The organism is Streptomyces sp. NPDC127129, from assembly GCF_042671585.1.
In the GTDB taxonomy this organism is placed as follows: Bacteria; Actinomycetota; Actinomycetes; order Streptomycetales; family Streptomycetaceae; genus Streptomyces.
This window is the reverse complement of the sequence record NZ_JBHXTV010000006.1, coordinates 169891-394224: the sequence shown is the minus strand read 5'-3', so window position 1 is coordinate 394224 and position 224334 is coordinate 169891. Positions and strand designations below refer to the sequence as shown.

Genomic DNA, 224334 nt, shown 5'->3' with positions numbered 1-224334 from the left:
TGATTCCGCCCGAGACCGAACCCGCCGCAGCCGCCCGGCTCATGACCGCCGCGACCCTCCCCGGCAGCACCCTCACCGCCGGTGTCCTGATGTCCGACGAGGCCGCGACCGGCCGCCGTATGCGCGACTCCCGGAGCAGCGAGGACGCCTGGGAGACCGAAGGCGGGGCCGCGCTGCCGCCGCTCCGGCACCCGGTCGTCGGAGCACGGATGATCCCCCTGCCGCTGCCGGGGAACCCGCGGAGGTGACGTCATGGAGACCTTCATCGCGCTCGCGGCAGGCGCCCTCCTGATCGCGCTCGGCATCCGCCTGATTCACCGGCTCAACGCCCAGCACGACGCACGCATGGCGGCCTACCGCTTCAGCGACCCGTACCCGGCCATCGCCCGTCCACCCGGCCACAGCCCCCGCAGTTCGTCAGGGCAAGCGCCCAGCCGCAGCCGTACGGGCACCTGGCCCTGACCTCAGACCACTCCTCCGGCCGAAGGCCGCGGGTGGGGCACCCGACACCCGGGACAACCCACCCGCCGGCCTCTCGCTTCGCCGGTGAAGGGACCAAGCCCCTTGCACCCCGCCGACACGGCGAGCGCCGGCCGTTCCTCACGCACATGAAAGGACTCGGTCATGGCGACACTCCGCGAGCGACAGGGCTACCGTGAACGGGTCCTGACCGCCCTCTACGAAGCCACCGAAGGCAATCGTCTCCTCGGAATCCCGGGGCGGAAACTACGGAACGACCTGCGCATCCCGGAGGAGGACCTGGCCGCCGCCTGCACCTACCTCGCCGGCGAGGAGCTGATCACCGTCGACTGGGAACCGGGCAACACACCCGCGATGGTCTCCCTCACCCACCAGGGAATCCGGCGTATGGAGGCCGAGGAGGAAGCACTCGGCTGAGCCGGACTGCCCGCTCTCCCTCTCGGCTTGTCCGGCCCGTAGTCGTAGAATGGAACGTGGATCGAGCACGCTCACGTGTGGCGATCCGGAAGGGCGGCCTCGGCGGAGTGAATGCGCTGGGGCCGTTGTGACGATCGCCGCCATAGCGCCCGCGCGGGCGCCGGTCGTGAAACCTCCGGCACCCGGGAGGACTTGGTCATGCCCTCGACAGCAACCAGTAGCGGCGGGTGCCCTCTCCCAGGCCCATGGCACAGGTTGGCTCCCGGTGGGCACCGCAGCCATGTCCCTCCTGGGAGCCGTCTGGGAGCCGACTTGCTCCCCAAGCCCCCGCGACACCGCCCGAGCCCGCCGCACGCCAACGCTGTGACCAAGCGAAATGGCAAACCGGCCGGTGAAGATCTGGACCGAACCTCATTCGGGACGAAGAGGTCGTGGGTTCGAATCCCGCCACCCCGACAGCTGAAACACCAGGTCAGGGGCCTGATCCGCGAGAGCGGGTCGGGCCCCTGAGTGGTTTCCGGGGGCGTCTGCGGGGCCGGGGCGCGTGTGGGAAGTGGATCAAGCGGCTCTACCCTGATACCCGCATCGGTGCCGGACGGCGGAGTACGGCGACGCGTGCTTCCTCTCAGGTTGTCGACCGTCGAAAGGCTGGGTCTCAGGTGCTGGTCGCGGACCGATATCGGCTCCACATGTGTGTCGGCCGTGGCGGCATGGGCGAGGTGTGGCAGGCCACCGACGAGGTGCTCGGGCGGGCCGTCGCGGTCAAGTTGATGCTGGGGCACGAGACCGATCCCTCCGCAGCCGAGCGGTTCCGGCTGGAGGCGCAGACCGCCGCTCGGCTGAGTCATCCGCATGTCGTCGGTGTCTTCGACTTCGGTACGTGGGACGGAAAGCTGTTCCTCGTCATGGAGTTGGTCGAGGGATCGAGCCTCGCCTCCGAGCCCGGCGGGCCGCCCCTGGTGCTGCCGGCCGAGCGGGTGGCCGTCGTGGCCGCCCACGCCGCCGCCGGGCTCGCCGCCGCGCACCGGGAGGGCGTGGTGCACCGGGACATCAAGCCCGGGAACCTGCTGGTCGACGGCGACGGGACCGTGAAGCTCGCGGACTTCGGGATCGCCCGGTTCGTCGACGACCCCTCCGCCGCGCTCACGACCACGGGCCAGATCGTCGGCACCGGCCTCTATCTCGCCCCCGAGCGGGCCCTCGGGCGGACCGCCTCCCCCGCGTCCGACGTGTACTCGCTCGGCTGTGTGCTGTACCAACTCCTCACCGGACGGCCCCCGTTCCAGGGCGACACCGCCACCGCCCTGCTGTACCAGCACATCGACACTCCGCCCGCGCCGCCCCGGCAGCTCGGGGTGGGGCTGCCCGCCGCGTTCGAGGCGTACCTGCTCACGCTGCTGGCGAAGGAGCCCGAGCAGAGACCTCCGGCCCAGGCGATCTCGGACTGGTTCACCTCGGGGGCGTGGCGCGAGCACCCGCAGCCCCCGCACCGGCCCGTACCGCACGCGGCGCCCCCGTCCCGGTCCCAGCCGAGGTCCCAGCCGAGGTCCCAGCCGAGGTCCCAGCCGAGGTCGCAGCCCAGGTCTCAGAGCAGGTCGCAGCCTCGGTCGCAGTCCCGACCCCAGCCGCACTCCTCCCGGCCACAGCCCCGACCGCAGCCGCGGGCGGCCGTCGCGCCGCCCCGGCGGCAGGCGCGCCGGGGCGAGAGCGGCCTCGCGGCCCTCTCCCGGCGACGCCCCAGGAAGACCGCCGCCGTCGCCGGCGGCATAGCCTTCGTCGTCTTCCTGCTGATCGGCATGGCCTGGCTGTCGTGAGCCGGCCGGGCCGCGGCGGCTCCACGGACGCTCCGTGACCCGAACGGGGTCCGCCGAGTGGCCCTGCGTCTCCCGGTCCGGTCCCCTGGTGACATGCACCCCCTTCGGACAGTCGCCGAGGCGGCGGCAACCGTTCCCCCCGAAGTCGTCTCCGACTCCGGCCCGTCCGTGCTGGCCCTCGGCCTCGGCGCCGCCGCCGTCGCGGGCGCCGTGATCACCGCCGTCGTCCGCAGCCGGCTGTCGAAGACGCTCGGCGGGTCGTCGCCGGGACGGGCAACCCGAGCGGAGTCGGCGTCGGACGGCTCCGGAGGCTGACCACCTGTTCGACGGGGCGTCAGAGTCCGCGAGCCGGTACGGGAGTTGTGGATCGGTCACGTCGTCGGCGCACGAGGGCCGCCGTTCCCGGGGAAAGCACGGACAATGGCGGGTATGGAGTTCGCCGTGTTCGTGACCCTGCCCGGGCTGGTCGTCCTGCTGACCGTCGTCGCCTTCGCCGACCAGGTCCTGCGGCTGACCGGGCGCGGCCGGCGTACGGGTCAGGTGTCGTCGACCGGTTTCGAGCAGCTTCACGCCACGTTCTCGCAGGGCAAGCAGAACGAGCTCAAGGAGCGGCAGAGCGCCCTCGTCCTGCGGGACGACGAGGAGGACGGCGCCCCTCCGCACCGCTCGACGGTGGATCTGGCGGGCGGTCGCGCGGTGATCCGGATCGACGGGGTCCGCGGCCGATAGCGCCCGGAGTTATCCACAGGCTGCGGACGAGGCGAACGGATTGTCGGCGGATCGGAGCATGATGGGGGCCATGACCGAGAGCAACGAGATCACCGACACCTCCGACGTCCCCGCCTGGGAGCAGCGGTTCAGGGCCGCGCGCGTGTCCCTTCCCGAGTGGGCCGAGGAGGCGCCCGGCCGTTCGCTGTTCGTGTCCAACGCGACGGGGACGTACGAGCTGTACGCCTGGGACCGGGAGACCGGCGCGCAGCGACAGGTCACGGACCGGCCGAACGGGACGACGGACGGCACGCTGTCGCCGGACGGCCGGTGGATCTGGTGGTTCTCGGACAAGGACGGGGACGAGTTCGGGGTGTGGATGCGCCAGCCCTTCGCCGGCGGCCCGGACGAGCCCGCCGTGCCCGGCCTCGCGCCCTCGTATCCGGCGGGGCTCGCGATCGGCCGCGAGGGGACGGTGGTCGTCGGCCGCTCGACGGACGAGGAGGGTTCGACGATCCACCTCGTACGGGACGGGGCGGCGCCCGTCGAGATCTACCGGCACCGGGAGTCGGCCGGGGTGGGGGACCTCTCGCACGACGGCTCGCTGATCGCGATCGAGCACACCGAGCACGGCGACGCCATGCACTCGGCCCTGCGGGTCCTGCGCGCCGAGGACTCCTCCCTCGTGGCCGAGCTGGACGACTCCAAGGGCGGCACGGAGGAGCTGGGCCTCGCGGTCCTCGGCTTCGCGCCGGTGGACGGGGACACCCGGCTGCTCGTCGGGCACCAGCGGCGGGGCCGCTGGGAGCCGCTGCTGTGGGACGTGGCGACCGGCCGGGAGACCGATCTCCGGCTGGAGCTGCCGGGCGACGTCTCGGCGGAGTGGTACGCGGACGGCACCGGGCTGCTGATCGTGCACAGCTTCGAGGCGCGCAGCGAGCTGTGGCGGTACGACATCGCGACGGGTGCGCTGGTCCGGGTCGAGACCCCCGCCGGGTCGGTGTCGGAGGCCACGACCCGCCCAGACGGCAGCGTGGAGTTCCTGTGGTCCTCCGCCGCCGAGCCGCCGCAGGTGCGCTCGACGGACGGTGGGGTCGTCCTCGACCCGCCCGGCCTGCGGGCGCCCGGTTCGGTGCCGGTGGAGGACGTCTGGGTGGAGGGGCCCGGCGGCCGGATCCACGCCCTCGTCCAGCGGCCGGCGGAGGGCGAGGGGCCGTTCCCGACGATCTTCGAGGTGCACGGCGGGCCGGCCTGGCACGACAGCGATGCCTTCGCCTCGGGCCCGGCGGCCTGGCTGGACCACGGGTACGCGGTGGTCCGGGTCAACTACCGGGGTTCGACCGGGTACGGCCGGGAGTGGACGGACGCGCTCAAGCACCGGGTCGGTCTGATCGAGCTGGAGGACGTCGCCGCGGTCCGTGAGTGGGCGGTCGCCTCGGGGCTCGCCGACCCGGCCAGGCTGGTCCTGTCCGGTGGCTCGTGGGGCGGCTATCTGACGCTGCTCGGGCTCGGCACGCAGCCCGGCGCCTGGTCGGTCGGGCTCGCCGCCGTCCCGGTCGCGGACTACGTGACGGCGTACGAGGACGAGATGGAGGCCCTGAAGGCGCTGGACCGGACGCTCTTCGGCGGCTCTCCCGAGGAGGTGCCGGACCGGTTCGAGGCCTCGTCCCCGCTGACGTACGTCGACCGGGTCACGGCGCCGGTGTACATCTCGGCGGGCGTCAACGACCCGCGCTGCCCGATCCGCCAGATCGACAACTACGTGGACCGGCTGGGCGCCCGGGGCGCGGTCCACGAGGTGTACCGGTACGACGCGGGGCACGGCTCCCTGGTGGTGGAGGAGCGGATCAAGCAGGTCCGTCTGGAGCTCGCCTTCGCCGCGCGTCACCTGGGGACCCGGCCGGTCGAGGGGTGAGGCCGCTGCGTACCGTGGAGGGGTGTACCGGTTCCTGAAAACGCCCCGCTGGTGGGGGATCAACGTCTTCGTCCTGTTGGCGATCCCGTTCTGCCTCTTCATGGGGACCTGGCAGATGGGCAAGTTCGAGGACCGCGTCGACTCCCACCGGGAGGCGGAGCAGGCCCCGGATCCGGGCACGCTGAGGACCGAGCCGCTGAACGCGCTGCTGCCGGTGGACAAGGAGACCTCGGGCCGGCACGCGGAGGCGCGCGGGCGGTACGGGGAGCAGTTCCTGGTGCCGGACCGTGAGCTGGAGGGCCGTGCGGGCGCGTACGTCCTGACCCTGCTGAAGACGGACGAGGGCAAGTCGCTCCCGGTCGTACGGGGCTGGCTGCCGGCCGGCGCGAAGGCACCGGCCCCGCCGACGGGCCGGGTCACCGTCGTGGGCGCCCTGCAGGCGTCCGAGAACACGGGGACGAAGGGCGTCCACGCGGCGGGAGGCCTCCCGGACGGCCAGCTCGGCATGATCAGCGCGGGGTCGCTGGTCAACCTGGTTCCCGACGAGGTCTACGACGCCTGGATCACGCTCACGGATTCCCCCGCCGGGCTGACCCCGGTCCCGGCGGCGGCCGCGGCGGGCACGTCGCTCGACCTGAAGGCGTTCCAGAACCTCGGCTACACGGCGGAGTGGTTCGTCTTCGCGGGCTTCGTCGTCTTCATGTGGTTCCGCCTCCTGCGCCGCGAGGCGGAGGCCCACCGCGACGCGGCCCTGGGCCTGTAGGCGCCCGCGGGCCCTTTGCGGCAGCTCGGCCGGCCCGGGGGCCGCGGGCAGGCAGTCCGCCCGCGCCCCCGGAGGGCCGCTACGACGCGTTCAGCACGCCCGTGCGGTAGATGGTGCCCGCGCACGCGTTGGGGATCGTCGTGGCCGCCTGAGGGCCGCCGGGCTCGGCGGTGTGGCTGATCGCGACGCTGCCGTCGGCAGGCGTCCCGTCGACGCGGAACTGCGGAGCCGCACCGTCGACGGCGTCACCGTTGCCGGTCGAGCCCGAGGCTCCCGACGCCGCGCCCTCGCCGTCCTTCGTGGGACTCGGGGTCGGGTCCACGCTCGGGCTCGGGTCCACGCTCGGGGTCGGCTCGGGGTCCGGGGGCGTACCGGTGGTCGGGCACGTCTCCGCGGGGACCCAGGCGAACTTCACCTCGTACGCGCCGTCCGGCCTCAGGAGCAGCGTGGACGACTCCTGCGAGGGGTCGGGCAGTCCGCTCGCCGCGTCCCCGGAGGTGTGCGCCACGACCGAGATCCTGGCCGGGTCCGCCGCCCCGAGGGCCTGGAAGCCGACGCTGCCGTCGCCGCTCACCACGCACTCCTTGCCGGAGACGTTGGCCACGCGGAACGTGCCGTAGACCTTCCCCTCGGCGTCCGGGCCGCCCGCCTGCACCGAGCTGACGGCCAGCTGCGCGGCGTCGCACACCGGCGAGGACCCGGACGGGGACTTCGAGCCGCTGCCCGCGCTCTCGTTCGCACCGTCCTCGGAGGCCCCGCCCTCGGCGCCCTGGCTCGGAGGGGCGGTTCCGGTCGGCGCGCCGCCGCCGTTCCCGCCGGTCTCGACGCCGGTCTCGGAGCCGGTGCCGCCCTGCGCCTGCTCGCCGTGGCCGGCGTTGACGGCCTGGTCGGCCGTGATGCCACCGGATCCCGCGACGTGTACGAAGGCGGGGACGGCGGTGCCGAGCAGCACGGCGGCCGCGGCGAAGCCGACGACGGCCTGACGCTTGCGGGTGCGCCGTGCGGGTACGGCACGGCGCAGGTGGTCGAGGGCTCCGTCGGTGGGCTCCAGGTCGGCCACCGCGCCGTGGAGCAGCCTGCGCAGCGCCAGTTCGTCGCCGCCGAAGAGGTCGTCGTGGCCGTCGGCCCGCTCGTTGTCCGGCCCGTCGTTCACAATCCCGTGTCCCATGTCGTCGCGGTCGCCGTCGGGCAGCCCACTCGTACCGCCGCTGTTCTCCTCGCCCGGGCCCTTACCGGGGGAACCCGTGCCGCCGGGCCTCGTGTCGTCGGTGCTCATGCCGTCGCCTCCATAGCGACGCGCAGCGCCGCGATGCCACGCGAGCCGTACGCCTTCACCGAACCCAGGGATATGCCGAGCGTCTCGGCCACCTGGGCCTCCGTCATGTCCGCGAAGTACCGCAGCACGAGCACCTCACGCTGACGCCGCTGCAGCCCGCGCATCGCCTTGATGAGCGCGTCCCGCTCCAGCTGGTCGTACGCGCCCTCCTCCGCGCTCGCCATGTCCGGCATCGGCTTCGACAGCAGCTTGAGGCCGAGGATGCGGCGGCGCAGCGCGGAGCGGGAGAGGTTGACGACGGTCTGGCGCAGATAGGCCAGCGTCTTCTCCGGGTCGCGGACCCGTTTGCGCGCGGAGTGGACGCGGATGAACGCCTCCTGGACGACGTCCTCGCAGGAGGCCGTGTCGTCGAGGAGCAGCGCGGCGAGACCGAGCAGCGAGCGGTAGTGCGCTCGGTAGGTCTCGGTCAGATGGTCGACGGAGGTGCCCGCGGACACAGCGCCTTCAGTGCTCTCGCGGGGCGAGGGGATGCCGGACACGCCGGTCGTCCGGGTCCCTGCGGGCATGGGGGCGATCACCGGCATTCCGCCGGCCGGACGCGGGCGCCTGAGCGGGCGCACCACGGAGCCCGCGGTGCCGCGTGCGGGAACGGTGAGCGCCCCTCGCGCGGGGACCACTGTCGTGCCGCGGAGCGGGACGACGGCTGCGATGTCGAGTACCTCTGCCACGCCTGTTGGACACGCTTCCCCCCGTCAGGGTTGTACGAGTACGCCACCGTTTTTGACGGTGCACCAAAAGCCCTCATGCGTACCCGCTCTTCCCCAATGCCCCGTATTCACAGCACGTTCTCCGACACACCACATGGGTGCGCCGAGAGACGCATCCCACCCAACTACCGGTTGCGGTAAGGGGTGAAGAGCATCGTCGAACATGCCGTCACCCCAGTTCAAGGGGCATCTGACGCCGATTTGCTCACAGGTCGTCCACAGATCCTACAAAGTCGAACGATCAGTCGTCGCCGATTTCCGGACGCTCGGGGCGAATGATCGACTCCGCGATCTGCACGGCGTTCAGCGCGGCGCCCTTGCGGAGGTTGTCGCCGCAGACGAAGAACTCGAGCGTCCGCTCGTCGTCCATCGACCTGCGCACGCGCCCGACCCAGACGGGATCCGTGCCCACGACGTCGGCGGGCGTGGGGAAGTCGCCCGAGGCCGGATCGTCGAAGAGCACCACACCGGGCGAGGTCGCCAGGATCTCGTGCGCGCGCCCCACGCTCACCGGACGCTCGAAACGCGCGTGGACGGAGACCGAGTGCGCGGTCACCACCGGGACGCGCACACAGGTGGCCGCGACGTGCAGCCCGGGGAGGTCGAGGACCTTGCGGGTCTCCTCGCGCAGCCGCACCTCCTCGGAGGACCAGCCGTCCTCCCGCAGCTCCCCCGACCAGGGCAGCACGTTGAGCGCGACCGGACCGGGAAAGGGCCCGGTGTCGTCGCCGACGGCCCGCCGTACGTCACCGGGGTGCGTGCCCAGCTCGGTCCCGGCCACCATCGACAACTGCTCGCGCAGGGCGGCGATGCCCGCCTGCCCGCCTCCGCTCGCGGCCTGCTGGGCGGTGACCACCAGCTCGGCCACACCGAACTCGGCGTGCAGCGCGCCCACGGCGACGATCAGCGCCAGAGTGGAGCAGCCGGGGCTCGCGACGATGCCCCGGGGCCGTACCCGTACGGCGTGCGGATTGATCTCGGGGACCACGAGCGGCACGTCCGGGTCGGCCCGGAACGCCGCCGAGGTGTCCACGACCACCGCGCCCTTGGCCGCGGCGATGGGCGCCCAGCGGGCCGCGATGTCCTCGGGCACCAGGAAGAGGGCGAGGTCGACGCCCTCCAGTGCCTCCTCGCTCAGCGCGAGGACCTCGGTCTCCTCACCGCGCACGGCCAGCTTGCGGCCGGCCGAGCGCGGCGAGGCGACGAGTCGGATCTCGCCCCAGACGTCCGCGTGCTGCGTGAGCATCTGGAGCATGACCGCACCGACGGCTCCGGTCGCACCGACGACCGCGAGCGTCGGCTTGGGGGTCATCGTCCGGTGCCTCCGTAGACGACCGCCTCGTCGGAGTCGCTGTCGAGACCGAAGGCGCTGTGCACGGCGCGCACGGCCTCGTTGACGTCGTCGGCGCGGGTGACGACCGAGATGCGGATCTCGGAGGTGGAGATCAGCTCGATGTTGACACCGGCGTCGGAGAGCGCCCGGAAGAAGTCGGCGGTGACGCCGGGGTTCGTCTTCATACCGGCGCCGACCAGGGAGATCTTGCCGATCTGGTCGTCGTAGCGCAGCGAGTCGAAGCCGATCGCGCCCTTCGCCTTCTCCAGGGCGTCGATGGCCCTGCGGCCCTCGGCCTTGGGAAGCGTGAAGGAGATGTCCGTCAGGCCCGTGGAGGCCGCGGACACGTTCTGCACGATCATGTCGATGTTGATCTCGGCGTCCGCGACGGCGCGGAAGATGGCCGCGGCCTCGCCCGGCTTGTCCGGCACGCCGACGACGGTGATCTTCGCCTCGGAGGTGTCGTGGGCGACGCCCGAGATGATGGCCTGCTCCACCTTGCGGTCCCCTTGCGGCTCGTTGCTGACCCAGGTGCCCTGCAGCCCCGAGAAGGACGAGCGGACGTGGATCGGGATGTTGTAACGGCGTGCGTACTCGACGCACCGGTGCAGCAGCACCTTGGAGCCGGAGGCGGCGAGCTCCAGCATGTCCTCGAAGGAGATCCAGTCGATCTTCTTCGCCTTCTTCACCACACGCGGGTCGGCCGTGAAGACGCCGTCGACGTCGGTGTAGATCTCACAGACCTCGGCGTCGAGCGCGGCGGCGAGGGCGACGGCGGTCGTGTCCGAGCCGCCCCGGCCGAGCGTGGTGATGTCCTTCTTGTCCTGGGACACACCCTGGAAGCCGGCGACGATGGCGATGTTGCCCTCGTCGAGGGCGGTGCGGATCCGGCCCGGCGTGACATCGATGATGCGCGCTTTGTTGTGGACCGAGTCGGTGATGACACCGGCCTGGCTGCCCGTGAACGACTGGGCCTCGTGGCCCAGGTTTTTGATCGCCATGGCCAGCAGGGCCATGGAGATCCGCTCTCCGGCGGTCAGCAGCATGTCGAACTCACGCCCGGCAGGGATCGGGGATACCTGCTCGGCGAGATCGATCAACTCGTCCGTCGTGTCGCCCATCGCGGAAACCACGACGACCACCTGGTGGCCGTTCTTCTTGGCGTCCACGATCCGCTTGGCGACCCGCTTGATGCCCTCGGCATCGGCAACGGAGGAGCCTCCGTACTTCTGCACGACAAGGCCCACGTGCGCTCCTCGGTCAGTCTCTGCCGCAGTCATTACTGCGGTCGGCTCAGTTTAACGAGCGGCCCGGAATCGCCGACCGTATATCGCATCCTGAGATGTCCCGCTCAGTCAGTGATCACGCCCTGGGCGAACCGGACCGCCCGGTGGGTCTGCCTGCCCGGGAGAGCCGGGGGTACGCGGCGACGGGCCGAGATGTGCGCGGGCTCACACCATGCCGCCCGGTACGCGGGCTCACACCATGCCGCCCGGTACGCGGGCTCGCACCCCGCCGCCCGGTACGCGGGCTCACACCCCGCCGCCCGGTGCGCGGGACGCGCAGCACGCCGGCGGGTGCGCGGTCCCTACTTCTTGAGCGTGCCGAGGCCCAGCGGGCCCGCGATCTCCTCCGCCATGACGCGCCCCGCCTCCTCGGCGAGGTCGTCCTCGGTCAGGTCCTCGTCCGTGTCGAGGCCGTCCAGGGCCGCGAGGGGCTGGTCGAGCCGGACGTGGGCGACGAGGGACTGCAAGGCCCGCAGCGTCGCAGAGGCGGTCGGGCCCCAGTTGGAGAAGTACGAGAACTGCCACCACCACAGGGCCTCGCTCGTACGCCCCGCCCGGTAGTGGGCCAGTCCGTGCCGCAGGTCGGTGACGATGTCGGCGAGGTTGTCGGAGATCCGGGCCGGCACGGGCGCCTTGCGCGGCTCGTACGGGTCGAAGACCTCGGAGAAGACGTCCACCGGGTCGAGCATCACCGCGAACCGCTCGCGCAGGTCGTCCACGTCCGGCTCCGGACCCGTGTCGGGCTCGTACCGCTCGTCCGGGAGGATGTCCTCGTGCGCGCCCAGACGGCCGCCGGCGAGCAGCAGCTGGGAGATCTCCAGGAGCAGGAAGGGCACCGCGCTGTCGGGCTCGTCGCCCTTGGCCACTTCCGTGGTCGCCACGATGAAGGACTCGATCGAGTCGGCGATCTGGACCGCGAAGTCGTCCGGGTCCTGCGTGATCGCGTGCAGTGTGGCATCAGACATCGCGGGTGCCTCCTTCGGGCGCGGGCGCGCAGACCCTGTCGTCATACATCTAGCAGTCGCCGCCCCTCGAAGGCACGCCCCAGCGTGACCTCGTCGGCGTACTCCAGATCGCCGCCGACCGGCAGGCCGCTCGCCAGACGCGTGACCCTGAGGCCCATGGGCTTGATCATCCGCGCCAGGTACGTCGCGGTGGCCTCGCCCTCCAGGTTCGGGTCGGTCGCCAGGATCAGCTCGGTGACCGTCCCGTCCGCGAGCCGCGCGAGCAGCTCACGGATGCGCAGGTCGTCCGGGCCGACGCCCTCGATCGGGCTGATCGCGCCGCCGAGGACGTGGTAGCGACCGCGGAACTCACGCGTCCGCTCGATCGCCACGACGTCCTTCGGCTCCTCGACCACGCAGATGACCGACAGGTCCCGCCGCGGATCGCGGCAGATGTTGCACTGCTCCTGCTGCGCGACGTTGCCGCAGACCGCGCAGAACCTGACCTTCTCCTTGACCTCCAGGAGCGCGTGCGCGAGACGGCGTACGTCGGTCGGCTCGGCCTGGAGGACGTGGAACGCGATCCGCTGGGCGCTCTTGGGACCGACGCCGGGCAGCCTGCCCAGTTCGTCGATGAGGTCCTGAACCACGCCTTCGTACAACGCGAGCGCCCTTCTCAGAAGTGCTTGTTTCTTACGGTAGTGGCTGCGGGGGCGCCTTAGAAGCCCGAGCGCCTCAGAAGCCCAGGCCCGGCATGCCGCCGAGGCCCTGCGTCAGCGGGCCCAGCTTGTCCTGCTGGAGCTGCTGGGCGTTGTCGTTGGCGGCCTTGACCGCGGCCACGACGAGGTCGGCCAGCGTCTCGGTGTCCTCCGGGTCGACGGCCTTGGGGTCGATCACCAGGCCGCGCAGCTCGCCGGAGCCGGTCACGGTCGCCCTCACCAGTCCACCGCCCGCCTGGCCCTCGACCTCGGTCGCGGCGAGCTCTTCCTGGGCCCGCGCGAGATCCTGCTGCATCTTCTGGGCCTGCTGGAGGAGCTGCTGCATGTTGGGCTGGCCACCACCGGGAATCACGGTCACTCCTGGCATTTCGACGGTATACGGATGACATCCGGACGACTGATGTGACGACTGACGTTCGGTACGGCCGAGCCTACGTGGTCCATGCCCGGCCTGCCGCCACAACTCTTTCGAGTGAGAAACTGCGGGCTCCTCTACCTGATCAAGACCCTCTTGCGGGCGGAAATCCTGGGATTCCGGGCCCACAGCCCACCATTCGGCGGTAGGAAGGGCAGGCACCACGTGCACCGCACGTCACAGAAGGACACGAGCGCTGAGCTGAACAGAGGAGTGCCCCGGTGAGCCAGCAGCCGGAGATGCAGCCGCCGCAGCCGCAGCCCGGGAAACCGGGACGACCGGGAGAGCCCGGGCGGCCGGCCGCGCGCCGCGATCTGACCGGGACACCGTTCCCGCTCGGCGACTGGGGCGAGCCCGCGGAGCGTCTGGACGAGCTGTACCGCTGGGTCGAGTCCCACGCGCTGAGCACGGCGGAGTGGTACCTCTCCGACCGCGTCTGGAAGCGCCGCTGCGCCCGGGCGCTGCGGCTCGGTACGGCGCTGGGCGTGGTCGTCGGCGCTGCGCTGCCGCTGCTCGATCTGACGGGCGCGGCGGACGGGGCGGCGGGCTGGGGGTACCTGTCCCTGCTGCTCGGCGCGGCGTGCGTGGCGTGCGACCGGTACTTCGGGCTGACGTCGGGCTGGATGCGGGACGTGGCGACGGCGCAGGCGGTGCAGCGCAGGCTGCAGGCCCTGCAGTTCGACTGGGCGTCGGAGAGCGTACGGGAGGTCCTCGGGCCCACCGAGGGGACCGCGAGCGAGGCGGCGGAGCGGTGCCTCGGGGTGCTGCGCAAGTTCTCGGAGGACGTGACGGAGCTCGTACGGGCGGAGACGGCGGACTGGATGGTCGAGTTCCGCTCCGGCCCCACGCCGCTGGCCCTGCAGTCGGTGGGGGCGGCCGGGACCCGGCCCGAGGGCGGGCACCCGTCGGCCCGTTTCCCCCTTCCGCCGGGCACCCGCCCCAACATGCCGAGGCAGCGGCCGCCCGAGCCGCGCTGACCGTATGCACGGGAATGCCGACCGTACGCACGGGAAAGAAGGGCGCCCCCGCTCCGTGGGGCGCCCTTCCTCCGTCCGTACGGTGCCGGCCGATGTCGTGCGATGCCGGCCGGGACCGGCCGATGTCAGCTCAGGATGATCATCGAGCCCTGGCCGAGGCTCCGGGTCGCCGCCGCGTGCAGCCCGAGCCACACATGGCGCTCGCGCGCGAACGGACTGTCGTCGTACGCGATCGGTCCGGCCGGTTCCTCCAGCGAGGTGGGCCGTTCCGGCGGCAGCGGGGCGGCGGGCGGGTTGGCCGGGTCGATCCCGATCGCGGGGGCGACGAACTCCAGCTCCCGCAGCAGCCCGTGGGACGACCCCAGCGGACCGCCGCCTTCCAGGAGTTCGTCGTTGGAGAGCGGAGCCGGGAAGTCCACGGGGATGTACGCACCGGCGTGGTCGTAGTGCCAGACGAGATGGGACTGCTGCGCCGTGGCCTCGAACATCTCCAGGAGCTGCTCGTAGTCCCCGCCGAGCTCGTCGACCGGCTCGACGGGCAGGCCGCACAGGTGCAGCAGATAGGCGCGGCGCAGGAAGTGCAGGGCGTCGTAGTCGAACCCGGCGACGGGCGCGACGTCGCCGGACAGCCCCGGCATGTAGGCGTACACGGGGACGGCGGGCAGACCGGACGAGGTCAGGGCCTTGTCGTAGGCGGCGATCTCTTCGGCGAAGGGATTGTCGGGGCTGTGGCACAGCACGTCGACAAGAGGGACCAGCCACAGGTCACAGGCCAAGGGAGGCTCGCTCTCCGTCAGTTGCAGGGACGGCCAGGGTAGTCGGCGCGGTCCGCACCGCACACCCGGTGGTGACCGGTCCGCACCGCACACCCGGGAGTGACCGGTCCGCACCGCACCCGGGGGTGACCTGCCCGTCGACACACCGCGCGACACCCGCGCGGCGCGCGGCGTCGTCGTCGGCCCCGCCGGTCAGCGCGACTGGCGCTCCACGCGGTCCGCCCACTCCAACGACTGCTGGTTGTACACCCGTACGACCTCGACGGCCGCGTCCGCGTCGCCGAGGGTCAGCGCGTCGACGAGGTCCACATGGCCGCTCCACAGCCAGCCGAGGAGGTCCCGGTCGGAACGCAGGTACGGCACGGAGAAGACCCACGCCTGGACCCGCAGGCGGTGCAGGAAGTCGGCGATGTAGTCGTTGGAGGAGACCAGCCGGGCCAGTTCGCGCCAGTAGCGGATGTCGTACCCGATGAGGATGTCGAGGTCGCCGGCGCGGGCCGCGCGGACCGCCGCCTCGCCCCGGCGCCGTATGGAGACGAGCGCGACCCCGCGCGAGACGTCGGGGCCGGGCGCGTGCACGGCCGGGTCGTGGCGGCGGAAGATGCCGTCCACGACGAGCATGCGGGCCTCGACCATCCCGCGGTAGTCGTCGATCGTGAACTGGTGGACGCGGAAGCCGCGGTGCTGGTCGGAGTCGAGGAGCCCCTGCGCGGAGAGGTCGACGAGGGCTTCGCGCACCGGTGTGGCGGAGACGCCGTACTGCTCGGCGATCTGCTTGACGGTGAACTCCTCGCCCGGCTGCAAACGCCCGGCGAGCACTTCGTCACGGAGCGCGTCCGCGATCTGCCGCCGCAGGGTGTTGCGGGTGACAGCTCCGCTCGCGGGCATGGTTCGGCCCCCTCCGTCCGGCTCTGGGACACCCTAGACCAGACGGAGGGTCCGGCTCTGTGACGCTTCTGACGCCGCCGGCGCGCGACGGTCCGCGCGCCGACGGTGTACCGACGGTGCCCGCCTACCGGACGGTGATCGCCTACCGGACGGTGTGCTCGTCGGCCACCGAGAGCGCCGCGTCGAGGGCGCTGAGGCCCTCCTTGGCCTCCGCCTCGGAGACGTTGCAGGCGGGGACGGCGTGCGTGCGGTTCATGTTGATGAAGGGCCACAGGCCGTGCTTCTTGGCCGCCGCGCCGAAGGCCGCCATGGGGGCGTTGGCCTCGCCCGCCGCGTTGTACGGGACGAGCGGCTCGCGCGTCTCCTTGTTCTTGACGAGGTCGAGCGCCCAGAACGTACCCATGCCGCGGACCTCGCCCACGGAGGGGTGGCGCTCGGCGAGCTCGCGCAGGCCGGGGCCGAGGACGGTCTCGCCGATGCGGGCGGAGTGCTCGACGACCTTCTCGTCCTCCATCACCTGGATGGTGGCGACGGCGGCGGCGCAGGCGAGCGGGTGACCGGAGTAGGTCAGTCCGCCCGGGTACGGCCGCTTGTCGAAGGTCGCGGCGATCTTCGCGCTGATGGCGACACCGCCGAGGGGCACGTAACCGGAGTTCACGCCCTTGGCAAAGGTCATCAGGTCGGGCACGACGTCGAAGTGCTCGGCGGCGAACCACTTGCCGGTGCGGCCGAAGCCCGCCATGACCTCGTCGAGGACGAAGACGATGCCGTACTTGTCGCAGATCTCGCGGACTCCGGCGAGGTAGCCGGGCGGCGGGGTCATGATGCCGGCGGTGCCGGGGACGGTCTCCAGGATGATCGCGGCGATGGTGGCCGGCCCCTCGAAGGCGATGGTGTCCTCGAGGTGGGCGAGGGCGCGCTCGCACTCCTGCTCCTCGGTCGTCGCGTAGAACGGCGAGCGGTAGAGGAACGGAGCCCAGAAGCGCACGACACCCGCTGAGCCCGTGTCGGAGGCCCAGCGGCGCGGGTCGCCGGTCAGGTTGATCGCGGTGGAGGTGGCGCCGTGGTACGAGCGGAAGGCGGAGAGCACCTTGTGACGACCGGTGTGCAGCCGGGCCATCCGTACGGCGTTCTCGACGGCCTCGGCGCCGCCGTTGGTGAAGAAGATCTTGTCCAGGTCGCCGGGGGTGCGCTCGGCGATGAGGCGTGCGGCCTCGGAGCGTACGTCGATGGCGAAGGCGGGCGCGAAGGTGGTGAGCTTCGCCGCCTGCTCCTGGATGGCGGCGACCACGCGCGGGTGCTGGTAGCCGATGTTGGTGTAGACGAGGCCGCTGGTGAAGTCGAGGTAGCGGTTGCCGTCGTAGTCCCAGAAGTACGAACCCTCGGCGCCGGCGACGGCGAGCGGATCGATCAGGCCCTGGGCGGACCAGGAGTGGAACACGTGCGCGCGGTCTGCGGCCTTCACGGCCGCGCCGGCCTGGGGGTCGGGTTCGACATGAGGGGTCATGGATCCAGGGTAAGGACGCGCAGGTCGGAGCGGCCATGACCATCTTGTCCACCGAGACCGACACGGACCAGACACGTTGCCGTCCCCGGCCCGCACACCTGGGATCGCGGGCGCGCGGGTCGGGGCTCGGAGCCCTTGTGTGCTCTCGGGACTCCCCTGGGTCCATTGACAGCATTCTGTCGACCTGACAGTCTGCTGTCATACAGACCGGCACCGACTCACGCTGGAGGCCCCGAAATGCCCCGCACCGTCCACCTCGCCGTCTACGACACCCTCGCCGACTGGGAGACCGGCCACGCCACCGCCTGGCTCGCCCGCTCCGGCTTCACGGTCAGGACCGTCGGCCCCGTCGCCGAGAAGCCCGTCACCACCATCGGCGGGACCCGGATCCTCCCCGACCTCTCCCTCGCGGACCTCCGGCCCGAGGACAGCGCGCTCCTGGTGCTGCCGGGCGCCGACCTCTGGGACACGGGCGACGACCTCGCCCCCTTCGCCGCCGCGGCCCGCCGCCTCCTCGACGCCGGCGTGCCCGTCGCCGCCATCTGCGGCGCCACCGCGGGACTCGCCCGCGAAGGCCTCCTCGACGACCGCGCCCACACGAGCGCCATCTCCTACTACCTGGCGGCCACCGGCTACCAGGGCGGCGCGCACTACGTCGACGCCGACGCGGTGACGGACAAGGGCGTCGACGGCTCCGGCGACCTCATCACCGCCGGGCCGACCGAGCCGGTCGCCTTCGCCCGCGAGGTGCTCGGCACGATGGGCGCCTTCGACGGCACCAGGCTGGACGCCTGGTACCGCCTCTTCCACGACTCGGACGCGGAGGCGTACGAGCTGCTGAACGCGGAGGACGAGCCGTCGTGAGCCGGGAGCAGCAGGACGCCCTCACCCGCACGGCGCTGGGCGTCTTCCGGCTCAACGGCCAGTTCCTCGCCGTCTCGGAGGAACTGGCCCGCCCGGTGGGCCTCACCGCCGCGTGGTGGCAGGTCCTCGGCGCCGCGCTCCGCACCCCGCAGCCCGTCTCTGGCATCGCCCGCACCATGGGCATCACCCGTCAGAGCGTCCAGCGGATCGCGGACCTCCTGGTCGAGCGGGGCCTCGCGGTGTACGAGCCCAATCCGGCCCACCGGCGCGCCAAGCTCCTCACGCCGACTCCCGAGGGCCTCGCGGCCGTCGAGCGGCTCGACCCCGGCCACGCGGACCTCGCGGCCCGGCTCGCGGACGCCCTCGGCGGCCAGGCCGAGTTCGACGAGACCGCACGCGTCCTGGAGCGGCTCTCCCGTGCGCTGGAGGAGGTCAGCGGGAGCGACCCGGCTCCCCCGGTCGGTACATGGCCCCCTGTACGTACTCCATAGCCCGGGTGAAGACGGGGTCCGTCATCCGGCGGGCCATCTCCTCCTCGTCGACGTCCTCGATGTGGGTCTGGATCCACCACAGGTTCCCGAACGGATCGCGGACCCGGCCGACCTTGTCGCCGAAGAAGAGGTGTGTCACCTCGGTGACCGACGTGCCGCCCGCCTCGACGGCCCGGCGGTGAGTGGCCTCCGCGTCCTCCACGTACAGCCGGATGAACGCGGGCGTCGGGTCCCAGCCCGGCGGGCTGTCGAACGCCATCAGCCTGCCGTCGCCGATCCGGAGTTCGGCGTGGCCGATCGTGCCGTCCTCCCTCTCGAAGCGGCCCAGGTCCTCGGCGCCGAAGGCGCGCTCCAGGTAGTCGATGAGCCCTGCGGTGTCGTGACCGATGATCCAGGGCGTGACGGTGGTGTACCCCTCGGGGATGGCTGCGCTCATGCCGCGACCGTACGAGGCGTACAGGCCAGATCCTGTCCTACTCGGCCGGTTCGGCGCGGACGTACGTCGACGGCGGGCCCACAGTCGTCTGTGGAGCCCGCCGTCCGGGCCGTGGCCCGCGCTCGTGGAACCAGGAGATCAGCAGTACAGGTTCGCGCCCGTCGGCACGCCCAGGATCTGCGCGAACTGCTGGTACTTCGTCACCCGGCTCTGGACCTGCGCCGGGTTCTTGCCGTCGCACTCCAGCGAGCCGTTGATCGACCGGATCGTCTGGCCGAAGCCGGCGCCGTTGACCATGGCGTTGTGACCGGTCATCGTGCCGGGGCCGTTCTGGGTGTTCCAGTACCAGAGACCCGTCTTCCAGGCCACGGCCGACTCGCGCTCGACGCGCCAGGGGTCGGCCAGGAGGTTGATGCCGAGGGCGTCACCGGCGGCCTTGTAGTTGAAGTTCCAGGAGAGCTGGATCGGGCCGCGGCCGTAGTACGCGGCCTGGCCGGCGGGGCAGCCGTAGGACTGGCCCCAGTCGCAGTAGTGCGGGTAGTTGGCGGTGTTCTGCTCCACGATGTGGACCAGGCCGCCGGTCTCGTGGTGGACGTTGGCGAGGAAGGCGGCGGCCTCCTGCCTCTTCACCGTGTCACCGCCGGTGGTGGCGAAGGCGGGGTAGGCGCTGAGCGCCGCCGTGAGACCGCTGTACGTGTAGAAGGAGTTCCGGCTCGGGAACATCTGGTTGAACTGGGCCTCGGAGACGACGAATCCGGAGGTGGGCGGCGGCGTGGTGCCGCCGCCGCAGGAGCCCTCGTCGCGCCAGACGTCCGACGCTCCGGGGCGTTCGTTCTGGGTCCACCACTTGGCGTACCAGTTGTGGCCGTTGTACGAGGCGGTCATCCCGCCCGTGTAGACGCTGGAGGAGTTCCAGGCGCCCACGCAGGCGGGCGCGGCACCGGCCGTCGCGGCGGGGAGGAAGACGGCCAGTCCGACGGCCGTACAGAGTGCGGACAGGAGAATCAGCAGACGTCGCAGCATGCGCTCGCCCTTCGGTGGGGGAGAGCCCAGCGAAGCGTCCTTGGTCTGGACCTGTCAAGGTCTAGACCAACACTTGGGACGATGACCGGTCCACCACGCCCACGCCGCCCCACACGCGGGGCGGCGCGATCCGCGAGCGCCGCTCAGCTTCGCAGCATGCGCTCCAACAGGCTTGTCAGCAGCTCCCGTTCGAGCACCGTCAAGCCGTCCATCAGCTCGTCCTGCGCTTCGGTCAGCACCTCGTCGAGCCGCTCGAGATGCCGACGGCCGTGCTCGGTCATGGTGATGACGTTGCGTCGACGGTCGTCGGGATCGGGGGTCCGCTCGACGTGGCCGCGCTCGGAGAGTTCGTTGATGACGGCGACGAGGTCGCTGCGGTAGATCCCGGTGCGGCGGCTCAGGCCGGCCTGGCTGGTCGCACCGCCGTCGTCGAGAGCGGCGAGGACCGCGTAGTGCCACTTGCGGGCGTCCTGCTCGGCGAAGCTCGCGGCGACCAGGCGGTCCGCCCGCGCGGCGGCCATGTTCAGGAGTCGACTGGGGAGGCCGCGGAGGCGGGCCGGGGTCTGCCCCTCGTCCATCTCGGCGGCTTCGGCAGCCTCCGCACTCTCGGCGCGCTTCGCACCCTTGGCTTTTCCGGCACCCGCGTCGTCCGTCGTCATGCGCGCAGATTACCCCTTGCGTTAGGGCGCCGAACGATATAACTTCGTTAGTGACATAAACGTTAGCGGGTCGAACGCAGACTGCTGCGCACACAGCCGCGGCGGTCGCACTGCTGGGCGGACCGCCACGGCTGAGGTGAGGACGAACGGTGAGGGGTGAAGGGTGGAGGGTGAACGTGCTCAGATCATCAGGATGATGCGGCCGGGCCGGTGGCCCGCCTCCGCCCTGCGGTGGGCCTCCGCCACTTCCTCCAGAGGCATGACATCGGCCACCCGGGTGATCAGCTCCCTGGCCGCCACCTTCTCCAGGGTCTCCTTCAGCCGGGCGGCGTCGGGCCGGCCGCGCACGGTCTCGACGCGGATGTCCCGCTCGGCGGCGGGCGTCCGGTCGGCGGCGAGGGCGATGAAGGCGCCCCCGTCCTTCACGGCGGCGAGGGCCGGGGCCGAGTGGAACGCCCCGTCGAAGCAGGCGTCCACCCGCTCCGGGACGGCGGCGGTCACCCTCGCGACCACGTCCTCCGGCGTACCCCGCTCGACGCTGTGCTCCGCGCCGAGGAGTTTCAGCTCCCGCTCGTCGCCCTCGTGGGCGACGGCCACGACCCGCACTCCGGCCGCCGCGGCGTACTGGACGGCGAGACGGCCCACCACCCCGCTCGCGCCGGTCACGAGCAGCGTCGCCCCCGCCGGGAGCGCGAGCCGGTCGAGACCCTGCTGGGCGGTGGCGGAGGCCAGCGGGACGGAGGCGGCCACCGTGTAGTCCACCTCGTCCGGGATCGGGGCCAGCCACTCCGGGGCGGCCCGCAGGACCTCGGCGTACGTCCCCTCGCCCGTCAGCTCCTCGAACCAGGGCACGAAACCGGCCACCCGGGTCCCCTCGGGCATGCCGGGCACCGGGTCCATCAGCTTGCCCGCGAAGTCCGTACCGAGCACGAAAGGAGGCTTGAGATCGCCGACATGACCGGGGTACCGGCCGGCGCGGATCCGCAGGTCCGCCTGGTTCACACCGGCAGCCTTCAGACGCACGCGGACGCGTCCCGGGACGTCCCCGGCCTCGGGCTCGGGCCGGCGGGCCATCCTCAGGACCTCAGGGCCGCCGTAGGCGGTCACTTCGACGACACGCATGGGGTTCCTCTCCGACGAGCCCCCTCGTGGCCATTACACCCACGGTCCACACCCCCGGCAACAGATACGCCGCCGACCCGCAGCGACCTGAACGAAGGGAGAACACCTGATGGCGGGAAACGACCTCACCCACAGAACCGCACACGCGTCCGTACCGTCTCGCTCGTGGACTGGGTCACCGACTGGGTTACCGCTGAGAACGTCATCGCCGTGGTCACCGCGCTCCTCGGTGTCCTCGTCTCCGCCGGTGTCGTCGCCTACGAGCGCTTCCTGCAGCGGGGCAGGCGGCTGGGGTACCGCGTGCAGCTCAACACGCCCCTGCACATGGCGGACGAGTCCGTGGGCGACCTGACGCTGCGGGACGGCGACCTCGGTGATGCCAACGGTTCCACCCTGGTCCTCCTCCGGATCGAGAACGACGGCCTGCGCGAGATCAACCACGGGGACTACGCGCAGTCCAGCGAACCCGAGGGCCTGAAGATCACTTTCGGGAACAGGACGGTCCAGGCGGTCGTCGCCACGATCCCGCGGGCGTTCGAGCCGGTACGGAACGACATGGCGACCGGGCGCGGGCTGCGCAAGGACGGCGACTCCGTCCTGATGCCGAAGGTGTCGCTGGAGCGCAAGCAGTACTTCAAGCTGCTCGTCCTGCTCTCCGGCAGCGTCACCGAGCGCGCGATCCGGATCACCGGCACGCGTGACGTGGTGGACATCCACCGCAACGAGAGCATGAGCGTCGACGACAAGGCACCGACCTTCAGCCCCGCCGCCCGGAACATCACGCTCGTACTCGCCGCCTGCGTGGTCACCCTCGCCACCATCATCGTCCGCGGCGACAACCCGCCCCCCATCGGCTGTGCCCGGGGCACCCTGACGGTCACCGGCTCCACCGCGTTCGCCCCGGCGGTGCGCGAGCTGGCACGGAAGTACGAGAAGGACTGCGAGGGATCCACCGTCGTGGTCGACGCCCACGGCTCGACGGCGGGCATCCGGGAGCTGGCGGCGGCGGGCGCCGCCGCGGGCAAGGGCTCCCCGGCCGTCGTCGCGCTCTCCGACGGCCAGAAGCCCGGCGGATACCCGCAGTTGCGCGAGAGCATGGTCGCCGTCTCCCTCTTCACCCTCGTCGTGCACGACGGGATACCGGTCACCGACCTCACCCTCGACCAGGTCCGCAGCCTCTACCAGGGCCGGATCACCAACTGGAGCGAGATACCGGGCGGCCCGGACATACCGGTGCGGCTGGTCAGCCGGGACGCCAACTCCGGTACGCGGGAGGTCTTCCAGCGCCGGGTCCTCGGCCGGAACGAGCCCGGGAACTCCTCCCGGGACTGCCAGAACCAGGACGACCCGGAATCCCCGGTGGTGCGCTGCGAACTCGACAGCACGGACCAGGTGCTGTCGACGGTCGCCAAGCTGCCGGGAGCCGTCGGCTACACCGAACTCCGCGCCGCGAGCGGACCGAAGGGCCTGCACCGGGTCGCCATCGACGGCCGGATGGCGAACGTGGACGAGATAGGCGAGTCGACCTACCCGTACCGGGAGATCGAGTACGCCTACACCTGGGGCGAGCCCCCGGCCGACTCGCTGACCTCCAGCTTTCTCGCCTATCTGAGCCGGGGCAGCGGGCAGGACGTCATCCGTACCCACGGGCATCTGCCCTGCGCGACACCCAAGGGTCTGCGGATCTGCGGCGAAGGATGACGCCACACCTCCGAGACCGTCTGGCATCCTCTTCCGACGTGGAGCCATTGAACGCGGAAGACCCGGTCAGCATCGGCCCGTTCCGTCTGCTCGGACGGCTGGGCGCCGGCGGGATGGGCCGGGTGTTCCTGGCCCGTTCGGCGGGCGGCCGGACGGTGGCGGTGAAGGTCGTGCACGCGGAGCTGGCCGCCCGGGACGAGTTCCGGCGCCGGTTCGCCCGTGAGGTCGCCGCGCTGGAACAGGTCGGCGGCACCGGCACGGCCCCGGTCCTCGGTTCGGACACGGCGGCCGAGTCCCCCTGGGTGGCAGTCGGTTACGTACCGGGGCCGTCGTTGCGGGCCGTGGTGGGCGACGAGTTCGGACCACTACCGGCCGCGACGGTACGTACGCTCGCCTCCGGACTCGCCGGGGCGCTGACCCATGTGCACGCCGCAGGGCTGGTCCACCGCGATCTGAAGCCGTCCAACGTGCTGCTCACCGTCGACGGTCCGCGGATCATCGACTTCGGGATCGCCCGCGCCGTGGAGACGGTCACCGACGGCGGGCTGACCAGCACCGGCGCCGTGGTCGGCTCGCCCGGCTTCATGTCGCCCGAGCAGGTGCGCGGCGAGAAGCTGACCGCGGCCTCGGACATCTTCTGCCTGGGCTCGGTCCTCGTCTACGCGGCGACGGGCCAGGCTCCGTTCGGTACGGCGGACAGCGGTGTCCACGCCACGATGTTCCGCATCGCCCACGACGAACCCGACCTGGGGGACCTGCCGGCCGAACTGGCCGGTCTGGTCCGGGCCTGCCTCGCCAAGGACCCGGCCGCCCGCCCCACGGCCACCGAGCTGGTGGAGACGATCACCGTCGCCGACCCGTGGCTCCCGGCGGAGGTGCTGGCCCGCCTCGGCCGTCACGCCGCGCGGGTCCTGGAGGCGGAGGCGACCACCTCGGCCGGCGCCACGGACGGCACCGCCGGGCCGGGCCGCCCCGGCGACCCCACTCCCCCGCCCGCCCCGACGGCGCGCAAGCGGCGTCGCGGCGGCCTGATCGCCGCGGCCACGGCCCTCGCCGTCGCCGCGGCGGCCACGCTCACGTACGTCTTCTGGCCGGACCCGGACCCGGGCACGGGCGGCGACAAGCAGAAGAACCGTGCCGCCGGACAGACCGGCGAGGTGTCCGCGAGCCCGTCGGGGATCGTGGCGGCCGCGTTCCTGGGCGCCTGGGAGGGTGTCCGGAGCGGCTCGGCCGACCACCCCCGCGAGACCGCCCGGATCGAGATCGGCCAGGGAGCCGCGGGCTCCAAGGTCGCCGTCTACGTCCAGGTGAGCGAGGAGCGGCTGTGCATGGGCCGTTCCCGGCTCGTCTCCGCCGACGAGGACAAGGTGGTCCTCGGCGAGTCCGACGTCACGACGAGCGTCCCCGCCCAGCGCTGCACCCCCGCCGCGCACCAGACGCTCACCCTGCGCTCCCCCGATGTCCTGGAGTGGTCCTCCGGGGCCGCGAAGGCCACCTTCCGCAAGGCGGGGACGGGGACCAGCGTCGTGCCGGAGCCGCTCCTCGGCCGGTGGAAGATGGAGAACGACCCGCTGATCTACGGCCGGAACCGCGACCGCTACAGCGACGAGGTGACCATCACCCAGGGGCCTGTGGGCGCCGCCGTCTTCCGCCGGGTGCACGTCTACCCGCGCACCGACGCCGAGGGCAACGAGACGTCCGAGTCGCTCGTCTGCACCTTCACGGCGATCCTCGCCGGCACCGGAACGCCGCTGGTCGTCGGGCCGTCGACCGCGGTCCCCGACGCATCCGACCGCGGCTGCGAGCGGGCCGACATCTCCGGCTACCTGGCGGTCGACCGCTTCAAGGGACGGGAGCGCCTGCTGGTCTTCCCGATGATGGACGGCGAGCCGGGCGAGTACTACCGGGTCTAGCGCCCGTCTCTCGGACCGGGCCGGAGCCCGGCATGATCCGAAGGAGGGGTCTGGCCGCCCTGCCCTCCCGGGCCGGCGGAGGCCGCGGGGGCGTATGACCGCCGGCAGACGACTGTGCCCCGGTGCCGTCATCGGCACCGGGGCACACCCGCAACACCCGCAACACCCGAGCGCCTGAGCGCCCTCGGCGTCTAGAGGAACGAGTTGATCTCGATCGTCTCGGTCCGGCCCGGGCCCACGCCGATCGCCGAGATCGGCGCGCCCGACATCTCCTCCAGCGCCTTCACGTAGGCCTGCGCGTTCTTCGGCAGGTCCGCGAAGGTCTGGGCCTTGGTGATGTCCTCGGACCAGCCCGGCAGCATCTCGTAGATCGGCTTCGCGTGGTGGAAGTCGGTCTGCGAGTACGGCAGCTCCTCGACGCGCTTGCCGTCGATCTCGTACGCGACGCAGACCGGGATCTGCTCCCAGCCCGTCAGCACGTCGAGCTTGGTGAGGAAGAAGTCCGTCAGGCCGTTGACCCGGGTCGCGTACCGCGCGATGACCGCGTCGAACCAGCCGCAGCGACGGTCACGGCCGGTGGTGACACCGCGCTCGCCGCCGATGCGGCGCAGCGCCTCGCCGTCCGCGTCGAAGAGCTCCGTCGGGAACGGACCGGCGCCGACACGGGTCGTGTACGCCTTGAGGATGCCGATGACCCGGCTGATCTTCGTCGGACCCACGCCCGCACCGGTGCAGGCGCCGCCCGCGGTCGGGTTCGAGGAGGTGACGAAGGGGTACGTGCCGTGGTCGACGTCCAGGAGCGTGCCCTGGCCGCCCTCGAAGAGCACGACCTTGTCCTCGTCCAGCGCGTTGTTGAGGATCAGGGTGGTGTCCGCGACGAACGGCTTGATCTGCTCCGCGTACTGGAGCATCTCCTCGACGATCTGCGCGGCGTCGATGGCGCGGCGGTTGTAGAGCTTGGCGAGGAGCTGGTTCTTGCCCTCCAGCGCCGCCTCGACCTTCTGGGTGAGGATCGACTCGTCGTACAGGTCCTGGACCCGGATGCCGACGCGGTTGATCTTGTCGGCGTAGGTCGGGCCGATGCCGCGTCCCGTCGTGCCGATCTTGCGCTTGCCGAGGAACCGTTCCGTCACCTTGTCGAGGGTGACGTTGTACGGGGTGATCAGATGCGCGTTGCCGCTGATCAGGAGCTTCGACGTGTCGACGCCTCGCTCGTTCAGCCCGCTCAGCTCGGAGAGCAGGACCGCCGGGTCGACGACGACTCCGTTCCCGATCACCGGGGTGCACCCCGGGGAGAGGATTCCGGAAGGGAGAAGATGCAGCGCGTACTTCTGGTCGCCGACGACGACGGTGTGGCCGGCGTTGTTGCCGCCCTGGTAGCGCACTACATAGTCAACGGATCCACCGAGGAGGTCGGTGGCCTTTCCCTTGCCCTCGTCACCCCACTGAGCACCGAGCAGCACAAGTGCGGGCACAGGCGTACACCCCTTCCGGGTGGGGCATGTCCAAGGTCAGGGGCCGAGGCCGCCTCACCGGTGTGCCCCGGAATAGACGAAGCCCCTGGCGCAATAGCGCAAGGGGCTCTTGCACAAAGATGCTACCCGAGGAAGGACCGAGGTGTCGGCTCACGACCAGCTGCTGGTGGTCATCGACCCGGTCGCCCGCCGAAGTGACGGCGAGTCCGTACGGATCGCGAAAGATGTGTTGTGTGCGGGAGCGGAGACGAAGATCTGTCTCCCGGACAGCCCGGAGGAATTCTCCCGGGCCCTTGCCCGCCGGGGCTCCCGGCGTCCCGTCGTGGTCGGCGACGACCGTGCGCTGCTACGGACGGTGACGCTGCTGCACCGTGAGCGTGAGCTCGCGGACGGGGCGCTGTCGCTGGTTCCGGTCGGCGCGCCCGACACCCTGGAAGTGGCGTACGCGCTCGGCGTGCCGCGCAGCCCGGTGGCCGCCGCCCGGGCGGTGCTCGACGGGGCGGTGCACCGGCTCGACCTGCTCGTCGACGACAGCGACGGGGTGGTCCTGGGCGATCTGCGCATTCCGGCCGGGCGGGGCCCGACCGTACCCGCGCCCGCCGTGCCGACCGTCTGGGACACCTGCCGGTCCCTGGTCCGCACCCTGGTCCACCCCGTCCCGGCGCAGGCCGCGATCCGCGTCCACCGGCTGCGGGTGGAGGCGGACGGCGTCCTGCTCAGCGATGTGGGCGCGCCGGTGGAGGGGGTGAGCGTGCGGTCGTCCCTCGCGGGGCTGGCCGCCATCACGGTCCATCCCCCGTCCGCGCCGCCCATCCACACCGACGCCCGCACCCTGACGGTCTCGGGTCCGGACTTCCGCTACCGCGCGGACACGGTGGTGTCGGGCCCGGTCCGGAGGCGGACGTGGACGGTGCGGGAAGGGGCCTGGGGACTGACCCTGCCGAAGGCCTGAGGCCGGAACCTCTCGGCGGCATGAGGCGCGACGCTCCTCTTCCACTTGCCAGACCTATCGCTTATCAATAGATTCCCATCGTGACTCGATCGAAGGAGCAGTGATGGGACAAGTCGCGGTAGTGGCCCTTCGCGCCGTGCTGGTGATGCTGCTCGCCGGCTCGGTGTTCGTACTGACGGTGATCGTGCCGGCGATGTTCCTCGACACGGAGGACCCCAGCGGCGAACTCTCGCACCTGCGCGTGCCGATCATCGTGATCTTCGCCCTGGGCGTCGTGTGCGCCCAGACCGTCCTGGCCTGCGTCTGGCGGCTGCTCACGATGATGCGCCGCGGGACGGTGTTCTCCCACGCCGCCTTCCGGTACGTGGACGTCATCACCGGCGCCTTCGTGGCCGCCGCGCTCCTGGTCTTCGCGCTGGGCACCATCCTGGCTCCCGGCGAGGCCGTGGCCCCGGGCGTGGTCCTGCTGCTCGGCGGGGTCGGCCTCGGGATCCTGGGGGTCGGGCTGATCGTGCTCGTCCTGCGCATGCTCCTCGCCCAGGCCGTCGCGCGCGACGTCGAGGCGACGGCGATGCGGGCCGAGCTGGACGAGGTGATCTGATGCCGATCACCGTCGACATCGACGTGATGATGGCCCGGCGGAAGATGTCCGTCGGCGAGCTGGCGGAACGCGTCGGAATCACCCCGGCCAACCTGGCGGTGCTCAAGAACGGCCGCGCCAAGGCGGTGCGCTTCACGACGCTCGAAGCGCTCTGCGAGGTACTGGAGTGCCAGCCGGGGGACCTGCTGCGGTGGGCACCGGGGGACGCCGAACCGGACCCCGAACCCGCGGCCGGCCGGCCCGGTCCCGCCGCCGAGGCGGAACCCGCGGCCGCCGCGGAACCCGCCGCGGACGTGGAACCCGCCGCCGAGGCCCAGGCCTGAGCCCGGCTCCAGGGGCTCGGGCCCGACAGGCCTGAGCCCCGCCCCTCGCCCGCCCCCTCCTACGCCTTCGGTTCCTCCGCCGCCATGGCCGCCTTGTGGTCGCGCCAGCGGTCCAGCATGGTCAGCATCTCCTTCTGGAGGAACTCGAAGAAGGCCGCCGTCTCCGCCGTCCGGCGTCCCGCCGCCGTGTCCGCACCGAGGATCTCCGAGCCGTCGCGGAGCACCTTCTCCCACCGCGTCAGGATCGCGTCGCGGCGGGTGAGCGACTCGTACCAGACCTCGTTGTGCAGGACATAGCGGTCGCGGCGCGAGCCGGGGTCGCGCTCGCGGCTGACCATGCCGACCTGGCTGAGATAGCGGATCGCCCCGGAGACGGCGGCCGGGCTGATCCGCAGCCGGTCCCCGAGCTCGGCGGACGTCATCGACGCGCTCTCCGAGGCGAGCAGCGCCGCGAAGACGCGCGCCGCCATCCGCTGCATCCCGGCCTCGGTCAGCTCGGCGGCAAAGCGCTCGACAAAACGCGACACCGCCTCGTCGTCGCCGCCCGCCGCACTGCCGTCCGCACCGCCGGTGGTCGTCATCTCGCTCATCCCCCAACTTTATACGGTTCCTTAACTTCACAAGTTTGTGAAACTAGCGTACGTTCTGAATCATGACGAAGGCAATCACCGTGGCCGGGCTGCACAAGTCGTTCGGTCGCACGCACGCGCTGGACGGCCTCGACCTCGCCGTCGAGGCCGGCGAGGTCCACGGCTTCCTCGGCCCCAACGGCGCCGGGAAGTCCACGACCATCCGGGTCCTCCTCGGACTGCTGCGCGCCGACTCCGGCGCCGCCCAGCTCCTCGGCCGGGACCCCTGGCACGACGCCGTCGAGCTGCACCGCCGCATCGCGTACGTCCCCGGCGACGTGACGCTCTGGCGCAACCTCTCCGGCGGCGAGGTCATCGACCTCTACGGGCGGCTCCGCGGAGGACTCGACAAGGCCCGGCGGGCCGAGCTGATCGAGCGGTTCGAGCTCGACCCGACGAAGAAGGGGCGGACGTACTCCAAGGGCAACCGGCAGAAGGTCGCCCTCGTCGCCGCCTTCGCCTCCGACGTCGACCTGCTCATCCTCGACGAACCCACCAGCGGCCTCGACCCGCTGATGGAAGAGGTCTTCCAGCGGTGCGTGGCGGAGGAGCGCGAGCGCGGGCGGACGATCCTGCTCTCCTCGCACATCCTCAGCGAGGTCGAGACCCTCTGCGACCGGGTCAGCATCATCCGCAAGGGGCAGACGGTCGAGAGCGGCTCGCTGGCCGAGCTGCGCCACCTCACCCGTACGAGCGTCACCGCCGAACTCGCGGGCGCCCCCAACGGCCTGGCCCACCTCCCCGGCGTCCACGGCCTCGCCGTGCAGGGCCACCGGGTGCGGCTCCAGGTCGACACCGACAAGCTCGACGCGGTACTGCGCTCGCTCACCGAGTCGGGGGTGCGCTCGCTCACGAGCACGCCGCCCACCCTGGAAGAGCTGTTCCTGCGGCACTACGCCGACGACGCGCGTACGGACGGGGTGACCGCGCGATGAGTACCCTCGCCGTCCACCTCACCGGGACCGGGTCGCTCGCACGGCTCGCCCTGCGCCGCGACCGGCTGATGATGCCGATCTGGGTCGTCGTCACCGGCGGACTCGTCGCCAGTGGGGCCGGCTCCCTGGAAAGCCTGTACGGGACCCCGGCGCAACGCGCCGAGCTGGCCGCGTCGATGACCGCCAACAGCTCCATGCGCTCGCTGTACGGACCGGTGTTCGGCGACTCGCTCGGCGGGCTCGTGGCCTGGCGGTTCGGCACCTTCGCCGCCGTGCTCGCGGCCGTGATGAGCCTGATCATCGTCGTACGGCACACGCGGGAAGAGGAGGAGACGGGGCGTCAGGAGCTGCTCTCCTCGGCCGTGGTGGGCCGGCGCGCCCCGCTGACCGCCGCACTCCTCACCGCGCTCGTCGCCAACGCGGGCGTCGCGCTCCTGATCACCGCCGGACTCGCGGGGCAGGGGACGGGCGGTGCGCTCGCGCTCGGCCTCGCCGTCGGCGGTACGGGGATGCTCTTCGCCACGGCGGCGGCGATCGTCGCGCAGCTCACGGAGAGCGCGCGGCTCGCCAAGGGCCTGGCGTCGGCGGTGCTCGGCCTGGCATTCGTGCTGCGGGCGGCGGGGGACGCGGGCGACGCCTCCGGCTCCTCGGCGCTGACGTGGCTCTCGCCGATCGGCTGGGCCGAGAACGTCCGTGCCTTCTCGGGTGAGCGGTGGTGGGTCCTGCTCCTGATGGCGGCGGCCGTACTCGGCCAGGCGGCGGTGGCGTACGAGCTGGCCGGCCGGCGCGACGTGGGCATGAGCTTCCTGCCGACCCGGCCGGGCCCGGCGGAGGGTCTGCTCGGCACGGCCGGGGCGCTGGCCTGGCGGCTGCAGCGCGGGACCGTGCTCGGCTGGTCGCTCGGCTTCCTGCTCGGCGGGCTCGTCTTCGGCGGGATGGTCGAGGGCGCGGCGGACATCGTGGGCGACAACGCGCAGGCTCGGGAGATCTTCGAGCGGATGGGCGGTCAGAGCGGTCTGACCGACGCCTTCCTCGCGACGATGGTCGGCATGTTCGGGATGATCGCGGCGCTGTACGCGGTCGGATCGGTGCTGCGGCTGCACGGCGAGGAGACCTCGCAGCGGGCGGAACCGGTCCTGGCGAACGCGGTGGGGCGGGTGCGCTGGGCGGCGGGGCACCTGGTGATCGCCTTCGGCGGCGCGGCGCTGATCATGCTCCTGGCCGGGCTCGGCCTGTACCTCTCCTACGGCCGCGACCTCGGCCCGATCCTGGGCGCGTCGCTGGCCCAGCTCCCCGCGGTCTGGACGCTCGCGGGTCTCGCCGTGCTGCTGTGGGGCGCGTTCCCCAGGGCGGCGGTGGCCGGCTGGGGGGTGGCGGGTCTCTGCCTCGCACTGGGCTGGATCGGCCCGGCGCTGGACCTGCCGCAGTCGGTCCTGAACCTGTCGCCCTTCGGCCACCTGCCGAAGCTGCCGGGGCAGGAGATGGCGTGGGGCCCGGTCCGGACGCTGACGGCCGTCGCGGCGGCGCTGGTGGCCACGGGCCTGTGGCGCCTGCGGCTCCGCGACCTCACGACGTCCTGACACCGGGGCCCGCCGTAGGGCCGTCGCCCCGCACCGGCGGGGCGGGCTGTCCTACGGCTGTCCTACGGCTGCCCTACGGCGGCTCCAGAGACTCCAGAGACTCCAGAGGAGGTGGCTACACCTCCACCAGCAGCTCGCTCACGCCCCGGATCACATAGCCGGGATTCCAGCGCGGTTCCGCGGCCAGGCGCAGGCGCGGGGCCCTGCGGAGCAGTTCGCCGAAGCTCGCCGTCAGTTCCAGGCGGGCCAGCGGCGCGCCCAGGCAGTAGTGGATGCCCGCGCCGAAGGTGATGTGCGGATTCTCCGTACGGGAGAGGTCCAGGACGTCCGGGGAGGCGAAGCGGGCCGGGTCGCGGTTGGCCGAGCCGAAGAGGAGGGCGACCTCCGAGCCCCGCGGGATCACGACACCGCCGACCTCGATGTCGTCGAGGACCCAGCGCTCGAACATCTGCAGCGGTGTGTCGAAGCGCAGCAGTTCCTCCACAGCTGTGGACAGCACTCCGTCCGGATCGGCCCGGAGTGCGGCCAGCTGCTCCGGGTGCCGCAGCAGCGTCCACCAGCCGTTCACGGTCGTGTTCACCGTCGCCTCGTGCCCCGCGTTGAGCAGCAGCACGCACGTCGAGACCATCTCCTGCTCGGTCAGCTCCTCCACGGCGATCAGCGAGGAGATGAGGTCCTCACCCGGCTCCTTGCGCCGCCGCTCGATCAGCTCCCGCAGATACGCCGAGAACTCGAGCGAGGCCTGGACCGCCCGCCGCGCCGTCTCCTCCGACGGGTTCAGCTCGAACATCCCGCAGATGTCCGACGACCAGGGCCGCAGCCGCCCCCGCTCCTCGTCCTCCTCCGGGATGCCCAGCATCTCCGCGATCACCGCGACCGGCAGCGGCTCCGCCACCTCCGCGAGCAGGTCGCCGCCGCCCCGCGCGACGAAACCCGCCACCAGGTCCGCGGCGAGCCGCTCCACCGTCGGCGCCAGGTTCTCCACCGTCCGCGGGGTGAACGCCTTCGACACGAGACGCCGGATCCGCGTGTGGTCGGCCGCCTCCAGGTCGAGCAGTCCGTGATCGTTGAGCGTGTGGAACGGCTCGTGCGCGGCGGGCGGGGCCGTACGCCCGAACTCCTCGTGCGTGAACCGGTGCGTGTACGTGCGGCCCAGGCGCCGGTCCCGCAGCAGCGCCGACACGTCCGCGTAGTGCGGGATCAGCCATTGGCGGGTCGGCCCGTACCAGTGCGCCCGGCCCGTGGCCCGCAGTTCGGCGTAGGCGGGGTACGGGTCCGCGACGAAGTCGGGCGACCAGGGCTCGAAAGGAACGTCCATGACCGGACGCTACCGGCCCGCCCGCCGGGCCGCAGCAGTCGTCACCCGCCGACCTGCACCAGTCTCGCCTCGTAGGCGAAGACGGCCGCCTGGGTCCGGTCGCGCAGGCCCAGTTTCACCAGGATGCGGCTCACATGCGTCTTGATCGTCGACTCGGCCACCACCAGATGGTCGGCGATCTCCGCGTTCGACAGGCCCTGCGCGATCAGCACCAGGACCTCCGTCTCCCGCTCGGTCAACTCCCCCACCTGCGACAGCGCCGGCGCCCTCGGGGCCTCCGCCGCCTTCGCGAACTCGGTGATCAGCCGCTTCGTCACGGTCGGCGCGAGCAGCGCCTCACCGGCCGCCACCACCCGTACCCCGTCGGCCAGCTGCCGCGCCGAGGCGTCCTTCAGCAGGAAGCCCGAGGCCCCGGCGCGCAGCGCCTGGTACACGTACTCGTCCAGGTCGAAGGTCGTCAGGACGAGGACCTTCGCGTCCGCGTCCGCCGCGACGATCTCGCGGGTCGCGTCGATGCCGTTCAGCTCGGGCATGCGGATGTCCATGAGGACCACGTCCGGTCGCAGGGCCGCGACCTGGGCTATCGCCTCGCGGCCGTTGACGGCCTCGCCGACGACCTCGATGTCCGGCATCGCGCCGAGCAGCACCGAGAAGCCCTCGCGGACCATCATCTGGTCGTCGACGATCAGTACGCGGATCACTGGTCCATCTCCTCGCGGGTCACGGGGATGAAGGCCGTGACCTCGTACCCGCCGTCCTCGGTCGCCTCGGCCGTCATCTCGCCGTTCAGCATCGTCACCCGCTCGCGCATCCCGGTGATGCCGTGACCCGCGCCCGGGGAGGGCTTGACCAGGCCACGGGCGGGGCCGTTGACGATCCGCAGGCCGAGGCCGCCGAGGACGTAGCTCACCTCCACCTTCGCACCGGCGCCGGGCGCGTGCCGCAGCACGTTGCTCAGCGCCTCCTGGATGATCCGGTACGCCGAGAGCTCCACGCCCTGCGGCAGCTCCCGGACCGCGCCGGTCACCGTCTGCTCGACGTCGAGCCCGGCCTCGCGGACGTTGCCGATCAGGCCGCCGAGGTCGGCGAGCGTGGGCTGCGGGGCGTCGGGCGCCTCGTAGTCCTCCGCGCGTACGACCCCGAGGACGCGGCGCAGCTCGGTCAGGGCGGCGACGGCGTTCTCGCGGATGGTGACGAAGGCCTGCTCCAGCTCCGGCGGCGGGTTCTCGACCCGGTAGGGCGCGGCCTCGGCCTGGATGGCGACCACCGACATGTGGTGGGCGACGACGTCGTGCAGTTCGCGGGCGATGGTGGTGCGCTCTTCGAGCAGCGTCCGACGGGAGCGCTCCACCGCGGTCACGGTCTGCTGGGCGGTGACCGTCTGCTCGGCCTCGCGACGGACCTGGACGACGGTCACGAAGAGCAGGGCGAGCGCGGCGGGGAAGAGGACCGACAGGGCGTTGTCGCTGCCTCCCCGGAGGCTGGTGGCGAAGAAGGCGTAGACGAGGGTGACCAGCCAGATCCAGGCGGCGGTACGGGGCCGGGTGCGGGCGGCCACCACCGTCATGACCACGACCTGGGCGATGCCGGAGGTCGGGCCCCACGGCCAGCCGTAGTCGTACGAGCCGAGGAAGGCGACGAAGGGGGTGAAGGCCAGCGACGTCCAGAACGCGAGCACCGGGCGGACGAGCGTCAGCAGGACGGCCACGGCCGGCATCGCGGCGTAGACCAGGACGAACACGCCGTTGCCGTCACCGAGGTCCATGCCCATCGCGAAGACGAAGAAGGCGAAGGCGGCGACCACGGCGTGCGGGGTCCAGCGGGCCTTCCTGCGTATCCGTTCCGGCAGGCGCCGTGTCAGCGGGCCGTCGACCGCCATGGGCTGCAGCGGCCGGTAGGCGAACGCGTCGTGGAAGAGGTCCTGGCGCAGCCCGCCGAGCGCGCCCTGGGCCAGGCGGAACTCGGGGCTGCGGCTCATGTCGCGGGTGTCTGTCACGCCAGCAACGGTACGGGCGGCGACGGACGCGGTCGTCACCATGACGGCGGATCCTCCCGCGTCCGTCCCAGGTACTACACGCCCCCGCGCGTGCCCGTCCCGCGACCGCCCCGGCGCCCGTCCCGCGCCCGTCCCCCGCCCTACGCCCGCGCGTCTGCCTGCGCCTGCGCCTGCGCCTGCGCCCGGAACGCGTCCGCGTGCTTTTCGGCCGTGGTCAGAACGCCAGCTGGGCGATCTCCTCCGCGACCACCGCGCACGCGTCCGCCGCCGGGTCGATCAGCGGGAAGTGGCCGACGTCCTGGAGGAGTGTGAGGCCGACCGTCTCGCCCGCCTTCGCCGCCGCATCCACATAGGCGTCCGCGACGGCCTGCGGGACGACGACGTCGTCCCGGCCCTGGACGACCGTGGTGGCGATCCCGGTGGGCAGCAGCAGCGCCGGGTCGGCGTGTCGGGCCCGTACGTCGAACTCGCCCTCCCCGCCGAGGAACTGGGTCACCGCCCCACCGCACACCCCGAGCTCCACGGCCCGGTCGAAGTGCGCGATGGGAGCGAGCGCCACCACTCCGCGCAGCGCGGGCGGGGACGGGAGCCGCCAGGTCGCGTCGGGTGCGAGGACGTGCCGGGCCGCGGCCCAGAGGGCGAGGTGGCCGCCCGCGGAATGCCCGGTGAGGACGATCCGGCTCGGATCGGCCTGCGGCAGATGCTCCGCGGCCAGCCGCGGTACGGCGTCGAGCGCGGCGGCCACGTCGTCGAGGGTCTCCGGCCAGCGGCCGGCGACCGGACCCGTACCGCCCTGCCGGGGCAGGGCGGAGCCGCGCCGGTACTCGACGTTGGCGACGGCGAACCCCCGGCGGGCCAGAAAGTCCACGAAAGGGGTCAGATGCTGCCGGTCGTACGGTGCCCGCCAGGCACCGCCGTGCAGCGCGACGACGAGCGGCGCCCGCTGCCGGCCGTCGCGCGGCGCGTAGAAGTCGACGACCTGGTCGGGGTGTTCGCCGTACGCGGCGGACGCGTCCGGGGCGACGGCCGGGTGCGAGAACGCCGACGCTTCTTCGGCGGCGTCGCGCGCGGCGGGGTCCGGCATGCTGTTCCAACCTCTCGGGGACGGGGCCGAATTGGCCTGACCTGCGGGGACCGTATCAGGACTGACGCCCCCACAGATCAAGCGATCATCGGACCGTCCGACCTCAGCCGTCGAGGCCGGACCCCACCTCCGCCAGCACCTCGGCGAGGACGCGCGCCGCCCGCTCGGCGTCGGCGAAGCCGACGTACAGCGGCGTGAAGCCGAACCGCAGCACGTCGGGGCGGCGCAGATCGCCCACCACCCCGCGCCGTATCAGCTCCGGCATGACAACGGGGGCTTCGGCGCACCGCAGCGCGACCTGGCTGCCGCGCTCGGCGTGCGCCCCGGGCGTCAGCGACTCGACCCGGCCGGCCGGAACGTACTCCCGGACGCACTCCAGGAAGAAGTCCGTCAGGGCGAGGGACTTCGCCCGTACGTCCGCCATGTCGACGCCGTCCCAGACGTCGAGCGCCGACTCCAGGGCCAGCATGGACAGGATGTCGGGCGTACCGACCCGGCCCCGTAGCGCGCCCTCGGCCGCCGCGTACCCGGGGGTCATCCCGAAGGGGTCCGCGTGGGAGGTCCAGCCGGGCAGCGGCGAGTCGAACCCGGCCTGGTGGCGCTCGGCGACGTACAGGTACGCGGGCGAACCGGGGCCGCCGTTGAGGTACTTGTACGTGCAGCCGACGGCCAGGTCGACGCCGTGCTCCTCCAGGCCGACGGGCAGCGCGCCCGCGGTGTGGCACAGGTCCCAGATCGCCAGGGCGCCCGCCGCGTGCAGCGCGGCCGTGATCCCGGGCAGGTCGTGGAGCCGTCCGGTGAGGAAGTCGACGTGGTTGACGAGGGCGGCGGCCGTACGCGGCCCGGCCGCCTCCGCCATGTCGGCGGGCGCGACGGGCACGAGCCGCCGTCCGGTCATCCGGGCCGCCGACGCGGCGATGTACCCGTCCGTGGGAAACGTCGTGGCGTCGACGAGGATCTCGTCCCGGTCGTCGGCGCAGAGCCGGGTGGCCGCGACGACCGCCTTGAAGACGTTCACGCTCGTCGAGTCGCCGACCACGATCCGGCCCGGGGCGGCGCCGACGAGCGGGGCGATCCGGTCGCCGATCCGCTCGGGCGCGGTCCACCAGCCGCTCTCGTCCCAGGAGCGGATGCGCAGCTGCCCCCACTCGCGGGTGATGACGTCGGCCATCCGGTCGGGCACGTGCGCGGGGAGCGCGCCCAGCGAGTTCCCGTCGAGGTAGACGGTCGCGTCGTCGAGCGCGAACTTCTCGCGCACCTTCGCCAGCGGGTCGTCGGCGTCACGGAGCAGCGCGTTCTCGCGCATCGCCTCAGACATGGCTGCGCGCCGTCCACAGCTCGGGGAACACGTTCTTCTGCGCCCGCTTCTCCAGCCAGGCGACGCCCGCCGAGCCGCCGGTGCCCGTCTTGGAGCCCATGGCCCGGCGGGTGGCGACGAGGTGGTCGTTGCGCCAGCGCCAGATCAGCTCGGCGACATCGCTCAGCGCCTCGCCCAGACGGACGAGTTCCGCGTTCTGGTCGGCGTCGGCGTAGATCCCGGCCCAGATCTCCTCGATCTCGGGCGACGGCTCGTACTTCTTCGCCAGATCACGGGCGAGCACGGCCTGCGGCACGGGCAGCCCGCGGCGGGCGAGGAGCCTGAGGACCTCGTCGTACAGGCTCGGCTCCTGCAGCGCCTTCTCCAGCTCGGCGTGGACGCGGGGCGCCCCGCGGTGCGGCACCAGCATCGACGCGGACTTCTCGCCGAGCAGGAACTCCATGCGCCGGTACATCGCCGACTGGAAGCCGGAGCCCTCTCCGAGGGCCGCGCGGTAGGAGTTGAACTGCGCCGGGGTGAGCTGGGCCAGCGGGCGCCAGGAGTGGTTCAGCGCCTCCAGCTCGCGCACGGAGCGCTTGAGCGCGTCCATCGCCACCGGGATGCGGTCCTCGCGCAGCGCGCGGCTCGCGGTCTCCCACTCGTGGACGATGACGGTGAACCACAGCTCCATGACCTGGGTGGTGACCAGGAAGACCATCTCGCCCGGGTCGTCGGAGCGGAGGTGCTGGAGGTGGGTGAGTACGTCCGCCTGTACGTAGTCCTCGTACGGCGTCGTGCCCGCGAAGTCGAGGTTCGGTGCTTCGACCGAACCGGCTCCGGAGGCATCGGGGAAGGTGGACATCGCTGTCTCCTCGATACGCAACTACCGGGTAGCGGTCCGCTCCTTCCGTGTGGCAAGTGGAGCCCCGGTCCCCTCGGGCCCGCGCGCTTCGTCGCACGCGGCCCCATGCGCATCATGGCACGATCGGACCCTCGATGTAGCTACCGTCTTCGTCATACGGATAAGCGTTCGAACGACAGCCCTTGAGTCCCTTGATCTGCTGCATCATGACGGGCGCGGGCTGGCCTGATCCGGGACACGTCATATGGCTCCGGATGCCGATCTCGTGCCCGACCTCGTGGTTGATGATCAGATGCCGGTACTCGGCGGGGGTCCCGGCGAAGGTCGGGGAGCCCAGCAGCCAGCGCTTGAGGTTCACCACGACGCCGTCCGTGGTCTCGCAGTTCAGCTCGCCGTGCGTGTTGAGCCCCTGGGCGAGACAGAGCTTGTCGGCGGTCGCCGGGGTGGCGACCCGGATGACGAAGTCGGCGTTCTCGGAGACCAGCTGGAACCGCCCGCGGCCGTTGGCGGCCCAGCCGCGCGGATGGTCGAGGATCTGCTGGATCTCGGCGGCGACCTGGGAGGCGGAGAGGTCGATGCCGCCCTCGACCTGGACGCGGTAGCGGCGCAGGGAACCGCCGGTACCGACGGCGTCGCCGGAGGACTTGGCGGTGGTGAAGCTGCCGGAGCCCTTGGCTGGCACCTTCGGCTTCTTGGGCGTGGCCGACGGCTTCGGCTTGGCGGTGGTCCGCTTCGGCGTCGGGGGCGCGGCCTTGGGGGTGGGGATCGCCGTGGTCGTCCCGGCCGTGGGGGAGGGGGTGGCGACGGCGCGGTCGCCGCCGGAGTCCTGGCCGCTGTTGTAGTGGGCGAGGGCGGCGCCGCCGCCGAGGGAGAGCGTGACGAGCGCGAGCGTCGGGAGGGCCAGCCGTCTTATCGGGCTCCGCCCGGACCGGCCACGGGCGCGTCCCCGGCCCCTGCCCTGGCTCCGACTGCGGCTCGGCGTTCGTCCCCGGCCCGAGGGTGCGGCGGCGCGCTTGCCCAAGACAGACTTCTCCCCTGCGTCGGCCGGTTGGGGGGAAGAGGGTGGGGCCTCTGCGCCGGCTGCTCTCGGTACAACGGTCCGAAGGATCGTAACCGCCGCTTCGAACGGCCTCGAACATTCCCGGGCCGATGACCGGTTTCCCCCTGCCCCACAGACCGGGGGAAACCGGTCGGCTGTCGGCGGGTGTCAGCCCAGCGTTTCCGCGGCCGTTTCCGAGGAGTCGCGCAGGAACGTCGAGCAGCGCTCGTACTCGTCCTTCTCGCCGATCTCGCCGGCGGCCCGCGCCAGCGCGTGCAGGGCCCGCAGGAAGCCGCGGTTCGGCTCGTGCTCCCACGGCACCGGGCCGTGTCCCTTCCAGCCGCTGCGCCGCAGCGCGTCCAGGCCGCGGTGGTAACCGGTACGGGCGTAGGCGTACGACTCGATGACGCGACCGCCCTCGTACGCCTCGTCGGCGAGCTGGGCCCAGGCCAGCGAGGACGTCGGGTACTTCGCGGCGACGTCCGCCGGCGCGGTGCCCGCCGCGAGCAGCTCGCGCGGCTCCGGGTCGTCGGGCAGGTGGGTGGGGGCCGGTCCCCCCAGGAGGTTCTCGTGGATGGCCATGGGGCCAGTCTGCCTCAGCCGCCCTCCTCCCGTGCCGAGCGGTCCCCCGGGTCCAGCGGTGGTGCCGTCACCCCGCAGTGGATCCTGCACTCGGGGTGGCATCCTGCCGCCTCGGCCGGCTTGCGCACGGTCGCCCAGGCCAGGACGGCACCCGCCACCATCAGCCCCGCACACATCGGCATCGCCCGCCGGAACGTCTCCCCGAACTCCTCCGCCGAGCGGTACGCCTCCGGTCCCATCCCCGCCAGCGTCGGCAGCGCCGCGACCGCGAGCAGACCGGCCGCGCGCGCAGCCGCGTTGTTGATCCCGCTCGCCAGGCCCGCCCGCGCCACGTCCACCGAGGCGAGGACGGTCGCCGTCAGCGGGGCCACCACGACGGTGAGCCCGAGGCCGAGGACCACCGTCGCGGGCAGCACGTCCTCGACGTACGAGGCGTCCTCACCGACCCGCAGCATCAGGACCATCCCCACCGCGCAGAGCAGCGGCCCCACGGTCAGCGGGATCCGGGGCCCGATCTTCTCCCCCAGCTCGCCGGACTTCGCCGAGAGGAGCAGCATCAGGATCGTCGTCGGGAGCAGCGCCGTGCCCGCCGCGAGCGCCGAGTAGCCGGACACCACCTGGAGCTGGAGGGTGGCGAGGAAGAAGAAGCCGCCCAGTGCCGCGTACACGCAGAGCGTCACCAGGTTGACCATCGTGAACAGCCGGGACGCGAAGATCGACGGGGGCACCATCGGCTCCGGCAGCCGCCGCTCCAGGACGACGAAGAACGCCCCGACCACGACCCCGGCACCGGCGGCCCACCAGGCCTCGGAGATCAGCGCGTACGTCACGAGGGCGAGCGCGGCCGCGCCCAGAAAGGCGCCGAGGACGTCGAAGCGGCCGTGGGCGGACTCGTCGCGCGACTCGGGCACATGGCGCAGCGCGATCGGCACGCACAGCGCGGCCAGCGGCACGTTGAGCAGGAAGACCCACCGCCAGCCGGGACCGTCGACGAGCCACCCGCCGACGAACGGCCCGATCGCCGCACCGACCCCGCCGAAGCCGGACCAGAGCCCGACGGCCTTGGCCCGGTCGTCCGGGTGGAAGCTGGCCTGGATCAGCGCGAGCGACCCGGGGGTGAGCAGCGCGCCGCCGACGCCCTGGAGGGCCCGGGCGGCGATCAGGATGCCCGCGTTCGGTGCGAGCCCGCACAGCAGGGAGGCGACGGCGAACCACACGATCCCGAGCACGAAGACCCGCCGCCGCCCGTACCGGTCGCCGAGCGCCCCGCCGAGCAGGATCAGCCCGGCAAGCGTCAGCATGTAGGCGTTGACCGTCCACTGGAGCGCGGCCATGTCGGTGCCGAGGTCCTCGCCGATGTGCGGCAGGGCGACATTGACGACGGTGGAGTCGAGCAGCGCCATCCCCGAGCCGAGCACGGTGGTGAGCACGATCCACCGCCCGGTGCCCGAGGCGAGCCTGATGTCCATGCCTGCCATGCTCCCCCCGTTGCGCCTGATCGTCCCGCTGGGGGGATCAGGTCGTGCGGAGCCTCGTCGCGGCCCTCACCAAGGCCTCCACGCCCCGTTCCGCCTTCTTTCTCGGGCAGCCGACGTTCAGGCGGACGAAGCCCGGGGCCCCGTAGACGCGGCCCGGCATGATCGCGACCTTCTCGACCTCCACCAGCTCCCGCTGGAGCGCCTCCTCGTCGATCCCGAGCGGGCGCAGGTCGATCCAGGCCAGATAGCCGGCCTGCGGAGGCGTCCAGCTCACCCCCGGCAGCCCCTCCGCGAGCCGCTCCTCGACGAACCGCATGGTGCCCGCCACATACGCCCTCAGCTCGTCCAGCCACGGCGCGCCCTGCCGGTACGCGGCGACATGGGCGGTCATCGAGAGCACCGCCGGCGAGGCGAGACCCTCGCCCGTCTCCATCCGGCGGATGAACTCCGCCCGCTCGTCGGGGTCGCCGATGATCCCGTAGGAGCCGGTCAGCGCCGGGAAATTGAAGGCCTTCGTGCCGGAGGTGATCAGGGCCCACCGCCGGCCGCGACCCGGCTCCGCGAAGCGGAGCCACGGGAGGTGCCGCTGCCCGTCGGCCACCAGGTCCGCGTGGATCTCGTCGCTGACGACCGCGACCCCGTGGAGCTCGGCGAGCCGCGCGAACTCCGCGAGCTCCTCCTCCCGCCACACCCGGCCCGTCGGGTTGTGCGGCGAGCAGAGCAGCAGCATCGTGCTGTCCGGCTTCGCCAGCTCCGCCTCCAGCGCCTCGGTGTCCCCGACCGGCACCCCTCGCAGCTCGCGCCCCAGCCCGGTGACCGCCTTGCGGAAGCCGTCGTACGTCGGCGTGTGCACCACCACGCCGTCGCCGGGCGCGGTCCACATCTGGAGCAGCTGCGAGAGCTGGCTGAGCACGGACGGGGCGTAGACCAGCGTCTCGATGTCGAGCGCGGTGTCGTGACGCGTCGCGTACCAGTGGCGTATCGCCGCACGGAAGTCGCCGATCCGCCAGTCCGTGTAGCCGAAGACCCCGTGCTCGACCCGTGCGCGCAGGGCATCGAGGACCTCCGGCGGGGAGGCGAAGTCCATGTCGGAGATGGTGAAGGGGAGCAGCTCGCCGACGCCGAAGCGGTCCGCGATGCCGTCCCACTGGACCGAACAGGTGCCCCGGCGGTCAATCTCACGGTCGAAGTCGTACGTCGTCACTCAGTCCTCCTGGAGACACGGAAAAGCCCGGCACCACAGGGTGCCGGGCCTTTCCACCACTGACTAACGCTTATTTCACTTCAGCTTCGTGCCGGTCGAGCGCAGCGCGGCGCACGCCTCGGTCACACGCACGGCCATGCCGGCCTCGGCGAGCTTGCCCCAGGTCCGCGGGTCGTAGGTGGACTTCTTGCCGACCTCGCCGTCGACCTTCAGGACGCCGTCGTAGTTCTTGAACATGTGGTCGGCGACCGGACGCGTGAAGGCGTACTGGGTGTCGGTGTCGAGGTTCATCTTCACGACGCCGTTCTCCAGCGCGGTGGCGATCTCCTCGGCGGAGGAGCCGGAGCCGCCGTGGAAGACGAAGTCGAACGGGTTGGCCTTGCCGAAGCGCTCGGCGACGCCCGCCTGCAGGTCCTTGAGCAGCTCGGGACGGAGCACGACGTTGCCCGGCTTGTAGACGCCGTGCACGTTGCCGAAGGAGGCGGCCAGCAGGTAGCGGCCCTTCTCGCCCAGGCCCAGGGCCTCGGCGGTGCGGATCGCGTCGTCGACGGTGGTGTACAGCTCGTCGTTGATCTCGTGGGTGACGCCGTCCTCCTCGCCACCGGTCGGGGTGATCTCGACCTCGAGGATGATCCGGGCGGCGGCGGCCTTGGCCAGCAGCTCCTGGCCGATGGCCAGGTTGTCGGCGAGGGTCTCGGCGGAGCCGTCCCACATGTGCGACTGGAAGAGCGGGTTCCGACCGGCCTTGACGCGCTCGGCGGAGATGTCGAGCAGCGGACGGACATAGCCGTCCAGCTTGTCCTTCGGGCAGTGGTCGGTGTGCAGCGCGACGGTGATGTCGTACTTGGCGGCGACGATGTGCGCGAACTCGGCCAGGGCGACGGCGCCCGTGACCATGTCCTTGTTGTGCTGGCCGCCCAGGAACTCGGCGCCACCGGTCGAGATCTGGATGATGCCGTCGCTCTCGGCCTCCGCGAAGCCACGCAGCGCGGCGTGCAGAGTCTGGGAGGAGGTCACGTTGATGGCCGGGTAGGCGAACTTGCCTGCCTTCGCCCGGTCGAGCATCTCGTTGTAGACCTCGGGGGTTGCGATGGGCATTCGTCCGCTCCTTGTGATGTGCGGGTGGGTGCGTTACTAGACCCTGACCTGGGGCGACGTCATCGTCGGGGCCCATCTTTCCAGACTCTTCCGCGGACACCAGGAGCAAGGGGCGGAGCGTTTCACGTGAAACACTCCGCCCCTTGCCAAAGCCGCAGGTCAGCGCCGCCGCCGGGCGGCACCGGGACCTAAGTCACGACTTCGCCTCGATCACCCGGCGTCGATCAGGCCAGACCCAGCTCGTCGAGCGCGAAGGCGTAGAGGTACGGCACGCCCGCGGTGGTGCTGATCTTCTCGCCCGCGCCCGTCGCCCGGTCCACGATCGTGGCGACCGCGACGACCTCGGCACCGGCCGCACGCGCCGCCTCGACGGCGGTGAGCGGGGAGCCGCCGGTGGTGGAGGTGTCCTCGACGATCAGAACCCGGCGGCCCTTGATGTCCGGACCCTCGACCTGGCGCTGCATCCCGTGGGCCTTGGCGGCCTTACGGACGACGAAGGCGTCCAGACGCTTTCCCTGGGCGGCGGAGGCGTGCAGCATCGCCGTCGCGACCGGGTCGGCACCGAGGGTCAGACCGCCCACGGCGTCGAACTCCAGCTCCGCGGTCAGGTCGAGCATGACCTGACCGACGAGCGGAGAGGCGGCTCCGTCCAGCGTGATCCGGCGCAGATCGACGTAGTAGTCGGCCTCCAGCCCCGAGGAGAGGGTCACCTTGCCGTGCACCACGGCCTTGTCCTTGATCTGCTGGAGCAGGTCAGCGCGTACGTCAGTCATGCTCATGAGCTTAAAGCCGCCGCCAGGCGAGCGTGGCCGCGATCTCCAGCGGCTCGATCGGCGTCACGTGGTGCGGGAGGGTGTTGAGCCCGTTCGGCGGGCCGGACTGCGGCTCCACACAGACCGCCGCCTCCTGCTCGTCGTAGATCACCACCCATGTGCTCCGGCTGGTCACCTTCAGCTCCAGCTGCTCCGGCCAGGTGAGGGTGACGTCGACACCGCCGGGCATGCCGAAGCAGTCGTCCCAGGGGCCCGGGGCCGGGGCGATCCGGCGCCCGGTGGGGAGGTGGTCCTCGCCGCGCTCCTCCTGCCAGTCGGGCGTGAAGTCGATACGTACGGGAGCACCGCCGTCCAGGCTGCGGTTGAACCAGGGGTGCCAGCCGGCCTGCGCCGGGAAGGAGTCGGCGAGGGTCTCCACACCGAGCTGCACGGTGAGGCTCTCCTCGGTGAGGGCGAAGGTCTGGGTGACCCGGCCGGTGTACGGCCACGGGTCGCCCAGCTCGTAGGTGAACGCCGCCGTGCGTCCGTCGTCGTCCGCCGTCCGGGCGGGCTTCCAGACGGAGTCGCGGCCGGTGCCGTGGATGGCGTGCGGCGGAGAGTTGAGAGGCATCTGGTGCTTCACACCGCCGTTGCGGAACTGCCCCAGCTCGATCCGCCCGCACCAGGGCACCATCGGGAAGCAGCCGTACCGCTCGCCCTGGCGCAGCAGCTCCGTGCCGCCGATGCGCAGGCTCTCGATGCGGCAGCCGTTGTCGGGGTTGATGGTCAACTCGGCGTCGCCCGCCGTCAGTCGCGTCTGCTTGCTCACGCCCCGACAGTAGACGGGGATCAGCGCCGGCGGCGCAGCGCCCGGCCGACGACCACCGCGGAGGCGAGCGCGAGGGCGGCGGCGGGGGCGATCCAGCGCAGGGTGGCGCCGGCGGAGGTCGACTCCGGCGCGGGGACGGGGGCGTACCGGCCGCGCGGCGGGGCGTGGTCGACCTCCTCGGCGCTCCGTCCGATCATCGTGCGCCGGGCGTGGGCGGCCTCGGCGGCCGGGGGCTCGGCGGGGTACTCGACGGGGGCGTCCTCGAAGTCCCCGCCCTGGAACGGGTCGAGGGAGGGCGGGGGGACGGGCGTCTCGAAGACCGACGGACGGTGGGGCTCCTCGACGCCGTCGTCGACACCGTCGCTGTCGCTGTCGGCCTCCTCGTCGTCGATCGCGTCCATGGCATCGTCCACGGACTCGGGCCCGGACAGGGACCCGGACGCGGACTCGCGCTCGGACTCCGGCCCGGCCCCGGACCCGGTCGTCTCGGTCCCGGTCGTCTCGGACCCGGTCGTCCCGGACCCGGTCGTCTCGGTCCCGGTCGTCTCGGTCCCGGTCGTCCCGGTCCCGGCACCGGCGGTTTCCGCCCCGGACGCGTCGTCGGACTCCTTCACCGCCCGGCCGTTCACCGCCCGGCCGTTCTCTGCGCCGCCGTGCTGCGCCGCCGCGGCCAGACTCTCCACGAACTTGCCGATCAGCCGCTGGGCCGCCGCCTCCCGGGCCTCCTCGGAGAGGTCGGAGAGCCGGCCCGCGCCCTTCACGGCGCCGGTGAAGGCGAGCGTCGTACCGTCGGCCACCGGGGTGAGCGCGATCGCCAGCGAGAGCTGCACCGAGCCCTTGCCGCGCACCTCGGTGCCCTTGCCCTCGACGGCGATCACACCGCCCCGTTCGGTCAGCCGCAGCGCGCCCCGGTAGGTGATCGTGTTGCCGCCGGCCCGGATCTTCAGCCGGCCGGCGAGCGGACCCTCCTCCGCGTCCTGCTGGAGACCGGGGACGCAGCGCGCCACCCGTGCGGGGTCCGCCAGGGTCACGCGGAGGACCTCGGCCGGTACCGGAACGAACACCTCATGCTCCATGGAAGCCGAGCCTACTCAGACCGGGCGTCGTCGTCGCCTGTTTGTCCCGGGTCCGCTGCGGCCGGCCCCCACGGTGTCAGCCGCCGTACCGCGGGTGGACCAGTGTCGAGGGCGGCGGCGGGGCGCCCCGGTCGTCCCGGGTCCGCTCGGCCGCCCGTGCCCCCGACACCAGGGCGTCGGCCGTCAGGGACCGGAGCCGGGGCACGTCGGCGGCGAGCCGCAGCTCGGGCGGGTAGGTGCCCGCGGCCGCGAGCAGATAGCCCCAGTCGCCTGCCCCCGTCCCCGTGCCCGTCCCCGTCTCCGTGCCCGCCGAACGGTCGGCCCGGTCGGGGCCCGCGGCGAGGTGCGCCCCGCGGCCGTGCGCGCTGTAGGCCCGGGTGGCGAAACCGGCGGCGCGCAGTGTGGAGTCCACCGTCCAGAAGGTGTGGGGGCGGGCGGATGCCGATCCGGCGTGCACGACGAGTCGTCCCTCGTCCGCGAGGACCCGGGCGGCCAGACCGTAGAACTCCTCGGAGTAGAGCTTCGTCCCGGCCGAGATCCCGGGGTCGGGCAGGTCCGAGATCACCACGTCGTACCGCTCGCGCGGGCCCTCGTCCACCCCGTCGGGGCCGGTCGCCGCCGTCTCGCGCAGCCAGCGGAAGGCGTCGTCGGCGGCGACCCGGACGCGCGGGTCGCGCAGGGCGTTGCCGTTGAGCGCGGCGAGTTCGGGGTGGTTCCGGGCGAGCCGTACGACTCCGGGGTCGACCTCGACGACGGTGACCGCGCGGACTCCGGCGTAGCGCAGCACCTCGCGCGCGGCGAGACCGTCGCCGCCTCCGATGATCAGCACGCGCGCGTGCGGCCCGTTCATCGCGGGGTGCACCAGCGACTCGTGGTACCGGGAGCCGTCCTCGCCGCCGGCCCTCAGCCGGCCGTCGACGAAGAGGTCGGGCGGACTGCCCCGCTCCCCCGTCACGACCACTTCCTGGAGCTCGGTCCGGACGGCGACGCGCACGCTGTCGCCGTACACCGCGCGGCGCGCGGCCCGTTCGAAGTCGTCGACGAGGACGGTGGCGGTGGCGAGGACGGCGAGGACGGCGAGGTTCGTACCGATCAGCAGCGCCCGGGAACGGGCGGTCAGGTCGCGCCGGAACAGCCACAGCACCAGGCCGCCGCCCGCCACCGCGTTCACCGCTCCGGTGACGAGCGCACCGGTGACCTGACCGAGCCAGGGCAGCAGCAGGAAGGGAAAGGCGAGCCCGCCGACGAGCGCGCCGACGTAGTCCGCGGCGAACAGGTCGGCGACGGTCCCCGCCGGATCGGCCGCCTTCTCCCTCTCCCGTACACCGGGGGAACGCGCCGACTCCGCCCGCTGGATCAGCGACATGAGCAGCGGGATCTCCGCCCCGATGAGGACCCCGATGGCCAGCGAGAACGCCACCAGGACGTACCGCGCCTCGCCCAGCCAGGCGAACGCCGCGTACAGCGCGAGGGCCGAGCAGCCTCCGATCAGCGCGAGTCCGCCCTCGACGAGCCCGAAGCCGACGGCGGCACGGCAGCGCAGCCGCTTGGCGAGCAGCGAGCCGACGCCCATCGCGAAGACCATCACGGACAGCACGACGGAGGCGTGGGTGACGGAGTCGCCGACCAGGTACGAGGCGAGGGCGACCAGTTCCAGCTCGTAGACGAGACCGCAGGCGGCGCAGACGAAGACGACGACGAGGACCGGAAACCGCACCGCTCTCGGCCGCACGGGCAGCCGCGTCACCCTCTTGGGTGGCATGGTCAGGGGCGGATCGATCATGTTCGTAACGCTACGTCACACATCTGTCGCCGCTTGTCACCCACACGAGTGCACATGGAGCTCCCGGGCGGCGCGTTACAGCGGAGCGGACATACGAACGCCGATCCGCGTCCGGGTGACCACCAACTGCCCTTCCTGCGGGTACGCGTGCCAGGTGCGCCACCGCACCTGACCCTCGTGACGCTGGGCCAGCATCGCGGTGAAGGCGTGCGGGGAGCCGGGAAACGTCCCCGCGAGGCCGTTGGGATGGTCGGCGACGAGGGCGAGCAACTCCTGGGCGCGGCCCGCGAAGGAGCCGTGCGAGAGCTTCTCGACGCGGGCGGCGAATTCGTACTCCCAGCCGCCGATGCGCTTGGAGACGCCCAGCGGCAGCGGCGTACTGCTGCCGGGCATACAGGCGACGGTCTCCGAGCAGTTGTGCTGCTCTTCCTCCAGAAGCACCTGGTGGGAGGCGCCGAGGAGCCGCAACTGCAGCTTGGCGCCCGTCAGTTCGAGGTCGAGTACGGCGAGGGCGGGCAGCGGCTCGCGCCCGAGGGCCCAGGCCAGGTCGGCCGCACGGGTATCGGTGTAGGAGGTCTTCAGGGTCGTGAGCATGGGTCGGCTCCGCAAACACGGTTTGACGGGTGGGCCGGGGGCGCCCGGGAGAAGGGTCCAACGGGGTGGGGGATCGCCGGCTCGGGTCCACACACGGTCCGAGGGCTGTCTCTTATCAAGGGCGAGGGAATCACGGACTTCGAGCGACTCGCAGCGCTTTTACCCAACTTGCCGTGGTTTCCATCCCCTTCGGGGACCCCACAGTTCAATTGTTCAATCGGATTCGACGAACGGTTCCAACACGAAGGTGCCCGGCTGATGTTGGAGCGGCCGGGCACCTGGGTGATCGCGAGGGCGACTGCCCCGTGTCAGTCGCCCCCGCCGCCACCCCCGCAGCCGCCTCCGCCGCCGCAGGACGAACCGCCCCCGCAGCCGCCTCCGCCGACGTCCGACCAGCCCCCACCGCGCCGTCGGCCGCCCCCGCGCCGTGCGCCGCCGACGGATGAGGCGATACCTGCCACCACGAACAGAATGATGACTCCGATGATCAGAGCTTCCATGTGTGACACCCCCGTAGGTCTTGTGTGACAGGGGGATGCCCCCCGCGCCCGCGGCCCAAAGCGCACTTGAGGAAGTCCAGAGCTTCACCGCAGGATGACGGGCATGACACGACCGCTGCTCAACCGCCGGCTCGCCGAGTTCGGGACGACGATCTTCGCCGAGATGTCCGCGCTCGCCGTCCGGACCGGGGCGATCAACCTCGGACAGGGCTTCCCCGACACCGACGGCCCCGAGGAGATCCGGGAGGCCGCGGTCCGGGCGCTGCGCGACGGGCGCGGCAACCAGTACCCGCCCGGCACGGGCGTACCCGAGCTGCGCACCGCCGTCGCCGAGCACCAGCTGAAGCGGTACGGCCTCGTCTACGACCCCGACCGCGAGGTCCTCGTCACGGCGGGCGCGACCGAGGCGATCGCCGCCGCGCTGCTCGCCCTCGTCGAGCCCGGCGACGAGGTGATCGCCCTGGAGCCGTACTACGACTCGTACGCCGCGTGCATCGCGATGGCGGGCGGCACGCGCGTCCCCGTCACCCTCCGCCCCCACGAGGGCGCCTACCGTCTGGACCTGGACGAGCTGCGGGCCGCCGTCACCGACCGGACCCGGCTGATCCTGCTCAACACCCCGCACAACCCGACAGGCACCGTCCTCACCCGCGCCGAACTGACCGCGATCGCCGAGCTCGCCGTCGCCCGCGATCTGCTCGTCGTCACCGACGAGGTGTACGAGCACCTGGTCTTCGACGACGCCGAACACCTGCCGATCGCGAGCCTGCCGGGGATGCGGGAGCGCACGGTCACCATCGGCTCGGCCGGCAAGACCTTCTCCTTCACCGGCTGGAAGGTCGGCTGGATCACCGCGAGCCCGGAGCTCACCTCCGCCGTCCGGTCCGCCAAGCAGTTCCTCACGTACGTGGCGTCCGGGCCGTTCCAGTACGCCGTCGCCGAGGCCCTGCGCCTGCCCGACACGTACTTCGACACCCTGCGGGCCGACCTGCGCACCAAGCGCGACCTGCTGAGCGACGGCCTGACGCAGGCGGGCTTCGAGGTCTACCGCCCGGCCGGGACCTACTTCGTCACCACCGACATCCGCCCCCTCGGCGAGTCCGACGGCTTCGCCTTCTGCCGCGCCCTGCCGGAGCGGGCGGGTGTGGTGGCGATCCCCAACGCCGTCTTCTACGACCACCGCGCGGAGGGTGAGCCGTTCGTCAGGTTCGCGTTCTGCAAGCGCGTCGACGTCCTGGAGGAGGCGGTCTCCCGCCTCAAGGGCCTCGCGGGCTGACGGGCGGGGTGCCGGCGGGGTGCCAGCGGGGTGCCGGCGGGGTGCCGGCGGGGTGCCGGCGGGGATTTTTCACCCGGTGGGCCCCGCGCTCGCGCGCGCTTCCTCCGTGCCGCGCCGATGGTCGGGTAGACCGATTTGTCGGGCTGATCCCGGATCGCGGGCCGCTCTCGATTCCCGTGCGCACGGAGGTGCACCCTGTCCGCCGAGACTCTCGACCGCCGGGCCACGACCGCCGGCGCCCGGAGCGTCCCCCGCTGGCGGGCCTCGCTGTACCGGGCCGCCCCCGCACTCGGGCTGTTCGCCGCGGCCCGGCTGACCGGGATGCTGGTGCTCGCGGCCTGGGCCTGGCACCTCGGCCGCTCACCGCGCGCCCTGCTCGCCACGTCCTGGGACTCGGACTGGTACACCCGGATCGCCGCGCACGGCTACGGCCACACGCTCCACTGGCCCGACGGCGTCGTCCAGTCCGACCTCGCGTTCTTCCCGCTCTACCCCGCCCTGGTACGCGCCGTCACCACCGTCCTGCCCGTCGAGGGCGGCACGGCGGGGCTCCTCGTGTCCTGGCTCTCGGCCGGTGCCGCGGCGTGGGGGATCTACCTGATCGGCGAGCGGCTCCACGGACGGCCCACCGCCGTCCTGCTCGTGCTGCTCTGGGGCCTGCTGCCGCACTCGATCGTGCTGTCGATGGCGTACACCGAGCCGCTGATGACGGCCCTGGCAGCCTGGTCGCTGTACGCGCTGCTCACCGGCCGCTGGCTCTGGGCGGGCACCCTGGCCGCGCTGGCCGGCCTGTCCCGCCCCAACGGCGTCGCCGTCGCGGCCGCGGTCCTGGTCGCGGCGGGGTGCGCACTGTGGCGCGGGCGCGGGCGCGGCCGGGGCGGTCCGCGGGTCTGGGCCGGTGCCGTGCTGGCACCGGCCGGCTGGCTCTCGTACCTGCTCTGGGTGGGCGCCCGGCGCGGGGATCTGCTCGGCGGCTACTTCGCCGTCCAGGACGGCTGGACCTCCCGCTTCGACCTCGGACGCGGCGCTCTGCGCTTCGTCCTGGAGATGCTGCGGGGGCCGACGCAGTTCGGCTTCGTGATGGCGCTGCTGATCACGGGCGCGGGGGTGCTGCTCTTCGCCCTGCTCGCGCTGGTGGAGCGGCCGCCGCTGCCGGTCCTGGTCTACACGGCGGTGCTCGTGGTCATCACGGTCGGCGGCTCCGGCTTCTTCGAGTCCAAGCCGCGCTTCCTGCTGCCCGCGTTCCCGCTGCTCCTCCCGCTGGCGCGGGCACTGACGAAAGCCCGGCCGAGGGCCGCGATCGTGGTGATCGCGGCGCTGGCCGGGCTGTCGTTCGGCTTCGGTGCGTACGCGCTGACGCTCGCACACATGGCCCTCTGAGGGGCCGGGGGCCGGTGCCGGCCCCGTGGCGGCTCAGGCCTCGTCGCCGTCGGAGGACTTGTCCTCCGGGGACTCCAGGCCGAACTGCTCCACGAGCCACTTGTCGAACTCGATCGAGGCGCGGACCCAGCTGACGGTGGAGGACACGAAGTGCTCCAGCGCGACGCCGGTGCCGATCAGCATCTGCGCCTCACCGATGAGGCGGAGGGTGGCGGAGCCGTCCTCCTCCTCGTGCAGGTGGGTGTAGACCTTGGGCCACAGGGTGCGGCGGTTCCAGTCGTCGATCGCGTCGAGAACCTTGGCGCGGTCGTCGGCCGAGTGCGGGCGGTCGTAGAACGTCCGCACCGAGAAGACACGCTGGTCCTCCTCGCCGCGGAACATGAAGTACGTCCGGAACTCCTCCCACGGCGCCGCGAGGTCACCCTCGTCGTCGACGACGTACTTCAGCTCCATCTGGTCCAGGAGCTGCTTGACCAGATCCTGGTCGGGGACGACGGGGCCCGCCGGTCCTGCGGCCTGAGGCTGGGGCTGGCCCCCGAAATTCGGAATCGAGGACGGGTCGATGCTCACCGTGAATATCCCTTCGTACGGTTGACGCCATCCTCCCCCATGCCGGGCGGTACGGCGCAAGCCCCGGCTCCCGCGATCCGCTGCGGGCTGACAAGATCTGGTTCCTATGGGGGAAAAAGTGAGGCCGCGTGCCCGCACCTGGGTCTGGGTGTCGGTGCTGGTATCGATCTTCTGCGGGGGGCCGGTCGCCCTGCTGGCCTGGGGAGCGATGGCCTTCAGCGAGGCCGGCGAGGCGCAGCCGGTCGACTGCGCGGACGCCATGGAATGGGCACAGGCGACCTTGCCGAAGAGCGCCGTGGAGCCCCGGTGCACCACGGCGAGCTGGCTGGACACCCAGGTCACGGCCGACTTCCGGATGCCACGCCCCGAGGCGGCGCAGTGGCTGGCCGGGACCTACCCGGGCACGGAACCCGACAAGCCCCAGTTCTGCGACCACGACCTGTGCCTGAACGTGCAGTACGGCGGTGAGGCCGGGCCGGGCGGCCCGGTCGCGGTCGATGTGACCGTGACGTACGAGGGCGAGTCCGCCCTCGTACATCTGCTGGCCTTCGACACCTGATCGCGTCCCGCTGCTGCGCGGCGCCTTACTGCGCGGCGCCCACGATCAGCCCGTCCTCGAAGCGGTCCACCCGGACCGTGTCGCCGTCACGGACCTCGCCCGCGAGGATCTCCTTGGCGAGCCTGTCGCCGATGGCCGTCTGGATCAGACGGCGCAGCGGCCGGGCACCGTACGCCGGGTCCATGCCCTCGTCGGCCAGCCAGGCCAGCGCGGCCGGCGTGACCTCCAGCGTGAGCCTGCGTTCGGCGAGCCGCTTGGCGAGCCGGTCGATCTGGAGCTGCGCGATCCGCCCCAGCTCGGTCTTGTCGAGCGCGGAGAAGACCACCAGGTCGTCGAGCCGGTTGAGGAACTCCGGCTTGAAGGAGGTCCGCACCACCTCCAGGACCCGCTGCTTCTTCTCGTCCTCCCCGGTCAGGGGGTCGACCAGGTACTGGCTGCCCAGGTTGGAGGTGAGGATCAGGATGGTGTTGCGGAAGTCGACCGTCCGCCCCTGTCCGTCGGTGAGCCGGCCGTCGTCGAGGACCTGGAGCAGGATGTCGAAGACCTCCGGGTGCGCCTTCTCCACCTCGTCGAGCAGGACCACGCTGTACGGGCGGCGGCGGACCGCCTCCGTGAGCTGGCCGCCCTCCTCGTAGCCGACGTAGCCGGGAGGCGCGCCGACGAGCCGGGCGACGGAGTGCTTCTCGCCGTACTCCGACATGTCGATGCGGACCATGGCCCGCTCGTCGTCGAAGAGGAAGTCGGCGAGCGCCTTCGCCAGCTCGGTCTTGCCGACGCCGGTCGGGCCGAGGAAGAGGAAGGAGCCGGTGGGACGGTCGGGGTCGGCGATCCCGGCGCGCGTACGGCGTACGGCGTCGGAGACGGCCCGTACGGCCTCGGTCTGGCCGATGAGCCTCCGGCCCAGCTCGTCCTCCATGCGCAGCAGCTTCTGCGTCTCGCCCTCCAGGAGGCGGCCGGCGGGGATGCCGGTCCAGGCACCGACCACGTCCGCGATGTCGTCGGGGCCGACCTCCTCCTTGACCATCGTGTCCTTCGAGACCTCCTGCTCGGCCTCGGACGCCTCCTCCAGCTCGCGTTCGAGCGTGGGGATCTCGCCGTAGAGCAGCTGGGAGGCGGTGTCGAAGTCGCCGTCGCGCTGCGCGCGCTCGGCGCGGCCGCGCAACTCGTCGAGCTGCTCCTTGAGCTCGCCGACGCGGTTGAGGGACTGCTTCTCCTTCTCCCAGCGGGCGGTCAGCCCGCGCAGCTCCTCCTCGCGGTCGGCGAGGTCGCGGCGGAGCTTCTCCAGACGCTGCTTGCTGGCGTCGTCGGACTCGCTCTTGAGCGCCAGCTCCTCCATCCGCAGCCGGTCCACGGAGCGCTGGAGCTCGTCGATCTCGAGGGGCGAGGAGTCGATCTCCATCCGGAGCCGGGAGGCCGCCTCGTCGACGAGGTCGATGGCCTTGTCGGGGAGGAAGCGGGAGGTGATGTACCGGTCGGAGAGGGAAGCGGCGGCCACGAGCGCGGAGTCGGCGATCTGGACCTTGTGGTGGGCCTCGTACCGGCCCTTGAGTCCGCGCAGGATCGCGATCGTGTCCTCGACGCTCGGCTCGGCGACCAGGACCTGCTGGAAGCGGCGCTCCAGGGCGGGGTCCTTCTCGATCCGCTCGCGGTACTCGTCGAGGGTCGTCGCGCCGACCATGCGCAGCTCGCCGCGGGCCAGCATCGGCTTCAGCATGTTGCCGGCGTCCATGGCCGAATCGCCGCCTGCGCCCGCGCCGACGACGGTGTGCAGCTCGTCGATGAAGGTGATGATCTGGCCGTCACTGGCCTTGATCTCGGAGAGGACGGTCTTCAGCCGCTCCTCGAACTCGCCGCGGTACTTGGCGCCCGCGACCATCGCGCCGAGGTCGAGCGAGACCAGCCGCTTGTCGCGGAGGGACTCGGGGACGTCGCCCTTCACGATGCGCTGCGCGAGGCCCTCGACGACGGCGGTCTTGCCGACGCCGGGCTCGCCGATGAGGACCGGGTTGTTCTTGGTGCGGCGGGAGAGCACCTGGACGACGCGCCGGATCTCCTGGTCGCGCCCGATGACGGGGTCCAGCTTCCCTTCGCGCGCGGCGGCCGTGAAGTCCGTGCCGAACTTCTCCAGCGCCTTGTACTGACCCTCCGGGTCGGGTGTGGTCACCCGGCGTCCTCCCCTGCTCTTCTCGAACGCGTCCAGCAGCTTCTTCGTGCCGGCCCCCTGCTGGGCCAGCACCTCGCCCGCCTGCCCGCCCTTCGCCGCGATCCCGATGAGCAGGTGCTCGGTCGAGAGGTACTCGTCCCCGAGCTCCTTGGCCTGCCTGGCGGCCTCGGCGATCACGGCGAGCAGCTCGCGGTCGGGCTGCGGCGGCGCGACCGTGGAGCCGGTCACGCTGGGCTCGGCGGCGAGCAGCCGCTCCGCTCCGGACCGTACAGCCGCCTGGTCCGCCTCGACGGCGGCGAGCAGGTCGACGATGTTCTCGTTGTCCTGACCGGCCAGAAGCGCCAGCAGCAGATGCGCAGGGGTCAGGTCGGGGTGTCCCGCGGACACGGCGCGGCTGGTCGCCGCGTTGATCGCGTCCCGGCTCCTGTTGGTCAGTTCGGCGTCCACGTGCGCTGTCTCCTCCTCGACGTCCGGCTACACACGGTCCATGACTCATCCAGCGTACACAAAGTTGAGTCTATTCCGCTCAAGGTGTCGGAAGGAGCCGCCTCACGGGTAGGTTCCGGGCATGGCGACTGACCCGCGGAACCCCGACGACGCGTATCTCGGCTTCTGGCGCGAGTACCACATGTCCACCCTGACGACCCCGCGCGCGGACGGCACGCCGCACGTGGTGGCCGTGGGAGTGACGTACGACCCCGAGGGCGGCGAGAACGGCATCGCCCGGGTCATCACCAACAAGCACAGCCGCAAGGTCGCCAACGTCCTGGCGGCCGGCGCGGACGGCGCGCGCGTGGCCGTCTGCCAGGTGGACAAGGGGCGCTGGGCGACGCTGGAGGGCGTGGCCCGCATCCGTACGGAGCCGGACGTCGTCGCCGACGCGGTCGACCGGTACGCGACGCGCTACGGCCGGGTCCCGGCACCCAACCCCGACCGGGTCGTCATCGAGATCGCGCTGACCCGGGCCATGGGCCGGGCCTGACCCGGTGAGGTGCTCGGCGGGGGGCTTACGGGGTGAGAGTGTCCGGGCACAGCACAGCGGCGCCATCGCGTTTCAGGTCCGCGATGGCGCCGCTGTGTGGGGGAAGCACCTGAGCGATCTACAACGACGGGGGAACCGCTCAGGCACTGCGGGGGGTGGCGGTGATGGTCTCGGACTCGACGAGCTGGTGGTCACGCTGGTCGAGATTGACGAAGATCATGCCGTACCGGATGGCACAGCGGACGGGCTGAGGGGCGCCACGGGGCTTCCGGAGACATCGGTAGGCGCGAATATCCTCATCGTCCCCGCGCGTGATGATGATCGGCTCACCGAAGAGGGTGACCATCAACGAATCGCCACCGTGCGGCACGGCTGTGACGAGGTCGATGAAATGCCACCCGGAGCGGTAAGCGGCCGCCATCTCACGCCGGAATCGAGGATCTTCGGGAACCGTCATGCCCGCACGGACTCCCAACCAGGGTCGGAGTCGGCCGGCGCTGCGCCCCAGCCCGGGTCGCCCGCCTTGGCGACGACCTGCTGCGGAGCGAGGCCCCAGCCCGGATCATCGGTGGCTGCCACCGCGCCGACCGCGGCAGCAGCTATGAACGCGACACCAACTACGGTGCGTATGAGCTTCTTGGCCATGACCGAGCAACCTCACTTGGTGTGTATCTCCTGCTCCCCCGCAGGCACGACGATGGCTCACTCCTCACGTTTCCACCACTGGCTCAATGCATCATGTTCCTGTATCGGAAAAGCCTGGGGGTGTACATATGCGAATAGAACCGGATAAAACGGGGCATCCTCATACGCACGCCGAGCTGTGCGAAGCGGGCACACGGGTCTATAAAGAGGCCCTGCGTACGGGACGAATCGCCCGGTCGGACATCGAATCGACGCCCTGCCTGATGGACCTCGATCTCCTTCGGCCCGACCCCGACGACGTCCAGTGGCTCCGGCCGGTTCCCCCCTCGGCCGCGCTGGCCCGACTGCTGCTCCCGATCGAGAAGGAGATCCAGGAGCGTAGGCGTCTCAGCATCGAACTCTCCGACGCGTTCGAGCCATTCATGTCGGTCAGCGTCCAGGACCCCTCGACCACCCACGCGATCACCGTCCTGGAGGGTCTCACGAGGATCAACACCTCCCTGGACCGCGTGGTGGCCGAATGCTCCTCCGAGCTGCTGACCGTGCAGCCCGGCAGCGGCCGCAGCGCCCACACCTTCGGCGAGGCCCTCCGCCGCGTCAGGCCGCTCCTCGGCCGCGGCATCAAGATGCGGACGCTCTATCAGCACACCGCACGGCACCAGCCGATCACCCTGGCCTATCTCGAACGCATCGGCCCCGCGGTCGAGGTCCGCACGCTCGAGGAGATCATCGACCGGCTCATCATCGTGGACCGCAAGGTCGCCTTCGTCCCCGCCAGCCGGGACCGCCAGGTCGCCCTGGAACTGCGCCACACCGGCCTCGTCGAGTACCTCGTCGGCGTCTTCGAGCAGTTCTGGCTCCAGGCCATCCCCCTGGACAACCCGGTCACCTACGAGCCGCCGCTGGACGGCATCAGCGGCATCCAGCGCTCCATCGCCAAACTCCTCGTCGAGGGCCACGTCGACGAGGCCATCGCCCGCCGGCTCGGCATGAACGTCCGCACCTGCCGCGCCCACATCGCCAAGCTCGCCTCCGCCCTCGGGAGCGGGAGCCGGGCGCAGCTCGGCTACCTCATCGCCCAGTCCGGAATCCTGGAGCAGGAACACTGACCGTGTACGTACAGATCGACCTGGACGGCCCCGCGGGGACGCTGCGCGTCTCCGGGTACGACATGCCCACCGTGGAACTCGTGCGCGCGCCGGGCGACGAGCCCGACCCGCTCATCCCCATCGGCACCCGCGCCGCCGGCCGGCTCACCCTCACCGCCGACGGCGCGCCCGCCCGCATCCGGCCCGGCCGCGGGCGGCTCCTGCGGCGCTCGTACCGGGTCGACGCCGTGGTCTCGGGCACCCGCTACCGGCTCGTGCCCTGCTCGTACGTGGAGAGCCGGCTGCTCCGCGACGGGCGCCCCCTGGGCACCCTGGAGTCCTCGGGGGACGGCAAGGTGGACGCGGAGTGGGCGCCCGGCGCCGGACCCGAACCGCTGGACCGGGCCGTCGGCACCGCGCTCGCCGCCGCCTTCGGCACGGGCGCGGCGCCCTGGTGGGACACGGCGACGAACATCGTGGCCGAACTCATCCCGTAGCGCGCGCAACGCCGCACGCACGCATGCACGCGCACGCATGCACGCACGGCGAGGCCCCCTCCGCTTCTCGCGGAGGGGGCCTCGCCGTACAGAAGGTTCCGGCCGGGACTACTCGGGGCGCTTGGGGCGCCACACGACCAGCGCGCTCGCCTGCTGGACGTCCGTGTACGGGACCAGGTCGCGCCGGTACGAGGCGTGCACCTGCGCCTCGCGCTGGCGCATCGCCGACGCCGCGCCCTCGACGGCCGCCGACAGCTCGGCCACCCGCTGCTGGAGCGCCGCGACCTGGTTCTCCAGCTCGATGATGCGCTTGATGCCCGCCAGGTTGATGCCCTCGTCCTGCGACAACGCCTGCACCGTACGGAGCAGTTCGATGTCACGGGCCGAGTAGCGCCGTCCCCGGCCCGCCGTGCGATCGGGCGAGACCAGGCCGAGGCGGTCGTACTGACGCAGCGTCTGCGGGTGCAGACCCGACAGCTGGGCCGCCACCGAGATGACGTACACCGGCGTCTCGTCGGTCAGTTCGTACGGATTACGGCTGCGTCCCGGTCTGCTGTCCATCGGGTCAAGCTCCCTTCGCGGCCTGGAACAACTCTGCCCTGGGGTCCTCGCCCGCCGTCGCCTCACGGTAGGTCTCGAGGGCCTCACGGGCCTTGTCGTCGAGCTCCTTGGGCACCGCGACCTCCACCGTCACCAGCAGGTCGCCGCGGGTGCCGTCCTTGCGGACCGCGCCCTTGCCGCGGGCGCGCATCGTCCGGCCGTTGGGGGTGCCGGCCGGAAGCTTCAGCGTCACCGCCGGGCCGCCCAGCGTCGGGACCTTGATGTCGCCGCCGAGCGCCGCCTCGTCGAACGTGACGGGCACGGTGACGGTCAGGTTGTCGTCCTTGCGGCCGAAGACCGGGTGGGCGTCGACGTGCACGACCACGTACAGGTCGCCGCTCTGGCCGCCGCGCTCGCCCGGAGCGCCCTTGCCGCGCAGCCGGATCCGCTGCCCGTCGGAGACACCGGCGGGGATGCGGACCTGCATGGTGCGGGAGGACTTGGCCCGGCCGCTGCCCTTGCAGACCTCGCAGGGGGTCTCGGCGATGAGGCCGCGCCCCTTGCAGTCCACGCACGGGTCGGTGAGCGAGAACGAGCCACTGCCGCCGCGCGAGACCTGGCCGGTGCCGACGCAGGTCGGGCACACCCGGGGCGTGCCGTTCTTGTCGCCGGTGCCCGAACAGGCCTTGCAGGGCGCCTGGGAGGACATCCGCAGGGGCACGGTCGCGCCGTCCACGGCCTCGGTGAAGCTGAGCGTCACCTCGGACTCGATGTCCTGGCCGCGGCGCGGCTGCGTACGCGTGCCCGCGCCGCCGCCCGCGCCCCGGTTGAACAGTCCGCCGAAGACGTCGCCGAGACCGCCGCCGAAGCCGCCGGCCCCGCCGCCCGCACCGCCGGGGCCCTGGGCGCCGCCGAAGAGGTCACCCAGGTCGAAGTTGAAGTTGCCGCCGCCCGGCCCTCCGGAACGGAAGCCTCCGTTGCCGAAGAGCGCACGGGCGTCGTCGTACTCCTTGCGCTTCTTGGGGTCGCCGAGGACGTCGTTCGCCTCGGAGATCTCCTTGAAGCGCGCCTCGGCGCTGGTGTCGCCCTTGTTGGCGTCCGGGTGGTTCTCGCGGGCGAGCTTCCGGTACGCCTTCTTGATCTCGGCGTCGGTGGCGTCCTTGGGGACGCCGAGAACCTTGTAGTAGTCCTTCTCGACGAAGTCCTTCGTACTCATCGACGTCCCTCCTTCCGGACCGCTCCGGTGATCGTCGCGCTAGCCCTCCTCGGGGCCACCGCTCTCCTCGTCCGCCGACTTCTCGTCCTTCGCGGCCGGCGTCGCCCCGGGCTGGGGCTCGGCCACCGCCACGCGCGCGGGCCGGATGGTCCGCTCGCCGATCCGGTACCCAGGCTGCAGGATCGCCACGCAGGTCGTCTCGGTGACGTCCGGTGCGTAACTGTGCATCAGGGCCTCGTGGATCGTCGGGTCGAAGGGCTCGCCCTCCTTGCCGAACTGCTGCAGCCCCATCTTGGCGGCCACCGTCTCCAGCGACTCGGCGACCGACTTGAAGCCGCCCACCAGCTCGCCGTGGTCCCGTGCCCGGCCGATGTCGTCGAGCACGGGCAGCAGCTCCGTCAGAAGGCCCGCGACCGCGATCTCCTTGACGGTGACACGGTCACGCTCCACCCGACGGCGGTAGTTCTGGTACTCGGCCTGAAGGCGCTGGAGGTCACCCGTGCGCTCGCTGAGCGCGCTGCGGACCTGGTCCAGCTGCGCCGTCAGGCCGGCCGTCTGTGCGGCGTCCCCGGCCGGGGCCGCCGAGCCCTCCTCCGCGGAGGGGGTCTCGGCGGCCTCGGCGGCGTCGTCGGCGCCGGAGGGGACGTCGGGCTTCTCCTCGAAGCCCGGGGTCTCCTCCGTCATCAGGCAGCGCCGCCCTTCGGCTTCTCGTCGTCGACGATCTCGGCGTCGACGACGTCGTCGTCGGCCTTGGCCTCACCCTGCGGGGCGTCGCCGCCGGCGGCCTGCGCGGCCTGGGCGTCGGCGTACATGGCCTGGCCGAGCTTCTGGGAGACGGCCGCGACCTTCTCGGTGGCCGTACGGATCTCCGCGGTGTCCTCGCCCTTGAGCTTCTCCTTCAGCTCGGCGACGGCGGTCTCGACCTCGGTCCTGACCTCACCGGGGACCTTGTCCTCGTTGTCCTTGAGGAACTTCTCCGTCTGGTAGACGAGCTGCTCGCCCTGGTTGCGGGACTCGGCGGCCTCGCGGCGGGCGTGGTCCTCGTCCGCGTACTTCTCGGCCTCTTCGCGCATCCGGTTGACCTCGTCCTTCGGCAGCGAGGAGCCACCGGTGACGGTCATCTTCTGCTCCTTGCCCGTGCCCAGGTCCTTCGCGGTCACGTGCATGATGCCGTTGGCGTCGATGTCGAACGCGACCTCGATCTGCGGGACGCCACGCGGGGCCGGCGGCAGACCGGTCAGCTCGAACATGCCGAGCTTCTTGTTGTACGCCGCGATCTCGCGCTCACCCTGGTAGACCTGGATCTGCACCGACGGCTGGTTGTCCTCGGCCGTCGTGAAGATCTCCGACCGCTTGGTCGGGATCGTGGTGTTGCGCTCGATGAGCTTGGTCATGATGCCGCCCTTGGTCTCGATACCAAGCGACAGCGGGGTCACGTCGAGGAGCAGGACGTCCTTGACCTCACCCTTGAGGACACCGGCCTGCAGGGCGGCGCCGATGGCGACGACCTCGTCCGGGTTCACACCCTTGTTGGCCTCCTGGCCACCGGTCAGCTCCTTGACGAGCTCGGCGACGGCCGGCATACGGGTGGAGCCACCGACGAGAACGACGTGGTCGATCTCGGACAGGTTGATGCCCGCGTCCTTGATGACGTTGTGGAACGGCGTCTTGCAGCGGTCCAGGAGGTCGGCGGTCAGCTGCTGGAACTGAGCGCGGGTGAGCTTCTCCTCCAAGTGCAGCGGACCCTCGGCGGAGGCCGTGATGTACGGCAGGTTGATCGACGTCTCGGTGGAGGACGACAGCTCGATCTTCGCCTTCTCCGCGGCCTCGCGGAGACGCTGGAGAGCCATCTTGTCCTTGGCCAGGTCGACGCCGTGGCCGTTGGCGAACTGCTTCACCAGGTAGTCGACGACACGCTGGTCCCAGTCGTCACCACCGAGGTGGTTGTCACCGTTGGTCGCCTTCACCTCGACGACGCCGTCACCGATCTCCAGGAGGGACACGTCGAACGTGCCGCCACCGAGGTCGAAGACGAGGATCGTCTGGTCGTCCTTGTCCAGGCCGTAGGCCAGGGCGGCCGCGGTGGGCTCGTTGACGATGCGCAGGACGTTGAGGCCCGCGATCTCGCCGGCCTCCTTGGTGGCCTGACGCTCGGAGTCGTTGAAGTACGCCGGGACAGTGATGACCGCGTCGACGACCTTCTCGCCCAGGTACGCCTCGGCGTCGCGCTTCAGCTTCTGCAGGATGAAGGCGCTCATCTGCTGCGGGTTGAAGGACTTGCCGTCGATGTCGATCTTCCAGTCGGTGCCCATGTGGCGCTTGACCGACCGGATGGTCCTGTCGACGTTGGTGACCGCCTGGCGCTTGGCGACCTCGCCGACGAGCACCTCACCGTTCTTCGCGAAGGCGACGACGGACGGCGTGGTCCTGGCGCCCTCGGCGTTGGTGATGACGGTGGGCTCGCCGCCTTCCAGAACGCTGACGACGGAGTTAGTCGTGCCCAGGTCGATGCCGACCGCACGTGCCATTTCAATTCCTCCAGCTGACTGACTTGAGTGGATCTGACTCAAGGATGCACGACGACCTTCGGCGCGTCAACAGACCTGAGTGGGGGTGGCTCAACTCTTCACCCTGGGAGTCACTCAAAGAGACGCAGGAAAGCCCGCCCGGGGCGCGTCATTCCCCGGTTCGGGGTCCTTCGCCATGAGAGAGTCCGGGGTGCCCCTGCCGGGCAAACCGGGCGTATCCCACGAATATCCCATGAATGTCACTCGAAAGGGTGTGGGGAATGACGGCCAAGCGCGCACTCGACCTCTTCGGCGGACTCGCCCTGCTGGCCGTCCTGTCCCCTCTGTTCGCCGCCGTCGCCCTCTCCCTCGCGGTCGCGACGGCGGGCGCCGGCGGGGTGCTGCGCCGCCGGACCGTCGCGGGCCGGGACGGGCGGGTCTTCACGATGCACACGTTCCGCACGAAGAGCCCGCTGGCCGGAATGCCCCTCCTGGTCCATGTCGTACGGGGGGAGATGTCGCTCGTCGGCCCCTGCCCGCTCACTCCCGGACACCGCGAGTGCGTGGGCGAGTCGCGCCGGAGACTGACGGTCCGGCCGGGAATGACGGGGCTCTGGCAGATCAGCGGGCGCTCGGAGCTGCCCTGGGAGGAGCGCGAGCTGCTCGACCTCCACTATGTGGACCATCACTGGCTCGGGATGGATCTGGCCATCCTGGCGCGTACGCTTCCAGCAGTCCGCAGACGTCGCGCGGCGAGCGCCTCCACGGCAGGGAGAACCCGGCCGGCAAGGCTTGCCTGAGCGACACAGATCACCGCAGGCGCCGCTACAGCGCGGAGCCGTGAAGGGGTAATCTCAGCACGGACTGAATAAGTTACCGCTTAGTAGCGCCGGACTCGCCACACTGGGGAGTGCAGGCGCTCCGCCTCGCAGGCCCGCCCGAGGAGCCCCTCATGCAACTCGCCGCGATCATCGTGTCGATCGCCATCACGGTGGTGGCCGTCGCGCTGTTCGGCCGCGCCATCGCGCAGATCTACCGCTTCGTGAAGCTCGGCCAGCCCGTGCCCGCGGGCACGCGCACCGGCGACCCCACACAGCGCACCATCACGCTGGTCAAGGAGTTCCTCGGCCACACCCGCATGAACCGCTGGGGCATCGTGGGCGTGGCGCACTGGTTCGTGGCCGTCGGCTTCTTCTCGCTGCTGCTCACCATCGTCAACGCGTTCGGCCAGCTCTTCCAGGCCGACTGGCTGATCCCGATCATCGGCGACTGGCTGCCGTACGAGATCTTCACCGAGTTCCTCGGTCTGATGACCGTCCTCGGCATCGTGACCCTCATCGTGATCCGGCAGCTCAACCGGCCGGGCGGGGCGGGCCGCAAGTCCCGTTTCGCGGGATCGAAGACCGGCCAGGCGTACTTCGTCGAGGCGGTCATCCTGATCGTCGGCGTCTGCATCATGACGCTGCGCGCCCTGGAGGGCGTCCAGCACCACGTGACGAGCTGGGAGCCGGGCTTCTTCGCCTCGTACCCGCTGATCGCGCTCCTCGACGGTCTCGACCTGAGCACGATCCAGCACCTCACCTACTTCTTCGCGGCGCTCAAGATCGTCACGTCCTTCACCTGGATGATCACGGTCTCGCTGAACACCAACATGGGTGTCGCCTGGCACCGCTTCCTCGGCTTCCCGAACATCTGGTTCAAGCGGAACGCCGACGGCTCCACCGCGCTCGGCGCGCTCCAGCCGATGACGACCGCGGGCAAGGAGATCGACTGGGAGGACCCGGCCGAGGACGCCGTCTTCGGTGTCTCCCAGGTCGAGCAGTTCTCCTGGAAGGGCATCCTCGACTTCTCCACCTGCACCGAGTGCGGCCGCTGCCAGTCGCAGTGCCCCGCCTGGAACACGGGCAAGCCGCTCTCCCCGAAGCTCCTGATCATGTCGCTGCGCGACCACGCGCACGCCAAGGCCCCGTACCTGCTGGCCGGCGGCGGCAAGGACATGGAGGGCAACGAGCAGGCGTCCGAGGAGCAGCTGGCCGGTGTGCCCGCCGCCGCCCTCGCGGAGGCCGAGCGTCCGCTGATCGGCACCGCCGAGGAGAACGGCGTCATCGACCCGGACGTCCTGTGGTCCTGCACCACCTGCGGCGCCTGCGTCGAGCAGTGCCCGGTCGACATCGAGCACATCGACCACATCGTCGACATGCGCCGCTACCAGGTGATGATCGAGTCCGCCTTCCCGAGCGAGGCCGGCACGATGCTCAAGAACCTGGAGAAGAAGGGCAACCCCTGGGGTCTGGCCAAGAAGCAGCGCGTCGAGTGGACCAAGGAGGTCGACTTCGAGGTCCCGATCGTCGGCAAGGACGTCGAGGACCTCACCGAGGTCGACTACCTGTACTGGGTCGGCTGCGCCGGCGCCCTGGAGGACCGGGCCAAGAAGACCACCAAGGCCTTCGCCGAGCTGCTGCACATGGCGGGCGTCAAGTTCGCGATCATGGGCGGCGAGGAGAAGTGCACCGGTGACTCGCCCCGCCGCCTGGGTAACGAGCCGCTGTTCCAGCAGCTCGGCCAGGAGAACGTCGCGATGCTGAACATGGCGTTCGGCGAGGACGACGAGGACGAGTCGACGAAGAAGCCGAAGTCGGCGAAGAAGATCGTCGCGACCTGCCCGCACTGCTTCAACACGATCGCGAACGAGTACCCGCAGCTGGGCGGCGAGTTCGAGGTCATCCACCACACGCAGCTGCTCCAGCACCTCATCGACGAGGGCAAGCTGATCCCGGTGACGCCGGTGGACGGCCTGATCACCTACCACGACCCGTGCTACCTGGGCCGCCACAACAAGGTCTACACGCCTCCGCGCGAGATCATGACGGCCGTCCCCGGCCTGCGCCAGCAGGAGATGCACCGCCACAAGGAGCGCGGCTTCTGCTGTGGCGCCGGTGGCGCGCGGATGTGGATGGAGGAGCGGATCGGCAAGCGCATCAACAACGAGCGCGTCGACGAGGCCCTGTCCCTCAACCCGGACATCGTCTCCACCGCCTGCCCGTTCTGCCTCGTCATGCTGACCGACTCGGTCAACGGCAAGAAGAACGAGGGCAAGGCGAAGGAGTCCGTCCAGGTCGTGGACGTGGCGCAGCTGCTGCTCGACTCGGTGAAGACGAAGCCGGAGGAAGTCGAGGCGGACGCCCCCGAGCCGGGTTCGGACGCGGAGTCGGAGTCGGTCTCGGCCGAGTAGCCGGTACAGGTACAGGTACAGGTACGGACGAGAGAGCCGCCCCGCGCGAGATGCGCGGGGCGGCTCTCGTCGTACGAGCGGCTGTGCCCGGTCCCGGCGGGGCGAACGGCGGTGGTCGGCGGCGGTTGGGGGCGCCGCCCGGGAACCGACCCCGTAAAGCCCTCAGGGGCCCCCTAGGGGATGTCACAGCTCAGTGGCAAAGGAGCGCCCACACAGCGGAAACGGGTACGTTCAAGGTGTGGCTGGATTCAGGAACGGACGCGGCCGGGACAACCGCCCCCCGCAACAACAACCGCAGCAGGCGCCGTACGGGTACCCCGCGGCTCCGCCGCCCCACCCGCAGCAGCAGTGGGGCCGGCAGGCCCCGCAGGGCGGCGGGTACGGCGAGCCGGAGTACTTCGGGGACCCGCACGGAGCGCAGCAGCATCAGCAGCAGCACTACGCGGCGAACACACCGGGGCACACGCAGATGTTCAGCGTGAACGAGGACCCCTACGGCGACTCGGCGATGTACCACGCCGGCGCGGCCCCCGTCCCGACGGGCCCGCGGCTGCCGTGGAAGGCCCTGCTGAGCGGCATCGTGCTGCGCCCGGCGCCGACGTTCCTGCAGATGCGGGACCACGCGGTGTGGGGCCCGGCGCTCGTCGTCACGTTCCTCTACGGCCTGCTGGCGATCTTCGGCTTCGACCAGGCGCGCGACGAGGCGATCGGCGCGACGCTGTCGACGGCGATCCCGTACGTGCTGATGACGGGCGCCGGCTTCGTCGTCGGCGGCCTGATCCTGGGCGCGGTCACGCACACCCTGGCGCGCCAGCTGGGCGGCGACGGCAGCTGGCAGCCGACCGTGGGTCTGTCGATGCTGATCATGTCGATCACGGACGCGCCCCGGCTGGTCTTCGCGATGTTCCTGGGCGGCGAGAACAGCCTGGTCCAGGTCCTCGGCTGGGCCACCTGGCTGGCGGCGGGCGCGCTGTTCACGCTGATGGTCAGCCGCTCGCACGACCTGCCGTGGCCGAAGGCGCTGGGCGCGTCGGCGATCCAGCTGATCGCGCTGCTCTCGATCATCAAGCTGGGCACGCTGTAGGAGCAGAACACAGAAGGGAGGGCCCCGACCGCCATCGGTCGGGGCCCTCCCTCATTCGGTTCTCAGGCGTCGAGGACCTGTCCCTCGCGCCGCACGACGGGCGGCTCGACGGACCAGGCTGACTTGACTCGATGACGGTAGTAGCCTGACTGTGCTCTGAGACGCATGGGGAGGCCCGTTCATCGTGGCGCGCAAGGTGGGGATCTACACCCGAATCTCTCGGGACGACGAGGGCGACGCGCTCGGCGTTGCCCGGCAGCAGCAGGACTGCGAGCGCCTTGCCGACCTCAGGTCATGGCAGGTCGTGAAGGTCTACGAGGACAACGACGTCTCGGCGTTCAAGCGGAACGTCGTGCGCGACGAGTTCGAGCTGATGTTGAAGGACCTGCGTGCCAGCCTGATCGATGGCGTCGTCGCGTACGACTTGGACCGGCTTGCCCGACAGCCGCGCGACCTGGAGCGGCTCATCGAGATCTTCGACGAGCGGCCGAAGTCGGAGTTCGCCACCGTCACCAACGACGTGAACCTTGGGACGCCGGACGGGCGGACAATGGCCCGCATCATGGTCGCGTTCGCCAACAAGGCATCGCACGACGCGTCCCGCCGGACGAAGCGCAAGCACCTGGAGTTGGCCCAGCAGGGCAAGGACAGCGGGGGGCCGGCGCCGTACGGCTGGCGCAAGGACGACCGGACGAAGGTCGACCCGGACGCCGCGCGGGCGATTCGAGAAGCCCAGCAGGAGATCTTGGCCGGGGTCCGCATCGGCACGATCCGTACCCGCTGGCAGGAACAGGGGCTGGGTAACCCTCGCGCGGGCACGAAGCGCATGGCTCACCACCACGTCGAGCACATCCTGACCAACCCGCGTTTGGTCGGCTACCGGACCTACCACGGCGAGATTCTGACCGGCGACGGCGGGGAGCCCGTCAAGGGCGAGTGGGAGCCGATCAACACCGTCGCAGAGTGGGAGGCGGTCTGCGCGGCTATCGCCGAGCGGAAGCAGCAGCGGCCGGGCAAGTCCCTGGCCAGGAAGTACCTGCTCTCAGGAATCGCGCGCTGCGGCCTGTGCAAGACCAAGATTCGAGGCCAGGTCAACGCCCGTTGGAAGCCCGGATCGAAGGCCGCGAAGTTCACGTATCAGTGCTCGGTGGTCAACGGCGGATGCGGCAAGGTCGGGCGTACCGGTGAGCCCGTAGACAAACTGATCGCGGAACTCGTCCTCGAAGAGCAGCGCGAGAAGGCAGCCGCGCGAGGGGTCCCGATCGAGCAGCAGTGGCCCGGAGAAGCGGAGTTGGAAGCGGTCCGGACGGACATCGGCCAGCTCTTGGAGGCGGAGAAGTCCAAGCAGATCAGCGTGTCCACCCTGCTCCAGCTCCTTCCCGCGAAGGAACGGGAGCGCGACGAGCTCACGTTGGCGCGAGCGCGCTTCTACAAGGAGCAGAAGCAGGCCGAGGCCCAAGAAGGGGCAGGAGACCTGTCGTTGACCGAGTTCTTCGATCTACCTATCGAGCGTCAACAGGAGATCGTGTTGCACAGCCTCTCAGCCGTGATGGTCCATCCAGCGGGACGAGGAAGCCGAATCTTTGACCCCTCGCTGATCGAACCTGTCTGGCGGTAGCGCTACGGGCGTCCCTGGAGCAGACGAGCACGGCGCACCCACTCCTCATCCCGAGCAGGCGCCCGCCGCAGGTGCTTCCGCAGCCACTCCTCAGTGGACATGACTTCGGGACGCTCCTTGGGGTCAGAACTCGACGGCATCCGGATCTCCCCCTTCACGTTCCTCGCGGGCGAGTACGCGGCTGTGCTCGATATCGCGGCGGATGTTGGCGGCGAGCCAGGACTCACCCGGCGTGGAGCCGTGTCCGGCGTAGCTCCAGTGGGCGACGACGAGGACCGTGGCTTCCGGGTGTTCGTCGGGATCTGGGAGGCCTAGTGCGGTGCGTTGTTGGGCGGCGCGGTAGTCGGCGCGGACCTGGCGTAAGGCGCCGAGGGTGGTGGAGTAGCGGCGGGATTTGGTGGAGAAGTGGCCGCGGAAGCCGAGCATGTGGGCCCAGGCCCGAAGCCTTCGGTCCGGGTAGGCGGGGTCGAGGTCCATGCAGGCTTCCATGAGCCTTCGGGGGTGGTCGGGGATGTCCAGGAGGATCAGGGCTTCCTTGTTGCCCACTCGGTGGTCCACGGACCCGGTGGTCTCGGCGGACTTCGTGGCGTACTTGGCGACGTAGGCGGCCACGGCCTGTTCGGTGAGGTCTTCGCCCTGGCCGAAGGCGCCGATGGGCTGGACGTCGAGCTGGCTGCCCCAGGTCAGCTTCACGTCCTGGTCCACGCCGTACTCAGGCGCGGCGGGCACGGTGACTTGGGCGCGGGCGGCGGCGGCCCGGATGGCGCCGGTCAGCAGCTCGAGGGTGGCCCAGACAGGGGGCGGGGTGTCGGGTCCGTCGGGGCCGTCGAATCGGATGACGGCGTGGAAGTGGACGGCGCCGCGCTTCTGGTACTCAGCGACCTTGCCGAACGAGACGCGGGACAGCTCGCGGGCGGCCTTCTGCGTGAGGCCGGCACGGGCCGCGATCTCGCGGCGGAGGTAGATCGTGAAGTACCGCCACAACTCGGAGGCATGGTTGTTCCACAGCACCGCCCCCGCGTAGTCGTACGACTCGGGATCGAGCGGGGTGCCGAGTTCCGGTGCGTCCTCCTGGTGCTGCGTTCCGCAGCGGCACGGCCGGGTCCCGGGCCGGTTGTGGACCGGGCCGAAGGACGGAGCGGTGAGGGTGGCGAAGACGCGCGGGTGGTCGCGGATCGTCTCGGGGGTGCCCTTGTCGGGGTTGCCGATGAGTCCGGCGCGGATCAGGTGGTAGGTGTCGCCGGCGTAGGTCCAGGCGCACGCGGGACAGCGGGAGGCGCGGCGGTTGCCGCAGGCGACCCGTAGGACCCCGCCTGGCTCGGTGTCAGTCGTGTACGAGTGGAGCACGGTCCGCGTGGCCGGATCGAGGAGCTTGGTGCCCCCGGAGAGCCGGATGGGGGCGGCGCACCCCTGGGTGCGGCGGAGCTGGTCGGTGAGGCGGTCGAAGCCGGGAGACCCGGCCACCCGGAGCAGGTCGCTCAGGGTGGCCGGGTCCAGGCCCGCCGCAGTGGCGGTGTCGGTCACGCGGTCACATCCCGGCCGAGGCGGTGAGCACGCGACGGGCCGGGCGGGTGCCGGTGCCGTGGCAGGCCGGGCAGTGGGCGGTGACGGTGCGCAGGTGTCCCGTACGGTCGCGGCCGCCGAGGGTGATGGCGACGGAGGCGTGTCCGTCGCAGTGCGAGCAGATCCGGGCCGGGGTGTGGTTGTGCTGGGCCATGATGGGCGGGTTCCTTCCGGTTCTGTGGATCGGGCAAGGAGCGCGGCTCCCGGGCGGCGGAAACTTGGCGGTTGAGGCCGCCCGGGGGCCGGTCAGCGCTTGTGCTGGCCGTTGAGGAGCGAGCGCAGGACGACGGCGCAGACGGCGACCGAGGCGGCGCTGATCGCGACGGCGAGGAGCATCGACACCAGGACCGTGCCGACGATCAGGACGAGTCCGGCGCCACCGGCGACGACCGTGACGAGGCCGGTCGGAGTGAGGCGAACGGCCGGCACCTGAACCAGGGGCGTGGCCGGGACAGGCGCAGGGCCGTGGTCGTGCTGGCAGGCCACCGGCTGGGCGGTCTGGTGGGGCTCGATGTCCGTCGTGGCGGAGGGCTGGGTGAGCGGGGTGACGATGCCGGTCGGGAGCGGGTTGACCGGGACGCGCGGTCGGAACATGGCGGGTCTCCCTACTTGGTGATCGCGGTGTCGATGGCGGGGGCGAGGAGGCTGTCGGCGAGGAGGTAGCCGCCGAGGAGGGTCACGGCGACGAGCCACCAGGGCGGGCGGATGAGCTTGATGCCGAGGGCGCCGACGACGATCAGGGCGAGCCAGAGAGGAACGTCCACGAGGCGGTTCTCCTTGTTCAGCGGGGCTGGCAGCGGTGGGTGCGGGCGGCGAGTTCGGCGGCGGCGCGGGTGAAATAGTCGGCGGAGAAGCCGCAGCCGGGGGCCGTGCACACGGCGGTGTGCTTGGTACGGCCCCGGCCGTCGTGGTGGGTGCCGACCTGCACCGGGCCGAAGCGGGCGATGTTGTAGAAGCGGTTCGGACGCAACGGGTCTCTCCTTTCGGATCAGGCGAGCTGGAGGGCGATCGAGTCCGCCAGCGCGGGCGGGACGCCGAGGCGGCTGCGCAGGGTGGCGGCATCGATGGGGGCGCCGGTCTGGGCACGGTGGGCGTCGGCGATCTTCCGGGCGTGGTCGAGCAGCGCGGGCGGAACCGGCACAGCGGGGGCCAAGGGAGCGGGCTCCGTCGAGACCGCGTCCTGTGAGGCCATCGGCCCCGGTTCGGTCGGGTCAGGAATGGCCGGCGGCAGCTCGGGCGCCGGTTCGGGAGCCCGCTCCACGGTGAGATCCGCATCCGGGGCCTTCACCGGCTCAGGCTCGGGGTCGGGCGTGTGGGCGTGTGCGTGGGCGAGGAGGGTGCCGCCGAGGAATGCAAGGGCAGGCCATCCGGCGACGAGGATTCGCAGCCAGGGCGGGACGTCGTTCATGTCGAGCATTCCGGCGGTGGCGACGTTCGCGCCGAGCGAGGCAACGAGAGCGATGGCGAACCAGAGCCAGGCGTCACGGTTGCCCCCGTCCGTACGCATCCGGCGCCAGGCGGCGACCAGGAGCAGGTCAACACTGACCGGGTAGGCCCACGCCTTCCAGCCGTCCTGCCCGGCGGCCTGCGCCAGGTCGTGCAGGTGGGAGAAGGACAGGGCCCCGGCGATGACGGCCTGGACCAGCACGGCGTCGAAGCGGAGGGTGCGGAACACGGTTCACCTCCTTTCAGGCATGGCAGGGGTAGGGACCTGGCGCGAGAAGGTCACGCCAACCAGAAGGAGAGGAAGGTCAGTCGGTGGCCGGGACCGGCTTGAACAGCGGCATCGGCGGGACCGGCTTGCCCGCCACGAGCTGCACCGGCCGGTAGGCCGCCAGGCGCGGAAGCGCCGGGGTCAGGTGTGCGTACTGGGCGCAGGTCGCGGCCGCGTCGGCCGCGCTGAGTTCGGGGGTGCGGATGCGGGACCATCCGCCGGAGGAGTCACCGGCCACCGCGACACCGGGCCGGTCCGGCGGGATCGTCGTGACCGCCACAACAGCGTCCGGGGCGATGTCGGCCAGCCCCATTTCAGCGGTCTGCTTGTCGTTCACACGGTGGACGACACGGCCCGTGAGCTGAGCACGGAGCGTCGTGGCGCCCTTGCCGAGATCGGAGCCGAACCGCTGGCCGCAGACTTCCAGGAAGATGCCGGCCGCGCGGGCCAGCTGCCCGAGGCGGATCATCTGCGTGACCATCCGGTCCCGGCGTTCCTCGTCCTTCTTCGCCGTGATGAGGAACAGCTCGGCGACCTCGTCCACCAGGAGCACGACCGGCACCGGCCGCACCTGCTCGGGCAGAGCCCACACGTCGGTAACGCCGTGTTCGCTGAGCAGGTCGAACCGGTCTTCCATCTCGTCCACCAGGGCGTCGAGGAGCCCGGACGCTTCCTCTGGTGTGGTTGCGAGAGCGGAGAGCCGGGGTGCGTATCCGCGCTGCTCGACACCGCGCTTGCAGTCGATCCCGACCAGGGCGACCCGGAGCCGGGCGAGCCTGGCGATCAGGTTCCGCTGATACATCGACTTACCCGACTGATTGGCGCCGAGCGTCAGCGCGTGCGGGACCTTCAGGTAGTCCCGGACGAACGCCGTGCCGTCCTGCCGGAGCGCGACCGGAACCGTCATCGGTCCGGAGGGGACGCGGCGCGGCATCTTCACCCGGCGCAGTACGTCGTAGCCGGTCATCCTCAGTTCGACGAACCCCGGCTTGGTCGTGATCACGTTGACGGAGTGGACACCCCAGGCGTGCCGCAGCCGCTCGGAGGCCGCGACCACGTCGGCGGGCTCAAGACCGGCCGGGAGACGGAGCGTGACCCGCATCCCGGTCGCGGAACCCCGTACCCGCCGGATCTTCGGCGGCACCGGCTGGACATCCGCCCGGCGGGCGACCGTGCGGACCATGAACGCCCGCAGACGCGACGGCTGCACCGTCAGCCCGCACACGTCCATCGTGGAGCGATACGTCATCGCGAACCGCAGCTGTGCCACCGGCAGTCCCACCAGCGACCAGAACACCCGCGGAGCACGGACCTTCGCATAACCGAGGCCACTGGCGGCACCTGCAGCACCAGTCAGAGGGAGGCCGACCTCCCATAACGTCGACAGATCCGTCATGGTCAGATCCCGGCCGTGAGGGCGACTGCGCGGAACGAGATGCCGTGCCGGGCCTGACCGTTGAAGTTGTTCTCCCAGTCCCGCGCCTTGAGCCCGATCACCGACACCGGCATGCCCGGCGTCAGCCCGTCGGGGAGACCGGTCTCCGGGACGGTGACCTGGTAGAGGTTGCCCTCACCCTCGTCCGAGATCAGCAGGCCCACCGTGGACAGGGCAGCACCGGTCTCCCGGTCCATGGCGCGCTCACCGGTCTGCTTGCTCACGAGCTTCGGCGTGGGAGTGGTCGCGACGAACACGACAGCGGTAGAAAGGTCGATCTTGAAGGACGGCATCAGAACTCCCTACGTTGTTGGGCAGCCCAAATGGGAACTGCCAGCCCCGCTGTCCTAGGACTACGAGGCGACTAAGTAGATAGTGACCGGCAGTCCTAGGACTGTCAACAGTCCTAGGACTGTGTTTGACTGGTTCTCGTTGAGAGGGGTTCGAGATGGCGCCCAAGTGGCGGGAGCTGGCAGACAAGCTGGCCGAGCAGATCAGGAGCGGTGAATACCAGCCCGGCCAACAGTTGCCGCAGATCAGGCAGCTTGTAGAGGAGGGTGCGGGGTCCAAGGTCACCGTCCACGCGGCGTATAAGGCCCTCGAAGCGGAAGGCCTTGTCACCTCGACTCGCGGCCACGGAACCGTCGTACGGCAGCAGGTGCCGCTAAAGCGCCTCGGCATCGCGCGGTACGACAAGGCGAAGTGGCGAGACGGCGACGAGGTCGCGTTCATCGCCGATCGGGTTGCGTCGGGCCGCACATACCGCCGCCATGAGCAGACCCAGACAGTAAGCCTGGTCGAAGCCCCTGCCGCAGTGGCCGCAGCTCATGGCCTGGAGACGGGAGCCCCGGTCTACGCCCGGGCCCGACTGGTCAAGGAAGGCGAACAGCCGACCCACACCCTGACCAGCTACTACCGCCCCGAGCACGTCGAGGGCACACGCTTGGTCGACCCCACCCCCGGTCCGGCCGGCCGCGGCGGCGGATACCGCGTCCTGTACGACGCCGGTTACGAGATCGACCACATGAAGGAAGCGCTCTTTGCCCGCACACCTACTGCGGACGAAGTGAAGCTCCTCCAACTTCCGCCCGGAGAACCCGTCGTAGAGCTCCACAGGACGACATACACGGCCGCTGACACGGTGGTGGAGTTCGCCATCGGCATTCACGCCGCCTCCCGGTTCGCCTGGGAGTACGACTTCAAGGTGCCGGACTCGGCAGCGGACAGGGACGACACGCAGTGATCTCCGCGCAGGACTGGGCCGACACGGAGCTCCTGTGGGACTACCAGCAGATGCACCACACTCCACGGCCCTGCTCGGTTGCTGTCGGACTCGGCAGTCACGACCTGGGCGTAGCTGAGGCCGCCGTCGATCTGTACAAGCGCGGCATGACCCCGCTCCTCGTCTTCACCGGGGCGACCAGCCCGACAACGCGCGAACGGATGCCCCGTGGCGAAGCTGTGCACTACCAGGAGCGAGCAATCGAACTGGGGGTGCCCGCCTCGGCGGTGCTAGTCGAGCCGCGAGCCCGGAACACAGGCGAGAACATCCTCTTCTCCCGTGACCTCCTCACCGAGGCCGGCATCGACGTTTCCTCCATCCTCCTGGTCAGCAAGCCCTATGAGGAGCGACGGGCCTACGCGACGGCGCGCAAGCTGTGGCCGGAGGTCGAGATCATCAGCGCATCAAGGCCCATGGCACTCCGGGACTACATCGACTCCATCGGAGACGCCCGCCTGGTCATCGACATGCTCGTCGGAGCCCAGCAGCGATTGCTGATTTACCCGGAGGAGGGATTCATGATCAGCCAGCAGACCCCCACCGCCGTGCGCGACGCGTACGAGCGCCTGTCCCAGAACGGGTACGCCAGCCGCCTGCTCCGAGATGACGAAGGCGAGCCCCGCAAGCCCATCACATGAAGGAACTGTCCCGGGGCAGCTGTTACAGGTTTCTCTACCTCATCAAGGCACCCGCCGCGCACGGCGCGGCGCGTGCGGCCCCTCGTCCGGGCCGCCGCTCCTGTCTTCGCCCCGCTCCGGCCCGGCCGCCGACCGCACGCCTACGGCTCGGGTTGATGGGGAGTGGGGCTGACCTACAGACGCGGCAACCGTCACATGGCATGCGTGGCCCGGAGCGCTGCCGACCGCAGCCGCGACGGGGCACCAAAGACGGCTAGCGGCGAGGGAGGGATGGCCTCTTACGGAGGGTCGACCGTCTGCCAGACGTGAGTCGGGCCGGGCGCCGTACCCCTGCCGTCACGGATGACGGGCGCGTGAGGCGACCGAGCCACCGGGAATGGGCGGGCGGGGAGCATCTGCTGCCGCGAAGTGGCGCCGGCCGGTGTGGTCGCTCCGCGTCGGTCCCGGTCTCGTCGTGGCTGATGAGCGCGTCGTTCAGTCGTCCCCCGAAAGGCTGGCTCGACCAGCCAACCGCCCCAACTGACGCAGCCATCACGGAAGGGCAGGCGGTTCAGTAGCAGGCCTCAGCGGTGGGTCCGTTGGGCGGGTTGTGCGCCGTCGGTGTCTCCTGGCTGCCGACGACGGCTGACCGCACCCACGATGATCTTGATGGCGAGCCCGAGGATGACGAAATCAGCGACGATCTGCCCAGTTACCACGAGCCGTGCCGCCTCGCTCTTGGCCGCGATGTCACCGAACCCAACCGTCGAGAACACGGTGACGGCGAAGTACAGCCCGTCGGTGTGCGTCAGCGGCTCGCCGAAGTTGCTTGCCGACATCGTGGCCATGACGACATACGCGCTTGCGAACAACAACAAGAACAGCGGAACGCTGGTGGTCAGGGCTTCGATGGCCCGCAGGCCCGGGAACGGCGACCGGAGGATGGCGCGAACCTGGAACCCGACCAGTCCGACGAACACCACAAGCCCGATCACCAGCATCGTGACGGCGCCCCAGGCCGAGGAGTGGTTGAGGGGCAGCGCAAAGTAGACGGCGACCAGCGCGGCGGCCGATCCCACGATCCGCAGCATGGCCAGCGCGATCATGCGGCGTGAGGGTCTGGGCTCACGTCGGGCAGCTGGCCTCAGGCCCCCGCTATCAGTCAACGCCCCCACCGCAATCTGCTGGCGACGAGGCGGAACCACAGGTTTCGCTCTTGTCGCACGATGCGATCCGCCTAGCGGTTCGTGCTGGAGGGCTCGCCAACGGCGGCGCGTACCCAATCGTCAGCGCTACCGGGGTCGAGAGCGGCGAGAAACTCTGCCAGCGAGCCATCCCAGCTACCTTCCGCGCTGTCTGCTGCTGCCGCTGCAACCATCTGCCGCGTCTGATGGTCCTTGCACCGAACCAGCACCAGGGCCCCATGCGGGCCGGCTTCGGCGAGGAGCTCGTGGGCCCGGTGCTCAAACGATCCGGTGTGCCCTTTCCGCACGCGAGCGGCGTGGACCCCACTCTTTGCGCCTTTCAGCACGGGGAAGAGGCCGAGGAACCCGATCATCCATGACAGCGAGACACGCATCAGCATGTACACGAAATCACCGGCCGACAGCACCCGAGACACGGTTACCTTCAACGACCCGTCGGGGTTGCCTCTGACAACAGCAGCAGTCGTGCCACCCCGGCGGGCCTCCTTTCGGAACCCCCGCCCCAGCGACGCCAGCATGTACTCGGCGCGACGGTAGCTACCGAAGCGGGCGATGACTACCGATGCTTCCCCGGATTCCGCACCCGGGTTGCTCCCAGATGTCATCCAAGGCCTCCCGGATCGCACAGCTCCGGCATTCCCTCGCCCTGCTCCTCGGTCTCGCTCACCACACATGTCTACCGCGCAGCATCCCTGAGCCACGGTCTGACAAGCCGATGTTGCTGAATCCAGGCCGCGAGTTGTCAGGTCAAGCTCACAAACGGGCACTGAACGATGCTGAATGAGAGGGAAAGCGCGAGCACGGCCCCTGACCGATTTACCTGGTCAGAGGCCGTATCACCTGACGGTGGAGAGTGATTTGAACCCACAGTGACTCGCGCCACGACGGATTTCGCAATCGTCGCAGGTCAGAGGGCTTCCTTGTTCTCCTTGGGCGCCTCTCCCGACCTACTTACTGGAGGCAAGACACTCCAGGGGAAGTTGATCCACTCGTCGGTCTTCTTCCACACGTACTCGCACTTCACGAGGGAGTGCGACTTCTCGTAGATGACGGCGGAACGGACCTCGGCGACGTGGTCGACGCAGAAGTCGTGGACGAGCTTGAGCGTCTTGCCGGTGTCGGCGACGTCGTCGGCGATCAGCACCTTCTTGTCGCTGAAGTCGATTGCGTTGGGGACGGGCGCGAGCATGACCGGCATCTCGAGCGTCGTTCCGACGCCGGTGTAGAACTCCACGTTGACGAGGTGGATGTTCTTGCAGTCGAGGGCGTACGCCAGGCCGCCGGCGACGAAGACGCCGCCGCGCGCGATGGAGAGCACGATGTCGGGCTCGTAACCGTCGTCGGCGATGGTCTGGGCGAGCTCGCGGATGGCGCGGCCGAAGCCCTCGTAGGTGAGGTTCTCCCGTACGTCACTCATAGCTGTCACACCTGGGTCCGATGGAAGTTCATGTACGAGCGCGAGGCCGTCGGCCCCCGCTGTCCCTGGTAGCGCGAGCCGTACCGCTCGCTGCCGTACGGGAACTCGGCGGGCGAGCTGAGACGGAACATGCACAGCTGCCCGATCTTCATCCCCGGCCAGAGCTTGATCGGCAGGGTGGCGAGGTTCGACAGCTCCAGGGTCACGTGCCCGGAGAAACCCGGGTCGATGAACCCGGCGGTGGAGTGGGTGACGAGCCCGAGCCGCCCGAGCGAGCTCTTCCCCTCCAGCCGCGAGGCGATGTCGTCGGGGAGGGTGATGACCTCGTAGGTCGAGGCGAGCACGAACTCACCGGGGTGGAGGATGAACGCCTCGTCCCCCTCGGGCTCGACCTCGCGGGTCAGGTCGAGCTGCTCGACGGCGGGGTCGATGTGGGGGTAGCGGTGGTTCTCGAACACCCGGAAGAAGCGGTCAAGCCGCACGTCGATGCTCGAGGGCTGCACCATGGATTCGTCGTACGGGTCGATGCGCACCCGTCCGGCATCGATCTCGGCCCGGATGTCCTTGTCTGAGAGAAGCACGCCCCCACGATACGCAGAGGGCGCGGACCTGCCCCAATCGGGAACCCGCCGCGCCCTGTGCCGATCAGCGCCGCTCAAGCTCCACGGGCACCGCATGCCGCAGCCGCGCACAGCGCGGACACCGAATGAGCCGCCCTGGCCCGATCCGTCCCGCACCGAGCTGCTGCAGCGGGAACGAAGCGGTACTGAACACATGCCCTTCGGCACAACGAACGACGGTGCGCTCCATCGAACCCATCAAGTCCCTTCCCCGACAAGTGGTGGACGAGAGAGCCACATTAGAGGGGGACGGCACCCGCCTCCAGACGCCGCTCCGTCACGGGGAGGTACGCCTCGACTTCGCGATGGGGTACAGTGTCCGAGTCTGCGGTACCGATCAACGAACCGCCAGGCGGATGTAGTTTAATGGTAGAACATGAGCTTCCCAAGCTTATAGCGCGGGTTCGATTCCCGTCATCCGCTCCACTGCAAAGCCCCAGGTCAGAGACCCGGGGCTTCTGTGTTGTCCGAGCCTCCTAGGGCCCCCGCACGGCCCGCAGTTGGGGCTCGGCCGACGTGGGGGCCGCGTCAGATCCGGTCAGGGCGCCGCATCGCGCAGGTCGGGGCGGTTCCTGGGCAGCCCGAAGCCCGCCATCTCCTTCTCCTCGTACGACAGGAACCCCAGGCTCCGGTAGAACGCGTGGTTGCGTTCGCCCTCGGGTGTCGACTCGTGGTCCGTGGACAGGAGGAAGAAGCGGCAGTGCGAGTACCGCCGCATGAGGTGCTCGACCAGGGACCGGCCTACGCCCTGCCGGTGATACGCAGGGTTGACCACGACATCCTGGACGTAGCAGATGTGTTCGTCGTCGGAGATCGTCCGGGCCAGACCGAGGAGTGTTCCCGAAGCGTCTCGTGCCGTGATGACCAGGTGGGAGTTGGCCAGGCCCCGGCACAGCCTGTCGACGTCGCGGGTGTAGCCCTCCCATCCGACCGAGTCGTAGAGGCTCAGCATCTCCTCCTGATCGAACGCATCCTCTTTCGCTACGAACACGCTGAAACCCCTCTGCGGCAGCGCCGCTCCTCATTCCCGATTCGACACCCCGCCCGACTCCACGCCTGTCGGACCGGCACAGATCGCCACCACACTCCGCGCCGCGCGCGAGTGCTTCGCGACACGTCAGGTTGAGCCCGCTCCCCTCTCGGACGTCCCGGCAGCCGTGAAGATCCGGTCCAGGTGGTGGCGGAGCACCGCGATCGCCGACTCCGGACTCCGCTGGCCCACGAGGATGCTGGTGCCCATCGTCGCCGCCATCGCGAGCAGGCTGATCGCCTCCGTGCGCGCGTCGGCGTCCGGGTCGGCCACGCCGGCCCCCTGCGCCTGCTCGACGAGTCCGGTCACGGCGTTCTCCGCGGCGACGGGGTTGTCGATGAAGGGCTGGGCGGCCAGCGCCTCGTCGGTCACCGACAGGATCGCGTAGGAGCTGTACAGCAGGTGGAACGTGCGGCTCTCCTCGTCCGTCGGCAGCGAGGCCAGCAGCAGCGCCTCCACCGTGACGCGCGGGCCCGGGTCCGGGCCGACAGCGGCCAAGCGGGCACCCACCCTCGCGGTGAAGCGGTCGGTCAGGTGCTGGAGGCCGTAGAGGAGAAGCTTCTCCTTGGTGTCGAAGTAGTACTGCACGAGCCGGAGCGACACACCGGCCTCCGCGGCCACGTCGCGCATGCCGACGGCATGCAGCCCCCGCCGCCCCGCGACCCGGATGAGCGCCTCGGCGATCTGGGCGCGCCGCTCCTCGTGATCCACACGCTTCGGCATGTTCCCGTGTCTCCGCCTGTCGATGGTGGGTTCGTGCTCCGCTACCCGAACCCCTTCATGATACCGATGTACCACATTAATGATACGGTCGTACCACGAAGAACGGATCTTCACCGGAGGTGCCGCCGTGCCCGAGAACACCGACCGCGTACGCCCCGACGTCGGCCGCTACGTCAACGACACCCTGCGCGACCGCTACTTCGCCGCCGCCGATGTCCTCTACGCGATGGGGGCACCCGCCCGCTCCGAGACGGACGTCGAGACGAGCTTCGGCTCCACCCACGTCTACCGGTACGGCCCCTCGGACCCCGCCGCCGACTCCCGGACCCCGATCGTCCTGATCCACGGCGCCGGCTACAGCTCGGCGATGTGGTACCCCAACACCCCCGGGCTCAGCCTCGACCGCCCCGTCTACGCCCTCGACACCCCCGGCGACGCCAACCGCAGCGTCCATCGCGAGCCCATGTGGCAACCCGAGCGCGCCGCGCAATGGATGGACGAGGCCCTCGACGCTCTCGGCCTCGACCGGGTCCACCTCGTCGGCTCCTCCTACGGCGGCTGGCTCGTACTCAACCAAGCCCACCGGCAGCCCGGACGGCTCGCCTCGGTCACCGCCCTCGACCCCGGCGGCCTGGAGAAGGTCGGCCTGCGCTTCTTCGCCTGGGTCTTCGTGAGCCTGTTGGCCACCTTCGCCCCCAAGGCGCTGCGCCCCCGGCTCGCCAAGTGGCTGGACCAGCCGGTCATCGCCGTCCCCGAGATGCGCAAGTGGATCCAGCTCGGCGCCCGCGCGTACCGGATCCGCCGCCCCGCACCGCTGCCGCTGGCCGAGGACGCGCTGCGATCCATCCGGACCCCGCTCTACGTCATCATGGGCAAGCACAGCCTGCTCGTACACCCCAAGCGGCAGCTGGAACGCGTTCCGCGCCTGGTGCGCGGAGCCCGCGCCGAGATCATCACCGCGACGGGACACGGCCCGCAGATCGACCACCCCGACGTCGTCAACGCCCGGATGCTGTCCTTCATGGAGGACGTCGACTCCCTCGACCCTGCTGCGGTCGACGCATAGGGCCACGACAGGGGGACACGGCATCGGCGACGCCCGCGCCCTCGGCGAGGATTCACAGCCGGACGACGACCAGGGCGGTGTCGTCGTCCGGGCCGTCGCCGGTGGGAAGCACATCGGCGAGCAGGGCGCCGGCGAGCTCTTCCGCGCCGAGGTCGCAATGGCGCATGAGGCTGTCCATGAGGCGCTCGAGTCCGGTGTCGATGTCTTCGCCGCGGCGTTCGATGAGTCCGTCGGTGTAGAGCACGAGGGTTGCTCCGGGCTCGTAGGAGAGCGATGCCTGGTTTCTGACCGCGTCGACTTCCCACGTCGCGAGGGGAGGGTCCACGACGTCGTCCAGCGCTTCGGCGGTGCAGCCCTCCGGGTGGAGCAGCAAGGGGGGCGGGTGTCCCGCCCGGCTGTACGTGATGGTGCGACTGGCGCGGTCGATGACTGTCTGGAGGGCCGTGGCGGCGAGTGCGCCCTCGATCGTGAGGGCTTGCAGGGCGAGTGTCTTGAGGGCGGTGGCCGGCTCGCCGGTTGCGCGGACGGCGGCGCTGAGGGCGCTGCGGAGCTGGCCCATGACCCCTGCGGCTTCCAGCCCGTGGCCGACCACGTCGCCGACAGCGACGGCGAGGCGGTCCCGCCCGAGGTCGAGGACGTCGTACCAGTCGCCACAGACGTTGAGTGAACGGGAGGCCGGGCGGTAGCGCACCGCCACATTGCCGAATTCCGGAGGGATGGCCGGCAGCATGGCGCGCTGCAGGCTGATGGCGATCTCACGGTCGCGTGAATGGGCCAGGCGTAGCCGTTCGTTGAGTTCCAGTAGATCCTCGGACCGCGCGAGCAGCCCGGCCGTCGTCGTCTCCTCGTCACGGAGCGCCTCACCGGCTTCTTGCAAGGCGGCACGGATGCGGACCAGCTCGGTGACCTCTTCCACCCGGGAAATGATCAGGGCCACCTGGCCGTTCGGGCCGAGAACCGGCGCGTTGACCGGACTCCAGTACCGCTTCTCCAACACCCCCGGCCGCCCCGGCGCTTCCAGGTCGTACCGGTGCAACGGCATGGCGTCCTGCCGCCCTGTGGCCAGCACCCGGTCGATCGATGCGCGCAGCTGGCTGCCTGGTGCCTCCGGATCCGAGGGGTCCAGAGGAAACACCTCGAAGACGGAACGGCCCACCAGGTCCCCACGCCCGCGACCTGACCGGACCAGGAAGGCGTCATTGGCGTCCCGCATGACCAGGTCGGGAGTGAGGAGCAGCGCAGGCCCCGGGGACGCGCGAAAGACCGCCTCGTAGTCGGCCGTGAACGGCGAGGCCTCACCGGAGGTGTCGGGGCCGGAGGTGTCGGGACTGTTCATCCTCAGACGTCTACCCCGGACCGGCCGACACTCCAGGTGCGACACTCCCAAGGCGGCGGCACAAGGACTGCCGCGGTATGCATGGAGCCGCTCCGACCAGGTACGGGGAGAGGGCGGGGTTGAGTAGGTGTACTCAGGCGGCGTGAGGCGCGCTCTTCGAGACTCATCCCCAACACCGGGAACGGGAAGAGGGACGGGGAGCGCGATGCAACGCCGCTGGTCGAAGGTCGAGATGTGGGTGCCCGGCAGTTACCTGGCCCTGGTGCTTGCGATGCAGCTCTGGGTGGTCGTGGACAGCCGGACCGGGGGCGGCGGCTTCGCCGGGGTCTGGCCGCTGCTGGCCACCGCGCCGGTCAGCCTCCTGGTCCTCGGGCTCTTCGGCCCGGCGAAGAACGCGAGCGCGGCGGACCCTGCCCCGGACGTGGCACCCCACTACGGCTCGCAGCCGCCCACCCCCCTGCCGCCGGAGTTCCCCTCCGAGACCGCTCCCCTGCCGGCCGACTGGACCCCGGACACCACCATGGCCGCGGAGCCGGACATGTGGGACGTACTCGGCTTCCACGGGGCGATCCTGGTCGGCGCCCTGGTCAACGCCGCCGCGATCTGGGCCTTCGTACGCTTCCTCGTCCGGCGCCCCCGGAGCTCCGCACGGCTCGCCGGAGCCTAGGGTCTTTCGTTTGGATCAGGCCGGATCAGTGAGCGGGGTCTGGTGCCGTGGATCGCAAGGCGGAGGAGGGAGGCATGGCGGAGCCATGCCGACCGACGACGACGCGGCGAGGCGCGGCACCAGGGCACGCGAGCCCGGCAAGATCCAAACGAGAGGCCCTGGCCGGGCCGTCTCCTTCAGATCTCGTCCGCCGAGCCCGTGGCGTCGGCGGCGCACCGCGGGCGCCGGCTGTGCTGTGACGGCCGCTCTCTGCGGAGGGGGTCTAGATGCGGGCGAACTTCTCGGTCTGGTGGACCAGTTCCGTGGCCATGGTGGCGCTGACCGTGGGCCTGGTTTCGTCGATCGTGCGCAGGTAGTCCTCGGTGGTGGGGCGGGCCCGGGCTCCGGTGTCGAAGGTGCGCTCGAACTGGACTTGGGAGACGGTACGCGCCACATGGGCGATGTCGGCGGGGGTGAACCCCTCGCTGGCGGACGCCAGGCCCGCGCTGTCGGCCTCCGCGCCGGCTCGGGTCAGGTAGCTCTCCCACAGCGCGGTCCTCGCGCGGTGGTCGGGCGGGCCGATCGGCAGCACGTAGTCGAAACGGCCGTGCCGCAGAAACGCGGAGTCGAGCGTGGTCACGTCGTTCGTGGCGCAGACGAGCAGCCGCCCGTCCTGGCCCCGGAACCGGACGATCGCCTTGAGCAGTTCGTTGACGACACCGACCGCGGTCGCGTCCGCACCGCTCCGGGTCCCCGCGATCTCCTCGACCTCGTCGATGAAGACCAGGACGTGGTCGAGCCGGGCGATCTCGTCGAAACGCCGGTTCAGCCCACTGGCCAGCCCGTACTCGGCGGCCAGCCGGGCGGGGAACAGTTCGAGGAACGGCCATCCCAGGCGGCTGGCGATCGCATGCGCGAACGTGCTCTTCCCAGTCCCGGGCGGCCCGAACAGCATCACCGCCCGCGGCGGCTCCACCCCGTGCTGGGCTGCCATTTCGGGATGGGCCAGTGGCAGGACCAGGCGCCGCTCGATGAGTTCCTTCTCCTTCTGCATTCCCGCGACCTTCTGCCACAGTCCTCCGGGTGGCAGCTCCGCTCCCAGCGACGCGAGCATGCTGACCGCCTTCGGGGTCACTCGCCCGCGCTTCTCGAAGAAGATCAGACCCGGGCGGGCGCCGAAGCCGCAGTTGTGCAGGGCGGTGGCACCGGTCTCGCCGTCGGGCAGGACCGCGTGCACCGTTCGGACTCCGTCGGCGAACAGCCGGTGCTCCAGGGCCGTGATCAGGTCGCTGCCCAGCCCCTGGTGCCGCCAGGCAGGCGCCATGCTGATGCGCAGGATCCACGCCCGGTCACCCTCCACCCTGCTCACGGCGGCACCGACCACCTCCTCGTCCGCGGTGGCCACCACCGCCGGGTGGAGAGCCTGGAGGGCCGCCACCGCGTCCGAGAGCGGAAAGAGAGGCGGCTCCTCGGCCGTGGCGCTCTCCGCGTCGACTCGGAGCACCGCTTCGAGATCGTCCTGGGCGTAGTCCCTGACACGCCAACCCGTCATGGTCAGCTCCGCGTGATCGGCCGTACTCCCATCATCGGCCGACGTGCGCGGGACACGCACGCCGGGCGACCGGGCCGTGGCGCCAGGCGGTGCCCTTGTGGAAGTCATCCGGGCGGAACGGCTCGTCGGACCCCCGCGCGGAGTAGGCTGAACGTACCGGGAGTAACTCGAACACCCGCTCCCACGCGGACGTCGTTTCCGGCGATCAAGACACTGGGCCGTCCTGCAGGGCGGCCCGGAGACGGGTCCGCGATCATGACCTCCTTCGCACCCCTTCTTTCGGCACGCCTGTCGCTGACGCCGAAGACCACCCTCGCCGGCCTTCTGGACGGCGCCTGGTGGCCTCGCTCGCGTGACCTCGCCGTCGAACTTCCGCCCTTGGCCGACGCGCTGGAGCGGCACTACGGACGCATCACACGCGTCACGGTGAACCCCACCCGCTGGCCCGTCGTTCCGCACACGGTTTCCGCCACCGGGCACACCGTGCACGTCGGTTGGTTCACCGAGCAGGATCCCGACAAGATGATCCTGCTCTCCTACAGCGTCGGGCGCTGCGACCTGCTGGTGATTCCGCCCGAGACCGAACCCGCCGCAGCCGCCCGGCTCATGACCGCCGCGACCCTCCCCGGCAGCACCCTCACCGCCGGTGTCCTGATGTCCGACGAGGCCGCGACCGGCCGCCGTATGCGCGACTCCCGGAGCAGCGAGGACGCGTGGGAGACCGAAGGCGGGGCCGCGCTGCCGCCGCTCCGGCACCCGGTCGTCGGAGCACGGATGATCGCCCTGCCGCTGCCGGGGAACCGGCGGAGGTGACGCCATGGAGACCTCCATCGCGCTCACGGCAGTCGCCCTGCTCGCGCTCGGCCGCGGGAATGGCACCCGATACCCGGGACAACCCACCCGCCGGCCTCTCGCTCACCTGTGAAAGGACCACACCCCGTGCACCCCGCCGACCCATTGATCCTGCCCTCGGCCGGCCTCGCCGAGATCCGCATCGTCGCCGCGACCCCCGAAGCCGCCCGGGCGGTCGCCCAGGTGATCCGCCGCTCCTTCGCCGGGGCCGAACAGCGCAGTTACCCCGTTCCCGAAGGCGGCACACGGCTCCACCTCACCGTCGACACCGGATCCGCCGCGGAGCCCACCGTCTCCTGGCTCGCCAGCAGCGGGCCGTCGGCTCACGCCGGCACCCACGTCGACGAGGTGTGAGGAGTGTCGGCCGTTCCTCACCCGGGGGCCGCTCCTAGCGACGTCACGTCGCCGCCCTGTGCTGGTGGCCCACGTCGCGTGCGAGGTCCAGTCCGAGGACGCGGTCGAGAAAGGCGAACGTCTCGAACTTGGCCCCGGCCGGCACGTCGGCGCGCCCCGCGACGGTGCCCAGCATGCTCAGGACAGCGGGGACGCCGAGATCGTCAGCCAGCACCGCATGGGCGTGTCGCAGCAGATCGGCAGGGACCGGGCGGGAAGGCTCCTCCGCCCAGTCGGCCACCCGTTGCCGCCACACCGCCAGCCTCCGCCCGGCTTCGTCGAGTTCAGCGCCGGTGACCGTGACCGGCGTGCGGTAGGCGTGGCCGAGCATCAGCATCCTCAGGGCCAGCGGATCGGCCCCCTCCGGGACAAGGGCGGTGTCCTTCTCCCGGGACGCCTGTTCGACCTGGCCCACGTCGACCCGTGCCCCGTCGACCGCGTCCCGCGCGGCGGTCCCGCACGCGTCCACGTGTACGTCGGCCGCGGCGCGGAGTGGTCCGCCCGGACGGTGGCCACCGACGGCGGAGAACGGGTGGACGCCAAGGGCGGACATGGCGCCATCAAGCGTCCGGGCCCGCTCGGGCGGCAGGTCCGGCGCGGCAAGGAATGCGCGGGACTGCAGGCCGTGCAGCTCCGCCGTCCGCGCCAGTACGTCACCGATCAGCAGCGCCCGCAGGCCCGCCATGCCGATCCCGGCGTCGCCGGCCGGCAGGTGTACACAGATGCTCAGCAGATGGCGGCTCACGGAAGGAATCTCCACGAGGCGACCGGTGCGGGCGTCGACGATACGCAGCATGCTGCGGAGGCTAGTCGTGGAGATCCCCCGCGAAGCGGCGACGCGGCGGAGGCTCCCACCGGCCTCCGTACCGACGAAACGCTGCGCCCGGGGCAAAGGAATACCTGTGCTCGCGGTCCGAGAATTTGACGGCCCACTCGAGGAGAGTTTTTACCGCGGCTCACCGGGAGAAAATTCTCGACGCACACAGACCACGGCGGCGTGCTACTGTCGAAGTCAGTTGCAGTTTTGGTACCCAAAGACTTCAAGCGCCTCGATGCGGCCTCCGCGCCGCAGGGAAGCGCTTTGTATTTCCGGTCATTTTTCCGGGCAGGGCATCATCGCAGCGACATGGTATCCGCAAAGTGCGGATACCGGCGTACTGCCCAGAGGAGATATGACATGGCTGCTGGTACCGTGAAGTGGTTCAACGCGGAAAAGGGATTCGGCTTCATCGAGCAGGACGGTGGCGGCCCCGACGTGTTCGCCCACTTCTCGAACATCGCCACCCAGGGCTTCCGCGAACTGCAGGAAGGCCAGAAGGTCACCTTCGACATCGCGCAGGGCCAGAAGGGCCCGACGGCCGAGAACATCGTTCCCGCCTGAGACCCGCACGCAATTCGCAGCTGGGGCCCGCATCCCTCGGGGTGCGGGCCCCAGCTGCACGCGTTCCGCAGCACTTTCACCTGCGGAACACGATCTTCAGGGAATACGGCTCGGGGGAGCCGTTCCCGTCGAGGCACTGGATCCGCGCCCACGCATCCGCACCTTTTCCGCCTGCGCCGCCGCTGATTCCTCGCGGGCCAAGTCCGCCTTCGCATTCCATTCCGGCCCGTGCCTGTAATTCCCCGCGCTGCTCATACGCTGCCGGAATTCCTCGATACGCGCCGTATCGAGGAAGGTTCTGAATGAACCCCACACGCACGAACAGCCGTTCCTCCCGCGCCCGCCGCAAGGGCGGCCATACGTACGACTCGTCCACCGCCGGGAGTGGCCGGGGTGATCGTTCCGGTTCGTTCGGAGCGATCCGATCGGGTGCTCCGCGCCGGTCCGGCGGATACGGCAGGCGTCCCGCCGCCGTGCAGGGGGAGTTCGCACTGCCGAAGACGATCACTCCGGCACTGCCCGCCGTCGAGAGCTTCGCCGCCCTGGCCCTGGACCGGCGTCTCCTGGCCGCGCTCACCGCGGAGGGCGTGTCCGTCCCGTTCCCCATCCAGGGTGCGACGCTGCCGAACTCCCTGGCCGGCCGTGACATCCTGGGCCGCGGCCGGACCGGCTCCGGCAAGACCCTCGCCTTCGGCCTGGGCCTGCTGGCCCGCACCGCCGGGCAGCTCGCCGAGCCCCGCCGGCCGCTCGCCCTGATCCTGGTCCCGACACGGGAACTCGCCCAGCAGGTCGCCGATGCCCTCACCCCCTACGCCCGTGCCGTGAAGCTGCGCCTGGCCACCGTCGTCGGCGGAATGCCGATCGGCCGGCAGGCGAACGCGCTGCGAAGCGGTGTCGAAGTCGTCGTGGCCACCCCGGGCCGCCTCAAGGACCTCGTCGACCGCGGCGACTGCCGGCTGAACCAGGTCGCCATCACCGTCCTGGACGAGGCCGACCAGATGACCGACATGGGCTTCCTGCCCCAGGTCACCGGCCTCCTGAACCAGGTCCGGCCCGAGGGCCAGCGCATGCTGTTCTCCGCGACCCTGGACCGCAACGTCGACCTCCTGGTCCGCCGCCACCTCACCGACCCCGTCGTCCACTCCGTGGACCCCTCCCAGGGCGCGGTCACGACGATGGATCACCACGTCCTGCACGTGCACGGCGCCGACAAGCAGCGGCTGACGACGGAGATCGCTGCGCGTGACGGCCGGGTGATCCTGTTCCTGGACACCAAGCACGCCGTGGACCGTCTCACGGAGGATCTCCTGAACCGTGGAGTCCGCGCCGCGGCCCTGCACGGAGGGAAGTCGCAGCCGCAGCGGGCCCGCACCCTGGCCTGGTTCAAGACCGGGCACGTCACCGCCCTGGTCGCCACGAACGTCGCGGCCCGCGGCATTCACGTCGACCACCTCGACCTCGTCGTCAACGTGGACCCGCCGACCGACCACAAGGACTACCTCCACCGTGGCGGCCGTACCGCGCGAGCCGGCGAGTCGGGCAGCGTCGTCACCCTGGTCACCGCGGACCAGCGCCGCGACATGACCCGCCTCATGACTGCCGCCGGAATCGCGCCCGAGATCACCCAGGTCCGGTCCGGCGACCAGGTGCTCGCCCGGATCACCGGCGCGCGCACCCCCTCCGGCATTCCCGTGAAGATCACCGCGCCGCCCGCCGAGCCGCGCAAGCGCAGCACGGCCTCCCGCGGTCGACGGCGTCCCGCCCCCGCGGCGAGGCGCGCCGGCGCGCGGCCTTCCGCCGACACGGCGGAACGCGGCGTCACGAGAGCCGGAAACTGACCCATCTCCTCAGGAGGCACGCCATGACGCCGGTCCAGATGCAGCCCCGTCCGACGCACCCCGCCCCCACGCAGCCGACGGCGGCCGACGGCGTGAACACGTCGGCCGGACCGTCGGTCTGCGACGACATGACCGTGGAGGTGGCCCTGGCCGTCATGGCCGGGGCCCACACCGGGCACCTGTTCCTCTGCGACAACGACGACGAGTACACCGGCCTGGTCACCCGGGCCCAGCTCACCACCGTCCGCGAAAGCTCCGCCTACACGGACCGGCTCCGACTGCGCGACCTCTCCGGCGACAGCGGGCCGTTCACCCCGGCCTTCACCTCGACGCCCACGCGGGCTCCACGCCCACGCGGGGTCGTCACCCCGTCCGTCGTGGGTGAACAGGACGACGCCCCGGGCACCCCCGCGCCGGCCCTCGTCCTCGCGTGAACCGCCCCACCACGGCGGAACCATCTTCTTCCTCTCCCTGTGAGGCATCGTGCGCTGTGTCATCGCCCGCTTCCCCTTCGAGCTCACCAAGAGCGGTGTCCTGGACTCCATGAAGGGAGTCACACCCGAGGAGATCACCGGCGAGTCCGTGATCATCGGTCGCCGCGCCTACCCCGCCAAACAGGTCGGCCAGGTGATCACCCGCCAGGACCGCCGCGACTTCACCGCCCGTGAAGTCGTCCGCGCCATGACCGAGCTCGGTTTCACCTGTCGCGGCCTTCCCCCGAACACCGCGCGCACCGACGGTCTCGACCCCCTCCGGCACGCGTCGGCGACGCTCGGCTCCCCGGCGGCGGCCTGAGCGCGGTCCACGGGCGAGGGCGAGCTGACACTCGGCCGGCCGAGAGGGCCCGACCGGCACCCGCCGGTCGGGCCCTCTCGCGTATCGGCGGGTGGGTTCCACCCCCGGCGTGAGGTCGGTGATCGGGGCCGGCAGGTGGTGTAGTAGTCCCGTCGGGGCCGAGGTGCCTGTACGGCGCCACGGCCCCTCCACGCGTTTCACGGAGAGGTGCAAATGACAGCAGACGACTCGTACGACCGTCTCGAGGACGACGACTACCCCGCCTACACCATGGGCCGAGCCGCCGACATGATCGGCGCCACCCAGGGGTTCCTCCGCGCCATCGGCGAAGCCCGCCTGATCACACCGCTGCGCTCCGAGGGCGGCCACCGCCGCTACTCCCGCTACCAATTGCGCATCGCCGCCCGCGCCCGCGAACTCGTCGACCAGGGCACCCCGATCGAGGCCGCCTGCCGCATCATCATCCTCGAGGACCAGCTCGAAGAGGCCCAGCGCATCAACGCCGAATACCGCCGCGCCGCCGAATCCGACACGCCGTCGGACCCGGCGTGAGGTGACTGCACCCGGTGCAGGCCTCGGCGCCACGGCCGTCGCGGGCACGACCGCGAGCGAGTCCGGAACCGCCTCCGGACGCGGATGCCGGAACGGAGGCCCGCCACGCCGGTCGTGGGTCTTCCGGGATCATGTGACGGACAGTTCGACGGGCTGGTTCGTCGTCACGTCAGGGCAGGGGTCGCATGGGAGTGCTGGTGGCGTCGGATGCCGACGTGGCGCGCGAGGACAGGTTCGAGTGGTTCTGCGAGGCGGTGTCCAGCGATGTGATGCCGGTCCTGCTGAACACTCGGAGCAGGACCGACTTCCGCGCGAGCATCGCGGATCTGGACCTCGGCGTCGTGCGGCTGTCCACCGTGGCGTGCTCACCGGTGTCCTCGCGCCGCACCGCGGTCCATGTCCGGCGCGGTGACCCCGAGCACCTGCAGCTGGCACTCGTCACCCAGGGCGCTTTCAGGATCTCCCAGCGGGGCAGCGAGTCCGTGGTGGCGGGCGGACTCGTCCTCACCGACACCTCCCGGCCGAGCGAGGGGGCCAGTCTGGACGGGCAGGTCGAGGCGGTCGTGCTGCAGATTCCCCGTCCCGCCCTGGCACTGCGCCCCGACCGGGTGGACCGGCTCCTCGCACGGAACCTGGCGGCGGACGTGGGGTCGGGGGCGATCCTCGCCGACTTCCTGAAGACGCTCCTCGCAAACGGTCCGCACTGTCGCCCGGAGGAGCTGCGCGCGATGGGGTCCGTCGCCCTCGACCTCGCCACGGCGCATCTCGCGCGGCAGCTCGGTGACCCCGGCGAGGCTCCTGCCGAGGCCCGTGCGCAGGAGATGCTGCAGCGGATCCACCGTTTCATCGAGAACAACCTCGGGGACCCGGGCCTGACTCCTCAGGTGATCGCCGACCGGCACGGGTTGTCCCTGCGGAGTCTCCACGCCCTCTTCGCCGACCAGCCGCTGACCGTGGCCGCCCACATCCGCCACAGCCGTCTGGAGCGCGCCCGTGCCGACCTCGCGCGCGGGGAACTGAGCGGTCAGCCCGTGCAACTGATCGCGGCCCGTTGGGGGTTCTCCAGCGGGACCGCCTTCAGCCGCGCGTTCCGCGAGGCGTACGGGATCACCCCCTCCGAACACCGGTCGTCGTCGCCGGTCCCCGCCGCACGCGCCGCACGCGGTGCGCGCGGTGCACAGAAACTCTGCACGTCACGCACACCACCGCGCGCCGGGCGGACCTAGATTCTCCGCTGCCGGGGAACACCGCCGCAGCGAGAACGCGGCGGCGGTGGCCCGGTGAAAGCGGTCCGAGACACCAAGGGGAAGCATGAGCATGCGCAGGAAGATCGCCACGACCGTCGGAGCAACGGCACTGGCGTTCGCGGGAATTCTCGGCACCGCCGGTCAGTCCTTCGCCGGCTCCAACGGCCAGGTGCTCCAGTTCTACGACAGGGAGGGCAAGACCTACTCTCTCTACGTCGTCGGTACGAATCAGAACGGCCAGCGGGTCGACGGCTGCTTCCAGACGCCCTCCACCTTCACCCTGCTCTCGGGCTATTGGTGGAAGGGGGCCGTCAGCTACATGGGCTTCGAGAGGGCGAACTGCACCGGCCCGACCACCGGCGCCGTCGACGGATGGGTTCCCACGTACCAGGAGCACCAAGACGTCTACACCATCAGCCTCTGACCGCCGCCACCCCGACAGAAGCCCCAGGTCCAACGGCCTGGGGCTTCTGCCGTGCGAGGGGGCCGGTTCAGCGGAGGGTGAGAGGGGTCTCCGACTCCACGTGGGAGAGCTTCTCGGGGTTCCGGACGTAGTAGAGGCCCGTGATGCGGCTGTCCTCGACGTGGATCGCCATGATGCCGTCGAGCTCGCCGTCCAGGTGGACGAGGAGGGCCGGGCTGCCGTTGATCACCGTGAAGGCGACCTCCATGGGGAGCTTGTTCTTGCCGAGGCCGCCCAGCATGAAGCGGGTCACCTTGTCCGCGCCGGCGATCGGGCGGAGCGCGGCCTGCTTGATGCCGCCTCCGTCGCTGACCAGGACGACCCCCGGGGCGAGTACGTCGAGAAGGCCCTGCGGGTTGCCCGTCTCGAGCGCCTGGCGGAACGACTCCAGAGCCGTCCGGGCCACGCTCGGCGAGACCGCCTGGCGGGGGCGCCGGGCGTCGACGTGGCGGCGGGCGCGGTGGGCGATCTGGCGGACCGCCGCCGGGGTCTTGTCGACGGCGGCGGCGATCTCGTCGTAGCCCAGGTCGAAGGCCTCGCGCAGGACGAAGACGGCGCGCTCGGTCGGTGCCAGCGTCTCCAGGACGAGCATCATCGCCATCGACACGCTCTCGGCGAGCTCGACGTTCTCGGCCACGTCGGGCGCGGTGAGCAGCGGCTCCGGAAGCCAGTTGCCGACGTACGCCTCCTTGCGGCGCTGCAGCGTGCGCAGCCGGTTGAGCGACTGCCGCGTCGTGATCCGGACCAGGTAGGCGCGCGCGTCGCCCACCTGTTCCAGATCGACCTTGACCCAGCGCAGCCAGGTCTCCTGGAGGACGTCCTCGGCGTCGGCGGCCGAGCCGAGCATCTCGTACGCGACGGTGAAGAGCAGGTTCCGGTGGGCGACGAACGCCTCGGTCGCCGGGTCGGTGGCTTGCTCGTCCATGTGCATCCTCGTCAGGGTCCTTTACGTCGCAGGGTGTTCGCGGGGCGCTCGCGGGTGCTCGCTCAGACTCCGGCCCGCTGGGCCGGGGCCGGCGTCCCGGTCCGCTCGGCGGCCGCCGCCTGGAGCTGCCGCTCGCGCGTGCCTCCTCCCGAGGCTCGGTGCAGGCGGTACGAGCCGGGCTTGCCCGCCTCGTCGGCCAGGTGCCTGACGACTCCCACGCACACGAGTTCCTTGAGCTTCGCACCCAGTCGGCCGTCGACCTTGAACCAGACGGCGACGTCGGTCCGCTTGGCGAACTGGAAGATGCCGTCGCCCCGGCCCAGGCTGATGCACTGCGCGGCGAACGACTGGTTGAGGGTCTCGGGCCGCTCCCCCGCGATCCGGCTGAGCACCGTGTCGGCGGCCCGCGCGCCCATCGGCATCGCGGCCTGGCAGCTCATCCGCAGCGGCAGGTCCGAAGGCGCCGCCGAGTCCCCCGCCGCGATGATGCGCTCGTCGTCGATGCTGGTCAGCGTCTCGTCCGTACGCAGACGGCCCAGCGCGTCGGTGCTCAGACCGCTGCGCACGGCCAGGTCCGGTACGCCGAAGCCGACGGTCCAGATCGTCACCGCGCTCGGCAGCTCGCGGCCGCCGCTGAGCGTGACCGCGTCACGCGTCACGGCCGTCACTCTCGTGTCGGGGCCGTCGAGGACGGTCACCCCGAGCCCGGCCAGCCGCTTGGCGACCGAGCGCCGGCCCCTCGGGTGCAGGTACGGGCCGAGCACCCCGCCGCACACCAGGGTGACGGCGCGGCCCGCCTCCGCCAGCTCCGCGGCGGTCTCGATACCGGTCGGCCCGGCTCCCACCACCGTCACCGCGGCCGTCGCGGGCGCCGCGTCGAGGACCGGGCGCAGCCGCTCGGCCTCCTCGAAGGTGCCGATGGGGTAGGCGAATTCGGCCGCCCCGGGCACGCTCGGGTCGGCGCTGCCGCTGCCCACCGCGTAGACCAGGTAGTCGTAGGAGACCGTGCCGCCGGACGCCAGGGCCAGCTTGCGTCCGGCCGCGTCGATCCGGGTCACGGTGTCGGCCACCAGCCGTACGCCCTCGCCCAGGACCTCCCGGTAGTCGACGACCGCGCCGTCCGTCCCGCCCACCAGCTGGTGCAGGCGGATCCGGTGGACGAAGCTCCGGCGCGGGTTGATCAGCGTGACCGTCACGTCGCCGCGCCGGGTGAGGCGGTTGGCCGCCATGACGCCCGCGTACCCGCCGCCGATCACGACCACTTCGGTGTTCTCGCTCATGGTGTGTCCTCCGCTTCAAGGGGTTCGACTTCAGGGGGTCGACTTCAGGTGTTCGACCTCAAGACACCGGTGACCCGGTTTTTGTGACACGTAGGGCCATGTGACCCGCACGACATCCGAGTTCGGTTCACGCCAGTGCGCTCATTGCACTGCTGTGCAGCGACTGCACGAAGATATACTTACGGCCTGAGGGGGCGTCAAGACCCCGCCGGAACACCCGCCCCGGGAGGACAGGGCACGATGACGCAGGACGATCCGGCCCGCCGTGGCGGCCGCGAGGCGCAGCGCCGCCGCACCCGTAAGGCGATCGTCGACGCGGCGGTCCGGCTGAGCGCCGGCGGAGCGACGCCGTCCATCGACGAGATCGCGGCCGCCGCCGACGTGTCACGCCGCACGGTCTACACGTACTTTCCGAGCCTCGACCACCTGCTGATCGACGCGACCGCCGGCGCGCTCAACGAGCCCCCGGTCGAGCAGGCGCTCGCCGATCCCGCGATCGCCGGCGACGCCGCGGCCCGGGTGGACGCCCTCATAAGGACGCTGTTGACGTACTCACCGCAGTCACTGCCGCTCGGCCGCCGGCTGATCCGCCTGACCGTCGACCTGCCGGCGGGCGAGACGCCGGAGCCGCCCGCCCCGCGCCGCGGACCCCGCCGGATCCAGTGGCTGGAGCAGGCCTGCGAGCCGCTCCGCGACACCCTGAGCCCGGAGTCGTACCAGCGGCTGATCTCGGCCCTGACCATCGTGGTCGGCTGGGAGGCGCAGATCGCTCTCCGCGACGTCCGCGGCCTCGGCCCGGAGGCCGAGGAGGAGGCCATCACGTGGGCGGCACGCGCCCTGGTGGAGGCGGCGATCAGGGAGCACGAGGCGGGCACCCGGTAGGACCCGCCGTCACGTCGGGCCGGTGAGGAAGAGCTCTGTCCGCGTCGGTTCGCGGCGTGCGGGGAAACCCGGCTCTCTCAGTAGTACTCGCGCATGATCTCGGTGGCCCAGTCCGGCTGGGTGACGGTGCCGCGGGGGCCGAACTCGGTCATGTACGGCTTGAGATCGAGGACCGGGGTGCCGTCGACGGCGTCGAGGCCCCGCACGTGGACGTCGCGTCCGTCGACGCGCACCAGACGGCAGCGGGAGACACCGAGCCGGTTGGGGCGGTTCTTGCCCCGCTGGGCGAAGATGCCGACCAGCGGCCAGTCGGTGTTGTTGCGCGGGTGCCGGGCCCCGGTCTGCACCTTCTCCGCCGGCACCCGGTCGAAGTGGTAGACGACCTCCACGTGCGAGAAGGAGTCCAGGCCCGCGAGCGCGTCCGGCCCGAAGCGCTCGTCCAGCCGGATCACCGCGGAGACCTCCCCCCATTCGTCGTCACGGACCTCGGCCCGCCCGCCGACCACCCGGCCGATCGGATCCGAGACGACCTCGACGGCGGACGTGCGCTCCGGCATGTGGTGCTCCGTTCACGGGAAGGGAGTGATCGGCGTCCACGGTACTCACCGCTTTGACGGAGCTCTGTCATCAGGACAGCGACCGGACGACTCCCGGACGCCGACGCGCCACCGGCCGTCAGGAATCGAGAAGCGGCGGACCACCCGCCCAACTAGCGTGGTGAGCATGGACATCACCATTCACACCACCGTCCTCCCGCACGACGACCCCGACGCCGCCGTGGCCTTCTACCGGGACGTGCTCGGCTTCGAGGTCCGCAGCGACGTCGGGCAGGGCAGGATGCGCTGGATCACCGTCGGCCCCGTCGGACAGCCCGGGACCTCCATCCTTCTCGCGCCGCCCGCCGCCGACCCCGGGATCACCGAGGACGAACGGCGCACCATCACCGAGATGATGGCCAAGGGCACGTACGGGTGGATCCTGCTGGCCACTCCTGACCTCGACGGCGCCTTCGAGAAGGTGCAGGCCGGGGACGTCGACGTCGTGCAGGAGCCGACCCTGCAGCCGTACGGCGTGCGGGACTGCGCGTTCCGTGACCCCGCGGGCAACCTCGTCCGCATCCAGGAAATCCGCTGAGCCGTCCGGCCGAAGGGAGTTCCACCCATGTGCCATCCCGCGTGGAGGCATGCACGCGTCGCGGCGCAGCACCTGAAGGACCTCGCACGGCTGCGCCGTGTCCGCGACCGGATCGACCGGGAGTACGCGCGGCCCCTGGACGTCGACGTCCTCGCCCGTGACGCCGGCATGTCTCCCGGACACCTCGGCCGTCTGTTCCGCCAGGCTTACGGCCGGTCGCCCTACTCGTACCTGATGGCGCGGCGCGTCGAGCACGCGACGGTGCTCCTGCGCCGGGGCGATCTCGGCGTCGCCGAGGTGCGCTCCCTGGTCGGCTGCTCCTCACCCGGCGTCTTCGGCGCGCACTTCGCCGAGCGGGTCGGCATGGAGCCAGGCGTCTACCGGCGCCGGGCGGCGGCCGGTGCGCCGGAGGCGCCGTCGCGCGTGCAGCCGTCGCGCGTGCAGCCGTCGCGCGGGCAGCCCTCGCTCGTGCGGCCGTCGCACGGGCAGCCCTCGCACGGAACGAAGCGGTCCGCCGAACCGGTCAGCTTTCGAGAAGCACCGGCGGCCCTGCCGTCACTAGCGTGGCATTCATGAACTCCATCGACACCGTCACCCTGGAGGTGGCCGACACCACGGCCGCCGAGCGCTTCTACACCGCCTTCGGTCTGGGCGACCAGGTCCGCCTGCGGGCCTCGGACGCCCCGACGACCGGCTTCCGCGGTTTCTCGCTGTCGCTCACGGTCTCCCGGCCGGCCGACGTCAAGGCCTTCGCCGAGGCCGCCCTCGACGCCGGCGCCACGGCGCTGAAGCCCGTCTCGAAGTCCTTCTGGGGCTACGGCGGCGTCGTCCGGGCGCCCGACGGCACGATCTGGAAGATCGCCACGTCGGAGAAGAAGGACACCGGCCCCGCCACGGGGCGGATCGACCAGATCGTGCTCCTGCTCGGCGCCGCGGACGTGACCGCGAGCAAGCAGTTCTACGTCGAGCACGGCCTCACCGTGGCGAAGAGCTTCGGCCGCAAGTACGTCGAGTTCGCCGCGGGGTCCGGCCCCGTCAAGCTCGCCCTGTACGGCCGCCGGGCCCTCGCCAAGGACGTCGGCGTCCCCGTCGACGGCACGGGCTCGCACCGGCTCGTCCTCGGCGGCGGAACCGAGGCCTTCACCGACCCGGACGGGTTCGCCTGGGAGCCCGCCCCGGCCACCAGCCGGATCTGACGCGCAGCACCCCGACCTGATCAGCACCCCGGCCCGATCGGCACGACGAGCACGACCAGCACGACCAGCACGACCAGCACGGAGAACCGACCCGCCCCGACCCGACCAAGCACCGCGAGAGGACCCGCCATGAAGAGCACCGACTCGGCCGCCGCGTCGTACGACGGCTTCACGGACGACGAGCGGGGCGCGATGAAGGAACGCGCCCAGGAGCTGAAGAAGGCCGCGCGACGCAGCCCGCGCGCGGCCAAGGCGGACGGCGAGAGCGAGGTGCTCGCGAAGATCGCCGAGATGCCGGAGGCGGACCGCGTCCTCGCCGAGCGGATCCACGCCGTCGTGAAGGCCGCCGCGCCGGAACTCACGCCGAAGACCTGGTACGGGATGCCCGCGTACGCCAAGGACGGCAAGGTCGTCTGCTTCTTCCAGAGCGCGGCGAAGTTCAAGGCGCGCTACGCCACGCTCGGCTTCAACGACCCCGCCAACCTCGACGAGGGCACCATGTGGCCGACCGCCTTCGCCCTGACGCGGCTCACCGCCGACGACGAGGCGTTCATCGAGGCGCTGGTCAAGCGCGCGGCGAGCTGAGGCAGGTCCCTGCGCGACCGAGGCCGTCCCGCCGGCGCCCGTCCCGTCAGGGCGCCAGGCGGACGAAGGCCACCTCGAAGTGGTCCACCGAGACCACCCGCTGGCCCTCCCGCTGGGACGACTCGTCCCGTACCCGCGCCGCCGGCTCCTCGCTCTCCAGCATCGACGCCTCGTCCTCCCACAGGGTCAGCGACCTCGCCTTCCCCGTCACCCGGTCCACGAGGTAGTACGCGCCCCGGAATCCCGGAAGGTTCTCGACCCGCTGGACGATCACCTCCGACTTGGCGGCCAGGTCGCCCTCCGGCGGTACCGGTGACCCCTGGTAGGTGCTCAGCCTCGCGAACATCGGCGGACGTCCTTTCCTCGGCCTTCCCCTGCGGGCGGGCGGCTCAGGACCAGCCTGCGACGGCGGGGCGCGCGCCGCATGCCGGGTCGTCCGCACGAGACACGGGCCGCCCGCACGGGACACGGCCGCCCGCACAGGACACGTCGCGGGATCGCGGGAGAATGGGGTACGGGGCACGAGGAGGCGGATGCCGTGGCGTCGTACATCGCCGTGACCGCCCTCAGCCACACCGGGCTGATGCGCGAGCACAACGAGGACAGCCTCGTCGTCGGGCCGTGGACCTTGTGCGGGACGGTGACCGACACCCCCCAGACCCTGGTCTTCCCGCCGGACCGACCGCTCCTCGTCGCCGTCGCGGACGGGCTCGGCGGCCAGCCGGCCGGTGAGGTGGCCAGTGCCCTGGTCGTCCGCCGGCTCGCGGGTCTCGGCCCCGCGCTCGACGGTCCGGAGACGGTCGGCGAGGCGCTGGCCCTCTGCAACCGTGCCGTGTACGCGGCCGCCGAGGGCCGTCCCGAGCTGGCCACCATGGGGACCACCGTCGCGGGCACGCTCGTCCTGGAAGGGTCGCTGCTGTCGTTCAACGTCGGCGACAGCAAGGTCTTCCACGCGGCCGGGGACGGACTGCGCCAGGTCAGCGTGGACGACAGCCCGCCGCCCGCGCCCGGGCACCGCACCACGTCGGCCGTCACCCAGACCCTCGGCGGCAGCCCGGCGTACAACCCGGTCGCCCCGCACGTCGCCGCCTTCCCGCTCTCGCCGGGCGACCGCTACCTCGTGTGCAGCGACGGGCTCACCGACCCGGTGCCCGAGGACGAGATCGAGGAGCTGCTGCGGGTCCACGACGACGGCAAGGCGGCCTTCGAGCTGTGGAAGGCCGCCATCGACGCCGGCGGGCCGGACAACATCACCATCGCCCTCGTCCGGATCGGCTAGTGATCACGGACTCCCGCCGCCGGGAACCTCCGCCGGGCGGGACGGCCCGTCCGGCGTACCCGGCCCGTCCTCCGTGCCCGGCCCGTCCGGGCCGTTCCCCGTGCCTGGCCCGTCCCCCGTACCCGGCCCGCCCTCCGTGCCCGGCGTGACCTGCGCGTCCGGGTCGTCCGCCAGGAACTCCGCCACCGCCAGCGCGAACAGGAGCGCCAGCGCCAGGCCGAGTACCACCCATCCCGTGGGGTAGCTCCAGAGGACGTACGCGAGGATCGCCGCCGCCACCAGGATCCAGGTGATCCACACCCGGTGCCGCCGCACGAACGGGCCGACCGGGCCCGTACGCATGCCGACCCGGTCGGCCGTCGCGCGGGTCGCGGCGATGCCCGAGTGCCAGAGGTCGCGGACCACCGTGGCGGACCGGCCGGGCCCGGACAGCCAGGCCGCGACGGCGAGCACCACACCGAGGGTCACGACCATCCGGACCGTCGTCCGCAGGAGCCGGACCAGGGCGTCGTAGACGGAGCCGGCCGCGGCCTGCGAGACGGTGTCGGGCAGGGCGTTGAGATAGACCGTACGGAACACGGTGAGGCCGATGCCGAGGACCAGCGCCGCCGCGGCGAAGCCGAGGGCCGCGGCGATCAGGGAGCGGCGGCGGTGGGCGGAGAGCAGGACGCCGCCGGCGGCGAGCAGGACGGCGATGACGGGCAGCCAGAAGCCCATGAGTTCGAGCAGCCGGAAGCCGGTCTTCACCTTCCCGATGTCGTCGGACTTGAGGACCGTGAAGTCGGTGTGGACCTCGGGGATCTTCTCCGCCACCGTGAGGCCGGAGTCGACGAGGCGGGTCTTGACGCGTTCGATGACGGGCGCGAGGTCGACCGTCACCGTGTCGTTCTTGATCTGCACCGCGCCTTCGCCGCTGCCGGTGAGCGCGCGGACGACCGACGTGTGGATCGCCCGGTTGGCGTCGGTCCACACGGTCTCGAAGGCGTCGGAGGCGACGACCTCCTGCGTCTTCTCGTGGACGAAGCTCCGGACCGCGCCTTCCAGGGAGTCGCCGAGACGGCCCAACGCCTTCTCCAGGAGCGGGCGCTGCTCCGGAGCCACGCCTTCCAGAAGGGACTGGAGGTCGATGTGTTCCATGACCGCGCCGGTGACCCGGTTGGCGACGGCGGCCTGGACGTCGGGGTCGGAGGCGAGCGGGGCGACCGTTTCGACGTAGCGGTCGGTGTCGCCGATCGTGTCGGCCGTCCAGGCGGCGACGATGCCCAGCGGGGCGAGGACGCAGCCGAGGACGATCAGGAGCGCGGCGAAGAAGGACCGCAGCCGGTGGCGGCGCACGGGCGGCCGCGCCGCCTCCGCCTCCAGCGCGGCGACCCGCGCCCGTAGGGCTTCCAGTTCGCGGTCGGATTCCGGTGTGTTCATCGGCGTACCGTTTCGTCGGTCTTCAGGCCTCGACGCTCGCGTCGTGTGTCCCGCCTCCCGAGCGCTCACTGGCACAGGCACGGGCACGGGTGCAGATCAGGGCAATTCTCCGAGCGGCCGGCGGGTTTGTCGCTCGGAGCGGGGCCGTTCGGAGCGCGTCACCCGGGTGCCGCAGCAACGCGGGGCCGGGCCGGGGCCCCTGTCGTACGATCGGCCGCCGCGCGATCATGGGGCCATGAAGCCGCGCTGTGCCGTACTCGACGACTACCAGGGCGTCGCCCTCTCCTCCGCCGACTGGAGCCCGCTCGCCGACCGCGTCGACGTGCGCGTCCTGCGGGAGCACCTGACCGACCGGGACGCGCTGGTCGCGGCGGTCGAGGACTGCGAGATCCTCGTCGTCATGCGCGAGCGGACGCCGCTGGACGCCGAACTGCTCGGCCGGCTGCCCCGGCTGCGGCTCGTGGTCACCTCGGGGATGCGCAACGCCTCCATCGACCTGACGGCGGCGGCCGCCCTCGGGATCACCGTCTGCGGTACGGCCAGCAGCTCCGAACCGCCCGCCGAGCTGACCTGGGCGCTCATCCTGGGCCTGGCGCGGCAGGTACGGGCCGAGGCACAGGCGCTGCGCGAGGGCGGGCCCTGGCAGTCGACGGTCGGAGCGGACCTGTCCGGGCGGACGCTCGGGCTCGTGGGCCTCGGCAAGATCGGCGGCCGGGTCGCCCGGGTCGGGCTCGCCTTCGGCATGGAGGTCGCCGCCTGGAGCCCGAACCTGACGGCGGAACGGGCGGCGGAGCACGGGGTCGCGTACGTGCCGGACCGGAGGGCACTGATGGAGCGCGCGGACGTGGTGTCGCTGCACATGGTGCTCTCCGAGCGGACCCGCGGGCTGATCGGGGAGCCCGAACTGCGGGCGATGCGCCCGTCGGCGTACCTGGTCAACACCTCGCGGGCGGGCCTGGTCGACGGCGAGGCGCTGCTGCGGGCGCTGCGCGAGGGCTGGATCGCGGGCGCCGGACTCGACGTCTTCGCCACCGAACCGCTCCCGGCCGAGGACCCCTTGCGCACCCTGCCGAACGTCCTGGCGCTGCCGCACCTGGGGTATGTGACGCGCGGCAACTACGACCGCTACTTCGGGCAGGCGGTGGAGGACATCGAGGCGTACCTGGCGGGCACGCCGGTACGGACTCTGGGGTAGCGGCGGCGCGCGGCTGAGGGGGAGCGCCGGCGCGCGACTCCGGAGTGGCGGTGGCGCGCGACTCCGGGGTAGCGGCGGCGCGGGGCGGCTCGTCGTCCGCGGCATGGAGTCGTGACGGTGGGGCGGCCGTATGGGACGGTGGACGTATGCCCGTACCCGTGATCCTCGACTGCGATCCCGGTCACGACGACGCGTTCAACATCCTGCTGGCCGCCGCTCATCCGGCCGTCGACCTGCTGGCCGTGACCACCGTGGCGGGCAACCAGACGGTCGAGAAGACCACCCTCAACGCCCGCCGGGTGTGCGCCGTCGCCGGGATCCGCGGGGTGCCGATCGCGGCCGGGCGGGACCGCCCGCTGCACGGGCCGCCGCTCGTCGCCGAGAACATCCACGGCGGCTCGGGACTCGACGGCCCCGGCTTCGGCGACGGCGAGCCGGACGTCCCGCAGGACCCGCGGGACGCCCGCACCCTGATGCGGGACACCCTGCTCGCGCACCCCGCACCCGTGACGCTGGTGCCGACCGGACCGCTGACCAACATCGCCACCTTTCTGCTCGCCCACCCGGAACTGACCCCGCGGATCGAGCGGATCGTGCTGATGGGCGGCTCGACGGGGCGCGGGAACACCACCCCGGCCGCCGAGTTCAACATCCTCTGCGACCCGGAGGCGGCGGACATCGTCTTCTCCAGCGGGCTGCCGATCACGATGTTCGGGCTCAACGCCACCCACCAGGCGCGCGCGACCGCCGACGTCGTCTCCCGGATCGCGGCGCTCGGCACGCCGCTGTCCAAGCTCTGCGTCGAGCTGCTGACCTACTTCGCCGGTACGTACCGCGAGGTGTTCGGCTTCGACGCGCCGCCGCTGCACGATCCGCTGACCGTGGCCCATCTGATCGACCCGTCGCTGATCAGCCTGGTGCGGGCGGCGGTGTCGGTCGAGCTGACGGGCACGTACACGCGGGGCGCGACGGTGGTGGACCTGCTCGGTGTGACGGGCCGTCCGGCCAACGCGGAGGTCGGCATGGAGGTCGACGTCGCGGGATTCTGGGAGCTGATCGTGGAGGCCGTGCGGGTGCTGGGCGAGCGCTCCCGGGACTGACGAGACGGAGCGTCTTGCACGTCGGCGCGGGATCCTTTATCGTCGAGCACACGAGACGAGACGTCTCGTATCGTCACCTCAACCGGCGCCGTCCGGCAGCGGCCGACGCCCTCCCCCGTCCCCGACGCGAAGGATCCCCACTTGTTCCGAGTCCAACTCACCGACGTCACCAAGCGCTACGACGACCGGCTCGTCCTCGACCGCGTCTCCCTCACCGTGCGGCCCGGCGAGCGCGTCGGCGTCGTCGGCGACAACGGCTCCGGGAAGTCCACCCTCCTCCGGCTCCTCGCCGGCCTGGAGACCCCCGACAACGGCACCGTCGCCGTCGACTCCCCCGGCGGTCTCGGACACCTCGCCCAGACCCTGGACCTCCCGGGCACGGCGACCGTCGGCGACGCGATCGACCTCGCGCTCGCCGACGTACGGAAGCTGGAGCGGGCGATCCGGGAGGCCGAGGCGGCGCTCTCGCGCACCGGGGACCTCGGCGGCTACGCCGCGCTGCTCTCCGCGTACGAGGCCCGCGGCGGACGGGACGCCGACCGGCGGGTGGAGACGACGCTCCGCCGGCTCGGCGAGCGCGAACCGCTCGACCGCGACCGCACCCTGGGCACCCTCTCGGGCGGACGGCGCTCACGCCTCGCGCTCGCCGCGACCCTCGCCTCCGACCCCGAACTGCTGCTGCTCGACGAGCCGACCAACGACCTCGACGACGAGGCCGTGACCTGGCTGGAGGAGCGGCTGCGCACCCACCGGGGAACGGTCGTCGCCGTCACCCACGACCGGGCCTTCCTCGACGGGGTCACCACCGCCGTCCTGGAGGTCGACCACGAGCTGCGGACGGTACGCAGGTACGGCAACGGCTACGCGGGCTATCTGACCGGGCGGGCGGCCGAACGGGCCCGGTGGGAGCGGGAGTACGAGGAGTGGCGGACCGAGACCGCACGCCACTCGGCGCTCGCCGACACGAACATCGACCGCTTCGCCGCCATTCCGCGCAAGGCCCCGGCCGCGTTCAGCGGAGCGGGCGCGTTCCGGGCCCGGTCACGGTCGCACGGCGCGATGAGCAGGATCCGGGCCGCCCGGGAGAAACTCCACCGGCTCGACCGGAACCCGGTACCACCGCCCCCGGAGCCGCTGCGGTTCACCGCGGACATCGAGGGCGACCCGGGCGCGGTCGCGCTGACGGACGTACGGGTGGAGGGCCGGCTGCACCTGGACTCCCTGCACCTGGCCCCCGGCGAACGCCTCCTGGTCACCGGCCCGAACGGCGCGGGCAAGACCACGCTGCTCAAGGTTCTCGCGGGCGAACTCGCCCCGGACGGCGGGACGGTGACGGTCCCGCCGCGGGTCGGCATGCTCCGCCAGGACGGTGCCCCGCCGGACGACCCGCGCACGGTCGCGGCGGCGTTCGGCCCGGGCCGGGAGGAGGAGCTGCTCCGGCTCGGGCTCTTCGCGGCGGCCGATCTGGCCACGCCTGTAAGGGAGTTGTCGACGGGCCGGCGCCGCAAGCTGGAGCTCGCCCGCCTGGTCAGCCGCCCGACGGACCTGCTCCTCCTCGACGAGCCGACCAACCACCTGGCCCCCGGCCTCGTGGAGGAACTGGAGGCCGCACTCGCCACCTACCCGGGCACGCTGATCGTGGTCACCCACGACCGCCGCATCCGGAAGTCCTTCCCCGGCCGCCGCCTCGAACTGGCCCCGGCGCACACGGCCCGGGTGTAGGACGTCGGCCGCCGGGATCAGGCATCGGCCGCTCGGCTCCGGCGCAGGACCCAGTCGCTCGGCTCCGGCGCCGGGCGCAGCCACTCGGCTCCGGCGCCGGGCGTCAGCCGTCGGCGCCGTCCTCCAGGTCGCCCTCCGTGTCCAGGAAGACCTGGCGCAGGGCGGCCAGGGTCTGCGGGTCCGGCTTCTCCCACATGCCGCGCGACTCGGCCTCCAGGAGGCGTTCGGCGATGCCGTGCAGGGCCCAGGGGTTGGCCTCCTTCAGGAAGGCCTGGTTCTCCGGGTCCAGGACGTACGTCTCGGTCAGCTTGTCGTACATCCAGTCGGCGACCACGCCCGTCGTCGCGTCGTAGCCGAAGAGGTAGTCGACCGTCGCCGCCAGCTCGAACGCGCCCTTGTAGCCGTGGCGGCGCATCGCCTCGATCCACTTCGGGTTGACGACCCGGGCACGGAAGACCCGCGAGGTCTCCTCGACCAGGGTCCGCGTGCGGACCGTCTCCGGGCGGGTGGAGTCGCCGATGTACGCCTCGGGGGCCGTGCCCGTCAGCGCGCGAACGGTCGCCACCATGCCGCCGTGGTACTGGAAGTAGTCGTCCGAGTCGGCGATGTCGTGCTCTCGCGTGTCCGTGTTCTTCGCGGCCACCGCGATCCGCTTGTACGCCGTCTCCATCTCCGAGCGCGCCGGACGGCCCTCCAGGCCACGGCCGTACGCGTACCCGCCCCACACCGTGTACACCTCGGCGAGGTCCGCGTCCGTGCGCCAGTCGCGCGAGTCGATCAGCTGGAGGATGCCCGCGCCGTACGTACCCGGCCGCGAGCCGAAGATCCGGGTCGTGGCACGCCGCTCGTCGCCGTGCTCGGCCAGGTCGGCCTGCGCGTGCGCCCGTACGAAGTTCTCCTCGGCCGGCTCGTCCAGCGAGGCCGCCAGCCGTACGGCGTCGTCGAGAAGCCCGATGACGTGCGGGAAGGCGTCCCGGAAGAAGCCCGAGATGCGGAGCGTGACGTCGATGCGCGGGCGGCCCAGCTCGGCGAGCGGAACCGGCTCCAGACCGTTCACCCGGCGCGAGGCGTCGTCCCAGGTGGGGCGGATGCCCAGCAGGGCGAGGGCCTCGGCCACGTCGTCGCCCGCCGTGCGCATCGCGCTCGTGCCCCACAGGGAGAGACCGACGGAGGTCGGCCACTCCCCGTTGTCGGAGCGGTAGCGCTCCAGGAGCGAGTCGGCGAGCGCCTGGCCGGTCTCCCACGCGAGGCGGGAGGGGACGGCCTTGGGATCGACGGAGTAGAAGTTCCGGCCGGTCGGCAGCACGTTGACCAGGCCGCGCAGCGGCGAGCCGGAGGGCCCCGCCGGGACGAAGCCGCCGTTCAACGCGTGGACGGCGTGGGTGAGTTCGTCGGTCGTGGCGGAGAGCCGCGGGACGACCTGCTCGCAGGCGAAGCGGAGGACGGCCTGGACGTCGGGACCGTACGCGGCGGCGACCGCCGGGACCGCGTCCACGGACCAGTCCGCCGCCTCCATCGCCTCGACCAGCTCGCGCGCCGTCGCCTCCGCCTCGTCGGCGGTGGTCCGCGTCGCGGCGGACTCGTCAAGACCCAGGGCCTCGCGGAGACCCGGCAGGGCCTGCGTACCGCCCCAGATCTGCCGGGCGCGCAGGATCGAGAGCACCAGGTTCACACGCTCGGGACCGGCCGGCGCCCCGCCGAGCACATGCAGACCGTCCCTGATCTGGGCGTCCTTGACCTCGCACAGCCAGCCGTCGACGTGCAGCAGGAAGTCGTCGAAGCCGTCGTCCTCCGGGCGGGCCTCCAGGCCCAGGTCGTGGTCGAGCTTCGCCGCCTGGATCAGCGTCCAGATCTGCGCGCGGATCGCGGGCAGCTTGGACGGGTCCATGGAGGAGATCTGCGCGTACTCGTCGAGCAGCTGCTCGAGGCGCGCGATGTCGCCGTACGAGTCGGCGCGCGCCATCGGCGGCACCAGGTGGTCGACCAGCGTCGCGTGCACGCGACGCTTGGCCTGCGTGCCCTCGCCCGGGTCGTTGACCAGGAACGGGTAGACCAGCGGGATGTCGCCGAGCGCCGCGTCCGGGCCGCAGGCGGCGGACAGGCCCGCGTTCTTGCCGGGCAGCCACTCCAGGTTGCCGTGCTTGCCGAGGTGGACCATCGCGTCGGCGCCGAAGCCGCCGTCCTCGGCGCGCGCCGCGATCCAGCGGTAGGCGGCCAGGTAGTGGTGGGACGGCGGGAGATCGGGGTCGTGGTAGATCGCGATCGGGTTCTCGCCGAAGCCGCGCGGCGGCTGGATGAGGACCAGCAGGTTCCCGCGCCGCAGGGCGGCGAGGACGATGTCGCCCTCGGGATTCCGGGACCGGTCGAGGAACATCTCGCCGGGCGCCGGACCCCAGTGCTCCTCGACGGCCTCGCGCAGCTCGGCCGGCAGCTGCGCGTACCAGCGCTTGTAGTCGGCGGCCGGGATGCGGACGGGGTTCTTGGCCAGCTGCTCCTCGGTCAGCCAGTCCTGGTCGTGGCCGCCCGCCTCGATCAGGGCGTAGATCAGCTCGTCGCCGTCCCCGGAGACCAGCCCCGGGATCTCCTCGACCGGGCCGAAGTCGTACCCCTCCTCGCGCAGGCGCCGCAGGAGCGCGACGGCGGAGGCGGGGGTGTCGAGACCGACCGCGTTGCCGATCCGGGAGTGCTTGGTCGGGTACGCGGAGAGGACCAGGGCGAGCCTCTTCCCGGCGTTCGGGATGTGCCGCAGGCGGGCGTGGCGTACCGCGATCCCGGCGACGCGCGCGGCGCGCTCGGTGTCGGCGACGTACGCCGGAAGTCCGTCCTCGTCGATCTCCTTGAAGGAGAACGGGACGGTGATGAGCCGGCCGTCGAACTCGGGCACGGCGACCTGGCTCGCGGCGTCCAGCGGGGAGAGGCCCTCGTCGTTCTCCTCCCAGGCCGCGCGCGAGCCGGTGAGGCAGAGCGCCTGCAGGATCGGCACGTCGAGGGCGGCGAGCGCGCCCGCGTCCCAGGCGTCCTCGTCCCCGCCCGCCTGCGCCTCGGCGGGCTTGGTGCCGCCGGCCGCGAGGACGGTGGTGACGATCGCGTCGGCCGTACGCAGGGTGTCGAGCAGCTCCGGCTCGGGGGCGCGCAGGGAGGCGACGTACAGCGGCAGCGCACGGGCGCCCGCGTCCTCGATCGCCGCGCAGAGCGCGTCGACGAAGGCGGTGTTCCCGCTCATGTGGTGGGCGCGGTAGTAGAGCACGGCGACGGTCGGGCCGTCGGTGGCGCGCGATTCCCGCTCCAGCGGGCCCCAGGTGGGCGCGGCGGCCGGGGCGTCGAAGCCGTGACCGGTGAGCAGCACGGTGTCGGAGAGGAACCGGGCCAGCTGCTCCAGGTTGGCGGGGCCGCCGTGCGCGAGGTAGGCGTGGGCCTCGGTGGCGACGCCGACGGGGACGGTGGAGGCCTCCATCAGCTGGGCGTCGGGGGCCTGTTCCCCGGAGAGCACGACCAGCGGCTTCTCCGTCGCCCGCAGGGCGTCCAGGCCGTCCTCCCAGGCACGCAGACCGCCGAGAAGGCGTACGAGAACGAGGTCGGCGCCGTCCAGCAGCCCGGGCAGGTCGTCCAGGGCGAGACGGGAGGGGTTGGCGAACCGGTACGCGACGGGGCCGCCGGCCGCGCGGGCGCTGAGCAGGTCGGTGTCGGAGTGCGACAGCAACAGAATTCGCATGCGTGCGCAGGCCTTCCTCGGGGTTGTCCGCGCCCCGGGTGGTCGTATGGACGGCAGGAGTTCCTGACTCACCCGGCCCCTTCCGGGGCCCGGCTCACAGTGGCGGGACCGCGCCGGATTCTCACCGGGCTTCCTCCCCGGGGTCCTGGGACCCCATGCCGTTCTGCATAGTAGATCGTGCGCTCGGCGGCCCGGGTGGTCACCCGGATTCACGTCGGTATGCTCGCCGCCATGCCGCCCACCACGCCCCCTGCGCCCAACCAGGGCGAACCTCTCATACGGGACCGTGGCGACGCCTGCCCCGGGGCGCTCCGACTGCACCCCGCCGACGACGGCCGCCTGGCCCGACTGCGCCTGCCCGCAGGACTGTTGACGTCTCGTCAGGTCGAGGTACTGGCGGACGCGGCGGATGCGCTCGGCGACGGCCGGGTGACGGTGACGTCCCGGGGGAACGTGGAGCTGCGGGGCCTCGGCGAGGGCTGCGGCGCGGAACTGGCGGACCGCCTGGCCGAGGCGGGCCTTCTGCCCTCGACCACCCACGAACGCGTCCGCAACATCGTCGCCTCCCCGACGGCCGGACTGGACGGACTCGGCTACGCGGACGTGCAGTTGTGGGCCCGGGAGCTGGACGCGCTGCTGTGCGCGGAAGCCTGGACGGCGGCCCTCTCGGGCCGCTTCCTCTTCGCCCTGGACGACGGCCGCGGTGACGTGGCGGGCCTCGGCGGAGATGTGACCTTGATCGCAGAAGCGGGGCCCTCGGCGGGCGGGGGCGACGCGCTCGTGCATGTCGGCGGGCAGGCGTTCCGCGTCGCGGGCGCCGACGCGCCGCGCGCCGCGCTCGCCGCGGCCGACGCCTTCCTCCGGGCCGCGCAGGCCGCCGGGAACGGCGCCTGGCGCGTACGGGAACTCCCGGGCGCCGCGGGAGGGCACACCGGCGCCCGTACTGATCCGGACGCCGGCCGAACGACCAACGGCCCGACGACCGACAGCACGACGGTCCACGGCACGACGGCCGGCAGCACGACGGCCGACAGCACGACGGTCCACGGCACGACGGTCCACAGCACGACGGCCGGCAGCACGACGACCCACGGCCCGGTCGGCCGTCCCGGGCCGGACGCCCGCGCCGCCGGCCGGCCGGCTGCGGACCGCCCCGTGGACGCCGCCGGCGGGTCCTCCGCCGCCCCCCTCGATCTCGCCGCCGCGTTCGCGCGGGCCGGGGTCGGAGCGCGCGCCGTCGTGCCCGCGCCGCCGGTGCCGCACGCCGGGCCGCCCGTGCCCGGAGCGCTCGGTGGTCGCGCGCTGCACGTACTCGCGCCCCTCGGGCGGCTGACCGCCGCCCAGCTGAGGGCGCTGCTGCCCGCCGACGAGGTGCGGCTCACGCCGTGGCGCGGGGCCGTCGTCGTCGGGGCCTCCGACGGGCGGCTGCCGGAGCTCGACGCGGCCGGGCTCATCACCCGGCCCGCCGACCCCTGGGCCGGCGTGAGCGCCTGCACCGGGCGGCCCGGCTGCGCCAAGTCCCTCGCGGACGTGCGCGCCGACGCCACCCCGGGCGACGGCGGTCTCCCCGTCCACTTCTCCGGGTGCGAGCGGCGGTGCGGCCACCCGCAGGGCCGCACCTGGGTCGACGTCGTCGCCACCGCCGACGGCCGCTACCTCGTGGACGGCCGCCCCACCCCCCGTACAGACCTTCCCCACGCCGTCGCGGCGGCCCGCACCCCAACGAGATGAGCGAGAGCAACAGGATGTTCGACTACGAGAAGGACGGCGCGGAGATCTACCGCCAGTCCTTTGCCACGATCCGCGCCGAAGCGGATCTGGCGGGTCTGCCCGCCGACGTCAGCCAGGTCGCGGTGCGCATGATCCACGCCTGCGGCATGGTCGACCTCGTCCGCGACCTCGCGTACTCGCCCGAGGTCGTCTCCCGCGCCCGCGCCGCCCTGCGCGCCGGCGCGCCCATCCTCTGCGACGCGCAGATGGTCGCCAGCGGCGTCACCCGTAAGCGGCTGCCCGCCGACAACGACGTGGTCTGCACGCTCTCCGACCCGTCCGTGCCCGCGCTCGCCGCCGAGCTCGGCACGACCCGCAGCGCCGCCGCGCTCGAACTCTGGCGCGACCGCCTCGAGGGCTCCGTCGTCGCCATCGGCAACGCGCCGACCGCCCTCTTCCGTCTCCTGGAGATGATCGAGAAGGGCGCCGGGCGTCCGGCGGCCGTCCTCGGCATCCCGGTCGGGTTCATCGGCGCCGCCGAGTCCAAGGACGCCCTGGCCGCCCAGACCCTGGGCCTCGACTACCTCGTCGTACGGGGCCGGCGCGGCGGCAGCGCGATGACCGCCGCCGCGATCAACGCCATCGCGACCGAAGCGGAGATCCAGGCATGAGCGCCGACGCCCCCGGCAAGCTGTACGGAGTCGGCCTCGGCCCGGGCGACCCGGACCTGATGACGCTGGCCGCCGTGAAGGCCATCGCCTCCGCCGACGTGATCGCGTACCACTCCGCCCGCCACGGCCGCTCCATCGCGCGCTCGATCGCCGCCGAGCACATCCGCGAGGAGCACGTCGAGGAGCGGCTGATGTACCCGCTCACGGTGGAGACCACGGACCACCCCGGCGGCTACCGCGGCGCGCTCGACGACTTCTACGAGGAGGCGGCCGCCCGCCTCGCCGCCCACCTGGACGCCGGCCGCACGGTGGCCGTGCTCGCCGAGGGCGACCCGCTCTTCTACGGCTCGTACCAGCACATGCACAAGCGGCTCGCGGACCGCTACGACACCACCGTCATCCCCGGTGTCACCTCGGTCAGCGCCGCCGCCGCCCGGCTCGGGGAGCCGCTGTGCGAGGCGGAGGAAGTCCTGACGATCATCCCCGGCACCCTGCCGGAGGACGAGCTGACGGCCCGCCTCGCGGGCACGGACTCGGCGGTCGTGATGAAGCTCGGCCGCACGTTCCCGACCGTGCGGCGCGCCCTGGAACGGGCGGGACGGCTGGAGGACGCCCGCTACGTGGAGCGGGCGTTCATGGCGGGCGAGCGGACGGAGGTCCTCTCCGAGGTCGACGCGGAGACCGTGCCGTACTTCTCGGTGGCCGTGCTGCCCTCCCGTATCGACGCCGTCACCCCCGAGTCCCGGGAGACCGGCGGCGAGGTCGTCGTCGTCGGCACGGGCCCGGCGGGCGCGCCCTGGCTGACGCCGGAGTCGCGCGGCGCGCTGGTGAACGCCGACGACCTGGTCGGCTACACCACGTACCTCGACCGGGTCCCGGCGCTCCGTCCCGGCCAGCTCCGGCACGGTTCGGACAACAAGGTCGAGTCCGAGCGGGCGGAGTTCGCCCTCGACCTGGCCCGGCGCGGTCGCCGGGTCGCGGTCGTCTCGGGCGGCGACCCGGGCGTCTTCGCGATGGCGACGGCGGTGCTCGAGGTGGCGTCGGAGGAGCGGTACGCGGACGTTCCGGTACGGGTCCTCCCGGGCGTGACGGCCGCGAACGCGGCGGCGGCCGCGGCGGGCGCCCCGCTGGGCCACGACTACGCGACCCTCTCGCTCTCCGACCGCCTCAAGCCCTGGGACGTCATCGCGGCACGGCTGCGCGCGGCGGCCTCGGCGGACCTGGTCCTGGCGCTCTACAACCCGGGTTCGAAGTCCCGCACGCACCAGGTGGCGGCCGCCCGTGACCTGCTCCTCGAACTCCGCTCGCCCGAGACCCCGGTGGTCGTGGCGCGGGACGTGGGCGGCCCGGAGCAGTCGGTACGGGTGGTGACGCTGAAGACGCTGGAGCCGTCCGAGGTCGACATGCGGACGCTGCTGCTCGTCGGCTCGTCCCAGACGCGCGCGGTCGAACGCGGCGACGGCCGCACGATCACCTGGACGCCCCGGCGCTACCCGGAGGCGTAGAGGGCAACGGCCGGCCGTGAGTGGGGGCGGCGCGGCATGACGGGGCGGCTGCCCCTGCCCGCGCCGACGGCTGACGGCTGGCGGCCGCTGCCGTCGCCCACGCTGACGGCCGGCGTCTGGCCGCTGCCCGGGGATGGCGGAGGCGGCTGCCGCTGCCCGCGCTTGACGGCTGGCGGCAGCCGTCGCCGCGCGGCGGTGGGCCCACGACTGTCGCGCGCCCCCGAACACGGATCCGGAGCGCCCGGGCCCGAGTTCCAGCTGCCGTCGAAACCCCTGGTCGGGAGCGGGTCGGGGCGGTAGAGTCCCGCTCCGGCGGATCACCGGCCCCACCCGTACCGCAGCCCCCCACGGTTCACGCAGTTCGTGTCGGTCCGGAAAGGCCCCCTCTCTCTGTGATGATTCGTACCCGGCTGAGCGCGCTGGCCACCACGGCCGCCCTCGCCACCGCCGGCGGTCTGCTGACCGCCGCCCCGGCCTCCGCGGCCGGCGTCACCTGTGACGCCCTGTCGTGGCGGGCGGAGTTCTTCCCCAACACCTCGCTCAGCGGCACGCCCCAGCGCACCCCGTGCGACGCCGTCATCGACGAGAACTACGGCAGCGGCGACCCGGCGGGCGTCACACTGCCCGCGGACAACTTCTCCGCGCGCTGGTCCATCACCCGTGACTTCGGCTCCGGCGGGCCCTTCACCTTCTCCGCCGCGACGCAGGACGGCATCCGTGTGTATCTCGACGGGACGCGCGTGATCGACCTGTGGCAGAACGTCTCCACGACGCAGACCAGGACCGTCGACCTCACCGTGCCGGCCGGGCGGCACACCCTCCGTGTGGAGTACGTGGCCTTCACGGGCACCGCGAACGTCGCCTTCTCCTACGCGCCCCGCACCTCGTCCGTCGTCGACCAGGTCTCGCCCCGCGCGCCGCTCCGTGCGTCGGCCGCCTACGACCGGGCTGCGGACCGGGCGACGGTCCGCTGGCTGCCGAACGCGGAGATGGACCTCGCGGGCTACCGCGTCTACCGCCGCCTGGCCACGACCGAGTGGACGAGGGTCAGCGGGGTCGAGCCGGTCGCGGGGCGCTCCTTCGCCGACTCCCCGCCCACCACCGGCGAATCGTTCCTCTACGAGGTCCGTGCCGTGGACAAGGCGGGCAACGAGTCCGTGGGCAGCACGGACGTGACCGTGACGAGCACGGACCGGACGGCCCCGGCCGCACCGGCCGGGCTGACGGCGACCGACCGGCGGGCCGGTGTGACGCTGGCCTGGCAGGCGGTGTCCGGCGCGTCGAAGTACTCCGTGTTCCGGCAGCGCGTGCCGGACACCGACGAACCCACGTCGGTGGAGCAGGTCGCCACGGTGACGGCCCCCACATGGACGGACGGGACGGTCGTCGAACGGGCCCAGTACGAGTACTGGGTGGCCGCCGTCGACGCCGCCGGGAACACCTCGCCGAGGACCGGAGTGCTCGCGTCCCACCGCGACTACACGGCGCCCGCCGCACCGACCGGGCTGACGGCCGTGTTCGAGCCGCGTAACGGCGTCGTCGTCCGGTGGACGCCGTCGACGAGCAAGGACGTCGCCGGTTACCGCCTGTACCGCTTCGGCGAGCTGTACCGGGAGACCGCGGGCAGCAGCTACACCGACCTGTCGGTGGACCACGGCACCACGTACACCTACACGGTGACGGCCGTCGACGCTGCGGGCAACGAATCGCCCGTCACCGGCCCGGCCTCCGCGACCACCGACGGCGACCTCGTCGCTCCCGCCGCCGTCACCGGTCTGAAGGCGACCCCGCGCGAGGACGGCGTGCTGCTGGAGTGGGAGCCGAACTCGGAGCCCGACCTGAAGCGGTACGAGGTCTTCAAGGCCGTACGGCACGAGGACGACGAGGGCGGCCACGTCTGGCTCGCCCACCGCGTCGAGTACCTCAGCGAGGACGCCACCTCGTTCCTCCACGGCAGCGCGGCGGACGGCGAGACCGTGATGTACGGAGTCTTCGCCGTGGACGACTGGAACAACGTGCTCCCGGTCGGGGACGCGACCGTGAACTGGGTCGAGGTCACCGAGCTCGGCACCCCCGACGCGGGCTGAGTCGGGCGTCGTCCGCCTCCGCGTCCCCGACGCGGCCGGGTTCAGGCCGCCGTTCGCCCGCGCACCCAGGCGGCGGCCTCCTCCGGGGTCGCCGCCACCGGTACGCCCTGCGGGACCGGGGGGCGGCGGACGATGACCACGGGGATGCCCGCCTCGCGGGCGGCGGTGAGCTTGGGGGCGGTCGCCGCGCCCCCGCTGTCCTTGGTGACGAGCACGTCGATGCCGTGCCGGGCGAGCAGCTCCCGCTCTCCCTCCAGGGTGAACGGCCCCCGGTCCAGGAGGACTTCGGTGCGGGCGGGCATGGGGGGCTCGGGGGCGTCCACCGACCGTACGAGGAACCACTGCGGGCGGTCGGCGAAGGCGGCGAGCCCCATCCGGCCGGTCGTCAGGAACACCCTGTCGCCGAGCCCGTCCAGGGCCCGCGCCGCCTCCTCCAGGGAGGAGACCGGGTGCCAGTCGTCCCCCGCCGACGGGACCCAGCCGGGGCGGCGCAGGGCGAGCAGGGGAACATGGGCGGTGGCGGCCGCCCGGGCCGCGTTGAAGCTGATGGTCTCCGCGAAGGGATGGGTGGCGTCGATGAGCGCGTCCACGGCGTGCGCGCGCATCCAGTCCACGAGCCCGTCCACGCCGCCGAAGCCGCCGATCCGGACCTCCCCGACGGGCAGCCGGGGGGCGGCGACCCGCCCGGCGAGCGAGCTGGTGACCCGTACGGTGTCGTGGAGTCGCGCGGCGAGGGCGCGGGCCTCGGTGGTCCCGCCGAGAATGAGTACGTGCACGGGAGCCCTTTCATGAGCGCAGGCGGCGGGCGCGACGCCCAACTCAAGCACACCGGTCTGCGCCCCGGGTGGACGACCGGGGCGTGCGCGACGGCGGCGACGACGGCCGCGTACACGGCGCTCCTGACGGGCGACTTCCCCGACCCCGTGACGATCACGCTGCCGAAGGGCGGGCGTCCGGCGTTCGCGCTCGCGGCGGAGGAGCTGACGGCGGACCACGCCATGGCGGCCGTCGTGAAGGACGCGGGTGACGACCCGGACGTGACGCACGGAGCGCTGGTCCGCTCGACGGTACGGCTCCTCCCGGCAGGCTCGGGCGTCGTGTTCCGCGCCGGTCCCGGCGTCGGTACGGTCACCCTGCCGGGCCTGCCCCTGGAGGTCGGCGAGCCGGCGATCAACCCGGTCCCGCGGCAGATGATGCGCGAGCACGTGGCGGAGGTCGCGGCGGCGCACGGCGCGGGCGGCGACGTGGAGATCACGGTCTCCGTCGACCACGGCGAGGAGATCGCCCGCTCGACGTGGAACCCGAGGATCGGGATCCTCGGCGGCCTGTCGATCCTGGGGACGACCGGGATCGTCGTGCCGTACTCCTGCTCGGCGTGGATCGACTCCATCCGCCGGGGCGTGGACGTGGCGCGCGCGGCGGGACTGACACATGTGGCGGGCTGCACCGGCTCCACCTCGGAGAGGACGGTGACGACGCTCTACGACCTGCCGGAGATCGCCCTGCTCGACATGGGCGACTTCGCGGGCGCCGTCCTCAAGTACGTCCGCCGCCACCCGGTCGACCGCCTCACGGTCTGCGGCGGCTTCGCCAAGCTCTCCAAGCTGGCCGCGGGCCATCTGGACCTCCACTCGGCCCGCTCCCAGGTCGACAAGACCTTCCTCGCGGAGCTGGCCCGCACGGGCGGCGCGTCGGAGGACCTCGCCGCGGAGATCGCCGCGGCGAACACGGGCCTGGCGGCGCTCCGCCTCTGCGAGGCCGCGGGCGTCCCTCTCGGCGATCTGGTGGCCGCCCGCGCCCGCGACGAGTCCCTGACGGTCCTGCGCGGCGCCCCGGTCGCGGTCGACGTCGTCTGCATCGACCGCGCGGGCACGGTGGTGGGGCGGTCGGCGCCGGCGGGGCCGTAGCGGGCACCTGCACACCGGATGCGGGGTGCACCGGCCGACCCTAGGCTGGCCACGGCAGAACCCCTATCGAGAGGGAGTCCCATGGCGAAGCGAGGCAACAAGAAGCGTGCCCGCAAGAAGAAGAAGGCGAACCACGGCAAGCGGCCGAACGCCTGAAAGCCGGGGCCGGACACCCACGGGGTGTCCGGCCCGGGCGCGTCCGGGGGTGCGGTTCCGGCCCCTCGGACCCCATGCCGTGCGCCCGGCCGGCCCGCCCCCGGACCCGGTGGGCCGGCCGACGAGCTGCCGGGGCCTGTGGGCCACCGGGGCCGGTGGTCCGCCCGGGCCGCCGGAGCTTCCGGACCCGGTGGGCCGCCAGGGCTGGCGGGCCGCCAGGTCCTGTGGGCCACCCGGGCCGGTGGTCCACCCGGGCCGGTGGTCCACCCGGGCCGGTGGTCCGCCCGGGCCTGCATGCCGCCGGACCCGGTGGGCCCCCGCAGCTTGCGGGCCACCCGGGCCGGTAGACCACCCGGGCCGGTAGGCCACCCAGGCCTGTGGGCCGCCGGGGCTGGCGGGTGGAGCCCGGTCAGCAGGTGTGGCGGTCCCTCGCCGGGTCGTAGAGGTGGCTGTCGCGGAACTGGGAGGCCGCCAGCGTGCGGCCGACCAGGATCACCGCCGTCTTCGTGATCCCCTCCTCCTTCATCTGTCCCGCGATGTCCTCCAGCGTGCCCCGCAGCACGATCTCGTCCGGGCGGCTGGCCATCGCCACGACCGCGGCCGGGCAGTCCGCGCCGTAGTGGGGGAGCAGCTCGGCGACGACCCGGTCGGCGTACCGGGCCGCCAGGTGGAGCACCAGGAGGGCGCCGCTGCGGCCCAGGGTCGCCAGGTCCTCGCCCTCCGGCATGGGCGTGGCCTGCTGGGCGATGCGGGTGAGGATGACGGTCTGGCCCACCGTCGGGACGGTGAGCTCCCGCTTGAGCGCGGCCGCCGCGGCGGCGAACGCCGGGACGCCCGGGACGACCTCGTACGGGATGTCCAGCGCGTCGAGCCGGCGCATCTGCTCGGCGACCGCGCTGAAGACGGACGGGTCGCCGGAGTGGAGCCGTGCCACGTCCTGCCCGGCCTCGTGGGCGCGGACGATCTCGGCGACGATCCGGTCCAGGTCCAGGTCCGCGGTGTCCACCAGGCGCGCGTCCGGCGGGCACTCGGCGAGCAGCTCGCGCGGGACCAGGGATCCCGCGTACAGGCAGACCCCGCAGGCGGCGAGGGTGCGGGCGCCCCGCAGGGTGATGAGGTCGGCCGCGCCCGGGCCCGCGCCGATGAAGTAGACGGTCATGCTCCAGCTCCTGCCTTCGTTACGGACCACTGTGTGACCGGCATCGCCTGGCGCCAGCCGGTGAAGCCGCCCACCGGAACGGCCTGGGCGACGGCGAGCCGGACCAGCTCCCCGCCGTGCTCGCCGTACCACCGCGCGAGCAGCGCCTCGGACTCCAGCGTCACGGTGTTGGCGACAAGGCGTCCGCCCGCGGGCAGGGCGTCCCAGCAGGCGTCGAGCAGCCGCGGCGCGGTCAGGCCGCCGCCGATGAAGACGGCGTCCGGGGTGGGCAGGCCGGCCAGGCCGCCGGGTGCGGCCGCGGTCACGACCCGCAGCGCGGGGACGCCGAGGGAGGCGGCGTTCCGCTCGATCCGGGCGGCCCGCGCGGGGTCCTTCTCCACGGCGACGGCCCGGCAGGACCGGTCCGTACGCATCCACTCGATGCCGATCGAGCCGGAGCCGCCGCCGATGTCCCACAGCAGCTCCCCCGGCGCGGGGGCGAGCGCGGCGAGCGTCGCCGCGCGGACGTACCGCTTGGTGAGCTGGCCGTCGTGCTCGTACGCCTCGTCCGGCAGCCCGGGTACGGCGCCGAGGCGCGGTGCGCCGGGCGAGCGGACGAGGTCGAGGGCGATCACGTTCAGCGGGTCGGCCGACTCGTGCGGCCAGGTGTCGGCCGTGCCGTCGACGATCCGCTCGCGGTCCGAACCGAGCTGTTCCAGGACCCGGATCCGGGTCCCTCCGAAGCCCTTCTCCCGCAGCAGCGCCGCGACCGCGCCGGGCGTTCCGGCGCCCTCGCTCAGGACGAGGACCCGGCGGCGGTCGTGCAGGGACGCGGAGAGCGCGGCGAGGGGGCGGCCCACCAGCGAGACCGTCTCCACGGCCTCCAGGGCCCAGCCGACGCGGGCGCAGGCGTACGACACGGAGGAGGGGTGCGGGAGGACCCGCAGGCCGGCGCGGCTCTCGGCGTCCAGCGTCTCGACGAGCGTGCGGCCGATCCCGTAGAACATCGGGTCGCCGCTGGCGAGCACCGCGATCCGCCGGCCCTGGTGGGCGGCGAACAGTCCGGGGACGGCGGGCCGCAGCGGCGAGGGCCAGGCGATCCGCTCACCGGGGCACTCGGCGGCGGGCAGAAGGCCGAGCTGACGGGGGGCGCCGATCAGGACCTCGGCGGCGCCGAGGACGCGGCGGGAGCGCGCGGGAAGGCCGTCCCAGCCGTCCGCGCCGATCCCGACGACCGATATCGCAGCTGGAGGAACGGTACTCACGTCGGCGAACTCTACGGGAGGCCCTTCCCGCCCCTACTTCTGGGCGTTCTGGCCCACGTGGAAGAGGAGCCAGACGAAGCCGGCGAACGCGTGCGTGGCGAAGACGTACACGAAGACGCGCAGGGCGACGCCGCGTTCCTTCCAGCGCTCGTAGTCGGACATGGGCACCAGCGTACGGGCCGGGGAGAGGCCCCGGCGGGTGCGGGAATGGGACGCGGGGATGCGCGGTTGAGCGAGATAGTTTACGATTCAACCAACAGCCCCCGAGGCGAGAGGTGAGCACGATGCAGTTCGGGATCTTCACCGTCGGTGACGTGACGACCGACCCCACGACCGGCCGCACCCAGAGCGAGCACGAGCGGATCAAGAACACGGTCGCCATCGCGCTCAAGGCGGAGGAGGTCGGGCTCGACGTCTTCGCGACCGGCGAGCACCACAACCCGCCGTTCGTGCCGTCCTCGCCGACCACCCTCCTCGGGCACATCGCCGCGCGGACCGAGAACCTGATCCTCTCCACGTCCACGACGCTGATCACCACCAACGACCCGGTGAAGATCGCCGAGGACTACGCCACCCTCCAGCACCTCGCCGACGGCCGCGTGGACCTGATGATGGGCCGCGGCAACACCGGCCCGGTCTACCCCTGGTTCGGGCAGGACATCCGCCAGGGCATCCCGCTCGCCATCGAGAACTACGCCCTCCTCCACAGGCTGTGGAGGGAGGACGTCGTCGACTGGGAGGGCAAGTTCCGCACCGCGCTCCAGGGCTTCACCGCCACGCCCCGCCCGCTGGACGGAGTCCCGCCGTTCGTCTGGCACGGCTCCATCCGCTCCCCCGAGATCGCCGAGCAGGCCGCGTACTACGGCGACGGTTTCTTCGCCAACCACATCTTCTGGCCCAAGCAGCACACCGAGAAGATGGTCCGGCTCTACCGCCGGCGGTACGCGCACTACGGCCACGGCACGGCCGAGCAGGCGATCGTCGGCCTCGGCGGCCAGGTCTTCATGCGGAAGAACTCCCAGGACGCCGTACGGGAGTTCCGCCCGTACTTCGACAACGCGCCCGTCTACGGCCACGGCCCGTCCCTGGAGGAGTTCACCCGCGAGACACCGCTGACGGTCGGCTCTCCGCAGGAGGTCATCGAACGCACCCTGTCCTTCCGGGAGTACGTCGGCGACTACCAGCGCCAGCTCTTCCTGGTGGACCACGCAGGTCTGCCCCTGAAGACCGTCCTGGAGCAGCTCGACATCCTCGGCGAGGAGGTCGTCCCGGTGCTGCGCAAGGAGTTCGCCAACCTGCGGCCGGCCGGCGTCCCCGAGACCGCGCCGCTCCACCCCGCCGTCACCCGCACCGCCACCGAGAACCAGGAGGCGTAAGCCATGCAGACCCTGAAGCTGGTCGCCGTGTCGGCCGGTCTGAGCAGCCCCTCCTCCACCAGGCTGCTCGCCGACCGCCTCGCCGGGGCGGCGAAGGCGCGGCTCACCGAGCAGGAGTACATCGTCGAGGTCCGCGTGATCGAGCTGCGGGACATCGCCGTCGACATCGCGAAGAACTTCGTCACGGGCTTCCCCTCCGGGGCGCTCCAGGAGGCGATCGACGCGGTGACCGGTGCCGACGGGGTGATCGCCGTGACCCCCGTCTTCACCGCCTCGTACAGCGGTCTGTTCAAGTCCTTCTTCGACCTGATCGACCCGGCCGCGCTGACCGGCACGCCCGTGCTGATCGGCGCGACCGGCGGCACGGCCCGGCACTCCCTCGTCCTCGACCACGCGCTGCGCCCTCTCTTCGCCTATCTGCGGGCGCTCGTCGTCCCGACGGCCGTCTACGCGGCCTCGGAGGACTGGGGTTCGGGCGGCGACGAGTACACGGACGGCCTGCCGTCCAGGATCGCCCGGGCGGGCCACGAACTCGCGGACCTGGTCGCGGCCAGGGGCCCGGCGGGCGGCGCGGACGAGGACGAGATCGTGCCCTTCGAGCGGCAGCTCGCCGACCTGCGCCTGGATTGATCCGCTCGTACGTTGGGGGCAGATGTGCCGTACGACGAGCGGAGACCGACATGGCCGGCAGGATCGTGGTGGGCGTGGACGGGTCGGAACCGTCCCTGAAGGCGCTGAAGTGGGCGGCCGCCCAGGCCGCCCTCACCGGGGACTCCCTCCAGGCGGTGATCGGATGGGAGTACCCGGCGTCCTGGGCGGCCGCGCCCGGGGTGCCGCCGGACTTCAACCCCGAGATGCTCGCCGAACAGTTCCTGGACGAGTCACTGGCCAAGGCGCTGGACCCGGCCGTCGCCGCCGGCGTCACCCGCACGGTCGTCGGCGGCAACGCGGCCCAGGCCCTGATCGACCAGGCCGAGGGCGCGACCCTGCTGGTCGTCGGCGACCGCGGCCGCGCCGGCTTCAAGGCCGCGCTGCTGGGCTCCGTCTCCACCCGGGTGACCCAGCACGCCCCGTGTCCGGTCGTCGTGGTCCGCGGCGAATGAACCCGGTTGCCGTGCAACCGGCCGCCGGCGGGCGCATGATGCCCTCATGGACATCAAGCTGGAACTGATCGGCGTGCCCGTCACCGACATCGAGCGGGCCAAGGCCTTCTACGAGCAGGTGGGTTTCCATCTCGACCACGACTTCCCCGTCAGCGAGGACATCCGCTTCGTCCAGATGACCCCGCCCGGCTCGGCCTGTTCCATCGCCTTCGGGAAGGGCATCACGGAGATGAAGCCGGGCTCCCTCGACAACATGCAGGTCGTCGTCACGGACATCGAGGAGGCCCACGCCGACCTCAAGCGGCGCGGTGTCGAGACCACCGAGATCGACGACCAGCCGTGGGGCTCCTTCGTCTACTTCGCCGACCCGGACGGCAACCGCTGGGCGGTCCAGCAGACCACGCCGCGGGGGCAGTGACGCCGTACGGCGGTGACCCCGTACGGCGGTGACTGCTTGCGGCAGTGACTACTTGCGGTTGTAGAGCCGCATCGTGATCGCACCGAAGACGACCACGAACACCGCGGACCATCCGAGCGACCAGGCGATGTCCGCCGCCGGCCAGTTCCCGGCCATCAACTCCCGTACGGCCGTCGCCACGTGCGTCACCGGGCTGTTGTTCACGAACGCCTGCAGCCAGCCCGGCATCGTGCTCGGGTCGACGAACACGTTGGACAGGAACGTCAGCGGGAAGATCACCATCATGCTGACGCCCATGACCGACTTCTCGCTGCGCAGCATCAGTCCGAACATCGTCCAGATCCACGAGAACGCGAACGAGAACACCAGCAGGAGCGCGACACCCAGCAGCACGCCGGCCACCCCGCCGTCCGGCCGGTAGCCGATGATCATGCCGACCGTGAGCATGACCGCCGACGCGATCAGATAGCGGACGACGTCGCCGAGGAGATAGCCGACCATCGGCGCGGGCCGCCAGATCGGCAGCGTGCGGAAGCGGTCGAAGACGCCCTTCTCGATGTCCGTGTTGACCGAGACACCCGTGTACATCGTGATCATCACGACGCTCATCACGAGGATGCCCGGCAGCAGGAACTGGATGTACGCCGAGACCGAGCCGGCCAGCGCGCCTCCGAAGAGGTACGTGTACATCAGCACCATCATGATCGGGAACGCCGTCACGTCGAACAGCTGCTCCGGCACGTGCTTGATCTTCAGCATGGCCCGCCAGCCGAAGGTCATCGACGCGGAGACCGCGCTCGGACGCGGCGGACGGGTCCCGCCCACGAGCAGCGCCGCGAGTTCGTCGGCCTTCGGGGCGACGAAGTCGAGCGCGTCGGTCGTCTGCGCGTCCTTGCCGGTGGTGACGGTGGTCATGCCGTCGTTCCTTTCCTGTCCGTCAGTGCCAGGAACACCTCGTCGAGGCTGGGCTGGCCGAGCGCGAAGTTGTCGACCGTGATCCCGGCCCGCGACAGCTCCGTCAGCGCCCGCGCCGCCTGCTCGGCGGCGCCGAGGTCCGTGCCGTGGCCGTCGACGGTGGCGGTGAGGGCGACCGGGTCCGGGTCGAGCTGGACCGTGGCCTTCAGCGCGTCCCGCAGGACCCGCTCCGCCTCCGGGCGCTGTTCGGGGTCCCGGAGCCGTACGTGCACCGATCCCGAGCCGACGGAGGCCTTGAGCTCGCCCTTCGTCCCCTCCGCGATCACCTTCCCGTGGTCGATGACGGCGATACGGGAGGCGAGCTGGTCCGCCTCGTCCAGGTACTGGGTGGTGAGGAGCACGGTGGTGCCCTGGGCGACGACCGCGCGGACGATGTCCCAGACCTGGTTGCGGCTGCGCGGGTCGAGGCCGGTGGTCGGTTCGTCGAGGAAGAGCAGGTCGGGCGTGTTGAGGATGGACGCGGCGATGTCGATACGGCGCCGCATGCCGCCCGAGTAGTTCTTGATCTGCTTGTCGGCGGCCTCCGCCAGCCCGAACGCGGCGAGCAGCTGCGCCGAGCGGTCCCGGGCGGCGGGCCGGCTGTGGCCGAGGAGCCTGCCGAGCAGGACGAGGTTCTCGGTGCCGGTGAGGTCCTCGTCGACGGAGGCGTACTGCCCGGTGAGACTGACCCGGCCGCGCACGGTGTCGGCGTCATCGACGACGTCCTTGCCGAAGACCCGGGCCCGGCCGCCGTCGGGGCGCAGCAGGGTCGCGAGCATCTTGACGGCGGTGGTCTTGCCCGCCCCGTTGGGGCCGAGGACGCCGTAGACGGTGCCGGCCGGGACACGCAGGTCGATCCCGTCGACGGCACGGTTCGTGCCGAAGACCTTGACCAGGCCCTCGGTCTCGATGGCGAGGTCGGTCATGCGCGTGCCTCCAGGCTGCCGGATGCGGTCCGCTCCACCCAGTCTCCGACGGACGCGGCCCGTATGCCAGAGAACGACCCGATCTCCCCCGTACGGTGGAGCCGGCCGGGCCCGCACGACGACGACCCGGCCCCCGCCCCGGCGGCACGCTGAGGGCATGCCGAAGATCAACGCCCTGCCCGGCGTGCCCCGTTGGGCATCCCTCGCCGCCCACGCCGTGCCGCTGATCGTCCTCCCCTCGGGGATCTGGCGGATCGCGCTCACCCTGGGGCTGCCCGTCGCCCGCGTCGACGACCCCGGCCTCGCCCAGAACGTGTTCCAGATCGTGCTGACCGTCGTCGCCGAACTGCTCGCCTTCCTCACGCTCGGCCTGGTCCGTCCCTGGGGCGAGGTGCTGCCGCGCCGGCTGCCCTTCCTGGGCGGACGGCCCGTCCCGGCCCGCGCGGCCACCGCGGCCGCGCTGGGCGGGGCGTTCGGGCTCTTCGCCCTCACGGGCTGGTACACGTACGTGGCGGTCGCCGGGATCGGCGCGGACGCCGCGGGGACCCACACCGAGGGGCCGGTCCAGGAGGCCCTGTTCCTGGCCTGCTACCTGCCCCTGGCGGCCTGGGCCCCGCTGCTCGCCGCCGTCGCGGTCGCCTACCGGCGCCGCCGCGCCACGGCGCGCTCCACGGCCGCGACGTCCTCGTGGGTGTAGAGCCAGTAGAACGCGGCGATGATGGTCCCCGCCGCGACGACGAGACCGAGGACGGTGGCCGAGAACACGCTCGGTCCCGAGAGGCTGAAGAGGAAGCCGACGGCACAGCCGGTGAGCACGCCCCAGGCCGCCGCGTGCACTTCGCGTGGCAGGACGTGGCCCCACTCGCGCAGCGCGTACACGGCCCCCGCGAGCACGGCTCCGGAGACGATGCCGAGGACGACCTCACCCCAGTCGATGATGCCTCCGTCACGCACGATCGCCGCCGCCCAGAAGCCGTAGGCGAAACCCAGCGTGAGGGGCAGACCCAAGCCGTAGGTACTCAGGTGCCGCCCGGTGGGCACCGCTGCGTGTGCGGCCATGGCAGGAGCTCCTTCACTCTCGCCCCCCTGCACCCTCTAGGGCACACCCGAAGCCCCCGCCGCCGCAACCGGGCGGGGCGGGGGCCGGTCCGGGGCCGGGCGGGGTGGAGCCGGGCGGGGTGGGGTCAGGCCGGACGGGGGCCGACGGGTCAGCCTGCCGGGCGCACCGCGACCGCGTCGATCTCGAAGAGCATCCCGGGCAGCGCGAGCGCGGCGACGCCTTGCAGCGTCTGCGCGGGCAGCCGGTCGCCGAAGGCGCCGTGCAGCGCCCCGCCGAGGACCTCCAGCTTCGCGAGGTCGTGATCGACGATGTACGAACCGAGGCGGACGACGTGCTCGAAGCCCAGCCCCACGCCCTCCAGCGCGCGCCGGAGGTTGGTGAAGGCCAGCCCGACCTGGGCGGCGAAGTCGCCGGGGACGGGGGCGCCGGTCGCGTCGGAGGCGTACTGGCCGCCGATGAAGACCAGCTCGCCGGGGGCGGAGACGGCGTGGCTGTAGCCGAAGGGGGACGGGTCGTGGAGGGTCGCCGGGTTGGTGATCGTGCGCCCGTCGGTGGTGGCGGTGGTCGTCGTGGTGCCGGTGGTGGCGGTGCTGGTCATGAGGTGTGCTTCCTTCCGGAGAGTACGGCCGCCAGGCAGGCGGCCAGGGTGAGCGCGGCTCCCGCGAAGAGCAGCGCGGTGAGCGTGGTCGCGTCGACGAGCAGCCCGCCGAGGAGGGCGCCGAGCGCGATCGAGAGGCAGAAGACGCTGACGTGGAGGCCGGTCGCGGTCTCCACGTCCTCGGGGGCGGCGGCCATGAACCAGGACTGCAGCCCGACGGAGACGCCGCCGTACGCGAGCCCCCACAGGAGCAGCAGCGCGGCACCGGCCGCGGTCGTGCCGCCGGCGAGGGCGAGCGCGAGGAGCGCGGCGGTCAGGCCGGCGGAGAGGACGGCGAGGGTACGGCGGGGGGAGCGGCCGGCGCCGGGGCCGGCGAGGAAGTTCCCCGCCACGCCCGCGAGTCCGTACCCGAGGAGCACCACGCCGACGAGCCGGCCCGAGACGTGGACGTGCTCGGCGAGCACGGGCCGGACGAAGGAGTACGCCAGGAAGTGGCCGGTCACGAGGAGGAGGGTGAGCAGCAGCCCGGTACGGACGCGCGCGTTGTCGCGCGGCAGCCGCACCAGCCGCCCGAACCCGTCCGCGGCTGCGGAAGCGCCCCGCCCGGCCGTGCCCGGCAGCCTCGGCAGCAGCGCGAACAGGGCCGCCGTCGCCACGAGTGCCATCACCCCCACCCCCGCGAACGCCCCTCGCCAGCCGGTCCATTCCGCGGCCGTGGTGGCAGCCGGGACGCCGAGTACGGAGGCGGCCGAGACGCCGCCGAAGACCACGGCGGTGGCGCGTCCGACGTCGGCGGCGGGGACGAGCCGGGGTGCCAGGCCGCCCGCGAGGGCCCAGAAGCCGCCGATGGCGACCCCGAGCAGCACCCGGGCGCCGAGGACGACCGCGATGTGTCCGGCCGCCGCGGTGGCCAGGTTCGCGACGGCGACGAGGGCCATCAGGCCGACGAGGACCGTGCGCCGGTCGGCCGCGGCGGCCCGCACGGCGATCAGCGGGGCGCAGACGGCGGCCACGAGACCCGGGACGGTCACCATCAGGCCCGCCGTACCGGCGGAGACCCCGAGGTCGGCCGCGACCGGGGTGAGCAGGCCGACCGGCAGCAGCTCCGCGGTCATCACGGTGAAGATGCCGAGGGTGACGGCCGCGACCCGGGCCCGGTCGCCTTGCCGCGCCGGCCTCTTCTCAATCTGGATACTTAACATCCAGAATTACCCCCTTGGAAAGCCCTCCCGGCGAAGGGAGGGCGCGTCGAACAGGGACCCGGCGGGTCCGCCGGACCGTGCGGGCCTCGTCAGGTGTTGGCGAACCAGTGGCGGATGCGCTCCGGGGCCGCGGGCGCCTGGAGCTCCGCCCGCTGCCGTACGTCGTCCAGGGTGCGGGCCGCCAGCTCGCGCCGCCAGGCCAGCTCGGCCGCCCCCATCGCGCCCGCGATCGCGCACTCGGCCGCGTAGCTGCCGGCCGGTCCGGCACCGGGCCCCTGCTGCCGGATCTCGGAACAGCGGAACGCCTCCTCCGGGCCCTCGATCGCCGTGACGACGTCCATGAGCGTGATCCGGTCGAGCGGCCGGGCCAGCCGGAAGCCGCCCTTGGGGCCCGAGACGGAGCTGACGATCCCGGCCCGGGAGAGGGCCTGGAGCTGCTTGTTGAGGTAGGCGGAGGGCAGCTCGTGGTAGGCCGCGAGCCGCGCCGCCGTCACCGCCCGCTCCGGCCCGATCCAGGCCAGGTTGAGGCAGCTGTGCAGCGCCCACTCCACGCCCTCGTTCATCCTCATGTTCTGGATATTAGATGTCCAGGATGCCGGAGGCAAGTCCGGCGAGCCGCCGCAGCGCGTCGTCCAGGACCGGGAGCGGAGGCGAGGCGAGCCCCACCCGCACCGCGCCCGCCGCGCCGCGGCCGGCCGCCGCGAAGTCCGCGCCCGGGGTCAGTGCGATCCCGCGCTCCGCCGCCGCGGCCACGAAGGCCTCGGCCCGCCAGGGCGCCGGCAGCTCCCACCAGCAGTAGTACGCGTGCGGCGAGGTGCGGATCTCGTACCCGCCCAGATGCCGCCGGACCAGCGCGTGCCGGGCCGCCGCATCCGCGCGCTTCGCCTCCGCCACCTCCGCCACCGTGCCGTCCGCCGCCCACCGGGTCGCCGCCGCGAGCGCCAGCCCGCCCGCCGTCCACGCGCCGGAGCGCAGCGCCCGCGCCAGCTCCTCCACCAGGCCCGCCGGAGCCACGAGATGGCCGACGGTCAGCCCGGGCGCCAGGCGCTTGGAGAGGCTGTCGACGAGCACCACCCGTTCCGGGGCGTGGGCGGCCAGCGGAGCGGGGGCGTCCGGCACCAGGAAGGCCCAGGTGGTGTCCTCGATCGCGGTCAGCCCCGACTCCCGCAGCACGCCCGCCAGTTCGGCCCGGCGCTCCGGACCCGCCGTCACGGAGAGCGGGTTGTGCAGGGTGGGCTGGACGTACACGGCGGAGAGCGAGCCCGCCCGGACCGCCGCGGCCAGCGCGTCCGGCCGCATCCCCTCCCCGTCGAGCGCGATCGGCACCAGCCGCACCCCCAGCCGCTCCGCCACCGTTCTGACCAGCGGATACGTCAGCTCCTCCACACCCAGCACGCCCCCGGGCGGCACCAGCGTCGCGAGCGCCGCCGCGATGGCCTGGCGGCCGTTTCCCGCGAAGAGCACCCGCTCCGGGTCGGGTTCCCAGCCCGGCCGCGCGAGCACCCGTACCGCGGCGGCGCGCGCCCGAGGCGTCCCCGCGGCCGCCGCCGGACCGTTCGTCGCCCCGCCCAGCACATCGGCGCGGGCCAGCGAGACGAGCGCCCGCGCCATCAGCTCCGACTGCCCGGGAGCCACCGGGTAGTTGAGCTGGAGGTCGACCGGCGCGTGCCCGGTGGCCTCGGCCAGCGCGACCGCGGCCCCGGCCGGCGGCGGAGCCGCCCGTACGAACGTGCCGCGCCCCACCTCGCCCACGACCAGGCCCCGGCGCGCCAGCTCTCCGTAGACCCGGATCGCGGTCGAGTTGGCGATCCGCTGCCGCCGGGCGAACACCCTCTGCGGCGGCAGCCGGTCGCCGGGGCGCAGCCGCCCGTCCGCGATCCGCTCCGCGACCCGGTCGGCGATCCGGCGGTACTCGTCCATCGGGCCCCTCTCTCATTGCACCGAGAGCAAAGGATGTCATTGCACCGAGCGGTGGGGGCTGCCTAGCCTCCGACCATGCCTTCCGCAGAGATCGACGGACTGACGATCCGCTACGAGGACGAGGGAACGGGCCCCGCGCTCGTCCTGGTCCACGGCCACCCCTTCGACCGCACGATGTGGCGGCCGCAGATCGACCGCTTCTCCGCCACGCACCGGGTCGTCGCCCCCGATCTGCGCGGCTACGGTGCCACCACCGTCGTCCCCGGCACCACCCCGCTCTCCGCCTTCGCCGGGGACCTCGCCGCGCTCCTCGACCACCTCGGCATCGACCGGTTCGTCCTCGGCGGCCTCTCCATGGGCGGCCAGATCGTCATGGAGTGCTACCGCCTCTTCCCCGGGCGGATCCGCGGCCTGGTCCTCGCCGACACGTTCCCCGCCGCCGAGACCGAGGAGGGGAGGGCCGGCCGCCGCGCGCTCGCCGAACGGCTGGTCCGCGAGGGGATGAAGGGGTACGCCGACGAGGTCCTGGACCGGATGGTCGCCCCGTACAACACGCACGCCGCGCCCCACGTCCACCGGATGATGTGCGCCACCGACCCCGAGGGCGCGGCGGCGGCGCTGCGCGGCCGGGCCGAACGGCCCGACTACCGCGAGCTGCTGACCACCGTCTCCGTACCGGCGCTGGTGGTGGTCGGCCGGGACGACACGTACACCCCCGTCCCGGACGCGGAGGCGATGCACGCGGCGCTGCCGCACTCGACGCTGGTGGTCGTCGAGCGCGCGGCGCACATGCCGAACCTGGAGCGGCCGGAGGAGTTCGACACCGCGCTCGCCGCGTTCCTCGACGCGCTCTGAGCCCGGGCCTCACCCGTACGGCCCAGCTGGACGTTCGCTCGACGACCGGCCGCCGCACGATGGCCCCATGAGCCAGCACACCGCACCTCCTCGTCCGCCCGCCCCCTCCACCAAAACCGCGTGGGCGGCGAGCGGCAGTCTGTTCGCCGGCGTCCTGATGCTCGTCATCGGCATCCTGGACGTCCTCCAGGGCATCGCCGCGGTAGCCGAGGACGACGTCTACACCCGTGTCGGCGACTACGTCTTCAAGTTCGACCTGACCAGCTGGGGCTGGGTCCACATCGTCCTCGGCATCCTCGTCGCCGCCGCCGGCGCCGGGATCCTCAAGGGCTCCGAGTGGGGGCGCATGGGCGGCATCACGCTGGCCTCCCTGAACGTCATCGCCCAGTTCCTCTTCCTGCCGTACCACCCCTGGTGGGCGCTGTTCTCGATGGCCCTCTCGGTCTTCGTGATCTGGGCGCTGGCCACGGACACCACCTCCTTCGGCAAGGACAGGGCATGACCGGCGCCCGCACCCGCACCCGACCCCGCACCCGCATCCGGCCCCGCACCCGCGCCGTCTGCGCCACCGCTCTCCTCGCGCTGACCGTGGCCGTCACCGGCTGCACCGAGGAGAGCAAGCAGACGGCCGAGGACATCGTCTCCTCCGCCACGGCGGCGGCCGCCTCGGCGGCCCAGGAGAAGATGAACCAGGTCAAGGACGGCGTGAACGCCACCGACAACGTCAAGGCCGGAGCGACGCAGACGGACGGCGACCGGACCACCGCCGAGATCACGGCCACCAACCCCACGGACCGCAACGCCGACTACACGGTCTGGGTCAACTTCCGCGACAGCGACGGCAACCTGCTGGACGCCGCCGTCCTCAACATCGACGGCGTGGAGCCGGGAGGGTCCAAGACCGGTACGGCGCGCAGCAACCGCTCCCTCTCGGGGGAGACCAAGGCGGAGATCCAGCAGGCGCTGCGACACTGACGGTGTGGAGCACGTCCTGGCAGAGCACCGGCCCTCCGGCCCCGCGTCCCCTCCGACCTCCCCCCGGCCCGGGCGGCGCCTCGCCACCTGGGCCGCGGCCCTGCTCGTGGCCGTCCCGGCGGTGGTCGCGGGCTGCCGCCTCCTCGGCACCGACGCGGTCACCCCCGTACCGCAGGCGCTGTCGTTCCTGCCCTGGCTCACCGTCCCGGCCGGCCTCGCCGCGCTGCTCGCACTGGCCGCCCGGCGGCGGCCGCTCGCGGCCTTCGCGGTCCTCGTGCTCGCCGTCACGGCCTGGTCCGCGCTCCCCTACGGGCCGGACACCACCACCGCCCGCGGCCCCGTGGTCGAACGGCTCCGGGTGCTCACCGCCAACGTCGAGTTCGGCCAGGCGACCCAGGCCCTCACCGAGGCGGTACGACGGGAGCGGCCGCAGCTCGTGTACGTCTCCGAGTGCGACCCCGCCTGCGCCCGCGCCCTCACCGCCGCCCTGGCCGTCAGCCACCCGCACCGGGCCGTCGTGGACGGCGAGGGCTCGACCGGCTCGGTCGTCCTGAGCGCGTATCCGCTCACCGCACGGCCGCCGGTCCCCGCCGCGATGGGCATGCCGGGCGCCTCCGCGCGGATCGGCGGCCGGAACGTCGAGCTGCGGCTCGCCCACCCACTGCCGCCGCTCCCCGGCCAGGTCGACCTGTGGAAGCGCGAGCTGGGGCGGGTGGAGGCGTTCGCCGCCGCGCACCGTGACGGCGACCCCGTGCTCCTGGCCGGGGACTTCAACGCCTCCCAGGACCACGCCGCGTTCCGCGCCGTCCTCGACGCGGGCCGGCTGCACGACGCCGCGCGGCTCGCGGGCGCCGCGCGGACGCCGACGTGGCCGAGGGAGCTGCCGCTGCCCCCGTACGTACAGATCGACCACGTGCTGGTCAGCGACGATTTCCGGGTGCGTGACGTGCGGTTCCTCGACCTGGCGGGGTCCGACCACCGGGCCGTCCTGACCGGGCTCGACCTGCACGCCGGGCGCTGATCGGCGACGCTGGAACCATGGACCGGATGTACGACGACGAGCAGATCCTCACGAACATCGGCACCCTCGTCGAGGAGGAGCGGGCCCTGCGGCAGCGGATGGGCGGTCTCCTCCCGGAGGAGCGGACGCGGCTCGCCGAGCTGGAGGTGCAACTGGACCAGTGCTGGGACCTGTTGCGCCAGCGCCGCGCCAAGGCCGAGTTCGGCGAGGACCCGGACACGGCGGCCGTCCGCCCGGCGGCGGAGGTGGAGGGTTACCGCAGCTGACCCGCCTGCCGGACGACTCGCCGCCGCCCACGTACCGTGAGCCCATGGCACGTCCCGCGCGGCTCACCCCACCGCCCTGGCTGACCGCCGGGCTCCGCCCGGCCCCCGCGCCCGTCCCCTGGGCGGCCGTCGCCCGCGCCTCCGTCGCACTGTCCGCACCGCTCGCCGTCGGACTCGCCGTCGACCAGCCCGTCTACGGTGCCCTGGTCTCCATGGGCGCGCTCTCCGGGGTCATCGGCGACACCGCCGACGCGTACCGCATGCGCTTCTACAACATCGCCGTCCCCCAGCTCTTCGGCGCCCTCGGGGTCACGCTCGGCAGCCTCGTGTACGGCGAGGGCTGGCTCGCCGTCGGCGTGCTCACCCTGATCGCGCTCGTCTCCGGGATGATCTCCTCGATCGGCGCCGTCGCCTCCGTCTCCGGTCTGCTGCTCCTCCTCAACGCGGTCGTGGGCGCCGGGCTGCCGATGCCCGACCCGTGGTGGAGACCGCCCCTGCTGCTCGGGCTCGGCGGGGCCGTCGTCCTCGCCCTGACCCTGCTCGGCTGGCCGTTGCGCGGCGGAGTCCCCGAGCGGACGGCCGTGGCCGGCACCTACCGGGCCGTCGCCGACGTCCTCGAAGCCGCCGGCACGGACGCGTACGACGAGCGGCGGCAGGACGTCACCGCCTCCCTCAACCAGTCGTACGACCTCGTCCTCGCCCGCCGCGCCCGCGAGCACGGCCGCGCGCCGGTCCTGGTCCGGCTGCTGGCCCAGCTCAACGCGGTCATCGCGCTCGTGGAGGCCGCCCCGGCCGCCCATGTCGCGGCCCGCCGGTTCGGCCGCCCCCTCTCCCCGGCGATCCCGGCCGCCGTGCGCGAACTCGCCGACGCGGTCGCGCAGGGCCGCACCGACGTCCCCGGCCTCGACCTCCCCGCCGCCACCCGGCCCTCCGAGAAGGCCGTCGACCAGGCCCTGCGCCACGCGGCGAACGTCGTCCGCGCGGCGGAGCCGAACCCGTACAACGTGGACGACCGCCTCGGCCGCCCCGCGGCGCTGCGGGTCAGGTCCCGCCGGGTGGTCCGCGGCGTCCTGCTCTCCGAGGCGTCCTGGCGGTACGGGCTGCGGCTCGCGCTCTGCATCGGCCTCGCCCAGACGGTGGTCTCGGTGATCGACGTACCCCGCTCGTACTGGGTCGCCCTCACCGTCACCTTCGTCATGAAGCCGGACTTCGGCTCGGTCTTCTCCCGGGCCGTGCTGCGCGCGCTCGGCACGGCCTTCGGGCTGGCCACCGCCGCGCTCGTCCTCGCCGAGGTGCCGCGCGGCTGGTGGTACGTACCGGTGATGGTCGTCCTCGCCGGGCTGATCCCCGCGTTCTCCGCGAAGGGGTACGCCTTCCAGACCGCGGCGATCACCCCCGTCATCCTGCTGCTCTCCGACCTCCTCAACCAGCAGGGCTTCGACCTCGTGCTCCCCCGGCTCTACGACTCCCTCATCGGCTGCGGTATCGCGCTGGTCGCCGGCTATCTGCTCTGGCCGGAGTCCTGGCACAGCCGCGTCGGCGACCGGCTCGCGGACTCCGTCGCCGACTCGGCCGCCTACGTGGCGCAGGCGTTCTGCCCGCCGGAGGACGAGGACCCGGGTGCCCGGCTGCGGGCCCGGCGGAAGCTGTACCGCGATCTCTCCGCCGTACGCTCCGAGTTCCAGCGCGCCCTGACCGAACCGCCGCCGACCGGCACCGTCGCCTCCGCCTGGTGGCCGCTGGTCGTCGCCGTGGAGCGGATTGTCGACGCGACGACAGCCGCCCGGGTCCGCGTCGACCACGGCGCCCCGCCCCCCGATCCGCAGGAAACGGAAGAACTGGAACAGCAGTTGCGGGAACTCGCCGACGGACTGCGCGGAACCGACGTGCTCGTGGAGGTCCGGGCCGAGCTGACCGGCGACGAGGAGGGCGTCCTCGCCGCGCTCAGAGCCGAGGTGACGGCGGCCCGGGCGATCGCCACTCCCCGCGCGACACCGGGCTAAACACCCCACCGGGGGCGTACCGATGCCCTTACCGGCGGTCACAGAACGGAACGTTCCATCCGCCGTTACCGGAATCCGTCGGTGCGACTACGATGCGCTCGATTCACCTTGATCCGTGCGCGGTCCGGCGAACAACTGACTCGGCGGCACGGTCACTTCGTCCTGCACCGCTCCCGTGCCCCCCAAGGACATCCGCCATGCGCACGACCACCGGCAGAGGGCTCCAGCCCAACGTTCTCGGGACGTTCGACACCATCGTCATGGCCGTCGCGGGCAGTGCGCCCGCCTACTCGCTGGCCGCGACCACGGCCGTGCTCTTCGGCGCGGTCGGCCTGGCGGGTCCGGCGGCGCTGCTCTACTGCGCGATACCCATGCTCGGCATCGTCCTCGCCTACGCGCGCCTCGGCCGGATCGACGTCAACGCGGGCGCCGGCTACTCCTGGGTGGGCCGCACCCTCCACCCCTTCCTCGGCTTCCTCTCCGGCTGGGCCCTCGTCGTCTCCGCGACCGTCTTCATGGTCGCCGGATCGCTCCCCGCCGGCGCGCTGACACTCTCCCTCGTCGACCCGGACCTCGCCGACAACACCCCCCTCGCCGCGGCCGTCGGCGCAGGCTGGTTCCTCGTGATGCTGCTCGTCGTCCTCGGCGGCGCCCGGCTCACCGTCCGCGCCCAACTGATCATGTCGGGCGTCGAGATGCTCATCCTCCTCGCCTTCGTCCTGGCCGCGCTGCTGCACCGCGGGCACGCGACCGCCTTCGACTGGTCCTGGTTCGGCTTCGGTCACTTCGACGGCCCGGCCGGCTTCGCCTCGGGCGCGCTGATCGCCGCGTTCTACTACTGGGGCTGGGACGTCACCAGCAACCTCAGCGAGGAGACCCGCGACAGCCGCCGCACGGCCGGGCTCGCCGCGCTGGTCGGCGTGGGCGTCGTCTTCCTGGTCTTCGAGGCGTTCACGGTCGCGGTCAACGTGCTGCTCACCTCGGGGCAGATCGAGTCGGCGGGCGCGAACGTCCTGGCCGTCCTCGGCCAGGAGATCTGGCCGGGCGTCGGCGGAAAGCTGCTGGTCGTGGCGGTGCTGCTCTCCACGGTCGCCACCCTGGAGACCACACTCATCCAGGTGACCCGCTCCCTCTTCGCGATGGGCCGCGACCGCACCATGCCGGCCGCGCTCGGGAGCGTGCACCGGCGCTGGAACACCCCGTGGGTGGCGATCGCCGCCGTCGGTGGCGCCGCGCTGCTGATGTTCGGCGCGGCGGCGGCCGCCGGTTCGATGGGCCGGATCCTCAGCGACGCGGTGTCCGCGATCGGCCTGCTGATCGCGTTCTACTACGGTCTCGCCGGGATCGCCGCCGTGGTGGCGTACCGCGGGATGCTGCTGAACTCCGTACGGAACTTCCTCGTCGGGGGCGTCTGGCCGCTGCTCGGGTCGGCGTTCATGCTGTGGGCGTTCGTCGAGTCTCTCGGCGAACTGTCCACGACGTCACGGGTGATCGGCCTGGGCGGGCTGCTCGTGGGCGTGGTCCCGATGCTCGTGTACTGGCGCGCGGGCAGCGCCTACTACCGTCCGGCACGGCTCGACGCGGCGCGCGCGCTGGCGGCCGCGGAACCGTTCGCGCCGAGCACGGCGCGGGCGCGCAGGACGGACGAATCGCTGGCGACGGACTTCTGACGCCGGGCCACGGCAGACCCGCTTCACGACTACTGGTTCCAGGGCTACTGGCTTCCGAGGGAGGACCTGGATGGCCGCTCTCCGCCGATCGGCGCGCTCGGCCCGTGCGGCCCGCTTCACTCCGGTCTTCGACCCGGACTTCGGCGACCGCGCGCTCACCGAGGCGCGGCACGACATCGTCATCGGCCGCTGGCAGGGCGTACGGGACCTGCTGCGGGACACCGGTGAGGACTGGGCGCGCCGGACGCACCGGGTACGGCTCCTCGCGCACGCCGCCGCGGGCAGTTCGTCGGTCGAGGCGTGGCGGGCGGCCGAGCCGGACAACCCGGACGGGGCGGTGCTGCGGGCGGCCACCGAGGTCGTACGGGTCTTCGACACGGCGATCGCGGCCGGCCGGGGCACGGTCGTGGACCGGGGGCGGGTCGACGCCACCGTCGACGCCTGCCTGCGGGCGACGGAGGCCGCGCCCACGGACCCGATGCCGTGGGTCTCGCTGCTCTCGGTGGCCCGGCTGTACGAGGGCGGGGTGCCGCGCCGCGAGCTGCGGCAGTGGTTCGACGAGCTGCGGCGCCGCGACCCCTACAACACCGAGGGCCACGCACAGGTGATGCGCTACCTGTCCGCGCGGTGGCACGGCACGCACGGAGCGATGTACGACTTCGCGCGGGACGCGGCGGGCGTGGCGCCGCCCGGCTCGCCGCTGCCGGTCCTGGTGCAGGTGGCGCGCGTGGAGGAGTACCGCTACATCGCGGACGGGGCGCTCGGCCGGGGTCCGGTGCGCGGCTTCGACCAGCACTGGAAGCACGAGCTTGCGGTGGACGAGCTGCGCCGTACGCATCAGCGCTGGATCGGCGGCCGCGAGCCGGGCGGCCCGGTGGCGCCCGAGGAGGTACCGGACCTCAACTATCTGGCACACGCGGCCTGCTACGCGGGCCAGGTGGAGGTGGCGCGCGAGGTCCTCGGGATGCTCGGGGCGCGGGCGGCCTGGGTGCCGTGGGCGTACACGGGCGAACCGGAGGAGCAGTTCGTACGGTTCAGGGAGGGCCTGGGAGTGGTGTGAGGGGCGGTGCCGCGCCCCTCACACCACGTTTCAGGGGGCTCAGACGCCGATGTCGCGGCCGTCCTTGCGCCAGACGGAGACGACCGAGGGACGGACGATCCTGCCGGGTCCGTCGGGCCACTCCGACTTCGGGTTCTCGACGGAGGCGCCGTCGAGCTCGCCCGGGTGCTGGACCGCGACGACGACGCGGCGGTCCTGGATGATCGGGCCGCAGGTCTCGGCGCCCCTGGGGACGGTCAGGAACTGCTTGATCTCACCGCGCCGCTCGCCCTGCGTGGCGACACCGAACAGGCCGTCGTGCGAGCCGAGCTGGGCACCGTCGGTGGAGATCCACAGGTTGCCGTGCGGGTCGAAGGCGACGTTGTCCGGGCAGGAGATCGGGGAGACCTTGTCCTTGGGGAAGCCGGCGAAGTACGTGGCCGGGTCGTTCGGGTCGCCCGCGACGAGGAAGAGGCGCCAGGCGAAGCCGTCGGAGGCCGGGTCGTCCCAGTGCTCGGCGAGCTCCAGGATCTGGCCGTGCTTGTTGAGGTTGCGCGGGTTGGCCTCGTCCGCGGGGGCCTTGCCGGCCTTGCCGCGGTCGGAGTTGTTGGTGAGCGCGACGTAGACGCGGCCGGAGCGCGGGGACGGCTCGACGTCCTCGGGGCGGTCCATCTTGGTGGCGCCGACCTTGTCACCGGCGAGGCGGGTGAAGACGTACACCTCCTCGGCGGTCATGCCCTCGACGTGCGAGACGTTGCCGGTGGCCAGCGGGATCCACACGCCGGAGCCGTCGAACTCGCCGTCGTTCGGGAGCTTGCCGGTGCCGTCGATCTGGGCGGCCGGGCTGTCGCCGGTCAGCTTGGCGACGTAGAGCGTGCCCTCGTCGAGGAGCGTGAGGTTGTGGGCGTGCGCGGCGCGGGAGTTGCCCTTCATCATCCGCTTCGAGGACACGAACTTGTAGAAGTAGTCGAAGCGCTCGTCGTCACCCATGTAGACGACCGGGCGGCCGTCCGCGGTGAGGCGGGGCTGCGCGGCCTCGTGCTTGAAGCGGCCGAGCGCGGTGCGCTTCTTCGGGGTGGACTCGGGGTCGTACGGGTCGAGCTCGACGACCCAGCCCTGGCGGTGGACCTCGTTGGGCTCCTGCGCGAGGTCGAAGCGCTTGTCGAACCGCTCCCACTTGCGCTCGGAGGCGGCCGAGCCGATGCCGTACCGCTTGTCGGTGGCGCTGGAGCCGTTGGCGAAGTACTGGTTGAAGTTCTCCTCGCCGTGCAGCGTGGTGCCCCAGGGGGTGGTGCCGCCGGCGCAGTTGTTCAGCGTGCCGAGGACCTTGCGGCCGGTCGGGTCGGCGGAGGTCTTCAGGAGCGCGGAGCCTGCGGCCGGGCCGGTCAGCTCGAACTCGCTGGTCGTGTGGAGACGGCGGTTGAGCGGGTGGCGCGTGACCGGCGTGAGCTTGCCGGAACGCTTCTCCTCCTGGACGACGACGACGGAGAAGCCGTGGGCGGCCCAGGCGATCTCGACCTGCTCGCGGGTCGGGTTGGCAGCGTCGTACCCCTTGAACATGAGGATCTCGTCGGTGTACTCGTGGTTCGCGACGAGCACCTGACGGTCCCGCTCCCCGGGGAGGGGGAGGAGGCTCAGGAAGTCGTTGTTGTAGCCGAACTGGCCGGCCTGCGCAGCGGCGGTCTGCTTGTCGGCGTCGAAGGCCGGGGCGCCGCGGAGGATCGGCTCACCCCAGCGGATGACGACGTTCTGCTCGTAGCCGACGGGCACGGTGACCTTGTCGGCGGTGTTGGGCGCGACGGGCGTGAAGCGGAGGCCACGCGCGCCGTCGGCGACGGGGCGGCCCTTGGCGGCGGCCGTGGCGGCGTCGGTGTGGCCGGCGGCGACGGCGGGGGTGGAGCCACCGGGGCCGACCACCGCGCTGCCCGCCGCGGCGGCGACGGTCACGACGGCGGCGGCACGCACCATGGAGCGACGGGAGAGGGCGCCGGCTATGACGTCGCCGACGTACTCGTTGTCGCTGGTGTTGGGCACCTCGTGGAAGCAGGCGTCACCACAACGGAACCGGCAGGTGAGGGCGGAACGGCCGCCTCCGTGCGGGTTGGTGCTCAGCAGCGGCAGCAGTTTGCGCACTTGGTCCTCCTCCGGCGCGTTTCTGCGCCGCCCCTTGGTCCCGACATGGTGTCGGGATTCCGTCCGGCGGTGACGTTATGTGCACACATCTGCACGGGGGCGGCGCGGAAGTGAACGCCGAATGAATGAGCGGGAACGAGGGCTGGTTGAGGGGCGGTTGGGGGTGCCGGAGAGGAGGGGGGAGGAGAGGGGAGCCGGTCCGGCCGAGGGCGGGGATCTTCGGGCTGCTCGGGGGCGGGCCGAGGGCGGCGCATCCGCAGGGCCGTTCGGGGCGCTTCGGGGCGGGCCGAGGACCGGGATCGCCGGTCCGCTTGAGACGGCCGGGGGCGCGAAACCCGTGCTCGGAGGCGCGTGCAGGCGCGTTGATTCCGGGTCCGGTTGGGGCGCCGGAGGCGACACACCAGGGGCCGCTAACCTTACGTGTCCGCCCTGGCCAGGGATGATTCCTCCCAGTACGGACATACACCGCACCCAACTCATGCGAAAGGCCTCGCCCATGGGCATTCGGAGCTTGCTGCGCAAGGTGTTCGGACGCGATCGTGCGGAACGGCAGGCCGATTCACCGGCAACCTCCGTCCCGCCCCAGGCGGCGCCGTCCCGCCAGGAGGACGCCGCGCCGACCCCGCCCCCGACGAAGGACGAGGCCCAGAGCGCGGCGGACGACCTGGTGGCGGCGGCCTTCGACAACCCGAAGGTGCCGGCGGCGAGGACGGCCGAGAGGCCGGAAGCCGAGGAAGCTCCGGCCGTGGCCGAACTTCCCAAGCAGGCCACGACGGAGGCCGCCCCGGCCCCCGAGGAGCCCGCGGAGACCGCCCCGGCCGCCGAGGAGCCTGCGGCGGAGGCGAGCGCCGAGGCCGCCCCGACGGCCGAGGAGCCCGTGGAGACGGTCCCGGCCGCCGAGGAGCCGGCTACGGCCGAGGCCGCCGAGCAGGTCGCGGCGGAGCCGCAGACCGAGGCGCCGGACGCGTCGGAGCCGGAGGCTGCCGCCGAGACGGCGGACGAGCCGCAGGCCGAGGCCGCCGAGACCGTGGACGCTCCGGCGGAGGCCGAGGCGGCGCACGAGCCCGTCGCGGACGAGGCGGAGGCCGAGGCCACGCAGGACGAGCCCGTCGCGGACGAGCCCGTCGCCGAGACGCCCGCCGCAGACGTCACCGAGACGCCCGAGCAGGTCGCGGCAGAGCCGCAGACCGAGGCTGCCGCCGAAACCGTGGACGCCCCGGCCGAGGCCGAGGCCACGCAGGAGCCCGTCGCCGCGGAGCCGGAGCCCGTCGCGGACGAGGCGCAGGCCGTCGTGGACGAGGCCACGCAGGACGAGCCCGCCGTGGACGAGCCCGTCGCCGAGACGGCCGAGCAGGTCGCGGCAGAGCCGCAGACCGAAGCTGCCGCCGAAACCGTGGACGCCCCGGCCGAGGCCGAGGCCACGCAGGAGCCCGTCGCGGACCAGCCCGTCGCCGAGACGGCCGCCGCAGACGTCGCGGCGGAGCCCGAGACCGAGCCGGCCGCCGAAGCCGAAGCCCCCGCCGCCGAGCCGGAGGCCACCCCGGCCGAGCCCGAGACCGAGCCGGCCGCCGAAGCCGAAGCCCCCGCCGCCGAGCCGGTGGCCACCCCGGCCGACGAGCCGGTCGCCGCCGAGGCCGAGGCCACCCCCGCCGACGAGCCCTCCACGGCCCCCGTCCCCGCCCCCGTCCCCAGCACTGCCGCCACCCCCGGACGTACCGTCCTCACCTCCGACGCGCCGCAGCTCGTCGAGGCGTACGACGCCGCCGCGGGCGTCCTCGCGGAGCGCGGGCTCGTCGGGGCGGGCCCGGTCGCCGTGTACCTCGTCGTCGACCGGTCCGGCTCGATGCGCGGGTACTTCAAGGACGGCTCCGTCCAGCGCATCGCCGAGCAGACCGTCGCCCTCGCCGCGCACCTCACCGAGGACGCCACCGTCACCGCCGTGTTCTTCTCCACGGACATCGACGGCACCGCCGAACTCCGCCCCGCCGGCATCGAGGGCCGCATCGACGAGATCAACGCGGGCCTCGGCCGTCTCGGCCGTACCAACTACCACCGCGCCGTCGAAGAGGTCCTCGCGCACCACGAGAAGACCGACCCCACCCGCCCCGCCTTCGTCGTCTTCCAGACCGACGGCGCTCCCGAGTCCAAGACGGCCGCCACCCAGGCGCTCGCCGAGGCCGCCGGGCGCCCGATCCACTGGCAGTTCGTCGCGTGGGGCGAGGAGGACAACAAGGCCTTCGACTTCGTCCGCAAGCTCACCGCGCCCCGTACCGGCCACTACCTCGCCGGCCCGGCCCCGGCCGAGACCGCCCACGCCGAGTTCTACCGCGGGCTGCTGTCCACCTGGGAGATCTGAGCAGGGCGCACGGCAGAGCTGGTGGTGACGGGCAACGTCACCGTCACCACCAGCCCGCCCCCCTCCCGCTCCCCCCGGGCCACCGCGCCCACGGTCCCCCCGTGGGCCGCCGCGATCGAGCGGACGATCGACAGACCGAGCCCGGCCCCCGGCCCCATCCGGTCGCGCCCCGCCCCCCGCCGGAACGGCTCGAAGAGCCCCGGGACCTCGCCGGGCGCCACGACCGGCCCCGTGTTCTCGACGGTCACCACGCCACCGTCCACCCGCACCTCCACGGACCCGCCGGGCACGTTGTGGACGACGGCGTTCGCGACGAGGTTCCGTACGAGCTGCCCGAGCAGCACCCGGCTCCCCCGCACGACGGGCCCCGCACCGCCACCTCCCCCCTGGCCATGCCCACCCCCGGCCTCGTCGCACTCCACCCCGAACGCCTCGCACTCCTCCGCGACCACCTCACCCAGCGGCACGTCCTCCCGCTCCTCGAGCCCCCGCTCGCTCCTCGCAAGCACCAGCAGCCCCTCGATGAGCCGCTCGCTGCGCCGGTTGCTGTCCAGCAGGACCTGCTTGACCTCGTTCGAGTCGTCGAGCCCGATCTGGATCGCGGCGCGCTGCGTGGCCAGCGGGGTCCGCAGCTCGTGCGAGGCGTTCGCGATGAACCGCCGCTGGCTGTCGAACGCGGCCTCGAGGCGGCCCAGGAGCGCGTCGATCGTGTCGCCGAGCTCCTTCAGCTCGTCGTCGGGACCGCTCGCGGCGATCCTGTCGTGCAGGTTCCGCTCCGAGAGCCGCCGCGCCCGCGCGGTCATCTCGTGGACCGGCCGCAGGACCCGCCCCGCCGTCCACCAGCCCACGGCCACCGCGCCGAAGGCCATGACGGCGAGGGCGAGGCAGGACCACATGAGCATCTGCTCGCCGGCGGCCCGGCTGACGTCGTCGCTCAGCCGGTACGCGGTGACCGTCTCGAACGGCGCCACCACCCGCACCCGCGCCGCGATGGCGTCCGCCTCGCCCTCCGTACCGGCGCGGGAGAGCAGGTTGACAATCGTCAGCAGGCATCCGCCGAGGACGACGAAGACGCCTCCGTAGACGAGGGCGATCCGCGTCCTGATCGTCGAGCCGGCGCCCAGCAGCCCGGCGCTCAAAGCGCGTACCCCACGCCCTGGACCGTACGGATCAGCCCCGGCTCGCCGAGCTTCCCGCGCAGCTTGCTCATGCAGACCCGTACCGCGCCCGTGAAGGGGTCGGTGTGCACGTCCCAGGCCCGCTCCAGGAGCTCCTCGGCGGAGACGGTCGCTCCGTCCGCCTCCAGCAGGATCTGCAGCACGGCGAACTCCTTCGGCGACAGGTCGAGCGCCCGGCCGTCCCGCGTCACGGTCCGCCGTACGGTGTCCATCACCACCCCCGCACGGTCGAGCAGCGGCGGTACGGGCCGGGCGCTGCGGCGCCGCAGCGCCCGGACCCGCGACACCAGCTCGGGGAACTCGAAGGGCTTGCCCAGGTAGTCGTCGGCGCCGAGATCGAGCCCTTCCACCCGGTCCTCCATGGTGGCCGAGGCGGTCAGCATCAGGATCCGGGTCCGGGCGGTCCGGGCGACGAGGGCACGGGCCACGTCGTCGCCGTGGACGCGGGGCAGGTCGCGGTCGAGGACGACGACGTCGTAGTCGTGCAGGCCCAGGTAGGCGAGGGCGGCGTCGCCGCTGTAGACGGTGTCGACGGCGAACCCGGCCCGTCGCAGACCGGTGGCGAGGAGTTCCGCGAGGACCTCCTCGTCCTCGGCGACCAGTACGCGCATGATCTTCTCCTCGCTGCCGGCGGCGACGGCTCTTTCTACGCCGGGCAACGTTTCGCCGACGTCTCCACGCTCCCGCCCCGTCCCACCCCTCGGTTATCGATGTGAGTGGATCTTGAACTGCCCGTTAGGATTTCGACCATGGCGGCCACTGGATCCGAGAAGCAGGGGGCGAAGGCGTACTACGTCTCGACCCCCATCTACTACGTCAACGACGCTCCTCACCTGGGCCACGCCTACACGACCGTCGCAGGCGACGTGCTCACGCGCTGGCACCGTCAGCGCGGCGAGAAGGTGTGGTACCTCACCGGCACGGACGAGCACGGTCAGAAGATCATGCGCACGGCCGAGGCGAACAACGTCACGCCCCAGGCCTGGTGCGACAAGCTCGTCGAGGAGGCCTGGAAGCCCCTCTGGGAGCACCTGAACATCGCGAACGACGACTTCATCCGGACGACGGAGAAGCGTCACACGGACCGCGTCCAGGAGTTCGTGCAGGACCTGTACGACAAGGGCGAGATCTACAAGGGCGGGTACGAAGGCCCGTACTGCGTGGGCTGTGAGGAGTACAAGCTCCCCGGCGATCTCATCGAGGCGGAGGACGGCACGAAGCTGTGCGCCGTCCACAAGAAGCCGGTGGAGATCCTCAAGGAGGAGAACTACTTCTTCAAGTTGAGCGAGTACGGCCCGAAGCTGATCGAGTTCTACGAATCGAACCCGGGCTTCGTCCAGCCGGAGTCCGCGCGAAACGAGGTCGTGAACTTCGTCAAGCAGGGGCTCGAGGACCTGTCGATCTCGCGCTCGACGTTCGACTGGGGCGTCCCGGTCCCGTGGGACGACAAGCACGTGATCTACGTGTGGATCGACGCGCTCCTGAACTACGCGACGGCGGTCGGCTACAACGAGAACCCGGAGAAGTTCGACGAGACCTTCCCGGCCAACGTCCACCTCATCGGCAAGGACATCCTCCGCTTCCACGCGATCATCTGGCCGGCGATGCTGATGGCGCAGGGCCTTCCGGTCCCGGGCCGGGTGGCGGCGAACGGCTGGCTGATGGTCGGCGGCGAGAAGATGTCGAAGTCGAACCTGACCGGCATCAAGCCGCAGGACCTGACCTCGCACTTCGGCGTGGACGCGTACCGCTGGTACTTCCTGCGCGCGATCGCGTTCGGCCAGGACGGCTCGTTCTCGTGGGAGGACTTCACCGCCCGCTACACGAGCGAGCTGGCGAACGACTACGGCAACCTCGCCTCGCGCGTGGCGGCCATGGTCGGCAAGTACTTCGACGGCGCCCTGCCGGCCTCGACGGCCGACGGCGACGCGGAGAAGGCGATCCACGAGGGCCTGGCGAAGGCGGTGGCCACGGCCGACCAGAAGATCGGCGAGGAGCTGGACTTCCAGGGCGGCATCCTGGCGATCTTCGACTTCGTGAAGCAGGTCAACGGCTACATCACGGAGCAGGAGCCGTGGAAGGTCGCCAAGGACGAGTCGGAGGCGGGCCGCGCCCGCCTCGCCACGATCCTGTACACGGCCGCGGAGTCCCTCCGCGCCGTCGCCGTCCTCCTCAACCCGATCATGCCGGAGACCTCCCAGCAGCTCTGGGACTCCCTGGGCGCGGAGGCCTCCCTGGGCGCCCTGTCCGCCCAGCAGGTCCAGTCGGCCGGCGACTGGGGCAAGCTCCCGGCGGGCACGACGGTGACGAAGGGCGCGGTGCTCTTCCCCCGCCTGGAGGAGCCGAAGAAGGACTGACGTCGTCACGTCCACACGCACAGCCGTAACGCCCGGCCGGGGATCTCCCCGGCCGGGCGTTCCGCGTCCGGCGTTGTCGTTTCAGGGCGCGGGGCTGGTCAGGATGCAGTGCGGGTCGTCATGGTCCGGGTCGCCGACGGGGGTCCAGAGCATCAGGATGTTTCCGCGACGGAGCGCCGCGTACGAGGTGCTCGGGCCGTCGGCTCCGAAGGACGCCTGAACCCCTGTCTGCTTCGACGCGTCGTCCTGGGTCCACGTGCCCTTTCCGGACTGGGGCTCGTCCCAGTTGCCGGTCGGAACGGGGCTCCATGCGCCGCAGGCGTGGTCGGCGGTGAACGTCCCGTCCGGCTTCAGCGTCAGCGAGCCGCCCTCGGCATCGACCCACGTGGTGGTCACCTCGGACGGGTTCAGCACGACCGGGTCACCCTCGGGGTCCGGCCGGTCCCAGAGCCTGCCGCAGGCGGAGAGCAGCAGGACCGCGACGGCGACGAACGGCATGGCCCGGCAGGAACGCTGCATCTTCCACCCCACGCGATCGACGGCCGCGCACGACCGGCTGGATCATGAACACTCCCGACACCCTGACACACGATTTGAACACGTTCAAGCCGCGAGATGACCAGATTCGAACTACAACCACTTCCGCTACTACGACCCGCAATCCGCCCGCTACCTCACCCAGGACCCCCTGGGCCTGGCCCCGGCCCCGAACCCGGCTGCGTACGTCCACAATCCGCACACGTGGAGCGACCCGCTGGGGCTCGGTCCATGTCCGCCCGGGGGCCCCGACAAGCATCTTCCGCTGGATGCCGCACGCGGCGACGTACGGTTCCCCGACCACGACGCAGCTCTCGCCGAAGTCATGCGCCGTTACGACATCGAGGATCCTTCATACATTGCGAGGATCGAGCAGTGGGGCAAGAATCCGAACCTGTACGGCCCCAAGGGCGAACCATGGGAACTGATACAGGCAATCGACTCCAAGGGGAACGAGATCGAGTTCCACCATCACGCGAACGGACACTACTTCAAACATAAGGATCCGGATCAGGAGCAGTGGTCGCTGCCTCATTACCATGGCCCCAAGGGGGAACACATCTACTACGGGGACATGCAGTCAGAATACGGACTCAGGGGTGTACCGCGAAATGCACAGTGAGCATAGTTTTATCGCGGGACAGCCGCGCTGGGATCCAACCGGGATCGGATCAAGCATCTCGTCCTTGGAGGGTCCTCTGGGCAACGTAGGTGCGGTGTGGGTGTTCTGCGATCCAGCCGAAGAAAGCGACACGTGGGCCTCGACTCTGCCCAACCTGCGCCAGGAGCGCATCTTCACGTGGACGGCAAAGCTCCGTCCTGAAGACTGGGAACCACCGGCGATGGCTGATGAACACGCCATTCTGTGGCGGTCAGGAAAGCGGGTGTCCACCCATAACTTCCCGGGACTACCTCGTTACGAGTCGAAATATGAAGCAATTCCGAACACGTCTCGGGAGGTACGCGCTTTCGTCAGCGGCCTGACCACTCGCAGTTCGGGATCCGCATGCGCCGCAGGAGGCAACCACCAGGAGTCCGACTCCTGGGTTCAGGCAGCGCTCCTGATGGAAACACACTTCTCCCTTTCCCGGGACTTCAAAAACACGATCGACCTCGAGGGCCGTCGCAGGATCGTCACCTCCCTCTACTTGAGGTCGTGCATCGAAGCAGGCCTCCTCCCCGTCATCCCACTCAACAAGCACCCCTATGCGGGGTTTGTGATTTTCTGCCCCACGGAAAGTTACTCGGACGTCCTGCGGGACATCGGCCGAGAATCGCGGATATTCGAAGGAAGTGAGGCGGAAAGCCTGATCATCCGTTTCCTCGGCCAAGGCGGCGACCTCGGTTACCTCTGAGCGCACAGCGGAGTGTGCTCCAGAAGCATGGCGGCGCCCTGGCACATGCCGAAGGGCCCGGGATCCGAAGATCCCGGGCCCTTCCGTAGCGGAAACGCTTACCGCGCCGCGTCCGGGTGGACCGCGTCCGTCACCGGGCGGTCCGTCACGACCTTCGTCTCGACCGGCTTGCGGAGCTGGATGTTCAGCTCCTTCAGGCGGGCCTCGTCCAGTTCCGTCGGGGCGCCCATCAGGAGGTCCTGGGCGTTGCCGTTCAGCGGGAAGGCGATCGTCTCGCGGATGTTCGGCTCGTCGGCCAGGAGCATCACGATGCGGTCCACGCCCGGGGCGATGCCGCCGTGCGGCGGAGCGCCGTACTCGAAGGCGCGGAGCATGCCCGCGAACTCGTGCTCCACGGTCTCCTTCGAGTAGCCCGCGATCTCGAAGGCCTTGAACATGATCTCGGGCTCGTGGTTCCGGATCGCGCCCGAGGACAGCTCGATGCCGTTGCAGACGATGTCGTACTGCCAGCCGAGGACGTCCAGCGGGTCCTGCGTCTCCAGGGCCTCCAGGCCGCCCTGCGGCATGGAGAACGGGTTGTGCGAGAAGTCGATCTTGCCGGTCTCCTCGTCCCGCTCGTACATCGGGAAGTCGACGATCCACGCGAAGCGGAAGACGTTCTCCTCGAACTGGCCGGCGCGCTTGGCGGCCTCGACCCGGACCGGGCCCATGATCTTGGAGACCTCGTCGAACTCGCCCGCGCCGAAGAAGATCGCGTGACCCGGCTCCAGACCGAGGCGCTCGGTGAGGACCTTGACGTTCTCCTCGGTGAGGAACTTGGCGATCGGGCCGGTCAGGGCGTTGCCGTCGCCGACGCGGACCCAGGCCAGGCCCTTCGCGCCGAGGGAGACCGCGAAGTCGCCCATCGCGTCGAAGAACTTGCGCGGCTGGTCGCCCGTGTTCGGGACGGCCAGGGCACGCACGTGCTTGCCCGCGAAGGCCTTGAACTCGGAGTTCTCGAAGACGTCGGAGATGTCGACGAGTTCGAGGGCGGTCCGCAGGTCCGGCTTGTCGTTGCCGTACTTGAGCATCGACTCACGGAACGGGATCCGCGGGAACGGTGACGTGACGTGGCGTCCGCCGCCGAACTCCTCGAAGAGCTCGGTCATGAGCTTCTCGATCGGCTGGAAGACGTCCTCCTGCTCGACGAAGCTCATCTCGACGTCGAGCTGGTAGAACTCGCCCGGCGAACGGTCCGCGCGGGCGTCCTCGTCGCGGAAGCACGGCGCGATCTGGAAGTAGCGGTCGAAGCCGGAGATCATCAGCAGCTGCTTGAACTGCTGCGGCGCCTGGGGCAGCGCGTAGAACTTGCCCGGGTTCAGACGGGACGGGACCACGAAGTCACGGGCGCCCTCGGGGGAGGTCGCGGCGAGGATCGGGGTCGCCATCTCGTTGAAGCCGAGAGCCACCATCTTGGAGCGGATGGAGGCGATGACGGCGGACCGCAGCATGATGTTGCGGTGCATGCGCTCGCGGCGCAGGTCGAGGAAGCGGTACTCCAGACGCCGCTCCTCGTTCACACCGTCGTCGGCGTTGATGGTGAACGGGATCTGCTTGGCGGCGCCCAGGACCTCGACCGTGGCGGCCTCGATCTCGATCTCGCCGGTGGCGAGCTCCGGGTTGACGTTCTCCGCACCGCGCGAGACGACCCTGCCGTCCACGCGGACGACGGTCTCCTTCGTCAGCTTGTCGAGCACCTCGGCGGCGGCGGTGCCGGGCCGGGCGACGAGCTGCGTGATGCCGTAGTGGTCGCGCAGATCGATGAAGAGGATGCCGCCCAGGTCGCGCCGATTGTGCAGCCAGCCGCTCAGCCGGACGTCGGTGCCGACGTCAGAGGCGCGGAGCTCGCCGCAGGTGTGGGACCTGTACCGATGCATCGTCGTTCATCCAGTCTTCGGGATCTACGGGAATCAGGAGTGTGCGCCGTCGTGACGGGTCGTGACGGCAGACCCGTCCAAGCCTACCGGGCGACCCAAGATCGCATTTCGAATACGCTCAGTGGCGACCTGCTGTCCGATATTCATAAAGTGGGGCAATGCGCACCGAGGATGTCCTGGCCGCGATCGCGACCGGCCTGTGGCGCTGGGACAACGCATCCGGGACCGTCACCCTCGACGCCGAGGCCGCCCGGCTCCTCGGCCTGCCCGCCGAACCGGTCGAACTCACGGAAGCGGCCGTACGCTCCCGGTTTCATCCCGTCGACTGGAACGAGATCGACGGGGTCGTGAACCTCGCCGTCGCCGAAGGGACGCTCGCCGAGGCCCGGCTGCGGATCATGGACGGCGAGGGGCGGGTGATCCGTACGGTACGGAGCCGGTCCAAGCCGCTCATCGACGGTGACGACTACGAACTCGTCGGCACCCTCCAGGAGGTCGCCGAACCGCAGCCGGGCACCGCCGCCCGCACACCCATCACCGGCGACTGGCGGCGCTCGCGCGAGGCGTTCCTGCTCGACGCGGGCCGGGCGCTCGCCGAGGCCCGGTCGACCGCCGAGGTGCTGCGGGTCGCCGCCTCCCTCTCCATGCCGGGCTTCTCTCCGGACGGGCTCGCCGTCTTCGGGGTCGCCGGCGAACGGCTGACGATCATCGGCCACCACGGGCACAACGCGGGCGACGAGGGCCCCTTCACCTCGATGTCGGTGGACACCGACTACCCGGCGGCCGAGGTCGTACGGAACGGGCGGGCGATCTACCTGCCGACACCCGAGGAGTACCTGCGCCGTTTCCCGGTGACCTGGCCGCTGGCGCAGCGGTTCGGCCGGCAGTCCTGGGCGTACCTGCCGCTGATCGTCGCGGGGCGCACCATGGGCGCCTGGATGGCCGCCTTCAAACATCCCGTCGCCTTCACGCCCGACGAGCGCTCCGTCCTCACGACGGTCGCCCGGATGCTCGCCCAGGCCCTCGCCCGCGCCGGGGTGGCCGAGTCCGAGCGCGAGCTGTCGCTCGGCCTGCAGCGCACGATGATGCCCGTCCTCGGCCCCGGCATCCCGGGGCTGCACGTCGCCGCCCGGTACGTCCCGACCGGCGGCGGGCTCCAGGTCGGCGGTGACTGGTACGACATGATCCAGCTGCCGGGCGGCCGCATCGCCCTCGTCATCGGCGACGTCCAGGGCCACGACGTGCGCGCGGCCGGGCTGATGGGCCAGCTGCGGATCGCCCTGCGCGCGTACGCCTCCGAGGGCCACCGGCCCGACGCCGTCCTCTCCCGCGCCTCGCGCTTCCTGTACGGGATCACCGACGGGGACGCCGGCGAGGCGGCCGCGGAGGAGACCGGCCGCGGCGGCGCAGAGCACCCGAACGGGGGCCCACCGGACGGGGGCGCACCGAACGGGGGCGTCGCGCCGGGCGGGGGCGTCGCGCCGGGCGGGGGCGTCGCGCTTCGCGGAGGCATCATGCCGGGCGGAGGCGTCGTGCAGTACGGCGGCGTCGCACCGTACGGCGTCTCTCCGAACGGGGACGGCCGGTCGCCGGACGGGCCGGCCCACGACGTGGGTCCGCGCTTCGCGACCTGCCTCTACCTGGAGATCGACCCGGTCACCGGCGTCGTGGACATCGCCCGCGCCGGGCACCCCGACCCGGCGGTCCGGATGACCGACGGAACGGTGCTGCTGCGCCCCACGGCCGGCGGCCTGCCGCTGGGCATCGTCCCGGACACCGACTACCCGACGACCCGGTTCACCCTGGAGCCCGGCGAGACCCTGATGATGTGCACCGACGGGCTCCTGGAGACCGGCGGCCACGACCTCGACAGCGGCTGGGAGCGGATCCGGGCGCTGCTCGAAGGGCACGCCGAGGGCTCCCTGGAGGACCTCGCCGACAGCCTGGTCGAGGCCGTCCACGGGCCCGGCTCGCACCACACCACGGGGCCGCTCGCCGACCGGCGCGAGGACGACATCGCGATCCTGCTCGTCTCCCGCCAGGGCGCGGCCGTCCGCGAGGCGCCGCGCCGCACCATGATGACCATCGCGCAGGCGGAGCCGGAGCGGATCGCGGCCGCCCGCCGGCACGTGCGGCAGCTGCTCCACGACTGGACGGACGAGGACCAGCTCGACTCGGCGGTCCTGATGGTCTCCGAGATGGTCACCAACGTCCTCATCCACACGGACGGCGACGCGCTCCTCGTCGTGGAGGTGACCTGCACGGGGGAGGCCCGGCGGCTGCGCGTGGAGGTCTCCGACGGCAGCGACGAGCTGCCTCACAAGCGGCATCCGGGGGAGATGGCGTCGTCAGGCCGCGGCCTGGTCCTGATGGAGATGCTGGCGGACGCGTGGGGCGTGGACCCGCGGGGCGAGGGCAAGTCGATCTGGTTCGAACTGAACGAGCCCCCGTCGAAGCGGGGCGACGGCTCCGCATAGCCACCGTGGACGCGCGGGGCGACGGCTCCGCGTAGCCACCGTGGACGCGCGGGGCGACGGCTCCGCATAGCCACCGTGGCCGGCGACCCTGGCGTACCGCGCACCCCGTCCCCGTACAGCGCACCCCCATCCGCGCCGCGCGCCCCCCGGCCCCGCCCCCGCACCGTGCGCCGCTCCCCGCGACACCGCGCGCCCCGCGGTGTCGCGGAGGAGACTGGAGTCGTACGCCCGCCGTCGCCGGGGGGATCACGGAGCGAACGCCATGGACACCCACAAGGTCGGAAGCGACACCACCGTCCTCGCCGACAGCCTCGAAGTGCCGGGCATCGGCCACCTCCCCGTCAGCGCCTACGTCGTCACCGCCACGGAACCGGTCGTCGTCGACACCGGTGTCTCGATATCCGACCGGGACTTCGTCAACGCGCTCGGCTCGGTCGTGGATCCCGCCGACGTCCGCTGGATCTGGCTCACGCACCCCGACCGCGACCACACGGGCGGCATCTTCGACCTGCTCGTGGCCGCACCCCGGGCGAAGGTCGTGACCACCTTCATCGGCGCGGGGATCATGTCGACCGAACGACCGCTGCCGATGGACCGCGTGTACTTCCTGAACCCCGGCCAGTCCCTCGATGTCGGCGACCGCATGCTGCGCGCTTTCAAGCCGCCGCTCTTCGACAACCCCGCCACCGTCGGCTTCTACGACGAGAAGACCCGGATCTGCTTCAGCTCCGACTGCTTCGGCGGCCCGATGCCCACCGCCGAGCTCGCCGAGAGCGGGCACGCCAACGACCTCAAGCCCGAGGAACTGCGGCAGGCACAGCTGCTGTGGGCCTCCGTGGACAGCCCGTGGGTGCACATGGTGGACCCGGCGAAGTACGGGGCGACGATCCAGCCGCTGCGGGAGATGAACCCGGAGATCGTGCTCTCCACCCATCTGCCGCCCGCCGTGCGGATGACCGACCTGATGATCGAGACGATCACGATGGCCACGGACGTGGAGCCGTTCGTGGGCCCGGACCAGGCCGCCCTGGAGCAGATGCTGGCGACCTTCGAGCCGGGCGGCATGCCGGCCGCGACCTGAGCCGTTCAGTCCTCGGGGACGGCGTCCTGCGGCGTCCCGTACCGCCCGCGGAGTTCGCCGATCACGCCGAACGCGGCCGCCGTCAGCGGAACGGCCAGCAGCATGCCCAGGACGCCGGCGACGGACGCGCCGGCCGTGATGGCGAGCATGACGAGGGCCGGGTGCATCTGGACGGTCCTGCTCTGGATCATGGGCTGGAGGACGTTCCCCTCGATGACCTGCACGGCCAGGACGACGCCGAGGACCCAGAGCGCGATGACGAAACCCCGGTCGGCGAGGGCGACGAGGACGGCGACCGCCCCGGAGAGGAAGGCGCCGAGGTACGGGATGTAGGCGGTGACGAAGACCAGCGCGCCGAGCCCGACGGCACCGGGCACCCGCAGGATCAGCAGCCCGACGGTGATGAGGACCGCGTCGACGAGGGCGACGACGGTCGTCCCGCGCATGAAGCCCTCGACGGCCTCGAAGGCACGGCGGCCCATGGCCTCCATCGTGTCGCCGGTCGAGCGGGGTGCGAGGGACCGCAGGGCGCCGGCGGCCTTGTCGGAGTCCCGGAGGAAGAAGAAGATCAGCAGCACGGCGAGGACGGCCATCGCGGCCACCTGGCCGACGACGCTCAGCCCCGAGATCACTCCGGAAGCGGCGGTCCCGCCGAACTTCTCCAGCAGCGCCTTCGCGTTCTTGGCGAGGTCGTCGATCGAGGTCCCCGCCGCACCCAGGTGGTCGGCGATGTCGACGGCGGCCTGCCGCAGCGAGGCGACGATCTGGTCGCCGGTCTCGATGAGCGCGACGACCACGATGTAGGTGGCGCCGCCGACGAAGGCGAGGACGGCGAGCACGGTGAGCCCTGCGGCCAGGGACTTCTGCACCTTCATCTTCACCAGGCGCCGGTACAGCGGTCCGAGGAGCGCCGTGCCGAGGATGGCGAGCAGGACGGGCGTGACGGCCGTCTGGAACACGACGCAGAGCCAGATCCCCACGGCGGCGACCCCCGCGACGAGCAGCAGGACGACGCACCAGGCGGCGACCCGTCGCGCGGGCTCGGGGAGGAGGGGGCGGGGGCTCGGCGTCTGCACCCGTCCACCGGACCACGGCGCCCGGCACGGCGTCCTGCGCTACGGGCCGGACGAGTGACGCACCGTCAGGACGGGTGACGGGGGGCGGTGGCCACAAGGGGGGCAGAACCGGGCAGCAGCCCGACCCCGTACCCCCGTGCGGTACGGGTACCGGACCGGTGCCGGCCCGTACCCGTACCCGTACCGCGCCAGTCCCCTACTCGCCCATCCCGTGCACCGCCGGGATCGTGCCGAGCCTGCCCGCCTGGAAGTCCTCGAAGGCCTGGCGGAGTTCGGCCTGGGTGTTCATGACGAACGGGCCGTAGTGCGCCATCGGCTCACGGATCGGCTGCCCGCCGAGGACGACGACCTCCAGGTCGGGCGTGTGCCCGTCCTGCTTCTCGTCGGCCCGGACGGTGAGCGCACCGCCCTTGCCGAAGACCGCGGTCTGTCCCATGTGGACCGGCCTGCGCTCCGTACCGACGGAGCCGCGGCCCGCGAGGACGTAGACGAGACCGTTGAAGTCCTCGCGCCACGGCAGGTTCACCTCGGCGCCCGGCCGGATCGTCGCGTGGATCATCGAGATCGGGGTGTGGGTGATGCCCGGTCCGGCGTGGCCGTCGAGCTCGCCCGCGATGACGCGGATCAGCGCGCCGCCGTCGGGGGAGGTGAGCAGCTGCACCTGGCCGCCGCGGATGTCCTGGTAGCGCGGGGCCATCATCTTGTCGGACGCGGGCAGGTTCACCCACAGCTGGAGCCCGTGGAAGAGCCCGCCGCTGACGACGAGGGACTCCGGCGGGGCCTCGATGTGGAGCAGCCCGGAGCCGGCGGTCATCCACTGCGTGTCGCCGTTGGTGATGGTGCCGCCACCGCCGTTGGAGTCCTGGTGGTCGAAGGTGCCGTCGATGATGTACGTGACGGTCTCGAAGCCGCGGTGGGGGTGCCACGGGGTGCCCTTGGGCTCTCCGGGGGCGTACTCCACCTCTCCCATCTGGTCCATCATGATGAACGGGTCGAGGTACTGGTAGTTGATCCCGGCGAACGCGCGGCGCACCGGGAAGCCCTCGCCCTCGAATCCGGACGGAGCCGTGGTCACGGCGAGCACGGGGCGGGAGACGGCGTCGGCCGGGGCGGCGACGCGCGGCAGGGTGAGCGGGTTCTCGACAGTCACAGCGGGCATGGCGGGACCTCCTTGTGCGACCAGTTTAGTTGAACAATGAACTTCCTGCCACCCGGAACGCGGAACGCCCGGGAGGAATTCCTCCCGGGCGCTCTCCCGACATGTCCAGCCTGCGTCAGCCGTACATCCGGCGCATCGCGAAGTCGACCATCTGCTCCACGGCCTTCGCGTCGAAGACCATCCGGTGGTCGCCCTCCATGTCGAGGACGAAGCCGTAGCCGGTCGGGAGCAGGTCGATCACCTCGGCGCCGGTGATCACGAAGTACTTCGACTCCTTGCCCGCGTACCGCCGCAGCTCCTTGAGCGACGTGAACATCGGGATGACCGGCTGCTGGGTGTTGTGCAGGGCCAGGAAACCGGGGTTGTCGCCGCGCGGGCAGTAGACCTTCGAGGTCGCGAAGATCTGCTGGAAGTCCTCGGCCGCGAGCGATCCGGTCGTGAAGGCCCGCACGGCGTCGGCGAGGGAGGGCGGCGAGGGCTCGGGGTACAGGGGCGGCTGCTGGCCGTACGGGGCACCCTGCATGCCCGGCATCCCGCCCGCCATTCCGCCGGCCATCGGCTGCTGCGGCGGCGGGGCGTACTGCTGCTGGGCACCCGGGGTCTGCTCGTAGCCGTACATGGTCCCGAGCCTAGTGGTTCCCGGTGAGTACGCGTTCCGCTCACGCGATTGTCGTCACAGATGACCGGATAGGGGTTGCTTCTTATTACCGGTGGGTAGCATCATCGGAGAGAGCATTGCGCTACTCGCTGGTACGTGTACGAGGAACCTGCCTCCCCGATCCTTACGGAGCCGTCGCCATGGGGCACTACAAGTCGAATCTCCGCGACATCGAGTTCAACCTCTTCGAGGTGCTCGGTCGCGACAAGGTGTACGGCACCGGTCCGTTCGAGGAGATGGACGTCGAGACCGCCAAGAGCGTCCTGGAGGAGCTGACCCGCCTCTCCGAGAACGAGCTCGCGGAGTCCTTCGCCGACGCCGACCGCAACCCGCCGGTCTTCGACCCCGAGACGAACACCGCCCCGGTCCCGGCGAGCTTCAAGAAGTCCTACAAGGCCTTCATGGACTCCGAGTACTGGCGTCTGGGCCTGCCCGAGGAGATCGGCGGCACCACCTCCCCGCGCTCCCTGATCTGGGCCTACGCGGAGCTGATCCTCGGCGCGAACCCGGCCGTGTGGATGTACTCCTCCGGCCCGGCCTTCGCCGGCATCCTCTTCAACGAGGGCAACGAGGCGCAGAAGAAGGTCGCGCAGATCGCCGTCGACCGCCAGTGGGGCTCCACGATGGTCCTGACCGAGCCCGACGCCGGTTCGGACGTCGGCGCCGGCCGCACGAAGGCGGTCCAGCAGGAGGACGGCTCCTGGCACATCGAGGGCGTGAAGCGCTTCATCACCTCCGGTGAGCACGACATGGAGGAGAACATCCTCCACTACGTCCTCGCCCGCCCCGAGGGTGCCGGCCCCGGCACCAAGGGCCTCTCCCTCTTCCTCGTGCCCAAGTACCACTTCGACTGGGAGACCGGCGAGCTGGGCGAGCGCAACGGCGTGTACGCCACGAACGTCGAGCACAAGATGGGCCTCAAGGCCTCCAACACGTGCGAGATGACCTTCGGCGACCAGCACCCCGCCAAGGGCTGGCTGATCGGCGACAAGCACGACGGCATCCGCCAGATGTTCCTCATCATCGAGTTCGCCCGCATGATGGTCGGCACGAAGGCGATCTCCACCCTCTCCACGGGCTACCTCAACGCCCTGGAGTACGCCAAGGAGCGCGTCCAGGGCACCGACCTGGCGAACTTCATGGACAAGGCCGCGCCCAAGGTCACCATCACGCACCACCCCGACGTCCGCCGCTCGCTGATGACGCAGAAGGCGTACGCGGAGGGCATGCGCTCCCTCGTCCTCTACACGGCCACCGTGCAGGACGAGATCCAGCTCAAGGAGGCCGCGGGCGAGGACGCGAAGGCCCTCATCGGCCTGAACGACCTGCTGCTGCCGATCGTGAAGGGCTACGGCTCCGAGAAGGGCTACGAGCAGCTCGCGCAGTCGCTCCAGACCTTCGGCGGCTCCGGCTTCCTGCAGGAGTACCCGATCGAGCAGTACATCCGGGACGCCAAGATCGACACCCTCTACGAGGGCACCACGGCCATCCAGGGCCAGGACTTCTTCTTCCGCAAGATCGTCCGTGACCAGGGCGCGTCCCTGAACGCGCTGGCCGAGGAGATCAAGAAGTTCCTCGCGGTCGGCACCGGCGGCGAGGAGCTGTCCGGCGCCCGCGACGCGCTCGCCAAGGCGGCCGTGGACCTGGAGGGCATCGTCGGCACGATGCTCACCGACCTCACCGCCACCGGCGAGGACGTCAAGAACATCTACAAGGTCGGCCTCAACACCACCCGCCTGCTGATGGCCTCCGGCGACGTCGTCGTCGGCTACCTGCTGCTGAAGGGTGCGGCCGTCGCCGCGGAGAAGCTGGCCGCCGGTGCCTCCGCCAAGGACCAGGCGTTCTACGCCGGCAAGATCGCGGCCGCGAAGTTCTTCGCCGCCAACGTCCTGCCGGGCGTCGGCGCCGAGCGTGCGCTGGCCGAGGCCGTCGACGGCTCGCTGATGGACCTGGACGAGGCCGCGTTCTAGTAACGCATCTCGTTCATCGAGGAACGGCTCACTCCCGGGGAGGGGAGTGGGCCGTTCCGTCTTTCGGGGTCCCGGCGCCGCATTCCGGGGCGTGCGTAAGGTGAACCCATGACGAGCACCGCCCGCTTCGACCGCGGCCACACCGACGACCTCATGACCTTCCTGGCGGCCTCCCCGTCGCCGTACCACGCCGTGGCGAACGCCGCCGAGCGGCTCGAGAAGGCCGGCTTCCGACAGGTCGAGGAGACCGCCGCCTGGGACGGGACGACCGGCGGGAAGTACGTGATCCGCGGCGGCGCGCTCATCGCCTGGTTCGTCCCGGAGGGCGCCACCGCCCACACCCCGTACCGGATCGTCGGCGCGCACACCGACTCCCCCAACCTGCGCGTCAAGCCGCAGCCCGACATGGGCGCGCGGGGCTGGCGCCAGGTCGCCGTCGAGATCTACGGCGGGACGCTGCTCAACACCTGGCTCGACCGCGACCTCGGCCTCGCGGGCCGTCTGACCATGCGGGACGGCAGCCACCACCTGGTGAACGTGGACCGCGCGGTGCTGCGCGTCCCGCAGCTCGCGATCCACCTCGACCGGCAGGCCAACGAGGGCCTCAAGCTCGAACGGCAGCGCCACATGCAGCCGATCTGGGGCCTCGGCGAGGTGCACGAGGGCGACCTGATCCGCTTCGTGGCGGAGGAGGCGGGCGTCGACGCGGAGGACGTCGGCGGCTGGGACCTGATGGTCCACGCCATCGAGGCCCCCGCCTACCTCGGCCGCGACCGCGAACTCCTCGCCGGGCCGCGCATGGACAACCTGATCTCCGTCCACGCCGGCGTGGCCGCGCTCGCCGCCGTCGCGGGCCGCGCCGACCTCCTGTACATCCCCGTCCTCGCCGCCTTCGACCACGAGGAGAACGGCTCCGAGGCCGACACCGGCGCCCAGGGCCCGCTCCTCGGCAACGTCCTGGAGCGCTCCGTGTACGCGCGCGGCGGCGCCTACGAGGACCGCGCCCGCGCCTTCGCCGGATCGATCTGCCTCTCCTCGGACGTCGGCCACGCGGTCCACCCCAACTACGCGGAGCGCCACGACCCGACCCACCACCCGCGCCCCAACGGCGGCCCGATCCTGAAGGTGAACGTCAACCAGCGGTACGCCACCGACGGCAGCGGGCGCGCGGTGTTCGCCGCGGCCTGCGAGAAGGCGGGCGTGCCGTGGCAGTCCTTCGTCTCCAACAACGACATGCCCTGCGGCACGACGATCGGCCCGATCACGGCGGCCCGCCACGGCATCAGCACGGTCGACATCGGCGTGGCCTGCCTGTCGATGCACAGCGCCCGTGAACTCTGCGGCTCGGAGGACCCGTACCTCCTGGCGAACGCACTCGTCGCGTTCCTGGAGGGGTAGCGCGCGGATACCCGGGTACGCGATCCCAACTACCCCACTAGGGAGGCGGGATTCATGGGCCTGGGAGGCTGCATCATCCTCATCGCCGTGGGCGCGATCCTCACGTTCGCCACGGACTGGGAGCTCGACGGCATCAACCTCGACCTGGTGGGACTGATCATGATGGCGGTCGGTCTCATCGGCGTCGCGACCTTCACCAGCATCGCGCGGCGCCGGCGGGTCGTCGTACCTTCGGCAGCCCCCACGGTCGTGGAGGAGGAACGGCGCGACCGCGGCTACTGAGCGGCGCCCACGACGACGAAACATCCGGGAAAGGCCGCCCCTGGCACCGTCGGCCTCATGGATCGTCACGAAGGCCCGTCCCGGGGGAAGTTCGCCGCCTGCCTCACCACGGCCGTGCTCGTCGGCACGGCCGTGGCGGGCTACGGCATCGCCCGGTACGACGAACGCCCGCCCTGGGGCACCGACATCGCCTACGAGGGCGGGTACCTGCAGGCCGTCCGGATCCGGAAGGCGGACGTCACCGGGGAGCGCACCCGCGCCCTGCTGTCGGGTGAGTGCGCCGAGATGGAGCGCACGGGCATGGGCGGCGACCGGGCCGCGCACGACCCGGCCGCCTGGGTCACCGGCTGCCTGGACGGCGCGGCCGGCCGCCCGTCACAGAACCAGGGACTCCTGCACTGGCCCGGGCGCCCCCAGGCGGTGCGGGGGCGCTAGGCGTCCATGCCCGCCAGGATGAGCGGAAGGCGGGTGACGCCGTCGGGCGTCACCTTCACCGGGACGCCCCAGTCCTGCTGGTGCACATGGCAGGCCGGGTACTCGTTGGCCGGGTCGTCGTCGCAGGACGCGGCCATCGCCGAGACGTGCAGGACGCCCTCGGTGATCTCCGGGTCGAGGTCGAGCTCCCGGAAGAGGTCCGTACCCGTGCCCGCGCCGCCGACCAGCAGCTCCGGCGGCGTCGAGGAGACCAGGAGCCGGGTGGAGGGGCCGTAGCGCTCGTCGAGCTTCTGACCCGTCGGCGCCTGGAAGACCACGTCGAGCCGGAGGCGGCCCGGCGCGACCTCGGTGGCCTCGCGCTGCGTGCGGTGCGCGACCGCCTCGACCTGGACCGCCTCCTCGGGCAGCCGCAGCCGGGTCAGCCGGTGCCGCGCCGACTCGACGACCACGATCTCGTCGCCGACGAGCACGGCGTCGCTCGGCTCGCGCAGGTCGGTCGCCAGCGTCGTCACCTCGCCGGACGCCGGGTCGAAGCGGCGCAGGGCGTGGTTGTACGTGTCGGAGACCGCGACCGAGCCGTCGGGCAGGGCGGTCACGCCGAGCGGGTGCTGGAGCAGCGCCTGGCCGGCGTCGCCGTCGCGGTGGCCGAAGTCGAAGAGCCCGGTGCCGACGGCCGTGTGGACGACGCCCTCGGTGTCGATCCAGCGCAGGGCGCTCGTCTCGGAGTCGGCGATCCACAGCCGGTCCTCGGTGGCGGCGAGCCCGGAGGGCTGCGCGAACCAGGCCTCGGCGGCCGGCCCGTCGACGAGCCCCTCGTTCGTCGTACCGGCCGCGACCGCGACGGTCCGCGTCTGCGGGTCGTACGTCCACAGCTGGTGGACACCGGCCATCGCGATCCAGACCTTGCCCTGCCACCAGGCCACGTCCCACGGCGAGGAGAGGTCCACGTCCAGGGCCGGACCGGAGGTCGGCGAGCCCTGCCACCACTGCGTGCCGGTGCCGGCGATCCGCTCGATCACGCCGGTGGCGGGGTCGTACGTGCGCAGCGCGTGGTTCACGGTGTCGGCGACGACGACCTTGCCGTCGGGGAGCACGGTGAGTCCCTGCGGCTCGCGGAAGTCGCCGTCCCCGATGCGCCGCACCACGGTCTCGCCGTCCGGCTCCAGCTCGACGAGCTGGTGGCGGGTGGTGTCGGAGACGAGGAAGTTCCCCGTGGGGAGGAGGACGGCCTTGCCGGGGAAGCGCAGGTCGGTCGCGACCGGCTCCGGCGGCACGTACGGTCCGTCCCCACGCCGCAGCGTGCCCTTGGCCTCGTGCTCGGCCTCCAGCTCCTCCACGAGCGTCCGGATCGCGTTCGCGTGCCCCTCGCCCGCGTGCTGGGCGACGACGTACCCCTCGGGGTCGATGACGACGAGCGTCGGCCAGGCGCGTACGGCGTACTGCTTCCAGGTCGCGAGCTCGGGGTCGTCGAGAACGGGGTGATGCACCTCGTACCGCTCGACGGCATCGACGACGGCCTGGTGCTCGGCCTCATGGACGAACTTCGGGGAGTGCACGCCGACGATCACGAGCGTGTCGCGGTGCTTCTCCTCCAGGTCACGGAGCTCGTCGAGGACGTGCAGGCAGTTGATGCAGCAGAAGGTCCAGAAGTCCAGGATCAGGATCTGTCCCCGGAAGTCGGCGAGCGTCAGCTCCTTCCCTCCGGTGTTGATCCAGCCGCCCTTGCCGATCAGCTCGGGGGCACGGACACGGGCACGGCGGCGGGGCGCGGCGGTGGACGCGGGCACGGGCGCGGGCGCGGGGGTGTGCGCCGGGACGGCATCGTTCATGCTTCAAGCTTGCCATCCGGCTGTGAACGGCGGATCACACGCCTGCGGCACGCACGACCGAGACCTTCTTCTGATCATGAGCGTGACCATGAACGTGCCCCCGAGCGGTGCCCCTGACGCCCCCGTTCGCACCGCGTGAAGCGCCACCCGGCGGGGAACGCATCCGGTATGAAATATCTCGTACGGGACAAAATCTTCGCCGTCGGTGACGACTACTGGATCGAGGACGAGCGCGGCCGCCATGCCTTCCTGGTCGACGGCAAGGCGCTGCGGCTGCGCGACACGCTGGAGCTGAAGGATCCCACCGGGCATGTCCTGGTCACGCTGCGGCAGAAGATGTTCAGCCTGCGGGACGCGATGACAATCGAGCGCGACGACCGGCCGCTCGCCACCATCCGCAGGAAGCGGCTCTCCCTGCTGCGCAACCACTACCGGGTCACCCTCATCGAGGGCACCGAGCTGGACGTCAGCGGGCGGATCCTGGACCGGGAGTTCACGGTCGAGTACGACGGCGAACTGCTCGCCCACATCTCCCGGCAGTGGTTCCGCGTCCGGGACACCTACGCCGTGAACGTCGTCCGCGAGGACGCCGACGCCCCGCTGCTCATCGCGGTCGCCGTGTGCGTGATCCGGATGGCGGAGCGGGAGGACTAGCGCGGGCGCTCCGGGTGCGCGGCGCACCGCATGCTCCGGGTACGCGGTGCACCGCACCCGTACGCCCTCCTGCCGCACCCGGTCCTTTACAGCACCCGGTCCTTCAGCGCCGGGAACTGTTCCCTCGTCGTGGTCACCCGTTCCGCGTCCAGTTCCACCCGCAGGATCTCCTCGTCCGGGCCCGCCTCCGCGAGGACCTCGCCCCACGGGTCCACCGCGATCGAGTGCCCGGCCTGCTCCACGCCCGCGTGGGTGCCGGCCGTGCCGCAGGCCAGCACGTACGCCTGGTTCTCCACCGCCCGCGCCTGCGCGAGCAGCGTCCAGTGGGCGCGGCGGCGGGCCGGCCAGCCGGCCGGGACGACGAAGGCCTGGGCGCCCGCGTCCACCAGGCCCCGGAAGAGCTCGGGGAAGCGCAGGTCGTAGCAGGTGCCGACACCCACCGTCAGCTCCGGCAGGTCGACCGTCACCAGTTCGTCCCCCGCCGCCATCATCACGGCCTCGCCCTTGTCGAAGCCGAAGCGGTGGATCTTCCGGTAGGAGGCCACGAGGTCTCCCGACGGGGAGAGGACGAGCGAGGTGTTGAAGAGCGCCCCCTCGGCCGCCTCGACGATCGATCCGGCGTGCAGCCAGACGCCCGCGTCCCGGGCGGCCGCCGCCATCGCCTCGTACGTGGGGCCGCGCAGCGGTTCGGACTCCGCCGCGAAGGACTCGTACGCGAACGCGCCCATCGGCCACAGCTCCGGCAGGACGACGAGATCCGCGGCGCCGCGCTCGGCCCGCACCAGCTCCGCCACCCGCGCGCGGCGCGATACGACCGGTTCGTCCGGGTCTACTGCGATCTGGATCAGCGAGGCGCGCACACTACCACCGTCCTGGCATTCGAGCCGTCAACACGGGCCTACGATCGTCACACGAAAGCACTGCCGGGGTGCCTTCGGGCAGCGTAACTTAGCGTCCGAGCCTCCCACGCAGTCTTGTCTCCAGCCCGCCTGTCCGCTCGATCGTCAGCCCGTGCACCGCAGAACCGCCGAGGGGTCCCGTGACCGTCCATCCCAGCCTTCAGACCTACGCCGACGCCTGGACCCACTCCATCGAAGCGATATCCGAGCTGGTGCAGCCGCTCGTGGAAGGCGAATGGAACCGCGCGACACCGTGCCCGGGCTGGTCGGTGCGCGACATCGTGTCCCATGTCATCGGCCTGGAGTGCGAGATGCTCGGCGATCCGCGCCCCATCCACTCCCTGCCCCGCGATCTCTACCACGTGCGCAGTGAGTTCGCGCGCTACATGGAGATGCAGGTCGACGTACGGCGGCACCACACGGGCCCCGAGATGACGTCGGAGCTGGAGTACATCCTGATCCGCCGCGCCCGTCAGCTGCGCAACGAGAACCGGCAGCCGGACCATCTGATCCGCGCCCCGCTCGGCGCCGAGCAGACCCTCGAAGTGGCGTATCGGATGCGGGCCTTCGACGTCTGGGTGCACGAGCAGGACCTGCGGATCGCCCTCGGGAAGCCGGGCAACCTGGACTCCCCCGGCGCGCTGGTGACCCGGGACAACCTGCTCGCCGCGCTGCCGAAGGTCGTCGCGAAGGACGCGGGCGCGCCCCCGAACTCGGCGGTCGTGGTGGACGTGCACGGCCCGGTGGAGTTCCTGCGGACGGTACGGGTCGACGCGGAGGGCCGCGGCTCGGTCGACGGGGCCCCGTCGCTGGGTCCGGCGGTGACGCTGGCGCTGGACTGGGAGACGTACGTACGGCTGGCGTGCGGCCGGGTCCGTCCGGCGGCGGTCGCCGACCGGATCAAGATCGAGGGCGACACGGACCTGGCGCAGGCCATCCTGGACAACTTCGCCGTCACTCCCTGACGGCGCCCGGCCCCGCATCACGCGCGCCCCGTCACTCCCTGACGGCGCCCGGCCCGGGCATCACGCGTACCGTCACTCCCTGACGGCGCCGGGGGTCACGCCGGTACGTGGACCGTCTCGACGCGGCTGGCGACGAGGCGTTCCCTCTCCCGGCGGGCCGTGCGGGACTTCAGGCGCAGGATCTGCACGACGCCCAGCGCCTCCAGGACGAAGACGGACGAGAAGGCGATCCGGTAGTTGTCGCCGGTGGCGTCGAGGAGGATGCCGACCGCGAGCAGCGTCGTCATCGAGGCCGTGAAACCACCCATGTTGACGATTCCCGATGCCGTCCCCTGACGCTCCGGCGGGTTGGCGGGGCGGGCGAAGTCGAAGCCGATCATCGAGGCGGGGCCGCACGCCCCGAGGACCGCGCAGAGGGTGATCAGCAGCCACATCGGTGCGTGGTCGCCGGGGTGGGCGAGCGTGGCGGCCCACAGCAGCGCCGTCGCCCCGACCGTGCCGAGGGCGAGCGGGGCCCTGGCCGCGTGGTGCCGGGCGATGATCTGCCCGTACGCGAGTCCCACCACCATGTTGGAGAGCACGACCAGGGTCAGCAGCTCGCCCGCGACGCCCCGGGAGAGCCCCTGTGCCTCGACGAGGAACGGCAGCCCCCACAGCAGCAGGAACACCATCGCGGGGAACTGGGTCGTGAAGTGCACCCACATGCCGAGCCGGGTGCCGGGCTCCCGCCAGGACTCGGCGATCTGCCGGCGGACGAACACGGCGCCCGCGTGCGGGGCGGGCGGCGGCTCGTGGCCCTCGGGGTGGTCCTTGAGGAAGAGCAGCAGCAGGACGAGCACGAGGACGCCGGCGAGGGAGCTGCCGACGAAGGTGGTCGTCCAGCCCACGCCGTGCAGGGCCCGGGCGATGACGATGGTGGAGACGAGGTTGCCGGCCATGCCGAAGAGCGCGGCGACCTGGCCGATGAGGGGTCCGCGCCGGGCGGGGAACCAGCGGGTGCCCAGGCGCAGCACGCTGATGAAGGTCATCGCGTCGCCGCAGCCGAGCAGCGCGCGGGCGGTGAGCGCCATGCCGTACGAGGGGGCGAGCGCGAAGCCGAGCTGGCCGATCGTGAAGAGCACGACGCCGATGGTCAGCACCTTCTTGGTGCCGAGCCGGTCGACCATGAGGCCGACCGGTATCTGCATCCCGGCGTAGACCAGCAGCTGGAGTATGGAGAAGGTGGAGAGGGCCGAGGCGTTGACGTCGAAGCGGTCGGCGGCGTCGAGTCCGGCGACTCCCAGGGACGTACGGAAGATGACGGCGACGAAGTAGACGGCGACGCCGACGCCCCAGACGAGGGCGGCGCGCCGGCCTCCGGGCGGGTCACCGGGGAGGGTGACGGCTGATCCGAATCCGTCGCGGCTCACCTGTCCTCACCCCGGACCAGGACCTTGACCCAGCTCAGGTGCTGACGGACGCAGCCCGCCGCGCCCTCGACGTCACCGGCCCTGATCCGCTCCAGGATCTCGGCGTGCTCGGTGATGTTCTTGGCGATCCGGTCGGGCTGGGACTGCATGACGGCGACGCCCATCCGCAGCTGACGGTCGCGCAGCTGGTCGTAGAGGCGGGCGAGGATCTGGTTCCCGGCGTACTTGACGATCTCGGCGTGGAAGCAGCGGTCGGTGACGGCGACCTCCGCGAGGTCCCCGACCTCGGCGTGCCGCTTCTGCTCCTCCAGGAGCTCTTCGAGCCGTTCGACGAGCGCGGGAGAGGCCGGGACGGCACGGCGGACGGCGAACTCCTCGACGAGCAGCCGGGTCTCGACGACATCGGCGATCTCCTGCGCGGAGACGGCGAGGACGAGGGCGCCCTTCTTCGGGTAGAGCTTGAGCAGCCCTTCCATCTCCAGCTTCAGCAGGGCCTCGCGTACGGGGGTCCGGGACACCCCGACGGCCAGGGCGAGTTCGCCCTCGGTGAGCAGCGTGCCGCCCTCGTAACGGCGGTCGAGGACAGCCTGCTTGACGTGCATGTAGACGCGGTCGGCTGCTGGGGGTGCGGATGCCATGCGCACAGCTTAGATACAACAGGGGTGCATCAGTCGGCCCTGTCCGCGATGCGGACGGCTTCCGGAGCCGACCCGAAACCGGCCCGGAGTCGGCCCGAAGGCGACCCCGAAAACACACCCGGCCGGAGGCGTTTGCCTCCGGCCGGGTGTTGTTTCACGTGAAACAGTGCAACTCGGGCACCGAGTCAGCGATGGACCCGGAACCGGGCCCGCTGGTTCAGGACCAGGTCATCAGGCGCTTGGGCTGCTCCAGGATCGCCGCCACGTCGGCAAGGAACTTCGAGCCCAGCTCGCCGTCCACCAGGCGGTGGTCGAACGACAGGGCCAGAGTGGTGACCTGACGCGGCTTCACCTTGCCCTTGTGGACCCACGGCTGGAGCTTGATCGCACCGACCGCGAGGATCGCGGACTCGCCGGGGTTCAGGATGGGCGTACCGGTGTCGACGCCGAAGACGCCCACGTTGGTGATGGTGAACGTGCCGCCCTGCATCGCGGCCGGGGTCGTCTTGCCCTCGCGGGCGGTGGCGACCAGCTCGCTCAGGGACGTCGACAGCTCCGGCAGGGTCTGGGCGTGCGCGTCCTTGATGTTCGGCACGATCAGACCGCGCGGGGTCGCCGCGGCGATGCCCAGGTTGACGTAGTGCTTGAGCACGATCTCCTGGTTCGCCTCGTCCCAGGCCGCGTTGATCTCCGGGTTGCGCCGGACGGCGACCAGGACGGCCTTGGCGATGAGGAGCAGCGGGTTGACCCGCAGGCCCGCCATGTCCTTGTCGGCCTTGAGCTCCTCGACCAGCTTCATCGTGCGCGTGATGTCGAAGGTGACGAACTCGGTGACGTGCGGTGCGGTGAAGGCCGAGCCGACCATCGCGGCCGCCGTGGCCTTCCGTACGCCCTTGATCGGGACACGCGTCTCGCGGGCGTCCGTGGACGTCACGGCCGAGGGCGCCGCGGCGGGCGCCGGGGCCTGGACCTGAGCCGGAGCCACGGCCACGGGCGCGGGGGCCTCGACGGCAGCCGGCGCCGGGGCGGCGGCCGCGTGGACGTCCTCGCGGGTGATGATCCCGTCCGGACCGGTCGGGACGACCGTCGTCAGGTCGACGCCGAGGTCCTTGGCCAGCTTCCGCACGGGAGGCTTGGCCAGCGGGCGGGCGGCGGTCGCGGTGGAGCCGCCGTGGCCGTTGAGCTCGCCCTGGATCGCGGAGGCGGCCGGCGCGGGCGCGGCCTGCGCGGAGGCGCCCTGCGAGGGGACGCCCGCACCCTTGCGGGCTCGGCGCTTGGTCGAGCTCGCGGCCACGCCGTAACCGACCAGGACGGGCTGACGGCCCTGCGGCTCACCCTCCTCGGCCGGCGCCTCGGCGGCGGGAGCGGCGGCCGCAGCGGGGGCCGCAGCCTCCACGGGCGCCTGGGCGACCGGAGCCTCGGCCGCCGGAGCCCCACCGCCCACGTTCACCGAGATGATCACCTGGCCGACGTCGACCGTCGTGCCCTCGGGGAAGAGCAGGTCGTGGACCGTGCCGTCGAAGGGGATCGGCAGCTCGACGGCCGCCTTCGCCGTCTCGACCTCGCACACGACCTGACCGTCGGTGACCGAGTCACCGGGCTGGACGTACCACTTGAGGATTTCGGCCTCGGTGAGGCCCTCGCCCACGTCGGGCATCTTGAATTCGCGGATCGTCACGGTGCTCTCCTCAGTACGCCAGCGAGCGGTCGACGGCGTCGAGCACGCGGTCCAGGCCCGGCAGGTACTCCTCCTCCAGGCGCGCCGGCGGATACGGCGCGTGGTAGCCGCCGACCCGCAGGACGGGGGCCTCCAGGTGGTAGAAGCAGCGCTCGGTGATACGGGCGGCGATCTCCGCTCCGGAGCCGAAGAAGACCGGGGCCTCGTGGACCACGACCAGGCGACGGGTCTTCTCGACCGAGGCCTGGACGGTGTCGAAGTCCAGCGGGGAGATCGAGCGCAGGTCCACGACCTCGACCGACTTGCCCTCCTCGGCGGCGGCCGCGGCGGCCTCCAGGCAGGTCTTCACCATCGGGCCGTACGCGACGAGCGTGAGGTCCGTGCCCTCGCGGGCGACCCGGGCCTTGTGCAGCTCGCCGGGGATGGCCTCGGTGTCGAGCTCGCCCTTGTCCCAGTAGCGGCGCTTGGGCTCGAAGAAGATCACCGGGTCGTCGCTCTGGATCGCCTGCTGGAGCATCCAGTAGGCGTCCGAGGGGTTCGCCGGGGTGACGACCTTGAGGCCCGCGACGTGCGCGAAGAGCGACTCGGGGGACTCGGAGTGGTGCTCGACGGCGCCGATGCCACCGCCGTACGGGATGCGGATGACGATCGGCATCTTCACCGTGCCGAGCGAACGGGCCCGCATCTTCGCCAGCTGGGAGACGATCTGGTCGTACGCCGGGAAGACGAAGCCGTCGAACTGGATCTCCACGACCGGCCGGTAGCCGCGCAGCGCGAGACCGATCGCGGTGCCGACGATGCCGGACTCGGCAAGCGGGGTGTCGATGACCCGGTCCTCGCCGAAGTCCTTCTGCAGGCCGTCGGTGATCCGGAAGACACCGCCGAGCTTGCCGACGTCCAGGCCCATGACCAGGACCTTGGGGTCGGTCTCCAGGGCCTTGCGCAGCGACTCGTTGAGCGCCTTCGCCAGGGGAAGCTTCTGAACAGCCATGGTTACTCGGCCTCTCCGCCCTCGAAGGACGCCTGGTAGGCGGCGAACTGCGCGCGCTCCTCGTCGACGAGCGCGTGCCCGTCCGCGTACACGTTGTCGAACATCGCCATGTGCTCCGGGACGGGCATGGCGCGGACGACCTCGCGGACGTGCTTGCCCAGCGCCTCGCTCTCCGTCTCCAGCTCCTCGAAGAAGGCGGCGTCGGCGTGGCCCTCGCGCTCCATGTAGGCCTTGAGGCGCAGGATCGGGTCCTTGGCCTCCCACTCCTCGCGCTCCGCGTCGCGGCGGTAGCGGGTCGGGTCGTCGGAGGTGGTGTGGGCGGCCATGCGGTAGGTGTACGCCTCGATGAGCGTCGGGCCCTCGCCGCGGCGGGCGCGCTCGAGCGCCGACCGGGTCACGGCCAGGCACGCGAGGACGTCGTTGCCGTCGACGCGGACGCCGGGGAAGCCGAAGCCGCGGGCGCGCTGGTAGAGCGGGACGCGGGTCTGCTTCTCGATGGGCTCGGAGATCGCCCACTGGTTGTTCTGGCAGAAGAACACGACCGGGGCGTTGTAGACCGCGGAGAAGACGAACGACTCGTTGACGTCGCCCTGGCTGGAGGCACCGTCGCCGAAGTACGCGATCACGGCGGAGTCCGCGCCGTCCTTGGCGATGCCCATGGCGTAGCCGGTGGCGTGCAGGGTCTGCGAGCCGAGGACGATCGTGTACAGGTGGAAGTTGTTGCTGTTGGGGTCCCAGCCACCGTTGTTCACGCCGCGGAACATGCCGAGGAGGTTGGTGGGGTCGACCCCACGGCACCAGGCGACGGCGTGCTCGCGGTAGGTCGGGAAGACGTAGTCGTCGTCGCGGAGGGCGCGGCCGGAGCCGATCTGGGCGGCCTCCTGGCCCAGCAGCGACGCCCACAGGCCCAGCTCGCCCTGGCGCTGCAGGGCGGTGGCCTCGGCGTCGAAGCGACGGCTGAGGACCATGTCGCGGTAGAGGCCGCGCAGCTCCTCGGCGCTCAGGTCGATGTCGTACTCGGGGTGCTGGACGCGCTCCCCTTCGGGCGTCAGCAGCTGAACGAGCTCGGGCTCGGAAGTCTGGGACTTCTTGGCGCTCGCGCTGGCAGTGCGCTTGGTGCCGCTGCTGCGTCGCGTCGTCTTGCGCGCGGCAGTGCTCTCCACGGTCACGTGCGTGCTCCTCCGTCGGTCCGGCCCCCGGGGTTGCCGGGAAAGGCCAGTGCGGCTCGCCTGAATCCGTACTCGCGCACGGGGTGGGTGCGACTCGGCCGGGCCAGGCGTGACAGGTGCCCCGGCGAGCGCCCTGTCATAGGCACGTTACCCACTGCCGCGCATTCCTGCGAAACCCCATTTGACCTGCGATTTTGCTTGGATTTCCAAGTAAATCGAGAAAAGCGGGAACAGTAGCTGGTCAGCGCACTGGCAACGGCCTGGCAGGCCGCCGGAACACGGGGCACGTTATCCCGCGCACCCCGGGCACGGGAAGAGCCAATATGTGAGACTGAGTGGGTGCGCGAAGATGGAAAAATCCGGGTATTTCTGTTGGACGACCACGAGGTCGTGCGGCGCGGCGTCCATGAGCTGCTCTCCGTGGAGGACGACATCGAGGTGGTCGGGGAGGCGGGTACGGCGGCGGACGCCCTGGTCAGGATCCCCGCCACGCGCCCCGATGTGGCGGTGCTCGACGTGCGGCTGCCGGACGGCAGCGGTGTCGAGGTCTGTCGCGAGGTGCGTTCGCAGAACGAGGACATCAAGTGCCTCATGCTCACCTCGTACGCCGACGACGAGGCGCTCTTCGACGCGATCATGGCCGGGGCCTCGGGTTATGTCCTGAAGGCCATCCGGGGCAACGAGCTCCTTTCCGCCGTTCGTGACGTTGCTGCCGGAAAGTCGCTGCTCGATCCGGTCGCGACCGCGCGCGTTCTGGAACGGCTACGCGACGGAAACAACCCGAAGGGTGACGAGAAGCTCGCCCATCTGACGGACCAGGAGCGCAAGATCCTCGATCTGATCGGCGAGGGCCTGACCAACCGGGCCATCGGCGAGCGGCTCCATCTCGCGGAGAAGACGATCAAGAATTACGTCTCCAGCCTGCTGTCGAAGCTGGGCATGGAGCGCCGTTCCCAGGCCGCGGCGTACGTCGCCCGGCTGCAGGCCGAACGGCACTGAGGCCCGAGCGGCACCGAGGCTCCAACGGCGCTGAGGCCCGAACGGCGCTGAGGCCCGGACGGCACTGAGGTCCGAACGGCGCTGAGGCCCGGACGGCACTGAGGTCCGAACGGCGCTGAGGCCCGGACGGCACTGAGGCCCCGATTCGGGACCTACGTCCCCGCCGAACCGGGGCAGGCGTCCCTTCCGGCACAGTGCCGTGTGGCGGGAGAGTGGAGGCCATGGCCACCGAGGAGATCCGCGCCATCGAACTGCTGGGCCGCGTCTCGTACGGACGGGTCGCGACCAGCATGCGCGCCATGCCGTTCGTCGCCCCCGCCCGGCACATCGTGGACGAGGGATGCGTCCTGCTGCGGATGCACCGCGGCCTCGGCTACCACCGCGCCTGCGCGGGCAGCGTCGTCGCCTACGGCGCGGACAACTTCAACTCCGGCGCCGAGAACCTCTGGTCCGTGCAGTTCACCGGTACCGCGGAGGTCGTCGAACCCACCGAGGAACAGCTGGCCGCCTTCGGCCCCACCCCGCAGGTCGTGGACGGGGAGCCCTTCGACCCGGTCTACATGCGGATCGAGCCCCAGTTCGTGACCGTGCACCAGCTCGACTACACCACCGCGCGACATCTCCAGCACGTAGCGTGATCTAACATCTGGCGAGTGCCGCGCTCATCTGAAACGCTTGCTCCGCCCGTCGGCGCCCTGCTGCGCCGCTACCGCGAGGCCGGCGAGCCGCTCTCCTGCGAACCCGTCACCCAGGGGCTCCTCAACCGCGGCTACCGCCTCCGCACCACCCGCGGCGCCTACTTCCTCAAGCAGCACCTCGACGCCCCGACCGCCGACCGGGACACCATCAGCCGGCAGCACCGCGCCACCCAGCGCCTGCACGCCCTCGGCCTGCCCGTCGCCCCGCCGCTCGCCGACTCCGACGGCCGCACGGTCGCCGTCATCGGCGGCCGCTGCTACGCCCTGCACCCCTGGGTCGACGGCCGCCACCGCGACGGCGCCCAGCTCTCCACCGGCGGTTCCCGGCGCCTGGGCGCGCTCCTCGGGCACGTCCACACCTGCCTCGCGCAGGTCATGGAGTCCCCGCCCCCCGGCGAAGGCCACGAGAGCGCCCGCCCCGAGGACACCCTCCGGGTCATCGACGAGCTGCTCCGCCTGGCCCGCGCCCACCGGCCGCGCACCGGCTTCGACGCACTCGCCGAGCACCGGCTGCTCGAACGCCGCGGTCTGCTCGCCGAGCACGCCCACCGCCGCCCGCCGCCCGCCACCGCGGCGGGCTGGGTGCACGGCGACTTCCACCCGCTGAACCTGCTCTACCGGGGCGCCGAGCCCGCCGCGATCGTCGACTGGGACCGCCTCGGGGTCCAGCCCCGGGCGGAGGAGGCCGTCAGGGCCGCCGCCATCTTCTTCGTACGGCCGGCGGGCGAGCTGGCCCTCGAGAAGGTGCGCGCGTACGCGCGCGCCTACCGGCGGGCGGCCGGCGCGGACGGGGCCGAGCTGGCGTCGGCGGTGCACCGGGTGTGGTGGGAGCGGCTCAACGACTTCTGGATACTGCGCTGGCGCTACCAGCTCCACGACCGAAGGGCCGACCCGCAGTTTCCCGCGGCGTCGGCCCTGGCGGTGTGGTGGACCCGTGAGTACGAGGCGGTACGCGACGCCTTCGCGGGCTGACCGGCCCTCCGGGGGAGGGCCGACCGGACGGTGCCGGCCGGCTGGTGCCGGTCGGTCAGGGGTTGGTGCCCGGCCGGGTCGGCTGGCCGGTGCTGCCCTGCACGGCCGCCGGGTCCGTGGGGTCGCCGGTCGGCGGGTCGGTCGGCTCGTCCGTCGGCTCGCCCGTGGAGCCGCCGTCGTCCGAACCGTCGTCCGTCGGCTCCGTCGACGGGGTGGTCGGCGGCGTCGTCTGGGGCGTGGTGGGCGGCGTGGTCGACGGGGTGTACGACGGCGTCCAGGGCTGCTGGCTGCCGCCCGTCGACGTGTCCGGCTCCTGGCTCTCCTCGCTCGGCGGCGGGCTCTCCTGGCTCGGCTCGTCCGACGGCGCCGACGAGGAGTCGGTGACCACCGGCGTCGTGGGCTTGTCGTTGCCCTTGTCGGCGGCCTTGTCCAGGGCGTACGCGACACCCGCGACGATCGCGATCAGCGCGAGCGCCACGAACAGCATCGCCTTGGCGCGGCCGCCCCTGCCGCTCTTGCCGCCGTGGTGCGAGCCGTAGCCGTCCTGGCCGTAGCCGCCGTGCCCGCCGTCGTATCCGCCGTCCTCCGGGTTCATCGGCGGCAGGATCGGGCCCTGCGAGGTCTCGTGGTGCATCGGGTGGCCCATCGCGGCCGTCGCCGCGACACCGCCGACCGGTGTGTGCGCGCCCTCGTGCACCTCCACCGGGCCGGTGTTCCACGTGCCGGTGTGGCCGCCCGCCTGCTGGAGCATCTGCAGGCCGTACTGGATCAGCCCGCGCATCTCCTCGGCGCTCTGGAACCGGTCGTCCGGGTCCTTCGCCAGCGAGCGCATCACCAGTCCGTCCAGCTCCGGCGGCGCGTCCTGGGCGACGTCGGACGGCGGGACCGGGATGTCCTGGACGTGCTGGTAGACCACCGAGAGCGGGGTCTCGCCCGTGAACGGGGGCCGCAGCGCGAGGAGTTCGTAGAGCAGACAGCCGGTGGCGTACAGGTCCGAGCGGTGGTCGACGGCCTTGCCGAGAGCCTGTTCGGGGGAGAGGTACTGCGGCGTGCCCATGACCATGCCGGTCTGGGTCATCGTCGACTGCGCGCCGTGCAGGGCGCGCGCGATGCCGAAGTCCATCACCTTCACGGCGCCGGCGTGCGTGATGATGACGTTCGCCGGCTTGATGTCACGGTGCACGATGCCGTGCTGGTGCGAGTACGCGAGCGCCTCCAGCACACCGGAGACGATGATCAGGGCCTGCTCGGGACCGGGCGCCTCGGCGCTGATCAGCAGGTCACGGATGGTGCGGCCCTCGACCAGCTCCATCACGATGTACGGCACGGACTGGTTGCCGACGACGTCCTCGCCGGAGTCGTACACCGCCACGATCGCGTGGTGGTTGAGGCCGGCGACCGACTGGGCCTCGCGTGTGAAGCGGGCCTTGGAGACCGGGTCCTCGGCGAGGTCGGACCGGAGCAGCTTCACCGCGACCGTGCGTCCCAGACGGACGTCCTCGGCCGCGAACACCTCGGCCATGCCGCCGCGTCCGAGACGGTGCGTCAGGCGGTACCGGCCGTCGCCGACCACTCCGCCGATGCCCCAGGACTCCGCGGCAGCGCCCGACAGGCCGCCGCCGCCTGCTTCGGATTCGGGTGCCATCAGTCCTCGCCGTCATGTGTCCGTCGTGTGGTGCCGTACCGCCGTCACGCTACAGGCTTCGTCCGACACCACGGTCCGAGTGGACCGGCCATCCAACCCTCTGCGCGTGTACCGATGCAAATTCCGGCCCTTTCGTGTAACGCTTCCGAGACGCTTCCTACGCGGACGGTCACGGAACGGGCACCCGGCTTGACGTGTCGGTGCCCTGGGGCAGACTTGGCCAGGAAATTCCGGATCAGCGCCGCCACGCGCGCGTAGGGGGAGCACGAATGAGCCAGGACGGCGCACAGGGCCGCTATGCGGGCGGTTCGGTCGCGAACGGCCGGTACCAGCTTCGCGACCTGCTCGGTGAGGGCGGGATGGCCTCCGTCTACCTGGCGTACGACAGCGCCCTGGACCGTCAGGTGGCCATCAAGACGCTGCACACGGAACTCGGCCGGGAACAGTCTTTCCGTGAGCGGTTCCGGCGTGAGGCGCAGGCCGTCGCGAAGCTTTCGCACACGAACATCGTGTCGGTCTTCGACACCGGTGAGGACACCCTCGACGGCGCCGTCATGCCGTACATCGTCATGGAGTACGTCGAGGGGCAGCCGCTGGGCTCCGTCCTGGCCTCCGACGTACAGCAGTTCGGCGCGATGCCGGCGGACAAGGCGCTGAAGGTGACCGCCGACGTCCTCGCCGCGCTGGAGACCAGCCACGAAATGGGCCTGGTCCACCGGGACATCAAGCCCGGCAACGTGATGATGACCAAGCGCGGCGTCGTCAAGGTGATGGACTTCGGAATCGCCCGTGCGATGCAGTCCGGTGTCACCTCGATGACGCAGACGGGCATGGTCGTCGGCACGCCGCAGTACCTCTCCCCCGAACAGGCCCTCGGCCGTGCGGTGGACGCCCGTTCCGACCTGTACTCGGTCGGCATCATGCTCTTCCAACTCCTCACGGGGCGCCTGCCGTTCGACGCGGACTCGCCGCTGGCCATCGCGTACGCGCATGTGCAGGAGGAGCCGGTCGCGCCTTCGTCCATCAACCGTTCGGTCACTCCGGCGATGGACGCGCTCGTCGCACGCGCGCTGAAGAAGAACCCGAACGAGCGGTTCCCGAGCGCCGCCGCGATGCAGGACGAGTGCCTGCGGGTGCTGTCGGCCGGTCAGACCGGCGCGCCGGTGATCGTGGCGGGTGGGCCCGTCAGCAGCGGTTCCGGTGTGGGCTCGGCGGTCTTCCCGCCGGTCGGCCAGACGCCGCCGCCCTCGACGCACGGTGTCCAGCAGCCGTACCAGCAGCCGACGCCGCAGCCGGGTCCGTACGGTCCGCCGACGCCGGCCCCGTCCTACGGGTACCCGCAGCAGGCGCAGACGCCGCCGCCGTCCCCCATGTACCAGACGCCCACTCCCGGGCCGTACCAGATGTCGCCGCAGACCCCGGTGAGCACCCCCATGCACAACGGATCCGGTGGATCCGGCGGGTCGGGCGGCTCCGGGCGGAACATGCCGGTGGTCGTGGGGTCGATCGTGGTCGCGCTGCTGGCGATCGGCGGTGTGATCACCGCGATCTCGCTCAACAAGGACGACCCAGAGGGCAAGGCGGACGGCGACCCCAGCCAGAGCCAGTCGGCCGCGCCCGGGCACAAGGGTCCTGACCTCACCAAGACCATCGACACGAAGAAGTGCACCGAGCCGAGGGAGTCGAGCGACGACCCGGCCAAGTTCGAGATCCCCGACTTCACGTACAAGAACATCCAGTCCGTGAAGGACTGCATCCAGCAGGCGGGCTGGAAGATCACGAAGCAGACCCCGGTGGACGAGGCGACGTACGGCGAGGGCACGGTCCTCAGCCAGTACCCGCCGGCCGGTGCGGACGCGTCGAAGGAAGACGCCGAGTTCACCCTGGAGATCTCGACGGGCAACCCGGGGCAGTAGCCCCGCTCACCCCTCTCCCGGCCCGAGGAGCGCGGCGTCCCGTCGCGCTCTTCATCCGTGCGCGGGTGCCCGGATGCCGGAAATGTCCCCCCATGTGACGCTGAGTGGGAAACCTCGGCGGTTCGGTACGGGAGGGGGGTCACCCGGTGACTCCAGGACTCCGCGACGCGCGGACGCGGGCATTTCGTCGGGGCGCGCCGCGGCGGCGGGCGCTTCGGTGGCAGGCACTTCGGCGGCGGGCACCTAGGTGGCAGGTACTTCGGTGGCGGGCACTTAGGTGGCGGGCGCTGGGTCCGGTGGCGGTGTGCTGGCTGGCCGTGGGTGTCGTACCGGCGGCGTACGGACACGAGCACCCCGGGCCCGCGTCCACGGCGACGACGACAACGACGCCGAAGGACGCCCCCTCCAAGCAGTGGAAGCACGGGCCGTCCCCGTGGGTCACCCCGTCCCCCTCGGCCTCGGCTCCGACGAGCGGCCCTCCGGGCACCCCCGGCACGTCCGGCCCTCCCGGCCGACGGCCCCCGGCCGCCGCGCCCACCTCCCCGGCGGAGTCGCACCCCGCACCGGCACCGCCCCCCGAGGCCCCCGGCCCCACCCCCTCCCGCTCGCTCGCCGGCCGACCCGCCGGGGAAGGCCGCGAACGGCCCGGCCGGCCCCCCGGCCCTCCGAAACCGAGCGGCACGGACGCGGCGGCCGACCCCTCACGTAGCAAAACGGCAACAGCCGAAGAGCCGCCGGACACCGTGGACGAGGAGACGGACGAGGCGGGCGAGGTCCCCGAAGCGGTACCCGAGACGGAGGCCACGACCTCCGCTCCGGCGCCCGCCAGCGTGCCCGCCGCGGCGCCGCGGCTCGGCTCCCGGACTGCCGCCGACGCCGCTGACCGGCAGATTCCCGTGCTCACGCTGGGCGCGGGGCTGGCCCTGATGGGGCTCGGGATCGGCTTTCTCGGCGTGCGGATGCGGCGCCGCTGAGGCCTCGGCTCCCTCGTGCGACCCCGCGTGTCCTCCCTGAGACGGACGCCCGTGTTCCGTCTCAGGTCGCTTGTCCGCGCCGACATACTCGGTATACATACTGAGTATGTCGATCCGCCACGGGCTTCTCGCCCTCCTCGAACGCGGGCCCCGCTACGGCTCGCAGCTCCGTACGGAGTTCGAGTCCCGCACAGGCTCCACCTGGCCCCTCAACGTCGGCCAGGTCTACACGACGCTCAACCGTCTCGAACGGGACGGCATGGTCGCCCAAGGCGGCGAGGACGAGGCGGGCCACGCGCTCTACGCGATCACCGACAGCGGTCGCGAGGAGCTGAGGGCCTGGTTCGAGAAGCCGGTGGACCGCACCAGCCCGGCCCGTGACGAGCTCGCCATCAAGCTCGCCATGGCCGTCGGGGCACCCGGCGTGGACATCCGCGCCGTCATCCAGTCGCAGCGCCGCCACACAGTGAAGGCGATGCAGGACTACACCCGGCTCAAGGCCCAGGCGCTCGCCGCGCTGGAGAGCGGGGCGACCCGGGAGCGCGACGACGTGGCCTGGCTCCTCGTCCTGGAGCAGCTCATCTTCCAGACCGAGGCCGAGGCCCGCTGGCTCGACCACTGCGAGGCCCGGCTGATCCGCCTCTCGACGGCCGCCGTCGGCGCGGGGGACCCACAGCCCCCCGAGCCCGGCGAGCCCGCCCGCACGGCCACGACGGCCTCCCGCTCCGAATCCGCGTCCCCGACCACGCCCCGGTCGGCCTCCCGGTCCACGTAGTCGTCCGCGCGGCGACCCCGCGGCCCCGCACGGCGCCGCACCTCCGTTCCCGCCCAGGCGCCCCGCGCCTCTTCGCACCTCCGTTCCCACCCAGGCGCCCCGCGCCTCCCGCACCTCCGTTCCCACCCAGGCGCCCCGCGCCTCTTCGCATCCCGCACCACCTCTCCATCCGCTCCGTACGTGTGTCCCGACCGCGTTCGTACGTCCAAGGGGGACCCCTCCATGTCCACAGCGCAGCCCGTGCTGCAACTCCAGAACCTGACCCGCGTCCATGGCACCGGCGCCACCGAGGTGCACGCCCTGCGCGGCATCGACCTCGACGTCTTCCCCGGTGAACTCGTCGCCGTCATGGGCCCGTCCGGCTCCGGCAAGTCGACCCTGCTCACCATCGCGGGCGGCCTCGACACCCCCACCTCCGGCCGGGTGATCGTCGAGAACACCGACATCACCACCGCCGGCCGCAAGGCCCTCGCCGCCCTGCGCCGCCGCAGCATCGGTTACGTCTTCCAGGACTACAACCTCATCCCGGCCCTCACCGCCGCCGAGAACGTGGCCCTGCCGCGCGAGCTGGACGGCACCTCCGCCCGCAAGGCGCGCGTCGAGGCGCTGGCCGCGCTGGAGGAGATGGACCTCGGGCACCTCGCCGACCGCTTCCCGGACGAGATGTCCGGCGGTCAGCAGCAGCGCGTGGCCATCGCCCGCGCCCTCGTCGGCGACCGGCGTCTCGTCCTCGCCGACGAGCCCACCGGCGCCCTCGACTCCGAGACCGGTGAGTCCGTCCTCGCCCTGCTGCGCGCCCGGTGCGACGCCGGGGCCGCCGGCGTGCTCGTCACCCACGAGCCGCGGTTCGCCGCCTGGGCCGACCGCGTCGTCTTCCTGCGGGACGGCGCCGTCGTCGACCAGACCGTGCGCAGCGAGGCCGACTCGCTCCTGACCGGCCAGGCGGCCGAGCGGTGAACAACTGGCTCCACTCCTGGCGCGCCGCGATCCGTATCGCCCGCCGTGACGCCTGGCGCTCCAAGGGACGCAGCTTCCTCGTCCTCGCGATGATCGCCCTGCCCATCCTGGGCGTGAGCGCCGCCGATCTGACCCTGCGCAGCTCCGAGCTCTCCGCCGAGGAGCGCCTCTCCCGGATGATCGGCGCCGCCGACGGCCGGTTCTTCGACGCCTCCGTGGACGGCGTACCGATCCTCCAGGACCCGTCCGGCGAGATGAACACGACGGTCAAGGACTACGAGGACACGGTCTGGCCGAGCGGTCCGACCGATGTCACCAAGACCTTCCCGGCCGGCGCCGCGTTCCTCACGGACAGCACCGGAAGCGCCAAGCTGACCACCGCCCACGGGCTGCTGCAGAGCGAGATCCGTGAGCTGAAGGCAGCCGACCCGATGGCCCGCGGGATCATGACCCTCCAGGAGGGCCGCTTCCCGCAGAAGGCCGACGAGGTCGCCGCCACCTCGCACTTCCTGGAGACCAGCGGGCTGACCGTCGGCTCCACCCTCTCCGCGCGCGGCGACGACCGCGTGTTCCGGATCGTCGGCTCGTACGAGCTCCCCAACGACCTCAAGACCGACCAGGTCAACGCCCTGCCGGGCGCCTTCCTCGCCCCGTACGCCAAGGCGGCCGAGAAGGCCGGGCTGAGCGCCTCCGACATCTCCACCACGTACCTGGTGAAGGCCCCCGGCGGTTTCGCCTGGGACGCGGTCCAGAAGATCAACACCAAGGGTGTGACCGTCACCTCGCGGGCCGTGCTCCTCGACCCGCCCGCCAAGGCCGACATCCCGCTGTACCAGAAGGAGGGCTGGGGCGACTTCCAGGACAGCCCCGGCGCCCGGGCCGCCGAGCTCGCCGCCGCCGGCACGGTCGTCGGCCTCGCGATGCTGGAGATCTGCCTCCTGGCCGGTCCCGCGTTCGCCGTGGGCGCCCGCCGCTCGCGCCGTCAGCTCGGGCTCGTCGGCGCCAACGGCGGGGACCGCCACCACATCCGCGCCATCGTGCTGAGCGGCGGCCTCGTCATCGGCGTCGCCTCGGCCGTCGTCGGCACCGTCCTCGCCCTGATCCTGACGTTCGCCCTGCGCCCGGTCCTCGAGGACGCCATGGGCCAGCGGTTCGGCTCCTTCGACATCCGCCCGCTGGAGCTGTTCGGCATCGCGATGATCGCCGTGCTGACCGGCCTCCTCGCAGCGATCGTCCCGGCCGTCACCGCGTCCCGCCAGACCGTCCTCGCCTCACTCACCGGCCGTCGCGGCGTCCGCCGCAGCAGCCGCGTACTGCCGCTGGTCGGCCTGGGAGCCCTGCTCCTGGGCGGTGCGATCGCCCTCTACGGGTCGGTGATCTCGGACCAGTTCGTGATCGTCGCGGGCGGCAGCGCCCTCGCCGAACTGGGCGTGGTCGCCATGACGCCCGCCCTGGTCGGCCTCTTCGGCCGCACCGGCCGCTGGCTCCCGCTCTCGCCGCGCCTCGCCCTGCGGGACGCCGTGCGCAACCGGGGCCGTACGGCACCCGCCGTCGCCGCCGTGCTCGCCGCGGTCGCCGGAACGGTCGCCGTCTCCACCTACGCGGCCAGCCGCGACGCCCAGGGCGAGGCCGGATACACGGCGAAGCTCCCGCACGGCGCGGTCTCCGCGTTCGTGATGGAGGAGGGCGGCCGGGACGTCCCTGCGGTGCGTGACGCCGTACAGCGACTGGTGCCCGTCGACACCCGCGCGGATGTCGAGCGCGTCCTCGTCGGCAAGCCGAGCTGCGCCCCGTACAGCGACAGCGCGGGCTGCGGCCGCTTCGAGATCGTCATCCCGGAGGCCAACGAGTGCCCGCTGTGGGGGACCTTCGAGGAGGGCGAGGATCCCTCGACGAAGTTCACCGTCGAGCAGCGTCGCGCGTTCGCCGAGGACTGGCGCTGCAAGGACAGCCGCGGCGGTGAGCTGGGCGGCGGAGTCTTCGTCGAAGGCGGCCTCGTGGTCGGTGACGACTCCCTGCTCAAGGTGCTCGGCATCAAGGACGCCGACGCGGAGAAGGCCCTCGCGGAGGGGAAGATCGTCTCCTTCGTCAAGGCTCCCGTCGACGCCTCCGGAAAGATCGGCATCAAGCTGGTGACCGACAACAAGAAGGCCCAGCAGGCCGAGGTGGAGGGCAAGCCGGTCCCCGGCGAGGTCAAGACCCTCCCCGCCCACCTGGTGACCGGTGAGAACGCCTACGGCGTGGGGGCGATCCTCACCCCGGCCGCCGCGAAGGCCGCGGGCCTGCCGACGGTGCCGTTCGGCTCGTTCTTCTCCACCGACTCCCTGCCCACCGCCGAGCAGCGCCAGAAGCTCGACGGCGAACTCGCCAAGATCGGCAGCGACACCGGGCTCTACGTGGAGGAGGGCTTCGTCAGCGACACGAGCATCGTGCTCCTGGCGCTGACCGTCTTCGCCGGCCTCGTCACCATCGGCGCCGCGGGCATCGCCACCGGCCTCGCGCAGGCCGACGCCGAGGCCGACCTGAAGACGCTGTCCGCCGTCGGCGCGCCCCCGCGGGTCCGCCGCACGCTCAGCGGCTTCCAGTGCGGGGTGGTCGCGGCGATGGGCGTGATCCTCGGATCGGCGGCCGGTGTACTCCCGGCGATGGGGCTTCGGCTCACCGAGGAGCGCCAGGAGCTGCGCTTCTACCAGGAGAGCCTCGACCAGGGCTGGAGCACGTCGGCCGACGTGCCGTACGTCCCGATCGTCGTCCCCTGGGAGACGCTCGCGGCGCTCCTGGTCGCCGTACCGCTCGGCGCCGCGCTCCTCGCGGCCCTGGTGACCCGCTCCCGCGGGGCCCTGGCCCGCCGCGAGGCGACCTGACCGGGCCGACGGGCGACCGTTGCCGTCCTGTGCCCCCGGAGAAGGGTGGATCACCCTCCTCCGGGGGCACACCGTGTGGTGAGGCATGTGTGCGAGAGAATGGCGGCATGGAGATGCCGAGGAATGAACGGTCGCAGGAGACTCCCCAGGTCCTCATCGTGGGACAGGACGGGATGGCGCTCGGCGGCACTCAGGGTGACGACGAATCCCGCGAGGTCCCGGTGACGGAAATGGTCGAGCAGCCCGCGAAGGTCATGCGCATCGGCAGCATGATCAAGCAGCTCCTGGAGGAAGTACGCGCGGCACCTCTCGACGAGGCCAGCCGGGTCAGGCTCAAGGACATCCACGCCAGCTCCGTCAAGGAGCTGGAGGACGGGCTCGCGCCCGAGCTGGTCGAGGAACTGGAGCGGCTCTCCCTGCCGTTCACCGACGAGGCGATCCCCTCCGAGGCGGAACTGCGGATCGCGCAGGCCCAGTTGGTGGGCTGGCTGGAAGGCCTCTTCCACGGCATCCAGACGGCGCTGTTCGCCCAGCAGATGGCGGCCCGCGCCCAACTGGAGCAGATGCGCCGGGCGTTGCCGCCCGGCGCGTCGCACGAGGACGACGACGACCAGGGCCACGGGCACGCGGTCCGCTCGGGACCGTACCTGTAAGCGCGTACGCGAGGGCCCGGCACACCTCGGGGGTGTGCCGGGCCCTTTCGTGTGGCGGCGGATCTCGGGGGCCTGCCAGGCTCTTTCATGTGGCGGCGGCAGATCTCGGGGCCTGCCCGGCCCCTTTCATGCGGCGCGCGGCGGGCCTCGGAGGCCTGCCGGGCCCCTTTCGTGTGGCGCGGCGGGGCCGCTCTCGTACGGCGGCTGCGGGACCCGCGGCCCGCGGCTCATCGCTCGGCGGGCGCGGGCCTCTCGGTCAGCCGGCCTGGTCCGCCGTGAGCAGGACCTTGCCGACGTGGGTCCCGGATTCCAGGGCCCGGTGCGCCTCCGCGGCGTCCCGCATCTCCACCGTACGGTCGACGACCGCGTGTACCGTCCCCGAGCCGATCAGCGGCCACACGTGCTCGCGGACCGCCGCGACGATGGCCGTCTTCTCGTGGATCGGACGGGACCGCAGCGTGGTCGCGGTGATCGCCGCCCGCTTGGCGAGCAGCGCGCCGAGGTTCAACTCGCCCTTGACGCCGCCCTGCAGACCGATGATCGCCAGTCGGCCGTTGACCGCGAGCGCCTTCACATTGCGTTCGAGGTACTTCGCTCCCACGATGTCCAGGATCACGTCCGCCCCGGCCCCGTCCGTGGCCTTGCGCAGCTCCTCGACGAAGTCCTGCTCGCGGTAGTCGATCAGGATGTCCGCGCCCAGCTCGGCGCAGCGCGCGAGCTTCTCGGGGCCACCGGCGGTGACCGCGACCTTCGCGCCGACGGCCTTGGCGAGCTGGATCGCCATCGTGCCGATGCCGCTCGCACCGCCGTGCACCAACAGCGTCTCGCCGGGCCGCAGATGGGCGATCATGAAGACGTTCGACCAGACCGTGCAGGTCACCTCGGGGAGCGCCGCGGCCGTGACGAGGTCCACCCCGTCCGGTACGGGCAGCAGCTGGCCGACGGGAACGACGACCTTCTGCGCGTACCCGCCGCCGACGAGCAGCGCGCACACCTCGTCCCCCACCGACCAGCCGGAGACGCCCGGCCCCAACGCGGCGATCCGGCCCGAGCATTCGAGACCCGGGTACGGGGGCGAGCCGGGCGGCGGATCGTAGAAACCCTGCCGCTGGAGCAGATCGGCGCGGTTGACGGCGCTCGCCACCACCTCGACGAGCACCTCGCCCTCGGCGGGCACGGGATCGGGCACCTCGGCCCAGACGAGGGCCTCGGGTCCACCGGGTTCCGGAATCGTGATCGCATGCATGGCGGCGAGGCTACTCGGGCGGCGGCGACAGCGGGGTGACGGGCGCCGCCCGCACGATCGTGATCACACGGTCCGTCAACTGCAGGGGGCTGGCCGCCGGATCGTCGTAGCCGAGCAGCCGGTGCCCGCGCAACACGCTGACCACCAGGTCCTCGGTCTCCCGCACGTTCTTGCCGACCTCGGACTTTATGACCGGCCGCTCCACGAGATCGAGGCCCGAACCCTGCTGGATCAGGTCCTCCATCACCGTACCGGCGCTGGGGCTGAGCACCGAGAGCCCCAGCAGCCGTCCGGCGGCGCTGGCACTGGTGATCACGGCATCCGCGCCGGACTGGCGCAGCAGAGGCGCGTTCTCCTCCTCGCGTACGGCGGCGACGATCTTCGCGCCCCGGTTGAGCTGCCGCGCGGTGAGCGCCACCAGGACGGCCGTGTCGTCGCGCTGGGTGGCGATGACGATCTGCCGGGCCTTCTGGACCTCGGCACGGAGCAGAACGTCGCTACGGGTCGCATCGCCGACCACACCGACAAAGCCGTCCGCGTTCGCCGTCTCGATCACCTTGGTGGAGGGGTCGACGATGACGATCTGGTCCTTCCGCAGCCCCGTGGCGCAGAGCGTCTGGATCGCCGAACGGCCCTTGGTGCCGAAGCCGACGACGACGGTGTGGTCACGCAAGGTGGACCTCCAGCGGTTCAGCCGCCACTCCTCCCGGGTCCGTTCGGTGAGGACCTCGAGAGTGGTGCCGACCAGGATGATCAGAAACAGTACGCGCAGCGGCGTGATCACCAGGATGTTGATGAGCCGGGCCGAGTCGCTGTACGGGACGATGTCGCCGTAGCCCGTGGTGGAGAGGGTGACGGTCGCGTAGTAGGCGCAGTCGAGGAAGTCGAGCGTCTCGTTGGCGTTGTCGTGGTAGCCGTCGCGGTCGGCGTAGACGATCAGGGTCGTGAGGGCCAGCACTCCGAGGGCCATCAGCAGCCGCTTGGTCACCTGCCGTAGGGGCTTCTCGACGACTCGCCGGGGCATCCTGATACGGGAGGGGGACGTCTTCTCGTCCGCTTGGCGGGCCATGACGTCACGGCTGGGAAGTTTCACGTGAAACATCCTCCCTGGAAAGCGCCGTGCGTCGGAGCCATCGGCCAGGGAAGATCGAGAATCTCCAGGGCCTCTCCACGCCGTGCTCCCCCGGGCGGCACGACGGCCATCCCGTCCGCGGCGGCGATGCCCCGGAGCATCGCAGGGCCGTTGTAGTGCAGGGGTACCGCTTCCTCGCCCTCGTGGACGACGGGGACCAGCCGGGTGTCGTGCGGATGACCGTGGATCTCGTCCCGTACGGGCACACGGTACGGCTCGGGCGCCGGGGCCCCGGCCAGGGCCCGGAGCAGCGGTTCGGCCAGCGTGAGCAGGCCGGAGACGGCGGCGAGCGGGTTGCCGGGGAGTCCGACCAGATGGCGGCCGGCGTCGAGGCGCGCGAGCAGCATGGGATGTCCGGGACGGACCTTCACCCCGTCGACGAGCAGGACGGCGCCCGCCTTGGCGAGCACGGGGTGGACGTGGTCGACGGGGCCGGCAGCCGTGCCTCCGGTGGTGATCACGAGATCGGCGGGGGAGCCGGCGACGGCCGCCGCCAGGTCCTCGGCGTCGTCGCCGATCCGGCGGGTGGCCAGCACCTCGGCGCCGAGCGCGTCGAGCCAGGGGCCGAGCATCGGCCCGAGAGCGTCACGGATCAGCCCGTCGTGGGGGAGTCCGGTGGTCAGCAGCTCGTCACCGAGGACGAGGACCTCCACCCGGGGGCGGGCCAACGTCGGCAGCACGTCGTATCCGGCGGCGGCGGCGAGACCGAGGACGGCGGGCGTCACCCGGGTCCCGGCGGGCAGCAGCCGGTCACCGGCGCGGCATTCCTGGCCCCGGGGCCGGATGTCCTGGCCGGGGACGACCTCGCGCCGCGCGTGCAGATGGCCGCTCGCGTCGGTGCGGGCGTGCTCGCTGCGGATGACCGCCGTGGTCTCGTGCGGGACACGGGCGCCGGTGGCGATCCGTACCGCCGTGCCGTCGGCCAGCGGGGCGGCGGGGGCGTGACCGGCGAGAACGGCCCCTTCCGCGTGGATCTCCCAGGGGCCGGGCCCGGCGACGGCCCAGCCGTCCATGGCCGAGGTGTCGAAGGACGGCAGATCGGTGAGCGCGCGGAGCGGTTCGGCGAGCACCTGGCCCATCGCCTGCCCGAGCGGTGTACGCAACGGGGTGCGGGTGGCCCCGACGGCCGCCCCGGCGCGGGCGGCGACGGACCGCGCGGCCGGCCAGGCGGTGGCGCGGTGCTCTTCGGCGGACCCGTGCTTCTCGCCGCGCGGCGGGGCGACGAGGGCGAGGACCTCGTCCACGCCGTCGTCGTCGGCCCCGGCCGCGGATCCCGGCTCGGACCCGGGCTCGGATCCGGACCGGGACCCGGAGGCGGATTCGTGCTCGGACCCGGGCTCGGATCCGGACCGGGGCTGGGGCTGGGTCCGCTGCTGGGGCTGGGGCTGAGCTTGTGCCGCGTGCTCCTGAGGGGTCATCCGGCCGCGTCCCGCTCCGCTTCGGCCGCCCAGCGGTTGGCGAGGGCCGCGGCTTTACGGGCGGCCTCGGCGACCGCCTCGGGTCCACCGCCGGAATCGGCCACCCGGCCGGCCGCGTACCCGACCAGGAACGTGGTCAGCGGGGCGGCAGGGCGGGCGACCCCGTGGGCGGCGTCGCGGGCCAGATCGAGCAGCACGCCGGTGTCGACGTCGATCTCGATGCCCAGTTCGTCCTTGACTGCGGTGATCCATTCGTCCAGCACGTTCCCATGCTCCCTGATCCGGGCCCGGGCCGTGGCGATGTCCTCCCAGGTGTCGCAGTCGAAGGAGGCGAGGGGGCCTGCGGTGACCCGGACGAGCCGCAGCCCCTGGGTGAGGAGACGCAGCGGAAGCCCGGAGAGGGTGCCGTGCGCGGTGGTGAGGAGATCCACTTCACGCCGGAGGGCGGCGGCACGGTAGGCGGCGACGAGCGGCTGGTCGCGGCCGTCGGCGTCGACGAGGAGGGCCGCGTCGGCGTCGGGTGCGTCGGTGAGGGCGTCCAGGAGCCGCCGGCCGGTGTCCTCGTCGAGGAACGGCAGGTCGGCGGAGAGCACGAGCACCAGGTCGGCCCCGACCTCGCGCACGCCGGCGCCGAGCCCGGCCAGCGGCCCGCCGCCGGGCGGGTCCTCCCTGGCCCACACGACGGGCCGCACGGTCTCCCGCCGCCCGCCGACGACCACGGTGCGCCCGGCGCCGCGGCACCCCGCGAGTACCCGATCGAGCAGCGCCCGCCCCCCGACCCGTACCCCCGGCTTGTCCGCCCCGCCGAGCCGCTTCGCGCCTCCGCCGGCGAGCACGATGGCGTCATACCCGATCGTCATCCCAGCAGTATGATCCGCCCCCCTCCCGGAAGCGCCCCTCCGTCTCAACCAGGGAGACGGGGGAGCCGGGGGCAGGGAGACGGGGCCGGGGCCGGGGTCCAGCGGTGCGCGCCGGTACGACGACGGGCGGGGGCTCACGGGGCGGCGTTCGCCCGGCGAGCCCCCGCCCGGCGGGGTCAGAGCGTGCGGAGCAGGACCGCCGGGTGTTCGACGCAGTCGGCGACGTAGCGGAGGAAGCCGCCCGCCGTGCCTCCGTCGCAGACCCGGTGGTCGAAGGTCAGCGAGAGCTGGACGACCTTGCGGACCGCCAGTTCGCCCTCGTGGACCCACGGCTTGGGGATGATCCGGCCCACCCCGAGCATCGCCGCCTCCGGGTGGTTGATGATCGGCGTGGAGCCGTCCACCCCGAACACCCCGTAGTTGTTCAGTGTGAACGTCCCGCCGGTCAGGTCACCCGGCGTCAGCGTCCCCTGCCGGGCGGACTCCGTCAGCCGCGCGAACTCCTCCGTCAGCGACTCCGCCGTCCGCGTGCCCGCGTCCCGGACCACCGGGACGACCAGACCGCGCTGGGTCTGCGCCGCGAACCCGAGGTGCACGGACGGCAGCCGGACGATCTCCCGGGCCGCCGTGTCCACCGTGGAGTTGAGCTCCGGGTAGCGCGCGAGCGCATGGGTGCAGATCCGGGCCAGCAGCGCGAGCAGCGAGATCTTGGGCCCGCCCGCCGCGTTCATCGCGGCCCGCGCCGCCATGAGCTCGGTCGCGTCGGCGTCGACCCAGCAGGTCGCGTCCGGGATCTCGGTACGGCTGCGCGAGAGCTTGTCGGCGACGGCCCCACGGACCCCGCGCAGCGGAACCCGCTCACCCGCCGCGGCGACGGCCGCCGCAGGCACCGGCGCCGGACGCGCCGCGGCCGCCTCGGCTGCCGCCAGGGCCGACTCGACGTCGGCCCGAAGGATCAGCCCGGCCGGACCGGACCCACGCACCTCGCGCAGATCGAGCCCCTTTTCCCGGGCCAGCTTCCGCACGAGAGGCGAGATCACCGGAACGGGCCCCGCCACCGGGGCGGAAGCCGCAGCCGGAGTGGAAGCCGCAGCCGGGGTGGAAGCCGGCGCCGGGGCGGAAGCCGCGGCCGGGACCGGAGCCGGAGCCACGGCCTTCGCCACCGCAGCGCTCTCGTGCCGCACCCGGCGACGCCTCGCCGCCGGCCCTGCCGTGCCGTACCCGACGAGCACGTTGCCCGAGTACTCCGACGACTCGGCGTCCGCCGCGGCGACCGCCGGGGCCGCCGAAGCCCCCGCCTCACCGGACGCACCCGACCCCGCCGTACCGCCGACCGCGACCGTCAGCAGCGGTGCGCCGACCGGCAGTTCCGTGCCCTCCTCGCCGAAGCGGGCGGTGACGACACCGCCGTACGGGCACGGCACCTCCACCATCGCCTTGGCGGTCTCCACCTCGACGACCGGCTGGTCGATGGCGACGACGTCGCCCACGTTCACCAGCCAGCGCACGATCTCCGCCTCGGTCAGCCCCTCACCGAGGTCGGGCAGCTTGAACTCGAGCACCTGCGCCATCAGTTACCCGCCTCCCACTGCAGCCGCGCCACCGCGTCGAGCACCCGGTCCACGCCCGGCAGGTGGTGCCGCTCCAGCATCGGCGGCGGATACGGGATGTCGAATCCGGCCACCCTCAGCACCGGCGCCTCCAGGTGGTGGAAGCAGCGCTCGCTCACGCGCGCGGCGATCTCCCCGCCCGGTCCGCCGAACCCGGTCGACTCGTGCACGACGACCGCGCGCCCGGTGCGCCGCACCGACGCGCAGACCGTCTCGTCGTCGAACGGCACCAGCGAGCGCAGGTCGACGACCTCCAGGTCCCAGCCCTCCGCCTGCGCGGCCTCCGCCGCCTCCAGACAGACCGGCACGGACGGCCCGTACGTGATCAGCGTCGCGCTGCGGCCGCTGCGCCGCACCACGGCCTTGCCGATCGGCTCCACCGGCGCCGGCGCCTCGGGCCGCCAGTCGGACTTCGACCAGTACAGCCGCTTGGGCTCCAGGAAGACGACCGGGTCGTCGGAGGCGATCGCCGCCCGCAGCAGCCCGTACGCGTCCTCGACCGTCGCCGGGGTGACGACGTGCAGACCCGGCGTCGCCATGTAGTACGCCTCGGACGAGTCGCTGTGGTGCTCGACGCCGCCGATCCCGCCGCCGTACGGCACACGGATCACCAGCGGCATCGGCATCGCGCCCCGCGTGCGGTTCCGCATCCGGGACACATGGCTGATCAGCTGCTCGAACGCCGGGTAGGCGAAGGCGTCGAACTGCATCTCGACGACCGGCCGCAGCCCGTACATCGCCATGCCGACGGCCGTGCCGAGGATGCCCGCCTCGGCCAGCGGCGTATCCGTGCAGCGCTCCTCGCCGAACTCCTTCGCGAGGCCGTCCGTGACCCGGAAGACACCGCCGAGCGTGCCGACGTCCTCGCCCATCACATGGACGGTCGGGTCCTCGGCCATCGCGTCGCGCATGGCCCGCTGGAGGGCCTGCGCCATGGTGGCGGGCTTGGCCGTGGCCTTGTCCGCCGCCGTCTTCTGTGCGGTCGTCATCACGCCTCGCCTTCGGCGTCGAGCTCGGCCCGCAGCTGCGCGGCCTGCTCGCGCAGCTGCGCCGTCTGCTCGGCGTAGACATGCGCGAAGAGATCCATCGGGTCGAGGACGGGTTCGGCGTTCATCCGCTCGCGCAGCGCCGCCGCCATCGTCTCGGCGGCCTCGGCCGCCGCCTGCTTGCGCTCCTCGTCGATGATCCCGCGCTCCGTCAGCTCCCGCTCCAGGATCACGATCGGGTCGTGGGCACGCCAGGTCTCGACCTCGCCGTCCCCGCGGTAGCGGGTCGCGTCGTCGGCGTTGGTGTGGGCGTCGATCCGGTACGTGACGGCCTCGACCAGCGTCGGTCCGCCGCCCCGCCGCGCGCGTGCCACGGCCTCGGTCAGCACCTGGTGGACGGCGATCGCGTCGTTGCCGTCGACGAGCCGGCCCGGCATGCCGTACCCGACGGCCTTGTGGGCCAGCGAGGGGGCCGCGGTCTGCTTGGCGAGCGGCACGGAGATCGCGAAGCCGTTGTTCTGCACCAGGAAGACCACGGGGGCCTGCCAGACGGCCGCGAAGTTCAGCGCCTCGTGGAAGTCGCCCTCGCTCGTGCCGCCGTCGCCGACCATGGCGAGCGCGACCACGTCGTCGCCCTTGAGCCGGGCGGCGTGGGCCAGCCCCACCGCGTGCGGCAGCTGGGTGGCGAGCGGGGTGCTCAGCGGCGCTATGCGGTGCTCACGCGGGTCGTACCCGGTGTGCCAGTCACCGCGCAGCAGCGTCAGCGCCTGGACCGGGTCCAGGCCGCGGGCGACGGCCGCGAGGGTGTCGCGGTACGAGGGGAAGAGCCAGTCCCGGTCCTCCAGGGCCAGGGCGGCCGCGACCTCGCAGGCCTCCTGCCCGGTGGTCGACGGGTACACGGCCAGTCGGCCCTGCTTGGTCAGCGCCGTGGCCTGCGCGTTGTACCGACGGCCGCGCACCAGCTCCGCGTAGAGCCGCCGCAGCAGCTCGGGGTCGGCGTCGGCCACCGCGTCCGTGCCGATGACCCGGAAGGGCTCGGCGTCGGGCAGCAGCGGGGCGGGGTCCGTGCGCGGCTTCCACGCCGGGGGCGGGGTGGGCCGGTAGGCGGGGGCGGCAGCTGGCGGCTCTTGGACTGTCGAACTGCGCTGTTGCAACGAGTCCACCTCCTCGTGGGAGCGGGCATAAGACCCGAAGGCGGGTGGCGCGGGTGTGGCGCGCCTCACCTACCGATTGTTCGGTCGTGGAGGCATTTTGGCTACAGGCGACCTCAGCCTGTGGACAATCGGTTCTCCACAGCCTGGGATGGAGACATGTCGTCCATGGATGAGAGGCGGGGGGACATGACGGATGAACAAATGGCCGACGGCTGGGAGCAGGCCCTGGCCCAGGGTCCGGTCGGAGTGCCGCAGGGCCCGCCGGCCCGGCCGCTCGACGCGATCGACCGCGACATCCTGCGCATCCTGCAGACGGACGGCCGCGCCTCGATACGCTCCGTGGCCGAACGGGTGCACGTCTCCCGGGCCAACGCCTATGCGCGGATCAACCGGCTGATCGACGACGGGGTGATCCGCGGCTTCAGCGCCCGCGTGAACCACGAGCGCGCGGGGCACGGCGCCTCGGCCTACATCACGCTCAAGATCGTCCAGAACTCCTGGCGCACCGTGCGCGAGCAGCTCCAGGCCCTGCCGGGCGCCGCGCACATCGCGCTGGTCAGCGGGGACTTCGACGTCCTCCTGCTGGTCCACACGCCGGACAACAGGACGCTGCGGGAGCTGGTGCTCACCAAGCTCCAGTCGATCCCCGAGGTGCTCTCCACCCGCACGCTGCTGGTCTTCGAGGAGACGGACCTCGACCCGGACCACTGAGCGAACGCGCGAGGCCGAGCGGGCCGGCCGGGGCCCGGCGAGCGCGGGCAGGCCTCCAGCCGGCAGGCTGGAGGCCGCGAACAGGCGAACAGGCAAACAGGGCCCTGTCGGGCCTGACAGGGCCCGCAGTCCCTGCAGGGCGCCGCCGGCGGCCCTCAGCGGGCCGTACGCAGCCCGTCGAAGGCCAGGTGGACGACGGTGTCGGCGAGCTGGTCGCGCTCCGCGTGAGCGCCCGGCAGCGGCCGGTACCACTCCACCAGCGAGTTGATCATTCCGAAGAGCAGCCGGGTGGCGAGCTTGATGTCCACGTCGGCCCGCAGGTCCCCGTCGGCGACGGCCGCCTTCAGCAGGTCGGCCACCCGGTGGTCGAACTCGCGGCGTCGCTCCATCGCCCAGCGCTCGGTGTCGGTGTTGCCCCGGACCCGCAGCAGCAGCGTCACGTACGGCAGCTCGGCGATCAGTACCTCGACCGTGCGCCGGGTGACGTACTCGACCCGCTCGATGGCCCGCCCGCGCCCCGCGCCCGGCTCGTCGAGGATCCCGAAGAGCCCGTCTATGGCCCGGCTGACGGCCCGCCGCAGCAGCTCCTCCTTGCCCGCGACATGGTGGTAGATCGAGGACTTGGAGATCCCGGCCGCCTTGGACAGGTGCTCCATGGACGTGCCGTCGTAGCCGCGCTCGTTGAAGACCTGCACGGCGACGGAGAGCAGCGTCTCGGGCGTGTACGTGTCACGCTTCGCGGTCGTCATGCCGTCGCCTCCGCCTCGGCCGCGGCCGACTCCACCACGGCGGAACCGATGACGGCCGCCTCGGCGGCGGCCCGCTCGGCGGCGGCGCGGCGGCGCAGCGCCTGGGAGGGGGCGTAGCGGCCCGTCGGGTACTCCTCGTGGAGGTTCGAGAGCGTCTCCAGGACCCAGTCGACGCCCAGCTCCTCGCCCCACGCGAGGGGCCCGCGCGGGTAGTTCACGCCGAGCCGCATCGCCGTGTCGATGTCGTCGGCCTCGGCCACCCCGCGCGCGGCGGCGTCGAAGGCGAAGTCGGCGAGCATCGCGACCGTACGGGCGACGATCATGCCGGGGACGTCGCGGATGACGCTGACCTTCTTGCCGACCGCCTGGAAGAGGCCGATCGCCTCCTGGAGGGCGTCGTCCTCCACGGTGGCGGACGGCGCGAGCACGATCCGCTCGCAGGCGGAGAAGTCCAGTGCCAGGTCGATGTGGACGACCGGCATCTCGGCGTCCTCGGCCGCCGTCCCGTCGGCGAGGAAGAGCCGGGTCCCGCTCGGCAGCTCGATCCAGCCCGGGTAGCCGGCCACGGCGTCGTCCCCGCGCTCGACCACGATCGCGGTCTCCTCGATCAACGCCACCAGGGCGCGCGCCTGGTACAGGTCGCCCTGGACCGTCACCGAGGCCGGTGCCCCGGCGGGCGGCGCGGTGTGCGGCTCGGGGGCCGCCGCGCCGTCCCCGTACGGGAACCATCCGTGCCCCGACTTGCGGCCGAGGCGCTCCGACTCCACCAGGCGCCGCTGGGCGAGGGAGGGCGTGAACTTGGGGTCCTGGTAGAAGGAGTCCCAGACGGACCGGGTGACGGCCTCGTTCACGTCCTGGCCGATGAGGTCCGTCAGCTCGAAGGGGCCCATGCGGAACCCTCCGCACTCGCGCAGGGCCGCGTCGATGGTGGCGGGGTCGGCCACGCCCTCCTCGTAGGCGCGCAGCGCCTCCGCGTAGAAGGGCCGGGCTATCCGGTTGACGATGAAGCCCGGGGTGTCGGCGCAGCGCACCGGCGTCTTGCCCCAGGCCTTCGCGGTCTCGTACGCGCGCGTGGCGGCCGAGGCGTCGGTGGCGAAGCCGCTGACGACCTCGACGAGCGGCAGCAGCGGCGCCGGGTTGAAGAAGTGCAGTCCGACGAACCGTCCGGGCAGCCGCAGCCCTCCCGCGATCGCCGTGACGGAGAGGGAGGAGGTGTTGGTGGCGAGCAGCGTGTCGTCGCCGACGATCTTCTCCAGCTCGGCGAAGAGCTCCCGCTTGACCGGGAGCAGCTCGACGATCGCCTCGACGACGAGCGCGGCGTCGGCCAGGTCGGTCAGCGCGGCGGCGGCGTGCAGCCGGCCCACGGCCGCGTCGCGTGCGGCGCGGTCCATCCGCCCCTTCTCGACCAGGCGGTCCAGGCGGGCGGCGAGAGCGGCCACGGCCTCCTCGGCCCGGCCGGGGGCGCTGTCGTAGAGCCGTACGGGATGCCCGGCGACCAGCGCGACCTGCGCGATCCCCTGGCCCATGGTCCCCGTGCCGACGACGGCGACGGTACGGCTGCGGTCGAGGGCGTCGGCACCGGAGCCCGGTGCGGCGCCCGCCCCGGCGTCCGGCGCCGAGTCGCTCACATTGGCGGTCATACGACTGATCCTCCCCGATGGGTTGTCCACAGCTTCGGCAGACCCCCTTGTCCCGACCGATCGTTCGGTTACTCTAACTCTGTCCGTCCTTCGCTGCCCACCCGTCTTCCACGACCACCCGTCGTGGAGCGCTCCGCGCGCCGAATCGATCTAGCTCGACGAGGAGTTGGTCCTGTCATGGCCGCCGCTCAGCTGACCACCGACGCCCTGGCCGAGAAGCACCGGTCCACGCTCGACCAGGCTCTCGACACCATCCGCACCCGCGCCTACTGGTCGCCCCACCCCGAGCACCCCAAGGCCTACGGCGAGAACGGCTCGCTGGACGCCGCCGCCGGCCTCGAGGCGTACAAGGCACTGCTGAACACCCGTTTCGAGCTGGACCAGCCCGGCACGGACGCCTGGACCGGTGACGAGACCTCGCCGTACGGCCCGGCCCTCGGCATCGAGTACCCGCACGCCGACATCGACGTCCTGCTGCCCGCGATGCGCGCCGGGATGGCCGGCTGGCGCGAGGCCGGCGCCGAGGTCCGCGCCCTGGTCTGTCTGGAGATCCTCGCCCGGATCTCCGCCCGTACGCACGAGTTCGCGCACGCCGTCATGCACACCAGCGGCCAGGCCTTCATGATGGCGTTCCAGGCCGGCGGCCCCCACGCCCAGGACCGCGGCCTGGAGGCCGTGGCGTACGCGTACGCGGAGCAGACCCGCACCCCCGGCAACGCCGGCTGGTCCAAGCCCCAGGGCAAGCGGGACCCGCTGGAGCTCTCCAAGGCCTTCACGCCGGTCGCGCGCGGCATCGCGCTCGTCATCGGCTGCAACACCTTCCCGACCTGGAACGGCTACCCGGGCCTCTTCGCCTCCCTCGCCACGGGCAACCCCGTCCTGGTCAAGCCCCACCCGCGCGCCGTCCTCCCGCTGGCGCTCACCGTCCGCGTCGCCCGCGAGGTCCTCGCCGAGGCGGGATTCGACCCGAACCTGGTCGCGCTGGCCGTCGAGCGGCCCGGCGAGGGCATCGCCAAGACCCTGGCCGTCCGCCCCGAGGTCCGGATCATCGACTACACCGGCTCCACCGCCTTCGGCGACTGGCTGGAGGCCAACGCCCGCCAGGCGCAGGTCTACACGGAGAAGGCCGGCGTCAACACGGTCGTCGTCGACTCCACCGACGACTACAAGGGCATGCTGTCCAACCTGGCGTTCTCCCTGTCGCTGTACAGCGGCCAGATGTGCACCACCCCGCAGAACCTGCTGATCCCCCGCGACGGCATCACCACGGACGCGGGCCCGAAGTCGTACGACGAGGTCGTCGCCGACCTCTCGGCGGCGGTCGGCGGGCTGCTCGGCGACGACGCCCGGGCGAACGCGCTGCTCGGCGCCCTGGTCAACCCGGACGTGAAGGCGCGCCTGGAGGCGGCCGCCGGTCTCGGCGAGGTGGCCCTGGCCTCCCGCGAGGTGGCGAACCCGGACTTCCCGGACGCCGTCGTCCGTACGCCGGTGATCGTCAAGCTGGACGGCTCGAAGCAGGACCCGGAGGCGGCCTACTTCTCCGAGTGCTTCGGACCGGTCTCCTTCGCCGTCTCCGTCGACTCGACCGCCGACGCGCTGGAGCTGCTGCGGCGCACGGTCCGCGAGAAGGGTGCGATGACGGTCGGGGCGTACACCACCTCGCCCGAGACCGAGCGCGCCGTCGAGGAGGTCTGCCTCGAGGAGTCGGCCCAGCTCTCGCTGAACCTGACGGGCGGCGTCTACGTCAACCAGACGGCGGCGTTCTCCGACTTCCACGGCTCCGGCGGAAACCCGGCCGCGAACGCGGCCCTGTGCGACGGAGCGTTCGTCGCCAACCGCTTCCGGGTGGTGGAGGTCCGCCGCCAGGCGTGATCCTCCCGGACTCGCGGGGGCCCTACGGGGTCTCCGCGGGTCTGTCGGTAACGAGGTCCCGTCGGTGACGAGGGGCCCTACAGGGTCTCCGCGGGCCCGGCGGTCACGCGCCGGGGGTGATCTCGGCGTACCGCTGCACCCAGGCGTGCATCGCGATCGCCGCCGCGGCGCCCGCGTTGATCGACCGGGTCGAACCGAACTGGGCGATCGAGCAGACCATCTCCGCGTGCTCGCGGGCCTCCTCGGTGAGGCCCGGCCCCTCCTGGCCGAAGAGCAGCACACAGCGGCGCGGCAGCACGGTCCGCTCCAGCGGCACCGCGCCCGGCAGATTGTCGATACCGATGATCGCCAGACCCTCGGCCGCCGCCCACGCGGTCAGCGACTCGGTGTCCGGGTGGTGGCGCACATGCTGGTAGCGGTCGGTGACCATCGCGCCGCGACGGTTCCAGCGCCGCCGGCCGACGATGTGGATCTCCTTCGCCAGGAAGGCGTTGGCGGTCCGCACCACCGAGCCGATGTTGAAGTCGTGGCCCCAGTTCTCGACCGCGACGTGGAAGTCGTGGCGCCGGGTGTCCAGGTCGGAGACGATCGCCTCTCGCGTCCAGTACCGGTACCGGTCGACGACATTGCGCCGGTCGCCGTCCGCCAGCAGCTCCGGGTCGTAGCGCTCGCCGTCCGGCCAGGGCTGCGGATGCGGCCCCACGCCGACCTCGGGGGCGTACCCGTCGTCGTACTGGATCGGCTCGGACTGTTCAGCGGTGCTCACCCCACGAGGGTACGGGGGGCGGGTTCCTCACCCGAACGGCGCTGCCCGGGCACCTCTCCTCCCCGGCGGGACAGCAGACGGTCCCGGCCGCGCCCCGCCCGCGCGCCCAGCCACACCAGGAACGCCGTCGGCAGGAACACCGCGTCCGCGGAGATCATCGCGAGCGAGAACAGGGGCAGTCCGAGGAGCACGGCGATGCCGGCGTGCTCCAGCATCATCGCGACCAGCAGGACGTTCTTGACCTTCCGGTTGAACAGGGCGAAGGGGAACGCGACCTGGATCAGCACGGTGCCGTAGGTCAGCACCAGCACCAGCACACCGCTGGAGCCGAGCAGATCGGACAGGGCCGGCCAGGGTGTGAAGTAGTCCAGCTGGAGCGGGTAGTAGAGCGCGGTGCCGTCCTGCCAGCGCGAGCCCTGGATCTTGTACCAGCCGGCCGTCGCATAGATCAGACAGACCTCGGCCATGATCACGACGAGGGTCGCGTTGTGGGCGAGGTTGGCGAGGACGTCGAGGAGCGTGCGGGGCTCGCCCGGGGCGTTGCGGCACACCCACCACCACAGAGCCTGCGCCAGCCACAGCACCCACAGCATCACCAGGAGCCACAGCGATCCGGTGATGTCGGCGAAGTACGTGGCGGCGAGCAGGAAGCCGCCCAGCGCCGTCCACAGCAGTGGCCCGACGACATCGCGGCGCGCCTCCCGCCCCTCGTCCGCCGCACGGGCCTCACGGGCCGCCCGGCGGGCGTCGAGGGACCAGACCTGGCCGCAGCGGGTGAGGAAGAGGTAGATCGCCGCGAGGTGGACGACGTTGTCCCCGCCGTCACCCATGAAGACGGAGCGATTCTGCAGAGACAGCACGCCGGCCATGAAGACCACCGACATGGCGCGGGTACGCCAGCCGAGCAGCAGCAGGAGCGCGGAGAGCACGGCGAGGCCGTAGACGACCTCGAACCAGAGGGCGCTGTCGGACCACATCAGGGCCGTGAAGGCGTCGTTCTGGGCGATCAGCTGCCGGCCCATCTCCCACGCCCAGGGGCCGTCGGGGCCGTAGAGCTCGTGCCGGTGGGGCAGCTCGCGCAGCAGGAAGAGCAGCCAGGTGAGGGAGAAGCCGATCCGGACGATCGCCGTCTGGTACGGGCCGAGCGCCGAGGCCGTCACCCGCTGGACACCCCGGGCGAGCCGCCGGTCGAACGGCTCCCGCCCGGGAGCGGGGGCCTGCGCGGCGGATCCTCCGGTCTCCACGGCGTTCGCGGCACCTCCGGCGCTCTTCTGCCCTCCGGCGTCCGGGTGCGTGAACGAGCGGTTCACCTGGCCGCCTCCGTACGGTCGTCACGCGCCCCGCCCGGCAGATCGGCGGCGGTCACCTTCCACCACGGGAGCTCCCGGTGGACGGGTTCCGTGCTGATCTTCTCGGTGCTCCACGACGGGGCGGGGACGCCGCGCGTGGTGGAGCGGAGCTGTATCTGCTCCACGGCGCCGCCGAGCCGCTGCTCGTCGAGACGGAGCATGACGATCCGGCGGATGTAGCCCTCGGAGAGCCGGCCCCTCAGACCGTTGGGCAGATGGTCCTCGGTGTGCGAGTTCAGGTAGAAGTCCCACGCCCGGCGGAGTTCGTTCTGCTGGGTGTGGCTGGGCACGAGGCTGCCCCGTATCGCCTCGGCGTCCCGGGCGGTCAGATCGATCCAGCCGGTCGTGCGCGGGGTGCCGTCGCCGTCCGCGACCCGGGCGCGGACCTGGACGGCGACGTTCTGCTGCAGCGGGTTGGGGGCGAAGAGCTTCCAGTTCTGCTCGAACTCGGGATACACCCAGTCGTCGACGGCGGCGCCGTGCTGCTTGGTCAGCGTGTTCGACGGCGCGACGTGCAGAAACACCATCGCGAGGTGGACGCAGGCGAGGACGCCGACGACGGCGAGCGAGACGGCCGCGACGACCTGGTACGGAAGGGAGAGGGAGGCGATCCCGGCGCCCCCTCGTGGACCCGGTTCCGGCAACGGGTGCTCCTCGCGCGTGTCCGCGTCGTCGTGCGCTTCCATCCCGCCCCGATCCCGATCGGTCCACCCTCGGTTATCCACAGGGTTGACACCATACGGGCCGTCGACCGACCATTGAAGTCATTCAACCGAACGATCGGTCGGTAGGGAGTGCGATGACCGCAGGGACGGCAGCGACCGCAGTGACCGCCAACGCGCAGAGCGCGCGGGCGGCCGCGCACGGCGAGCAGGACACGGCGGCGGAAGCGGCGCACGCCGCCTACGAGGCGGTGTTCGACGCCGCCGTCGCCGCCGACGAGCGCATCGAGCCGCGCGACTGGATGCCCGACGCCTACCGGGCCTCCCTCGTCCGCCAGATAGCGCAGCACGCCCACTCCGAGATCATCGGAATGCAGCCCGAGGCCAACTGGATCACCCGCGCGCCCTCACTGCGCCGCAAGGCGATCCTGATGGCCAAGGTCCAGGACGAGGCCGGCCACGGCCTGTACCTGTACAGCGCGGCGGAGACCCTCGGCACCGGCCGCGACGAGCTCCTCGACAAGCTCCACGCCGGCCGCCAGAAGTACTCCTCGATCTTCAACTACCCGACGCTGACCTGGGCCGACGTCGGCGCCATCGGCTGGCTCGTGGACGGCGCCGCGATCACCAACCAGGTCCCGCTCTGCCGCTGCTCCTACGGCCCGTACGCCCGCGCGATGGTCCGGATCTGCAAGGAGGAGTCCTTCCACCAGCGCCAGGGGTACGAAGCGCTCCTCGCCCTCTCCCAGGGCACCGAGGCCCAGCACGCCATGGCGCAGGACGCGGTGGACCGCTGGTGGTGGCCCTCGCTGATGATGTTCGGCCCCCCGGACGACGAATCGGCGCACTCCGCCCAGTCCATGGCCTGGAAGATCAAGCGGCACTCCAACGACGAGCTGCGCCAGCGCTTCGTCGACATCGCCGTCCCGCAGGCCGAAGCCCTCGGACTCACCCTCCCCGACCCGGACCTGCGCTGGAACGAGGAGCGCGGGCACTACGACTTCGGACCCATCGACTGGGCCGAGTTCTGGGACGTCCTCAAGGGCAACGGCCCCTGCAACGAACAGCGCCTCGACACGCGCCGCCGCGCCCACGAAGAGGGCGCCTGGGTCAGAGAGGCCGCCGCGGCTTATGCCGGCAAGCACACGGCCGCCCACCAGCACACGAACACGCACACGAACACGGACACGCACACCAACGGGGAGGCACGGGCATGACCACCGACGGATGGCCGCTGTGGGAGGTGTTCGTGCGCTCGCGCCGCGGGCTGTCCCACACGCACGCCGGCAGCCTGCACGCGCCCGACGCCGAGATGGCCCTGCGCAACGCCCGGGACCTCTACACCCGCCGCAACGAAGGCGTCTCGATCTGGGTGGTCCCCTCCACCGCGATCACCGCCTCCTCGCCCGACGAGAAGGACCCGTTCTTCGAACCGTCGGCGGACAAGCCCTACCGCCACCCGACCTTCTACGAGATCCCCGAGGGAGTGAAGCACCTGTGAGCGAAGCACCCGTGAGCGCGACCGCCGGCACCACCGACACCGCCGCGATCACCGAAGCCGCCCTCGCCCTCGGCGACGACGCCCTCGTGCTCTCCCACCGACTGGGGGAGTGGGCGGGCAACGCCCCCGTCCTGGAGGAAGAGGTCGCCCTCGCCAACATCGCGCTCGACCTCCTCGGCCAGGCGCGCATCCTGCTCTCCCTCGTCGGCGACGAGGACGAACTGGCCTACCTCCGCGAAGAACGGGCCTTCCGCAACACCCAGCTCGTCGAACAGCCCAACGGCGACTTCGCCCACACCATCGCCCGCCAGCTCTACTTCTCCACCTACCAGCGCCTCCTGTACGGACAGCTGGCCGCCGGCGACGGCCCCCTCAGCGGCCTCGCGGCGAAGGCCGTCAAGGAAGTCGCCTACCACCAGGACCACGCCGAACACTGGACCCTCCGCCTCGGCGACGGCACCGACGAGAGCCACGCCCGCATGCAGCGCGCCTGCGACGCCCTCTGGCGCTACACCGGCGAACTGTTCCAGCCCCTCGAAGGCCTCGGCGTGGACCTCGAAGCACTCCGCGGCGCCTGGCTCGACTCGGTCACGGCCGTCCTCGAACGGGCCACCCTTACCGTCCCCGGCGGGCCCGACACCGGCGCCTGGCGCGCCGGAGCCGGCCGGCAGGGCCTCCACACCGAGTCCTTCGGCCGCATGATCGCCGAGATGCAGCACCTGCACCGCAGCCACCCGGGAGCGACATGGTGACCACGACCATGACGGACCTGGAGCGGGAACTGGCCCGGATCGCCGGCGCCGTCCCCGACCCCGAACTGCCCGTCCTCACCCTCGAAGAGCTCGGCGTCCTGCGCGGCGTCCAGGTCCTCGGACCCGGCCGCGTCGAAGTCGAACTGACCCCGACGTACACCGGCTGCCCCGCGATCGAGGCGATGTCCTCCGACATCGAGCACGCCCTGCACCAGCACGGCGTCCCCGACGTCTCCGTCGTCACCGTCCTCGCCCCCGCCTGGTCGACGGACGACATCAGCGACGAAGGCCGGCGCAAGCTCGCCGAGTTCGGCATCGCCCCGCCCCGCCCGCAAGGCCCGGCCGGCGGCCCCGTCCCCCTCACCCTGGCGATCCGCTGCCCGCACTGCGGCTCCACCGAGACCGAGCTGCTCAGCCGGTTCTCCTCCACGGCCTGCAAGGCGCTGCGCCGCTGCACGGCCTGCCGCGAACCGTTCGACCACTTCAAGGAGTTGTAGATGCAGTCCTCACGCTCCGGACGGGCCGAGTTCCATCCCCTCCGGGTGAGCGAGGTCGAGCAGCTCACGGACGACTCGGTGGCCGTCACCTTCGCCGTCCCGCCCGAGCTCCGCGACGCCTACCGCCACACCCCCGGCCAGCACCTCGCCCTGCGCCGCACCGCACGCGACGGCGAGGAGATCCGCCGCACGTACTCGATCTGCGCGCCCGCGGCCCCCACCGGCCAGGATCCCGTCCTGCGCGTCGGCATCAGGCTGGTCGACGGCGGCGAGTTCTCCACCTACGCCCTCAAGGAACTGGCCGTCGGCGACACCGTCGACGTCATGGAGCCCATGGGCCGCTTCACCCTCACGCCCCGCCCCGGACGCTTCGCCGCCGTCGTCGGCGGCAGCGGCATCACCCCGGTCCTCTCGATGGCCGCCACCCTGCTCACCCAGGAGCCGGACGCCCGGTTCTGCCTCGTACGGAGCGACCGCACCGCGTCCTCCACGATGTTCCTGGACGAGGTCGCCGACCTCAAGGACCGCTTCCCCGACCGCTTCCAGCTCATCACCGTGCTCTCCCGCGAGGAGCAGCAGGCCGGACTCCCCTCCGGGCGGCTCGACCAGGAGCGGCTCACCGGCCTGCTCCCCGCGCTCCTGCCCGTCGACGACATCGACGGCTGGTTCCTGTGCGGCCCGTTCGGCCTCGTCCAGGCCGCCGAAGGCGCCCTGCGCGGCCTCGGAGTCGCCCGCTCCCGGATCCACCAGGAGATCTTCCACGTCGACGACGGCTCGGCGCCCGCGTCCGCACCCGCCGCTTCCGCCCCGGCCCACGCCACACTCACGGCCACCCTGCACGGCCGCTCCGGCAACTGGCCCGTGCAGAAGGGCGAGACGCTGCTCGAAACGGTCCTGCGCGCCCGCGCCGACGCCCCCTACGCCTGCAAGGGCGGGGTCTGCGGCACATGCCGCGCGTTCCTCGTCGAAGGCGAGGTCCGCATGGACCGCAACTTCGCGCTGGAGCCGGAGGAGACCGAGGCCGGATACGTCCTGGCCTGCCAGTCCCACCCCGCCACCGCGGAAGTGGAGCTGGACTTCGACCGCTGACCGTCCCCGCGCACCCATTCCCTTCCCCTAGAACCTGTTCTATCTTGACGATCCGTCAGACAGGCAACGGGAGGGCATGGCCGTGGACTTCACCTTCACCGAAGAACAGCAGGCGGCCGTCGAGGCGGCCCAAGCGGTCTTCTCCGGCGTCACACCCGACGCCGTACCGAGCCCCGCGCTCACCCCCGGAGCCGTCGCCGACGACTTCGACCGACCGCTCTGGTCCCGCCTCGCCACCGCCGACCTCCTCGGACTCGTCCTCGACCCCGAACACGGCGGCGCGGGCCTCGACACCATCGCCCTCTGCCTCGTCCTGCGCGAATCCGCCCGCGTCCTCGCCCGCGTCCCCCTCCTGGAGACCAGCGCGGTCGCCATGACCATCCAGCGCTACGCCGACGCCCGCACCGCGGCCGAACTCCTCCCCCGCGTCGCACGCGGCGAACTCGTCCTCACCGCCGCATCCAACGGCCGCACGGGCCACGACCCCGCCGAACTCGCCGTCACCGCCCACCGCGACGGCACCGGCTGGATCCTCGACGGCCTCCAGACCGCCGTCCCCTGGGCCCACGGCGCCGACCGGATCGCCGTCCCCGCCCACACCACCGAAGGACAGACCGTCCTCGCGCTGCTCCCCCGCACCCACCCCGGCCTCACCCTGGCCGAGCAGTACTCCACCAGCGGTGAGCTCCTCGCCGAACTCCACCTCGACTCCGTGCACCTCGACGCGGCCGACGTCATCGACACCGACGGCGCCTGGGACTGGCTCCACGGCGTCCTCGCCACCGGCACCTGCGCCCTCGCCCTCGGACTCGGCGAGAACGTCCTCACCATGACCAGCCAGTACACCGGCAAGCGCGAACAGTTCGGCCACCCCGTGGCCACCTTCCAGGCCGTCGCCGTCCAGGCGGCAGACCGCTACATCGACCTGCGGGCCATGGAGGTCACCCTCTGGCAGGCCGCCTGGCGCATCAGCAGCGAAGCCGGCGGACCACTGCCGCCCGCCGCGGACATCGCCGTCGCCAAGATCTGGGCCTCGGAAGGCGTACGCCGCGTGGTGCAGACCGCCCAGCACCTCCACGGCGGCTTCGGCGCCGACACCGACTACCCCCTGCACCGCTACCACGCCTGGGCCAAGCAACTCGAACTCGCCCTCGGCCCGGCCGCGGCCCACGAGGAAGCTCTGGGCGACCTCCTCGCCGCCCACCCCCTCGGCTGATCCCCGCCCGAGGCAGAGCGCCCGGACGTCCGATCCCGCCCGGGGCACAACCACCCCGGACGTCCGATCCCGCCCGGGCAGAACGGCCCGGGCGTCCGCGCCTAGGCCACGAAGCCCTGGGCGCCCGCCGCCGTCACCACCGGCCGCCCGGCCGCATCCCAGGCGATCATGCCGCCGTCGACGTTCACCGCGTCGATCCCCTGCTGCACCAGATACTGCGTGACCTGCGCCGACCGGCCACCGACCCGGCACATCACATACGCGCGACGCCCGTCGGCCACCGCCTCGGTCACCTCACCGAAACGCGCCACGAAGTCGCTCATCGGCACATGCAGCGCACCCTCGGCGTGACCGGCCACCCACTCGTCGTCCTCGCGGACGTCCACCACCAGGGCATCGGCAGGCACGGAAGCCACGTCCACCGAGGGGAGCGGGGCGAAATTCATGGGACAGGCCTTCTCTCGTACGGACGGACTCGACGGAAGTCGAGCTCTGTGAAACCTAACGCACCTACCCCACGAGCGCGGCGAGCTCCGCCTCACGCTCGGAGACCTGCACCAGCAGCTGCTCGGCGATCTCCTCGAGGAGACGGTCGGGATCGTCGGGCGCCATCCGCAGCATCGCGCCGATCGCGCTCTCCTCCAGCTCCCGCGCAACCAGCGTCAGCAGCTCCTTGCGCTGCGTCAGCCAGTCGAGGCGCGCGTACAGCTCCTCGCTCTCGCTGAGCGGCTCCGGCTCGGGCACGGGACCGGCAGCCCACTCCTCGGACAGCTCACGCAGCAGCGCCACGTCACCACGGGCGTAGGCCGCGTTCACCCGGGTGATGAACTCCTCGCGCCGCTTGCGCTCGGCCTCCTCGCGCGCCAGGTCCGGGTGGGCCTGACGGGCCAGCTCGCGGTACAGCTTCCGGGCCTCCTCACCGGGCCGGACCCGCTTGGGCGGCTGCACCGGCTGCCCGGTCAGCATGGCGGCGGCCTCGGGGGAGAGCCCGTCGGAGTCCATCCAGTCGTGGAAGAGCTCGTCGACAGCCGGCATCGGCATCACGACGGCCCGCGCCTCCTGCGCCCGCCGCAGATCCTCCGGATCCCCGCTCCGAGCCGCCCGCGCCTCGGCGATCTGCGCGTCCAGCTCGTCGAGCCGCGTGTACATGGGGCCGAGCTTCTGGTGGTGAAGCCGGGAGAAGTTGTCGACCTCGACGCGGAACGTCTCCACGGCGATCTCGAACTCGATCAAGGCCTGCTCGGCCACCCGCACGGCCTTTCCCAGCCGCGCCTCAGGCCGCTCGGCACTCCCCGAATCCGCGCCGGCGCCCTGCTCCGCGCCCGCCGGGTCGGCACCCGAATCCGAGCCCGCGCCCGGGTCCACGTTCTGGTCCTGGTCCACGCCCACGTCCTCGCTCCGGTCAGTCACCACACCAGCCTACGATCCTCCGGGGGCCCCTCCCCCCTCCCTCCCCCGCCCCCGTCCCCCCGTGGTCGGCTTCGCCCGGCTTGGGTGCGGGCGGGCCTGTGTCGTCAGACGCCGAGTTCGGCCTCTGTCCGGCCGTCGCGTATCGCCGTCACCAGGTCGGTGTGGTCCGCCGTGGTGCGGTCGGCGTAGGCGACGGCGAAGGCCGCGACGGCCTCGTCGAACTCCTCGTTCTTGCCGCAGTAGCCCGCTATCAGGCGCGGGTCCGCGCTGTGGGCGTGGGCGCGCGCCAGCAGGGCGCCGGTCATGCGGCCGTAGTCGTCGACCTGGTCGGGTGTGAGCGCGGCCGGGTCGACGCTGCCCTTGCGGTTGCGGAACTGGCGCACCTGGAACGGGCGCCCCTGGACCGTGGTCCAACCGAGCAGGATGTCGCTCACGACCTGCATCCGCTTCTGCCCGAGGACCACGCGCCGTCCCTCGTGCCCCGCGTCCGGGACGGTGAAGCCGGCCGTCGGCAGGTGGGGGAGGAGCGCCGAGGGGCGTGCCTCCTTCACCTGGAGGACGAGCGCCTCGCCCCGGTGGTCGAGGAGCAGCACCACGTACGAGCGGGTGCCGACGCTGCCGGTGCCGACGACGCGGAAGGCGACGTCGTGGACGGCGTACCGCGCGAGGAGCGGCAGCCGGTCGTGGGAGACGGTGTCCAGGTAGGGGCCGAGCGCGGCGGCGACGGCGGCCGCTTCCGCGTCCGGTACGCGGCGCAGAACTGGCGGTGCGTCGACGAAGCGGCGGCCGCCGCCGTCGGCGTCGGTGACGGACTCGGTCGACTTGGCGGCGAACCGGGCACTGGTGTTGTTCCGGGCCTTCTCCGAGACCCTTTCGAGGGTGCCGAGCAGGTCGCGGGCGTCGGTGTGGGAGACGAGCTCCTCGTCGGCTATCGCGTTCCAGGCGTCGAGTGCGGGGAGCTTGGCGAGCAGCCGCATGGTCCGCCGGTAGGCGCCGACGGTGTCGAATGCGGCGGCCCGGCAGGTGTCCTCGCTCGCGCCGACCTCTCGTCCGGCGAGGACGAGCGAGGTGGCCAGTCGCTTGAGGTCCCATTCCCAGGGGCCGACGACGGTCTCGTCGAAGTCGTTGAGGTCGATGACGAGCCCGCCGCGGGCGTCGCCGTAGAGGCCGAAGTTCGCCGCGTGGGCGTCGCCGCATATCTGGGCGGCGACGCCGGTGACGGGCGAGCCGGCGAGGTCGTGGGCCATGAGCCCGGCGGAGCCGCGCAGGAAGGCGAAGGGGCTCGCGGCCATGCGTCCGACGCGGATGGGTGCGAGGTCGGGCACGCGGTCGCGGCTGGACTCCTCGACGGCCCGGACGGCGTCGGGCCGGTCGTCGGCGAGGACGAGAGTGCTGTGGGAGGCGCGCGGGACGCGGGCGCGCAGGGCCTTGCCCTGTTCCTTGGGGGAGTTGGTGGCTCCCGCCGCCGCCCGCCGGGCGAACCCGGGCACGTGCGGTACGCGCCCGCTCTCGGTGCCTCGTTGTCCCTGTACCGCTGTCTCGATCTCGCCCATGGGACGCCTCCCCCGCCTTCGTGCTGTGCTGTGCAACATCAACTGGACACGACGGTACCGCCGGGTTCGGTGGCCCGTCTTCCCCTGTGGACAACGACCTGTGGACAACTGCCTCCGGCGGTTGTCCACCAGGCCGTCGGCCCTTCAGACGCCGACGGCCTCCGCCATCTCGTCCTCGGTCGCGGTCTCCGCCCCCGACGCTCTCCCCATGGCCGGCGCCGGCGGGCGGCGGCGCGCTTCGGCCAGGCCCGCGCACAGCGTCACGGCGACTCCGGTGAGGAGCCAGAGGGCGAGGACCAGCAGGTGTCCGCCGAGTGCGTGGCCGTCGAAGTAGACGTGGCTGCGCACGCCCTCGACGAATCCGGCGCCGTTCCAGAAGGCGTGGAGCGCGCCGAAGAAGCCGGGTTGCAGCTCGGGGCGGTAGATCCCGCCGGAGCTGGTGAAGTTGAGCATGACGAACAGGACCATCACGCCGAGGGTGGTCCAGCGCCGGAGGAAGGTGTGGAGGCCGACGCCGGTCAGCAGGATGCCGGCCGAGTACAGCCAGGACATGGCCCAGACTCCGCCGAGTCCCTGGTCGACGAGGTGGAACATCGGTCCGGCGAAGACGGTGCCGACGAGGCTCACGACGAGGGACGTTCCGGCGGCGAGCAGGGTGCGGACGCGCAGGGGCAGGACGGCTCCCGCCCCGCCGATGACGGCCACTGAGGCGTACGAGCCGATGCTGAGCGCGACCAGGAGGAAGAAGACGCCCTGGCCTGTGGGGTCTCCGCCGGAGACGGGCGCGACATCGGTGACCTCGAGGGGTGCGTCCTGTGCGGCGGCGACCTTGGTGAAGACCTTCTCGACGGCGATGGCGCTGGTGTCGGAGGAGGCGGAGGCGACGAGCAGTTCGGGGTGGGTGCCGGGCAGGTAGGCACCGAAGGTCGACTGGTCGCGGAGTGCCAAGACCGCTGTCTCACGGTCGGGGACGGTGCGGACGTCGAGCGCGCCGGCGCCCTTGTCGTGGAGTGTCTGGGCGAGGACCTGGGCGGTGGGGCCCGAGCCGACGACGTCGACGCGCAGGTCGTGGGGTTGGGGGGCGTGGAACGCGCCGAGGTAGGCGAGGCCCATGCCGACGCACATGAGCAGCGGGGTGAGTAGGTGCCCGAGCACGTGCCGGAGCGCGCTCGTCGACGCCGGTCCCGCGGGGTGAGGTCCTGCGGACACCACACACCTCCATGGTTGGCTTTTACAACTAAACAACCGTTGTACTATACAACTGAACCGGTGGTGAGCAAACCGGTCAGGTGAACGGTGAACCAGGGAGCGCAACATGACCGACGGCCCGCGCGACGCATCCGTCGACATCATCCAGCGGGAGCTGACGGCGTTCTCCCGCCGCGCCCGCGCCGCGGCAGCCCGGCTCCACCCGGATCTGCCGCTCGTCTCGTACACCCTGCTCGCCCACATCGACGACCAGCAGGGTTGTCGTGCCACCGACCTCGCCGCCCACTACCTGCTGGACAAGTCGACGGTCAGCCGTCAGGTCGCGGGTCTGGAGAAGCTCGGCCTGGTCGAGCGCCGCCCCGACCCGGAGGACCACAGGGTCCACGTCCTGCACCCCACCGAAGCCGGTACCCGCGTGCTCGCCGCCACCCAGGCGAGCCGTCGCGCCGCCTATCAGGAGCGCCTCAAGGACTGGTCCGCCGAGGACCTCGCACAGTTCGCGGCGTACCTGCTCCGCTACAACACGGCCTAGACCGCGGAGGTGGGCTTCCAGTCGGCGGCGAGGAGCCCGAGCAGCACCTCGTCGAGGAACTCGCCCATGACCCAGGCCGAAGAGCGCAGCACCCCCTCGCGGACGAAGCCGTTGCGCTCGGCGGAGCGCAGCATCGCGGTGTTGTCCGCCAGCGTCTCGATCTGCAGCCGATGCAGACCGCGCACGACGAAGCCGTAGTGACACAGCACGGAGACCACGTCGATGCCGTAGCCCTTGCCGCGGGCGGCCGGCAGCAGTCCGAGGCCGACGTGCGCGGAGCGGTGGTGGGTGTCGATGCCCCACAGATTCGCGGTGCCGACCAAGGTGCCGCCGTCCAGCTCCACCACGGAGAACCGGACGTGTCCCTGATCCGTGTCGTCCACGGCGAGCCGCTTGTCCTTGGAGCCGGGCGAGATCGGCCGCCACGGCGTGGCATCGGCCCGCGAGGAGCCCTCCACGTCGTCGTAGAGCTCGGTCCTCAGGATCGGGATGTCGTCCTCGTGCCGGGCCCTGAGCCCGACCTTGTTACCCCTCAGCATGCGAGCTTTCCTATCCGACCGGGCGGACCTGCGGCAACCTGATTAGGCGGGGCAACGACCGGCCGAAGGGCCGGAGTTCGCTCCCCGGCAGATCCCGAGGCCGTTCGGCGCCTTGGGCCCCCCGCCCCCTCCCCGCCCCCTCCCCTCACCTCCCGGAGTTGCCTCCCGGCGGCCCTAGAGCCCCGCGTCGCGCGCCAGCAGGGCCGCCTGCACCCGGTTGTCGCAGCCCAGCTTCGCCAGGATCCGGCTGACGTAGGTCTTCACCGTGGCCTCGCTCATGTGCAGTCGGCGCCCCGCGTCCGCGTTGGACAGCCCCTCGCCGAGCAGCGCGAGGACCTCGCGCTCCTTCTCGCTCAAGGCCGCCACCCGACCCCTGGCCTGCTCGGCGCGGGTGGCCTCCCGCCCCGAGGCCAGCTGTTCGACCACGTGCCGGGTGGCTGCCGGCGAGAGGTACGCGTCCCCCGCCGCCGCGGCCCGTACCGCGCGGATCAGCTCGGCCGGCGCGGTGTCCTTGAGCAGGAACCCGGCGCCCCCGTGCTCCAGGGCCCGCAGCACGTTCTCCCGCTCGCCGAACGTCGTCAGCACGATCACCCGAGCCGACGGCGCCGCCCGGCGCAGCTCCGGCAGGGCGGAGAGACCGTCGAGCACCGGCATCTGGATGTCGAGCAGCACCACGTCGGCCGCGTGTGCCCGCGCCTCCTCGACGGCCTGCCGGCCGTCGGCCGCCTCCGCGACCACCTCGATGTCCGCGTCCGAGGTGAGGATCATCCGGATCCCGGCCCTGATCAGCGGCTCGTCATCGGCGATCACGACCCTGATGCGCTGCCCTGCCACAGCTACTCCCCAACGGCTACCGGTTCGGGCGGGTCAGCGCTAGCGCGTGACCTCGTACGACTTCTTCTCGATCAGCTTGCCGTCCTTGAAGCAGAACCGGAAAACCGGCTCGGCCTCGCTCTCCACGACCTCGGAGGACATCAGCACCAGGCACTTCGATCCCTCGGGCTCCGCGGGCCCCTTGCCGTGCAGACCGGTGGTGGCGATGGTGTCGCCCGACGGGAGCCGGTCGCGTACGTCCTGCTCGGCGGCTCCAACCTTGACGGCGTCGTACTCGCCCGGGTCGATCATGCCCTTCTCCAGCGACGACACCATGAAGTAGACGCCGAAGCCCCCCGCCACCAACAGCAGCACGAGGGCCGCGAGCGCTATCCCGCATCCCATCGCGACCCCTCGGCCCGTGCTCCTGCCCCCGCGCAACGCCATCGCCAGCTCCCGTTCCGTCAGCGTCCAGTCGGCCTGCCCGACCGGGACGCGACCACGGTCGCCCACGAGAGGCCCCCCTGACTGCTGCCGGAAGTCGTCCTCCGCATCGACCAAAGGCGCTGCTTCCACCGTCCCGTACGGCAGCATCCCGGCGACCCGGAACCCGCCGCCGTCGACCGGCCCGGCGTGCACGATGCCGCCGACGAGCCGTGCCCGCTCGTGGAGCCCGGTCAGCCCCTGCCCGCCGCTGACCACGTCCCCCGGGGAGTGCACGGCGGCCTCGTTGACGATCTCCACGACGAGGGAGTCCGGCTCGTACCGCACCTCCACGTCGATGAGCGCGCCCGGCGCGTGCTTGTAGGCGTTGGTGAGCGCCTCCTGCACGATCCGGTACGCGGCGTGGTCGGCGGCGGGCGGCAGCGCCCGGACCTCCCCGCGCCGCCGCAGCTCCACGCGGTTCCCGGCGCCCTGCGCGGTCTCCACGAGCTCCTGGATACCGGCGGTCCCCCGCGCGGCCCGTCCCGAGGAGTCTCCGGAGCGTGCGGGCGGGACCGCGGTGCCGGACGGCGCCGCGACGCCGTCGCGCAGGATGCCGACGACCTCGCGCAGTTCGTGCATGGCGGTCACCGACGCGTTGCGCAGCACGCCCACCGCCTCCCGCTGCCGGTCGGTCAGCTCCCGGTCGACCTCCAGGGCGCCGGTGTGGACGGCGATCAGCGCGAGCTGGTGCCCGAGGCTGTCGTGCATGTCCTGGGCGATCCGCTGCCGCTCCATCAGCCGGGCCTGCCCGACCACCATCGCGCGTTCCCGCAGCAGCTGGGCGTTGTGCTCCTGCAGGGTGTGCAGCAGGGTCCTGCGCTGGGTCCAGTACCGGTTGGCGAGACCGGGCGCGAGGGTCGTCGCCAGGTAGTAGAGCGTCGACATGAAGACGACGGTGAGCGTCCGGTGCAGGTCCCAGACGTCGACCACGCTGGCAGCGATGTTCAGCACGTACGCGACGGTGTACGCGATCAGGGCCCGTCCGGCGCCCGCGATGTACCGGCCCGACGACCAGCCGATGAGGATCAGGAGCATCAGGAAGCCCGGCACGAGCGGCGCGAGGCCACCCGTGACGACGAGCATGGTGACGGGCAGCCGTCGGCGCAGCAGCGACAGGACGGCGGCGGCCAGGCCGACCGCGGCGAGCCGCCACCCCTCTCCGCCGAGCAGCTCCTCGCTGCCGGCGGCGAGCAGCCCGATCACGACGGCGAGCACCAGCTCGCCCGCCGTTCTGCGCCGCGACCAGAACTCGGGCGCGGCGAACCATGCCCATCCGGCGCCGATCCCGGCCCTGATCTTCGAAGTCGCGTCCACGCTCGCACCCTAGGCAGCGGCCCGCCCCGCCCGCGGCTCTCTTTCGTCTCGACCCACGACGACGAAGGTCGTATCGCTCACATCACCCGCCGACCGGAGAACGACAACGCGGAGAACGACAACGCGAAAGCCCCGTAGGTCGATGACCTACGGGGCTTCCGTCTGGTGCGCGAGGGGGGAGTTGAACCCCCACGCCCTTGCGGGCACTGGAACCTGAATCCAGCGCGTCTGCCTATTCCGCCACCCGCGCATTGGGTGTGCTCCGGGCTCCCTCACCGTTTTTTCGGTGCGATCGCCTGGCGACATCTGAAGATTAGCACGTCGCAGACCGTGGATTCACATCCGTTGTTTGACCCCCGCCCGGAGCGAACAGGGACACAGGGACACCGGACCGTCGGAGGACGGAACCGCGACAGGCGCGACGGGCGCGACAGCCGCGACGGGCCCGAGACAGACGCAAGAGGGACGGAACTGGAGCACAAGCGGTACACAGCCGGAGGAGAAAGAGGTCGGGCACCAGGCACCATGGGACGGAGCCCCGCACGCGGTACGCGGACGGGGCTGGAACGGAAGAGCACGGGTAACGGGAGGAACGGGGCGGACCGCCCCCGCCGCCCCGCCCCACTCCTCCAGCTCGCTCCCCGGGTGCGGGACACTGTCCAGGGGCCGCCTCTACGATCCGTGGGGAAAGCCTGTGAGAGGTGACACTCGTCCACAGGGCAGAGAAGGGGAACCAGCCGATTTCCCGACGCGTGGATACGATCAGTAAGCAGTACCAGGACGACAACGACGGAGGAGGTGCCCCATGGGAGTCCTGAAGCGTTTCGAACAGCGGCTCGAAGGCCTGGTCAACGGCACCTTCGCCAAGGTCTTCAAGTCCGAGGTCCAGCCCGTCGAGATCGCGGGCGCTCTCCAGCGCGAGTGCGACAACAACGCGACGATCTGGAACCGCGAGCGGACCGTCGTCCCCAACGACTTCATCGTCGAGCTGAGCACGCCCGACTTCGAGCGCCTCAGCCCGTACTCGGGTCAGCTCGGCGACGAGCTGGCCGGCCTGGTCCGCGACTACGCCAAGCAGCAGCGGTACACCTTCATGGGCCCGATCAAGGTCCACCTGGAGAAGGCCGACGACCTCGACACCGGTCTGTACCGGGTGCGCAGCCGCACTCTCGCGTCGAGTTCGTCACAGCAGCAGGCACCCGCCGCCGCCCCTCAGCCGGGCCGCGCGCCGGGTGGAGCGCCGGGCGGCTACGGCTATCCTCCGGTCGGTGCTCCGCCGATGCCCGCGGCCCCGCCGCCGGGCGCGGGCGGCATGCAGCGGCCCGGGCAGGCGCCCGCCGCCGGCCGCCCCACGGCCGGTGGCCCCGGCCCCATGCCCGCCTCCGGCGCCCAGGTGCGCCGGTGGATCGAGATCAACGGCACCCGCCATCAGATCTCCCGCCCGACTCTGGTCCTTGGCCGCAGCACCGACGCGGACGTGAGGATCGACGATCCCGGCGTCTCCCGCCGGCACTGCGAGATCCGGACCGGAACGCCCTCGACGATCCAGGATCTCGGATCCACCAACGGCATCGTGGTGGACGGGCAGCACACCACCCGCGCTACGCTCCGCGACGGCTCGCGGATCGTCGTGGGCAGCACCACCATCGTTTACCGGCAAGCCGAAGGGTGAAGCGGGGGCAATGTCAGAGCTGACCCTGACGGTCATGCGGCTGGGTTTCCTGGCCGTTCTGTGGCTGTTCGTGATCGTGGCCGTCCAGGTCATTCGGAGCGACCTGTTCGGCACACGTGTCACGCAGCGCGGTTCGCGCCGCCAGGACGCCCGGCCGCAGCAGAATCCGCGCCAGGCGGCGACGCCGCCTGCCCAGCGCGGACAGCAGAACACGGGCGGCGGGCGCCAGCGCCGCGGCGCGCCGACCAAACTCGTCGTCTCCGAGGGGACGCTGACCGGCACGACGGTCGCCCTGCAGGGGCAGACCATCACGCTGGGCCGCGCCCACGACTCGACGATCGTGCTGGACGACGACTACGCCTCCAGCAGGCACGCGAGGATCTACCCGGACCGGGACGGCCAGTGGATCGTCGAGGATCTCGGGTCCACCAACGGTACGTATCTCGACCGGACCCGACTCACCACCGCCACGCCGATTCCGCTGGGCGCGCCGATCCGCATCGGCAAGACCGTCATCGAGCTGCGGAAGTAGTACGACAATGAGCGAGCGGAGCGAGCGGGCCGACGCGGTCCCCACGACGGACCGCGCGGCGGACCGTCAGGTCCGGGCCGCGTACCGGCACGGGCTCCCGACCGGAGGGTGGGCAGTGTGGCTCGAGACCGGCTGTACCCCGAGGCGACGCCGACAGGGCAGGTGCGCATGAGCCTGTCACTGCGCTTCGCCGCCGGGTCGCACAAGGGCATGATCCGCGAGGGCAACGAGGATTCCGGTTACGCCGGGCCCCGGCTGCTCGCCATCGCCGACGGCATGGGCGGCCAGGCCGCCGGTGAGGTCGCCTCCTCCGAGGTGATCTCCACGCTCGTCACCCTCGACGACGACGTGCCCAGCTCCGACATCCTCACCTCGCTCGGTGCCGCGGTGCAGCGGGCCAACGACCAGCTGCGGCTGATGGTCGAGGAGGACCCCCAGCTGGAGGGCATGGGCACCACGCTCACCGCCCTGCTGTGGACGGGTCAGCGCCTCGGTCTCGTGCACGTCGGCGACTCGCGCGCGTACCTGCTGCGCGACGGTGTCCTCACGCAGATCACGCAGGACCACACATGGGTCCAGCGGCTGGTCGACGAGGGCCGGATCACCGAGGAGGAGGCCACCACCCACCCGCAGCGTTCGCTCCTGATGCGCGCTCTGGGCAGTGGTGACCACGTCGAACCGGATCTGTCGATCCGCGAGGTCCGGGCCGGCGACCGCTATCTGATCTGTTCCGACGGGCTGTCCGGAGTCGTCTCCCACCAGACGATGGAGGACACGCTCGCCAGCTACCAGGGCCCGCAGGAGACCGTGCAGGAGCTGATCCAGCTCGCGCTGCGCGGCGGCGGCCCCGACAACATCACGGTGATCGTCGCCGATGTCCTCGACGTCGACGGCGGCGACACCCTCGCAGGGCGGCTCAGCGACACCCCGGTGATCGTCGGCGCGGTCGCCGAGAACCAGGTGCAGCAGTCCGACGGCGGGGCGATGCAGACCCCGGCCGGCCGGGCCTCCGGTCTCGGCCGCCCGGCGCCGCACCAGCAGCCGCCCGGTGGGCACGCGCCGCAGGGCTTCGGCCCGCCCGGCAGCGGTGACGACCACGGCTACGGCGGGATGCCGCCGCAGGGCTCCTTCGGCGCCTACACGGACGAGAGCTTCGACAAGTACGAGAAGTTCGAGAAGCCGCGCACCGGCCGCAAGTGGCTGAAGCGCAGCTTCTTCCTGATCCTCGCGCTCGCCGTGGTCGGCGGGGGCGTGTACGGCGGCTACCGCTGGACGCAGACGCAGTACTACGTCGGCTCCAACGAGGAGCACGTCGCGCTCTACCGGGGTATCAGCCAGGACCTGGCGTGGGTGTCGCTCTCGGACGTGGAGAAGGACCACCCCGAGATCGAACTCAAGTACCTCCCGCCGTACCAGCGCAAGCAGGTCGAGGAGACCATCGCGGGCGGCAGCCTCGGCAAGGCCCAGACGAAGATCGCTGAGCTGTCCGTGCAGGCCTCGGCCTGCAAGAAGACCGAGCAGCGCCGCGAGGCCGCGGAGAAGTCCGCGGACCAGGCGAGCAAGCCGCCCGCCGACGGCGCGACCACGCCCGAAGACAAGCCCGCCACAGCCGCTCCCTCCCCGGGCCCCACCCTCACGGAGGACGAGCAGAAGCTGGCCTCGAACTGCGGCAAGCAGTAAGCACCCGTAGGGGGCCTTTCACCACCATGAGCGTTGTCACCAACACGACCACCATCGGCGCGATCGAGGCGCCGAGCCGCCGGAACACCGAGCTGGCGTTGCTCGCGTTCGCCGTCGCCATCCCGGTCTTCGCGTACCTGAACGTCGGTCTCGCGATCGACGGGAAGGTGCCGGCGGGGATGGCCGGCTACGGCCTCGGCCTCGGCCTGCTCGCCGGCGTCGCGCACCTCGTGGTGCGTAAGTTCGCCCCGTACGCGGACCCGCTGCTGCTGCCCCTGGCGACCCTGCTGAACGGGATGGGCCTGGTGCTGATCTGGCGCCTGGACCAGTCGCCGCGCATCATCAACCGGTACAAGACGTTCACCCCGGACGCTCCGAGCCAGATGCTGTACTCGGCGATCGCCGTCGCGATGTTCGTGGGCGTGCTGCTGATCCTGAAGGACCACCGGGTCCTCCAGCGCTACACGTACATCTCCATGGTGGCGGCCCTCGTCCTGCTGCTGCTGCCGCTGGTGCCGGGCCTCGGCGCCGACGTGTTCGGCGCCAAGATCTGGATCAGCGTCGCCGGCTTCTCCATCCAGCCCGGTGAGTTCGCCAAGCTCGTCCTCGCCGTCTTCTTCTCCGGCTATCTGATGGTGAAACGGGACGCGCTGGCGTTGGCCAGCCGCCGGTTCATGGGCCTCTACCTGCCCCGTGGCCGTGACCTCGGCCCGATCCTCACCATCTGGGCCGTCAGCCTTCTGATCCTGGTCTTCGAGAACGACCTCGGCACCTCGCTGCTGTTCTTCGGCATGTTCGTGATCATGCTGTACGTGGCGACGGAGCGGACCAGCTGGGTCGTCATGGGTCTGCTGATGTCCACCGCCGGTGCCGTCGTGGTCGGCTCGACCGCCAGCCACGTGCAGTCCCGTGTCGCTGCCTGGCTCGACCCCTTCGAGTGCCTGAAGACGGCTCCCGAGGGCTCCAACATGGCGGCGGCCTGCGACCAGATGAGCCAGGTACTGATGTCCTTCGGCTCCGGCGGCATCCTCGGCACCGGTCTCGGGCAGGGCAACTCCGACCTGATCGGCTTCGCCGCCAACTCCGACTTCATCTTCGCCACCGTCGGCGAGGAGCTCGGCCTGACCGGCGTCATGGTCTTCCTGCTCCTGTACGGCCTGATCATCGAGCGCGGTGTCCGTACCGCCCTCGCGGCCCGCGACCCGTTCGGCAAGCTGCTCGCCATGGGCCTGTCCGGCGCCTTCGCGCTGCAGATCTTCGTCGTCGCGGGCGGTGTGATGGGCCTCATCCCGCTGACCGGTATGACCATGCCGTTCCTCGCGTACGGCGGTTCCTCCGTGATCGCCAACTGGGCTCTGATCGGAATCCTGATCCGGATCAGCGACACCGCGCGCCGCCCGGCGCCCGCCCCCGCCCCGTCCCCCGACGCCGAGATGACCCAGGTGGTCCGTCCGTGAACAAGCCCCTGCGCCGGGTCGCGATCTTCTGCGGCCTGCTGGTCCTCGCCCTGCTGATCCGGGACAACTGGATCCAGTACGTCCGTGCCGACGAGCTGAACGCCCACCCGAAGAACAGGCGCGTCACGATCGAGCGGTACGCGAACGAGCGCGGCAACATCATCGTGGACGGCAAGCCGATCACCGGCTCGGTCGACTCCCAGGACCCGTACTACCGGTTCAAGCGGACCTACACCGACGGTCCCATGTGGGCCCCGGTCACCGGTTACGCCTCGCAGGCCTACGACGCCAACCAGATCGAGAAGATCGAGGACGGCATCCTCACCGGCAACGACGACCGGCTCTTCTTCGACCGCACCCTGTCGATGTTCACGGGCGACAAGAAGAAGGGCGGCAACGTCGTCACGACGCTGAGCGGCGCCGCCCAGAAGGCCGCCTTCGAGGGCCTCGGCGACAAGACCGGCGCGGTCGTCGCCATCGAGCCCAAGACCGGCAAGATCCTCGCGCTCGCCTCCACGCCCTCGTACGACCCCTCGACCTTCGCCGGCTACTCCGGCAAGGACGAGAAGGCCTGGCTGGCGCTGGAGAAGGACAAGAACAAGCCGAAGCTCAACCGCGCGCTCCGCGAGATCTACCCGCCCGGCTCCGTCTTCAAGGTCGTCACGGCGGCCGCGGCGCTGGAGAACGGCAAGGTCACCGACATCGACGCGCCGACGGACACCCCCGAGCCGTACAAGATCCCGCTCTCCACGCGGAACATGGTCAACCACGCCGGCGGGTGTGAGAACGCCAGCCTGAACGAGGCGCTCCGGGTCTCGTGCAACTCGGTCTTCGCCAAGCTCGGCGACGACGTCGGCCGCGACAAGATGGTCGAAATGGCCGAGAAGTTCGGTTTCAACGCCGAGCAGTTCACCCCGGTCCGCTCCGCCGCCTCCGTCTACGACAAGCAGATGGACCGCGGCGGGAACGCGCTCTCCTCCATCGGTCAGTTCAACACCGCGACCACGCCGCTCCAGATGGCCATGGTGGCGTCCGCGGTCGCGAACGACGGCAAGCTGATGAAGCCGTACATGATCGACAAGCTGGAGTCCCCGAACGTCGACGTGATCAAGCAGAACGAGCCGGAGGAGATGAGCCGCCCGGTCTCCGCGGAGACGGCGCAGAAGCTCCAGCAGATGATGGAGAACGTCGTCTCCAAGGGCACCGGCGCCAAGGCCGACGTCAAGATGGACGGCGTCAAGGTCGGCGGCAAGACGGGCACCGCCCAGCACGGTGAGAAGAACTCCAAGCGCCCCTACGCCTGGTTCATCTCCTACGCCAAGACCGACCAGGGCTCCCCGGTCGCCGTCGCCGTCATCGTCGAGGACTCCGAGGGCACGAACCGTGAGGACATCTCCGGTGGCGGCCTCGCCGCCCCGATCGCGAAGGCCGTGATGAAGGCGGTACTGAAGACCAGGAGCTGAGCTTGCGGCCGGGAACCGGCCAGGTACCGGTCAGGTATCAGGTGCCGGTCGCGGGCGGATCGCCCTCCCGTGGCCGGTAGCCTTTGCGCGAACAGCACACCGCCGGACCACACACGGGTGCGGTCGGGACAGACGGAGAGGGCTGGATCAGTTATGGAAGAGCCGCGTCGCCTCGGCGGCCGGTACGAGCTGGGCTCGGTGCTCGGCCGTGGTGGCATGGCAGAGGTCTACCTCGCCCACGACACCCGGCTCGGCCGCACCGTCGCCGTGAAGACGCTGCGGGCCGACCTCGCCCGCGACCCGTCCTTCCAGGCCCGGTTCCGCCGTGAGGCCCAGTCGGCCGCCTCGCTCAACCACCCGGCGATCGTCGCGGTCTACGACACCGGCGAGGACTACGTCGACGGGGTCTCCATCCCGTACATCGTGATGGAGTACGTCGACGGTTCGACCCTGCGTGAGCTGCTTCACTCCGGGCGCAAGCTGCTGCCCGAGCGCACGCTCGAGATGACGGTCGGCATCCTCCAGGCGCTGGAGTACTCGCACCGCGCCCAGATCGTGCACCGCGACATCAAGCCGGCGAACGTCATGCTGACGCGGACCGGTCAGGTCAAGGTCATGGACTTCGGCATCGCGCGCGCCATGGGCGACGCGGGCATGACCATGACGCAGACCGCCGCGGTCATCGGCACGGCCCAGTACCTCTCCCCGGAGCAGGCCAAGGGCGAGCAGGTCGACGCCCGCTCCGACCTGTACTCCACCGGCTGCCTGCTGTACGAGCTGCTGACCGTCCGCCCGCCGTTCGTGGGCGACTCCCCGGTCGCGGTCGCGTACCAGCACGTACGCGAGGAGCCGCAGCCGCCGAGCAACTTCGACGCCGAGATCACGCCCTCGATGGACGCCATCGTCCTCAAGGCGCTGGTCAAGGACCCCGACTACCGCTACCAGTCCGCCGACGAGATGCGCGCCGACATCGAGGCCTGCCTCGACGGCCAGCCCGTCGCGGCTGCCGCGGCGATGGGCGCGGCGGCGTACGGCGGCGGGTACGGCAACGGTTACGGCGGCTACGCCCCGGACGACCAGCCGACGACCGCGCTGCGCCAGACCGACCCGGCCGGCCAGACGTCCATGCTGCCTCCGGTGAACCCGGACGACGGCGGCTACGGCTACGACGACCGCCCGGACCGCCGGCGCCAGAAGAAGTCGAACACCTCGACGATCCTGCTGGTCCTCGCGGGCATCCTGGTCCTGGTCGGCGCGATCCTCATCGGCCGCTCGATCTTCGACGGCAAGGACGGTACGGCCCAGGTCGTCGTCCCCTCCCTGGTCGGCCAGACCCTCCAGGAGGCCGAGATCCGGGCGAAGAACGCCCAGGTGAAGGTCGCGCAGTCGGGATCCGAGCGATGCGACCAGCCCAAGGGCAAGATCTGCAGCCAGACGCCGGTGGCCGACGGCACGGCGAAGATGAACCTCGACGAGACGATCTCCGTCGTCATCTCCGAGGGCGCCCCGCAGATCGAGGTCCCGGACGTGCTGGAGAAGTCCCAGGAGAGCGCCGAGCAGCTCCTGAAGGACAAGGGCTTCAAGGTCGTCGTCAAGCAGGAGGAGTCGGAGGAGGACCTGGGCACGGTCCTGCGCCAGAACCCCGACGGCGGCTCGAAGGCGGAGCAGAACTCCGAGGTCACGATCACGGTGGCGAAGCAGAAGAAGTCGCAGCTCCCGGACGTCACGGGCCGGCTCTTCGACCAGGCCGTCCAGGACCTCAAGACGCTCGGCTTCGAGAACGTCGCCCGTCAGGACGTCGACTCGGACCAGCCGGTCAACACCGTCATCGGGATGAACCCGCAGGGCCCCTCGAACCAGGCCAAGGACGTCCAGATCACGCTGAAGGTCTCCAAGGGCCCGCAGCAGACGCAGACGACCATCCCGACGGGCCTGACGGGCAAGAAGTTCGAGGAAGTGAAGCAGCAGCTGGAGGCCCTGGGCCTGCCGGTGCAGCAGACGGGCTCGGACAAGAACGACGCCATCGTCATGGGCACCAACCCGCCCGAGGGCAGCCCGGTGAACCCCGGCACGACGATCACCGTCTTCACGGCGGGCGGCGGCGGCGGTGGCAACAACGGCGGCGGCTTCTTCGACTAGCGGCCGCGCGAACCGTACGCACCGAGACGGGAAGGGCCCCGGCATCCTCGTGGATGCCGGGGCCCTTCCCGTCCGCCCGCCGGTGAGTCGCGCAGTCGCACCGGCGCCGGTCAGCTCACCTCAGCTCAGCTCAGCTCCGCGGGGGGTGTCCGCTCCGCGTCGACCTTCTCCGTGCGGACCAGTTCGCCCCACACGATGAAGCGGAAGTCCGAGGTGTACATCGGCGTGCACGTCGTCAGCGTGATGTAGCGGCCCGGCTTCGACTTGCCCGATTCCTTCGGGACCTGCTGGAGGACGTCCACGTTGTACTTCGTCGTCTCCGGCAGGGTCTTGTAGACCTTGTAGACGAACCACGTGTCCTTGGACTCGAAGACGATCGGGTCGCCGTTCTTCAGCTTGTGGATGTTGTGGAACTTCGCCCCGTGCCCGTCCCGGTGCGCCGCCAGCGTGAAGTTGCCCTGCTTGTCCTGCGGGAGGGCCGACTTGATCGGGTCCGTGTAGTAGCCGGCGACGCCGTTGTTCAGCGTCTTGCTGTCGGTGCCCTTCTTGACGAGTATCTCGTCCCCGCCCATCGCCGGGACGTGCAGGAAGCCGATGCCGTCCTTGGTGTCCAGGGCGCCGGGCGCCGACGCCCAGTTGTCGCGGACCTGGTCGCCGTCCTTGTCGGCGGCGCGGTCGGCGAGGACGTTGGTCCACCAGAGCGAGTAGACGACGAAGAGACCGAGCACCAGGCCCGCGGTGATGAGGAGTTCGCCGAAGACACTGACGACTCCGGCGATCCAGTTGCGCACACGTGCCACTGCGTCGTCCCGTTCTGAAGTGTGTGGTCGTGGATCCGTAGGGTCTCAGCCTACGAGCGCGTCCGGCTTCCCCTTGCTGCGCGGGCGTTCCTCGACCATCTTGCCCCACACGATCATGCGGTACGTACTGGTGAATTCGGGCGTACAGGTCGTCAGCGTGATGTACCGCCCGGGCTCCTTGAAGCCCGACTGCTTCGGCACCGGTTCGATGACCGACACGTTCGACGGCGCGGTCTGCGGCAGGATGCTCGCCATCTCGTACGTGTAGTAGGCGTCCTGGGTCTCGACGACGATCGGGTCGCCGGGCTGCAACTGGTTGATGTACCGGAACGGTTCGCCGTGCGTGTTGCGGTGCCCCGCGACCGCGAAGTTGCCCTCCTTGTCGCCGGGCATCGCCGTCTTCAGCTTGCCCTCGCCGTAGTGGCCGACCATGCCGCGGTCCAGGACCTTGGGCTTGCTGATGCCCTCGGCGACGGGGACGACCACGTCCAGCTTGGGGATGTACATGATCGCGAAGCCCTGTCCCGGCTCGAACGCGCCCGGCGTCCGTTCCCCTCCCCTGGACCAGGAGTCCTCTATCTGCCCCTTGGCCTGGTTCGCCTGCTGCCCGGCCCGTACGTTCGTCCACCACAGCTGGTACGTGACGAAGAGCAGCATGACCACGCCGAAGGTGATGAACAGTTCGCCCACCAGCCGGCTCGCGACGACACCGACGCTGTCCTTCGCCGCCCTGGCCGCCCGTCGGGCCTCGACGCGGGACAGCGGGGCGGCAGGGGTGGTCCCGGCGGCGGATGCGGCGGGCGGTGCGCCCCGGCGCCCCTTGCCCTTGGCTCCCTTGCCCCGGGCTGCGCGCCGGCGCTCGGCCCTGCCGGGGCCCGGAGGTGGCGTCACAGCCGGCTCCACGGCCCTCAGAGCCATCGTTTCCCCGTGGGGCTCATGAGACCCGTAGGGCGCGTCCGAAGGCTCGTACGAGGCCTCCAGGGGCTCCTGCGGGGGCTCGTACGGCACATCCTGTGTCTCGTACGGCACATCGCGCGTCTCGTACGGCGCGTCCCGGTGCTCCGGCGCAGGCTGCCGCGCCTCGGCGGCGCCGTCCGGTATCGCCTCGTACGGATGCGCGTACTCGGCGTACGGAGCGGAGTGCGCCGTCGCGTACGGCGTCTCCTCCGGTGTCGATCCCGGTTCCGGTCCCGGCTCGTTCGTCGCCCGGAACCACGGCGACCCCGCCGTCACGCGACGGCCTTGCCCACCACCGGCGCGAGCCCCGCCGACCTGCCGATCGCCCCCCTGTCGCCGCACTGCTCCAGCCAGTTGGCGAGCATCAGGTGGCCGTGCTCGGTGAGCACCGACTCGGGGTGGAACTGCACGCCCTCGACGGCCAGATCACGGTGGCGGAGCCCCATGATGATGCCGTCCTCCGTCCGGGCGGTGACCTCCAGCTCCGGGGGCACGGTCGTGGGCTCGGCGGCCAGCGAGTGGTAGCGCGTCGCCGTGAACGGCGACGGAAGGCCCGCGAAGACGCCCTTGCCCTCGTGCGTGACGAGGGAGGTCTTGCCGTGCAGCAGCTCGGGGGCGCGGTCGACGACGCCGCCGTACGCGACGGCCATCGACTGCATGCCGAGGCAGACCCCGAAGACCGGCACCCCGGTCCGGGCGCAGTGGCGCACCATGTCGATGCAGACACCGGCCTGTTCGGGCGCGCCGGGCCCGGGCGAGAGCAGGACGCCGTCGAAGCCGTCCTGGGCGTGGCTCAGTTCGACCTCGTCGTTGCGCAGCACCTCGCACTCGGCGCCGAGCTGGTAGAGGTACTGGACGAGGTTGAAGACGAAGCTGTCGTAGTTGTCGACGACGAGAATCCGCGCGCTCACTGGCCGTCCACCGTCACATCGTTGAACGGAAGCAGCGGCTCCGCCCAGGGGAACACGTACTGGAAGAGGGTGTAGACGACCCCCAGGACGAGGACGAGCGAGATGATGCCCCGGACCCACGCGTTGCCCGGCAGATGCCGCCAGATCCAGCCGTACATGACGTCCACTGCCCCTTCCGTTCGTTACGGGCACCAGAGTACGGGGCGAAGGAGGCGTGAGGGGTCAGCCCGTCAAAGCCCGTGGCTTGCCCTGCGTCACAGGCTGGGTCGCGTCGAGGTGGGCCCAGGCGATCAGCCGGTGGCTGCTGCCCCACTCCGGCTCGCAGGTGGTGAGTGTCAGATAGCGGCCCGGACCGTCGAAGGCGGCCGCGTCCTTCCGCAGTGGGCGGGGCACGGGGTCGATCACACCGACGTCGGTGGGGACGGTCCGGTACGGCGCGCGGGCGATCCGGTACGTGAACCAGGTGGTGCCGTCGGTCAGGACGACCGCGTCACCCGGCCGCAGCCGGGGGAAGTCCTTGAACGGATCTCCGTACGTGCGCCGGTGGCCGGCCACGGAGAAGTTGCCAGTCTCGCCGAGCCGGGCGGTGGCGGCGTAGTGGCCGAGGCCCTGCTTCAGGACGGCGGCCGAGGTGCCCTCCAGGACGGGCCACTCCCAGTCCCCGCCGAGCCGGGGGATGTACATGACGGCGATGCCCCGGCCGCTCGCGTACGGCTTCGGGGGCGGCGCGGCCGGGGCGGCGCCGGGGACGGGCCGCTCCACCCACTCCCGCTCCAGGGTGTCGATCTGACCGGCGGTCGCGCTCTCCGCCTGGACGCCGGTCCAGTGCAGCAGGTACACGACGAAGAGGACGATCACGGTCCCGGCGGTGATGCACAGCTCGCTGAACGTCCTGACGATCAGTCGCACCGCCACCGGCCGGGCCTCCCCGCAGTCAGCTCACAGGCTTCGCGTAGTGGAGATCCACTGTGCCGGAGTAGCCGGGCAGAGTCATCGCCTTGTGCTCGTCGACTTTCCAGCCGAGTCCGTAGGCCTTCACGTACAGCTGGTAGTTCTGCACGGCCGGCGCGTCGGCGAGCGCCTTGGTCAGCTTCTCCCGGTCACCCACGGCGGTGATCTTGTACGGGGGTGAGTAGACCCGGCCCTGGAGGATCAGGGTGTTGCCCACGCAGCGCACGGCGCTGGTCGAGATGAGCCGCTGGTCCATGACCTGGATGCCCCGGGCGCCGCCCTGCCAGAGCGCGTTGACGACGGCCTGGAGGTCCTGCTGGTGGATGACGAGGTCGTTGGCCTGCGGCTCGGGGTAGCCGGGGGCCGCCTGGGCGTTCGGCGGGGCGTCGTTCAGGGTGACCGTCAGACCCTGTCCGGAGATCGCGGTGGTGCCGGCGGCCGTCTCCAGGGCGCGCAGCTTGGCGTCCTCGGCGCGCGTGGAGCCGTCGTCCCGGGCGGCGAGGGCGTCGACCTGGCCGCGCAGCGCGGCGGTGGACTCGTCCAGGCCGGCGTTCTTGTGGCTGCGCTCCTCGATGAGGTCGGAGAGCCGCAGCAGCGAGGCGTCGGTCCGGATGTTCGTACCCTTGGCAGTGTTGAAACTGGTCACGAAGATCAGCCCGGCCAGGGCGAAGACGGCAGCGGTCAGCACCCGGACGGGGCGCCACCTGGTGGGTCGGCCCGGCCCGGGGGAAGAGTCGGCAGAATTGCTCAACGTACCCTGATCCCCTTCGGTGCCGTGGAACCACTACGCTAACGGACGCCCGGGGGACGCAGTGGTCCTCCTACGTCACCCAGCCGTCCCGCCCCGGCGCCAGCCACAGTTCCCTGCGCGGTCACGCAGCGCATCGACAGGAGAGTCCCTCGTGCCGAAGTCACGTATCCGCAAGAAGGCCGACTTCACGCCCCCGCCCGCCAAGCAGGCCACCAACATCAAGCTGACCAATCGCAGCTGGGTGGCACCGGTGATGCTGGCGCTGTTCCTGATCGGGCTCGTGTGGATCGTCGTCTTCTACGTCACCGACGGCACGCTGCCGGTGAAGTCCATCAACAACTGGAACATCGTGGTGGGCTTCGGCTTCATCGCGGCCGGGTTC

221 protein-coding genes, 2 tRNA genes, 1 pseudogene and 1 riboswitch (2 of these 225 cut by a window edge) are annotated in these 224334 nt (G+C 71.7%); of the genes and pseudogenes, 108 read left to right on the top strand and 116 right to left on the bottom strand.

What is annotated here, in order from left to right; genetic code table 11:
- The 8 genes from ACFVGW_RS14890 to ACFVGW_RS14855 all read left to right on the top strand — a co-directional run.
- On the top strand, window positions 1-248 hold the 3' end of the coding sequence (locus ACFVGW_RS14890) for a DUF5994 family protein (RefSeq protein WP_385852230.1). It extends 310 nt beyond the left edge of the window; the window shows 248 of its 558 coding nt (coding positions 311-558); the start codon falls outside the window, past its left edge; it ends in the stop codon at window positions 246-248.
- Window positions 249-252: 4 nt separating this feature from the next.
- The gene (locus tag ACFVGW_RS14885; protein ID WP_385852229.1) at window positions 253-462 is read left to right on the top strand and encodes a hypothetical protein; all 210 of its coding nucleotides are present in this window, start codon (window positions 253-255) and stop codon (window positions 460-462) included.
- Between the two features lie 162 nt (window positions 463-624).
- On the top strand, window positions 625-897 hold the full coding sequence (locus tag ACFVGW_RS14880; protein WP_385852228.1) for a hypothetical protein: 273 nt from the start codon (window positions 625-627) through the stop codon (window positions 895-897).
- A 689-nt stretch (window positions 898-1586) separates the two neighbouring features.
- Window positions 1587-2711 (top strand): protein kinase, encoded by a 1125-nt coding sequence (locus tag ACFVGW_RS14875; RefSeq protein WP_385852227.1) that lies wholly within the window; start codon window positions 1587-1589, stop codon window positions 2709-2711.
- Window positions 2712-2804: 93 nt separating this feature from the next.
- Window positions 2805-3026 (top strand): hypothetical protein, encoded by a 222-nt coding sequence (locus tag ACFVGW_RS14870; RefSeq protein WP_385852226.1) that lies wholly within the window; start codon window positions 2805-2807, stop codon window positions 3024-3026.
- A 114-nt stretch (window positions 3027-3140) separates the two neighbouring features.
- Window positions 3141-3440 carry a DUF6191 domain-containing protein gene (locus ACFVGW_RS14865; RefSeq protein ID WP_385852225.1) on the top strand — a complete coding sequence of 100 codons (300 nt, stop codon included), beginning with the start codon at window positions 3141-3143 and terminating at the stop codon, window positions 3438-3440.
- 70 nt (window positions 3441-3510) lie between these two features.
- Window positions 3511-5334 carry a S9 family peptidase gene (locus ACFVGW_RS14860; RefSeq protein WP_385852224.1) on the top strand — a complete coding sequence of 608 codons (1824 nt, stop codon included), beginning with the start codon at window positions 3511-3513 and terminating at the stop codon, window positions 5332-5334.
- A 22-nt stretch (window positions 5335-5356) separates the two neighbouring features.
- Complete coding sequence (locus tag ACFVGW_RS14855) at window positions 5357-6097, top strand: SURF1 family protein (protein ID WP_385852223.1); 741 nt, start codon at window positions 5357-5359, stop codon at window positions 6095-6097.
- 79 nt (window positions 6098-6176) lie between these two features.
- Here ACFVGW_RS14855 and ACFVGW_RS14850 read toward each other — a convergent pair whose 3' ends face one another.
- The 7 genes from ACFVGW_RS14850 to ACFVGW_RS14820 form a co-directional block, all read right to left on the bottom strand.
- Window positions 6177-7373, bottom strand: a complete 1197-nt coding sequence (locus ACFVGW_RS14850; protein ID WP_385852222.1) for a hypothetical protein — start codon at window positions 7371-7373, stop codon at window positions 6177-6179.
- Window positions 7370-8101: a SigE family RNA polymerase sigma factor gene (locus ACFVGW_RS14845; RefSeq protein ID WP_383222395.1), complete on the bottom strand. Its 732-nt coding sequence runs from the start codon at window positions 8099-8101 to the stop codon at window positions 7370-7372. The genes ACFVGW_RS14850 and ACFVGW_RS14845 overlap by 4 nt, the downstream gene beginning before the upstream one ends.
- 280 nt (window positions 8102-8381) lie before the next feature.
- Entirely contained in the window at window positions 8382-9452 is a 1071-nt protein-coding gene (locus ACFVGW_RS14840) for an aspartate-semialdehyde dehydrogenase (protein ID WP_385852221.1), read from the bottom strand.
- Complete coding sequence (locus ACFVGW_RS14835) at window positions 9449-10720, bottom strand: aspartate kinase (RefSeq protein ID WP_352190376.1); 1272 nt, start codon at window positions 10718-10720, stop codon at window positions 9449-9451. Before ACFVGW_RS14835 ends, ACFVGW_RS14840 begins: the two co-directional genes overlap by 4 nt.
- A 341-nt stretch (window positions 10721-11061) precedes the next feature.
- A complete protein-coding gene (locus tag ACFVGW_RS14830) occupies window positions 11062-11724 on the bottom strand; it encodes a DUF5063 domain-containing protein (RefSeq protein WP_385852220.1) in 663 nt (220 codons plus the stop codon).
- 41 nt (window positions 11725-11765) lie between these two features.
- Window positions 11766-12365, bottom strand: coding sequence for a recombination mediator RecR (gene recR, locus ACFVGW_RS14825; protein WP_383222400.1), 600 nt, complete (start codon window positions 12363-12365; stop codon window positions 11766-11768).
- Window positions 12366-12438: 73 nt separating this feature from the next.
- A complete protein-coding gene (locus ACFVGW_RS14820; protein ID WP_385852250.1) occupies window positions 12439-12774 on the bottom strand; it encodes a YbaB/EbfC family nucleoid-associated protein in 336 nt (111 codons plus the stop codon).
- 302 nt (window positions 12775-13076) lie between these two features.
- Between ACFVGW_RS14820 and ACFVGW_RS14815 the strand changes: the two genes are divergently transcribed.
- Window positions 13077-13814 carry an SLATT domain-containing protein gene (locus ACFVGW_RS14815; RefSeq protein ID WP_383570044.1) on the top strand — a complete coding sequence of 246 codons (738 nt, stop codon included), beginning with the start codon at window positions 13077-13079 and terminating at the stop codon, window positions 13812-13814.
- Between the two features lie 125 nt (window positions 13815-13939).
- Here the strand turns inward: ACFVGW_RS14815 and ACFVGW_RS14810 are convergent, their stop codons facing one another.
- The 3 genes from ACFVGW_RS14810 to ACFVGW_RS14800 all read right to left on the bottom strand — a co-directional run bounded on the left by ACFVGW_RS14810 (window position 13940) and on the right by ACFVGW_RS14800 (window position 16985).
- Window positions 13940-14590 (bottom strand): hypothetical protein, encoded by a 651-nt coding sequence (locus tag ACFVGW_RS14810; protein WP_352190381.1) that lies wholly within the window; start codon window positions 14588-14590, stop codon window positions 13940-13942.
- A gap of 192 nt (window positions 14591-14782) precedes the next feature.
- A complete protein-coding gene (locus ACFVGW_RS14805; RefSeq protein WP_385852219.1) occupies window positions 14783-15478 on the bottom strand; it encodes a GntR family transcriptional regulator in 696 nt (231 codons plus the stop codon).
- Between the two features lie 142 nt (window positions 15479-15620).
- The gene (locus tag ACFVGW_RS14800; RefSeq protein ID WP_385852218.1) at window positions 15621-16985 is read right to left on the bottom strand and encodes an aspartate aminotransferase family protein; all 1365 of its coding nucleotides are present in this window, start codon (window positions 16983-16985) and stop codon (window positions 15621-15623) included.
- 237 nt (window positions 16986-17222) lie between these two features.
- Here ACFVGW_RS14800 and ACFVGW_RS14795 point away from each other — a divergent pair, with 237 nt between their 5' ends.
- A complete protein-coding gene (locus ACFVGW_RS14795; RefSeq protein ID WP_383308706.1) occupies window positions 17223-17849 on the top strand; it encodes a DJ-1/PfpI family protein in 627 nt (208 codons plus the stop codon).
- The gene (locus tag ACFVGW_RS14790) at window positions 17846-18340 is read left to right on the top strand and encodes a MarR family winged helix-turn-helix transcriptional regulator (protein WP_383222410.1); all 495 of its coding nucleotides are present in this window, start codon (window positions 17846-17848) and stop codon (window positions 18338-18340) included. Before ACFVGW_RS14795 ends, ACFVGW_RS14790 begins: the two co-directional genes overlap by 4 nt.
- Here ACFVGW_RS14790 and ACFVGW_RS14785 read toward each other — a convergent pair.
- The 4 genes from ACFVGW_RS14785 to ACFVGW_RS14770 form a co-directional block, all read right to left on the bottom strand.
- A complete protein-coding gene (locus ACFVGW_RS14785) occupies window positions 18282-18776 on the bottom strand; it encodes a VOC family protein (RefSeq protein WP_385852217.1) in 495 nt (164 codons plus the stop codon). The genes ACFVGW_RS14790 and ACFVGW_RS14785 overlap by 59 nt on opposite strands.
- Window positions 18777-18914: 138 nt before the next feature.
- Window positions 18915-19799 (bottom strand): glycoside hydrolase family 19 protein, encoded by an 885-nt coding sequence (locus ACFVGW_RS14780; protein WP_385852216.1) that lies wholly within the window; start codon window positions 19797-19799, stop codon window positions 18915-18917.
- A 143-nt stretch (window positions 19800-19942) separates the two neighbouring features.
- Window positions 19943-20458: a MarR family winged helix-turn-helix transcriptional regulator gene (locus ACFVGW_RS14775; protein WP_385852215.1), complete on the bottom strand. Its 516-nt coding sequence runs from the start codon at window positions 20456-20458 to the stop codon at window positions 19943-19945.
- 180 nt (window positions 20459-20638) lie between these two features.
- Window positions 20639-21580, bottom strand: coding sequence for an NADP-dependent oxidoreductase (locus tag ACFVGW_RS14770; RefSeq protein ID WP_352190388.1), 942 nt, complete (start codon window positions 21578-21580; stop codon window positions 20639-20641).
- Between the two features lie 165 nt (window positions 21581-21745).
- Here ACFVGW_RS14770 and ACFVGW_RS14765 point away from each other — a divergent pair, with 165 nt between their 5' ends.
- Together ACFVGW_RS14765 and ACFVGW_RS14760 are read left to right on the top strand one after the other, a co-directional pair.
- A complete protein-coding gene (locus ACFVGW_RS14765; RefSeq protein WP_383222420.1) occupies window positions 21746-23281 on the top strand; it encodes a substrate-binding domain-containing protein in 1536 nt (511 codons plus the stop codon).
- 38 nt (window positions 23282-23319) lie between these two features.
- Window positions 23320-25194, top strand: a complete 1875-nt coding sequence (locus ACFVGW_RS14760) for a serine/threonine-protein kinase (protein WP_385852214.1) — start codon at window positions 23320-23322, stop codon at window positions 25192-25194.
- A 191-nt stretch (window positions 25195-25385) separates the two neighbouring features.
- Here the strand turns inward: ACFVGW_RS14760 and ACFVGW_RS14755 are convergent, their stop codons facing one another.
- A complete protein-coding gene (locus ACFVGW_RS14755) occupies window positions 25386-26669 on the bottom strand; it encodes an adenylosuccinate synthase (protein WP_352190391.1) in 1284 nt (427 codons plus the stop codon).
- A gap of 142 nt (window positions 26670-26811) precedes the next feature.
- On the opposite strand from ACFVGW_RS14755, the gene ACFVGW_RS14750 reads away from it, so the two are divergent.
- From ACFVGW_RS14750 to ACFVGW_RS14740, 3 genes are all read left to right on the top strand, one after another.
- On the top strand, window positions 26812-27621 hold the full coding sequence (locus tag ACFVGW_RS14750) for a diacylglycerol kinase (RefSeq protein ID WP_385852213.1): 810 nt from the start codon (window positions 26812-26814) through the stop codon (window positions 27619-27621).
- Between the two features lie 103 nt (window positions 27622-27724).
- Window positions 27725-28222, top strand: a complete 498-nt coding sequence (locus ACFVGW_RS14745) for a DUF2975 domain-containing protein (RefSeq protein ID WP_385852212.1) — start codon at window positions 27725-27727, stop codon at window positions 28220-28222.
- Window positions 28222-28545, top strand: coding sequence for a helix-turn-helix domain-containing protein (locus tag ACFVGW_RS14740; protein WP_385852211.1), 324 nt, complete (start codon window positions 28222-28224; stop codon window positions 28543-28545). Before ACFVGW_RS14745 ends, ACFVGW_RS14740 begins: the two co-directional genes overlap by 1 nt.
- 59 nt (window positions 28546-28604) lie before the next feature.
- Here ACFVGW_RS14740 and ACFVGW_RS14735 read toward each other — a convergent pair whose 3' ends face one another.
- The gene (locus ACFVGW_RS14735; protein ID WP_383222432.1) at window positions 28605-29135 is read right to left on the bottom strand and encodes a GbsR/MarR family transcriptional regulator; all 531 of its coding nucleotides are present in this window, start codon (window positions 29133-29135) and stop codon (window positions 28605-28607) included.
- Between the two features lie 62 nt (window positions 29136-29197).
- On the opposite strand from ACFVGW_RS14735, the gene ACFVGW_RS14730 reads away from it, so the two are divergent.
- Window positions 29198-30109, top strand: a complete 912-nt coding sequence (locus ACFVGW_RS14730) for an ATP-binding cassette domain-containing protein (protein ID WP_385852210.1) — start codon at window positions 29198-29200, stop codon at window positions 30107-30109.
- On the top strand, window positions 30106-31689 hold the full coding sequence (locus ACFVGW_RS14725) for an ABC transporter permease (protein WP_385852209.1): 1584 nt from the start codon (window positions 30106-30108) through the stop codon (window positions 31687-31689). Before ACFVGW_RS14730 ends, ACFVGW_RS14725 begins: the two co-directional genes overlap by 4 nt.
- A 115-nt stretch (window positions 31690-31804) precedes the next feature.
- Here ACFVGW_RS14725 and ACFVGW_RS14720 read toward each other — a convergent pair whose 3' ends face one another.
- The 16 genes from ACFVGW_RS14720 to ACFVGW_RS14645 all read right to left on the bottom strand — a co-directional run bounded on the left by ACFVGW_RS14720 (window position 31805) and on the right by ACFVGW_RS14645 (window position 48681).
- Window positions 31805-33007, bottom strand: coding sequence for a cytochrome P450 (locus ACFVGW_RS14720; protein WP_385852208.1), 1203 nt, complete (start codon window positions 33005-33007; stop codon window positions 31805-31807).
- A 41-nt stretch (window positions 33008-33048) separates the two neighbouring features.
- Window positions 33049-33708, bottom strand: coding sequence for a response regulator transcription factor (locus ACFVGW_RS14715; protein WP_361441949.1), 660 nt, complete (start codon window positions 33706-33708; stop codon window positions 33049-33051).
- A complete protein-coding gene (locus tag ACFVGW_RS14710; RefSeq protein WP_383222442.1) occupies window positions 33705-35045 on the bottom strand; it encodes a sensor histidine kinase in 1341 nt (446 codons plus the stop codon). Before ACFVGW_RS14710 ends, ACFVGW_RS14715 begins: the two co-directional genes overlap by 4 nt.
- Before the next feature lie 172 nt (window positions 35046-35217).
- On the bottom strand, window positions 35218-36087 hold the full coding sequence (locus ACFVGW_RS14705; RefSeq protein WP_385852207.1) for an alpha/beta hydrolase: 870 nt from the start codon (window positions 36085-36087) through the stop codon (window positions 35218-35220).
- Between the two features lie 103 nt (window positions 36088-36190).
- Window positions 36191-37405, bottom strand: coding sequence for a kynureninase (gene kynU, locus ACFVGW_RS14700; RefSeq protein ID WP_385852206.1), 1215 nt, complete (start codon window positions 37403-37405; stop codon window positions 36191-36193).
- Entirely contained in the window at window positions 37398-38246 is an 849-nt protein-coding gene (locus tag ACFVGW_RS14695) for a tryptophan 2,3-dioxygenase family protein (RefSeq protein WP_352190402.1), read from the bottom strand. The genes kynU and ACFVGW_RS14695 overlap by 8 nt, the downstream gene beginning before the upstream one ends.
- 112 nt (window positions 38247-38358) lie before the next feature.
- Window positions 38359-39267, bottom strand: coding sequence for a DUF3152 domain-containing protein (locus ACFVGW_RS14690; RefSeq protein WP_385852205.1), 909 nt, complete (start codon window positions 39265-39267; stop codon window positions 38359-38361).
- 186 nt (window positions 39268-39453) lie between these two features.
- Window positions 39454-39867, bottom strand: a complete 414-nt coding sequence (locus ACFVGW_RS14685) for a DUF3151 domain-containing protein (protein WP_352190404.1) — start codon at window positions 39865-39867, stop codon at window positions 39454-39456.
- A gap of 14 nt (window positions 39868-39881) precedes the next feature.
- On the bottom strand, window positions 39882-41336 hold the full coding sequence (locus ACFVGW_RS14680) for an MFS transporter (protein WP_385852204.1): 1455 nt from the start codon (window positions 41334-41336) through the stop codon (window positions 39882-39884).
- 46 nt (window positions 41337-41382) lie between these two features.
- A complete protein-coding gene (locus ACFVGW_RS14675; RefSeq protein WP_385852203.1) occupies window positions 41383-42549 on the bottom strand; it encodes a MalY/PatB family protein in 1167 nt (388 codons plus the stop codon).
- Between the two features lie 75 nt (window positions 42550-42624).
- Complete coding sequence (gene fbaA / locus ACFVGW_RS14670; RefSeq protein WP_385852202.1) at window positions 42625-43647, bottom strand: class II fructose-bisphosphate aldolase; 1023 nt, start codon at window positions 43645-43647, stop codon at window positions 42625-42627.
- 224 nt (window positions 43648-43871) lie between these two features.
- Window positions 43872-44420 carry an orotate phosphoribosyltransferase gene (gene pyrE, locus ACFVGW_RS14665; protein WP_362415009.1) on the bottom strand — a complete coding sequence of 183 codons (549 nt, stop codon included), beginning with the start codon at window positions 44418-44420 and terminating at the stop codon, window positions 43872-43874.
- 10 nt (window positions 44421-44430) lie between these two features.
- Window positions 44431-45228 carry an aldose 1-epimerase gene (locus ACFVGW_RS14660; RefSeq protein WP_383292966.1) on the bottom strand — a complete coding sequence of 266 codons (798 nt, stop codon included), beginning with the start codon at window positions 45226-45228 and terminating at the stop codon, window positions 44431-44433.
- Between the two features lie 20 nt (window positions 45229-45248).
- Complete coding sequence (locus ACFVGW_RS14655; protein WP_385852201.1) at window positions 45249-46304, bottom strand: SRPBCC family protein; 1056 nt, start codon at window positions 46302-46304, stop codon at window positions 45249-45251.
- A 76-nt stretch (window positions 46305-46380) separates the two neighbouring features.
- Window positions 46381-48087: a polyamine aminopropyltransferase gene (locus ACFVGW_RS14650; RefSeq protein WP_385852200.1), complete on the bottom strand. Its 1707-nt coding sequence runs from the start codon at window positions 48085-48087 to the stop codon at window positions 46381-46383.
- 75 nt (window positions 48088-48162) lie between these two features.
- Window positions 48163-48681, bottom strand: coding sequence for a DUF2617 family protein (locus tag ACFVGW_RS14645; RefSeq protein WP_383222465.1), 519 nt, complete (start codon window positions 48679-48681; stop codon window positions 48163-48165).
- Between the two features lie 594 nt (window positions 48682-49275).
- On the opposite strand from ACFVGW_RS14645, the gene ACFVGW_RS14640 reads away from it, so the two are divergent.
- Together ACFVGW_RS14640 and ACFVGW_RS14635 are read left to right on the top strand one after the other, a co-directional pair.
- Window positions 49276-50457, top strand: coding sequence for a pyridoxal phosphate-dependent aminotransferase (locus tag ACFVGW_RS14640; RefSeq protein WP_385852199.1), 1182 nt, complete (start codon window positions 49276-49278; stop codon window positions 50455-50457).
- A 195-nt stretch (window positions 50458-50652) separates the two neighbouring features.
- Window positions 50653-51837, top strand: a complete 1185-nt coding sequence (locus ACFVGW_RS14635) for a glycosyltransferase family 39 protein (RefSeq protein WP_385852249.1) — start codon at window positions 50653-50655, stop codon at window positions 51835-51837.
- 33 nt (window positions 51838-51870) lie between these two features.
- On the opposite strand, the gene ACFVGW_RS14630 is transcribed toward ACFVGW_RS14635, so the two are convergent.
- Window positions 51871-52407: a YbjN domain-containing protein gene (locus ACFVGW_RS14630; protein ID WP_352190415.1), complete on the bottom strand. Its 537-nt coding sequence runs from the start codon at window positions 52405-52407 to the stop codon at window positions 51871-51873.
- Between the two features lie 118 nt (window positions 52408-52525).
- Between ACFVGW_RS14630 and ACFVGW_RS14625 the strand changes: the two genes are divergently transcribed.
- Window positions 52526-52966: a hypothetical protein gene (locus tag ACFVGW_RS14625; protein WP_385852198.1), complete on the top strand. Its 441-nt coding sequence runs from the start codon at window positions 52526-52528 to the stop codon at window positions 52964-52966.
- A 25-nt stretch (window positions 52967-52991) separates the two neighbouring features.
- On the opposite strand, the gene clpB is transcribed toward ACFVGW_RS14625, so the two are convergent.
- Entirely contained in the window at window positions 52992-55577 is a 2586-nt protein-coding gene (clpB, locus tag ACFVGW_RS14620; protein ID WP_383222473.1) for an ATP-dependent chaperone ClpB, read from the bottom strand.
- Between the two features lie 121 nt (window positions 55578-55698).
- Here clpB and ACFVGW_RS14615 point away from each other — a divergent pair, with 121 nt between their 5' ends.
- Window positions 55699-56112, top strand: coding sequence for a pyridoxamine 5'-phosphate oxidase family protein (locus tag ACFVGW_RS14615; protein WP_383222476.1), 414 nt, complete (start codon window positions 55699-55701; stop codon window positions 56110-56112).
- A gap of 139 nt (window positions 56113-56251) precedes the next feature.
- Here ACFVGW_RS14615 and ACFVGW_RS14610 read toward each other — a convergent pair whose 3' ends face one another.
- Together ACFVGW_RS14610 and ACFVGW_RS14605 are read right to left on the bottom strand one after the other, a co-directional pair.
- Window positions 56252-56569: a (2Fe-2S)-binding protein gene (locus ACFVGW_RS14610; protein WP_352190419.1), complete on the bottom strand. Its 318-nt coding sequence runs from the start codon at window positions 56567-56569 to the stop codon at window positions 56252-56254.
- Window positions 56566-56757 carry a hypothetical protein gene (locus ACFVGW_RS14605; protein WP_352190420.1) on the bottom strand — a complete coding sequence of 64 codons (192 nt, stop codon included), beginning with the start codon at window positions 56755-56757 and terminating at the stop codon, window positions 56566-56568. Before ACFVGW_RS14605 ends, ACFVGW_RS14610 begins: the two co-directional genes overlap by 4 nt.
- A gap of 128 nt (window positions 56758-56885) precedes the next feature.
- Here ACFVGW_RS14605 and ACFVGW_RS14600 point away from each other — a divergent pair, with 128 nt between their 5' ends.
- Together ACFVGW_RS14600 and ACFVGW_RS14595 are read left to right on the top strand one after the other, a co-directional pair.
- Window positions 56886-57866, top strand: coding sequence for a helix-turn-helix transcriptional regulator (locus ACFVGW_RS14600; RefSeq protein ID WP_352190421.1), 981 nt, complete (start codon window positions 56886-56888; stop codon window positions 57864-57866).
- 2 nt (window positions 57867-57868) lie between these two features.
- On the top strand, window positions 57869-58342 hold the full coding sequence (locus tag ACFVGW_RS14595; protein WP_385852197.1) for a hypothetical protein: 474 nt from the start codon (window positions 57869-57871) through the stop codon (window positions 58340-58342).
- 108 nt (window positions 58343-58450) lie between these two features.
- Here the strand turns inward: ACFVGW_RS14595 and ACFVGW_RS14590 are convergent, their stop codons facing one another.
- From ACFVGW_RS14590 to dnaK, 4 genes are read right to left on the bottom strand one after another with little or no spacing between them, the layout of a single operon-like run.
- Window positions 58451-58903, bottom strand: coding sequence for a heat shock protein transcriptional repressor HspR (locus ACFVGW_RS14590; RefSeq protein ID WP_361441888.1), 453 nt, complete (start codon window positions 58901-58903; stop codon window positions 58451-58453).
- Between the two features lie 4 nt (window positions 58904-58907).
- Entirely contained in the window at window positions 58908-60098 is a 1191-nt protein-coding gene (gene dnaJ, locus ACFVGW_RS14585; RefSeq protein ID WP_352190424.1) for a molecular chaperone DnaJ, read from the bottom strand.
- Window positions 60099-60137: 39 nt separating this feature from the next.
- On the bottom strand, window positions 60138-60782 hold the full coding sequence (gene grpE / locus ACFVGW_RS14580) for a nucleotide exchange factor GrpE (protein ID WP_383222482.1): 645 nt from the start codon (window positions 60780-60782) through the stop codon (window positions 60138-60140).
- Window positions 60782-62626, bottom strand: a complete 1845-nt coding sequence (gene dnaK / locus ACFVGW_RS14575; protein ID WP_383222485.1) for a molecular chaperone DnaK — start codon at window positions 62624-62626, stop codon at window positions 60782-60784. Before dnaK ends, grpE begins: the two co-directional genes overlap by 1 nt.
- A 260-nt stretch (window positions 62627-62886) precedes the next feature.
- On the opposite strand from dnaK, the gene ACFVGW_RS14570 reads away from it, so the two are divergent.
- The 4 genes from ACFVGW_RS14570 to ACFVGW_RS14555 all read left to right on the top strand — a co-directional run bounded on the left by ACFVGW_RS14570 (window position 62887) and on the right by ACFVGW_RS14555 (window position 68539).
- A complete protein-coding gene (locus ACFVGW_RS14570; protein WP_385852196.1) occupies window positions 62887-63405 on the top strand; it encodes a sugar transferase in 519 nt (172 codons plus the stop codon).
- 152 nt (window positions 63406-63557) lie between these two features.
- A complete protein-coding gene (locus tag ACFVGW_RS14565; protein WP_385852195.1) occupies window positions 63558-65837 on the top strand; it encodes a (Fe-S)-binding protein in 2280 nt (759 codons plus the stop codon).
- A gap of 238 nt (window positions 65838-66075) precedes the next feature.
- Entirely contained in the window at window positions 66076-66921 is an 846-nt protein-coding gene (locus ACFVGW_RS14560; RefSeq protein WP_385852194.1) for a Yip1 family protein, read from the top strand.
- 184 nt (window positions 66922-67105) lie between these two features.
- Complete coding sequence (locus tag ACFVGW_RS14555) at window positions 67106-68539, top strand: recombinase family protein (protein ID WP_385852193.1); 1434 nt, start codon at window positions 67106-67108, stop codon at window positions 68537-68539.
- A gap of 123 nt (window positions 68540-68662) precedes the next feature.
- On the opposite strand, the gene repSA is transcribed toward ACFVGW_RS14555, so the two are convergent.
- The 8 genes from repSA to ACFVGW_RS14515 form a co-directional block, all read right to left on the bottom strand.
- A complete protein-coding gene (gene repSA, locus ACFVGW_RS14550) occupies window positions 68663-70063 on the bottom strand; it encodes a replication initiator protein RepSA (protein ID WP_385852192.1) in 1401 nt (466 codons plus the stop codon).
- A 4-nt stretch (window positions 70064-70067) separates the two neighbouring features.
- Window positions 70068-70256 (bottom strand): hypothetical protein, encoded by a 189-nt coding sequence (locus tag ACFVGW_RS14545; RefSeq protein ID WP_385852191.1) that lies wholly within the window; start codon window positions 70254-70256, stop codon window positions 70068-70070.
- Between the two features lie 92 nt (window positions 70257-70348).
- The gene (locus ACFVGW_RS14540; RefSeq protein ID WP_385852190.1) at window positions 70349-70696 is read right to left on the bottom strand and encodes a SpdD-like protein; all 348 of its coding nucleotides are present in this window, start codon (window positions 70694-70696) and stop codon (window positions 70349-70351) included.
- Window positions 70697-70707: 11 nt separating this feature from the next.
- On the bottom strand, window positions 70708-70866 hold the full coding sequence (locus ACFVGW_RS14535; RefSeq protein WP_385852189.1) for a hypothetical protein: 159 nt from the start codon (window positions 70864-70866) through the stop codon (window positions 70708-70710).
- 17 nt (window positions 70867-70883) lie between these two features.
- Complete coding sequence (locus ACFVGW_RS14530) at window positions 70884-71072, bottom strand: mobile element transfer protein (RefSeq protein ID WP_385852188.1); 189 nt, start codon at window positions 71070-71072, stop codon at window positions 70884-70886.
- A gap of 18 nt (window positions 71073-71090) precedes the next feature.
- A complete protein-coding gene (locus tag ACFVGW_RS14525; protein ID WP_385852187.1) occupies window positions 71091-71777 on the bottom strand; it encodes a DUF2637 domain-containing protein in 687 nt (228 codons plus the stop codon).
- Between the two features lie 76 nt (window positions 71778-71853).
- A complete protein-coding gene (locus ACFVGW_RS14520) occupies window positions 71854-73212 on the bottom strand; it encodes an FtsK/SpoIIIE domain-containing protein (protein WP_385852186.1) in 1359 nt (452 codons plus the stop codon).
- A gap of 2 nt (window positions 73213-73214) precedes the next feature.
- Window positions 73215-73544: a hypothetical protein gene (locus ACFVGW_RS14515; protein WP_385852185.1), complete on the bottom strand. Its 330-nt coding sequence runs from the start codon at window positions 73542-73544 to the stop codon at window positions 73215-73217.
- A 155-nt stretch (window positions 73545-73699) separates the two neighbouring features.
- Here ACFVGW_RS14515 and ACFVGW_RS14510 point away from each other — a divergent pair, with 155 nt between their 5' ends.
- Together ACFVGW_RS14510 and ACFVGW_RS14505 are read left to right on the top strand one after the other, a co-directional pair.
- Window positions 73700-74494: a GntR family transcriptional regulator gene (locus ACFVGW_RS14510; RefSeq protein ID WP_385852184.1), complete on the top strand. Its 795-nt coding sequence runs from the start codon at window positions 73700-73702 to the stop codon at window positions 74492-74494.
- Window positions 74491-75171, top strand: coding sequence for a YdcF family protein (locus tag ACFVGW_RS14505; protein WP_385852183.1), 681 nt, complete (start codon window positions 74491-74493; stop codon window positions 75169-75171). Before ACFVGW_RS14510 ends, ACFVGW_RS14505 begins: the two co-directional genes overlap by 4 nt.
- A 563-nt stretch (window positions 75172-75734) precedes the next feature.
- Here the strand turns inward: ACFVGW_RS14505 and ACFVGW_RS14500 are convergent.
- From ACFVGW_RS14500 to dcd, 4 genes are all read right to left on the bottom strand, one after another.
- Complete coding sequence (locus ACFVGW_RS14500; RefSeq protein ID WP_385852182.1) at window positions 75735-76256, bottom strand: potassium channel family protein; 522 nt, start codon at window positions 76254-76256, stop codon at window positions 75735-75737.
- Between the two features lie 131 nt (window positions 76257-76387).
- Window positions 76388-76960, bottom strand: coding sequence for a hypothetical protein (locus tag ACFVGW_RS14495; RefSeq protein ID WP_385852181.1), 573 nt, complete (start codon window positions 76958-76960; stop codon window positions 76388-76390).
- A gap of 302 nt (window positions 76961-77262) precedes the next feature.
- Entirely contained in the window at window positions 77263-77772 is a 510-nt protein-coding gene (locus ACFVGW_RS14490) for a phosphoribosyltransferase (protein ID WP_362415974.1), read from the bottom strand.
- A gap of 5 nt (window positions 77773-77777) precedes the next feature.
- Entirely contained in the window at window positions 77778-78353 is a 576-nt protein-coding gene (gene dcd / locus ACFVGW_RS14485; RefSeq protein ID WP_030690788.1) for a dCTP deaminase, read from the bottom strand.
- A gap of 391 nt (window positions 78354-78744) precedes the next feature.
- Here dcd and ACFVGW_RS14480 point away from each other — a divergent pair.
- A tRNA-Gly gene (locus ACFVGW_RS14480) sits at window positions 78745-78818 on the top strand.
- A 112-nt stretch (window positions 78819-78930) separates the two neighbouring features.
- On the opposite strand, the gene ACFVGW_RS14475 is transcribed toward ACFVGW_RS14480, so the two are convergent.
- Window positions 78931-79383, bottom strand: a complete 453-nt coding sequence (locus ACFVGW_RS14475) for a GNAT family N-acetyltransferase (RefSeq protein ID WP_385852180.1) — start codon at window positions 79381-79383, stop codon at window positions 78931-78933.
- Between the two features lie 126 nt (window positions 79384-79509).
- Complete coding sequence (locus ACFVGW_RS14470) at window positions 79510-80145, bottom strand: TetR/AcrR family transcriptional regulator (protein WP_385852179.1); 636 nt, start codon at window positions 80143-80145, stop codon at window positions 79510-79512.
- Window positions 80146-80272: 127 nt separating this feature from the next.
- On the opposite strand from ACFVGW_RS14470, the gene ACFVGW_RS14465 reads away from it, so the two are divergent.
- The gene (locus tag ACFVGW_RS14465; protein WP_385852178.1) at window positions 80273-81211 is read left to right on the top strand and encodes an alpha/beta fold hydrolase; all 939 of its coding nucleotides are present in this window, start codon (window positions 80273-80275) and stop codon (window positions 81209-81211) included.
- A gap of 52 nt (window positions 81212-81263) precedes the next feature.
- Here the strand turns inward: ACFVGW_RS14465 and ACFVGW_RS14460 are convergent, their stop codons facing one another.
- Window positions 81264-82547, bottom strand: coding sequence for a PP2C family protein-serine/threonine phosphatase (locus tag ACFVGW_RS14460; protein WP_385852248.1), 1284 nt, complete (start codon window positions 82545-82547; stop codon window positions 81264-81266).
- Between the two features lie 205 nt (window positions 82548-82752).
- Here ACFVGW_RS14460 and ACFVGW_RS14455 point away from each other — a divergent pair, with 205 nt between their 5' ends.
- A complete protein-coding gene (locus ACFVGW_RS14455) occupies window positions 82753-83214 on the top strand; it encodes an SCO4225 family membrane protein (protein WP_385852177.1) in 462 nt (153 codons plus the stop codon).
- Between the two features lie 262 nt (window positions 83215-83476).
- Here ACFVGW_RS14455 and ACFVGW_RS14450 read toward each other — a convergent pair whose 3' ends face one another.
- Window positions 83477-84745: an ATP-binding protein gene (locus ACFVGW_RS14450; RefSeq protein WP_385852176.1), complete on the bottom strand. Its 1269-nt coding sequence runs from the start codon at window positions 84743-84745 to the stop codon at window positions 83477-83479.
- A 255-nt stretch (window positions 84746-85000) separates the two neighbouring features.
- Between ACFVGW_RS14450 and ACFVGW_RS14445 the strand changes: the two genes are divergently transcribed.
- Entirely contained in the window at window positions 85001-85558 is a 558-nt protein-coding gene (locus tag ACFVGW_RS14445; RefSeq protein WP_385852175.1) for a DUF5994 family protein, read from the top strand.
- Window positions 85559-85684: 126 nt separating this feature from the next.
- On the top strand, window positions 85685-85951 hold the full coding sequence (locus ACFVGW_RS14440) for a hypothetical protein (RefSeq protein WP_385852174.1): 267 nt from the start codon (window positions 85685-85687) through the stop codon (window positions 85949-85951).
- A 43-nt stretch (window positions 85952-85994) separates the two neighbouring features.
- On the opposite strand, the gene ACFVGW_RS14435 is transcribed toward ACFVGW_RS14440, so the two are convergent.
- Window positions 85995-86786 carry a hypothetical protein gene (locus ACFVGW_RS14435; protein WP_385852173.1) on the bottom strand — a complete coding sequence of 264 codons (792 nt, stop codon included), beginning with the start codon at window positions 86784-86786 and terminating at the stop codon, window positions 85995-85997.
- Between the two features lie 381 nt (window positions 86787-87167).
- Between ACFVGW_RS14435 and ACFVGW_RS14430 the strand changes: the two genes are divergently transcribed.
- The 7 genes from ACFVGW_RS14430 to ACFVGW_RS14400 all read left to right on the top strand — a co-directional run bounded on the left by ACFVGW_RS14430 (window position 87168) and on the right by ACFVGW_RS14400 (window position 92227).
- A complete protein-coding gene (locus ACFVGW_RS14430) occupies window positions 87168-87371 on the top strand; it encodes a cold-shock protein (RefSeq protein WP_383222567.1) in 204 nt (67 codons plus the stop codon).
- A gap of 302 nt (window positions 87372-87673) precedes the next feature.
- Complete coding sequence (locus tag ACFVGW_RS14425; protein ID WP_383308742.1) at window positions 87674-89209, top strand: DEAD/DEAH box helicase; 1536 nt, start codon at window positions 87674-87676, stop codon at window positions 89207-89209.
- A gap of 23 nt (window positions 89210-89232) precedes the next feature.
- Window positions 89233-89643 (top strand): CBS domain-containing protein, encoded by a 411-nt coding sequence (locus ACFVGW_RS14420; protein WP_385852172.1) that lies wholly within the window; start codon window positions 89233-89235, stop codon window positions 89641-89643.
- A 49-nt stretch (window positions 89644-89692) separates the two neighbouring features.
- Entirely contained in the window at window positions 89693-90004 is a 312-nt protein-coding gene (locus tag ACFVGW_RS14415) for an SCO5918 family protein (protein WP_383222573.1), read from the top strand.
- Window positions 90005-90217: 213 nt separating this feature from the next.
- The gene (locus tag ACFVGW_RS14410; protein WP_383224069.1) at window positions 90218-90556 is read left to right on the top strand and encodes a MerR family transcriptional regulator; all 339 of its coding nucleotides are present in this window, start codon (window positions 90218-90220) and stop codon (window positions 90554-90556) included.
- Between the two features lie 197 nt (window positions 90557-90753).
- Entirely contained in the window at window positions 90754-91782 is a 1029-nt protein-coding gene (locus ACFVGW_RS14405; RefSeq protein WP_385852171.1) for a helix-turn-helix domain-containing protein, read from the top strand.
- A gap of 85 nt (window positions 91783-91867) precedes the next feature.
- On the top strand, window positions 91868-92227 hold the full coding sequence (locus tag ACFVGW_RS14400) for a hypothetical protein (protein ID WP_383224074.1): 360 nt from the start codon (window positions 91868-91870) through the stop codon (window positions 92225-92227).
- A 67-nt stretch (window positions 92228-92294) separates the two neighbouring features.
- Here ACFVGW_RS14400 and ACFVGW_RS14395 read toward each other — a convergent pair whose 3' ends face one another.
- The gene (locus tag ACFVGW_RS14395) at window positions 92295-93191 is read right to left on the bottom strand and encodes an RNA polymerase sigma-70 factor (protein ID WP_352187358.1); all 897 of its coding nucleotides are present in this window, start codon (window positions 93189-93191) and stop codon (window positions 92295-92297) included.
- A 62-nt stretch (window positions 93192-93253) separates the two neighbouring features.
- Entirely contained in the window at window positions 93254-94471 is a 1218-nt protein-coding gene (locus ACFVGW_RS14390; protein WP_385852170.1) for an NAD(P)/FAD-dependent oxidoreductase, read from the bottom strand.
- A gap of 240 nt (window positions 94472-94711) precedes the next feature.
- On the opposite strand from ACFVGW_RS14390, the gene ACFVGW_RS14385 reads away from it, so the two are divergent.
- Entirely contained in the window at window positions 94712-95353 is a 642-nt protein-coding gene (locus ACFVGW_RS14385; protein ID WP_383224081.1) for a TetR/AcrR family transcriptional regulator, read from the top strand.
- A 77-nt stretch (window positions 95354-95430) separates the two neighbouring features.
- Here ACFVGW_RS14385 and ACFVGW_RS14380 read toward each other — a convergent pair whose 3' ends face one another.
- Window positions 95431-95910, bottom strand: a complete 480-nt coding sequence (locus ACFVGW_RS14380; RefSeq protein WP_383291006.1) for an SAM-dependent methyltransferase — start codon at window positions 95908-95910, stop codon at window positions 95431-95433.
- Between the two features lie 166 nt (window positions 95911-96076).
- Here ACFVGW_RS14380 and ACFVGW_RS14375 point away from each other — a divergent pair, with 166 nt between their 5' ends.
- The 4 genes from ACFVGW_RS14375 to ACFVGW_RS14360 all read left to right on the top strand — a co-directional run bounded on the left by ACFVGW_RS14375 (window position 96077) and on the right by ACFVGW_RS14360 (window position 98268).
- On the top strand, window positions 96077-96487 hold the full coding sequence (locus ACFVGW_RS14375; RefSeq protein WP_385852169.1) for a VOC family protein: 411 nt from the start codon (window positions 96077-96079) through the stop codon (window positions 96485-96487).
- Window positions 96488-96514: 27 nt separating this feature from the next.
- Window positions 96515-97063: a helix-turn-helix domain-containing protein gene (locus tag ACFVGW_RS14370; protein ID WP_385852168.1), complete on the top strand. Its 549-nt coding sequence runs from the start codon at window positions 96515-96517 to the stop codon at window positions 97061-97063.
- Complete coding sequence (locus tag ACFVGW_RS14365) at window positions 97060-97683, top strand: glyoxalase (protein WP_383291000.1); 624 nt, start codon at window positions 97060-97062, stop codon at window positions 97681-97683. The genes ACFVGW_RS14370 and ACFVGW_RS14365 overlap by 4 nt, the downstream gene beginning before the upstream one ends.
- A gap of 129 nt (window positions 97684-97812) precedes the next feature.
- Window positions 97813-98268, top strand: a complete 456-nt coding sequence (locus ACFVGW_RS14360) for an iron chaperone (protein WP_383224091.1) — start codon at window positions 97813-97815, stop codon at window positions 98266-98268.
- A 46-nt stretch (window positions 98269-98314) separates the two neighbouring features.
- On the opposite strand, the gene ACFVGW_RS14355 is transcribed toward ACFVGW_RS14360, so the two are convergent.
- Window positions 98315-98614: a hypothetical protein gene (locus ACFVGW_RS14355; RefSeq protein ID WP_383224093.1), complete on the bottom strand. Its 300-nt coding sequence runs from the start codon at window positions 98612-98614 to the stop codon at window positions 98315-98317.
- A gap of 237 nt (window positions 98615-98851) precedes the next feature.
- Between ACFVGW_RS14355 and ACFVGW_RS14350 the strand changes: the two genes are divergently transcribed.
- Window positions 98852-99547, top strand: coding sequence for a PP2C family protein-serine/threonine phosphatase (locus ACFVGW_RS14350; protein ID WP_385852247.1), 696 nt, complete (start codon window positions 98852-98854; stop codon window positions 99545-99547).
- A 3-nt stretch (window positions 99548-99550) separates the two neighbouring features.
- On the opposite strand, the gene ACFVGW_RS14345 is transcribed toward ACFVGW_RS14350, so the two are convergent.
- Window positions 99551-100966, bottom strand: a complete 1416-nt coding sequence (locus ACFVGW_RS14345) for a hypothetical protein (protein ID WP_385852167.1) — start codon at window positions 100964-100966, stop codon at window positions 99551-99553.
- 235 nt (window positions 100967-101201) lie between these two features.
- Between ACFVGW_RS14345 and ACFVGW_RS14340 the strand changes: the two genes are divergently transcribed.
- From ACFVGW_RS14340 to abc-f, 3 genes are all read left to right on the top strand, one after another.
- Window positions 101202-102161: a D-2-hydroxyacid dehydrogenase family protein gene (locus ACFVGW_RS14340; RefSeq protein ID WP_385852166.1), complete on the top strand. Its 960-nt coding sequence runs from the start codon at window positions 101202-101204 to the stop codon at window positions 102159-102161.
- A 146-nt stretch (window positions 102162-102307) separates the two neighbouring features.
- A complete protein-coding gene (locus ACFVGW_RS14335; RefSeq protein WP_385852165.1) occupies window positions 102308-103261 on the top strand; it encodes a nucleoside hydrolase in 954 nt (317 codons plus the stop codon).
- Window positions 103262-103402: 141 nt separating this feature from the next.
- Window positions 103403-104983, top strand: a complete 1581-nt coding sequence (gene abc-f, locus ACFVGW_RS14330; protein ID WP_385852164.1) for a ribosomal protection-like ABC-F family protein — start codon at window positions 103403-103405, stop codon at window positions 104981-104983.
- Window positions 104984-105086: 103 nt separating this feature from the next.
- Here the strand turns inward: abc-f and cobN are convergent, their stop codons facing one another.
- Window positions 105087-108695 carry a cobaltochelatase subunit CobN gene (cobN, locus tag ACFVGW_RS14325; protein ID WP_385852163.1) on the bottom strand — a complete coding sequence of 1203 codons (3609 nt, stop codon included), beginning with the start codon at window positions 108693-108695 and terminating at the stop codon, window positions 105087-105089.
- Between the two features lie 36 nt (window positions 108696-108731).
- A riboswitch (cobalamin riboswitch) is annotated at window positions 108732-108871 on the bottom strand.
- Window positions 108872-108914: 43 nt separating this feature from the next.
- Here cobN and ACFVGW_RS14320 point away from each other — a divergent pair.
- The 4 genes from ACFVGW_RS14320 (at window position 108915) to ACFVGW_RS14305 (ending at window position 114668) form a co-directional block, all read left to right on the top strand.
- Window positions 108915-110426, top strand: a complete 1512-nt coding sequence (locus ACFVGW_RS14320; protein ID WP_385852162.1) for a cobalamin biosynthesis protein CobG — start codon at window positions 108915-108917, stop codon at window positions 110424-110426.
- Window positions 110427-110440: 14 nt separating this feature from the next.
- On the top strand, window positions 110441-111076 hold the full coding sequence (locus ACFVGW_RS14315; RefSeq protein WP_352187374.1) for a precorrin-8X methylmutase: 636 nt from the start codon (window positions 110441-110443) through the stop codon (window positions 111074-111076).
- On the top strand, window positions 111073-112581 hold the full coding sequence (locus tag ACFVGW_RS14310) for a precorrin-2 C(20)-methyltransferase (protein ID WP_385852161.1): 1509 nt from the start codon (window positions 111073-111075) through the stop codon (window positions 112579-112581). Before ACFVGW_RS14315 ends, ACFVGW_RS14310 begins: the two co-directional genes overlap by 4 nt.
- 395 nt (window positions 112582-112976) lie before the next feature.
- Complete coding sequence (locus ACFVGW_RS14305) at window positions 112977-114668, top strand: PA14 domain-containing protein (RefSeq protein ID WP_385852246.1); 1692 nt, start codon at window positions 112977-112979, stop codon at window positions 114666-114668.
- A 41-nt stretch (window positions 114669-114709) separates the two neighbouring features.
- Here ACFVGW_RS14305 and ACFVGW_RS14300 read toward each other — a convergent pair whose 3' ends face one another.
- Window positions 114710-115444, bottom strand: a complete 735-nt coding sequence (locus ACFVGW_RS14300) for a cobalt-precorrin-6A reductase (RefSeq protein WP_385852160.1) — start codon at window positions 115442-115444, stop codon at window positions 114710-114712.
- Between the two features lie 12 nt (window positions 115445-115456).
- Here ACFVGW_RS14300 and ACFVGW_RS14295 point away from each other — a divergent pair, with 12 nt between their 5' ends.
- Together ACFVGW_RS14295 and ACFVGW_RS14290 are read left to right on the top strand one after the other, a co-directional pair.
- Window positions 115457-116575 carry a cobalt-precorrin-5B (C(1))-methyltransferase gene (locus ACFVGW_RS14295; protein ID WP_383224118.1) on the top strand — a complete coding sequence of 373 codons (1119 nt, stop codon included), beginning with the start codon at window positions 115457-115459 and terminating at the stop codon, window positions 116573-116575.
- 81 nt (window positions 116576-116656) lie between these two features.
- On the top strand, window positions 116657-116731 hold the full coding sequence (locus ACFVGW_RS14290) for a 50S ribosomal protein bL37 (protein WP_099895366.1): 75 nt from the start codon (window positions 116657-116659) through the stop codon (window positions 116729-116731).
- Between the two features lie 409 nt (window positions 116732-117140).
- Here the strand turns inward: ACFVGW_RS14290 and cobM are convergent, their stop codons facing one another.
- The 3 genes from cobM to ACFVGW_RS14275 are packed head-to-tail and all read right to left on the bottom strand — an operon-like array spanning window position 117141 to window position 119296.
- Entirely contained in the window at window positions 117141-117890 is a 750-nt protein-coding gene (gene cobM, locus ACFVGW_RS14285; protein WP_385852159.1) for a precorrin-4 C(11)-methyltransferase, read from the bottom strand.
- The gene (gene cbiE / locus ACFVGW_RS14280; RefSeq protein ID WP_385852158.1) at window positions 117887-119134 is read right to left on the bottom strand and encodes a precorrin-6y C5,15-methyltransferase (decarboxylating) subunit CbiE; all 1248 of its coding nucleotides are present in this window, start codon (window positions 119132-119134) and stop codon (window positions 117887-117889) included. Before cbiE ends, cobM begins: the two co-directional genes overlap by 4 nt.
- A gap of 33 nt (window positions 119135-119167) precedes the next feature.
- Entirely contained in the window at window positions 119168-119296 is a 129-nt protein-coding gene (locus ACFVGW_RS14275) for a DUF6126 family protein (protein ID WP_385852157.1), read from the bottom strand.
- 122 nt (window positions 119297-119418) lie between these two features.
- On the opposite strand from ACFVGW_RS14275, the gene ACFVGW_RS14270 reads away from it, so the two are divergent.
- The 4 genes from ACFVGW_RS14270 to ACFVGW_RS14255 are packed head-to-tail and all read left to right on the top strand — an operon-like array spanning window position 119419 to window position 122031.
- Window positions 119419-120510, top strand: coding sequence for an LLM class flavin-dependent oxidoreductase (locus tag ACFVGW_RS14270; protein ID WP_385852156.1), 1092 nt, complete (start codon window positions 119419-119421; stop codon window positions 120508-120510).
- A 3-nt stretch (window positions 120511-120513) separates the two neighbouring features.
- Window positions 120514-121140 carry an FMN reductase gene (locus ACFVGW_RS14265; protein ID WP_383224129.1) on the top strand — a complete coding sequence of 209 codons (627 nt, stop codon included), beginning with the start codon at window positions 120514-120516 and terminating at the stop codon, window positions 121138-121140.
- Between the two features lie 50 nt (window positions 121141-121190).
- Window positions 121191-121613, top strand: coding sequence for a universal stress protein (locus ACFVGW_RS14260; protein WP_385852155.1), 423 nt, complete (start codon window positions 121191-121193; stop codon window positions 121611-121613).
- A gap of 46 nt (window positions 121614-121659) precedes the next feature.
- Window positions 121660-122031: a VOC family protein gene (locus ACFVGW_RS14255; RefSeq protein ID WP_385852154.1), complete on the top strand. Its 372-nt coding sequence runs from the start codon at window positions 121660-121662 to the stop codon at window positions 122029-122031.
- 48 nt (window positions 122032-122079) lie between these two features.
- Here ACFVGW_RS14255 and ACFVGW_RS14250 read toward each other — a convergent pair whose 3' ends face one another.
- Complete coding sequence (locus tag ACFVGW_RS14250) at window positions 122080-122946, bottom strand: ABC transporter permease (protein ID WP_385852153.1); 867 nt, start codon at window positions 122944-122946, stop codon at window positions 122080-122082.
- Window positions 122943-123911 carry an ATP-binding cassette domain-containing protein gene (locus ACFVGW_RS14245; protein WP_385852152.1) on the bottom strand — a complete coding sequence of 323 codons (969 nt, stop codon included), beginning with the start codon at window positions 123909-123911 and terminating at the stop codon, window positions 122943-122945. Before ACFVGW_RS14245 ends, ACFVGW_RS14250 begins: the two co-directional genes overlap by 4 nt.
- A gap of 157 nt (window positions 123912-124068) precedes the next feature.
- On the opposite strand from ACFVGW_RS14245, the gene ACFVGW_RS14240 reads away from it, so the two are divergent.
- Complete coding sequence (locus ACFVGW_RS14240; RefSeq protein WP_385852151.1) at window positions 124069-124608, top strand: hypothetical protein; 540 nt, start codon at window positions 124069-124071, stop codon at window positions 124606-124608.
- Here ACFVGW_RS14240 and ACFVGW_RS14235 read toward each other — a convergent pair.
- From ACFVGW_RS14235 to ACFVGW_RS14215, 5 genes are all read right to left on the bottom strand, one after another.
- On the bottom strand, window positions 124551-124970 hold the full coding sequence (locus ACFVGW_RS14235; RefSeq protein ID WP_385852150.1) for a hypothetical protein: 420 nt from the start codon (window positions 124968-124970) through the stop codon (window positions 124551-124553). The two genes, ACFVGW_RS14240 and ACFVGW_RS14235, sit on opposite strands and share 58 nt — an antisense overlap.
- A 149-nt stretch (window positions 124971-125119) precedes the next feature.
- The gene (locus tag ACFVGW_RS14230; protein WP_385852149.1) at window positions 125120-125569 is read right to left on the bottom strand and encodes a RidA family protein; all 450 of its coding nucleotides are present in this window, start codon (window positions 125567-125569) and stop codon (window positions 125120-125122) included.
- Window positions 125566-126771, bottom strand: coding sequence for an MFS transporter (locus tag ACFVGW_RS14225; RefSeq protein ID WP_385852148.1), 1206 nt, complete (start codon window positions 126769-126771; stop codon window positions 125566-125568). The genes ACFVGW_RS14230 and ACFVGW_RS14225 overlap by 4 nt, the downstream gene beginning before the upstream one ends.
- Before the next feature lie 89 nt (window positions 126772-126860).
- Window positions 126861-127334: an RrF2 family transcriptional regulator gene (locus tag ACFVGW_RS14220; RefSeq protein ID WP_383224345.1), complete on the bottom strand. Its 474-nt coding sequence runs from the start codon at window positions 127332-127334 to the stop codon at window positions 126861-126863.
- 16 nt (window positions 127335-127350) lie between these two features.
- Window positions 127351-128691, bottom strand: a complete 1341-nt coding sequence (locus ACFVGW_RS14215) for a PLP-dependent aminotransferase family protein (protein WP_385852147.1) — start codon at window positions 128689-128691, stop codon at window positions 127351-127353.
- A gap of 75 nt (window positions 128692-128766) precedes the next feature.
- Between ACFVGW_RS14215 and ACFVGW_RS14210 the strand changes: the two genes are divergently transcribed.
- The 8 genes from ACFVGW_RS14210 to ACFVGW_RS14175 all read left to right on the top strand — a co-directional run bounded on the left by ACFVGW_RS14210 (window position 128767) and on the right by ACFVGW_RS14175 (window position 136541).
- Window positions 128767-129546 carry an alpha/beta fold hydrolase gene (locus ACFVGW_RS14210; protein ID WP_385852146.1) on the top strand — a complete coding sequence of 260 codons (780 nt, stop codon included), beginning with the start codon at window positions 128767-128769 and terminating at the stop codon, window positions 129544-129546.
- A 67-nt stretch (window positions 129547-129613) separates the two neighbouring features.
- Entirely contained in the window at window positions 129614-130048 is a 435-nt protein-coding gene (locus ACFVGW_RS14205; RefSeq protein WP_385852145.1) for a hypothetical protein, read from the top strand.
- Window positions 130045-130521, top strand: coding sequence for an FxLYD domain-containing protein (locus ACFVGW_RS14200; protein WP_385852144.1), 477 nt, complete (start codon window positions 130045-130047; stop codon window positions 130519-130521). Before ACFVGW_RS14205 ends, ACFVGW_RS14200 begins: the two co-directional genes overlap by 4 nt.
- A gap of 4 nt (window positions 130522-130525) precedes the next feature.
- A complete protein-coding gene (locus tag ACFVGW_RS14195; protein WP_385852143.1) occupies window positions 130526-131542 on the top strand; it encodes an endonuclease/exonuclease/phosphatase family protein in 1017 nt (338 codons plus the stop codon).
- Between the two features lie 26 nt (window positions 131543-131568).
- Complete coding sequence (locus tag ACFVGW_RS14190) at window positions 131569-131808, top strand: DUF2630 family protein (protein WP_352187372.1); 240 nt, start codon at window positions 131569-131571, stop codon at window positions 131806-131808.
- A 44-nt stretch (window positions 131809-131852) separates the two neighbouring features.
- Window positions 131853-133811 (top strand): FUSC family protein, encoded by a 1959-nt coding sequence (locus ACFVGW_RS14185; RefSeq protein WP_385852142.1) that lies wholly within the window; start codon window positions 131853-131855, stop codon window positions 133809-133811.
- 197 nt (window positions 133812-134008) lie between these two features.
- Window positions 134009-135481, top strand: a complete 1473-nt coding sequence (locus tag ACFVGW_RS14180) for an APC family permease (RefSeq protein ID WP_385852141.1) — start codon at window positions 134009-134011, stop codon at window positions 135479-135481.
- Window positions 135482-135551: 70 nt separating this feature from the next.
- The gene (locus tag ACFVGW_RS14175) at window positions 135552-136541 is read left to right on the top strand and encodes a hypothetical protein (protein WP_383224156.1); all 990 of its coding nucleotides are present in this window, start codon (window positions 135552-135554) and stop codon (window positions 136539-136541) included.
- A 39-nt stretch (window positions 136542-136580) separates the two neighbouring features.
- Here the strand turns inward: ACFVGW_RS14175 and ACFVGW_RS14170 are convergent, their stop codons facing one another.
- On the bottom strand, window positions 136581-138653 hold the full coding sequence (locus ACFVGW_RS14170) for a PhoX family protein (RefSeq protein WP_385852140.1): 2073 nt from the start codon (window positions 138651-138653) through the stop codon (window positions 136581-136583).
- A gap of 496 nt (window positions 138654-139149) precedes the next feature.
- Between ACFVGW_RS14170 and ACFVGW_RS14165 the strand changes: the two genes are divergently transcribed.
- On the top strand, window positions 139150-141009 hold the full coding sequence (locus ACFVGW_RS14165; protein ID WP_385852139.1) for a VWA domain-containing protein: 1860 nt from the start codon (window positions 139150-139152) through the stop codon (window positions 141007-141009).
- On the opposite strand, the gene ACFVGW_RS14160 is transcribed toward ACFVGW_RS14165, so the two are convergent.
- Both ACFVGW_RS14160 and ACFVGW_RS14155 read right to left on the bottom strand, forming a co-directional pair.
- Window positions 140976-142148 (bottom strand): ATP-binding protein, encoded by a 1173-nt coding sequence (locus tag ACFVGW_RS14160; RefSeq protein ID WP_385852138.1) that lies wholly within the window; start codon window positions 142146-142148, stop codon window positions 140976-140978. The genes ACFVGW_RS14165 and ACFVGW_RS14160 overlap by 34 nt on opposite strands.
- A complete protein-coding gene (locus ACFVGW_RS14155) occupies window positions 142145-142798 on the bottom strand; it encodes a response regulator transcription factor (RefSeq protein ID WP_385852137.1) in 654 nt (217 codons plus the stop codon). The genes ACFVGW_RS14160 and ACFVGW_RS14155 overlap by 4 nt, the downstream gene beginning before the upstream one ends.
- 138 nt (window positions 142799-142936) lie before the next feature.
- Here ACFVGW_RS14155 and metG point away from each other — a divergent pair, with 138 nt between their 5' ends.
- Window positions 142937-144544 carry a methionine--tRNA ligase gene (gene metG, locus ACFVGW_RS14150; RefSeq protein ID WP_385852136.1) on the top strand — a complete coding sequence of 536 codons (1608 nt, stop codon included), beginning with the start codon at window positions 142937-142939 and terminating at the stop codon, window positions 144542-144544.
- A gap of 81 nt (window positions 144545-144625) precedes the next feature.
- Here metG and ACFVGW_RS14145 read toward each other — a convergent pair whose 3' ends face one another.
- Complete coding sequence (locus ACFVGW_RS14145) at window positions 144626-145063, bottom strand: hypothetical protein (protein WP_385852135.1); 438 nt, start codon at window positions 145061-145063, stop codon at window positions 144626-144628.
- Between the two features lie 109 nt (window positions 145064-145172).
- Between ACFVGW_RS14145 and ACFVGW_RS14140 the strand changes: the two are divergent.
- The 3 genes and pseudogenes from ACFVGW_RS14140 to ACFVGW_RS14130 form a co-directional block, all read left to right on the top strand.
- A pseudogene (locus tag ACFVGW_RS14140) lies at window positions 145173-145317 on the top strand (RHS repeat-associated core domain-containing protein); the annotation flags it as partial.
- A gap of 89 nt (window positions 145318-145406) precedes the next feature.
- Window positions 145407-145703: a hypothetical protein gene (locus ACFVGW_RS14135; protein ID WP_385852134.1), complete on the top strand. Its 297-nt coding sequence runs from the start codon at window positions 145407-145409 to the stop codon at window positions 145701-145703.
- A 64-nt stretch (window positions 145704-145767) separates the two neighbouring features.
- Complete coding sequence (locus ACFVGW_RS14130; RefSeq protein ID WP_385852133.1) at window positions 145768-146436, top strand: hypothetical protein; 669 nt, start codon at window positions 145768-145770, stop codon at window positions 146434-146436.
- Between the two features lie 98 nt (window positions 146437-146534).
- Here ACFVGW_RS14130 and aspS read toward each other — a convergent pair whose 3' ends face one another.
- Window positions 146535-148352, bottom strand: a complete 1818-nt coding sequence (gene aspS / locus ACFVGW_RS14125; RefSeq protein WP_385852132.1) for an aspartate--tRNA ligase — start codon at window positions 148350-148352, stop codon at window positions 146535-146537.
- A 158-nt stretch (window positions 148353-148510) separates the two neighbouring features.
- Here aspS and ACFVGW_RS14120 point away from each other — a divergent pair, with 158 nt between their 5' ends.
- Window positions 148511-150829 carry a SpoIIE family protein phosphatase gene (locus ACFVGW_RS14120; RefSeq protein ID WP_385852131.1) on the top strand — a complete coding sequence of 773 codons (2319 nt, stop codon included), beginning with the start codon at window positions 148511-148513 and terminating at the stop codon, window positions 150827-150829.
- 262 nt (window positions 150830-151091) lie between these two features.
- Window positions 151092-151910, top strand: a complete 819-nt coding sequence (locus tag ACFVGW_RS14115; RefSeq protein WP_383224181.1) for an MBL fold metallo-hydrolase — start codon at window positions 151092-151094, stop codon at window positions 151908-151910.
- Between the two features lie 5 nt (window positions 151911-151915).
- Here the strand turns inward: ACFVGW_RS14115 and ACFVGW_RS14110 are convergent, their stop codons facing one another.
- From ACFVGW_RS14110 to ACFVGW_RS14100, 3 genes are all read right to left on the bottom strand, one after another.
- Window positions 151916-152986, bottom strand: coding sequence for an AI-2E family transporter (locus ACFVGW_RS14110; protein ID WP_383224183.1), 1071 nt, complete (start codon window positions 152984-152986; stop codon window positions 151916-151918).
- 196 nt (window positions 152987-153182) lie between these two features.
- On the bottom strand, window positions 153183-154145 hold the full coding sequence (locus ACFVGW_RS14105; RefSeq protein ID WP_383224185.1) for a pirin family protein: 963 nt from the start codon (window positions 154143-154145) through the stop codon (window positions 153183-153185).
- Window positions 154146-154260: 115 nt separating this feature from the next.
- On the bottom strand, window positions 154261-154764 hold the full coding sequence (locus tag ACFVGW_RS14100) for an SseB family protein (RefSeq protein ID WP_352187301.1): 504 nt from the start codon (window positions 154762-154764) through the stop codon (window positions 154261-154263).
- 179 nt (window positions 154765-154943) lie between these two features.
- Here ACFVGW_RS14100 and ACFVGW_RS14095 point away from each other — a divergent pair, with 179 nt between their 5' ends.
- From ACFVGW_RS14095 to ACFVGW_RS14080, 4 genes are all read left to right on the top strand, one after another.
- Window positions 154944-156773: an acyl-CoA dehydrogenase gene (locus ACFVGW_RS14095; protein WP_385852130.1), complete on the top strand. Its 1830-nt coding sequence runs from the start codon at window positions 154944-154946 to the stop codon at window positions 156771-156773.
- Between the two features lie 108 nt (window positions 156774-156881).
- Window positions 156882-158171, top strand: a complete 1290-nt coding sequence (locus ACFVGW_RS14090; protein WP_385852129.1) for a M18 family aminopeptidase — start codon at window positions 156882-156884, stop codon at window positions 158169-158171.
- A 54-nt stretch (window positions 158172-158225) separates the two neighbouring features.
- Entirely contained in the window at window positions 158226-158453 is a 228-nt protein-coding gene (locus tag ACFVGW_RS14085) for a DUF6458 family protein (RefSeq protein ID WP_352187298.1), read from the top strand.
- A gap of 57 nt (window positions 158454-158510) precedes the next feature.
- The gene (locus ACFVGW_RS14080) at window positions 158511-158888 is read left to right on the top strand and encodes a hypothetical protein (RefSeq protein WP_385852128.1); all 378 of its coding nucleotides are present in this window, start codon (window positions 158511-158513) and stop codon (window positions 158886-158888) included.
- Here the strand turns inward: ACFVGW_RS14080 and ACFVGW_RS14075 are convergent.
- Window positions 158885-160717, bottom strand: a complete 1833-nt coding sequence (locus tag ACFVGW_RS14075) for an NHL domain-containing thioredoxin family protein (RefSeq protein ID WP_385852127.1) — start codon at window positions 160715-160717, stop codon at window positions 158885-158887. The two genes, ACFVGW_RS14080 and ACFVGW_RS14075, sit on opposite strands and share 4 nt — an antisense overlap.
- Before the next feature lie 168 nt (window positions 160718-160885).
- On the opposite strand from ACFVGW_RS14075, the gene ACFVGW_RS14070 reads away from it, so the two are divergent.
- Window positions 160886-161371, top strand: coding sequence for an LURP-one-related/scramblase family protein (locus ACFVGW_RS14070; RefSeq protein ID WP_385852126.1), 486 nt, complete (start codon window positions 160886-160888; stop codon window positions 161369-161371).
- Between the two features lie 86 nt (window positions 161372-161457).
- Here the strand turns inward: ACFVGW_RS14070 and ACFVGW_RS14065 are convergent, their stop codons facing one another.
- The gene (locus ACFVGW_RS14065) at window positions 161458-162231 is read right to left on the bottom strand and encodes a carbon-nitrogen family hydrolase (RefSeq protein ID WP_385852125.1); all 774 of its coding nucleotides are present in this window, start codon (window positions 162229-162231) and stop codon (window positions 161458-161460) included.
- A gap of 179 nt (window positions 162232-162410) precedes the next feature.
- Between ACFVGW_RS14065 and ACFVGW_RS14060 the strand changes: the two genes are divergently transcribed.
- Window positions 162411-163235: a maleylpyruvate isomerase family mycothiol-dependent enzyme gene (locus ACFVGW_RS14060; RefSeq protein ID WP_383224201.1), complete on the top strand. Its 825-nt coding sequence runs from the start codon at window positions 162411-162413 to the stop codon at window positions 163233-163235.
- A 95-nt stretch (window positions 163236-163330) separates the two neighbouring features.
- On the opposite strand, the gene ACFVGW_RS14055 is transcribed toward ACFVGW_RS14060, so the two are convergent.
- From ACFVGW_RS14055 to pdhA (ACFVGW_RS14035), 5 genes are all read right to left on the bottom strand, one after another.
- Window positions 163331-164644 carry a nitrate/nitrite transporter gene (locus ACFVGW_RS14055; RefSeq protein WP_385852124.1) on the bottom strand — a complete coding sequence of 438 codons (1314 nt, stop codon included), beginning with the start codon at window positions 164642-164644 and terminating at the stop codon, window positions 163331-163333.
- A complete protein-coding gene (locus ACFVGW_RS14050; protein WP_352187289.1) occupies window positions 164641-165282 on the bottom strand; it encodes a GntR family transcriptional regulator in 642 nt (213 codons plus the stop codon). The genes ACFVGW_RS14055 and ACFVGW_RS14050 overlap by 4 nt, the downstream gene beginning before the upstream one ends.
- A 217-nt stretch (window positions 165283-165499) precedes the next feature.
- Entirely contained in the window at window positions 165500-166939 is a 1440-nt protein-coding gene (locus tag ACFVGW_RS14045; protein ID WP_385852245.1) for a dihydrolipoamide acetyltransferase family protein, read from the bottom strand.
- Window positions 166940-166970: 31 nt separating this feature from the next.
- Entirely contained in the window at window positions 166971-167951 is a 981-nt protein-coding gene (locus ACFVGW_RS14040; RefSeq protein WP_383224205.1) for an alpha-ketoacid dehydrogenase subunit beta, read from the bottom strand.
- Between the two features lie 2 nt (window positions 167952-167953).
- Window positions 167954-169120 carry a pyruvate dehydrogenase (acetyl-transferring) E1 component subunit alpha gene (gene pdhA, locus ACFVGW_RS14035; protein ID WP_383224208.1) on the bottom strand — a complete coding sequence of 389 codons (1167 nt, stop codon included), beginning with the start codon at window positions 169118-169120 and terminating at the stop codon, window positions 167954-167956.
- Window positions 169121-169459: 339 nt separating this feature from the next.
- Between pdhA (ACFVGW_RS14035) and ACFVGW_RS14030 the strand changes: the two genes are divergently transcribed.
- The 3 genes from ACFVGW_RS14030 (at window position 169460) to ACFVGW_RS14020 (ending at window position 171789) form a co-directional block, all read left to right on the top strand.
- Window positions 169460-170119, top strand: coding sequence for a response regulator (locus tag ACFVGW_RS14030; RefSeq protein WP_383224210.1), 660 nt, complete (start codon window positions 169460-169462; stop codon window positions 170117-170119).
- 221 nt (window positions 170120-170340) lie between these two features.
- A complete protein-coding gene (locus ACFVGW_RS14025) occupies window positions 170341-170757 on the top strand; it encodes a pyridoxamine 5'-phosphate oxidase family protein (protein ID WP_383290923.1) in 417 nt (138 codons plus the stop codon).
- Window positions 170758-170772: 15 nt separating this feature from the next.
- Window positions 170773-171789: a phosphotransferase gene (locus ACFVGW_RS14020; RefSeq protein ID WP_385852123.1), complete on the top strand. Its 1017-nt coding sequence runs from the start codon at window positions 170773-170775 to the stop codon at window positions 171787-171789.
- A gap of 55 nt (window positions 171790-171844) precedes the next feature.
- Here the strand turns inward: ACFVGW_RS14020 and ACFVGW_RS14015 are convergent, their stop codons facing one another.
- Window positions 171845-173434, bottom strand: a complete 1590-nt coding sequence (locus ACFVGW_RS14015; protein ID WP_385852122.1) for a protein kinase — start codon at window positions 173432-173434, stop codon at window positions 171845-171847.
- A 269-nt stretch (window positions 173435-173703) separates the two neighbouring features.
- Here ACFVGW_RS14015 and ACFVGW_RS14010 point away from each other — a divergent pair, with 269 nt between their 5' ends.
- The 6 genes from ACFVGW_RS14010 to ACFVGW_RS13985 all read left to right on the top strand — a co-directional run bounded on the left by ACFVGW_RS14010 (window position 173704) and on the right by ACFVGW_RS13985 (window position 181573).
- Window positions 173704-175350, top strand: a complete 1647-nt coding sequence (locus tag ACFVGW_RS14010; protein WP_385852121.1) for a protein kinase — start codon at window positions 173704-173706, stop codon at window positions 175348-175350.
- Between the two features lie 743 nt (window positions 175351-176093).
- Window positions 176094-176324 carry a hypothetical protein gene (locus tag ACFVGW_RS14005; protein ID WP_385852120.1) on the top strand — a complete coding sequence of 77 codons (231 nt, stop codon included), beginning with the start codon at window positions 176094-176096 and terminating at the stop codon, window positions 176322-176324.
- Between the two features lie 106 nt (window positions 176325-176430).
- Complete coding sequence (locus ACFVGW_RS14000; RefSeq protein ID WP_385852119.1) at window positions 176431-177099, top strand: PadR family transcriptional regulator; 669 nt, start codon at window positions 176431-176433, stop codon at window positions 177097-177099.
- 222 nt (window positions 177100-177321) lie between these two features.
- Window positions 177322-178056: an ABC transporter ATP-binding protein gene (locus ACFVGW_RS13995; protein ID WP_352187279.1), complete on the top strand. Its 735-nt coding sequence runs from the start codon at window positions 177322-177324 to the stop codon at window positions 178054-178056.
- Window positions 178053-180920 carry an FtsX-like permease family protein gene (locus ACFVGW_RS13990; RefSeq protein WP_385852118.1) on the top strand — a complete coding sequence of 956 codons (2868 nt, stop codon included), beginning with the start codon at window positions 178053-178055 and terminating at the stop codon, window positions 180918-180920. The genes ACFVGW_RS13995 and ACFVGW_RS13990 overlap by 4 nt, the downstream gene beginning before the upstream one ends.
- A 107-nt stretch (window positions 180921-181027) precedes the next feature.
- Complete coding sequence (locus ACFVGW_RS13985) at window positions 181028-181573, top strand: bacterial proteasome activator family protein (protein ID WP_352187277.1); 546 nt, start codon at window positions 181028-181030, stop codon at window positions 181571-181573.
- A gap of 256 nt (window positions 181574-181829) precedes the next feature.
- Here ACFVGW_RS13985 and ACFVGW_RS13980 read toward each other — a convergent pair whose 3' ends face one another.
- From ACFVGW_RS13980 to pdhA (ACFVGW_RS13950), 7 genes are all read right to left on the bottom strand, one after another.
- Entirely contained in the window at window positions 181830-182819 is a 990-nt protein-coding gene (locus tag ACFVGW_RS13980) for an NAD(P)H-quinone oxidoreductase (protein ID WP_385852117.1), read from the bottom strand.
- Window positions 182820-182829: 10 nt separating this feature from the next.
- Window positions 182830-183921 carry a potassium channel family protein gene (locus ACFVGW_RS13975; RefSeq protein WP_385852116.1) on the bottom strand — a complete coding sequence of 364 codons (1092 nt, stop codon included), beginning with the start codon at window positions 183919-183921 and terminating at the stop codon, window positions 182830-182832.
- On the bottom strand, window positions 183909-185369 hold the full coding sequence (locus tag ACFVGW_RS13970; protein ID WP_385852115.1) for a molybdopterin molybdotransferase MoeA: 1461 nt from the start codon (window positions 185367-185369) through the stop codon (window positions 183909-183911). Before ACFVGW_RS13970 ends, ACFVGW_RS13975 begins: the two co-directional genes overlap by 13 nt.
- Window positions 185366-186229: an NTP transferase domain-containing protein gene (locus tag ACFVGW_RS13965; protein ID WP_385852114.1), complete on the bottom strand. Its 864-nt coding sequence runs from the start codon at window positions 186227-186229 to the stop codon at window positions 185366-185368. Before ACFVGW_RS13965 ends, ACFVGW_RS13970 begins: the two co-directional genes overlap by 4 nt.
- Window positions 186230-186405: 176 nt before the next feature.
- Window positions 186406-187800, bottom strand: coding sequence for a dihydrolipoamide acetyltransferase family protein (locus tag ACFVGW_RS13960; protein ID WP_385852113.1), 1395 nt, complete (start codon window positions 187798-187800; stop codon window positions 186406-186408).
- Window positions 187800-188828: an alpha-ketoacid dehydrogenase subunit beta gene (locus ACFVGW_RS13955; protein ID WP_385852112.1), complete on the bottom strand. Its 1029-nt coding sequence runs from the start codon at window positions 188826-188828 to the stop codon at window positions 187800-187802. Before ACFVGW_RS13955 ends, ACFVGW_RS13960 begins: the two co-directional genes overlap by 1 nt.
- Complete coding sequence (pdhA, locus tag ACFVGW_RS13950; RefSeq protein WP_385852111.1) at window positions 188828-189988, bottom strand: pyruvate dehydrogenase (acetyl-transferring) E1 component subunit alpha; 1161 nt, start codon at window positions 189986-189988, stop codon at window positions 188828-188830. The genes ACFVGW_RS13955 and pdhA (ACFVGW_RS13950) overlap by 1 nt, the downstream gene beginning before the upstream one ends.
- 192 nt (window positions 189989-190180) lie before the next feature.
- Here pdhA (ACFVGW_RS13950) and ACFVGW_RS13945 point away from each other — a divergent pair, with 192 nt between their 5' ends.
- The gene (locus tag ACFVGW_RS13945) at window positions 190181-190690 is read left to right on the top strand and encodes an Lrp/AsnC family transcriptional regulator (protein ID WP_383224350.1); all 510 of its coding nucleotides are present in this window, start codon (window positions 190181-190183) and stop codon (window positions 190688-190690) included.
- A 155-nt stretch (window positions 190691-190845) separates the two neighbouring features.
- Here ACFVGW_RS13945 and ACFVGW_RS13940 read toward each other — a convergent pair whose 3' ends face one another.
- Window positions 190846-191439 carry a TetR/AcrR family transcriptional regulator gene (locus ACFVGW_RS13940; RefSeq protein WP_383224243.1) on the bottom strand — a complete coding sequence of 198 codons (594 nt, stop codon included), beginning with the start codon at window positions 191437-191439 and terminating at the stop codon, window positions 190846-190848.
- Window positions 191436-193079 (bottom strand): 3-hydroxyacyl-CoA dehydrogenase, encoded by a 1644-nt coding sequence (locus ACFVGW_RS13935; protein WP_385852110.1) that lies wholly within the window; start codon window positions 193077-193079, stop codon window positions 191436-191438. Before ACFVGW_RS13935 ends, ACFVGW_RS13940 begins: the two co-directional genes overlap by 4 nt.
- Window positions 193080-193256: 177 nt before the next feature.
- Between ACFVGW_RS13935 and paaN the strand changes: the two genes are divergently transcribed.
- Entirely contained in the window at window positions 193257-194951 is a 1695-nt protein-coding gene (paaN, locus tag ACFVGW_RS13930) for a phenylacetic acid degradation protein PaaN (protein WP_385852109.1), read from the top strand.
- 103 nt (window positions 194952-195054) lie between these two features.
- On the opposite strand, the gene ACFVGW_RS13925 is transcribed toward paaN, so the two are convergent.
- The 3 genes from ACFVGW_RS13925 to ACFVGW_RS13915 form a co-directional block, all read right to left on the bottom strand.
- Window positions 195055-195717 (bottom strand): TrmH family RNA methyltransferase, encoded by a 663-nt coding sequence (locus tag ACFVGW_RS13925; RefSeq protein ID WP_352187266.1) that lies wholly within the window; start codon window positions 195715-195717, stop codon window positions 195055-195057.
- Window positions 195714-196961: an HTTM domain-containing protein gene (locus ACFVGW_RS13920; RefSeq protein WP_385852244.1), complete on the bottom strand. Its 1248-nt coding sequence runs from the start codon at window positions 196959-196961 to the stop codon at window positions 195714-195716. Before ACFVGW_RS13920 ends, ACFVGW_RS13925 begins: the two co-directional genes overlap by 4 nt.
- Window positions 196962-197023: 62 nt before the next feature.
- A complete protein-coding gene (locus ACFVGW_RS13915; protein ID WP_383290898.1) occupies window positions 197024-197752 on the bottom strand; it encodes a DUF5819 family protein in 729 nt (242 codons plus the stop codon).
- A 113-nt stretch (window positions 197753-197865) separates the two neighbouring features.
- Here ACFVGW_RS13915 and paaA point away from each other — a divergent pair, with 113 nt between their 5' ends.
- The 6 genes from paaA to ACFVGW_RS13885 all read left to right on the top strand — a co-directional run bounded on the left by paaA (window position 197866) and on the right by ACFVGW_RS13885 (window position 202783).
- A complete protein-coding gene (paaA, locus tag ACFVGW_RS13910; protein ID WP_385852108.1) occupies window positions 197866-198945 on the top strand; it encodes a 1,2-phenylacetyl-CoA epoxidase subunit PaaA in 1080 nt (359 codons plus the stop codon).
- The gene (gene paaB / locus ACFVGW_RS13905) at window positions 198942-199229 is read left to right on the top strand and encodes a 1,2-phenylacetyl-CoA epoxidase subunit PaaB (protein WP_019887914.1); all 288 of its coding nucleotides are present in this window, start codon (window positions 198942-198944) and stop codon (window positions 199227-199229) included. The genes paaA and paaB overlap by 4 nt, the downstream gene beginning before the upstream one ends.
- A complete protein-coding gene (gene paaC / locus ACFVGW_RS13900) occupies window positions 199226-199981 on the top strand; it encodes a 1,2-phenylacetyl-CoA epoxidase subunit PaaC (RefSeq protein ID WP_385852107.1) in 756 nt (251 codons plus the stop codon). Before paaB ends, paaC begins: the two co-directional genes overlap by 4 nt.
- On the top strand, window positions 199975-200478 hold the full coding sequence (gene paaD / locus ACFVGW_RS13895; protein ID WP_385852106.1) for a 1,2-phenylacetyl-CoA epoxidase subunit PaaD: 504 nt from the start codon (window positions 199975-199977) through the stop codon (window positions 200476-200478). Before paaC ends, paaD begins: the two co-directional genes overlap by 7 nt.
- Window positions 200479-201567 (top strand): 2Fe-2S iron-sulfur cluster-binding protein, encoded by a 1089-nt coding sequence (locus ACFVGW_RS13890; protein WP_385852105.1) that lies wholly within the window; start codon window positions 200479-200481, stop codon window positions 201565-201567.
- Window positions 201568-201649: 82 nt separating this feature from the next.
- Window positions 201650-202783, top strand: a complete 1134-nt coding sequence (locus tag ACFVGW_RS13885; protein WP_385852243.1) for an acyl-CoA dehydrogenase family protein — start codon at window positions 201650-201652, stop codon at window positions 202781-202783.
- Between the two features lie 101 nt (window positions 202784-202884).
- On the opposite strand, the gene ACFVGW_RS13880 is transcribed toward ACFVGW_RS13885, so the two are convergent.
- The 4 genes from ACFVGW_RS13880 to ACFVGW_RS13865 all read right to left on the bottom strand — a co-directional run bounded on the left by ACFVGW_RS13880 (window position 202885) and on the right by ACFVGW_RS13865 (window position 206955).
- The gene (locus ACFVGW_RS13880; RefSeq protein WP_383224262.1) at window positions 202885-203229 is read right to left on the bottom strand and encodes a rhodanese-like domain-containing protein; all 345 of its coding nucleotides are present in this window, start codon (window positions 203227-203229) and stop codon (window positions 202885-202887) included.
- Between the two features lie 64 nt (window positions 203230-203293).
- Window positions 203294-204196: a hypothetical protein gene (locus tag ACFVGW_RS13875; protein ID WP_385852104.1), complete on the bottom strand. Its 903-nt coding sequence runs from the start codon at window positions 204194-204196 to the stop codon at window positions 203294-203296.
- 101 nt (window positions 204197-204297) lie between these two features.
- Window positions 204298-205746, bottom strand: a complete 1449-nt coding sequence (locus ACFVGW_RS13870; RefSeq protein WP_385852103.1) for a DUF2252 domain-containing protein — start codon at window positions 205744-205746, stop codon at window positions 204298-204300.
- 144 nt (window positions 205747-205890) lie between these two features.
- The gene (locus tag ACFVGW_RS13865) at window positions 205891-206955 is read right to left on the bottom strand and encodes a hypothetical protein (RefSeq protein ID WP_385852102.1); all 1065 of its coding nucleotides are present in this window, start codon (window positions 206953-206955) and stop codon (window positions 205891-205893) included.
- A gap of 106 nt (window positions 206956-207061) precedes the next feature.
- Between ACFVGW_RS13865 and ACFVGW_RS13860 the strand changes: the two genes are divergently transcribed.
- A complete protein-coding gene (locus tag ACFVGW_RS13860; protein ID WP_385852101.1) occupies window positions 207062-207487 on the top strand; it encodes a MarR family winged helix-turn-helix transcriptional regulator in 426 nt (141 codons plus the stop codon).
- Here ACFVGW_RS13860 and ACFVGW_RS13855 read toward each other — a convergent pair.
- From ACFVGW_RS13855 to ACFVGW_RS13840, 4 genes are all read right to left on the bottom strand, one after another.
- Window positions 207484-208026 (bottom strand): GNAT family N-acetyltransferase, encoded by a 543-nt coding sequence (locus tag ACFVGW_RS13855; RefSeq protein WP_385852100.1) that lies wholly within the window; start codon window positions 208024-208026, stop codon window positions 207484-207486. The two genes, ACFVGW_RS13860 and ACFVGW_RS13855, sit on opposite strands and share 4 nt — an antisense overlap.
- A 174-nt stretch (window positions 208027-208200) precedes the next feature.
- A complete protein-coding gene (locus tag ACFVGW_RS13850) occupies window positions 208201-208860 on the bottom strand; it encodes a response regulator (RefSeq protein WP_385852099.1) in 660 nt (219 codons plus the stop codon).
- Between the two features lie 39 nt (window positions 208861-208899).
- Entirely contained in the window at window positions 208900-210639 is a 1740-nt protein-coding gene (locus ACFVGW_RS13845) for a sensor histidine kinase (RefSeq protein WP_385852098.1), read from the bottom strand.
- A gap of 163 nt (window positions 210640-210802) precedes the next feature.
- Window positions 210803-210889 (bottom strand) — tRNA-Leu (locus tag ACFVGW_RS13840).
- A gap of 555 nt (window positions 210890-211444) precedes the next feature.
- On the opposite strand from ACFVGW_RS13840, the gene ACFVGW_RS13835 reads away from it, so the two are divergent.
- From ACFVGW_RS13835 to pknB, 6 genes are all read left to right on the top strand, one after another.
- Window positions 211445-212311, top strand: a complete 867-nt coding sequence (locus ACFVGW_RS13835; RefSeq protein WP_383224279.1) for an FhaA domain-containing protein — start codon at window positions 211445-211447, stop codon at window positions 212309-212311.
- Window positions 212312-212321: 10 nt separating this feature from the next.
- Window positions 212322-212843, top strand: a complete 522-nt coding sequence (locus tag ACFVGW_RS13830; protein ID WP_352187252.1) for an FHA domain-containing protein — start codon at window positions 212322-212324, stop codon at window positions 212841-212843.
- Window positions 212844-213011: 168 nt separating this feature from the next.
- Entirely contained in the window at window positions 213012-214523 is a 1512-nt protein-coding gene (locus ACFVGW_RS13825; protein WP_385852097.1) for a Stp1/IreP family PP2C-type Ser/Thr phosphatase, read from the top strand.
- 26 nt (window positions 214524-214549) lie between these two features.
- Window positions 214550-215980: an FtsW/RodA/SpoVE family cell cycle protein gene (locus ACFVGW_RS13820; RefSeq protein ID WP_352187250.1), complete on the top strand. Its 1431-nt coding sequence runs from the start codon at window positions 214550-214552 to the stop codon at window positions 215978-215980.
- Complete coding sequence (locus tag ACFVGW_RS13815; protein ID WP_385852096.1) at window positions 215977-217443, top strand: peptidoglycan D,D-transpeptidase FtsI family protein; 1467 nt, start codon at window positions 215977-215979, stop codon at window positions 217441-217443. The genes ACFVGW_RS13820 and ACFVGW_RS13815 overlap by 4 nt, the downstream gene beginning before the upstream one ends.
- Before the next feature lie 153 nt (window positions 217444-217596).
- A complete protein-coding gene (gene pknB / locus ACFVGW_RS13810; RefSeq protein WP_385852095.1) occupies window positions 217597-219582 on the top strand; it encodes a Stk1 family PASTA domain-containing Ser/Thr kinase in 1986 nt (661 codons plus the stop codon).
- Between the two features lie 125 nt (window positions 219583-219707).
- Here pknB and ACFVGW_RS13805 read toward each other — a convergent pair whose 3' ends face one another.
- Genes ACFVGW_RS13805 through ACFVGW_RS13780 form a run of 6 tightly spaced genes read right to left on the bottom strand, consistent with a single transcriptional unit; the run spans window position 219708 to window position 223952 of the window.
- Complete coding sequence (locus ACFVGW_RS13805) at window positions 219708-220382, bottom strand: class E sortase (protein ID WP_383294544.1); 675 nt, start codon at window positions 220380-220382, stop codon at window positions 219708-219710.
- 45 nt (window positions 220383-220427) lie between these two features.
- Complete coding sequence (locus ACFVGW_RS13800) at window positions 220428-221615, bottom strand: class E sortase (protein WP_385852094.1); 1188 nt, start codon at window positions 221613-221615, stop codon at window positions 220428-220430.
- Window positions 221612-222250, bottom strand: a complete 639-nt coding sequence (locus ACFVGW_RS13795; RefSeq protein ID WP_352187245.1) for an aminodeoxychorismate/anthranilate synthase component II — start codon at window positions 222248-222250, stop codon at window positions 221612-221614. The genes ACFVGW_RS13800 and ACFVGW_RS13795 overlap by 4 nt, the downstream gene beginning before the upstream one ends.
- The gene (locus ACFVGW_RS13790) at window positions 222247-222417 is read right to left on the bottom strand and encodes a hypothetical protein (RefSeq protein ID WP_260228500.1); all 171 of its coding nucleotides are present in this window, start codon (window positions 222415-222417) and stop codon (window positions 222247-222249) included. The genes ACFVGW_RS13795 and ACFVGW_RS13790 overlap by 4 nt, the downstream gene beginning before the upstream one ends.
- A gap of 55 nt (window positions 222418-222472) precedes the next feature.
- Entirely contained in the window at window positions 222473-223165 is a 693-nt protein-coding gene (locus tag ACFVGW_RS13785; RefSeq protein ID WP_383308817.1) for a class E sortase, read from the bottom strand.
- Between the two features lie 19 nt (window positions 223166-223184).
- Window positions 223185-223952: a DUF881 domain-containing protein gene (locus ACFVGW_RS13780; RefSeq protein WP_352187243.1), complete on the bottom strand. Its 768-nt coding sequence runs from the start codon at window positions 223950-223952 to the stop codon at window positions 223185-223187.
- A gap of 151 nt (window positions 223953-224103) precedes the next feature.
- Here ACFVGW_RS13780 and crgA point away from each other — a divergent pair, with 151 nt between their 5' ends.
- A protein-coding gene (crgA, locus tag ACFVGW_RS13775; protein WP_137988265.1) for a cell division protein CrgA crosses the window boundary here: on the top strand, window positions 224104-224334 show its 5' portion. It continues 24 nt past the right edge of the window; only the first 231 of its 255 coding nucleotides appear in the window; it begins with the start codon at window positions 224104-224106; its stop codon lies beyond the right edge, outside the window.

Coding starts and splice junctions, on each gene's coding strand:
- ACFVGW_RS14885 (WP_385852229.1), top strand. CDS start 253: ATGGAGACCTTCATCGCGCTCGCGGCAGGCGCCCTCCTGATCGCGCTC.
- ACFVGW_RS14880 (WP_385852228.1), top strand. CDS start 625: ATGGCGACACTCCGCGAGCGACAGGGCTACCGTGAACGGGTCCTGACC.
- ACFVGW_RS14875 (WP_385852227.1), top strand. CDS start 1,587: ATGTGTGTCGGCCGTGGCGGCATGGGCGAGGTGTGGCAGGCCACCGAC.
- ACFVGW_RS14870 (WP_385852226.1), top strand. CDS start 2,805: ATGCACCCCCTTCGGACAGTCGCCGAGGCGGCGGCAACCGTTCCCCCC.
- ACFVGW_RS14865 (WP_385852225.1), top strand. CDS start 3,141: ATGGAGTTCGCCGTGTTCGTGACCCTGCCCGGGCTGGTCGTCCTGCTG.
- ACFVGW_RS14860 (WP_385852224.1), top strand. CDS start 3,511: ATGACCGAGAGCAACGAGATCACCGACACCTCCGACGTCCCCGCCTGG.
- ACFVGW_RS14850 (WP_385852222.1), bottom strand. CDS start 7,373: ATGAGCACCGACGACACGAGGCCCGGCGGCACGGGTTCCCCCGGTAAG.
- ACFVGW_RS14840 (WP_385852221.1), bottom strand. CDS start 9,452: ATGACCCCCAAGCCGACGCTCGCGGTCGTCGGTGCGACCGGAGCCGTC.
- ACFVGW_RS14830 (WP_385852220.1), bottom strand. CDS start 11,724: ATGTCTGATGCCACACTGCACGCGATCACGCAGGACCCGGACGACTTC.
- ACFVGW_RS14815 (WP_383570044.1), top strand. CDS start 13,077: ATGCAGCCGCCGCAGCCGCAGCCCGGGAAACCGGGACGACCGGGAGAG.
- ACFVGW_RS14805 (WP_385852219.1), bottom strand. CDS start 15,478: ATGCCCGCGAGCGGAGCTGTCACCCGCAACACCCTGCGGCGGCAGATC.
- ACFVGW_RS14800 (WP_385852218.1), bottom strand. CDS start 16,985: ATGACCCCTCATGTCGAACCCGACCCCCAGGCCGGCGCGGCCGTGAAG.
- ACFVGW_RS14795 (WP_383308706.1), top strand. CDS start 17,223: ATGCCCCGCACCGTCCACCTCGCCGTCTACGACACCCTCGCCGACTGG.
- ACFVGW_RS14785 (WP_385852217.1), bottom strand. CDS start 18,776: ATGAGCGCAGCCATCCCCGAGGGGTACACCACCGTCACGCCCTGGATC.
- ACFVGW_RS14780 (WP_385852216.1), bottom strand. CDS start 19,799: ATGCTGCGACGTCTGCTGATTCTCCTGTCCGCACTCTGTACGGCCGTC.
- ACFVGW_RS14775 (WP_385852215.1), bottom strand. CDS start 20,458: ATGACGACGGACGACGCGGGTGCCGGAAAAGCCAAGGGTGCGAAGCGC.
- ACFVGW_RS14770 (WP_352190388.1), bottom strand. CDS start 21,580: ATGCGTGTCGTCGAAGTGACCGCCTACGGCGGCCCTGAGGTCCTGAGG.
- ACFVGW_RS14745 (WP_385852212.1), top strand. CDS start 27,725: ATGGGACAAGTCGCGGTAGTGGCCCTTCGCGCCGTGCTGGTGATGCTG.
- ACFVGW_RS14740 (WP_385852211.1), top strand. CDS start 28,222: ATGCCGATCACCGTCGACATCGACGTGATGATGGCCCGGCGGAAGATG.
- ACFVGW_RS14735 (WP_383222432.1), bottom strand. CDS start 29,135: ATGAGCGAGATGACGACCACCGGCGGTGCGGACGGCAGTGCGGCGGGC.
- ACFVGW_RS14730 (WP_385852210.1), top strand. CDS start 29,198: ATGACGAAGGCAATCACCGTGGCCGGGCTGCACAAGTCGTTCGGTCGC.
- ACFVGW_RS14725 (WP_385852209.1), top strand. CDS start 30,106: ATGAGTACCCTCGCCGTCCACCTCACCGGGACCGGGTCGCTCGCACGG.
- ACFVGW_RS14720 (WP_385852208.1), bottom strand. CDS start 33,007: ATGGACGTTCCTTTCGAGCCCTGGTCGCCCGACTTCGTCGCGGACCCG.
- ACFVGW_RS14710 (WP_383222442.1), bottom strand. CDS start 35,045: ATGGTGACGACCGCGTCCGTCGCCGCCCGTACCGTTGCTGGCGTGACA.
- ACFVGW_RS14705 (WP_385852207.1), bottom strand. CDS start 36,087: ATGCCGGACCCCGCCGCGCGCGACGCCGCCGAAGAAGCGTCGGCGTTC.
- kynU (WP_385852206.1), bottom strand. CDS start 37,405: ATGTCTGAGGCGATGCGCGAGAACGCGCTGCTCCGTGACGCCGACGAC.
- ACFVGW_RS14695 (WP_352190402.1), bottom strand. CDS start 38,246: ATGTCCACCTTCCCCGATGCCTCCGGAGCCGGTTCGGTCGAAGCACCG.
- ACFVGW_RS14685 (WP_352190404.1), bottom strand. CDS start 39,867: ATGGCCATCCACGAGAACCTCCTGGGGGGACCGGCCCCCACCCACCTG.
- ACFVGW_RS14680 (WP_385852204.1), bottom strand. CDS start 41,336: ATGGACATCAGGCTCGCCTCGGGCACCGGGCGGTGGATCGTGCTCACC.
- fbaA (WP_385852202.1), bottom strand. CDS start 43,647: ATGCCCATCGCAACCCCCGAGGTCTACAACGAGATGCTCGACCGGGCG.
- pyrE (WP_362415009.1), bottom strand. CDS start 44,420: ATGACTGACGTACGCGCTGACCTGCTCCAGCAGATCAAGGACAAGGCC.
- ACFVGW_RS14655 (WP_385852201.1), bottom strand. CDS start 46,304: ATGGAGCATGAGGTGTTCGTTCCGGTACCGGCCGAGGTCCTCCGCGTG.
- ACFVGW_RS14650 (WP_385852200.1), bottom strand. CDS start 48,087: ATGATCGATCCGCCCCTGACCATGCCACCCAAGAGGGTGACGCGGCTG.
- ACFVGW_RS14645 (WP_383222465.1), bottom strand. CDS start 48,681: ATGCTCACGACCCTGAAGACCTCCTACACCGATACCCGTGCGGCCGAC.
- ACFVGW_RS14640 (WP_385852199.1), top strand. CDS start 49,276: ATGACGGGCATGACACGACCGCTGCTCAACCGCCGGCTCGCCGAGTTC.
- ACFVGW_RS14615 (WP_383222476.1), top strand. CDS start 55,699: ATGGCGACTGACCCGCGGAACCCCGACGACGCGTATCTCGGCTTCTGG.
- ACFVGW_RS14610 (WP_352190419.1), bottom strand. CDS start 56,569: ATGACGGTTCCCGAAGATCCTCGATTCCGGCGTGAGATGGCGGCCGCT.
- ACFVGW_RS14605 (WP_352190420.1), bottom strand. CDS start 56,757: ATGGCCAAGAAGCTCATACGCACCGTAGTTGGTGTCGCGTTCATAGCT.
- ACFVGW_RS14600 (WP_352190421.1), top strand. CDS start 56,886: ATGCGAATAGAACCGGATAAAACGGGGCATCCTCATACGCACGCCGAG.
- ACFVGW_RS14590 (WP_361441888.1), bottom strand. CDS start 58,903: ATGGACAGCAGACCGGGACGCAGCCGTAATCCGTACGAACTGACCGAC.
- dnaJ (WP_352190424.1), bottom strand. CDS start 60,098: ATGAGTACGAAGGACTTCGTCGAGAAGGACTACTACAAGGTTCTCGGC.
- grpE (WP_383222482.1), bottom strand. CDS start 60,782: ATGACGGAGGAGACCCCGGGCTTCGAGGAGAAGCCCGACGTCCCCTCC.
- dnaK (WP_383222485.1), bottom strand. CDS start 62,626: ATGGCACGTGCGGTCGGCATCGACCTGGGCACGACTAACTCCGTCGTC.
- ACFVGW_RS14570 (WP_385852196.1), top strand. CDS start 62,887: ATGACGGCCAAGCGCGCACTCGACCTCTTCGGCGGACTCGCCCTGCTG.
- ACFVGW_RS14565 (WP_385852195.1), top strand. CDS start 63,558: ATGCAACTCGCCGCGATCATCGTGTCGATCGCCATCACGGTGGTGGCC.
- ACFVGW_RS14545 (WP_385852191.1), bottom strand. CDS start 70,256: ATGGCCCAGCACAACCACACCCCGGCCCGGATCTGCTCGCACTGCGAC.
- ACFVGW_RS14540 (WP_385852190.1), bottom strand. CDS start 70,696: ATGTTCCGACCGCGCGTCCCGGTCAACCCGCTCCCGACCGGCATCGTC.
- ACFVGW_RS14520 (WP_385852186.1), bottom strand. CDS start 73,212: ATGACGGATCTGTCGACGTTATGGGAGGTCGGCCTCCCTCTGACTGGT.
- ACFVGW_RS14515 (WP_385852185.1), bottom strand. CDS start 73,544: ATGCCGTCCTTCAAGATCGACCTTTCTACCGCTGTCGTGTTCGTCGCG.
- ACFVGW_RS14510 (WP_385852184.1), top strand. CDS start 73,700: ATGGCGCCCAAGTGGCGGGAGCTGGCAGACAAGCTGGCCGAGCAGATC.
- ACFVGW_RS14500 (WP_385852182.1), bottom strand. CDS start 76,256: ATGATCGCGCTGGCCATGCTGCGGATCGTGGGATCGGCCGCCGCGCTG.
- ACFVGW_RS14495 (WP_385852181.1), bottom strand. CDS start 76,960: ATGACATCTGGGAGCAACCCGGGTGCGGAATCCGGGGAAGCATCGGTA.
- ACFVGW_RS14490 (WP_362415974.1), bottom strand. CDS start 77,772: ATGAGTGACGTACGGGAGAACCTCACCTACGAGGGCTTCGGCCGCGCC.
- ACFVGW_RS14470 (WP_385852179.1), bottom strand. CDS start 80,145: ATGCCGAAGCGTGTGGATCACGAGGAGCGGCGCGCCCAGATCGCCGAG.
- ACFVGW_RS14460 (WP_385852248.1), bottom strand. CDS start 82,547: ATGAACAGTCCCGACACCTCCGGCCCCGACACCTCCGGTGAGGCCTCG.
- ACFVGW_RS14455 (WP_385852177.1), top strand. CDS start 82,753: ATGCAACGCCGCTGGTCGAAGGTCGAGATGTGGGTGCCCGGCAGTTAC.
- ACFVGW_RS14450 (WP_385852176.1), bottom strand. CDS start 84,745: ATGACGGGTTGGCGTGTCAGGGACTACGCCCAGGACGATCTCGAAGCG.
- ACFVGW_RS14445 (WP_385852175.1), top strand. CDS start 85,001: ATGACCTCCTTCGCACCCCTTCTTTCGGCACGCCTGTCGCTGACGCCG.
- ACFVGW_RS14435 (WP_385852173.1), bottom strand. CDS start 86,786: ATGCTGCGTATCGTCGACGCCCGCACCGGTCGCCTCGTGGAGATTCCT.
- ACFVGW_RS14430 (WP_383222567.1), top strand. CDS start 87,168: ATGGCTGCTGGTACCGTGAAGTGGTTCAACGCGGAAAAGGGATTCGGC.
- ACFVGW_RS14425 (WP_383308742.1), top strand. CDS start 87,674: ATGAACCCCACACGCACGAACAGCCGTTCCTCCCGCGCCCGCCGCAAG.
- ACFVGW_RS14420 (WP_385852172.1), top strand. CDS start 89,233: ATGACGCCGGTCCAGATGCAGCCCCGTCCGACGCACCCCGCCCCCACG.
- ACFVGW_RS14410 (WP_383224069.1), top strand. CDS start 90,218: ATGACAGCAGACGACTCGTACGACCGTCTCGAGGACGACGACTACCCC.
- ACFVGW_RS14400 (WP_383224074.1), top strand. CDS start 91,868: ATGAGCATGCGCAGGAAGATCGCCACGACCGTCGGAGCAACGGCACTG.
- ACFVGW_RS14395 (WP_352187358.1), bottom strand. CDS start 93,191: ATGGACGAGCAAGCCACCGACCCGGCGACCGAGGCGTTCGTCGCCCAC.
- ACFVGW_RS14390 (WP_385852170.1), bottom strand. CDS start 94,471: ATGAGCGAGAACACCGAAGTGGTCGTGATCGGCGGCGGGTACGCGGGC.
- ACFVGW_RS14385 (WP_383224081.1), top strand. CDS start 94,712: ATGACGCAGGACGATCCGGCCCGCCGTGGCGGCCGCGAGGCGCAGCGC.
- ACFVGW_RS14380 (WP_383291006.1), bottom strand. CDS start 95,910: ATGCCGGAGCGCACGTCCGCCGTCGAGGTCGTCTCGGATCCGATCGGC.
- ACFVGW_RS14375 (WP_385852169.1), top strand. CDS start 96,077: ATGGACATCACCATTCACACCACCGTCCTCCCGCACGACGACCCCGAC.
- ACFVGW_RS14370 (WP_385852168.1), top strand. CDS start 96,515: ATGTGCCATCCCGCGTGGAGGCATGCACGCGTCGCGGCGCAGCACCTG.
- ACFVGW_RS14365 (WP_383291000.1), top strand. CDS start 97,060: ATGAACTCCATCGACACCGTCACCCTGGAGGTGGCCGACACCACGGCC.
- ACFVGW_RS14360 (WP_383224091.1), top strand. CDS start 97,813: ATGAAGAGCACCGACTCGGCCGCCGCGTCGTACGACGGCTTCACGGAC.
- ACFVGW_RS14355 (WP_383224093.1), bottom strand. CDS start 98,614: ATGTTCGCGAGGCTGAGCACCTACCAGGGGTCACCGGTACCGCCGGAG.
- ACFVGW_RS14350 (WP_385852247.1), top strand. CDS start 98,852: ATGCGCGAGCACAACGAGGACAGCCTCGTCGTCGGGCCGTGGACCTTG.
- ACFVGW_RS14345 (WP_385852167.1), bottom strand. CDS start 100,966: ATGAACACACCGGAATCCGACCGCGAACTGGAAGCCCTACGGGCGCGG.
- ACFVGW_RS14340 (WP_385852166.1), top strand. CDS start 101,202: ATGAAGCCGCGCTGTGCCGTACTCGACGACTACCAGGGCGTCGCCCTC.
- ACFVGW_RS14335 (WP_385852165.1), top strand. CDS start 102,308: ATGCCCGTACCCGTGATCCTCGACTGCGATCCCGGTCACGACGACGCG.
- cobN (WP_385852163.1), bottom strand. CDS start 108,695: ATGCGAATTCTGTTGCTGTCGCACTCCGACACCGACCTGCTCAGCGCC.
- ACFVGW_RS14320 (WP_385852162.1), top strand. CDS start 108,915: ATGCTCGCCGCCATGCCGCCCACCACGCCCCCTGCGCCCAACCAGGGC.
- ACFVGW_RS14315 (WP_352187374.1), top strand. CDS start 110,441: ATGTTCGACTACGAGAAGGACGGCGCGGAGATCTACCGCCAGTCCTTT.
- ACFVGW_RS14310 (WP_385852161.1), top strand. CDS start 111,073: ATGAGCGCCGACGCCCCCGGCAAGCTGTACGGAGTCGGCCTCGGCCCG.
- ACFVGW_RS14305 (WP_385852246.1), top strand. CDS start 112,977: ATGATTCGTACCCGGCTGAGCGCGCTGGCCACCACGGCCGCCCTCGCC.
- ACFVGW_RS14295 (WP_383224118.1), top strand. CDS start 115,457: ATGAGCGCAGGCGGCGGGCGCGACGCCCAACTCAAGCACACCGGTCTG.
- cobM (WP_385852159.1), bottom strand. CDS start 117,890: ATGACCGTCTACTTCATCGGCGCGGGCCCGGGCGCGGCCGACCTCATC.
- ACFVGW_RS14275 (WP_385852157.1), bottom strand. CDS start 119,296: ATGTCCGACTACGAGCGCTGGAAGGAACGCGGCGTCGCCCTGCGCGTC.
- ACFVGW_RS14270 (WP_385852156.1), top strand. CDS start 119,419: ATGCAGTTCGGGATCTTCACCGTCGGTGACGTGACGACCGACCCCACG.
- ACFVGW_RS14265 (WP_383224129.1), top strand. CDS start 120,514: ATGCAGACCCTGAAGCTGGTCGCCGTGTCGGCCGGTCTGAGCAGCCCC.
- ACFVGW_RS14260 (WP_385852155.1), top strand. CDS start 121,191: ATGGCCGGCAGGATCGTGGTGGGCGTGGACGGGTCGGAACCGTCCCTG.
- ACFVGW_RS14255 (WP_385852154.1), top strand. CDS start 121,660: ATGGACATCAAGCTGGAACTGATCGGCGTGCCCGTCACCGACATCGAG.
- ACFVGW_RS14250 (WP_385852153.1), bottom strand. CDS start 122,946: ATGACCACCGTCACCACCGGCAAGGACGCGCAGACGACCGACGCGCTC.
- ACFVGW_RS14245 (WP_385852152.1), bottom strand. CDS start 123,911: ATGACCGACCTCGCCATCGAGACCGAGGGCCTGGTCAAGGTCTTCGGC.
- ACFVGW_RS14240 (WP_385852151.1), top strand. CDS start 124,069: ATGCCGAAGATCAACGCCCTGCCCGGCGTGCCCCGTTGGGCATCCCTC.
- ACFVGW_RS14235 (WP_385852150.1), bottom strand. CDS start 124,970: ATGGCCGCACACGCAGCGGTGCCCACCGGGCGGCACCTGAGTACCTAC.
- ACFVGW_RS14230 (WP_385852149.1), bottom strand. CDS start 125,569: ATGACCAGCACCGCCACCACCGGCACCACGACGACCACCGCCACCACC.
- ACFVGW_RS14225 (WP_385852148.1), bottom strand. CDS start 126,771: ATGTTAAGTATCCAGATTGAGAAGAGGCCGGCGCGGCAAGGCGACCGG.
- ACFVGW_RS14220 (WP_383224345.1), bottom strand. CDS start 127,334: ATGAACGAGGGCGTGGAGTGGGCGCTGCACAGCTGCCTCAACCTGGCC.
- ACFVGW_RS14215 (WP_385852147.1), bottom strand. CDS start 128,691: ATGGACGAGTACCGCCGGATCGCCGACCGGGTCGCGGAGCGGATCGCG.
- ACFVGW_RS14210 (WP_385852146.1), top strand. CDS start 128,767: ATGCCTTCCGCAGAGATCGACGGACTGACGATCCGCTACGAGGACGAG.
- ACFVGW_RS14205 (WP_385852145.1), top strand. CDS start 129,614: ATGAGCCAGCACACCGCACCTCCTCGTCCGCCCGCCCCCTCCACCAAA.
- ACFVGW_RS14200 (WP_385852144.1), top strand. CDS start 130,045: ATGACCGGCGCCCGCACCCGCACCCGACCCCGCACCCGCATCCGGCCC.
- ACFVGW_RS14190 (WP_352187372.1), top strand. CDS start 131,569: ATGTACGACGACGAGCAGATCCTCACGAACATCGGCACCCTCGTCGAG.
- ACFVGW_RS14185 (WP_385852142.1), top strand. CDS start 131,853: ATGGCACGTCCCGCGCGGCTCACCCCACCGCCCTGGCTGACCGCCGGG.
- ACFVGW_RS14180 (WP_385852141.1), top strand. CDS start 134,009: ATGCGCACGACCACCGGCAGAGGGCTCCAGCCCAACGTTCTCGGGACG.
- ACFVGW_RS14175 (WP_383224156.1), top strand. CDS start 135,552: ATGGCCGCTCTCCGCCGATCGGCGCGCTCGGCCCGTGCGGCCCGCTTC.
- ACFVGW_RS14165 (WP_385852139.1), top strand. CDS start 139,150: ATGGGCATTCGGAGCTTGCTGCGCAAGGTGTTCGGACGCGATCGTGCG.
- ACFVGW_RS14155 (WP_385852137.1), bottom strand. CDS start 142,798: ATGCGCGTACTGGTCGCCGAGGACGAGGAGGTCCTCGCGGAACTCCTC.
- metG (WP_385852136.1), top strand. CDS start 142,937: ATGGCGGCCACTGGATCCGAGAAGCAGGGGGCGAAGGCGTACTACGTC.
- ACFVGW_RS14145 (WP_385852135.1), bottom strand. CDS start 145,063: ATGCAGCGTTCCTGCCGGGCCATGCCGTTCGTCGCCGTCGCGGTCCTG.
- ACFVGW_RS14135 (WP_385852134.1), top strand. CDS start 145,407: ATGCGCCGTTACGACATCGAGGATCCTTCATACATTGCGAGGATCGAG.
- aspS (WP_385852132.1), bottom strand. CDS start 148,352: ATGCATCGGTACAGGTCCCACACCTGCGGCGAGCTCCGCGCCTCTGAC.
- ACFVGW_RS14120 (WP_385852131.1), top strand. CDS start 148,511: ATGCGCACCGAGGATGTCCTGGCCGCGATCGCGACCGGCCTGTGGCGC.
- ACFVGW_RS14115 (WP_383224181.1), top strand. CDS start 151,092: ATGGACACCCACAAGGTCGGAAGCGACACCACCGTCCTCGCCGACAGC.
- ACFVGW_RS14105 (WP_383224185.1), bottom strand. CDS start 154,145: ATGCCCGCTGTGACTGTCGAGAACCCGCTCACCCTGCCGCGCGTCGCC.
- ACFVGW_RS14100 (WP_352187301.1), bottom strand. CDS start 154,764: ATGTACGGCTACGAGCAGACCCCGGGTGCCCAGCAGCAGTACGCCCCG.
- ACFVGW_RS14095 (WP_385852130.1), top strand. CDS start 154,944: ATGGGGCACTACAAGTCGAATCTCCGCGACATCGAGTTCAACCTCTTC.
- ACFVGW_RS14090 (WP_385852129.1), top strand. CDS start 156,882: ATGACGAGCACCGCCCGCTTCGACCGCGGCCACACCGACGACCTCATG.
- ACFVGW_RS14085 (WP_352187298.1), top strand. CDS start 158,226: ATGGGCCTGGGAGGCTGCATCATCCTCATCGCCGTGGGCGCGATCCTC.
- ACFVGW_RS14080 (WP_385852128.1), top strand. CDS start 158,511: ATGGATCGTCACGAAGGCCCGTCCCGGGGGAAGTTCGCCGCCTGCCTC.
- ACFVGW_RS14075 (WP_385852127.1), bottom strand. CDS start 160,717: ATGAACGATGCCGTCCCGGCGCACACCCCCGCGCCCGCGCCCGTGCCC.
- ACFVGW_RS14070 (WP_385852126.1), top strand. CDS start 160,886: ATGAAATATCTCGTACGGGACAAAATCTTCGCCGTCGGTGACGACTAC.
- ACFVGW_RS14050 (WP_352187289.1), bottom strand. CDS start 165,282: ATGGCATCCGCACCCCCAGCAGCCGACCGCGTCTACATGCACGTCAAG.
- ACFVGW_RS14045 (WP_385852245.1), bottom strand. CDS start 166,939: ATGCCCGACGTGGGCGAGGGCCTCACCGAGGCCGAAATCCTCAAGTGG.
- ACFVGW_RS14040 (WP_383224205.1), bottom strand. CDS start 167,951: ATGGCTGTTCAGAAGCTTCCCCTGGCGAAGGCGCTCAACGAGTCGCTG.
- ACFVGW_RS14025 (WP_383290923.1), top strand. CDS start 170,341: ATGGCCACCGAGGAGATCCGCGCCATCGAACTGCTGGGCCGCGTCTCG.
- ACFVGW_RS14015 (WP_385852122.1), bottom strand. CDS start 173,434: ATGGCACCCGAATCCGAAGCAGGCGGCGGCGGCCTGTCGGGCGCTGCC.
- ACFVGW_RS14010 (WP_385852121.1), top strand. CDS start 173,704: ATGAGCCAGGACGGCGCACAGGGCCGCTATGCGGGCGGTTCGGTCGCG.
- ACFVGW_RS14000 (WP_385852119.1), top strand. CDS start 176,431: ATGTCGATCCGCCACGGGCTTCTCGCCCTCCTCGAACGCGGGCCCCGC.
- ACFVGW_RS13995 (WP_352187279.1), top strand. CDS start 177,322: ATGTCCACAGCGCAGCCCGTGCTGCAACTCCAGAACCTGACCCGCGTC.
- ACFVGW_RS13985 (WP_352187277.1), top strand. CDS start 181,028: ATGGAGATGCCGAGGAATGAACGGTCGCAGGAGACTCCCCAGGTCCTC.
- ACFVGW_RS13980 (WP_385852117.1), bottom strand. CDS start 182,819: ATGCATGCGATCACGATTCCGGAACCCGGTGGACCCGAGGCCCTCGTC.
- ACFVGW_RS13975 (WP_385852116.1), bottom strand. CDS start 183,921: ATGTTTCACGTGAAACTTCCCAGCCGTGACGTCATGGCCCGCCAAGCG.
- ACFVGW_RS13970 (WP_385852115.1), bottom strand. CDS start 185,369: ATGACCCCTCAGGAGCACGCGGCACAAGCTCAGCCCCAGCCCCAGCAG.
- ACFVGW_RS13965 (WP_385852114.1), bottom strand. CDS start 186,229: ATGACGATCGGGTATGACGCCATCGTGCTCGCCGGCGGAGGCGCGAAG.
- ACFVGW_RS13960 (WP_385852113.1), bottom strand. CDS start 187,800: ATGGCGCAGGTGCTCGAGTTCAAGCTGCCCGACCTCGGTGAGGGGCTG.
- ACFVGW_RS13955 (WP_385852112.1), bottom strand. CDS start 188,828: ATGACGACCGCACAGAAGACGGCGGCGGACAAGGCCACGGCCAAGCCC.
- ACFVGW_RS13945 (WP_383224350.1), top strand. CDS start 190,181: ATGGCCGACGGCTGGGAGCAGGCCCTGGCCCAGGGTCCGGTCGGAGTG.
- ACFVGW_RS13940 (WP_383224243.1), bottom strand. CDS start 191,439: ATGACGACCGCGAAGCGTGACACGTACACGCCCGAGACGCTGCTCTCC.
- ACFVGW_RS13935 (WP_385852110.1), bottom strand. CDS start 193,079: ATGACCGCCAATGTGAGCGACTCGGCGCCGGACGCCGGGGCGGGCGCC.
- paaN (WP_385852109.1), top strand. CDS start 193,257: ATGGCCGCCGCTCAGCTGACCACCGACGCCCTGGCCGAGAAGCACCGG.
- ACFVGW_RS13915 (WP_383290898.1), bottom strand. CDS start 197,752: ATGGAAGCGCACGACGACGCGGACACGCGCGAGGAGCACCCGTTGCCG.
- paaA (WP_385852108.1), top strand. CDS start 197,866: ATGACCGCAGGGACGGCAGCGACCGCAGTGACCGCCAACGCGCAGAGC.
- paaB (WP_019887914.1), top strand. CDS start 198,942: ATGACCACCGACGGATGGCCGCTGTGGGAGGTGTTCGTGCGCTCGCGC.
- paaD (WP_385852106.1), top strand. CDS start 199,975: ATGGTGACCACGACCATGACGGACCTGGAGCGGGAACTGGCCCGGATC.
- ACFVGW_RS13890 (WP_385852105.1), top strand. CDS start 200,479: ATGCAGTCCTCACGCTCCGGACGGGCCGAGTTCCATCCCCTCCGGGTG.
- ACFVGW_RS13880 (WP_383224262.1), bottom strand. CDS start 203,229: ATGAATTTCGCCCCGCTCCCCTCGGTGGACGTGGCTTCCGTGCCTGCC.
- ACFVGW_RS13870 (WP_385852103.1), bottom strand. CDS start 205,746: ATGGGCGAGATCGAGACAGCGGTACAGGGACAACGAGGCACCGAGAGC.
- ACFVGW_RS13860 (WP_385852101.1), top strand. CDS start 207,062: ATGACCGACGGCCCGCGCGACGCATCCGTCGACATCATCCAGCGGGAG.
- ACFVGW_RS13855 (WP_385852100.1), bottom strand. CDS start 208,026: ATGCTGAGGGGTAACAAGGTCGGGCTCAGGGCCCGGCACGAGGACGAC.
- ACFVGW_RS13835 (WP_383224279.1), top strand. CDS start 211,445: ATGGGAGTCCTGAAGCGTTTCGAACAGCGGCTCGAAGGCCTGGTCAAC.
- ACFVGW_RS13830 (WP_352187252.1), top strand. CDS start 212,322: ATGTCAGAGCTGACCCTGACGGTCATGCGGCTGGGTTTCCTGGCCGTT.
- ACFVGW_RS13825 (WP_385852097.1), top strand. CDS start 213,012: ATGAGCCTGTCACTGCGCTTCGCCGCCGGGTCGCACAAGGGCATGATC.
- ACFVGW_RS13820 (WP_352187250.1), top strand. CDS start 214,550: ATGAGCGTTGTCACCAACACGACCACCATCGGCGCGATCGAGGCGCCG.
- pknB (WP_385852095.1), top strand. CDS start 217,597: ATGGAAGAGCCGCGTCGCCTCGGCGGCCGGTACGAGCTGGGCTCGGTG.